Origin of the sequence: Mesorhizobium sp. M0830 (assembly GCF_040319965.1) — a bacterium.
In the GTDB taxonomy this organism is placed as follows: Bacteria; Pseudomonadota; Alphaproteobacteria; order Rhizobiales; family Rhizobiaceae; genus Mesorhizobium.
Window position 1 is genome coordinate 1 of sequence record NZ_JAMYOR010000005.1, and the last position, 189058, is coordinate 189058.

The 189058-nt window shown below is 62.6% G+C and carries 189 protein-coding genes and 3 pseudogenes; 105 read left to right on the plus strand and 87 right to left on the minus strand.

Annotated features, from left to right (window positions below; all coding sequences use genetic code 11):
- Positions 1-149: 149 nt before the first annotated feature.
- From rpoD to NKI20_RS04795, 3 genes are all read right to left on the minus strand, one after another.
- A complete protein-coding gene (gene rpoD / locus NKI20_RS04785; protein ID WP_023761835.1) occupies positions 150-2171 on the minus strand; it encodes an RNA polymerase sigma factor RpoD in 2022 nt (673 codons plus the stop codon).
- Between the two features lie 512 nt (positions 2172-2683).
- Positions 2684-4618, minus strand: a complete 1935-nt coding sequence (gene dnaG, locus NKI20_RS04790) for a DNA primase (protein WP_352828794.1) — start codon at positions 4616-4618, stop codon at positions 2684-2686.
- A gap of 140 nt (positions 4619-4758) precedes the next feature.
- Positions 4759-5130 (minus strand): RcnB family protein, encoded by a 372-nt coding sequence (locus NKI20_RS04795; protein WP_352828797.1) that lies wholly within the window; start codon positions 5128-5130, stop codon positions 4759-4761.
- 397 nt (positions 5131-5527) lie between these two features.
- Between NKI20_RS04795 and NKI20_RS04800 the strand changes: the two genes are divergently transcribed.
- The 3 genes from NKI20_RS04800 (at position 5528) to NKI20_RS04810 (ending at position 8856) form a co-directional block, all read left to right on the plus strand.
- The gene (locus NKI20_RS04800; protein WP_023761837.1) at positions 5528-7192 is read left to right on the plus strand and encodes a Na/Pi cotransporter family protein; all 1665 of its coding nucleotides are present in this window, start codon (positions 5528-5530) and stop codon (positions 7190-7192) included.
- A gap of 107 nt (positions 7193-7299) precedes the next feature.
- The gene (locus NKI20_RS04805; RefSeq protein WP_023761838.1) at positions 7300-7497 is read left to right on the plus strand and encodes a DUF2061 domain-containing protein; all 198 of its coding nucleotides are present in this window, start codon (positions 7300-7302) and stop codon (positions 7495-7497) included.
- 174 nt (positions 7498-7671) lie between these two features.
- A complete protein-coding gene (locus NKI20_RS04810; protein ID WP_352828801.1) occupies positions 7672-8856 on the plus strand; it encodes an MFS transporter in 1185 nt (394 codons plus the stop codon).
- Here the strand turns inward: NKI20_RS04810 and NKI20_RS04815 are convergent.
- Positions 8799-9048 (minus strand): annotated as a pseudogene (locus NKI20_RS04815) (hypothetical protein); the annotation flags it as partial. The gene NKI20_RS04810 and the pseudogene NKI20_RS04815 overlap by 58 nt on opposite strands.
- A 219-nt stretch (positions 9049-9267) precedes the next feature.
- Between NKI20_RS04815 and NKI20_RS04820 the strand changes: the two are divergent.
- Together NKI20_RS04820 and NKI20_RS04825 are read left to right on the plus strand one after the other, a co-directional pair.
- Positions 9268-10371 (plus strand): glycosyltransferase family 4 protein, encoded by a 1104-nt coding sequence (locus NKI20_RS04820; protein ID WP_352828804.1) that lies wholly within the window; start codon positions 9268-9270, stop codon positions 10369-10371.
- Between the two features lie 128 nt (positions 10372-10499).
- Positions 10500-12668, plus strand: a complete 2169-nt coding sequence (locus tag NKI20_RS04825; protein ID WP_352828807.1) for an amylo-alpha-1,6-glucosidase — start codon at positions 10500-10502, stop codon at positions 12666-12668.
- Positions 12669-12771: 103 nt separating this feature from the next.
- Here the strand turns inward: NKI20_RS04825 and NKI20_RS04830 are convergent, their stop codons facing one another.
- Positions 12772-14982 carry a heavy metal translocating P-type ATPase gene (locus tag NKI20_RS04830; protein WP_352828810.1) on the minus strand — a complete coding sequence of 737 codons (2211 nt, stop codon included), beginning with the start codon at positions 14980-14982 and terminating at the stop codon, positions 12772-12774.
- A gap of 107 nt (positions 14983-15089) precedes the next feature.
- On the opposite strand from NKI20_RS04830, the gene NKI20_RS04835 reads away from it, so the two are divergent.
- On the plus strand, positions 15090-15506 hold the full coding sequence (locus NKI20_RS04835; RefSeq protein WP_352828813.1) for a MerR family transcriptional regulator: 417 nt from the start codon (positions 15090-15092) through the stop codon (positions 15504-15506).
- Between the two features lie 191 nt (positions 15507-15697).
- On the opposite strand, the gene NKI20_RS04840 is transcribed toward NKI20_RS04835, so the two are convergent.
- The gene (locus NKI20_RS04840) at positions 15698-16255 is read right to left on the minus strand and encodes a GNAT family N-acetyltransferase (RefSeq protein ID WP_352828816.1); all 558 of its coding nucleotides are present in this window, start codon (positions 16253-16255) and stop codon (positions 15698-15700) included.
- A gap of 166 nt (positions 16256-16421) precedes the next feature.
- Complete coding sequence (katG, locus tag NKI20_RS04845; RefSeq protein WP_352828819.1) at positions 16422-18617, minus strand: catalase/peroxidase HPI; 2196 nt, start codon at positions 18615-18617, stop codon at positions 16422-16424.
- A 259-nt stretch (positions 18618-18876) separates the two neighbouring features.
- Between katG and NKI20_RS04850 the strand changes: the two genes are divergently transcribed.
- Complete coding sequence (locus NKI20_RS04850; RefSeq protein WP_352828822.1) at positions 18877-19800, plus strand: hydrogen peroxide-inducible genes activator; 924 nt, start codon at positions 18877-18879, stop codon at positions 19798-19800.
- Between the two features lie 8 nt (positions 19801-19808).
- Here the strand turns inward: NKI20_RS04850 and NKI20_RS04855 are convergent, their stop codons facing one another.
- Positions 19809-20522, minus strand: a complete 714-nt coding sequence (locus tag NKI20_RS04855; RefSeq protein ID WP_352828825.1) for a DNA helicase — start codon at positions 20520-20522, stop codon at positions 19809-19811.
- Positions 20523-20925: 403 nt separating this feature from the next.
- Between NKI20_RS04855 and NKI20_RS04860 the strand changes: the two genes are divergently transcribed.
- The 5 genes from NKI20_RS04860 (at position 20926) to NKI20_RS04880 (ending at position 25466) form a co-directional block, all read left to right on the plus strand.
- On the plus strand, positions 20926-21903 hold the full coding sequence (locus NKI20_RS04860) for a hypothetical protein (protein WP_352828828.1): 978 nt from the start codon (positions 20926-20928) through the stop codon (positions 21901-21903).
- Positions 21904-22297: 394 nt separating this feature from the next.
- Entirely contained in the window at positions 22298-22732 is a 435-nt protein-coding gene (locus NKI20_RS04865) for a CBS domain-containing protein (RefSeq protein WP_352607880.1), read from the plus strand.
- Positions 22733-22894: 162 nt separating this feature from the next.
- The gene (locus NKI20_RS04870) at positions 22895-23764 is read left to right on the plus strand and encodes a hypothetical protein (RefSeq protein WP_352607878.1); all 870 of its coding nucleotides are present in this window, start codon (positions 22895-22897) and stop codon (positions 23762-23764) included.
- Between the two features lie 201 nt (positions 23765-23965).
- Complete coding sequence (locus NKI20_RS04875; RefSeq protein WP_352607876.1) at positions 23966-24322, plus strand: SPW repeat protein; 357 nt, start codon at positions 23966-23968, stop codon at positions 24320-24322.
- A 226-nt stretch (positions 24323-24548) separates the two neighbouring features.
- Positions 24549-25466, plus strand: coding sequence for an NADP-dependent oxidoreductase (locus NKI20_RS04880; RefSeq protein WP_352828833.1), 918 nt, complete (start codon positions 24549-24551; stop codon positions 25464-25466).
- Between the two features lie 59 nt (positions 25467-25525).
- On the opposite strand, the gene NKI20_RS04885 is transcribed toward NKI20_RS04880, so the two are convergent.
- Both NKI20_RS04885 and NKI20_RS04890 read right to left on the minus strand, forming a co-directional pair.
- Complete coding sequence (locus tag NKI20_RS04885; protein ID WP_352607870.1) at positions 25526-25819, minus strand: hypothetical protein; 294 nt, start codon at positions 25817-25819, stop codon at positions 25526-25528.
- A 280-nt stretch (positions 25820-26099) separates the two neighbouring features.
- Positions 26100-26549, minus strand: a complete 450-nt coding sequence (locus tag NKI20_RS04890; RefSeq protein WP_352828836.1) for a GatB/YqeY domain-containing protein — start codon at positions 26547-26549, stop codon at positions 26100-26102.
- 278 nt (positions 26550-26827) lie between these two features.
- Between NKI20_RS04890 and carA the strand changes: the two genes are divergently transcribed.
- Positions 26828-28045 (plus strand): glutamine-hydrolyzing carbamoyl-phosphate synthase small subunit, encoded by a 1218-nt coding sequence (gene carA, locus NKI20_RS04895; RefSeq protein WP_352828838.1) that lies wholly within the window; start codon positions 26828-26830, stop codon positions 28043-28045.
- Positions 28046-28104: 59 nt separating this feature from the next.
- Here carA and NKI20_RS04900 read toward each other — a convergent pair whose 3' ends face one another.
- On the minus strand, positions 28105-29370 hold the full coding sequence (locus NKI20_RS04900; protein WP_352607864.1) for a TCR/Tet family MFS transporter: 1266 nt from the start codon (positions 29368-29370) through the stop codon (positions 28105-28107).
- A 152-nt stretch (positions 29371-29522) separates the two neighbouring features.
- Positions 29523-30437, minus strand: coding sequence for a KPN_02809 family neutral zinc metallopeptidase (gene ypfJ, locus NKI20_RS04905; RefSeq protein ID WP_352607861.1), 915 nt, complete (start codon positions 30435-30437; stop codon positions 29523-29525).
- Between the two features lie 240 nt (positions 30438-30677).
- Between ypfJ and NKI20_RS04910 the strand changes: the two genes are divergently transcribed.
- Positions 30678-32747, plus strand: coding sequence for a hypothetical protein (locus NKI20_RS04910; protein WP_352828842.1), 2070 nt, complete (start codon positions 30678-30680; stop codon positions 32745-32747).
- A gap of 52 nt (positions 32748-32799) precedes the next feature.
- Here NKI20_RS04910 and mntR read toward each other — a convergent pair whose 3' ends face one another.
- On the minus strand, positions 32800-33255 hold the full coding sequence (gene mntR / locus NKI20_RS04915) for a manganese-binding transcriptional regulator MntR (protein WP_023761861.1): 456 nt from the start codon (positions 33253-33255) through the stop codon (positions 32800-32802).
- Positions 33256-33491: 236 nt separating this feature from the next.
- Between mntR and NKI20_RS04920 the strand changes: the two genes are divergently transcribed.
- The 3 genes from NKI20_RS04920 to NKI20_RS04930 all read left to right on the plus strand — a co-directional run bounded on the left by NKI20_RS04920 (position 33492) and on the right by NKI20_RS04930 (position 36561).
- Positions 33492-34856 carry an Nramp family divalent metal transporter gene (locus NKI20_RS04920; protein ID WP_023761862.1) on the plus strand — a complete coding sequence of 455 codons (1365 nt, stop codon included), beginning with the start codon at positions 33492-33494 and terminating at the stop codon, positions 34854-34856.
- A 90-nt stretch (positions 34857-34946) separates the two neighbouring features.
- Positions 34947-35801: a protein-L-isoaspartate O-methyltransferase family protein gene (locus NKI20_RS04925; RefSeq protein WP_352829031.1), complete on the plus strand. Its 855-nt coding sequence runs from the start codon at positions 34947-34949 to the stop codon at positions 35799-35801.
- A gap of 109 nt (positions 35802-35910) precedes the next feature.
- Complete coding sequence (locus NKI20_RS04930; protein WP_352828845.1) at positions 35911-36561, plus strand: dihydrofolate reductase family protein; 651 nt, start codon at positions 35911-35913, stop codon at positions 36559-36561.
- 10 nt (positions 36562-36571) lie between these two features.
- Here the strand turns inward: NKI20_RS04930 and NKI20_RS04935 are convergent, their stop codons facing one another.
- Positions 36572-37441: a LysR substrate-binding domain-containing protein gene (locus NKI20_RS04935; protein ID WP_352829032.1), complete on the minus strand. Its 870-nt coding sequence runs from the start codon at positions 37439-37441 to the stop codon at positions 36572-36574.
- Between the two features lie 96 nt (positions 37442-37537).
- On the opposite strand from NKI20_RS04935, the gene NKI20_RS04940 reads away from it, so the two are divergent.
- Positions 37538-38137, plus strand: a complete 600-nt coding sequence (locus NKI20_RS04940; protein ID WP_023761866.1) for a LysE family translocator — start codon at positions 37538-37540, stop codon at positions 38135-38137.
- Positions 38138-38363: 226 nt separating this feature from the next.
- Here NKI20_RS04940 and NKI20_RS04945 read toward each other — a convergent pair whose 3' ends face one another.
- Entirely contained in the window at positions 38364-39158 is a 795-nt protein-coding gene (locus NKI20_RS04945) for an SDR family NAD(P)-dependent oxidoreductase (protein WP_023761318.1), read from the minus strand.
- A gap of 216 nt (positions 39159-39374) precedes the next feature.
- Between NKI20_RS04945 and NKI20_RS04950 the strand changes: the two genes are divergently transcribed.
- Positions 39375-39830 (plus strand): MarR family winged helix-turn-helix transcriptional regulator, encoded by a 456-nt coding sequence (locus tag NKI20_RS04950; RefSeq protein WP_023761317.1) that lies wholly within the window; start codon positions 39375-39377, stop codon positions 39828-39830.
- 10 nt (positions 39831-39840) lie between these two features.
- Here the strand turns inward: NKI20_RS04950 and NKI20_RS04955 are convergent, their stop codons facing one another.
- Complete coding sequence (locus NKI20_RS04955; RefSeq protein ID WP_352828848.1) at positions 39841-41019, minus strand: MFS transporter; 1179 nt, start codon at positions 41017-41019, stop codon at positions 39841-39843.
- 190 nt (positions 41020-41209) lie between these two features.
- Between NKI20_RS04955 and NKI20_RS04960 the strand changes: the two genes are divergently transcribed.
- The 4 genes from NKI20_RS04960 to carB all read left to right on the plus strand — a co-directional run bounded on the left by NKI20_RS04960 (position 41210) and on the right by carB (position 47213).
- A complete protein-coding gene (locus tag NKI20_RS04960) occupies positions 41210-41566 on the plus strand; it encodes an ArsR/SmtB family transcription factor (RefSeq protein ID WP_352828850.1) in 357 nt (118 codons plus the stop codon).
- Between the two features lie 66 nt (positions 41567-41632).
- Positions 41633-42391 carry a metallophosphoesterase family protein gene (locus NKI20_RS04965; protein ID WP_352828852.1) on the plus strand — a complete coding sequence of 253 codons (759 nt, stop codon included), beginning with the start codon at positions 41633-41635 and terminating at the stop codon, positions 42389-42391.
- Positions 42392-42586: 195 nt separating this feature from the next.
- Positions 42587-43480 (plus strand): SH3 domain-containing protein, encoded by an 894-nt coding sequence (locus NKI20_RS04970; protein WP_352828854.1) that lies wholly within the window; start codon positions 42587-42589, stop codon positions 43478-43480.
- Between the two features lie 229 nt (positions 43481-43709).
- Positions 43710-47213 (plus strand): carbamoyl-phosphate synthase large subunit, encoded by a 3504-nt coding sequence (gene carB / locus NKI20_RS04975; RefSeq protein ID WP_352828856.1) that lies wholly within the window; start codon positions 43710-43712, stop codon positions 47211-47213.
- Positions 47214-47229: 16 nt separating this feature from the next.
- Here the strand turns inward: carB and NKI20_RS04980 are convergent, their stop codons facing one another.
- From NKI20_RS04980 to NKI20_RS05040, 12 genes are all read right to left on the minus strand, one after another.
- Positions 47230-48351 (minus strand): hypothetical protein, encoded by a 1122-nt coding sequence (locus NKI20_RS04980; protein WP_352828858.1) that lies wholly within the window; start codon positions 48349-48351, stop codon positions 47230-47232.
- Between the two features lie 782 nt (positions 48352-49133).
- Positions 49134-49526 (minus strand): RidA family protein, encoded by a 393-nt coding sequence (locus tag NKI20_RS04985; protein WP_352828860.1) that lies wholly within the window; start codon positions 49524-49526, stop codon positions 49134-49136.
- Positions 49527-49772: 246 nt separating this feature from the next.
- A complete protein-coding gene (locus NKI20_RS04990) occupies positions 49773-50165 on the minus strand; it encodes a RidA family protein (protein ID WP_352828862.1) in 393 nt (130 codons plus the stop codon).
- 97 nt (positions 50166-50262) lie between these two features.
- A complete protein-coding gene (locus NKI20_RS04995) occupies positions 50263-50724 on the minus strand; it encodes a DUF6644 family protein (RefSeq protein ID WP_352828864.1) in 462 nt (153 codons plus the stop codon).
- Positions 50725-51114 (minus strand): DUF6152 family protein, encoded by a 390-nt coding sequence (locus tag NKI20_RS05000; RefSeq protein ID WP_352828866.1) that lies wholly within the window; start codon positions 51112-51114, stop codon positions 50725-50727.
- Positions 51115-51299: 185 nt separating this feature from the next.
- Positions 51300-51836, minus strand: a complete 537-nt coding sequence (locus tag NKI20_RS05005) for a DUF4142 domain-containing protein (protein ID WP_352828868.1) — start codon at positions 51834-51836, stop codon at positions 51300-51302.
- Positions 51837-51931: 95 nt separating this feature from the next.
- The gene (locus NKI20_RS05010; RefSeq protein WP_352828870.1) at positions 51932-52675 is read right to left on the minus strand and encodes a DUF899 family protein; all 744 of its coding nucleotides are present in this window, start codon (positions 52673-52675) and stop codon (positions 51932-51934) included.
- A 134-nt stretch (positions 52676-52809) separates the two neighbouring features.
- Positions 52810-53232, minus strand: coding sequence for a lysozyme inhibitor LprI family protein (locus tag NKI20_RS05015; protein ID WP_352828872.1), 423 nt, complete (start codon positions 53230-53232; stop codon positions 52810-52812).
- A gap of 155 nt (positions 53233-53387) precedes the next feature.
- Positions 53388-54212 (minus strand): carbohydrate ABC transporter permease, encoded by an 825-nt coding sequence (locus tag NKI20_RS05020; protein WP_352608487.1) that lies wholly within the window; start codon positions 54210-54212, stop codon positions 53388-53390.
- 1 nt (position 54213) lies between these two features.
- A complete protein-coding gene (locus tag NKI20_RS05025; protein ID WP_352828874.1) occupies positions 54214-55176 on the minus strand; it encodes a carbohydrate ABC transporter permease in 963 nt (320 codons plus the stop codon).
- 52 nt (positions 55177-55228) lie between these two features.
- Complete coding sequence (locus NKI20_RS05030) at positions 55229-56497, minus strand: ABC transporter substrate-binding protein (protein ID WP_352828876.1); 1269 nt, start codon at positions 56495-56497, stop codon at positions 55229-55231.
- A gap of 216 nt (positions 56498-56713) precedes the next feature.
- Complete coding sequence (locus NKI20_RS05040) at positions 56714-57616, minus strand: transglycosylase SLT domain-containing protein (RefSeq protein WP_352828877.1); 903 nt, start codon at positions 57614-57616, stop codon at positions 56714-56716.
- A gap of 181 nt (positions 57617-57797) precedes the next feature.
- Here NKI20_RS05040 and NKI20_RS05045 point away from each other — a divergent pair, with 181 nt between their 5' ends.
- Positions 57798-58367 (plus strand): methylated-DNA--[protein]-cysteine S-methyltransferase, encoded by a 570-nt coding sequence (locus NKI20_RS05045; RefSeq protein ID WP_352828878.1) that lies wholly within the window; start codon positions 57798-57800, stop codon positions 58365-58367.
- A 12-nt stretch (positions 58368-58379) separates the two neighbouring features.
- On the opposite strand, the gene NKI20_RS05050 is transcribed toward NKI20_RS05045, so the two are convergent.
- The gene (locus NKI20_RS05050; RefSeq protein ID WP_352828880.1) at positions 58380-58709 is read right to left on the minus strand and encodes a hypothetical protein; all 330 of its coding nucleotides are present in this window, start codon (positions 58707-58709) and stop codon (positions 58380-58382) included.
- A 277-nt stretch (positions 58710-58986) separates the two neighbouring features.
- Between NKI20_RS05050 and NKI20_RS05055 the strand changes: the two genes are divergently transcribed.
- Both NKI20_RS05055 and NKI20_RS05060 read left to right on the plus strand, forming a co-directional pair.
- Complete coding sequence (locus NKI20_RS05055; RefSeq protein ID WP_010910991.1) at positions 58987-59199, plus strand: cold-shock protein; 213 nt, start codon at positions 58987-58989, stop codon at positions 59197-59199.
- Between the two features lie 271 nt (positions 59200-59470).
- Entirely contained in the window at positions 59471-59665 is a 195-nt protein-coding gene (locus NKI20_RS05060; RefSeq protein ID WP_352828881.1) for a hypothetical protein, read from the plus strand.
- Positions 59666-59937: 272 nt separating this feature from the next.
- Here the strand turns inward: NKI20_RS05060 and NKI20_RS05065 are convergent, their stop codons facing one another.
- From NKI20_RS05065 to NKI20_RS05075, 3 genes are all read right to left on the minus strand, one after another.
- Complete coding sequence (locus NKI20_RS05065) at positions 59938-60546, minus strand: glutathione S-transferase family protein (protein ID WP_352828883.1); 609 nt, start codon at positions 60544-60546, stop codon at positions 59938-59940.
- Between the two features lie 107 nt (positions 60547-60653).
- Positions 60654-61502, minus strand: coding sequence for an EAL domain-containing protein (locus tag NKI20_RS05070; RefSeq protein WP_352828884.1), 849 nt, complete (start codon positions 61500-61502; stop codon positions 60654-60656).
- Complete coding sequence (locus NKI20_RS05075; protein ID WP_352828886.1) at positions 61499-62389, minus strand: EAL domain-containing protein; 891 nt, start codon at positions 62387-62389, stop codon at positions 61499-61501. The genes NKI20_RS05070 and NKI20_RS05075 overlap by 4 nt, the downstream gene beginning before the upstream one ends.
- 219 nt (positions 62390-62608) lie before the next feature.
- Between NKI20_RS05075 and NKI20_RS05080 the strand changes: the two genes are divergently transcribed.
- Positions 62609-63811 carry a pyridoxal phosphate-dependent aminotransferase gene (locus NKI20_RS05080; protein WP_352608505.1) on the plus strand — a complete coding sequence of 401 codons (1203 nt, stop codon included), beginning with the start codon at positions 62609-62611 and terminating at the stop codon, positions 63809-63811.
- Positions 63812-63987: 176 nt separating this feature from the next.
- On the opposite strand, the gene NKI20_RS05085 is transcribed toward NKI20_RS05080, so the two are convergent.
- On the minus strand, positions 63988-64383 hold the full coding sequence (locus tag NKI20_RS05085; protein WP_352730090.1) for a (R)-mandelonitrile lyase: 396 nt from the start codon (positions 64381-64383) through the stop codon (positions 63988-63990).
- Positions 64384-64695: 312 nt separating this feature from the next.
- On the opposite strand from NKI20_RS05085, the gene NKI20_RS05090 reads away from it, so the two are divergent.
- Together NKI20_RS05090 and NKI20_RS05095 are read left to right on the plus strand one after the other, a co-directional pair.
- Positions 64696-66747: an elongation factor G gene (locus NKI20_RS05090; protein ID WP_352828889.1), complete on the plus strand. Its 2052-nt coding sequence runs from the start codon at positions 64696-64698 to the stop codon at positions 66745-66747.
- A gap of 721 nt (positions 66748-67468) precedes the next feature.
- A pseudogene (locus NKI20_RS05095) lies at positions 67469-67967 on the plus strand (methyltransferase family protein).
- Positions 67968-68134: 167 nt separating this feature from the next.
- On the opposite strand, the gene NKI20_RS05100 reads toward NKI20_RS05095, so the two are convergent.
- Both NKI20_RS05100 and trxB read right to left on the minus strand, forming a co-directional pair.
- Positions 68135-69031, minus strand: a complete 897-nt coding sequence (locus NKI20_RS05100; protein WP_023761285.1) for a LysR family transcriptional regulator — start codon at positions 69029-69031, stop codon at positions 68135-68137.
- Between the two features lie 79 nt (positions 69032-69110).
- Positions 69111-70085 carry a thioredoxin-disulfide reductase gene (gene trxB / locus NKI20_RS05105; protein WP_023761284.1) on the minus strand — a complete coding sequence of 325 codons (975 nt, stop codon included), beginning with the start codon at positions 70083-70085 and terminating at the stop codon, positions 69111-69113.
- A gap of 249 nt (positions 70086-70334) precedes the next feature.
- On the opposite strand from trxB, the gene NKI20_RS05110 reads away from it, so the two are divergent.
- The gene (locus NKI20_RS05110) at positions 70335-70814 is read left to right on the plus strand and encodes an Lrp/AsnC family transcriptional regulator (protein ID WP_023761283.1); all 480 of its coding nucleotides are present in this window, start codon (positions 70335-70337) and stop codon (positions 70812-70814) included.
- 224 nt (positions 70815-71038) lie between these two features.
- Positions 71039-71833, plus strand: coding sequence for a glycosyltransferase family 2 protein (locus tag NKI20_RS05115; RefSeq protein WP_352608501.1), 795 nt, complete (start codon positions 71039-71041; stop codon positions 71831-71833).
- A gap of 4 nt (positions 71834-71837) precedes the next feature.
- Here NKI20_RS05115 and NKI20_RS05120 read toward each other — a convergent pair whose 3' ends face one another.
- The 5 genes from NKI20_RS05120 to NKI20_RS05140 all read right to left on the minus strand — a co-directional run bounded on the left by NKI20_RS05120 (position 71838) and on the right by NKI20_RS05140 (position 75795).
- Positions 71838-72497 (minus strand): HAD family hydrolase, encoded by a 660-nt coding sequence (locus tag NKI20_RS05120; protein ID WP_352828892.1) that lies wholly within the window; start codon positions 72495-72497, stop codon positions 71838-71840.
- Positions 72490-73062, minus strand: coding sequence for a D-sedoheptulose-7-phosphate isomerase (locus NKI20_RS05125; RefSeq protein ID WP_352828894.1), 573 nt, complete (start codon positions 73060-73062; stop codon positions 72490-72492). The genes NKI20_RS05120 and NKI20_RS05125 overlap by 8 nt, the downstream gene beginning before the upstream one ends.
- 7 nt (positions 73063-73069) lie before the next feature.
- The gene (gene rfaE1, locus NKI20_RS05130; protein WP_352828896.1) at positions 73070-74563 is read right to left on the minus strand and encodes a D-glycero-beta-D-manno-heptose-7-phosphate kinase; all 1494 of its coding nucleotides are present in this window, start codon (positions 74561-74563) and stop codon (positions 73070-73072) included.
- 140 nt (positions 74564-74703) lie between these two features.
- A complete protein-coding gene (locus NKI20_RS05135) occupies positions 74704-75336 on the minus strand; it encodes a LysE family translocator (protein ID WP_352828898.1) in 633 nt (210 codons plus the stop codon).
- 222 nt (positions 75337-75558) lie between these two features.
- Positions 75559-75795 carry a type II toxin-antitoxin system Phd/YefM family antitoxin gene (locus NKI20_RS05140; protein WP_352828900.1) on the minus strand — a complete coding sequence of 79 codons (237 nt, stop codon included), beginning with the start codon at positions 75793-75795 and terminating at the stop codon, positions 75559-75561.
- A gap of 156 nt (positions 75796-75951) precedes the next feature.
- Here NKI20_RS05140 and rfaD point away from each other — a divergent pair, with 156 nt between their 5' ends.
- The 3 genes from rfaD to waaC are packed head-to-tail and all read left to right on the plus strand — an operon-like array spanning position 75952 to position 78853.
- Positions 75952-76902 carry an ADP-glyceromanno-heptose 6-epimerase gene (gene rfaD / locus NKI20_RS05145; RefSeq protein ID WP_023761276.1) on the plus strand — a complete coding sequence of 317 codons (951 nt, stop codon included), beginning with the start codon at positions 75952-75954 and terminating at the stop codon, positions 76900-76902.
- On the plus strand, positions 76875-77882 hold the full coding sequence (waaF, locus tag NKI20_RS05150; RefSeq protein ID WP_352828903.1) for a lipopolysaccharide heptosyltransferase II: 1008 nt from the start codon (positions 76875-76877) through the stop codon (positions 77880-77882). Before rfaD ends, waaF begins: the two co-directional genes overlap by 28 nt.
- Positions 77879-78853, plus strand: a complete 975-nt coding sequence (waaC, locus tag NKI20_RS05155) for a lipopolysaccharide heptosyltransferase I (RefSeq protein WP_352828905.1) — start codon at positions 77879-77881, stop codon at positions 78851-78853. Before waaF ends, waaC begins: the two co-directional genes overlap by 4 nt.
- Before the next feature lie 137 nt (positions 78854-78990).
- Here the strand turns inward: waaC and greA are convergent, their stop codons facing one another.
- Positions 78991-79464 (minus strand): transcription elongation factor GreA, encoded by a 474-nt coding sequence (gene greA, locus NKI20_RS05160; protein WP_013530066.1) that lies wholly within the window; start codon positions 79462-79464, stop codon positions 78991-78993.
- 272 nt (positions 79465-79736) lie between these two features.
- Positions 79737-80270 (minus strand): tetratricopeptide repeat protein, encoded by a 534-nt coding sequence (locus NKI20_RS05165; protein WP_352828907.1) that lies wholly within the window; start codon positions 80268-80270, stop codon positions 79737-79739.
- A gap of 146 nt (positions 80271-80416) precedes the next feature.
- On the opposite strand from NKI20_RS05165, the gene NKI20_RS05170 reads away from it, so the two are divergent.
- From NKI20_RS05170 to NKI20_RS05195, 6 genes are all read left to right on the plus strand, one after another.
- Positions 80417-80842, plus strand: coding sequence for a DUF3775 domain-containing protein (locus NKI20_RS05170; protein WP_023761271.1), 426 nt, complete (start codon positions 80417-80419; stop codon positions 80840-80842).
- Positions 80843-81028: 186 nt separating this feature from the next.
- The gene (locus NKI20_RS05175; RefSeq protein WP_352829034.1) at positions 81029-82099 is read left to right on the plus strand and encodes an extensin-like domain-containing protein; all 1071 of its coding nucleotides are present in this window, start codon (positions 81029-81031) and stop codon (positions 82097-82099) included.
- A gap of 115 nt (positions 82100-82214) precedes the next feature.
- Positions 82215-83018 carry an extensin-like domain-containing protein gene (locus NKI20_RS05180; RefSeq protein WP_352828910.1) on the plus strand — a complete coding sequence of 268 codons (804 nt, stop codon included), beginning with the start codon at positions 82215-82217 and terminating at the stop codon, positions 83016-83018.
- A 72-nt stretch (positions 83019-83090) separates the two neighbouring features.
- On the plus strand, positions 83091-83792 hold the full coding sequence (locus NKI20_RS05185) for an LssY C-terminal domain-containing protein (protein WP_352828912.1): 702 nt from the start codon (positions 83091-83093) through the stop codon (positions 83790-83792).
- 43 nt (positions 83793-83835) lie between these two features.
- Complete coding sequence (locus NKI20_RS05190) at positions 83836-84027, plus strand: hypothetical protein (protein WP_023761266.1); 192 nt, start codon at positions 83836-83838, stop codon at positions 84025-84027.
- Between the two features lie 75 nt (positions 84028-84102).
- Positions 84103-85413 (plus strand): hemolysin family protein, encoded by a 1311-nt coding sequence (locus NKI20_RS05195; protein ID WP_352730114.1) that lies wholly within the window; start codon positions 84103-84105, stop codon positions 85411-85413.
- A gap of 27 nt (positions 85414-85440) precedes the next feature.
- Here the strand turns inward: NKI20_RS05195 and NKI20_RS05200 are convergent, their stop codons facing one another.
- Positions 85441-85695 carry a DUF1127 domain-containing protein gene (locus NKI20_RS05200; RefSeq protein ID WP_352828915.1) on the minus strand — a complete coding sequence of 85 codons (255 nt, stop codon included), beginning with the start codon at positions 85693-85695 and terminating at the stop codon, positions 85441-85443.
- Between the two features lie 254 nt (positions 85696-85949).
- On the opposite strand from NKI20_RS05200, the gene NKI20_RS05205 reads away from it, so the two are divergent.
- On the plus strand, positions 85950-87467 hold the full coding sequence (locus NKI20_RS05205) for a winged helix-turn-helix domain-containing tetratricopeptide repeat protein (RefSeq protein WP_352828917.1): 1518 nt from the start codon (positions 85950-85952) through the stop codon (positions 87465-87467).
- Between the two features lie 37 nt (positions 87468-87504).
- On the opposite strand, the gene NKI20_RS05210 is transcribed toward NKI20_RS05205, so the two are convergent.
- The 3 genes from NKI20_RS05210 to NKI20_RS05220 all read right to left on the minus strand — a co-directional run bounded on the left by NKI20_RS05210 (position 87505) and on the right by NKI20_RS05220 (position 89542).
- Positions 87505-88383 carry a DMT family transporter gene (locus tag NKI20_RS05210; RefSeq protein ID WP_352829036.1) on the minus strand — a complete coding sequence of 293 codons (879 nt, stop codon included), beginning with the start codon at positions 88381-88383 and terminating at the stop codon, positions 87505-87507.
- Between the two features lie 32 nt (positions 88384-88415).
- Positions 88416-88691: a zinc-binding dehydrogenase gene (locus NKI20_RS05215; RefSeq protein WP_352828919.1), complete on the minus strand. Its 276-nt coding sequence runs from the start codon at positions 88689-88691 to the stop codon at positions 88416-88418.
- 245 nt (positions 88692-88936) lie between these two features.
- On the minus strand, positions 88937-89542 hold the full coding sequence (locus NKI20_RS05220; RefSeq protein ID WP_352730120.1) for an NADPH-dependent FMN reductase: 606 nt from the start codon (positions 89540-89542) through the stop codon (positions 88937-88939).
- Between the two features lie 89 nt (positions 89543-89631).
- Between NKI20_RS05220 and NKI20_RS05225 the strand changes: the two genes are divergently transcribed.
- Positions 89632-90000: a winged helix-turn-helix transcriptional regulator gene (locus tag NKI20_RS05225; protein WP_023761258.1), complete on the plus strand. Its 369-nt coding sequence runs from the start codon at positions 89632-89634 to the stop codon at positions 89998-90000.
- A 34-nt stretch (positions 90001-90034) separates the two neighbouring features.
- Here the strand turns inward: NKI20_RS05225 and NKI20_RS05230 are convergent, their stop codons facing one another.
- Both NKI20_RS05230 and NKI20_RS05235 read right to left on the minus strand, forming a co-directional pair.
- Positions 90035-90430, minus strand: coding sequence for an acyl-CoA thioesterase (locus NKI20_RS05230; protein WP_352828921.1), 396 nt, complete (start codon positions 90428-90430; stop codon positions 90035-90037).
- Between the two features lie 104 nt (positions 90431-90534).
- Complete coding sequence (locus NKI20_RS05235) at positions 90535-91476, minus strand: phosphoribosylaminoimidazolesuccinocarboxamide synthase (protein ID WP_352828923.1); 942 nt, start codon at positions 91474-91476, stop codon at positions 90535-90537.
- A gap of 270 nt (positions 91477-91746) precedes the next feature.
- Here NKI20_RS05235 and NKI20_RS05240 point away from each other — a divergent pair, with 270 nt between their 5' ends.
- Genes NKI20_RS05240 through NKI20_RS05250 form a run of 3 tightly spaced genes read left to right on the plus strand, consistent with a single transcriptional unit; the run spans position 91747 to position 95485 of the window.
- A complete protein-coding gene (locus NKI20_RS05240; protein ID WP_352828924.1) occupies positions 91747-93363 on the plus strand; it encodes a GMC family oxidoreductase in 1617 nt (538 codons plus the stop codon).
- Positions 93360-94571 carry a mandelate racemase/muconate lactonizing enzyme family protein gene (locus tag NKI20_RS05245; protein ID WP_352828925.1) on the plus strand — a complete coding sequence of 404 codons (1212 nt, stop codon included), beginning with the start codon at positions 93360-93362 and terminating at the stop codon, positions 94569-94571. Before NKI20_RS05240 ends, NKI20_RS05245 begins: the two co-directional genes overlap by 4 nt.
- Positions 94568-95485: an NAD(P)-dependent oxidoreductase gene (locus NKI20_RS05250; protein WP_352828926.1), complete on the plus strand. Its 918-nt coding sequence runs from the start codon at positions 94568-94570 to the stop codon at positions 95483-95485. Before NKI20_RS05245 ends, NKI20_RS05250 begins: the two co-directional genes overlap by 4 nt.
- 80 nt (positions 95486-95565) lie before the next feature.
- Here the strand turns inward: NKI20_RS05250 and NKI20_RS05255 are convergent, their stop codons facing one another.
- On the minus strand, positions 95566-96504 hold the full coding sequence (locus tag NKI20_RS05255) for a diacylglycerol/lipid kinase family protein (protein WP_352603395.1): 939 nt from the start codon (positions 96502-96504) through the stop codon (positions 95566-95568).
- A gap of 869 nt (positions 96505-97373) precedes the next feature.
- Between NKI20_RS05255 and NKI20_RS05260 the strand changes: the two genes are divergently transcribed.
- From NKI20_RS05260 to NKI20_RS05270, 3 genes are all read left to right on the plus strand, one after another.
- Positions 97374-97808: a hypothetical protein gene (locus NKI20_RS05260; protein ID WP_352828928.1), complete on the plus strand. Its 435-nt coding sequence runs from the start codon at positions 97374-97376 to the stop codon at positions 97806-97808.
- 6 nt (positions 97809-97814) lie between these two features.
- Positions 97815-98945, plus strand: coding sequence for a hypothetical protein (locus tag NKI20_RS05265; protein ID WP_352828930.1), 1131 nt, complete (start codon positions 97815-97817; stop codon positions 98943-98945).
- Positions 98946-99099: 154 nt separating this feature from the next.
- Positions 99100-99621: a hypothetical protein gene (locus tag NKI20_RS05270; protein ID WP_352828931.1), complete on the plus strand. Its 522-nt coding sequence runs from the start codon at positions 99100-99102 to the stop codon at positions 99619-99621.
- A gap of 67 nt (positions 99622-99688) precedes the next feature.
- Here NKI20_RS05270 and NKI20_RS05275 read toward each other — a convergent pair whose 3' ends face one another.
- The 3 genes from NKI20_RS05275 to NKI20_RS05285 all read right to left on the minus strand — a co-directional run bounded on the left by NKI20_RS05275 (position 99689) and on the right by NKI20_RS05285 (position 102589).
- Positions 99689-100219, minus strand: a complete 531-nt coding sequence (locus NKI20_RS05275; RefSeq protein WP_352603400.1) for a dihydrofolate reductase family protein — start codon at positions 100217-100219, stop codon at positions 99689-99691.
- A gap of 96 nt (positions 100220-100315) precedes the next feature.
- Positions 100316-100948: a hypothetical protein gene (locus NKI20_RS05280; RefSeq protein WP_352828933.1), complete on the minus strand. Its 633-nt coding sequence runs from the start codon at positions 100946-100948 to the stop codon at positions 100316-100318.
- A gap of 18 nt (positions 100949-100966) precedes the next feature.
- Positions 100967-102589: an FAD-binding oxidoreductase gene (locus NKI20_RS05285; RefSeq protein WP_352828934.1), complete on the minus strand. Its 1623-nt coding sequence runs from the start codon at positions 102587-102589 to the stop codon at positions 100967-100969.
- Between the two features lie 199 nt (positions 102590-102788).
- Between NKI20_RS05285 and NKI20_RS05290 the strand changes: the two genes are divergently transcribed.
- Positions 102789-103283: a YegJ family protein gene (locus tag NKI20_RS05290; RefSeq protein ID WP_352828936.1), complete on the plus strand. Its 495-nt coding sequence runs from the start codon at positions 102789-102791 to the stop codon at positions 103281-103283.
- Between the two features lie 13 nt (positions 103284-103296).
- Here NKI20_RS05290 and NKI20_RS05295 read toward each other — a convergent pair whose 3' ends face one another.
- Together NKI20_RS05295 and NKI20_RS05300 are read right to left on the minus strand one after the other, a co-directional pair.
- Complete coding sequence (locus NKI20_RS05295; RefSeq protein WP_352828938.1) at positions 103297-104265, minus strand: hypothetical protein; 969 nt, start codon at positions 104263-104265, stop codon at positions 103297-103299.
- Between the two features lie 65 nt (positions 104266-104330).
- Positions 104331-105389, minus strand: a complete 1059-nt coding sequence (locus NKI20_RS05300; protein WP_352828939.1) for a CapA family protein — start codon at positions 105387-105389, stop codon at positions 104331-104333.
- Between the two features lie 107 nt (positions 105390-105496).
- Between NKI20_RS05300 and NKI20_RS05305 the strand changes: the two genes are divergently transcribed.
- From NKI20_RS05305 to NKI20_RS05350, 10 genes are all read left to right on the plus strand, one after another.
- Positions 105497-106753: a hypothetical protein gene (locus tag NKI20_RS05305; protein ID WP_352828941.1), complete on the plus strand. Its 1257-nt coding sequence runs from the start codon at positions 105497-105499 to the stop codon at positions 106751-106753.
- A gap of 434 nt (positions 106754-107187) precedes the next feature.
- Positions 107188-108831, plus strand: coding sequence for a DUF2778 domain-containing protein (locus NKI20_RS05310; RefSeq protein WP_352828943.1), 1644 nt, complete (start codon positions 107188-107190; stop codon positions 108829-108831).
- A gap of 125 nt (positions 108832-108956) precedes the next feature.
- Positions 108957-112157: an excinuclease ABC subunit UvrB gene (gene uvrB, locus NKI20_RS05315; protein WP_352828944.1), complete on the plus strand. Its 3201-nt coding sequence runs from the start codon at positions 108957-108959 to the stop codon at positions 112155-112157.
- 127 nt (positions 112158-112284) lie between these two features.
- Complete coding sequence (locus NKI20_RS05320; protein WP_352828947.1) at positions 112285-113190, plus strand: DMT family transporter; 906 nt, start codon at positions 112285-112287, stop codon at positions 113188-113190.
- A gap of 304 nt (positions 113191-113494) precedes the next feature.
- Positions 113495-115021: an ABC-F family ATP-binding cassette domain-containing protein gene (locus NKI20_RS05325; protein WP_352828949.1), complete on the plus strand. Its 1527-nt coding sequence runs from the start codon at positions 113495-113497 to the stop codon at positions 115019-115021.
- 140 nt (positions 115022-115161) lie between these two features.
- Positions 115162-115443, plus strand: a complete 282-nt coding sequence (locus NKI20_RS05330) for a type II toxin-antitoxin system RelE/ParE family toxin (RefSeq protein ID WP_227345686.1) — start codon at positions 115162-115164, stop codon at positions 115441-115443.
- Positions 115444-115452: 9 nt separating this feature from the next.
- Positions 115453-115752 (plus strand): HigA family addiction module antitoxin, encoded by a 300-nt coding sequence (locus NKI20_RS05335; protein ID WP_023761235.1) that lies wholly within the window; start codon positions 115453-115455, stop codon positions 115750-115752.
- Between the two features lie 141 nt (positions 115753-115893).
- Positions 115894-116067: a hypothetical protein gene (locus NKI20_RS05340; RefSeq protein ID WP_352603424.1), complete on the plus strand. Its 174-nt coding sequence runs from the start codon at positions 115894-115896 to the stop codon at positions 116065-116067.
- 184 nt (positions 116068-116251) lie between these two features.
- On the plus strand, positions 116252-116674 hold the full coding sequence (locus tag NKI20_RS05345; RefSeq protein WP_352828951.1) for a VOC family protein: 423 nt from the start codon (positions 116252-116254) through the stop codon (positions 116672-116674).
- 97 nt (positions 116675-116771) lie between these two features.
- Positions 116772-117125, plus strand: coding sequence for a DUF1428 domain-containing protein (locus NKI20_RS05350; protein WP_352828953.1), 354 nt, complete (start codon positions 116772-116774; stop codon positions 117123-117125).
- Between the two features lie 9 nt (positions 117126-117134).
- Here NKI20_RS05350 and NKI20_RS05355 read toward each other — a convergent pair whose 3' ends face one another.
- Positions 117135-118787, minus strand: coding sequence for a tetratricopeptide repeat-containing sulfotransferase family protein (locus tag NKI20_RS05355; RefSeq protein WP_352828955.1), 1653 nt, complete (start codon positions 118785-118787; stop codon positions 117135-117137).
- 170 nt (positions 118788-118957) lie between these two features.
- Positions 118958-119182 carry a hypothetical protein gene (locus NKI20_RS05360; protein ID WP_352487115.1) on the minus strand — a complete coding sequence of 75 codons (225 nt, stop codon included), beginning with the start codon at positions 119180-119182 and terminating at the stop codon, positions 118958-118960.
- Between the two features lie 327 nt (positions 119183-119509).
- On the opposite strand from NKI20_RS05360, the gene NKI20_RS05365 reads away from it, so the two are divergent.
- From NKI20_RS05365 to NKI20_RS05385, 5 genes are all read left to right on the plus strand, one after another.
- The gene (locus tag NKI20_RS05365) at positions 119510-119716 is read left to right on the plus strand and encodes a cold-shock protein (protein WP_352603432.1); all 207 of its coding nucleotides are present in this window, start codon (positions 119510-119512) and stop codon (positions 119714-119716) included.
- A 144-nt stretch (positions 119717-119860) separates the two neighbouring features.
- Positions 119861-120130, plus strand: a complete 270-nt coding sequence (locus NKI20_RS05370; protein ID WP_352603434.1) for a hypothetical protein — start codon at positions 119861-119863, stop codon at positions 120128-120130.
- On the plus strand, positions 120127-120393 hold the full coding sequence (locus tag NKI20_RS05375) for a hypothetical protein (protein WP_352603436.1): 267 nt from the start codon (positions 120127-120129) through the stop codon (positions 120391-120393). Before NKI20_RS05370 ends, NKI20_RS05375 begins: the two co-directional genes overlap by 4 nt.
- A 41-nt stretch (positions 120394-120434) precedes the next feature.
- Complete coding sequence (locus NKI20_RS05380; RefSeq protein ID WP_164482279.1) at positions 120435-120572, plus strand: hypothetical protein; 138 nt, start codon at positions 120435-120437, stop codon at positions 120570-120572.
- A 99-nt stretch (positions 120573-120671) separates the two neighbouring features.
- Positions 120672-120896: a hypothetical protein gene (locus NKI20_RS05385; protein ID WP_352603438.1), complete on the plus strand. Its 225-nt coding sequence runs from the start codon at positions 120672-120674 to the stop codon at positions 120894-120896.
- Positions 120897-121084: 188 nt separating this feature from the next.
- Here NKI20_RS05385 and NKI20_RS05390 read toward each other — a convergent pair whose 3' ends face one another.
- A complete protein-coding gene (locus NKI20_RS05390) occupies positions 121085-121483 on the minus strand; it encodes a Kazal-type serine protease inhibitor family protein (RefSeq protein WP_352828958.1) in 399 nt (132 codons plus the stop codon).
- Positions 121484-121985: 502 nt separating this feature from the next.
- Here NKI20_RS05390 and NKI20_RS05395 point away from each other — a divergent pair.
- The 3 genes from NKI20_RS05395 (at position 121986) to NKI20_RS05405 (ending at position 123344) form a co-directional block, all read left to right on the plus strand.
- Entirely contained in the window at positions 121986-122198 is a 213-nt protein-coding gene (locus NKI20_RS05395; protein WP_006202520.1) for a cold-shock protein, read from the plus strand.
- A 317-nt stretch (positions 122199-122515) separates the two neighbouring features.
- Entirely contained in the window at positions 122516-122728 is a 213-nt protein-coding gene (locus tag NKI20_RS05400; RefSeq protein WP_008877668.1) for a cold-shock protein, read from the plus strand.
- Between the two features lie 184 nt (positions 122729-122912).
- Positions 122913-123344: a BA14K family protein gene (locus NKI20_RS05405; protein WP_023761222.1), complete on the plus strand. Its 432-nt coding sequence runs from the start codon at positions 122913-122915 to the stop codon at positions 123342-123344.
- A gap of 120 nt (positions 123345-123464) precedes the next feature.
- Here NKI20_RS05405 and NKI20_RS05410 read toward each other — a convergent pair whose 3' ends face one another.
- From NKI20_RS05410 to NKI20_RS05420, 3 genes are all read right to left on the minus strand, one after another.
- A complete protein-coding gene (locus tag NKI20_RS05410) occupies positions 123465-124103 on the minus strand; it encodes an MBL fold metallo-hydrolase (RefSeq protein WP_352828960.1) in 639 nt (212 codons plus the stop codon).
- A 139-nt stretch (positions 124104-124242) separates the two neighbouring features.
- The gene (locus NKI20_RS05415) at positions 124243-124560 is read right to left on the minus strand and encodes a hypothetical protein (protein ID WP_023761220.1); all 318 of its coding nucleotides are present in this window, start codon (positions 124558-124560) and stop codon (positions 124243-124245) included.
- Between the two features lie 145 nt (positions 124561-124705).
- Positions 124706-125599, minus strand: coding sequence for a branched-chain amino acid aminotransferase (locus NKI20_RS05420; RefSeq protein WP_023761219.1), 894 nt, complete (start codon positions 125597-125599; stop codon positions 124706-124708).
- A gap of 245 nt (positions 125600-125844) precedes the next feature.
- Here NKI20_RS05420 and NKI20_RS05425 point away from each other — a divergent pair, with 245 nt between their 5' ends.
- The 4 genes from NKI20_RS05425 (at position 125845) to NKI20_RS05440 (ending at position 129778) form a co-directional block, all read left to right on the plus strand.
- Positions 125845-126378 (plus strand): MarR family winged helix-turn-helix transcriptional regulator, encoded by a 534-nt coding sequence (locus tag NKI20_RS05425; RefSeq protein ID WP_031260729.1) that lies wholly within the window; start codon positions 125845-125847, stop codon positions 126376-126378.
- A complete protein-coding gene (locus NKI20_RS05430; protein ID WP_023761217.1) occupies positions 126365-127084 on the plus strand; it encodes a response regulator in 720 nt (239 codons plus the stop codon). The genes NKI20_RS05425 and NKI20_RS05430 overlap by 14 nt, the downstream gene beginning before the upstream one ends.
- Before the next feature lie 49 nt (positions 127085-127133).
- Complete coding sequence (locus NKI20_RS05435; protein WP_352730161.1) at positions 127134-128549, plus strand: ATP-binding protein; 1416 nt, start codon at positions 127134-127136, stop codon at positions 128547-128549.
- 206 nt (positions 128550-128755) lie between these two features.
- Positions 128756-129778 carry a glycosyltransferase family 4 protein gene (locus NKI20_RS05440; RefSeq protein ID WP_352828962.1) on the plus strand — a complete coding sequence of 341 codons (1023 nt, stop codon included), beginning with the start codon at positions 128756-128758 and terminating at the stop codon, positions 129776-129778.
- Between the two features lie 58 nt (positions 129779-129836).
- Here NKI20_RS05440 and NKI20_RS05445 read toward each other — a convergent pair whose 3' ends face one another.
- The 3 genes from NKI20_RS05445 to NKI20_RS05455 all read right to left on the minus strand — a co-directional run bounded on the left by NKI20_RS05445 (position 129837) and on the right by NKI20_RS05455 (position 131363).
- Positions 129837-130196, minus strand: coding sequence for a tRNA-binding protein (locus tag NKI20_RS05445; protein WP_352828963.1), 360 nt, complete (start codon positions 130194-130196; stop codon positions 129837-129839).
- 19 nt (positions 130197-130215) lie between these two features.
- Complete coding sequence (locus tag NKI20_RS05450; protein WP_013893499.1) at positions 130216-130716, minus strand: type III secretion system chaperone family protein; 501 nt, start codon at positions 130714-130716, stop codon at positions 130216-130218.
- A gap of 344 nt (positions 130717-131060) precedes the next feature.
- Entirely contained in the window at positions 131061-131363 is a 303-nt protein-coding gene (locus NKI20_RS05455; RefSeq protein WP_352828965.1) for an accessory factor UbiK family protein, read from the minus strand.
- 169 nt (positions 131364-131532) lie between these two features.
- Between NKI20_RS05455 and lgt the strand changes: the two genes are divergently transcribed.
- From lgt to NKI20_RS05485, 6 genes are all read left to right on the plus strand, one after another.
- A complete protein-coding gene (gene lgt, locus NKI20_RS05460) occupies positions 131533-132387 on the plus strand; it encodes a prolipoprotein diacylglyceryl transferase (protein ID WP_352828967.1) in 855 nt (284 codons plus the stop codon).
- Positions 132384-133484: a class I SAM-dependent methyltransferase gene (locus tag NKI20_RS05465; RefSeq protein ID WP_352828968.1), complete on the plus strand. Its 1101-nt coding sequence runs from the start codon at positions 132384-132386 to the stop codon at positions 133482-133484. Before lgt ends, NKI20_RS05465 begins: the two co-directional genes overlap by 4 nt.
- Positions 133485-133612: 128 nt before the next feature.
- Positions 133613-134407 carry a peptidoglycan editing factor PgeF gene (pgeF, locus tag NKI20_RS05470; protein ID WP_023761208.1) on the plus strand — a complete coding sequence of 265 codons (795 nt, stop codon included), beginning with the start codon at positions 133613-133615 and terminating at the stop codon, positions 134405-134407.
- Complete coding sequence (locus NKI20_RS05475) at positions 134407-135558, plus strand: M24 family metallopeptidase (RefSeq protein WP_352828970.1); 1152 nt, start codon at positions 134407-134409, stop codon at positions 135556-135558. The genes pgeF and NKI20_RS05475 overlap by 1 nt, the downstream gene beginning before the upstream one ends.
- A gap of 43 nt (positions 135559-135601) precedes the next feature.
- Positions 135602-136234 carry a hypothetical protein gene (locus tag NKI20_RS05480; protein WP_352603462.1) on the plus strand — a complete coding sequence of 211 codons (633 nt, stop codon included), beginning with the start codon at positions 135602-135604 and terminating at the stop codon, positions 136232-136234.
- Between the two features lie 155 nt (positions 136235-136389).
- The gene (locus tag NKI20_RS05485; protein ID WP_013530002.1) at positions 136390-137325 is read left to right on the plus strand and encodes a ribose-phosphate pyrophosphokinase; all 936 of its coding nucleotides are present in this window, start codon (positions 136390-136392) and stop codon (positions 137323-137325) included.
- Between the two features lie 18 nt (positions 137326-137343).
- On the opposite strand, the pseudogene NKI20_RS05490 reads toward NKI20_RS05485, so the two are convergent.
- Positions 137344-138224 (minus strand): annotated as a pseudogene (locus NKI20_RS05490) (AraC family transcriptional regulator); the annotation flags it as partial.
- Between the two features lie 152 nt (positions 138225-138376).
- Here NKI20_RS05490 and NKI20_RS05495 point away from each other — a divergent pair.
- Complete coding sequence (locus tag NKI20_RS05495; RefSeq protein WP_352828974.1) at positions 138377-139624, plus strand: MFS transporter; 1248 nt, start codon at positions 138377-138379, stop codon at positions 139622-139624.
- A gap of 53 nt (positions 139625-139677) precedes the next feature.
- Here NKI20_RS05495 and NKI20_RS05500 read toward each other — a convergent pair whose 3' ends face one another.
- A complete protein-coding gene (locus NKI20_RS05500) occupies positions 139678-140535 on the minus strand; it encodes an alpha/beta fold hydrolase (RefSeq protein ID WP_352828976.1) in 858 nt (285 codons plus the stop codon).
- A 149-nt stretch (positions 140536-140684) separates the two neighbouring features.
- On the opposite strand from NKI20_RS05500, the gene NKI20_RS05505 reads away from it, so the two are divergent.
- Positions 140685-141113: a MarR family winged helix-turn-helix transcriptional regulator gene (locus NKI20_RS05505; protein ID WP_352603470.1), complete on the plus strand. Its 429-nt coding sequence runs from the start codon at positions 140685-140687 to the stop codon at positions 141111-141113.
- Positions 141114-141226: 113 nt separating this feature from the next.
- Here the strand turns inward: NKI20_RS05505 and NKI20_RS05510 are convergent, their stop codons facing one another.
- Complete coding sequence (locus NKI20_RS05510) at positions 141227-143233, minus strand: putative bifunctional diguanylate cyclase/phosphodiesterase (RefSeq protein WP_352603472.1); 2007 nt, start codon at positions 143231-143233, stop codon at positions 141227-141229.
- A 293-nt stretch (positions 143234-143526) separates the two neighbouring features.
- Between NKI20_RS05510 and NKI20_RS05515 the strand changes: the two genes are divergently transcribed.
- From NKI20_RS05515 to NKI20_RS05545, 7 genes are all read left to right on the plus strand, one after another.
- Positions 143527-144561: a class I SAM-dependent methyltransferase gene (locus NKI20_RS05515; protein ID WP_023760730.1), complete on the plus strand. Its 1035-nt coding sequence runs from the start codon at positions 143527-143529 to the stop codon at positions 144559-144561.
- Between the two features lie 264 nt (positions 144562-144825).
- A complete protein-coding gene (locus NKI20_RS05520) occupies positions 144826-145467 on the plus strand; it encodes a 50S ribosomal protein L25/general stress protein Ctc (protein WP_352828979.1) in 642 nt (213 codons plus the stop codon).
- Between the two features lie 23 nt (positions 145468-145490).
- The gene (gene pth / locus NKI20_RS05525) at positions 145491-146216 is read left to right on the plus strand and encodes an aminoacyl-tRNA hydrolase (RefSeq protein ID WP_352828981.1); all 726 of its coding nucleotides are present in this window, start codon (positions 145491-145493) and stop codon (positions 146214-146216) included.
- 91 nt (positions 146217-146307) lie between these two features.
- Positions 146308-147411 carry a redox-regulated ATPase YchF gene (gene ychF, locus NKI20_RS05530; protein WP_023760727.1) on the plus strand — a complete coding sequence of 368 codons (1104 nt, stop codon included), beginning with the start codon at positions 146308-146310 and terminating at the stop codon, positions 147409-147411.
- A 223-nt stretch (positions 147412-147634) separates the two neighbouring features.
- Positions 147635-148609, plus strand: coding sequence for a magnesium/cobalt transporter CorA (gene corA / locus NKI20_RS05535; protein ID WP_352828983.1), 975 nt, complete (start codon positions 147635-147637; stop codon positions 148607-148609).
- 107 nt (positions 148610-148716) lie between these two features.
- Positions 148717-149193, plus strand: a complete 477-nt coding sequence (locus tag NKI20_RS05540) for a MaoC family dehydratase (RefSeq protein ID WP_352828985.1) — start codon at positions 148717-148719, stop codon at positions 149191-149193.
- Positions 149190-149663: a MaoC family dehydratase gene (locus tag NKI20_RS05545; protein ID WP_352828987.1), complete on the plus strand. Its 474-nt coding sequence runs from the start codon at positions 149190-149192 to the stop codon at positions 149661-149663. Before NKI20_RS05540 ends, NKI20_RS05545 begins: the two co-directional genes overlap by 4 nt.
- Positions 149664-149760: 97 nt before the next feature.
- On the opposite strand, the gene NKI20_RS05550 is transcribed toward NKI20_RS05545, so the two are convergent.
- The 5 genes from NKI20_RS05550 to petA form a co-directional block, all read right to left on the minus strand.
- Entirely contained in the window at positions 149761-150306 is a 546-nt protein-coding gene (locus NKI20_RS05550; RefSeq protein WP_023760724.1) for an adenine phosphoribosyltransferase, read from the minus strand.
- A gap of 9 nt (positions 150307-150315) precedes the next feature.
- On the minus strand, positions 150316-151461 hold the full coding sequence (locus NKI20_RS05555) for an alpha-hydroxy acid oxidase (RefSeq protein WP_352603478.1): 1146 nt from the start codon (positions 151459-151461) through the stop codon (positions 150316-150318).
- A 183-nt stretch (positions 151462-151644) separates the two neighbouring features.
- Positions 151645-152517, minus strand: a complete 873-nt coding sequence (locus NKI20_RS05560; RefSeq protein ID WP_352828988.1) for a cytochrome c1 — start codon at positions 152515-152517, stop codon at positions 151645-151647.
- Positions 152518-152606: 89 nt separating this feature from the next.
- On the minus strand, positions 152607-153908 hold the full coding sequence (locus tag NKI20_RS05565) for a cytochrome b (RefSeq protein WP_352828990.1): 1302 nt from the start codon (positions 153906-153908) through the stop codon (positions 152607-152609).
- Between the two features lie 16 nt (positions 153909-153924).
- On the minus strand, positions 153925-154485 hold the full coding sequence (petA, locus tag NKI20_RS05570; protein WP_013529984.1) for a ubiquinol-cytochrome c reductase iron-sulfur subunit: 561 nt from the start codon (positions 154483-154485) through the stop codon (positions 153925-153927).
- Positions 154486-154799: 314 nt separating this feature from the next.
- On the opposite strand from petA, the gene NKI20_RS05575 reads away from it, so the two are divergent.
- Positions 154800-155144: a cupin domain-containing protein gene (locus NKI20_RS05575; RefSeq protein ID WP_352828991.1), complete on the plus strand. Its 345-nt coding sequence runs from the start codon at positions 154800-154802 to the stop codon at positions 155142-155144.
- 57 nt (positions 155145-155201) lie between these two features.
- Here NKI20_RS05575 and NKI20_RS05580 read toward each other — a convergent pair whose 3' ends face one another.
- The 5 genes from NKI20_RS05580 to NKI20_RS05600 are packed head-to-tail and all read right to left on the minus strand — an operon-like array spanning position 155202 to position 160212.
- The gene (locus NKI20_RS05580; RefSeq protein WP_352828992.1) at positions 155202-155513 is read right to left on the minus strand and encodes a DUF6665 family protein; all 312 of its coding nucleotides are present in this window, start codon (positions 155511-155513) and stop codon (positions 155202-155204) included.
- Position 155514: 1 nt separating this feature from the next.
- Entirely contained in the window at positions 155515-156000 is a 486-nt protein-coding gene (locus tag NKI20_RS05585) for a GNAT family N-acetyltransferase (RefSeq protein ID WP_352828993.1), read from the minus strand.
- Between the two features lie 4 nt (positions 156001-156004).
- On the minus strand, positions 156005-157888 hold the full coding sequence (locus NKI20_RS05590; protein ID WP_352828995.1) for an ABC transporter ATP-binding protein: 1884 nt from the start codon (positions 157886-157888) through the stop codon (positions 156005-156007).
- Positions 157885-159786, minus strand: coding sequence for an ABC transporter ATP-binding protein (locus NKI20_RS05595; RefSeq protein ID WP_352730485.1), 1902 nt, complete (start codon positions 159784-159786; stop codon positions 157885-157887). The genes NKI20_RS05590 and NKI20_RS05595 overlap by 4 nt, the downstream gene beginning before the upstream one ends.
- Before the next feature lie 9 nt (positions 159787-159795).
- Positions 159796-160212 (minus strand): hypothetical protein, encoded by a 417-nt coding sequence (locus NKI20_RS05600; RefSeq protein WP_352828997.1) that lies wholly within the window; start codon positions 160210-160212, stop codon positions 159796-159798.
- Between the two features lie 488 nt (positions 160213-160700).
- Between NKI20_RS05600 and NKI20_RS05605 the strand changes: the two genes are divergently transcribed.
- Entirely contained in the window at positions 160701-161159 is a 459-nt protein-coding gene (locus NKI20_RS05605; RefSeq protein ID WP_352828999.1) for a tRNA (cytidine(34)-2'-O)-methyltransferase, read from the plus strand.
- 131 nt (positions 161160-161290) lie between these two features.
- A complete protein-coding gene (gene soxR, locus NKI20_RS05610) occupies positions 161291-161764 on the plus strand; it encodes a redox-sensitive transcriptional activator SoxR (RefSeq protein WP_352829001.1) in 474 nt (157 codons plus the stop codon).
- A gap of 150 nt (positions 161765-161914) precedes the next feature.
- Here the strand turns inward: soxR and NKI20_RS05615 are convergent, their stop codons facing one another.
- Positions 161915-162172, minus strand: a complete 258-nt coding sequence (locus tag NKI20_RS05615; protein ID WP_023760711.1) for a hypothetical protein — start codon at positions 162170-162172, stop codon at positions 161915-161917.
- A gap of 168 nt (positions 162173-162340) precedes the next feature.
- Between NKI20_RS05615 and hemF the strand changes: the two genes are divergently transcribed.
- The 5 genes from hemF (at position 162341) to NKI20_RS05640 (ending at position 166144) form a co-directional block, all read left to right on the plus strand.
- Positions 162341-163255: an oxygen-dependent coproporphyrinogen oxidase gene (hemF, locus tag NKI20_RS05620; protein ID WP_352829004.1), complete on the plus strand. Its 915-nt coding sequence runs from the start codon at positions 162341-162343 to the stop codon at positions 163253-163255.
- Between the two features lie 308 nt (positions 163256-163563).
- Positions 163564-163824, plus strand: coding sequence for a DUF1344 domain-containing protein (locus NKI20_RS05625; protein WP_023760709.1), 261 nt, complete (start codon positions 163564-163566; stop codon positions 163822-163824).
- Between the two features lie 230 nt (positions 163825-164054).
- Positions 164055-164240: a DUF1059 domain-containing protein gene (locus tag NKI20_RS05630; protein ID WP_352730475.1), complete on the plus strand. Its 186-nt coding sequence runs from the start codon at positions 164055-164057 to the stop codon at positions 164238-164240.
- A 257-nt stretch (positions 164241-164497) separates the two neighbouring features.
- On the plus strand, positions 164498-165076 hold the full coding sequence (locus NKI20_RS05635; protein ID WP_352730473.1) for a hypothetical protein: 579 nt from the start codon (positions 164498-164500) through the stop codon (positions 165074-165076).
- Between the two features lie 18 nt (positions 165077-165094).
- Positions 165095-166144 carry a S8 family serine peptidase gene (locus tag NKI20_RS05640; protein WP_352829007.1) on the plus strand — a complete coding sequence of 350 codons (1050 nt, stop codon included), beginning with the start codon at positions 165095-165097 and terminating at the stop codon, positions 166142-166144.
- A 55-nt stretch (positions 166145-166199) separates the two neighbouring features.
- On the opposite strand, the gene NKI20_RS05645 is transcribed toward NKI20_RS05640, so the two are convergent.
- From NKI20_RS05645 to NKI20_RS05655, 3 genes are read right to left on the minus strand one after another with little or no spacing between them, the layout of a single operon-like run.
- Entirely contained in the window at positions 166200-167462 is a 1263-nt protein-coding gene (locus NKI20_RS05645; protein WP_352730469.1) for a CCA tRNA nucleotidyltransferase, read from the minus strand.
- The gene (locus tag NKI20_RS05650; protein WP_352829010.1) at positions 167459-168091 is read right to left on the minus strand and encodes a CoA pyrophosphatase; all 633 of its coding nucleotides are present in this window, start codon (positions 168089-168091) and stop codon (positions 167459-167461) included. The genes NKI20_RS05645 and NKI20_RS05650 overlap by 4 nt, the downstream gene beginning before the upstream one ends.
- Positions 168091-168720: a DUF1285 domain-containing protein gene (locus NKI20_RS05655; protein WP_352829039.1), complete on the minus strand. Its 630-nt coding sequence runs from the start codon at positions 168718-168720 to the stop codon at positions 168091-168093. Before NKI20_RS05655 ends, NKI20_RS05650 begins: the two co-directional genes overlap by 1 nt.
- A gap of 141 nt (positions 168721-168861) precedes the next feature.
- Between NKI20_RS05655 and NKI20_RS05660 the strand changes: the two genes are divergently transcribed.
- Genes NKI20_RS05660 through NKI20_RS05675 form a run of 4 tightly spaced genes read left to right on the plus strand, consistent with a single transcriptional unit; the run spans position 168862 to position 175735 of the window.
- Positions 168862-169866: an AAA family ATPase gene (locus NKI20_RS05660; RefSeq protein ID WP_352829012.1), complete on the plus strand. Its 1005-nt coding sequence runs from the start codon at positions 168862-168864 to the stop codon at positions 169864-169866.
- Entirely contained in the window at positions 169866-170780 is a 915-nt protein-coding gene (locus NKI20_RS05665) for a DUF58 domain-containing protein (protein ID WP_352603505.1), read from the plus strand. Before NKI20_RS05660 ends, NKI20_RS05665 begins: the two co-directional genes overlap by 1 nt.
- A complete protein-coding gene (locus NKI20_RS05670) occupies positions 170777-173599 on the plus strand; it encodes a DUF4159 domain-containing protein (RefSeq protein WP_352829015.1) in 2823 nt (940 codons plus the stop codon). Before NKI20_RS05665 ends, NKI20_RS05670 begins: the two co-directional genes overlap by 4 nt.
- 57 nt (positions 173600-173656) lie before the next feature.
- Positions 173657-175735: a hypothetical protein gene (locus NKI20_RS05675; protein WP_352829017.1), complete on the plus strand. Its 2079-nt coding sequence runs from the start codon at positions 173657-173659 to the stop codon at positions 175733-175735.
- Between the two features lie 41 nt (positions 175736-175776).
- Here the strand turns inward: NKI20_RS05675 and clpS are convergent, their stop codons facing one another.
- The 4 genes from clpS to NKI20_RS05695 form a co-directional block, all read right to left on the minus strand.
- Positions 175777-176082, minus strand: coding sequence for an ATP-dependent Clp protease adapter ClpS (gene clpS, locus NKI20_RS05680; protein ID WP_023760698.1), 306 nt, complete (start codon positions 176080-176082; stop codon positions 175777-175779).
- Positions 176083-176216: 134 nt separating this feature from the next.
- Positions 176217-176522 carry a hypothetical protein gene (locus tag NKI20_RS05685; RefSeq protein ID WP_352829019.1) on the minus strand — a complete coding sequence of 102 codons (306 nt, stop codon included), beginning with the start codon at positions 176520-176522 and terminating at the stop codon, positions 176217-176219.
- Between the two features lie 145 nt (positions 176523-176667).
- On the minus strand, positions 176668-176946 hold the full coding sequence (locus NKI20_RS05690) for a hypothetical protein (RefSeq protein ID WP_023760696.1): 279 nt from the start codon (positions 176944-176946) through the stop codon (positions 176668-176670).
- A gap of 38 nt (positions 176947-176984) precedes the next feature.
- The gene (locus NKI20_RS05695; protein WP_023760695.1) at positions 176985-177284 is read right to left on the minus strand and encodes a hypothetical protein; all 300 of its coding nucleotides are present in this window, start codon (positions 177282-177284) and stop codon (positions 176985-176987) included.
- 233 nt (positions 177285-177517) lie between these two features.
- Here NKI20_RS05695 and NKI20_RS05700 point away from each other — a divergent pair, with 233 nt between their 5' ends.
- A complete protein-coding gene (locus NKI20_RS05700; protein WP_352730502.1) occupies positions 177518-178234 on the plus strand; it encodes a response regulator in 717 nt (238 codons plus the stop codon).
- Positions 178231-179637: an ATP-binding protein gene (locus NKI20_RS05705; RefSeq protein ID WP_352603513.1), complete on the plus strand. Its 1407-nt coding sequence runs from the start codon at positions 178231-178233 to the stop codon at positions 179635-179637. Before NKI20_RS05700 ends, NKI20_RS05705 begins: the two co-directional genes overlap by 4 nt.
- 52 nt (positions 179638-179689) lie before the next feature.
- On the opposite strand, the gene choV is transcribed toward NKI20_RS05705, so the two are convergent.
- The 3 genes from choV to NKI20_RS05720 all read right to left on the minus strand — a co-directional run bounded on the left by choV (position 179690) and on the right by NKI20_RS05720 (position 182778).
- On the minus strand, positions 179690-180871 hold the full coding sequence (gene choV / locus NKI20_RS05710; protein WP_352829023.1) for a choline ABC transporter ATP-binding protein: 1182 nt from the start codon (positions 180869-180871) through the stop codon (positions 179690-179692).
- On the minus strand, positions 180868-181722 hold the full coding sequence (choW, locus tag NKI20_RS05715; RefSeq protein WP_023760691.1) for a choline ABC transporter permease subunit: 855 nt from the start codon (positions 181720-181722) through the stop codon (positions 180868-180870). Before choW ends, choV begins: the two co-directional genes overlap by 4 nt.
- Positions 181723-181842: 120 nt before the next feature.
- The gene (locus tag NKI20_RS05720; protein ID WP_352829025.1) at positions 181843-182778 is read right to left on the minus strand and encodes a choline ABC transporter substrate-binding protein; all 936 of its coding nucleotides are present in this window, start codon (positions 182776-182778) and stop codon (positions 181843-181845) included.
- A 419-nt stretch (positions 182779-183197) separates the two neighbouring features.
- Here NKI20_RS05720 and NKI20_RS05725 point away from each other — a divergent pair, with 419 nt between their 5' ends.
- The 5 genes from NKI20_RS05725 to NKI20_RS05745 all read left to right on the plus strand — a co-directional run bounded on the left by NKI20_RS05725 (position 183198) and on the right by NKI20_RS05745 (position 188839).
- Positions 183198-183809 carry a thymidine kinase gene (locus NKI20_RS05725; RefSeq protein WP_352603515.1) on the plus strand — a complete coding sequence of 204 codons (612 nt, stop codon included), beginning with the start codon at positions 183198-183200 and terminating at the stop codon, positions 183807-183809.
- Positions 183810-183935: 126 nt separating this feature from the next.
- Positions 183936-184325 (plus strand): c-type cytochrome, encoded by a 390-nt coding sequence (locus tag NKI20_RS05730; protein ID WP_352829027.1) that lies wholly within the window; start codon positions 183936-183938, stop codon positions 184323-184325.
- Between the two features lie 313 nt (positions 184326-184638).
- The gene (locus NKI20_RS05735; protein WP_023760687.1) at positions 184639-185727 is read left to right on the plus strand and encodes a hypothetical protein; all 1089 of its coding nucleotides are present in this window, start codon (positions 184639-184641) and stop codon (positions 185725-185727) included.
- A gap of 31 nt (positions 185728-185758) precedes the next feature.
- Positions 185759-186904 (plus strand): hypothetical protein, encoded by a 1146-nt coding sequence (locus NKI20_RS05740; RefSeq protein ID WP_352603517.1) that lies wholly within the window; start codon positions 185759-185761, stop codon positions 186902-186904.
- A 24-nt stretch (positions 186905-186928) separates the two neighbouring features.
- Positions 186929-188839 (plus strand): AAA family ATPase, encoded by a 1911-nt coding sequence (locus tag NKI20_RS05745; protein WP_352829029.1) that lies wholly within the window; start codon positions 186929-186931, stop codon positions 188837-188839.
- Positions 188840-189058: the final 219 nt, after the last annotated feature.

The following is a 189058-nucleotide window of genomic DNA, read 5'->3' on the forward strand; positions in this document are numbered from 1 at the left end:
CCGCTCGGCGGCCAGCAGAACAAAACCAGAAGCAGCGGACAACTCGTGTGCTACCTAAACCGGACAACTTAATTCGCTATCGACAGAGCACGCCCCGGAACGAAAAAGGGCGCCAGTGGCGCCCTTGAACTCTTTGATCTCGGCAGGTCTTAGCTGTCCAAAAAGCTCCGCAGCTTCCTGCTCCGGCTCGGGTGCTTGAGCTTGCGCAGCGCCTTGGCTTCGATCTGGCGGATGCGCTCGCGGGTGACCGAGAACTGCTGGCCGACTTCTTCCAGCGTGTGATCGGTGTTCATGCCGATGCCGAAGCGCATTCTGAGTACACGTTCCTCGCGCGGCGTCAGCGAGGCCAGCACGCGCGTGGTGGTTTCGCGCAGATTGGCCTGGATCGCCGCGTCGATTGGCAGGATCGCCATCTTGTCCTCGATGAAATCGCCCAGATGCGAATCCTCCTCGTCGCCGACCGGCGTTTCGAGCGAGATCGGCTCCTTAGCGATCTTCAGCACCTTGCGCACTTTTTCGAGCGGCATGGCGAGCTTTTCGGCCAGTTCTTCCGGCGTCGGCTCGCGGCCGATCTCGTGCAACATCTGGCGCGAGGTGCGCACGATCTTGTTGATCGTCTCGATCATGTGCACGGGGATGCGGATGGTGCGCGCCTGATCGGCGATCGAACGGGTGATCGCCTGCCTGATCCACCATGTCGCGTAGGTCGAGAACTTGTAGCCGCGGCGGTATTCGAATTTGTCGACCGCCTTCATCAGGCCGATATTGCCTTCCTGGATCAGGTCGAGGAACTGCAGGCCGCGATTGGTGTATTTCTTGGCGATGGAGATGACGAGGCGCAGATTGGCCTCGACCATTTCCTTCTTGGCGATCGCGGCTTCGCGCTCGCCCTTCTGCACCTGGTTGACGATCTTGCGGAATTCCAGGATCGAGATCGCCGTTTCGGTGGCGAGGTTCTGGATCTCGGCGCGCAGGTCCCTGATCGCGTCCTTCTCGTTCTTGGTGAATTCCTTCCAGCCGCGCGAGGTCAGGTTGCCGATCGCGCGCGTCCAGTTCGGGTCGAGCTCGGAACCCTGATATTCCTTCAGGAACTCCTCGCGGCGCACGCCGTAGCTTTCGGCGAGCCTGAGCAGCTTGCCTTCGTTCTGCACCAGGCGCTTGTTGATATCGTAGAGCTGCTCGACCAGCGCCTCGATGCGCGCCGTGTTGAGCGACAGCGACTTCACCGCCTTGATCAGCTGGTCCTTGAGCTCCTTCAGCCTGCGATCCTGGCTGGGCGACAGCGTGCCGGCAGCGGCCAGCCTGTTCTCGACCTGCTGGTCCTGCAGCTTGCGCAGCTTCTTGTAGGTGTCGGCGATGACGTCGAGCGTCTCCATTACCTGCGGGCGCAGTTCCGCTTCCATGGCCGCCAGCGAAAGGCTCGCTTCGTCCTCGTCTTCCTCGTCGTCATCGACCAGCCCGCGCGTATCGGCGGCGACATTGGTGACGTCGTCTTCCTCGTCGCGCGAACGGCGCGGCTTGTCCTCGACCTTGGCTTCCTCGATGCGCTCGACCACCGGTGCCTGCTTGGCTTCGGGTCCGGCATAGGTGGCTTCGAGATCGATGATCTCGCGCAGCAGGATCTTCGATTCGTTGAGCTCGTCACGCCAGATGATGATGGCCTGGAAGGTCAGCGGGCTTTCGCACAGGCCCGCGATCATCGTCTCGCGGCCGGCCTCGATGCGCTTGGCGATGGCGATTTCGCCCTCGCGCGACAGCAACTCGACCGAGCCCATCTCGCGCAGATACATGCGCACCGGATCGTCGGTGCGGTCGGTCGGTTCTTTCTTCGTCGTGGTGGCGGCAACGGCCGTGCCGGTCTGCTCGGCCAGCTCGTTGGCGTCTTCCTCGGCATCGGCCGCGGTGTCGGCGGCCTCGGGCTCCTCACCCTGCTCGTCGTCCTCGACCACGTTGATGCCCATGTCGGACAGCATCGCCATCGTGTCCTCGATCTGCTCGGAGGTTACTTCCTCGGAGGGCAGCACCGAATTCAGCTCGTCCATGGTGACATAGCCGCGCTTCTTGGCGGCCTTGATCATCTTCTTGACAGCATCATCGGAAAGGTCGAGCAGAGGGCCATCGGTGGCGCCTTCGCGTTCGGTTTCGACCTCTTCCTTTTCCTTTGTCGCCATAGTCTTTTTCTTCTCCTAGCGGCCGAACATCAAAGCCGCGTAAGCTGTCGGACCAGTCAAATCGGATGCGCTCGCTTATGAACGCGCTTCACCGGGCCAGTAACTGCATCTACTCGTCGTTTGGTGCATGTCGTTGTCCCCAAAACCGGTTTCCTTTTGGGCGACACGCATTAAGTCCAGATTAACCCTGGTATCTGTGGCAGGCAGGCTGCCTGTCCAGTGACCCAGTACCCTCACATCGCTTATTTCCCGTCGACGCGGGTTCGGGTTAACGTTTCGAATCGTCCTGATTCCGTCATTCTGCCAGAAGGTCAAGCGCCTCTCGCATGATTCGCCTTAAAAAAGCGAATCAATTACCCGACTTAGCCCGCCGCGCACCATTTGGACGCGCAACGCCTCACTGTCATTCTCTTGCGAGGCCCGTTCCGCTCCTTGGATCGGAAAGGCCTTGTCATTCTTGGTGGAAGCATGATCTTCTCCGAAAACCGGTTCCCGCTTTTCGGGATCATGCTTTAAGCCCGCCCGGCCCTGCCCGAGGACACACCGAATCCTTCGATCAGCGCTTCCGTTGCCTGTACATCCTGAAATTGCGCCTGAATTTCGATCAGGTGCCGGTAATTTTCGTCTGTGGGATCAGTAGCGAGCGCCGCTTCCGCCTGTTTCAGCTCCTTATGTAAGGTGCGCGCGCTGCGCTGCAAGTGCAGTGCCTGGCTGAAAGCGTCGCGGGCATCGTCAAGGGCGGCGGTCTCCAATGCCGGCCATTGCCGCATGCGCCGGATCAGGCCGACGGCACGCTCCCAGATCTCGGCGCAGCCGGCGCGTTCGATCGTCGCTATAACGGCCTGACGGTCATTGGCCATGTCATGCGCCATTGCATCGAGGATCGCGCCATGCAGCCGCCTCAGGTCCGAGTTGCCAAGATCGAGAAACTCGATATGGGCGAAATTCTCGTCGATCAGCGCCGGATGGTTGACCAATGCGACGATGATCGTCGCCTCGCGCACCGACATCCCCTCGCTGCCGCGCTTGACCAGTGCCGACTGGCCAAGGCTTTCGGTGATGGCGATGCGGCCGCCACCGCTCTTGGCGAACTGACCGCCGGGCGCGGCGGCCTTGCCCTGGCCCGGTCGTCCATCCTGGCGTGCTTGCCTGGTGCTGCGCTGGGAGCCGAAAAAGCTCAGCACGCGTTCGCGCATCTCCTGCTGATAGTGGAAGCGCAGACTTTCGTCGCGGATGCGGCTGGTCAGCTCGCGCAGCGTCTTCTCAAGTTCGGCCCGCCGCTCCGGCGTGTCGAAGACGCCGCCCGCCGTCTCACGCATCCACAACAGATCGACCAGCGGTCGCGCCTCGGCCAGCACGATGCGGAACGCATCCAGTCCGTCGGCCCTGACCAGATCGTCGGGATCCTTGCCTTCCGGCAGCAGCGCGAAGCGCGCCGAGCGCCCGGCCTGCACCGACGGCAGCGCCATGTCGGCGGCTCGCCAAGCTGCCTTGAGCCCGGCCTTATCGCCGTCGAAACACAGCATCGGCTCCGGCGCCATGCGCCAAAGCAGCTCAAGCTGATTTTCGGTGAGCGCGGTTCCGAGCGGCGCCACGACATTCTCGAAGCCGGCCTGCGCCAGCGCGATGACGTCCATATAGCCTTCGACTGCGATCACCGTGCCGCCCTTGGCGAGCACCTTGCGGGCGCGGGCGAAATTGTAGAGCACGTTGCCCTTGTGGAAGAGCTCGGTGTCGGGCGAGTTCATGTATTTCGCCAGCGCATCCGGCGCCAGCGCGCGCCCGCCGAAAGCGATGATCTTGCCGCGCGAATCCGGGATCGGGAACATGATGCGGTCGCGGAACCAGTCATAGGAAACCGGGATGTCGTCGCCGTGGCGCACCAATCCGCAGGCCTCGATATCGGCCTTGGGAATGCCCTTGGCGGCGAGATGCTCCTTCAGCGCATTGCGGCTGTCGGGTGCGAAGCCGAGCCGGAACGATTGCTGCGTCGCCGGTGTCAGGCCGCGATCACGCAGATAGGCACGGGCTTTCGCGCCTTCCGGCCCCTGCAGCCGCTCCTGGAAGAAGGTGGTCGCCATCTCCATGACATCGGTCAGGCTGGCGCGTTCCTTTTCGCGCCGCTCCTCCTGGGCATCGCGAACCGGCATCGGCACGCCGGCCATGTCGGCGATCTTCTCGACCGCTTCGGGAAAGCTCATCCCGTCGAGTTCGGTGAGGAACTTGAAATGATCGCCCGACACCGAGCAGCCGAAACAATGGTAGCGACCCTTCTTGTCCTCGCAGTGGAAGGACGGGCTTTTCTCGCCATGAAACGGACAGCAGGCCCAATAGTCGCCACGCGGCGCGTTGGTCTTCTTCCTGTCCCACGCGACGCGCTGGCCGATAAGCTGGGAAATCGGCACGCGGTCGCGGATCTCGTCGAGGAAGGCGGGTGGGAAGCGCATCGGGGAACTCGTTTCCCCACCATATAATCATGCCCGCGAAATCCGACGACCCCTAATGCGGGCCGTACCCGGTTTCCACAGGGCAAAAAGAAAGGCGGCCGTTGCTGGCCGCCTCCTTTGAATGCTCGGTAAGCTGCCGGTTACTGCGCGGCAAGCGCGCCGAAGATGACGCCGGAGAGGACGCCGATCAGCACGTAGTCGTTGCCGACGCGGATCCATTCCTGACCGCGACCGGGACGATGCAGGCCGTACCGGCCATAATCGCGGATCGGTTGGTGACGCTTCCAGTTGGAATATTTCTGGCCATTGCGCCAATGGCTACGCTTCACGACGACCTTCTTCTTCACCACGACGCGCTTACGCACGTCGACATGCTTGCCGGGCTTCTGCCAGTCGACCTGGCTGTAGTTCGACTGCGGCGCGACCGGCGCATTCAGCGACGCGGCCTGGCCGGTGAATGACGTGGCGGCCAGCATCGAGAAAGCGAGGGCCGAAAGGATAATGCGTTTCATGAGAAGTCTCCTTGGTTTTCGACATCAGAGGAATGGCAGGACATCGATGAACCGAAACTGAACGCCTGCATTACAATTGTGTAATGAATTCATCTATTTATCCGAGAGAGTTGGACGTCATCGCAAAATTAAGAGCCCAAACGCGCGGCAAACTTGGCCGATCCGCCGCCCCACAGCGGCTTGGCAATGCAACCATTTGCGCCTCAATCCATTTTCCGACACCGCCTGTCGCGGCCTGTCGCGCGGCAACGGCCATTAAAATCGACAATATTTTATTATCCGGCTAAAATATTCGAGTATTATCGGCGACTGCCATGAACATGATTCGTAACCCCGCTTTTCATCCCGCCCGCCACGCTGGCCGCGTCGCGCGCCCTGTTCGCATGCGTGCGGCAAGATGAGCGGCTCCGTCGTTCTTCTGCATCTGGCCGGCGCCGTGGCGCTGATGCTGTTTGCCACCCGCATGGTCAAGACCGGCGTCGAGCGCGCCTATGGCGACGTGCTGCGCCATCGTCTGCGCGCCACCATGCGCAATCCGGTCATGGCGGTGCTGGCCGGCACCGGCCTCGCTATCGCGTTGCAGAGCTCCACCGCCGTCACGCTTCTGGTCGGCTCCTTCGCCGGCTCCGGCATCGTCTCGGGCGCCGCGGGCCAGCTTGCCGTGCGCGGCGCCGAGATCGGCTCGGCGCTGGTGGTCAAGCTGCTGACCTTCGATCTCACCCTGCTGGTGCCGCTCTGCCTGATCACCGGCACGGTGATGTTCATGGCTACCGAGCGCCGCGATTGGCGCCAGTCCGGCCGCATCCTGGTCGGCATCGGTCTTCTGATCCTGTCGCTGGAAATGATCGGCCAAGCATCGGAGCCGTTGCGCAACAGCCAGCTCCTGCCGGTCATCATCAACTACTTCTCGACTGATTCCATCACCGCCTACCTGTTGGCGGCGCTGATCACCTGGCTGTTCCAGTCGAGCATCGCGGCGGTTCTGTTGATGGCGACGCTCGCCGGCCGCGGCCTGATCACGCCGGAACTCGGCGTCGTCCTCATCCTCGGCGTCAATCTCGGCTCCTCGATCATCGCGCCGATGCTGACCCGCTCGTCGAGCCCCGAAGTGCGCGTCGTGCCGGTCGGCAATCTCCTGATGCGCGGGCTTGGCTCGCTGGTCATGCTGATCCTGGTCATGATCTTCAGGCCGCACTTCGCCTTTCTCGGTTCGACGGCCGCGGACCAGATCGTCAACGCCCACATCCTGTTCAATGTGCTGATCCTGCTCGCCGGGCTGCCGCTGGCCGGCTTCGTCTATCGCGCTTCCGAAAAGATCGTAGCGCTTGGCATCAAGCCCGTACCCGCCGCCTCGCTCGATGTCGTCGAGCTATCCGCGCTTAACGAGAGCGCTCTCGACGTGCCAAGCCAGGCGCTGGCCAATGCCACGCGCGAAGTGGTGCGGGTCTGCGAGACAGTGGAGATCATGTTGAAGCGCATCATCGAACTTTATGAAAGTACCGACGCCGACAAGATCAAGGCGCTGGCTGCACTCGACGACCGCGTCGACAGAAAGCACGCCGCGATCAAGCTCTATCTGGCCAAGCTTACCAGGAATTCGTTGACCGAGGACGAGGCCTTGCGGTGCCAGGAGCTGATCGGCGCCTGCGTCAAGCTGGAGCAGGTCGGCGATATCATCGTGCGCAACATGCTGGTGCATGTGAAGAAGAAGTTCGAGCGCGGACTGGAATTCACCGACGAAGGCTGGAGCGAGTTGTTCGCCTTCCACAGCTCGGTGCTCGCCAATGCGCGGCTAGCCTTCAACGTCCTGGTTTCGCGCGACCCCGAGACAGCCCGCCAGCTGGTGCTGGAAAAGGACCGGCTGCGCGATCGCGAGAAGGAAACCAGCGCCAGTCATTTCGTACGACTGCGCGACGGCACCGCCAAAAGCGTCGAGACCAGTTCGATCCATCTCGACACCATCCGCGACCTGAAGCAGATCAACTCGCTGCTGGCCTCGATGGCCTATCCGGTGCTCGAAGAGCGCGGCCTGCTCACCGGATCGCGGCTGAAGGCGAGCTGATCCACGACACCATCCGGTAGCGTACGCGCTTCTGCGGCAAAATACCTTTGCTCTGTTTCCTCCAGTCGGGATAAGGGTTCATTAGCCCAGCCTTTCGGAGGAAATCGATGGATACCCATTCACGCAGTTTTGCCAAGGCGCTCTCCTGGCGCGTGACCGGCACCATCGACACGATGATCATTTCGCTGGTCGTGACGGGAAGCGTCAAGCTCGCCGCGACAATCGGCCTGACCGAGGTCGCCACCAAATCGCTGCTCTACTATGCCCATGAACGCGCCTGGCTGAGAATTCCCTACGGGCGCTAGACCGTAGCATAGCGGCCTTGGCGCGACCGACCCGGCGCGCCCTCACCGGCTGTCGCGCGAGCAGGTTGCGTTGGATCTCGATCAAGAAAACCTAAACCGGCGCCAACATTTTCTGAATTGTCCGCGACGCCCGTCCGTGGTTTGACGCCTGCAATCGAGGATCTGATTCCGGCCATGTCGCTTCCGCTCATCGCCCTGTTCATCGCCGCCTTTGCCTTCGGCACCACTGAATTCGTCATTGCCGGCGTGCTGCCGCAAGTGGCGCAAGGGCTCGGCATTTCGGTTCCCTCCGCCGGTTATCTCGTCTCCGGCTATGCCTGCGGCATCGCCGTCGGCGGCCCGCTGCTGGCGCTTGCCACCAAGTCGCTGTCGCGCAAGAACTTGCTGCTTGGCCTCGCCGTCGCCTTCACCATCGGCCAGGCGGCCTGCGCGTTGGCACCCGACTTCACCTCGATGCTGCTGTTGCGTATTGCCGTCGCGGTCGCGCACGGCGCCTATTTCGGCGTCGCCATGGTCGTCGCCGTCGGTCTTGTGCGCGAGGACCAACGCGGCATGGCGGTTGCCGTCATCCTGTCCGGCCTCACCGTCTCCAACGTCATCGGCGTGCCCGCCGGCACCGCGATAGGCAACATCTGGGGCTGGCGCGCCACCTTCTGGGTGATGTGCGCGCTGGGCGTGGCGGCAACGCTTGCCATGGCAGCGCTGCTGCCGCGCACCACCGGATCGTCGGCGAGGCCCGCCGGCTTTGCCCGCGAGGTTCGCGTGCTGGCCCGCCAGCAGGTTTGGACCTCGCTGATCCTGATGTTGATGCTGATGATCGGCCAGTTCGGCCTGTTCACCTACATCACCCCAACACTGCTGGAGGTCACCGGGCTCGACGAGGGCTGGGTGCCGTGGGTGCTGCTGCTCAATGGCGTCGGCGCCACGCTAGGCGTTTTCCTCGGCGGCAAGCTATCCGACTGGAAGCTGATGCCGTCGTTGATCTCGATGCTAGCCCTGCAGGCGGCGACGCTAGCCGTCATCTATGTCGTCAGCCCCTATCCCTTGCCGATGGTCGTCGCGATCGTCGTCTGGGGCGGCCTTAACTTCGCCATCGGCACACCGATCCAGACCCGCATCCTGGCCTGGACGGCGGACGCCTCGAACCTCGCTTCGTCGCTCATTCCGTCCGGCTTCAATGTCGGCATCGCGCTTGCCGCGTCGCTGGGCGCCGCCACGCTCAATGCCGGATTTGGCTATCGCAGCCTGCCGCTGCTCGGCGCCGTCGCCATGCTGTTCGCGGTCGCGGTGGCGCTCGCCTCTTATGTCTGGGAAGGACGCAGCAAAGCCACGCCGCCGCTGACGGCCCCAGCGGAGTAGAGCTCGAACAAAGCCCTGACCCTCGCCAGGATCGCCGCCCACAGGCAGCCGGCGATGGTGGTGACCAGGAACACCGCCTTCAGCCCCGGCGTCAGGGTGATGTTCCGCCCGATATCGGCCATCATCGCACGCGACAGTTTTGCCACGCGCACGACGTCCATGAAGGATCGCCGCGTCCGCCGTTTCGACGGCAAAAAGCCACGCGTCGTTCATGTCAGCGCGCACGAGGCGTTACGGTTCGCGCCGAGATGGGCGTCCCTTGTCGTTGTTCGGGGCGGCGTCGCGGCGCAGCGATTGTTCCCCGGAACAAATCAGCAATCCGAAAGTTGGCGGTGATGTGAATAGGTGAAGGAGGGTCGTGCCATCGCCGGTTGGTTTGAAGGCTGACTTCCGCTTTCAGGTATTCCGCAGATGAAGATAGCCCAGATCGCACCTCTGATCGAGTCGGTACCGCCGAGGCTTTATGGAGGGACTGAGCGTATCGTTTCCTATTTGACGGAAGAGCTGGTTCGACAGGGCCACGAAGTGACGTTGTTCGCCAGCGGCGATTCAAGCACTTCGGCCGAACTGGTCGCGTGTTGCAATGTTGCACTACGGCTGAACCCTGGCGCCCAGAACCATGTTCCGTATCACGTCATGATGCTTGAAAAGGTTCGCAGACGGGCGAATGAATTCGATGTGCTGCATTTTCACGTCGATGTTCTCCACTTTCCAATGATCCGTGAGTTCGCGCGGCGAACCGTTACCACCCTACATGGCCGGCTCGACCTTCCGGACCTGGCGCAACTTTACGCGATGTTCGACGACCTTCCACTGGTCTCGATTTCCAATGACCAGCGCCGGCCCATGCCACCGGTCGATTGGCTCGGAACAGTTTATCACGGCCTGCCGCCTGACATTCTTCCCTTCCGGCCGAAAGCCTCGGGTTATCTGGCCTTCCTTGGCCGAATCTCACCGGAAAAGGGGCCGGAAGCCGCGATAGAAATCGCAGCGCGCGCCGGGATGCCGCTGAAGATCGCAGCCAAGATCGACGCGGTGGACCAATCATTTTGGAGTGAGAAGGTCGAACCCAAGGTGCTTCGACATTCCAACGTCGAGTTCGTTGGCGAGATCGATGAACGGCAGAAGGCAGAATTTTTGGGCGGAGCGACAGCGCTGCTGTTTCCGATCGACTGGCCCGAACCGTTCGGCCTTGTAACCATCGAGGCAATGGCCTGCGGCACCCCGGTGATCGCCTTCAACCGCGGCGCCGTTCCAGAGGTCATCGACGATGGAGTGTCCGGACTGATCGTGGAAGGTGTTGGCGAAGCTGTTGAGGCCGTCCGGCGGGTAGGCGATCTCGATCGTGCGCGGGTGCGGGAAATTTTTGAAAAGCGGTTCACGGTTGGACGCATGTGCTGCGACTACATGGCGGTCTACCGCTCGCTCGCGGGCACTAGGCGACTTGCACCTGGCCCCTCAAATGGCTGCGCTGCGGATGCGGCTGCGATGGTCGTGGCCGAGCCGGCCGCCTAGAACCGATGGTTCGAGCGGCGTTTGATCGGGCCGAAAGAGCGAAAGTTGCCAATCATTCGCCAAGAATTCGAACCACGCTGCCCGCGACCGCACGCGCGAGTACGGGACTGATGAACAGGAGGGCTGACATGACCATTGAAGTCGAAGACCGAAAGCTTGATCCAGCTGTGGCTCTCCCGGCACTGGACGAATCGGCGCCGCGCGAGCCGCACAGGCAATTTGCTCTGAAGCATGAGGACTGCTTCATCGTCACCGACAGCTATGGTGACATACGCGGCACTGGCGACGGGCTCTTCCGCGACGATACGCGTGTGCTGTCGCGCTTCCGTCTGTTCATTGGCGGCCGTATGCCCTCGCTGCTCGGCGCCTCGCTGTCGCAGGACAACATTCTATTCAACGCCAATCTCACCAATCTGGCCACCATCGGGCCAAACGGCAGCGAAACGCTGCCAGGCGTCGTGCACATCAATCGGACCCGGTTCATCTGGCAGGACCGCATGTTCGAGCGGATCACGTTCTCGAACTACGCCGCACGCGAGGTGCTGCTGCCGGTTCGTTTCGACTTTGACGCCGATTTCCGTGACATGTTCGAGGTGCGCGGCACTACCCGAAGCCGCCGTGGTCGTGCGCATGATGCGTTGGTCGGCGAGAACAGCGTCACGTTCCGATACGAAGGCCTCGACAATGTATCGCGCCAATCTGTCATCGCGTTTTCGATGAGGCCCGATCAGGTGCATCCCAATCACGCCGAGTTTCGCATTCTGGTGGCAAGGCGCGACAGAAGAGAGCTGTATCTGGAGGTCGGTCACAGCGAAGAAGCCCCATCCAGTGATCGTTTCCGAGCGGCCGCGGCACGGGCCCGGTTTGCCATGCGCTCAAAGCGTCGACAGGGCGCCACGGTGTTCAGTTCCGGTCGCGTGTTCAATGACTGGCTCACGCGCACGCGCGCCGACATCGCGTTGCTGACCACTGATCTGGAAACTGGGCCATATCCGTACGCGGGGATTCCGTGGTTCTCGACCGCCTTTGGCCGCGACGGCGTCATTTCCGCCTTGCAGATGTTGTGGCTGAACCCTGAGCTCGCTCGCGGCGTCCTGGCGTACCTTGCCCGCTATCAGTCGACAGAAACGTCGATATTTGACGATGCCGAGCCCGGCAAGATCATGCATGAAACGCGCAAGGGGGAAATGGCTGTACTGCGCGAACTGCCGTTCGGCCGCTACTATGGTGGCGTCGACACCACTCCGCTCTATGTCTACCTGGCTTGCTCCTACGCCGATCGCACCGGCGATCACGAATTCGTCGACCGCATGTGGGATTCCCTGTGTGCGGCGATCGCGTGGATGGAGGAGGTCGGAGCTCGCAACGGAGAGGGCTTCGTGACCTACAACAGGGGGTCGGATACGGGGCTTTTCAACCAAGGCTGGAAGGACAGCGCCGACGCGATCTTCCATGCCGATGGCACGATACCCAAGGGACCAATCGCATTGGTAGAGGTGCAAGGCTATGTCTTTGCGGCCTACCAAGGCATGGCTGCACTGGCGGCAAAGCGCGGCGACGACGCCAAGGCCGCACGCTGGAGCGCTATGGCAGAAAGGATCCGCAGCGCGGTGGAGACGCGGTTTTGGATGCCGGAGAGCAACTTCTACGCCTTGGCAATAGACGGAGAAGGCAAGCAATGCGCCGTGCGAGCCTCCAACGCGGGTCACCTGCTTTATGTCGGGCTACCGTCAGCAGAACGGGCGCAATCGATTGCCGCGCAGCTGCTGTCAGCTCACCTCCACAGCGGTTGGGGCGTTCGCACCCTGGCCGACGACGAGCTTCCATTCAACCCGATGTCCTATCACAACGGTTCGATCTGGCCACATGACACGGCGATCTGCGCCGCTGGGCTCGCCCGCTACCAGGAGCGGACAAGCGTTGTAAAGCTGATGAGCAGTATGTTTGAGGCGGCGGTCCGCTTCAACATGCGGCTGCCGGAACTATTCTGCGGCTTTACGCGCGCGATCGGCGACGCGCCGATCGCCTATCCCGTAGCCTGTCTGCCACAGGCATGGTCGGCCGGATCCGCCTTTATGTTGCTGCAGGCCTGCCTGGGGATTCGAGTCGACGGTTGGAAACACGAGATCAATGTCCAGCAGCCCCGGTTGCCGATCGGCATCGACAACATCGTGATCCGGCACCTAGCGGTCGGTAAGGCGAAGGTCGACCTTACGTTTCAGCGCATCGGCGACCACATGGTCTGCTATCTCGATGAGCGGCACGAGGGCCTCGTGCCGCTGGTGGTGCACTCTTAGTGATCGGATCGCACAATGCGATCACTGATGCCCGACGTGCGCGTCGGCCAATGCACGCTGCTCAACACCGGCGTGACCGCGATCCTCCGGTAAGACTGTCGACTCACCCGCGCCAGCGCAGCAGGCGCATGGCGTTGGCGGTGACCAGCACGGTGGCGCCGGTATCGGCCAGGATCGCCGGCCACAGTCCGGTGATGCCGGCGATGGTGGTGACCAGGAACACCGCCTTCAGCCCGAGTGCCACCCCGATGTTCTGGCCGATATTGGCCATCACCGCCCGCGACAGTTTTACCATGCGCACGACGTCCATGACCCGGCCATGCAGGATCGCAGCGTCGGCGGTTTCCAGCGCCACATCGGTGCCGCCACCCATGGCGATGCCGATATCGGCGGCGGCGAGCGCCGGCGCGTCGTTGATGCCGTCGCCGACCTTGGCGACTTTCAACCCCTCGCACTGCAGCTCACCGACGATGCGCAGCTTGTCCTGTGGCAGCAACTCTGCCCGCGCCTCGATGCCGAGCGAAGCGGCGATGGCTTCGGCGGTGCGGCGGTTGTCGCCAGTCAGCATCACCGCCCGGATGCCCTCGGCCTTCAGTGCCGCAATACCCGACGCCGCATCCGGTCTCGGCTCATCGCGCATGGCGATCAACCCCGCCACCACGCCATCGGCCACTAGCACCGACACCGTCTTGCCCTCGCCGTTGAACCTGTCGACGGCAAGGCGCTGCGCTTTGGTCATGACGGCGCGTTCGCTCGCCGCGTGACCGGAGCCCAGGAAGACAGCGACGGCGCCGACGCTGCCCTCGACGCCCTTGCCGGAAATCGCCTTCGCCGCCAGCGCCGGCGGCACCGGCGCCTTGTCGGTCTTGGCCCTCTCCAGGATCGCCATCGCCAACGGATGGCTGGAGCCCTGCTCCAGTGCTGCCGCCAATGCCAGCACGGTGCGTTCGTCGCGCCCATAGGCCGCGATGTCGGTGACGACTGGTTTGCCCGCCGTCAGCGTGCCGGTCTTGTCGAAGGCGACCGCCGTTATCCCGCGAAACCCTTCCAGCACGGCACCGCCCTTCATCAGCAGGCCACGCCGCGCGCCGGCCGCAAGACCTGCGGCGATCGCCGCCGGCGTCGAGATGACCAGCGCGCAGGGGCAGCCGATCAGCAGGATCGCCAGGCCCTTGTATATCCACTCGTTCCAGTCGCTGCCGGCAAACAGCGGCGGCAGCAGCGCCACCAGCGCGCCGACGGCCAGCACCGCTGGCGTATAATAACGCGAGAAGCGGTCGATGAAGCGCTCGGTGGGCGCCTTGGCCTCTTGCGCTTCTTCCACCAGCCGCACGATGCGGGCGATGGTGTTGTCCGACGCGGCTGCCGTCACCCGCACCTTGAGCACGCCGTCTGTGCTGATCGTGCCGGCGAAGACGACTTCCGCGACACCCCTGCGCTTCGGTGTGCTCTCGCCGGTCACCGGCGCCTCGTCCATATCGCTCGAACCCTCGACGATCTCGCCATCGGCGGGAATACGGTCGCCCGGCCGCACCACGATGACGTCACCGATCGCAAGGTCTTCAGCGGGAATCTCCGATGTGCCGCCTGCGCGCTCGACCAGTGCCGTCTTCGGCACCAGATCGGCAAGTCGCTGGATGCTCGCCCGCGCACGGCCGGCGGCAACACCTTCCAGGAGTTCGCCGATCAGGAACAGCACCACCACGGCGGTCGCTTCTTCCGTCGCGCCGATCATCACGGCGCCTGTCGCCGCGATGGCCATCAGCATCTCGATCGAGAACGGCGTGCCGGCCAGTCCCGCCATCAGCGCGCGCCGCGCGACCGGCAGCAGGCCGACCAGCAGCGCGGCCAGGAACACCCAGCGCTCGGACACTGGGAACAGATGACCGATGCCGTAGGCGGCAAGAAGTACCGCCGCGCAAGCCAGCGTCAGCGTCGCGCGGCGGGAATGCCACCACGCCTGCCCCGGCTCGCCACCCATGTATGAAGCGATGGCCTGCTTGCTGGCCGGCTCGCCATGATCGTGGCCTTCGTGGTCATGATCAGCATGGTCATACGCTTTGACTGCTGAAGCGTGCCCATCGATCCTGGCTTCGGCCTTTTTGATGCCATACCCAAGCCGCGCAACCTGCCGCAGCACCTTGTCTTCCGGCAGTGCGCCACCGTGACTGACCGTCATGCTGGCGCCGATCACTGAAACCGAGACATCAGCGACGCCGTCGAGACGGCGAACCGCCGTGTCGATCTTGGCCGCGCAGGAGGCGCAATCCATACCGCCGATCCTGAACCGCGTCTGCTTGAGAGGCACCGTCATCGCATCACCTATCTGTCTTGCCCGTGCGGCGTCGCCGCATGGGTCTTGAATGCTGATGCTAGGCACAGTAATTGCTCTAGTCACTAGAGCTTCAAGAGGCAAAACCCATGTTTTCGATCGGTGATCTCTCGCGCCGCACCGGAGTCAAGGTACCGACCATCCGCTACTACGAGCAGATGGGCCTGGTCGCCGCGCCGGAACGATCGGAAGGCAACCAGCGCCGCTATTCCAGGCAAGAACTGGAGCGGCTGGCTTTCATCCGCCACGCCCGCGATCTCGGTTTCGCTATCGAGGACATCCGCTCGCTGATCGAATTGAGCGGCCATCCCGAGCAGCCCTGCGGCCACGCCGACAAGATCGCCCAGGAACAATTGATCTCGGTGCGGGACAAGATCGCCCAGTTGAAGCGGCTGGAGGCCGAACTCGAACGCATCGCCACCTGCTGCAATGGCAAGACGGTCGGCGACTGCTACGTTATCCGCGCGCTGTCCGACCACGCGCTGTGCACTGACGAGCATGGGTGAGAGGCTGGTGCTGGCAGCGATCCAGGAGCTGTGAGGACAGAAAGCAGACCTCGCACCGCCGCTGCAAGGCTTGGGTTCCTCGCCCCACGAAAGTGGGGAGAGGTGGCCGCGAAGCGGTCGGAGAGGGGCCTGCGCCAGCGGATATAAGGGGATTTCTCCCAGCCTGCCCCGGATAAGATTGCGCCATTCCCCTACAACTCGATCCGGAATCGCAAACTTTCCACCCCGCCATCGGCGGCGTCCTCGAAGAAGCGTTCGACCAGCTTGCCGCCATTGGCAAGGATCACCCTGTGCGAGGCTGGGTTGCCCGGTTTGGCGGTGATCTCGACATAGGGCAAGCCGACCGCCCTCGCCTCGTCCAGCATCAGCCGCAGCGCGTCGGTGGCGTAACCGCGCCGCCGCTTCCACGGCACCACCGCATAGCCGATATGGCCAAGCACATGTGGCGGCAGTTCTGCCGTGCCCTGCTGCCAGCGGAAGCCGATCGAGCCCGATGCCTCGCCGTCCCAGATCCAGCGGCGGAAGCCCGGCAGGCGCGGCACTTGCTTGCCGTCGGGCAAGGTGATCGGACCGCCCTTGGCCTGTGGATCATCAAGGTCGGCGAGAAAGGCCACCGGATCCTTTTCGATTGCAGCAAGCTGCTCGCGCGTCGCTTCCATCAGCCGCACATTGTACGGCGACCAGCCACGCTCGAGCGCCGCCTTGTAGGACGGCAGATGTTCAAGCGCGGGTTTGACGATTTCGATCATGGTGCACCAGCGGAGACGATATGCAGACAAGATAGCAGCATTGCCCGGCAAGGCACGGTCCACCAAGGGGCAGCCTCTTGCGACAGGGCCGCGTCCCCATCGCTGGAAACGCGCCCTGATCCAGGTCGATTGGCGCTCCGGCAAGGCCGGATCGCCGCTGGCAATGTCAGGCGATGTCGAAGCGGTCGGCGTTCATCACCTTGGTCCATGCCGCCACGAAATCCCTGGCGAATTTCTGCCCGGCGTCCGCGGAGCCATAGACCTCGGCAAGTGCACGCAATTGTGCGTGCGAACCGAAGATTAGGTCTGCGCGCGTGCCGGTCCACTTGACCGCCTTGGTCTTACGGTCGCGCGCTTCGTAGACTTCGTCGGAGCCGGCGGCCGGATCCCAGATCGTGTTCATGCTGAGCAGGTTGACGAAGAAGTCATTGGTCAGCGTCCCCGGCCGGTCGGTGAACACGCCATGCTTCGACTTGGCCGTGTTGGCGCCAAGCACCCGCAAGCCACCGACCAGCACCGTCATCTCCGGCGCCGTCAGCGACAGCAATTGCGCCCGATCGACCAGCATGGCTTCGGTCGACATCGGCTGCCTGCCCCTGGCATAGTTGCGGAAGCCATCGATTTTCGGCTCGAGCGGCGCAAAGGAATGAACATCCGTCTGTTCCTGAGAGGCGTCCATGCGGCCTGGCGTGAATGGCACCTTCACCTCATGGCCCCCATCCTTCGCGGCTTTTTCGACCGCGGCGACGCCGCCGAGCACGATGAGGTCGGCAAGCGAGACCTTCTTGCCGCCGGTCTGTGCCGCGTTGAACTCGCTGTGGATGCCTTCAAGCCTGGCAAGCACCTTCGACAGTTCGGCCGGCTGATTGACCTCCCAGTCCTTCTGCGGCGCGAGCCGGATGCGGGCACCGTTGGCGCCGCCGCGCTTGTCGGAATTGCGGAACGTCGAGGCCGACGCCCAAGCGGTCGAGACCAACTCGGAGACCGACAGGCCCGATGCCAGGATCTTCGACTTCAGGGATGCGATATCCTGCTCGCTGACCAATTCGTGGTCGACCGCCGGGATCGGATCCTGCCAGATCAGCACTTCCTTCGGCACGAGCGGGCCGAGATAGCGAGCGACCGGGCCCATGTCGCGGTGGGTCAGCTTGTACCAGGCGCGGGCAAACGCGTCGGCAAACTGGCCTGGATGCTCGTGGAAACGCCGCGAGATCTTTTCATAGGCAGGATCCACCCTCAGCGCGAGATCGGTGGTCAGCATGGAAGGCGCGCGGCGCTTTGACGGATCATGCGCATCCGGCACGGTGCCGGCACCAGCGCCGCCCTTCGGCGTCCACTGGTGAGCGCCCGCCGGGCTTTTCGTCAGCTCCCATTCGTAGTTGAACAGATTGTCGAAGAAGTTGTTGCTCCACTTGGTCGGCGTCGTGGTCCAGGTCACCTCGAGACCCGAGGTGATCGCGTCCCCGGCAATGCCGGTGGCGTACTTGCTCGACCAGCCGAGGCCCTGCGCTTCGATGCCGGCGCCTTCCGGTTCGGCCCCCACCAACGAGGCATCGCCGGCGCCGTGCGTCTTGCCGAAGGTGTGACCGCCGGCAATCAGCGCCACGGTCTCTTCGTCGTTCATCGCCATGCGGCTGAAGGTTTCGCGGATGTCACGTGCCGAGGCCAGCGGATCAGGTTTGCCATTCGGCCCTTCCGGATTGACGTAGATCAGGCCCATCTGGACGGCGCCGAGATTGCCTTGGAGTTCGCGGTCGCCGGAGTAGCGCTCGTCGTCGAGCCACTTGGTTTCCGAACCCCAATCCACGTCCTGCTCGGGCTCCCAGACGTCGGCGCGGCCACCGGCGAAGCCGAAGGTCTTGAAGCCCATCGATTCGAGCGCGACATTGCCAGCGAGGATCAACAGGTCGGCCCAGGAGATCTTCCGGCCATATTTCTGCTTGACCGGCCACAGCAGCCGACGCGCCTTGTCGAGATTGGCATTGTCCGGCCAGCTGTTGAGCGGCGCGAAACGCTGCTGGCCGGCGCCGGCGCCGCCACGGCCGTCGCCGATGCGATACGTGCCGGCACTGTGCCAGGCCATGCGGATGAACAGCGGTCCGTAGTGGCCGAAATCGGCGGGCCACCAATCCTGCGAATCCGTCATCACGTGGTGCAGATCCTTGATCACCGCATCGAGATCGAGCGACTTGAATTCCTCGGCATAGTCGAACTCCTCGCCCATCGGATCCGAAAGGTTCGATTGCTGGTGCAGAACGCCGAGGTCAAGTTGGTTTGGCCACCAGTCACGGTTGCTCCTGCGGGAGGACCCATGCGCAACCGGGCATTTGCCCTTGCTGTTGTCGTCTGTGTTGGCGTCCATGTTTTTCTCCGATCGTGGCTGTGTTGAGCTGTTTCAACGGCTGCGTGAGCAAGGACACTGGATGCCCCTGGAGGTGGTCCGTTTCATGGCAGGCGCGATGACCTGTGCCCGATACGCGACCGAATATCTTGGATGTCCATCGCTGCGAGCGCCTGGACCAGATGGTCCCGGCTGCTCCTGATCTTCCTCGCAGTTCCTATAGCAAAGTCGCGTGATTAATTTAAGTTGGATTTCCTGATTGCAGCGATAAGATTACGCTATGACAAACCTGACGCTGAAGCAGCTGCGTTATTTCGAAGCGCTGGCCAGACACAACCATTTCGGACGTGCGGCGGATGCCTGCGCCATCTCCCAGCCCGCCATCTCGGTGCAGATCAAGGAGTTGGAGGAAACGCTGGGCACGGAGCTTTTTGAACGAGGTCCGCGACAGGTCCGGCTGACCAATTTCGGCGAGGAGTTTGCCTTACGCGTCCGCGACATCCTGCGCTCGGTGGATGAGCTGGCGGATCTGGCCCGCGCCTCGCGCGACCGGCTCGTGGGCCGGCTGCGCATCGGCGTGATCCCGACGATCGCGCCCTACCTTCTGCCTGCCATCATCGGCAACCTCGCCCGCATGCATGACGGCCTCGATATCCACGTGCGCGAGACGCAGACGCAGAAGCTGATCCAGGAACTGGCCGACGGTCGGCTCGACGCGGCCATCGTCGCGCTGCCGGTATCGGAAGCGTCGCTGACCGAAATCGTGCTGTTTGCCGAGAACTTCGTGCTGGTCCGGCCCGGCGAGGACGAGGGAAAGCCGGTGCCCAATCGCGAAATGCTGCGCGAGATGCGGCTGCTTTTGCTGGAGGAGGGCCATTGTTTCCGCGATCAGGCGCTGTCATTCTGCAACATGCATTCGGCACGGCCAAGAGAGTTGCTGGACGGCAGCTCGCTGTCGACCTTGGTGCAAATGGTCGGCGCCGGCGTCGGCGTCACCTTGATCCCGGAAATGGCCGTGCCGGTGGAGACACGCTCGGCGTCGGTTTCCATCGCCCACTTCGCCAGTCCTCAGCCGTCGCGGACCATCGGCATGATCTGGCGCAAGACAAGCCCGATCGCCAAACAGCTGCTGCGGATCTCCGAAGTGGTTCGCCAGTCGTCCGATGCGCTGCGCGCGCAGTATCACCCAGTCAAGGTTGCCTGACCGGATCGTCAGCTTGCCGCCTGGAACCGGATCTCGCCCTCGTTCAGAAAACAGGTTTTATTGAACAGCGACAGATCCAGCGGGTTCGGCAAGCGCACGTCGCTGATATCGGGAACCAGCTTCTTCGACGGATCGTATGACCGGTCGATCTGCGAGATGAAGACGAGGATCAATCCGCTGTCGCGGGCAAAGGCCTTCAGCGTGCGGACTTGCGCCATCAGGTTCGGGTTTTCCCGCTTCTGATCGAGCAGTTGCAGATAGTCTATGACCACCAGCGTACCGCGCGCCGCCGCCGCCAGCGTTCTGACGATGTAGTCGGCGCTGATGGCATCGGAATTGTCGAACACGAACTGGTCGTTGAACCGCGCCGGATCCGCCCCGATGGCGCGAAACCGGTCGAGCACATCCCTTTGTGTATATTCCAGCGTGAAGAACACGCCGCGATGGCCGGACTTCATGGCTTCTATTGCGAGTTCGAGGCTCATCAGCGTCTTGCCGTGGCCTGGTCGTGCGCCGACCAGGACCATGTCGCCGGGCGAAAGTTGCGCAAACAGTACGCCCGCAGGCGCCGCCTCGGCCGCCTTGGCTGCAAGCAGGCTCCAACTGCTGAAACCTTCCCGTGCTGCAACACGATCGAGCGCTTCATGGAGCGGAACCTTGCGCTGCCGGGACAACAGCCTGGCTTGACGTTTCAGATGATAGACCGGCGCGGATAACTTCATTGCAAACCTCCTGGTGCGAGCAGTTTCCGCAATCCCTCCTTATGCCTGGGCTCGAACAGTTGGTTCGGTGATCGAATAGCCCCGCATGAGCGATGCTTTCCCGGCGGAGGGAGGAGGCGTGGGCGCGCCAGAATCAGATGATAGCTCAATCCCTGTGGATCGAAAATCGCGGATAAGTCAAAGATGCTGAGTCGTTGACCGTAAACCTGGAACCGCCACGTGGGCGTGGGCCGTTTCAGTGCACGAACTCCCTCACGGCTCTTCGAATGGGCTTGCAGGAGGGCGCGCAAAACAAAGGATCCTGCTAAACAAGATGTGTTTCGCCGATTGATGCGGGACCATTTATGATCGATTCTCGGCGGCGCAAGGAATCTCAAGGCGCTTCGATAGGAGAATTGATCCGGTGCGGTTGAGATCTGTCTATCTGGGTGTCGTCGCCAGCCTTCTTGTCATGGTTATCGCAGTGGCGGTGTCGGCCCGATCCTTTGCCGCACCATCTGACGTTCCGGCCTGGCTACAGGCCCATGTCGGCGACAGCGACGGGCAGATCTCACAAGTGGTGCTGGAACGGGCGCGCGCGCTCTACCTCAAGAAGGTGGCCCAAGGTGCGGTCAAAAACCCCTGCTATTTCGCCATGGACGCGACGCGCCCCAGCGATCTGGGCGATGGCAAGCCCGGCCACCGCTACTATGTCATTTGCGAAGCCAGCCAGTCGTTTCGCGCGATTTCGTCGGGCCACGGCAGCGGCCGGAATTTGAAAGGCGTCGTTGACTTCGCCAACGGCAGACGCTGCGCAAAGAACTTCGGCAATGCGATGGATTCATCATTGACCGCCGGCGGCGCCTATATGACCAGCGAGGCGAAAACCTCGTTCAAGGGCTACTACCGCATCGGCGCGAAACAAGACGCGGTTTTCCAGCGCACCTTCATACAGTTCGACGGCGAGGGCGAAGCCGCGAACGCCAGGCAACGGGTGATCGGGGGCCACGCTGCCCAGGTGCTGCACGGCATGTGCCTGCGCAAAAATCCCAAAAGCTCGCACGCCGACCATGATGGCTACGTGCCGTTCGGCAAGCTGGTGGACTACGCAAGCGGCCGCAGCAATGGCTGCACCAGCTGGTCGCCGGCGGATGCCCAGCAGATCATCCCAATGGTCAAGGACAACCCGACGACGCTCTACATCTACCCTGAATCACGCGACATCGCCGCGGTAGCGTCCAGCCGTTCGCAATCGGGCGCTTACTGGAACGCGTCCTGCCTGAAGGAAATAGGCACTCCGAAATTCTGGCCGAGAAAGACCCTCGAGCCGATCATCGCTCAGTACAGCAAGGACCACCCGGCACCACCGCCGCAGCCGGTGCCGATTTGCAAAGGGCCATGAAGCTCACACCGTGCGGACTTCACTCAGCCATGCCGAGGCTCAGCGTAGAAAACCGAGCACGGCCCGCGTGAAATCGGCTGGATGCTCCAGCCAGCAAGCGACCTCCACGACACCGGCGTGACGCCGCGGCTGCCTCGGTCGTGAATGGATCAGCCGCAATGTCGGCAGCCGGCGCTTGTCCTGCGCCTTCACAGCGCTCTTCAGGGTTCGGCGATTTTGCCGCGCATGGTGCATTCTCCTTCGACCGCCGCCGGCGGCGGTTCGCGCATGAAAATGGGTACCAAAAGGTGCCGGCAGGCTATTTGCGCGTGCAGACCGAAACCGTGGAACGTTTTCCAAAGGCGCTCATTCAAGCATCAGGTGGCGCGGAGCCGCGGAACAAGAGGAGGTTATGATGAGAATTGCCGATTGTATGACGAAAGACGTCCAGATCGCCAATCCAGAGCAAACCATACGCGAGGCCGCTCGAACCATGGGCCGTCTCGACGCCGGCGTCATGCCGGTGGGTGAGAACGACCGGCTTGTCGGCATGATAACGGACCGGGATATCGCGATCCGCGGCATCGCCCAAGGCAAAGGACCCGATGCCAAAATTCGCGAGGTGATGACCCCTGACGTCGAATATTGTTTCGGTGACGAAGACGCAGACGACGTCCTTCACAGAATGGGTGAGCTTCAAGTAAGGCGCCTGCCGGTGTTGAACCGCGACAAGCGGCTGATCGGCATTGTTTCGCTGGGCGACCTCGCCATGAATGGCGAATCGGCAGAAGCGGGTGAGGCATTGAGCGGCATCTCGCGGCATGGCGGACAGCATTCGCAGATGCATTGAGGCCAGCCTGACAAGGGCGGCGTTGGCTGCGGGCACCAGATTGCGATAGCCGGCCCAAACAGAGGCGGATGTCGCTTCGTATGCCGCAACCGCATGGTCAGTCCGTTCGGGTTGGTGCCAATGTTGCATGACGTCGACTATGTACTGCGAAAACTTGATTGGATGCGCGCCGACGGCATCTGGCCTAACGGCTTGCGGTATCTCTGGACTGATGCGTTCGGGGTCGTGCTCTACGTCTCACTCTACACGGAAACAGGCGAGACGCGCTGGTTGGATGAGGCTGAGCGGCTGGTGGCCGATGTAGAGCGCGTGCTCGGTCGTCGGCGCGGATTGAGGATCGGGGAAGCGGCTGATCGTGACGGTCAATACTTCCACTACCTGGCGATGTGGCTGTTTGCCTTGGCGCGTCTCGGCGATCTGAAACCGCGATACCGCGCGCGCGGTGTCGCACTGGCGCGTGACATTCACCCGGCTTTTGTGATCCCCGGCCGCGGTGTGATCTGGAAGATGCAGGAGGACTTGAGCAGTCCTTATCCCGGCTATGGCCTCGGCAGCATGGACGCTTATGATGGCTATGTCTCCTACCGGATTCTCGATGAAGACGAGCTGGCGCCCGAAATCGCGCAGATGCGTGACCTGATCGAGCACGATTGGCAAACGCTCGATATCGAACAGGATCTCGGTCTCGGCATGATGCTGTGGCTCGCCCACTTCTTCCCCGCGGAGCCATGGGCCGAGGTCCAGACGAGGCGATCGCTTAGAACCCTGGAAACGATGTGGGTCGACCCGCCAGGTTATTTCAGCCGCGCGCCGTGGCTGCGCGACACGAAGTTCGCTTTCACCAATTTCGGCGTGTCACTGGGGCTGCAGGCCAGCGACGTCTGGCCCGAGCGTGTCGGCACGTTGAACGCCTTCTTCGAGGACTGGCGCTCTGGTGACGAATATGATCGAGAGGCGATCACATGGGTGATGGCCTGCACCTCGCACCTTCCCGCTGCGTTTGTATCGCGCGGGCCGATCAAGAGTCGCTGAATGCTCCCAGCCGAGGAAAAAATGCCCGCCACCACGCTCAGCCGGTGGTGCTCCAGATTTGTTGATTGGAACCAATGGCCTGCAACACAGTTACAGTGCCAGCAAGTCCGGTTGTAGCCTTGCCTCCATGTGGACCGGCGGTTTCAAGGCCAGCCGACTGAGCTTCGGAAGCGTGGAAAGCACGCTTGATGGAGAAAAATCATGAACCAGTGGTCAAACGCCAAGCTTTGTGACGTGGCAAATCTAATCCTCGGAGCAGTTCTCTTTTTCTCTCCCTGGATATTCGCCTTCGCGGCGGGGACGCAGTCCCAGAACGCCATGGGCAGCGGCATCGTGATTTTCTTGCTTTCGGTTGCCGCCCTCTCCGCCTTTGCTATCTGGGAAGAGTGGTTGAACCTCGTTGTGGGTCTTTGGGTAATCGTGTCTCCCTGGGTGCTTGGATTCCAGGCAAGCACGGCCATGAGCGTGCATGTGGTAATCGGCGTTCTGGTCGCGGTCCTTGCTGCGATCGAGCTGTGGATGATGTACCAGAACCCTCCAACGCAATCTACGGCCTAGCAGGACTGGCGTCGCTGCGGCAGCGAGTGTGATGAAGCCGATTTGGCGGTCGGACCAAGATGCCTCTGACCGCCAGGGCTACGGCCTGCCCGTTCGAATGGCCGCCGCCAAATCCGGCGCTCTGTTCATCGCCGATGAACGCCCTCGGACGCCATAGCAACCGGAGCCGCACAGCGGCTAACGGTGACACTGTCGCCAACTGCCAGCGAAGAGGAGATATGTCGACATGAAAGCAGTCCGCATCCATGCTTTTGGCGGACCTGAGGTTCTTTCGATCGATCAAGTCCCCTTTCCTCAGCCCGTTGACGACGAGGTTGTGCTCAGGGTTCGCGCGGCGAGCGTCAATCCGGTCGATTACAAGACCCGCGAGGGTTCGGCGGGTCAGGCATTGCCCGTCACATTGGGGCGTGACGTGTCCGGCGTGGTGGAAACGTGCGGTACGCGGGCTCATACGTTGAAGAAGGGCGACCCGCTGTTTGCCATGCTTGGTCATGATCGGGGCGGCGATGCCGAATATGTCGTGGTCAAGGCGACGGAGGCGGCTGCGAAGCCGGAACGTCTAAGCCACGTCGAAGCCGCTGCGGTGCCGCTTGCGGGCATCACTGCTTGGCAGGGCCTGTTTGAGCATGGCGGCCTCAAATCCGGGCAAAGGGTTCTCATCCATGGCGGAGCCGGCGGCGTTGGCCATCTGGCGATCCAACTGGCCAAGGCCGCCGGCGCGTTCGTCGCCACAACCGTCTCCGCCCAAGACTTCGTTTTTGTCCATGAGCTAGGTGCAGATCAGGCGGTCGACTACAAGGATCAGCGTTTCGAAGAGGTCGTCGATGCGGTCGACCTGGTGTTCGACTTGGTAGCGGGCGACACCCAGGACCGCTCCTGGGACGTTCTCAAGCCAGGAGGGACGCTCGTTTCAACTCTTTCTCAACCCTCGCAGGAAAAGGCACATTTGCGTCGGGCACGTGGCGTCTCCTATATGGCCGAGCCGAATGCGGCGCACCTAGCGCAGATCGGCCGTCTCATCGACGCCGGCAAGGTCACCCCGTTCGTGCAAGCCGTCTATCCGCTTGGAGAGGTCGCCAAGGCGGAGGAACGGCTGGAAAACGAGCATGTGCGCGGCAAGATCGTGCTTGAGGTGTCCGCCTAAGCTTCCCGCCAAGTGGCCCGGTTCGGCCGAGCGCTCACTTGCTGAATTGGGTTTCCTGGCTACCGCCCGCTCTTCGGAGCCTTGGCATCCTTTGAACGACGCTCGGCGACCGCCGGACTGGCGCTGGACGCCCTTTGTGTCGCGGCACTCGGCGCGGCTCGCCTCGGCGGGTTTTGTCCCTCCGACTGGCGGGTTCGGTCTTCCACTTCGCCCATCCGGCGGGTGAGCCCCATGCCGCCGGCAGGCTTCTTGTTGCCGGCCGCGTCCTGGGAGAATTCATCGGAAGCGTCGGCACCGGTCTTTGCCGGATACTTCGTCGCACCGGTTTCATAGCGGGTTTCATTCTCAGTCATGACATCTCTCCAGTTGCATGACGGATAAACATCTCGCCGGTATCCGAGTTCCAAACTTCAGGATTTGGATTCGCCAGGTGGGGTCAGAGCTCACCGGCAGCGCCATCCAAAAGGGCAATCAGATGGGTTTCCGACCCCACATCCTGTTGCCCACGCATCTGGCGTGGCAGGTCTGAAGCAGCGTCTTTATGGCTTCCACATGCGGCGTGGAATATTGGATTCTAATGCTGCCTGTGGGGACGTCGGTCATGCTTTCCCGGCGACGGGACGAGCAGCACCCCTACTGCAGCAACCCCTTGACGATGCCGCTCGCCTTGCCGAAATCCATCTGGCCGGCATATTTCTGCTTCAGCGCAGCGATCACCTTGCCCATGTCCTTCTGGCTGGCCGCACCCGTCGCCGCGATCGCCTCGCGCGCCGCAGCCTGGATGGCGGCATCGTCAAGCTGCGTCGGCAAGAACGCGCGGATGATCTCCATCTCGCCGCGCTCCTGCGCGGCCAGTTCCGGCCGCTTGCCGTCTTCGAATGCCTTGGCCGATTCCTCGCGCTGCTTCACCATCTTGGCCAGGATCTGTAGGATCTCCTCGTCGCTGGCCGGCTCCTTGCCCGAGCCGCGATTGGCGATATCGCGGTCGTGAATGGCGGCTTGAATCAGCCGCAATGTCGGCAGCCGTTGCTTGTCCTGCGCCTTCATCGCGCTCTTCAGGGATTCGGCGATTTTGCCGCGCATGGTGCATTCTCCTTCGATCGGCGCGGACAATAGCGCCGGGGGCGAGCCAACGCAAACCCTGAAATGCCAAGGCAAGCCTCTGATATTGCTAGATGAAATAAATCGGAGCTGCATTTCGCATGATCATTGACCGCCCTGCCCCCTTCCCCTATGTACTGGGCCTTGCATGAACTGAAGCTTGACTGCGTGGAAGCTGCGAAATCGCCGCTTGGCGCCGTTTGCTGCGCGGATGGCCCGCCGGGCCTATGGAAGCGCGCAGCCCCGATAGGAGTGCCGCCATGGCCGATATGACCGCCGCCTTGACGCCCGCCTGGGCAACAGAAAAGCCGACCGCCCTTCTGGTGCTGGCCGACGGCACCGTCATCGAGGGTCGCGGGTTGGGCGCCACCGGTTCCGCCGTCGCCGAAGTCTGCTTCAACACAGCACTCACCGGCTACCAGGAAATCCTCACCGACCCGTCCTATGCCGGCCAGATCGTCACCTTCACATTCCCGCACATCGGCAACATCGGCACAAATGACGAGGACATCGAGGACCTCAACCCGGTCGCCCGCGCCGGCGCCGTCGGCGCGGTGTTCAAGGCCGATGTCACCAACCCGTCCAACTACCGCGCCGGCACCGGTCTCGACCAGTGGCTGAAGAAGCGCGGCATCGTCGCCCTGTCGGGCATCGACACCCGCGCGCTGACCGCGCTGATCCGCGAAAAGGGCATGCCCAACGCCGTCATCGCGCATGCGCCCGATGGCGTGTTCGACCTCGACGACCTGAAGCGCCGCGCCGCGGCATGGTCCGGCCTGATCGGGCTCGATCTCGCCAAGGAGGTCACGTCAGGCCAGTCGTCGGCCTGGCGCGAGACGCCATGGGTGTGGAACGAAGGCTTTGGCGAACAGACCGAGCCTTCGATGCACGTCGTTGCCATCGACTACGGCGTCAAGCGCAACATCTTGCGCCTGCTCGCCGGCCTCGGCGCCAGGGTCACAGTGGTGCCAGCCAAGACCGGCGCCGAAGAAATCCTCGCCATGCAGCCGGACGGCATTTTTCTCTCCAACGGTCCCGGCGACCCGGAGGCCACCGGCGACTATGCCGTCCCGGTCATCCAGGACCTGTTGAAGACCGACATTCCGGTGTTCGGCATCTGCCTTGGCCACCAGATGCTGGCGCTGGCGCTGGGCGGCAAGACCGCCAAGATGCACCAGGGCCATCACGGCGCCAACCATCCGGTCAAGGACCACACCACCGGCAAGGTCGAGATCGTCTCGATGAACCACGGCTTTGCCGTCGATGCCGACTCGCTGCCATCAGGCGTCGAGGAAACCCACGTCTCGCTGTTCGACGGCTCGAACTGCGGCATCACGCTGACCGGCCGGCCGGTGTTCTCGGTCCAGCATCACCCCGAAGCCTCGCCCGGCCCGCAGGATTCGCACTATCTGTTCCGCCGCTTCGTCAACCTGATCCGCGAAAAGCGCGGCGAGGAATTGCTGGCCGAGCGGGCCTGACTCGACGCGTCAGCGCTGCCCCCAACGCCCTGCCGGGCACGTCTTTCTGAGACGGGGCCTCATATCTGTGCTCCATCTTCGGCGACGCCGGTAGTGACACTTGTGCGCGCCACCGGCCTCGCAACTTTCGTGACGAAGACGATGAGCGCCAGCGCCAGGAAGCACGCGCCGACCAGATAGGGCGCGCCGCCGAAGGTCACGGGAGCGCTCGGCCCGGTGAACCAGGAAAAGATCGCCGTATAGAGCAGTGGCGTGACGATCGAGGTGATCGAGAAGATCGAGGTCATCGCACCCTGCAGTTCGCCCTGCGCCGAAGGCGGCACCTTGGCGGCGGCGAGGCTCCTCAGCGGTGGATCGGCCAGCGCTTCCAGACAGCCGAAGACGATCACCGCATAGATCATCCAGCCTTGCGACGCGAACGCGTAGCCGAAGGCGCTGAGTGCCGTAAAGGCAAGACCGATGACCGCCGTCCTCCACTCGCCAAGCCGGGGGATCACCCGCGGCAGCACCGTCGCCATGACGATCGCGCCGCACAGGCCGAAGGCGCCGAGCGAGAAGCCGATCTGCTGCTCACTCCAGCCATAACGGTAATTGGAAACGAACGACCAGACCGCCGGATACATCATGTGCCCGAGCGTCATCAGGAAGAAAACAAGCCCGATCCAGCCAATGCCCTTGTATTGGCGCATCTGGAGGAGCGTGCCGACCGGATTGGCGCGCTTCCACTCGAAGCGGCGGCGATGCTTGTCGTCGAGTGTTTCCGGCAACAGGAACAGCGCGATCAGGAAATTCACGAAGGCGAGCCCGGCAGCGAAATAGAACGGCACGCGCGGCCCGAACGCGCCGAGCAATCCGCCCAGGACCGGCCCGATGACGAAGCCAACGCCAAAGGCGATGCCGAGCAGGCCGAAATTCTTCGCCCGGTTCTCGTCGTTCGAAATGTCGGCGATGAAGGCGGATGTCGTCGAATAGCTGGCGCCCGAAATGCCGGCCAGCACACGGCCGATGAACAGCATCGGGTAGGACCAGGCCACGGCGCAGATCAAATTGTCGACGGAAAAGGTCAGCACCGAGGCAAGCAGGATCGGCCGCCGCCCGAACCGGTCACTTAACCCGCCCATGATGGGTGCGAAGAAGAACTGCATGGCCGCATAGACGAAGAACAGCCAGCCGCCTTCGATCGCCGCTCCGCTGATGCTGACCCCGGTCAATTCCCTGAGATAGGCCGGCAGCACCGGCATGATCATGCCGAAACCGATGATGTCGAGCAGCAGTGTGGTGAAGACGAGCGCAAGGCCCCGTCTGGCGGTTTTGGGATCGATCATGGCGGGTCCCGGCTCCTGTGGTCGCCCTGGGGCGCAGGCGGACGCATCTTGCGAGTCCGATGTAAGGAACAATGCGGGAACGGATCGGATTCTTTCATCCTGACAGCCCCTGACGGCGCCTTGGCGTCAGGGCAGCGCCCGGAAGCGGCTATTCAAATTGGCCCGCTCAGCGTGTTGCAATCCGAAAGCTTGCCGCTCTTGTAGCCGCGCGCCAGCCAAGTCTGCCGCTGCTGCGAGGTGCCGTGGTTGAAGCTTTCCGGCACGACATAGCCTTGCATCTTCTTTTGCAGCGTGTCGTCGCCGATCTGCTTGGCGGCGTTCAGCGCGCTTTCGATGTCGCCCTGCTCCAATATGCCTTTCTGGTCGGTGTAATGCGCCCACACGCCGGCGAAGCAGTCGGCCTGAAGCTCGATGCGCACCGACATCTGGTTGGCCTCGACCTCGCCCATGCTCTGCCGCATCTGATTGAACTTGGACATGATACCGGTCAGGTTCTGCACGTGATGGCCGATCTCATGCGCGATCACATAGGCGCGGGCAAATTCGCCCGAGGCGCCGAATTGCTGATCGAGCTCCTGGAAGAAGGTCATGTCGAGATAGACCTTGTGGTCGCCGGGGCAATAGAACGGTCCGGCGGCCGCGGAGGCAAAGCCGCAGGCCGAGCGGACCTGGCCGCTGAACAGCACCAGCTTCGGATCCTCGTAGGTCAGGCCCTGCGATTTGAAGATGCCGGTCCAGGTGTCCTCGGTCTCGGCCAGCACCGTCGCCACGAACTGCTTCATCTCGTCACTGGCGGGCGCACCCGCGCCGCTGCCCTGGCCACCGCCGCTGTTGTCGGTGATCTGGCCACCGCCGCCATCGCCACCGCCCAGGATCGTCGATGGATCGAAGCCGAAATACCATCCGGCCAGCACCACCAGGATGACGAGGAAGATGCTGCCGCCGCCGCCGGCGCGACCGCCGATCGGAATGCGGAACTGGCCGGGGCTGCCGCTGCCGAGCCCGCCGCCACTGTCGCTGCGGTCGTCCTCGACATTGTCACTCTGACGACGGCCCTTCCAGAGCATGGCAACTCCTCGCGCTGCAAACTTCCCCCGTTGCCCGGTAAAGCCGGCTCAACCGAACAACAATTATCCCAACGGTTGCGGCAAGTCACAGCATTTTTCGACGGCCTCAAGGCCAGATAGAACGCCTGCGGCTACACCATCGGGCCCACAAGACGCTCTCTCGCTGGGTCGCTTTCGCAGGTTTCCCTGAAGCCGTGCGCGATATAGAATTCTCCGGTTCTCTATGGAAGCGAGGGGCGCTTGCGGACGATCGGCCAATTCCTGCTGTCCCTGACGGCACTGACCTGTTTTGGCATCGGGTCCGCCCGCGCCGTCACGCTCGATTCCAGCGTCGCCGTCACCGATCCCGCCACCCTGCAGGCGCTCGAACGCGGCGGCCTGTCGATCAGCCGCCTGCTCGGACCCGCACTCGGCCTCACCCGCGAGGTCGACAATCGCGGCCTTTTTTCGGTGCCGGCACTGGCCACGGTGCGCGACACCGTCAAGCTTGAGATCGCCAACGAACCGAAGACCAGCCCGGACCCTTATGTTGCTGATATGGCGAAGTCGAAGGACACCAGCCAGAAATTCAATCCAAAATACATCGACGACGACGGCTCGACGCTCGACCTGACCGGCGTCGTCAACCGCATGGATCGCGGCTATCTCGGCCACACCGAATGCGGCGAGATCCGGCTGATCTACCGCTTCCACTATTCGGTCGCGGAAAAGCCGGCCAAGGGAAAGGCTGGCCAGCGCATTTCCTCGCGCCTGCCGCTGACCATGAGCCTGGTGTTCAGCGCCAAACCCAGGCGGGCGCAAGCCCGCGCCTCGAAGGACTTGCCAAGCGCCACCGATGTGTCCTGCGCCGATGTCGCCCAGCGCTGGCTGGCTGCCGGGAAACAGGACCTGCCGCCCGGTCAGCTTGCCGCCTGGCTGCGCTCCGACGCGGGACCGCTGTCGGGTGCCATGCTGAATTCCTCGCAGATCATGCGGCTGGAACTCAACATGCAGGTGCTTCGGCTGTCGGCCTCGACGCGGCGCGATTTCGGCGGCCATGCCGAATATCTGCTGAAGATCTTCAAATGGGATCCGGCCAGCTCGACATTTTACGAATCGAAGATGGAGAACCAGATCGATCGGACCACGGTGCTGGCCGACAAGCCATCCTTCGCCAAATGGCTGCTCACCGACCGCAACATCTACGACCTCGATCATGGCCGGCTGGTCATCGACGAAAAATTCCTGGCCAAGAGCGCCGTTTCCGTCGCACCCGGTGGCCTCAGCCGGTCGCAGAACAACATCGCCTACGGGCTGGTCGACGACGCCGACGTCGACAAGGCGTTGAAGGACTATGTCGCCAAGGGCAACACGCTCGCCTCCATCAGGTCTGTGGCCGGTTTCGAATTGCGCCTCAACGAGATGAGCTGCACCGGCTGCCACCAGACGCATGGCATTGCCGGGTTCCACTACACCGGCGCCGATCCGGCCAGCGAGCCGCGCCGCAACGCCGTCTTCGTGCCGGGCTCGGCCGTCTTCTTCGCCGATCTGCCGCGCCGCCGCGCTATCGTCGAGCAGTTCGCCGCCGGCGGTCACCCGGACTTTACGCGCGGCTTCGCCGCCCGTCCGGACCAAAGATATGCGGAGGCGCTGAAGGGCACCGACCTCTACAATGGGTGGGGCTCGATCTGCTATCGCGGCGAGGACCTAAGCTTCAAGGACTGGACCTGCGGCGCGGGCCTGCGCTGCGCCGGCGTCCATGAAAGCTCCATCCATCCAGGCTTCGGCACCTGCGTCAGCGAGGCAGGCACCGCGGTCGGTGATCCCGTCGAGTTCGGCGAGATCAAGATGTCGACCTGGGGCAACGACCAGTATTGCCGCCTGTCGCCAGCCACCGCCAAGACCTGTGCCATCGATCCGGCTCGTGACAAGAAGCCAGCGGTCAAGCTCGCCGGCTACGGTGCGGCGCGCCAGCGCTACGACAATCCCGAACAGAAGACCGGTGGCTTTCCCGGCGGCATGCTGCGCAAGGCGAGCTGCGACAAGCTGCCCGACGAGGCGACCTGTGGCCGGCTCGCCAAGACCGGTTTCAACGACTGCGTCGCCTCGGGCAAGGACCACAAATTCTGCACCAGCGAATTCACCAAGACCGCCGGCCTGCGCGCCTGCGACAAGGCGCATCCCTGCCGCGAGGATTATATCTGCACATCAGGCTATGACGATCTGGCACAAGCGAAAGCCGGCAAGGGCACCTGCATTCCGCCCTATTTCATCTTCCAGTTCCGCGTCGACGGCCACCCGCGCAGTTGGGTGCAGGATGTCAGGGAGTGAGAGAAGATCCGGTTCGGTGCCGGCGGCTGGGAAATCCGGCGGCGGGTGCGGTTCAGCGCGCCGCTGTCATCGCCTTGCGAAACGCTTCCAGCGTCTCGGCGCTGACATGGTGCTCGATGCCTTCTGCGTCGATGCGCGCGGTTTCCGCACTGACACCGAGCGAGCGCAAAAAAGCTTCCACCGTTTGGTGGCGGATGCGGCTTTCCTCCGCGACCTTGCGGCCGGCATCGGTCAGGAACACGCCGCGATAGGGCTTTCTCGACACCAGCCCGTCGGCGCACAACCTGGTCAGCATCTTGGCCACCGTCGGCTGGGCAACGCCAAGCCGTGCGGCGATATCGACCTGGCGCGCCTCGTTGCCGTCCTCGATCAGGTCTGCGATCAGCTCGACATAATCCTCGACCAGCGCACTGCGGCGCGCTTCGCGCGTCTGCCGGAAGCCTTCCGAATGAACGTCGGCGTCAGGCAGCGGCTTTTCGCGCGGGACCGATCTGTTCTTCAGCGCCAATACGCGCTCCTCCCGAGGCTTTTGCTGTCCATGCATCCATAGCACGGGCTCTGATTCTTCAGGCCGTTTATTTGCATTCCGCCACCGGTGCAACCAGCGTCTCCAATTGCCCCTCTTCGTGCGCTAAGGGCTACCGCTCAAAAAGCACGAACAATGAAATATAGCATATTGCATAATGTTGAGCCATGGCATAGCTTTAGGGCAACATCGCCCAGTTTCGCGGAAAGCCCTCGTTCATGTCCGACGTCGAAGCCACAGTTTCCCGCTCCTCATGGCGCTTCGCCAGGCCAGAGGAGGACGAACAGCCCAGCCTGCGCGAAGTCAATTCTTCCATCGCCGTGCCAGGTTCGGGCGTCTGGTTCCGGCGCCTGGCCGCCTTCATGGGCCCGGGCTACATGGTCTCGGTCGGCTACATGGATCCGGGCAACTGGGCGACCGACCTCGCCGGCGGCGCCCAGTTCGGCTACACGCTGCTGTTCGTCATCATGCTGTCCAACCTTATGGCGATCCTGCTCCAGGCGCTGGCAGCACGGCTCGGCATTGCCACCGGCCGTGACCTCGCCCAGGCCTGCCGCGCCTATTATCCCCGTCCGGTCAATTTCGTGCTGTGGATCGCCTGCGAACTGGCCATCATCGCTTGTGACCTGGCCGAGGTCATCGGCACCGCGATCGCGCTGCAGCTTCTGTTCGGCATTCCGCTGATCGGCGGCGCCATGCTGACGGCGCTCGATGCCTTCCTCGTGCTTCTCTTGATGAACAAGGGCTTCCGCTATCTCGAAGCCTTCGTCATCGCGCTGCTGATCATCATCTTCGGCTGCTTTGCCATCCAGATCTTCGCCGCCGCCCCGCCGGCCGGCTCGATCCTGCATGCGATGTTCGTGCCGTCGTCGGCAATCGTCACCAATCCGGCGATGCTTTACATCGCCATCGGCATCATCGGCGCCACCGTCATGCCGCACAACCTCTATCTGCACTCCTCGATCGTGCAGACCCGCGCCTATGAACGCACCGACAAGGGCAAGCGCGACGCCATCAAATGGGCAACGACGGACTCGACCATCGCCCTGATGCTGGCCTTGTTCGTCAACGCCTCGATCCTGATCGTGTCTGCGGTCGCTTTCCATAACACTGGTCACCATGACGTCGCCGAGATCAGCCAAGCCTTCGAGCTGTTGTCGCCGCTGCTCGGCCTCGGCATAGCCTCGATCCTGTTTGCGGTGGCGCTGTTGGCTTCCGGCCTCAACTCGACGGTGACGGCGACGCTGGCTGGCCAGATCGTCATGGAAGGCTTCCTGCGCCTGCGCATTCCCAACTGGGCGCGCCGTCTTTTGACGCGCGGCCTCGCCATCGTCCCGGTGGTGGTCGTCACTGCGCTCTATGGCGAAAAGGGCACCGGCCAGCTGCTGGTGTTCAGCCAGGTGATCCTGTCGATGCAGCTGCCCTTCGCGGTCATTCCGCTGGTGCAGTTCGTCTCCGACAAGAAGAAGATGGGCAACCTCGCCATCCCGCGCGGCGTCGCTGCTCTTGCCTGGGTGGTAGCCGCGATCATCCTGGTGCTCAATTTCAAGCTGCTCTACGAGACAATGTTCGGGGTCGGCTGAACTCAGCCCCGCCGGGAAATCGAACTGCCCCTCCGCGCAGAGGGGAGCTTCCACGACAATTCGACGATCCGCGCTATGTTCTCCGGCATCATGCCCCGGATCGAAGACATCAGGAAGTTCTACGCGCGGCTGATGGCCGCCAATGCCGGATCGCCCGACCCGCGCCTGGAGGCGGTTTTCGCCGAGGTGCCGCGCGAGGCGTTCCTCGGTCCCGGGCCGTGGACGATCATCGCCGGCAACGGCAAGATCACCACGCCGAGCGCCGATCCGGCGCACATCTACCAGAATGTGTTGGTAGCGCTCGATGCCGACAAGGGCATCAACAATGGCGAGCCGTTCCTGCACGCCATGTGGATCGGGAAGCTTGCGCCGAAACCTGGCGAAGCCGTTACTCATATCGGCGCCGGCACCGGCTACTACACCGCTGTGCTGGCCAGGCTGGTTTCACCAGGCGGCACCGTCACCGCTTTCGAACTCGATGAAAATCTAGCCAACCTCGCGCGACGAAATCTTGAAGCCTATGGCAATGTAACCGTCGTCCATTGCAATGCGGTGACGATGCCCTTGCCGCCATCCGACATCGTCTATGTCAATGCCGGCGTGGCCGCGCCGCCGGCCGGATGGCTGAAGGTGCTGCGACCAGGCGGCCGCATGATCTTTCCCTGGCGCCCGGCCGAGCGTGTGCCTCTCGCGGTGATGGTGACCCGCACCGAAAAGGGCTTCGCTTGCGATCCGTTCATGCGGTCGTGGTTCATTCCCTGTGTCGGCGCCTCGGTTGCGGGCCCCGCGGTTAGAATCCCGACACGCGAGCAGGCCGCGCGCAGCCGCTCGATCTGGCTGATGGAGGACAAGGCGCCGGACCGCACGGCCACCGCAGTCTTCGGCGATGTCTGGTTCTCATCGAAAGATCTCGATGCCGAACCGCGCACCAGGCCTCGCAAATGACGGTGGTTCGCAAAAATTTCATATGTCCTGTCGGACCGGCGAGCGGCCGCCCGTCCTTGGGTTGAAGTCCGGCCACGACGGCATGGAGCGAAGAAAAGGGAGCATTGAAATGAGAAAGATCATCGCTGCGACATTCGTCAGCCTCGACGGCGTCATGCAGGCACCTGGCGGTCCGGAAGAGGATCCTGTCGGGGGCTTCAAGTTCGGCGGCTGGACGTTTCATTACTTTGACGAGGTGGCGGGCGCGGCAATAGATGAACTCTTCTCCAAACCCTTCGCCCTGCTGCTCGGCCGCAGAACCTACGACATCTTCGCCGCGTACTGGCCGTATCAAAAAGATTCGATCGCGGATGCTTTCAACCCCGCGACCAAATATGTGGCGACGCATCGGCCTGACACCCTCACCTGGCAGAACACGCAATCGCTTGGGCCGGATATCGTCGCGACATTGCGCCGCCTCAAGCAGGAGGATGGACCTGACCTGCTCATCCAGGGATCGGGCAATCTGATCCAGACCTTGCTCGCCAACGGGCTGATCGACGAGATCCGGCTGATGACCTTTCCGCTGTTGCTGGGCAAGGGCAAGCGGCTGTTCGGCGATGACGCGATGCCGGCCGCCTTCAAGCTTGCCAAGTCGCAGGTCTCCAGCACCGGCGTCATCATGGCGACCTACGAGCGCGCGGGCGAAATCAAGGTCGGCTCCTTTGTCACGAGAGAGCCATCAGAAGCCGAACTCGAGCGGCGCAAGAACTGGAAGTAGAATTCAGGCCTCAAGCCGCCTGCGGCCGCCGCGCCAGCCCATCGCGGATGTGGCGCGCGAATTCCTGCGCTGCCGGGCCGACTCCGAGTCTCGGCAAATGCAGGTTGATGGCAAAATTCGGCAATGGCGGCAGGCCTGAGTCAAACGACAATATGTCGAGATCGGCCGGCACCGTGGAGGCAAGCCAGGTAGTGACCGCAAGGTCGGAACGCACTGTCGCCGTCGTCGCGTCGATGTTGCCGTTTTCGAACACGGTGCGCCACTCCAGCCCATCCTCTCTGAGCGCCGCCAGCACCGCCGGACGGAAGGCGCAGGTATCGGCGACGATCGAGACCGGCAGCGGCCGCTTGGCACGGGCAACGCCGCCCTTGGCGCCGACCCAGACCAGCCGGTCGATGGCAAGGCATTCGCCCGCCGACGAACCGACGCGTTCCTCGATCACCGCGAGGTCGATGGTCCCGGCCGCAAGGGCAGCGGCCAACTCGGGCGACGAAGCGCAGACCAGCGATATTTCGACCTGCGGATAGGTCTCGGCATATGTCTTCAGCACCGGTGCAAGCAAGGTGCCGACAAGGTCGTAAGGCACGCCGAGCCGCACCTGGCCAGCAACCGGAGTGCCCGCCATTTCGGCCCAGATTTCGTCATTCAAGGCCAGCAGCCGCTTGCCCTTGCCGAACAGCTGTTCGCCGGCGCGCGTCAGCCGCAAGCCGCGCCTGTCGCGCTCGAACAGGCTTGAGCCGAGCGCCTCCTCCAACCGCTTGACCTGCTGGCTGACAGCACCTTGCGTCAGGTGCAGCGCGTTGGCAGCCGCCGTCATGCTGGCCTTGTCGGCGACGGTGATGAAGGTGCGGATCAGCGCCATGTCGAGATTTCGGATCATGGCATGCATTATGGCTGCTAATGCTAACCATGGCAAACATTGCATTTACTGACGCTAACTCTCCGCTACGATCGCTGCTCTCACAGAGGAAGCCACATGCTCGAGCCCGTCATCCCGCTCATCCTGTTTGCGATCGTTGCCACCACAACGCCCGGCATCGCCACGACCTTGTCGACGGCGTCCGGCGCGCAGTTCGGCTTTCGCCGTTCCGTGCCTTTGCTGGTCGGCAGCGCCGCCGGCCTCGCCACCGTGACCGGCGCGACCGCCGCCGGGCTCGCCGGGCTGCTGCTTGCCGTGCCCTCGCTGCAACTGGCGATGAAGGTCATCGGCTCGCTTTATCTCGTCTGGCTGGCGATCAAGATCGGCCGCAGCGGACCGCCCAATCTGGATGTGACCATGGCCAGACCGAACAGCTTTCTTGGCGGCGCCGGCATTCAATGGATGAACCCGAAAGGCTGGGCGATGGGATTGGGTGCCGCAGCCTCGTTCGCAGCGCTGGCCAGCGGGCCGATGCAGCTCGCGCTGCTGCTCGGCGTCACCTTCGGCCTCGCCGCCGCCGCCTCGCTGTCGCTGTGGTGCGTGGCCGGCATGCTGCTTGCCCGGCTGCTCAAGACCGAGCGGCAATGGCGCGCGCTCAACATCGTGCTGGCGCTGGTGCTTGCCGCATCGATCATCCCGATGTGGCGGACGGCATAAAGCGCCCAAGCCAAAATCCGCGCCAGTACCCCCACCCGGACCTACGGTCCGACCTCCCCACAAGGGGGAGGTAGGGAGCGCAGCTTTTTCGCATCCCCACAAGACCATTGTCGCACGGGCGGACGAGGCGCTTCCTCACCCTCCCCCTTGTGGGCCCTTGTGGGGAGGGTCGCTGCGGAGCAGCGGGGTGGGGGACCTGGTTCGCAAGCGAACCAGCCTTGCCAGCTCAAGCCGCGTAGCGCGCGGCCGGCTTGTTGGCGTGCAGGCTGCCGAAGAAGACTTGCCGGGCGCCGAGGAAAGTGTCCAGCTTGGCCGGATCGGCAAGTCCCGGCACGGTGACGGCTTCGCCCCTGGCCAGGCCGACAAGTGCTGCATCGACCAGATTGTCGGCGCTCATGACGATCTCTTGCGGGACGCTGTCGATATCGCTGCCGGCAATCTCCCAGAAATCGGTCCGGGTCGCGCCCGGCAACACGACCTGCACCTTCACCTGGGTGTCAGCGACCTCACGCTGCAGGGCCTCGGTGAAGTTGACGACATACGCCTTGGTGCCACTGTAGATGCCGCCGAACGAGGTGTCATAGGCCAGCACCGATGCGATGTTGACGATGGCGCCGCGATTGCGTGCGATCAGGCCGGGCAACACGGCACGGGTCAGCCGCGTCAGGGCGACGACATTGACCTTGATCATGCGCTCGGCGACATCGGCGTCCGCCGTCGCCACCACTTGCGCACCGCCGAGGCCGGCATTGTTGACCAGCAGCGTCACGCTGTCATCGGCTGATATCGCCTGCTCGACGCGGCGCAGGTCATTGTCGTTGGCCAGATCCGCGCTGATCACGCTGACCTTGCGGTCATAGGCATTTCGTAGCTTCTCCGCCAGGTCCTCGAGCCGGTCTGCGCGCCGCGCCACCAGCACCAAGTCATAGCCCTGCCCCGCCAGCCGGTCCGCATAGACCGCGCCGATGCCCGCCGAAGCACCGGTGACGACCGCCGTGCCCTTGTTGCTCTGTCCACTCACTGTCTTGCTCCTTCTTCGAACTGCTTTGCTTCGTTTCGACCTCGCCGCCGGCCCCGAGAGATCACCCTCGCCTTGCAGGCAAAGCCATTTGATTCATTTAGTGGCATATGCCACCATCACGCAAATAGGCATATGCCACTATCTTGTCAATGATCGGAATGGGGATTATTTGAGACGTGGCGGCCGGGCATTATTCGCCGGCGCCAAGGACACAGTATGTCGAAGGATACCCTGCCCGGCCTGACGCTCTGCAACAACGCCGCGCTGCGCCGTGCGGCGCGCAAGCTCGGCCAGTTCTATGATGATGTGATGGCGCCTTCGGGCCTGAAGGCCACGCAGCAGGGCCTGCTCTACCAGATTCATATCGGCGATGAGCCGGCGATGGGCGCTATTGCGGCCTCGCTGATCATGGACTTGTCGGCACTCGGCCATACGCTGAAGCCGCTGATCCGCGACGGTTATGTCGAGACCTTCGCCGACCCGGCGGACCGCCGCATCAAGCGCGTACGGTTGACGCCAAAAGGCCTAGTCAAGCTGGATGAGGCGATGAAGCTGTGGCAAATTGCCCAGCAGCGTTTCGAGGACGTGGCCGGCAAGGACAAGGCGGAAAGGCTGCGCGCGGCGCTGGATGAGATCGCCGCGCTCGATTTCGACCTACCGCCGGCCAGCTGAGCCGGCCGTACTACTCAGCCGGCATTGCGACCGTCCTGGCCGCCCAGCTGCCGGCCAGCAGGATGCCGAGCCCGACGATCGGGAAGGCTGCGGCGACAAGGCCGAGATCGGCCGGCGCGCCGTAGCGCAGCACGACGCCGCCGACCACGGCACCCAACGCGACGCCCAGGTAGAGCGCCGAGGCGTTAAGCGACAGCACGATCGGGGCGGCATCGGGCGCCAGCTTGATGATGCGGCTCGCCTGCGCCGGCGGGAACGCCCAGCCGACAATGCCCCACGGCACCATCATCGCCATCAGCGCCGGCCCGGCAATATGGTGCGGCAGGAAGGTCGGGATGACCGACAGCAGGACCAGCATGCCGGCACTCAGCGCCAACGACCAGCCGACGGTGCGGGTCGCGCCGAACCGGTCGGCTGCCTGGCCGCCGCCAATGTTGCCGATGACGGCCCCGACGCCGAAGGCGAGCAGCATGCCGGGCAGTGCGATCTGGCTGAGCCCGCCGCCCTCGATGGCGAGCGGCGCGACAAAGGCAAAGACCGTGAAGGCGCCGATCAGCGCCAGCACTGTCGTCAACAGGATCGGCATCACGCCGGGACGCAGCGCGGCAGCCAGCCTGCGCTTCAAGGGCAGCCTAGTGCCAACGACACCCTGCGGCAGCCGATACCACAGAATCGCGCCCGCAAGCTCGCCAAGGCCGGCGATGGCAAAGAAGGTGCCGCGCCAGCCGGCAATGGTGGCAACGAGCGCGCCGAGCGGCGCGCCGACGGCGACGGCCACCGTGGTGCCGCCGACGACGACGGCGATGGCACGGGCCCGGTGATGGTCATCGACCAGCGCCACCGCCGTGCCCTGCGCGGTTGCTGCGAACAGGCCCGACGACAGGGCCATGACGATGCGCGCGATCAACAGCAGTTCGAAGGAGGAACTCAAGGCGGCGGCGATATTGCCGAGCACGAAGAACACCAGTGTCCACAGGATCACGCGGCGCCGGTCCCATTCGCCGGTCAGCGTCGCCAGGATCGGCGTGCCGACCGCATAGGCGAGCGCGAAGGCGGTGATCAGCGTGCCGGCGAGCGGGATGGAGATGCCGGCGTCCGCCGCGATGTCGGGCAGAAGGCTGGAGATGACGAAGCCTTCGGTCGAGATGGTGAACGATCCGAGTGCAAGCCAGAAGAGGCGCTTGTCCATGGGGCGATGTCCTTAGTTCAACAGTTATTGAACAATTGGACAGGAAAGGGCATGATGTCAATGAAGCGAAGGAAAATTAGCTGACCCCTCCTGACAGCCCTGTGTCAGCATGGATTACGCACAACAGTGTGGACAGCTACGGCGGGATGGATGCGTTGAAATCGGCCGAAACTGCGCTTAGTTTCCAGCCATGACCTTGCCACACCCCAATACGGACCAGATCAGCCTGCCCATCGTGCTCGGCGTGCTCGGCGACCCGACCCGGCTCGCCATTGTGCGCTATCTCGCCAGCAAGGAAGGCGTGCCGCTGAACTGCAGCCGGTTCCTCGATCTCGGTTCGAAGACCAATCTGAGCTACCACCTGGCCAAACTGCGCGAGGCCGGCGTCACCCGCGCCGAAGTGGTCGGCACCAATCGCATGATCACGCTGCGCCGCGCCGATCTCGACGCCCGCTTCCCCGGCCTGCTCGACAGCGTCATCACTGCGGCCGGCGACGATCCGGCGCTGCCGGTGGTTGGTGGCCACGACATCGACGTACCGGCGTAAGCCTGCAAAGCTTGATTGCTCTGCAGGGCCTGCCTTCCCGCTCGTCAACCCACGGAGCCGTCCAAAATGCGCATTGCCGTCCTCGCCGATATCCATGGCAATGTGCTGGCGTTGGACGCCGTGCTTGAGGATCTGCGCCAGCGCGGCGGCGCGGACCTGACCGTCAATCTCGGCGACAGCGTTTCTGGCCCGCTATGGCCGCGCGAGACGTTTGCGCGGCTGGAGGCGCTCAACCTGCCGACGGTGCGCGGCAACCACGATCGCCGCGTCGCCGCCGACCCGGCCGATGAGACCATGTGGGCCTCCGATGTCTATGCGCAGCAGCGGCTGACACAGGCGCAGCGCGAAGTCCTCTTCAAACAGCCGCTGACGCTGGAGATCGCGCCCGGCGTGATCGCCTTCCACGCCCGCCCGGACCACGACGAGAAATATCTCGCCGATACGATCGTCAATGGCCAGCTGGTGCGCGCTCCGCTGGCGGCGATCCGGCGCCGGCTGAAGCCGCTCGATCCCGGCTGCCGCATCGCACTGTGCGGCCACAGCCACCGGGCGGAGCTGATCCGCATCCCCGATGGTCCGGTCATCTTCAATCCCGGAAGCATCGGCTGCCCCGCCTATGATGATGCGACACCGCCTGCGCATGTCTCCGAGCAAGGCTCGCCGCACGCCCGCTACGGCATCGTGACCTTGGGTGACGCGGGCCAGCCCGACCGTTTCGAAAACATCGCGGTCAGCTACGACCATGAGGCAGCGGCGTGCCAAGCCGAACAGGCCGACCGGCCGGAATGGGCCCACGCGCTCAGGACGGGGTTCATGCCAGACTGAGCGAAGCTCATGTCTGGCTGAACGCACTTGCGTTCATGCCGCCAGGCTGAACTGGTCGGGCTGGACCTCTGCCAGCACGGCCAGAACGCGATCGAATTTTCGGGCTTACATGGCGGCGCCTCGTCCCTTATAAAACCGGCCGGGTACGCGGCGGGCTCGACCGGTCGCGGTATGATATCAGCGCACGGCCAAACGATGAGGCGCACAGTTACGCTCCGAACATCCCTGAATGCGCTGATTGTCGCTCCGCTGCTGATGGCGGCATGGCCCGTCCTTGCCCCCACCATGGCCGAAGAAGCGCCGGATCTCGTCATGTCCATCGTCACGGGCCTGGCGCCGGACGATCTGCTCAATCTCCGCACCAAGCCATCGCCGGTCGGCAAGACCGAGACACGCCTGGCCAGTGGCGCACGTGTGAAAAATCTCGGTTGCAACGACATTGACGGCCATCAGTGGTGCAAGGTTGAAACCGACGATTCCAAGGCCAGCGGCTGGGCGCCGGCGCGCTACCTCGTCCCCCTCAATCCGGCCCCCTATGTCGAAGGCGAGACAAAACCGGCGGATGCGCCGGTGGTTGCCTCCACTGGCGACGAGGCGGGCAAGCCGGAGGCCGGAGCCGCCGCTGAGGCTGCGGCCCAGCCGCCGCCCGACCTGGCGGCGCGGCTTGGCGGCACCGGTCCGGCAACCGAAAGCATGCCGAAAACCGCCACCGAAATCGGCCGCGCCGCGATGCAGGATGCCTATGGCCTGGCACTGGCGGCGGCCGAAACCTCGCCGGCAGGAGATGTCCAGGACGCCGCGGCGTCGCAGCTGCCCGCTTCTGCCGCCAACGAGATCCCCTGCGCCCGCTATGTCGGCCAGCCGATGCAGCGCTGCACGGTCAGCGCCGTGCGCACCGCCGACAAGGCCGACATCACGGTCACCTGGCCCGATGGCGGCACGCGTACCATCTCCTTCGTCGCCGGCAAGCCGGCCAGCTCCGACGCGCCCGGCGACTTCCGCTTCACCCGAGAAGGCAGCCTCAACATGATCCGCGTCGGGGTGTCGGAACGCTTCGAGATCACGGATCAGTTGGCGCTGGGGGATTAGGCGTCAGGCAGTAGGCAGTAGGGAATAGGCATTACATTAGGCGCTTGAACCTCCCGTACTGCCTACTGCCCAATCCCTACTCCCTGCTCTCTCGCATTTTCGGGGTTACATCAGTCAAAACTCTTCCCTATAAGGCCCTCCTAGCCTGATACCAGAATCGCGAGCACAACCGGCCGGGTCTTCCCGTCCCGGTTTTTTGTGCAAGCCGCCCGCCGAACGGACCTGTGACATGCCAAGACGCACCGACATCAAGTCGATCCTGATCATCGGGGCCGGCCCCATCGTCATAGGCCAGGCCTGCGAGTTCGACTATTCCGGCACCCAGGCCTGCAAGGCTCTGAAGGAAGAAGGCTTCCGCGTCATCCTGGTCAATTCCAACCCGGCCACCATCATGACCGACCCGGAACTGGCCGACGCCACCTATATCGAGCCGATCACGCCTGAAGTGGTCGCCAAGATCATCGCCAAGGAGCGGCCCGACGCGCTGCTGCCGACCATGGGCGGCCAGACCGCGCTCAACACCGCTTTGTCGCTGCGCCGCATGGGCGTGCTCGAGCGCTACAATGTCGAGATGATCGGCGCCGACGCCACGGCCATCGACAAGGCCGAGGACCGCGCGCTGTTTCGCGAGGCGATGAAGAAGATCGGCTTGGAGACGCCGAAGTCGATGCTGGCCAACGCCACCGACGTCAAGAACACCGACCGCAAGACGCACGAGGCCGAGCGCGCCGCGCTGAAAGCCGAGAAGCCGGCCGATCTCGACGCCGCGCTCGATGCGCTGGAAACCCGCTGGAACCTCGGCGAAGGCGACCGCAAGCAGCGCTACATCAGTCATGGCATGGCGATTGCAGCCCAGGCGCTCGACCATGTCGGCCTGCCCGCAATCATCCGCCCATCCTTCACCATGGGCGGCACCGGCGGCGGCATCGCCTACAACCGCGCCGAATTCTACGAGATCGTCCAGTCCGGCCTCGACGCCTCGCCGACCACCGAAGTGCTGATCGAGGAAAGCGTGCTCGGCTGGAAGGAGTATGAGATGGAGGTTGTCCGCGACAAGGCGGACAATTGCATCATCGTCTGCTCGATCGAGAACATCGACCCGATGGGCGTGCACACCGGCGATTCGATCACCGTCGCCCCTGCCCTGACCTTGACCGACAAAGAGTACCAGATGATGCGCAACGCCTCGATCGCGGTGCTGCGCGAGATCGGCGTCGAGACCGGCGGCTCCAACGTGCAGTTCGCCGTCAATCCTGCGGACGGAAGGCTCGTCGTCATCGAGATGAACCCGCGCGTCTCGCGCAGCTCCGCCTTGGCTTCGAAGGCGACCGGTTTCCCTATCGCCAAGATCGCGGCCAAGCTCGCCGTCGGCTACACGCTGGACGAGCTGGAGAACGACATCACCGGCGGCGCGACGCCAGCCTCGTTCGAACCCAGCATCGACTATGTCGTGACGAAAATCCCGCGCTTTGCGTTTGAGAAGTTCCCCGGCGCCGAGCCGGTGCTGACCACCGCGATGAAGTCGGTCGGCGAAGTGATGGCCATCGGCCGCACCTTCCAGGAATCGCTGCAGAAGGCGCTACGCGGCCTCGAAACCGGCCTCACCGGCCTCGACGAGATCGAGATCCCCGGCCTCGGTTACGGTGCCGCGACCGCCAACCATGCCGACGACCGCAATGCCATCCGCGCAGCACTCGGCACGCCGACGCCCGACCGGCTGCGCATGGTGGCGCAGGCGATCCGCATGGGCACCTCGCTGGAAGACGTGCACGCCATGTGCAAGATCGACCCGTGGTTCCTCGAGCAGATCGCCGGCATCCTGGCCATGGAGGCCCGCATCCGCGAGCACGGCATCCCCGAGGATGCCGTCAACCTGCGTATGCTGAAAGCGATGGGTTTTTCGGACGCCCGCCTCGCCTCGCTGACCAGAATCGACATCGAGGTGATCGAGAAGGCGCGTGAAAAGCTCGACGTCCATCCGGTCTACAAGCGCATCGACACCTGCGCGGCCGAGTTCGCCTCGCCTACCGCCTACATGTATTCGACCTATGAAGTGCCGTTTGCCGGCGCGCTGGCCAACGAGGCGCAGGTCTCGTCGCGCAAGAAAGTCGTCATCCTTGGCGGCGGACCCAACCGCATCGGCCAGGGCATCGAGTTCGACTATTGCTGCTGCCATGCCGCCTTCGCGCTGCGCGACGCCGGCTATGAGGCGATCATGATCAACTGCAACCCCGAGACCGTATCGACCGACTACGACACTTCGGACCGGCTCTATTTCGAGCCGCTGACGGTGGAGGACGTGCTGGAGATCCTGCGCGCCGAACAGGCGTCGGGCGAACTGGTCGGCGTCATCGTCCAGTTCGGCGGCCAGACGCCGCTGAAGCTGGCGGATGCGCTGGAGAAGGCAGGCATCCCGATCCTTGGCACCTCGCCCGACATGATCGATCTGGCCGAAGACCGCGACCGCTTCCAGAAGCTGCTGCACAAGCTCGGCCTCAGCCAGCCGAAGAACGGCATCGCCTATTCGGTCGAGCAGGCCCGCCTCGTCGCCGGCGAACTCGGCTTCCCGCTGGTGGTGCGCCCCTCCTATGTGCTCGGCGGCCGCGCCATGCAGATCATCCACAGCGAGGGCATGCTGCAAACCTATTTGCTCGACACCGTGCCCGGCCTAGTGCCGGAGGACATCAAGCAGAAATACCCCAACGACAAGACCGGCCAGATCAACACGCTGCTGGGCAAGAACCCGCTGCTGTTCGATACCTATCTCAGTGGCGCCATAGAGGTCGATGTCGACTGCCTCTGCGACGGCAAGGACACCTTCGTCTCCGGCATATTGGAGCACATCGAGGAGGCAGGCATCCATTCGGGCGACAGTGCCTGCTCGCTGCCGGTACACTCGCTGCCTTCGGAACTGGTCGACGAGCTGGAGCGCCAGACGGCAGCCCTTGCCCGCGCGCTCAATGTCGGCGGCCTGATGAACGTGCAGTACGCGATCAAGGACGGCACGGTCTATGTGCTGGAGGTCAACCCGCGCGCCTCGCGCACCGTGCCCTTCGTCGCCAAGACCATCGGCCGGCCGATTGCCAAGATCGCCGCCCGCATCATGGCCGGCGAGAGCCTGGAAAACGCCTTCGCCCATTACGGCGCCATGCCCGACCCCAGGAACCCCGGCCACATCGCGGTCAAGGAAGCCGTCTTCCCCTTCGCCCGCTTCCCCGGCGTCGACATATTGCTCGGCCCGGAAATGCGCTCGACCGGCGAAGTCATGGGCCTCGACCGCGACTTTGCGCTCGCCTTCGCCAAGAGCCAGCTCGGCGCCGGTGTCGACCTGCCACGCTCCGGCACGCTGTTCGTCTCAGTGCGCGACGAGGACAAGAAAGGCATCTTGCCGGCGGTGAAGCGCCTCGCCGGCCTCGGCTTCAAGGTCATGGCCACCTCCGGCACCGCCCGCTTCCTCGCCGAAAACGGCGTCGTCGCCGAGAAAATAAACAAAGTGCTGGAAGGCCGTCCCCACATCGAAGACGCCATCCGCAACCGCCAGGTGCAGATCGTCTTCAACACGACTGACGGCCAGAAGGCGGTGTCGGACTCCAAGTCGCTGCGGCGGGCCACGCTGATGCAGAAGGTGCCGTATTATACCACGCTGTCAGGTGCGGCAGCGGTGGCGGAGGCGATTGCGGCGTTGAAGGCGGGGAGCCTCGAGGTGAGGCCGCTGCAGGAGTATTTTGCTTGAGGGCAGGACTGCTATTTTATTTCATTGAATCCAGCTGATTCCGAACGATTTGAATCGCATCTTTTATCCAACCCATACCTTCAAATTTGTCTGCTAGCGGAGTTAAACTGACTGCAGTGGACAGAGCTAGGCCAAGCAACGCAGCCGTTGCAATCTTAGCAGCCGCAGTTGACAATGAGTCAGCAGTTTTCCTTTCAGTTTGTTCAGCGATTTCTGCACCAAAGCGGAATACGCTAATAACTAAATTTTCTAGAGTTCTGGCGATTGCCAGACCAGTCTTCGCGGAAACATCTCTCGGGTTTCTGGTTAAACCCTGCAAGTACCTAAGGGTTTTGGGCACGTCTTGATCGGCTATCAGCGGCCTGCTCTCGGTGGCCTTAATTACTTCGGAAAGGGTTCCCACCAAGGCACTGACGTCAGATTTCTCAAATTGCGCAGCCGCAGCATTTTCTGAAAATTTGACCCAGTCAGGGAACTGGCCGACAAACATGCTAACACCGACAGTATGTGCTTGAAGCAGTGCGGAAACTGCACTGGGTAATTCGGCCTCATACGATTTTGCTAAAAGACCACAACCGATATTTGTGAGTCCAAGTTGGATTATATTCTGCGGCGAAACCAACTGAGCCTGAAGCTCTTCGAACTGATCTAGAAGCCGCCTATCGCAATTAGAATTGCGCAACTCTTCAATAAGTCGATCACCGCGTTTTACGAGATCTTCCTGAGCCGCAAGAGCTATTGACTCAACGCCGTCTTTCGGTGCGGGAACTTGTGGGGATACAGTCAAAATGCCGTCCAAGATATCAAACTGAACGGGCGCAATTTTCTGGCTCGGTACGATACGCTTTAACCTTTGAGCCGCCTCTAAACCATTTCGTGCCGAAGGATCATTCGAGAACAAATCATCATCGGGGAGGACACCTCCCTCTATTGCCTCACGCGTAATTGAAAGCATCTCTGCTACTGATATTCTCCTTCCGGTATCATTGATAAATCGAGAAAACCTAGTCGAGACAGGCGCTCTAAATCCCCTAGGTGACCTAACAATCCTCACGTCATTTGATATCTCATAGAAATCTCTATTCTCAAGCAGCCTAGAGATGTCTCGATGTAGTGCCTCGGTGGCCTCATTTGCCATCCTGAGGTCCACATTCCTCCTCACACTTATCGCCTCTGCGCGCGAAATAAAACTAGTCCGAACCGACTCGAACTGCATATAGTAATCTTGGAGTAACGGAGGCGGTATTCGAGAACGCCCAAAAGAATTGTCCAAGCTAGAACGGACGACACTCAAAATGTCTGCGACCAACGCGATATCGCTAATTTCAATCATAGTTTCATCCAATAAAACCTAAACAGATAAAAAACAGCAGATTATACAATTAATTAATAGCCGAATAAGATCTGAAACTTCTCAGTTTTATTCGCTCCGTTCTAGCCACGGCAGGGCGCACCTCTCCATATAGCCCGCCATCGTATGGCCCCTTAGGCGCTCGAATGTGAGCACTCCGCAGTTGTCGTATGCCAACACCTCGGACGAGATGCCCTTCGCCAAGGGTAGCAATATCAGCTTCCGCTACATTCGATTCTTCTGAGGTGGCACAATGCGCTGATAGTTCTTGATATTCAATGCAATACGATCGACGATCTTGTTAGGCAGCATATCCATGGCTTCCCCTATCCCAACTGAATTTGAGGCCGACTTTACTTCAAATACAAGTGAAAATTAGACCGGCTCGGAATTGGACCGAGCATGCGGTGGAGAAGCCTCGATCCGCTAAACAGAGTATTTCTGCTCAGATTGGGCATCGCCTCGATCGTTTGACAGCCGTCACCGCTTTTTTTGCGAGGATTGCGAAGCCGTCTATTTTCAGCATCGTGTCGCCGTTGACCAGTTCGAGAAGGGAAAAGCATCGGTTCTCAAGCCACAGCCACACACTCAATCTCGATATCAAACTCCATCGGCCATGACGCCACCGGCACAAAGCTGCGCGCCGGCGGGTTAACACTGAAGTACTTCGCATAAACCCGGTTGATGGCGTTGTAGAAGCCGGAATTGACGGCGTAGATGCGCACCATCACCACGTTGTCCAGCGAAGTGCCGGCGGCTTCCAGGCAATGTTTCAGCGCCTTCAGCGACGCCTCGGTCTGCGTTTCGATGTCGCCGCGCACCATCTCGCCGGTCACCATGTCCACCGGCGGCGTCGCCGAGATGAACACGAAGCCGTTGGCTTTGACCGCAGTCGAGCAGGGAAGGCCGAGCGCCCGCACCTTGTCCGACATGACCGGCACTTCGATGATTTCTTTCTTCATGGTGGTTCTCCTCCCCTTTGTTGGACAGGTTGGCGCAAAGGCCCCCTCACCCAGCCTCCGCTTCGCTCGGCTGACCTCTCCCCGAGGGGAGAGGAGACTTGCAACGTCGGCGCCTTCCTCTTCTCCCCAGCGGGGAGAAGGTGGCCGCGCAGCGGTCGGATGAGGGGGTCTTTTGCGTGAACCTCTGATTTCAGGGAGCTTGTCCCGGCACTGGCGGAACGCCAGCGCCGACGCATGGTCCAGGCCTCAACCCGTCGCCACGCACTCGATCTCGATATCGAACTCCATCGGCCACGACGCCACCGGCACGAAGGTCCGCGACGGCGGGTTTTCGGGAAAGTGCCTGGCATAGACCCGGTTGATGGCGTTGTAGAAGCCGGAATTGACGGCGTAGATGCGCACCATCACAACATTGTCCAGCGAGGTGCCGGCCGCTTCCAGGCAATGTTTCAGCGCCTTCAGCGACGCCTCGGTCTGGGTTTCGATGTCGCCCTTGACCAGCCTGCCGGTCGCGATGTCGAGTGGCGGCGTGCCGGACACGAAGACCAGCCCCGCGGCTTTGGTCACCAGCGACAGCGGCACGCCCAGGGCGCGCACGGCCGCCGACAGCACCGGCACTTCGATGATTTCCTTCTTCATGGCAATCCTCCCTTGTTTGCAGGAGCTTATCCTGGCACGGGCGGAACGCCAGCGCCGTTCTTCCCTTCTCCCCCTGTGGGAGAAGGAAGATGCGGCGCTAGAGAAAACCGATGAACCGTCCGGCGAAAAGCACTGAGGTCCACAGCAGGATCGAGAGCACGGCCAGGGCGGTCCCACCTGCCGGTTCGTCGCTGCCTGTTGCGCGGCAAAAACGCATGAAGGCGAGCAGGTTGACGCCGGCAACAAGGATGAGTGTCATCTTGGCGAGGAAGATCGGCATCGCCGCATAGGTGCTCGCCCTCACTGAAAACAGCAGCGAGCCTGTGACAAGCGCACCCGCGAACGCCGCCAATGCAATGCGGCGCAGCAGCGCGACGAACGCCGCGCGCGGCAGCGAGCGGAAGGCTCCGCAGATCCTGAGGTCCATGAGAACGACGCTGGTCAGCAGCGCGCCGATCGACATGATATGGAGCGCATTGACCACGGGGTAGGCAACGAAGGAGGCCTTCAGCCAACGCACGAAGGCAAGTTGCTCGATACCGGCGAGGAACTCCGACATCTAGGCCGGTGGCACACGCTCTGGATGGACATCGTATGTCTCGCCATTGACGATGATGCGCACCGCCTTCATGCGCTTTTCGGTCGCCTCGAGCGAGCGGTTGCCGATCGCGGTCACCTCGTCGCCGATCTTGGCAACGTCCTCCGTGAAGCCGGCGGCGATGGTGCGGGATGCCGGCGCCAACTCCACCCGCCAGGCCTCTCCCTCGGCGTCGACATCCAGCGTGGCATGCGGATTGCCGATATAGATGGCCGTGATCTTGCCCCTGAGTTCGAAAAACCCGTCCTGCGTCCACGACCAGCCATGATGGGCATAGGCCGCGGTGCCGGCGGCGAGGATCACGGCCGCCGTCAGCGCGACGCCGCGAATTGCGTTGAAAGGTGACTGCATCACTCGTCTCCTCGGTTCGTTCAGCAGGCAATCGAGAGTAGGACGCGGCACGGCAAGGTCAAATCACATCGGGCGAAAGACCGGCACGGCTAGGCGCCCACTTGTGATGCTTGGTTTTGCCAAACGGGCTGGCGTTCACCGCAGCACTCTACGGCGCCCCCGTAGAGCGCGGACTTGAACCGCCTTCAACCCTGGTGCGCGACCGCCAGTTCCTTCACGTGCCTTTCGTGCATCTGCAGCGTCGGCAGCGTCTTCTTGGCGAATTCCTTCATCGCCGGATCGTCGCCCGACTTTGCATAGGCGCTGAACAGCGCGACGGCTTCCTTGTGGGCGTTGGTCTGCATCTCGATGTATTTCGCCTGGAACTGGCCGCCGGTTGCGCCCTTGAGCTCGTCGAGCATCTTCTGCTCCTTGGGCTGCAGTGCCGGACCGGAAGGCGCCGTGGCCGAGGTTGTCTGGCCCAGGCTGAGAGCCGTCTTGAAATCCTCGCCGGCCTTGGTGTGATCGGCGATCATCTGCTTGGCGAATGCCTTGACATCGGCGTCGGTCGCCTGTTGCTCGGCGAGCTTGCTGGTCTGGATCTCGAACTCATTGGCGCTTGGCACCATTTTGATGAAGGTCGAAGTGTCGACCTTGGTCGTGGCGACAAGCGGCGTCGACTGGGCAAAGGCGGGCGCGCCGCCCAGCAATGCCGCGGCGGTAAGGACAAGAAGGGTCTTCATGGCATGTCTCCGGGTTTGAACTATCCCTCGGACAATCCAACGCGGTAAAAGCGACGAGGTTGCGCGGACCTTTTTTCTCCCCAAACGACGGCACCTCAATGGCAGCAAGCCTCGCCATATTGCAGCTGTTCGTGCCAGGTCGGCCGGCCTTCCGGCGTGAAATCCATCAGGTTCCACAGGATCTCGCAGGTGCCGATGGCGCGCGGGTCCTGGCCGGGCTCAGGAGGCGCGAAGCCGAGCTCGGACGACCAGAAATGGCGGATGCCATCCGTGTCACGATGGAATACCGACAGCACCGGGATCTGCGCGCCGTCGGCATCCTCGGCATTGTAGTCGCGCTTGAAGCTGTTGTTGGCCGAGGACACCAGCCGCATGTTGCGCCAGCCCCTGTCGCGGCCGAGCGTGACCAGGTTGTCGAGCGCGGTCTTTGCGACCACCGCGAAATTGAAGCCAGCCGCCTCGAGATGCCCGACCGCGCCGTCGAACTGGTCGAGCAGCGCCGTGCAGGACGGACATGGCTGGTCCGGGCGGGCAAGCTTCGCCGTGCCGCCGCTGGTGGCCACGTCGCGCTTTTCCTGCGGGTGGCGCGGAAACATCATGTTGTACAGGATCAGGCTGTTCTTTCCCGGCGCGAACAGCTCCGACAGTTTTATTTTCGCGGGCCTGCCTTCGGTGTCCAGCCCGTCGAACGCATAGTCCTGACGGATCAGTCCGCCCGGCGGCAGCGCCCGCCGTGCCTCGGCCACGGCCTCCATGGCGCGGCGCAGTTCGATTTCCTTCCGCAGCAGTTTTTCACGCGCGGTGCGGTATCTGGCGGATTCGTTGGGAAAGGTGATCATGATCGTCTCCTTGGATCGTCGTGCCGGCGTCCCGGCACGGTTGCTCTGCGACCCAAGGACGTTTTGCGGCCACCGGATCCGACATTTGCGCAGGAGCGCGGCGACGAAGCCTTCCCGAAAACGTCGGACGGACGCTACCGCGCTGCCGGCACAGGGCAGTCCGTGTCGGCATCCTTGCAATTGAGGTAGCCTTGCAGGTCCTTCAGCCGGTTGTTGGTCAGGGACGCCTGGCAGGAAGCCACGACCATCGGATACATGCTGCCCGCATCGGCAGGCGGGCCACCCTGGAAATTGCATTCGGCGTCGCGGAAAGCGACCCAGGCGCGCTGCGCATTGACCAGCAGCTTCTTCGACGCCGCATTGTCCTTCAGCCTGCCCTCGATCTGCCTGTAGGCGTCGTTGAGCTTCTTGTCGGCCGCGTCGAATGCCTTGCCGGCGCACGCGTTCATGGTCGCCTGGTCCTGCGCGTTGGCGCAGTCGTCGGCGGCCCGCGCGGTGCTTACATAGAGCGGAACGGCAAGCGTCAGGGTGGCAAGGCTGGAGAGCAGAAACCGCATCAGTTTTCCTCCGGTTCAGCAGCGCCCCACGCCGGCGAAGCTTAGCAACCGGACGAGTGCAGGCAAGATGCGGCCTGCCGCGTTGGTGGACAGTTCCTTTACTTGCCCGGTTCTCGCGGCAGCGCGGCAAGACGCCCCGCAGGATGACAGCGGCCTCACCCCTTGACGCCACCGGCGGTGAGACCGGAGACGATCTTGCGCTGGAAGATCAGGACCAGCACCACCAGCGGCACCGTGACGATCACCGATGCGGCCATGATGTTGCCCCACGGGATCTCGAACTGCGAGTTGCCGGAGAGCAGCGCGATCGCCACCGGCACGGTCCGCTGCGCGTTGTTGGAGGTGAATGTCAGGGCAAACAGGAACTCGTTCCACGCGCCGATGAAGGCCAGCAGCCCGGTGGTCGCCAGCGCCGGCCACATCAGCGGCAGGAAGACCCGCGTGATGATGATCCACGGCGTCGCGCCGTCGAGGATCGCCGCCTCCTCGACCTCGACAGGCAGGTCGCGAACGAAGGTGGTGAGCACCCAGACGGTGAAGGGCAAGGTAAAGATCATGTAGGAGAAGATCAGCGCGAACAGCGAATTGTAGAGGCCGAACATGCGGACCAGTTCGAACAGCCCGGCCAGCAGCGCCACCTGCGGGAACATCGAGACCGACAGGATGGTGAACAGCAGGGCCGAGCGGCCGCGAAAGCGGATGCGTGCCAGCGCATAGGCTGATGTGACGCCGAGCAACAGCGACAGCGCGACGACCGCGCCTGAGACGAACAGCGAATTTACGAGATTGCGCACGAAGCTGCCCTCGGTCAGCACATTCCGGTAGTTGGCAAGACTGACCGTCGTCGGCCACAGATCGGCTCGGAACAGATCGGTGCCCGATTTCAGGCTGGTGACGATAGCGTAGTAGAACGGGAACACCGCGACGAAGACGATTGCGCCGACCAGCAGGGTGAAGGCCGTGCGCTTCAGGATCCACATGTCAGCGGCCTCCGTCCAGGCTTATCCGGCCGATCCGGATATAGGCGATGGTGAGCAAGGCGAGGATGAGGAAGAGCAAGGTCGAGGCGGCGGAGCCATAGGCGAACTTGTCGAACTCGAACAGGTTCTCGCGGGCAAACACCGACATCGACTTGGTGTGCACATTGTTGGGCGTCAGCACATAGATCAGGTCGAAGATGCGCAGCGCGTCGAGCGCGCGGAAGATCACGGCCACCATCACCGCCGGACGGATGAGCGGCAACGTCACCCGCCAGAAGATCTGCCACGGGTTGGCGCCGTCGAGCCTGGCGACCTCGATGATCTCCCTCGGCAGCATCTGCAGCGCGGCCAGGATGAGCAGCGCCATGAATGGTGTCGTCTTCCAGATATCGACGATGAGGATCGCCGCCATCGCCGTGTCGGCGTTGGCCGTCCAGGCGATCTTGGCGCTGGTCAGGCCGAGGTTGAGCAACACGACGTTGATGATGCCGAACTGGTCGTTGAGCATCCACTGCCACATCTTCGCCGAGACGATCGTCGGGATGGCCCAGGGGATCAGGATCGCCGCCCTGACGATGCCGCGACCAGGGAATTTGGCATTGAGAACCAGGGCAACGATCATGCCGAGGATCGTCTCGCAGGTCACAGAGACCACCGCGAAGCGCACCGTATTCCAGACCGCACGCCACCAGACCGGATCAACCAGCAGACCATCGTAGAGGACCCGCCCGCTCGGCATGCTGAACACCGAGAAATAATTGCCGAAGCCGACCCATTGGCGTGCGTCGAGGTCGGCCAGCGAGGCGTCGGTGAAGCTGAAGTAAACCGTGCGGGCAAGCGGCCAGCCGGCCGCCGCGGCGAGCACCAGAAGCATTGGCGCCAGGAAAAGCCAAGCCGAGCGAACGCGCTGTGCCGTCAACGACGAGTGCGCAGCCCTGGCTTTTTCAGGTTCCATTCTTGTCATCCCGCACCCGCTCGTTGCGGCTCCGCCAGGCGGATGCCCCAGCATCGTCGCGTCACCAGCCTCGGCCCTTCAGCTTGGTCAGCATCGCTTCGAGGTCGGCCAGATTGTTGGCGGCAGTGCCGTCGCCCGAGAGCGTGTTGTGAACGGCGTTCCAGAACTGGCTCGACGCCTCGTTGTATTTGATCCTGGTCGCGGTCGAGGGGCGCGGCACCGCGTTGAGAAATATCTGCTTCCAGCGCGGAACAATCGGCTGTTGCCTGGCGATGTCGGCATCGTCATACAGCGCCTGGATTGTCGGCAGGTTGGACGTCTTCAGCGTGCGGTATTTCTGCATCGCGGGCGAGGCGATGAACTTGACCAGCTCGATCGCGGCATCCTGATGCCTCGAATATTTGGAGACGGCGAGGTTCCAGCCGCCCAGGGTCGCGACCGGTCGGGCGCCTTCGCCCGTGCCGGCCGGCAGCGGCGCCACGTCGAATTTGCCCTTGATCGGCGAGCCTTCGCCGTTGCCAAGTGCGTAGGCATAGGGCCAGTTGCGCATGAACACCGCGTTGCCGGTCTGCCACACGCCGCGCGATTCCTCTTCCTGGTAGGCGAGCACGCCGGGCGGTGCGATGGTCCCGACCCAGCCCTTGGCCATATCGAGCACCGCCGCCGCTTTCGGGTTGTTGATGGAAATGGAGCCGTCCGGCTCGATGATCTGGCCGCCGCCATTCGACATCACCCATTCGAGCGCGTTGCAGGTCAGCCCCTCATAGGCATTGCCCTGGAAGACGAAGCCCCAGATATCCCGATTGCCCGCCGCACGCTCCTTGTCCATGACCAGCTTGGCGGTGTCTGCCAGTTCCTTCCAGGTCGCCGGCACCTTTGCGCCGTATTTGTCGAGGAGATCCTTGCGGTAGTAGAGCGCCGGCGCATCGGTGAAGATCGGCAAGGCGACGAGCTTGCCATTGACCGTCTGCGACTGGATGATCGAGGGGAAATGGGCGCCGACAACATCCTTGGTCGCGGCGGTCAGATCGACGAGTTGGCTGGCGAGCTGCGGCGCCCAGATCACGTCCGTCTGATAGACGTCGATGTCGCTGTTTCCCGCGGCGAGCCAAAGCCGGTATTGGCCGAACTGGTCGGTCCCGGACGTCGGCATGACGACGATGCCGACTTTGTTGCCGCTGTCTTTCTCGTAACGGTCAAGGATCTCGCGCAGCACCTTGATGCCGTCGCCCGTATCGCCCGAGACGATCGACAGCTCGACAGCCTGCGCGGGCGTGCCAACCAGCGTGGCGGCCACGCCGAGCGCCAGAAATGCGTGAAAAAGCTTCATGATGGTGGATGTCCCTCCGCCGCCGGCGACGGAAAATCCTCCCACGCACCGGCAGCTTGTCAGACCCCACCCTGCAATGAATGCGGAGCGACGCTTTGGGTTCCCAAATCACGCGGCTGGAACGGTTTCAACCGTGCGGCGGAACCAGCGTCTCGTCGAGGATCTTGCGCAGCCGGATGTCGTTCAAAGCCGGCGCACGCGGTTCAGGCATCGCGCTCAGGCGTCGGGCTGCAGGCGGCGGCGCTGACGGTCGACACCAAGGCCGGTCGCCTCGAGCAGGCCCCTGCGCTTGGCGTCGAAATAATAGCCGGTCTGATAGAGCCAGTCGGCCTTCTTGGCGTTGCCGCCGGCCACTAGCCAGGCGCCGCGCAGATATTTGACCGCGTATTTCAGATTGGTCTCGGCGTCGAACAGGCCCTTGGCCGGACCGTCATAGCCCATGCCGCGCGCCGTCGCGTGCTTGATCTGCATCAGCCCCCAATGGCCATTGTTGTAGGCTTTCGGGTTGAAGGTGCTCTCGCGGTTGACGACATGGCGCACCAGGTCCACCGGCACCTGATAGAGGGCGGCATATTTCTCGATCAGCCGTTCGACATCGCCACGCACGCCCGTCGCATTTTCTTCGGTCGGCCCGAGCGGTCCCTGCACCAGGGCGGCCGGGTTCTGCGGCACGATATAGGCGACCTGCTGGACGCCGGGCATCCGGTCGCCCTTGGCGGTCGCCGGCATCACCAGCCCCGCGGTCGTATAGGTCTCGGCAGCCCGGATCGGCTCACCCGGATTGGCCGGCGCAGGCGCCTGCCAGGCATTGGCGGTCATCACGGCAGGCACGGCTGGTGCCGCCGGCGTCGAACCGGCAAAGGCGGCGGTCACTGCCGCCGATTGCGCTGCGGGATCGAGCGGCAGCTCGGCCGTCTGAACGGGCGCAATACCGGAGGATTCCGGCAGCACAGAAACAGTCTCCGGCAGCGGCACGGTGAAGCCGGCGTCAGTGCCGGCGACGGTCGCGGTTTCGGTAAGAGCCGGCGCGGACTTCATCTGCGAGGTCGACGTGCAACCGCTGATGCCGGCGGCGGCCAGGATCACGCCGATCGCGATTAGGTTGAATTTTGCTGGCAAGCCGAGCTCGGGTCCGATTTGTCGGGGTGTTAAGAAATCCCTTACACCAGCGATTCATGACCGGCAATCGGGGCCATCAGCTGGTTTTCGGGTGGCAAGACTTGGCTCCCGATGCCATATTGTTCTGGATATGTACTGGGGCGAATCCCGGTTTTCTCCACTTTGCGGAAAGGAACGCATCATGGACGCGACGTCTTCGATCACGGCCGGCCACGCGGTGTTAGAAACAGTGATCGGTTTCATGGGCATTGCCTGGAGTGAAAAGGGCCTGATCCGGCTCTGTCTGCCCGAACGCAGCCGCGAAGCGGTGGAGCGGCGCTTGCTGCGCCATGGCGGTGTTTCCGCCTCCACGGCCCAGCCGCCATGGGTGGTCGAGTTGATCGCATCGATCAAGGCCTACGCGGCGGGCGAGGACGTCGATTTCTCCGGCGTGCCGGTCGATCTCGACGGCGTCGACGATTTCCGCCTCGCCATCTATGACGCGGCGCGAAAACTCTCCTTCGGCGAAACCACCACCTATGGCGAGTTGGCCAAGACGGCCGGCCATGCCGGGCTCGCCCGCGAAACCGGGGCCGCCCTCGGCGCCAATCCGGTGCCGCTAGTCATTCCTTGCCACCGCATCCTAGCGGCCGGCGGCAAGATCGGCGGGTTCTCGGCACCGGGCGGTTCGGTTACCAAGGAGAAGATGCTGGCCATGGAAGGCGTGCGCGTCGGCCCGCCGCCACCGGCACAGGTTTCCTTCGGGTTCTGACGCGGACAAGTTCTAGTTGTTGTGGAAGAACCGCCTGCGGAAATGCCGGTCGTTGTCCGGACGCTTGCAGTTATAGACGGGACAGGACTTGGTGTCGGCGCTCGGCACGTAGGCGCGCGTCCTCACCTCGCCCATGGTGCAGAATTGCTGGCTCTGCACATAGCGGTCGTAGAGCGGCAATCCCGGCACCCGCGTCGACTCGTACCGCAGGATGACGGCGCCTTGCCGGGCTATCGTCGTCTGAACCTTGCCGCAGCTCATATGCGTCGGATCGTAGCGCGAGATCGCCTGCGCCTCGGCCGCCACCAGCGTCAGGCAGGCGGCAAGCAGAATGGTTTTCATGGTCCTCTCCCCTAATCCGCCGCTCGACGACAGCGTGACCTGCCGCAACGTTTTCAGCAGATTGGGGCGGCCGTTGGGCAGCCCCTCGATCACGGCTTTCTCACGCAGTCTTGTATTTTATGCGAAACCAGCCTATATGCCTTCCATTGATATTTCGGCCGATCGATCCGGGCCTCGCGATCTTCGCGTTTGCTGACGTCTATCTCCAAAATCTCGATGCACACCGGCTGGACTTCGGTCTGGTCAAACTAAAGCAAATGTTGAAGGACTATTAAAAATGGCAACTGGAACGGTCAAGTGGTTCAACGCCACCAAGGGCTTCGGCTTCATTCAGCCTGACGCAGGCGGCGCGGACGTTTTCGTCCATATCTCCGCTGTCGAGCGTGCTGGACTGTCGACCTTGGTCGAAGGCCAGAAGATCAACTTCGAGATCGAGCAGGACCGCCGCACTGGCAAGTCGTCCGCTGGATCTCTGAGCAAGGCAGCCTGATTTTGCGATAGCGCGCGCCGGGCGAGAGCCCGGGGCGCGCGGCAAGTCACGGATGTACTGATAGTCGCGCGAGAAGCGCGCCGGAGCGGAAAGACCCGACAAGCTGGATCAGCGGATAGCTGCCAGCCCGGACCGGACGCTCCCGATCAGGCTACCATGGAAGGCGGGATTTTTCCCGCCTTTTTGCTGTCTGGGGTTTAACGCCGACGGCCAGGAGCTATAGTCCCACCTCTGGTGACACTTTTGACCCAATTTGTGGTACTATTCAGCCATGACCAAGCTTGAGCAAATCGAAAAATCCGTCGCCGAACTGAGCGCCGAGGAACTGAAGGCCTTTGCCGTCTGGTTCGAAGCGCTTCGGGCGGACATGTGGGATCGGCAGATCGAGGCCGACTCGGGCCGATTGGACAAGCTTGCCGAACAGGCACTGGCTGACCATCGCGCTGGCCGGACGCGCCCTCTGTGAATCACGTCGCCTCCCCATCGTTCCGGAGGCCACTGCGTTTCAAACAAGTTGGACGGTATTGGTCGGCGCGAGTTGACGACAATTACCGGGCTGTTGCCATCCGCACCAATGATGACGTGATCTGGTTCTGGATCGGCACCCACGCTGAGTACGATCATCGCTTGAAGTAACCAACACTCCCCGGCCGAAGGCCGCAAGCCCGACCGGGCGTCGCGCCTGTTGGCGCGCCCCGTCCGGAGCAGCCGCGAAGCGGCGGTGGCGTGAGGACAAAACTAACCCACCCACTCGATCGGCACGTGCCCCGGATCGGCCTCCACCCTTTTCAGCCAGGCGGCCACCGCCGGATAGGCGTCGAGCTGGAAGCCGCCCTGCTCCGCCGTATGGGTATAGGCATAGAGCGCGATATCAGCGACGCTGACCGCGCCGCCGGCGAAGAAGGCATTGTCTTCCAGATGCTTGTTCATCACGCCGAGCGCCTTGTTGCCGCGCTCCAGGGTCACCGCCAGCCGCTCCGGCGTCGCATCCGCGGCTCTTTCGGGAAAGGTCAGCAGCGCCTTGCGCACGGCGATGTAAGGTTCGTGGCTGTACTGCTCGAAAAACAGCCATTGATAGGCGAGTCCCCGCTCATATCTGTCGACCGGCAAAAAACGCGTTCCTTCGGCGAGGTAAAGCAGGATAGCGTTGGATTCGGCCAGGCGACGGCCGTCGTCGAGTTCGAGCAGCGGCACCATGGCGTTCGGGTTCTTGGCGACAAAGTCTGCTTTCCGGGTGTCGCCGGTGTGCGAACTCACCTCGACGTTGGTGAAAGCAAGGCCAAGCTTGGCCATCAGCAGGCGCGGCTTGTAGCAATTGCCGCTGTCGATCATGCCGTAAAGTATCATGGCTGTTCCCCGGAGCGCTGTCTCTGCTGTCGCGATTATCGCAGCGGCGGCGCCCTCAACCAATGATTTGTTTTGGTACGACGATCAGCGCCGCTGATACCGGCGACCTAGCCGAACAACGGGATGACATTGCCGACATTGCCAAGCAGCGTGTCGATGTGCAGCGGCTTTTCATCAAATATCGTGCCGGCAAGCGCCGGGCGGGCGAGAAGATAACCCTGCAGAAGATCAACGCCGCCTTCGAGCGCGACGCGCAGATGGGTGGGTTGCTCGATGCCTTCGACCAGCACCTTGGCGCCGCGGTCATGCAGGCTGGAAACCAGCGGGCGGAAAAAGCGTTCGGCGGCTGCGTGGCGGCAGAACTCCGCGAACCAGATGCCGTCGATCTTGACGATGTCGGGCTTGAGCAGGTTCACCCGCTCTTCCGTCGAGTGCCCGGTGCCGAAATCGTCGATGGCGATGCGGATGCCGTCGCGCCGCATTTCGCGCGCCAACCGGGCAAGAAGCGTGTCATCGGCCGCCTGTTCGGTGATCTCGCAGACGAGCATGGCTGGCGCGAGACCGAACTCGCTGAGATGCCTGGTCATCAGCCGGATCTCGGCCAACGCCCGCCCGGGATGATCGTTGATCAGCGGATTGTAGTTGAAGTACAGGTCGAGCCCGTCGACGCCGATATTGCAGAAATTCTTGAGGTGCAGCGCCCGACACATGGTCTCCACAAACAGTCGATCCGAGGCGGCGATACTGTCGAAGAAAACCCGTGGCGCACCGGGTCGCCCGCCGCGGTGTGGCTCGATCAGGGCTTCGACGGCGACCGCGTGAAGGAACCGGCCACGCGGCGCGAAAATCGGCTGATAGGCGCTGCGCAGCCGGAACTCGCCATGGACGCCATATACGATGCCGACTTCGTCGACCCAGATCGCATCGCCGACATTGCGCCGCCTCTCAAGCCTCATGGCACCACCCTGCGTCCGAACGCCTTCACCTGCCGCGCCGAATGCGGTGCCGGGGCGGCAGCAGGCGCGTCGGCGGCGGCGGCGGGGGCCTGCCTGTTCTTGTCGAAGACGCGAAAGCTGGTCGGCGCCAGTTCGGGCCGCGCCAGCACGAAACCCTGCACCATCGATGCTCCCGATTTCTCGGCGAGCTCCAATTGCCAGCTCTCCTCGATACCTTCGAACACCGTCCGGATGCCTTGCGCCTCGAAGCTTCTCACCATGGTGGTCAAGAGCGCGAAGCCGGCGCCGGATTCCATCAGCTGCGTTATCCAATAGGCATCGAACTTGACGATATCCGGCTTCAACTCCCTGACGCGGTTGATGTCGGAATCGTCGGCGCCATAATCGTCGACGGCGATGCGAAAGCCGTTGGCTTTCAGTGCCGCGACGAAACTGTGCAGGGTTGCCTGCGATGCCGAGCGCTGCTCGGTCACTTCGCAGACGACCCGGCGTGGATCGATGCCGGCCTCATGCAGCACCAGCCGCATTTCGCGCAAGGCGGCGTCGGCAACGGGGCGTTCGGTGAACACCGACGGGTCGAAATTGATGAAAATCGACGCCTCTTGTGGCAGGCAGGCGCCGGCGTTCAGAAGATGCAGCGTCCTCGTCAGCGCCTCGATATGCAAACGGTCGGCGGCTGGGCAGGTCGAGAAGAAATTCATCGGCGATTGCGGCTCGCCATCGCGGAACGGCCGGATCAGCCCTTCGAACGCGACCACCGACAGTTTGCCTTCGTTGAAGGCGAAGATCGGCTGGAAGGCGCTCTGCAGCGTGTAGATGCCCCAGACACCGGTGGAGGTGCCGTCGTCCTGACGGATGATGTGGGCAAGCCCGATGCTGCGCGACACTGTTCCTCGCTCCGCGAACCGGCGGAATTGGTCTGCGATCCTGTCACTCAAGCCTCTACCGCTCGTTAATGAATTTATTGTTGCCGATCACGAGTCCCGATCACGGGTCATTGACGGCTGGATCAGCCGACAATGCTTGCACTGCGCGAAATCATGCGACATGAGAAGCGCCGCGGCCGCTCCTGGTCGCACCGATCTTCCATGGAGACGTTCAAGGTCATGGCTTTTCTTGCCGACACCCTTTCCCGCGTAAAGCCTTCGGCCACCATCGCGGTGACGCAGAAAGCGCGCGAGCTGAAAAATGCCGGCCGTGACATTATCGGCCTCGGCGCCGGCGAGCCGGATTTCGATACGCCCGACAACATCAAGAATGCGGCGATCGAGGCGATCCGCCGGGGCGAGACCAAGTATCCGCCGGTTTCGGGCATCGTGCCGCTACGAGAGGCGATCACGAAGAAATTCAAGCGCGAGAACAATCTCGACTACAGGCCCGAGCAGACCATCGTCGGCACCGGCGGCAAGCAGATCCTGTTCAACGCCTTCATGGCGACCCTGAACGCAGGCGACGAGGTCATCATTCCGCGTCCCTACTGGGTCAGCTATCCCGAGATGGTGGCGATCTGCGGCGGCACCTCGGTGTTTGCCGACACCTCGATCGACAACGGCTTCAAGCTGACCGCTTCTGTGCTGGAAAAGGCGATCACGCCGCGCACAAAGTGGCTGCTGATGAACTCGCCGTCGAACCCGTCGGGCGCCGCCTACACCGAGGCTGAACTGCGCGCGCTTGCCGACGTGCTGTTGAAGCACCCGCATGTCTGGACGCTGACCGACGACATGTACGAGCACCTGACCTATGGCGATTTTGTCTTCAAGACCATCGCCGAGGTCGAGCCGAAACTCTACGACCGCACGCTGACCATGAATGGCGTGTCGAAAGCCTATGCCATGACCGGCTGGCGCATCGGCTATGCGGCCGGTCCCGTCCAGTTGATCAAGGCGATGGATATGATCCAGGGCCAGCAGACATCAGGTGCCTGCACCATCGCGCAATGGGCCTCCGTCGAGGCGCTCAACGGCCCCCAGGACTTCATCGCCAGGAACAAGGCGATATTTCAAGGCAGGCGCGATCTCGTCGTCTCGATGCTCAACCAGGCGCGCGGCATCACCTGTCCGTCTCCGGAGGGTGCCTTCTATGTCTATCCGTCCTGCGCCCAGCTGATCGGCAAGAAGACAAAAGCCGGCAAGCTGATCGACACCGACGAGACCTTCTGCTCGGAACTGCTCGAGGCCGAGGGTGTCGCCGTAGTGTTCGGCTCGGCTTTCGGACTTGGCCCCAACTTCCGCATCTCCTACGCCACCTCGGAGACACTGCTGGAAGAAGCCTGCACGCGCATCCAGCGTTTCACGGCATCACTGACCTGACTAGGCCGGCACTTAAACAGTAAACCCGGCTTCACCGCCGGGTTTCTGATCGGGCCGTCAGCCCTGCTTCGCCTCTTTGGCCGAGCGCGCCTCGGACGGCGACCAGCAGCGATGGTGGGGAACGCTGCAATCGCCGCCGTCAGCGTCGCGGCGTTGGAGCCCGCCGGGCTCGGCTCTCAGCCGCCATATTGCTCCGAGGTCACCGCCTCCAGCCAATCGGCATGGACGCCGTCAAGGGCTTCCTGCATGGCGATATGCGTCATCTCCGATGTCGACGACGCGCCATGCCAATGCTTTTCACCGGGGGCGAACGAGATGACGTCGCCCGCCCTGATCTCCTGGACCGGTTCGCCCCATGTCTGCGCGAGACCGGCGCCCACGGTAACATAGAGTGTCTGACCAAGCGGATGCGTGTGCCAGTGCGTGCGCGCGCCCGGCTCGAAGCTGACCAGCGTGGCCCGCAGCCGCGCCGGCGGCTCTTTCTCGATGATCGGCGTCTGCAACACCCGGCCGGTGAAATACTTGTCTGGCGCTATGATGGTCGGCACGCTACCGCAGGCAATGATCTTCATGGTCGATGGTTCCTTGAAACGGAGGGCGACGGGTCGCCTATCCCAGTTTCGGCCGATCTGGAACAACGTGCAACAGCGTTCGACCGCCAGACGCCCAGCGTCCGAGCAGCGCGTGTCCGCGGCCGAGTGCCGGATTTCTATTTTTCTTGCCCTGCCGGCAAACAAGTGGGACGATGGCTTTGGGCAGGTAGCGAAACGAAAAGAACCGCCCGCGACGGTCGAACAGGCCGGCCGCCGCTCAGGACCGATTGACCACGCCTGAACCATGTATGCCAGTCGGTCCTACGGGAAACGCCTGAGTGGAGGTCAGTCATGGGTACTCGCGCCGGAGGACGACGCACGGGACCGAAATGCATTGCCATAGTCGGTCCCTTCGCAAGCGGTAAGACGACACTTCTCGAAGCCATTTTGGCCCGTACCGGCTCAATTCCCCGACAAAATCCCGTTTCATCAGGCAATACCGTTTCAGATTATTCGCCCGAGGCACGGGCTCATGCCATGAGCGTCGAGGCGACGATCGCCACCACCGAATTCATGGGCGAGCAGATCACCTTCGTCGATTGTCCCGGCTCCATCGAATTCTCCTTCGAGGCCGAGCCGGTGCTGGCAGCCTGCGACCTTGCCGTGGTCGTTGCCGAGGCCGACGAAAAGAAGATCCCCGCCCTGCAGCTGATCATGCGCAAGCTCGACGATCTCGGCGTGCCGCGCATCCTGTTTCTCAACAAGGTCGACAAGGCAATCACCGGTGTGCGCGACACGCTGAAGATGCTGCAGCCGGCAAGCTCGGTGCCGTTGCTGCTGCGCCAGATACCGTTGCGCAAGGACGGCGTCGTCATCGGTTCGATCGAACTGGCGCTGGAGCGTGCCTACATCTATCGCGAATATGCCGAGAGCGAAGTGGCTCAAATTCCGGGCGACGAAAAGGCGCGCGAGCTCGAGGCACGCTTCTCCATGCTGGAGACGCTGGCCGACCACGATGACCAGTTGATGGAACAGCTGCTCGAAGAGATCGAGCCGCCCAAGGACGCCATCTTTGATGATCTTGCCGCCGATCTGCGCGATGGCGCGGTGACGCCGGTGCTGATCGGCACCGCCGAGAAAGGCAACGGCGTGCTGCGCCTCCTGAAGGCGATCCGCCACGACGCACCCGACGTCGATGCGACCCGCAAGCGGCTCGGCGCGCCGGATGGCGCGGCCACCGTGGTCCAGGTGATCAAGACCATCCACACGCCGCATGGCGGCAAACTGTCGGTGTCGCGCATCCTCTCCGGCCAGGTCGTCGACGGCTCCGAACTCTGGCTGCCCGGGGGCGATACGGCCAAGGTATCCGGCATCTACCGGATGCTTGGCAAGGATCAATCCAAGCTCACCATCGCCAAGGGCGGCGACACGGTGGCGCTCGGCAAACTGGACGAGGTCAAGACCGGCCAGACGCTGAGTTCGGTCAAGGGCGGCATCAAGCCGCTGATCGAGCTCGAGCCGCCGCAGCCGGTCTTCGCCTTCGCGCTGCGCCCCAAGGAACGCAAGGACGAAGTGAAGATGTCGGCCGCCATCCAGCGGCTGGCCGAGGAGGACCCCTCGCTCAGCTTGCGCCACAACCAGGACTCGGCCGAGACCGTGCTGTCCGGCCATGGCGAGATGCATCTGCGCGTGGTGCGCGAGCGGCTGGAAGGCAAGAACCAGATACCGGTCGAAGGCCATGCGCCGGCGGTGCCCTATCGCGAGACGATCCGCAAGCCGGCGCAGCAGCGCGGCCGTCACAAGAAACAGTCCGGCGGTCATGGCCAGTTCGGCGACGTGGTGATCGAGATCAAGCCGCTGCCGCGCGGCTCCGGCTTCCAGTTCACCGACACCATTACCGGCGGCGTCGTGCCGAAGACCTACATCCAGTCGGTCGAAACCGGTGTGCGTGACTATCTGAAGTCCGGGCCGCTCGGCTTTCCCGTCGTCGATGTCGCCGTCAACCTGTCGGACGGCTCGTACCACGCGGTGGATTCCTCCGACATGGCCTTCCAGATGGCGGCCAGGCTGGCAATGAAGGAAGGCATGGCCGCCTGCTCGCCGGTGCTGCTGGAACCGGTGATGAAGGTTGAGATCGTCACGCCGTCCGATGCCACCTCGAAGATCATTGCGCTCATCCCGCAGCGGCGCGGCCAGATCCTTGGTTACGATGCGAGGCCCGGCTGGCCGGGTTGGGATGTCGTCGAGGCCACCATGCCGCAGGCCGAGATCGGCGACCTGATCATCGAACTGCGCTCTGCCACCTCGGGCGTCGCCAGCTACCGTGCCGTCTTCGACCACATGGCCGAACTCACGGGTCGCCTAGCTGACGAGGCAATGAACACCAACGGCAAGGCTGCCTGACCTGCAGCATCGTCAAACGCCTCGGTTCGAGGGGCAAAAAAGAAACGACGCCCAGCGGGGACCGGGCGTCGTTTTGTTTGCGGACCGTTTCCTTGGGAGGTAAAACGGCAGGTCCGCCGCATTGTGTACCGCCGAACTTCGGCGGATGAAACGGTTCGGACGCGGTAGCCGCCTGAGCCCGGGCCGAACGAGTGATGCCCCCATCTCCCGTCCGAACCACACCGCGTCCTATGGTCGGCGTAGCAGGCCGCGGGCGTCCGCGATATGTTACCAGAGGTTACATGTCACTGTTACGCGGCAATTGTGATGGATTTTTTGGCCGGCCCAGCAGGGCACAGGCAACAAAAAAGCCGGATCAATGAAGATCCGGCTGAGTTTGATTGGAAGTGCCTGTTAAGGCTAACCTCCAGAGGGGAACACTCGAGGGCGCTAATGGGAGGAGAACGCGCCCAGGAGATGATCTATATATGTGCTCATCATGCCCAAGAAACAAGCATCTATTTTGCAACACTCGCATGCAAAAAGACGCAGGCTGTGGTCTACCCCATTCCAGGAGCCAATAGGACCAGAAAAATCGTCAAAATGGAGCGCTGCACTGGGCAATTTCCACTACAGATTTGCCACTCGTCGCTGGTTCTCGGCTCGAAATGCCAAAACTGCGCAGTGACGTGGAAGCGGGCAGCAGGCGTTCATTTCTAAGGCAATCGGGAGGAAAGCTGCCATGCGGACGTTTTCGGCGATCGCCGGCAGTGCGGCCTTCTTCATTGCAGGCCCGGGCGTGATTGCCGGGCTGGTGCCTTGGCTGTTGAACGACCGCTGGGACTTGCCGTGGTCGAACCTGCCGGGCTTTGTCCTTGCTGGCGGGCTCTTGATCGTCGCCGCGATCGCTGCGTTGCTGCATGCCTTCGGCCGCTTTGCGCTCGAAGGGCTGGGCACGCCCGCTCCGGTCGCGCCGACCGAGAGACTGGTGATCGGCGGCATCTACCGCCATGTCCGCAACCCGATGTATGTCGCCGTGCTTTCGATCATCCTCGGCCAGGCGCTGCTGTTCTCGAGCTGGACGCTGGTCGCCTATTGCCGTCATCGGCGCGATCGCCATGGGCTCCTTCGTGCGGCTCTACGAGGAGCCGACATTGGCCCGTCGCTACGGCGCCGAATACGAGACCTACCGCCGCAACGTGCCGGGCTGGCTGCCTCGGCTGACGCCCTGGCGGGGCTAAATTAGGTCAAAGCAGAGCCACATGGGGCATGTTGAGATTGAGGTCAGGCCGAGCCGAGAGCGTGAGATTCCGAGAACCGGAACGGAGCGGACATTGGATCCGTGAGTACCGGAAGCGCAGGAAGCCCTCGTTCGCAGGCCCTCATCACCTGAATATCGATATGCCCCTCAGAAGGACCAGCTGCGCGCCTTGGCAATGATGAAATCGCGAAAGACGTGCAGCTTGGCCTGGTTCTTCATCGCGTCCGGATAGGCGAAATAGGTGTCGAAGGATGGCACTTCGGTTTCCGGCAGCAACTGCACCAGGTCGGAGTCCTTGCTGATCACGTAGTCGGGCAGCATCGCAATGCCGGCACCGCCTTGCACCGCGCGCTTGATCGACAATATGTCGTTGATCTGCAGCGTCGGCACCCTTTGTCCGCCTTCGAAATCGCCGACCGTTTCCAGCCAGTTCAGCTCCGACAGATGCGAAGGCACCGGCACGCCGAAGGTGACGATGCGATGAGCCTTCAGCTCGGCGACCGAAGCCGGCTTGCCGTACTTGGCGACATAGGAAGGCGCCGCGTAGAGGTGGAAGTGCACGGTGAACAGCCGGCGCTGGATCAGGTCCGGTTGCTGCGGCTGGCGCAGCCTGATGGCGCAATCGGCCTGGCGCATGGTGAGGTCGAGTTCCTCGTTGGCGAGGATCAGCTGCAGGCTGATTTCGGGATAGAGCTCGATGAACTCCTGCACCCGTTCAGTCAGCCAGCCGGCGCCGAGACCGACCGTCGTCGTCACCCTGAGCACGCCGGAAGGGCGGTCCTTGGTCTCGGTCAGCCGTGACTTGATGGTTTCCAGCTTCATCAGCACGTCATGCGCCGTGCGGAACAGCATCTCGCCCTGCTCGGTCAGCACCAGCCCGCGGGCGTGGCGGTTGAACAGCGGCACGCCGACATCATGCTCGAGCGCGCTGACCTGCCGCGAGATCGCCGATTGCGACAGATGCAATGTCTCGGCCGCATGGGTAAACGACCCCGCCTCCGCCGCAGCGTGAAACACGCGTAGCTTGTCCCAGTCCAACGCCATGATTCCCCTCGTTCTGTTTTGGCGTCTGAATGAAAAATCAGGCTTTTACACGGCATTTCTAAGCCGTTATCTGAACTCTCTACTCGGCCGCTTCGCGGTGCACCTCAATGCCGGCCAGATATTTCTCCGCCTCGAGTGCGGCCATGCAGCCGAGTCCCGCCGCCGTCACCGCCTGGCGGTAGATATCGTCGGTCACATCGCCGGCCGCGAACACGCCGGGCACGTCGGTGCGGGTCGAATCCGGCGCCGTCCACAGATAGCCGTTCGGCTTCTGCTTCAGCTTCCCGGCGAACAGTTCTACTGCCGGTGCGTGGCCGATGGCCACGAATACGCCATCGACCTTGAGGTGCGACACCTCGCCGGTCACCGCATGCTTGAGCTTCAGCCCTTCGACCGAGGGCGGCAACGGTGTCTTGCCGGGACGGCCGGTGATCTCGTCGACGATCGTGTCCCAGATGACGCGGACATTGTCCTTCTTCAAGAGCCGCTCACGCAGGATGCGTTCGGCGCGAAAATCGCTGCGCCTGTGGACGACCGTCACGCTCTTGGCGAGGTTGGACAGATAGAGCGCCTCTTCCACTGCCGAATTGCCGCCGCCGATCACCGCGACATCTTTGCCGCGATAGAAGAAACCATCGCAGGTGGCGCAGGCCGAGACGCCAAAACCCATGAAGGTCTGTTCGGTCGGGATGCCCAGCCATTTGGCCTGCGCGCCGGTGGCGATGATCAGCGCGTCGGCGGTGTAGGTGGTTCCGGAATCGCCCTTGGCACGGAACGGCCGCACGTTGAGATCGACCTCGGTGATGATGTCGTTGATGATGTCGGTGCCGACATGCTCGGCCTGCTTCAGCATCTGCTCCATCAGCCACGGCCCCTGGATCGGGTCGGCGAAGCCGGGATAGTTCTCGACATCGGTGGTGATCATCAGCTGGCCACCCTGCTGCAGGCCGGCGACCAGCATCGGCTTCAGCATGGCGCGGGCGGCGTAGACGGCCGCGGTATAGCCGGCCGGGCCGGAACCGATAATGAGAACAGGCGCGTGCTTGGTGGTCATTCAAAGCCTCTGCGGAGGGTTGCCGGCGATTGCGGCATGGAAAACTCGTCGCTACCGCGCGTAATGTAAGTGTTGCCCACGACGCCAGCAAGGCAAGTTGGCGTTCGTCCCCGGAAAGCTTTGTCGCACCCTTGCGCCGTCTGAACCTGCGAAATATTCCGGGCAAGGGATGGAATGGACAGCGAAGTCGTTTAATTACGAAATCACGCAAGATCCTTGCGTCTTGCCACTGACTTCTCGAGAGCCCTCATGCCGCTCAAGGCCGACCTCGACGCCATCGACTGGAAGATCCTGCGCGAGCTGCAAGGCGACGGCCGCATGACCAATGTCGAACTATCGAGCCGCGTCGGTATTTCGGCACCGCCATGCCTGCGCCGCGTGAAGCGGCTGGAGGAAGCCGGCATCATCCGTGGCTACCGCGCTTTGCTCAACGCGCCGGCGCTCGGTCTCGATGTCGTCGCCTTTTGCCTGATCGGCCTTCATCATCAGGCCGACGCCGAGCTGCGCATCTTTGCCGAGCGCACCCGAGGCTGGCCGATCGTGCGCGACGCCTGGATGGTGTCGGGCGAATCCGATTTCCTGCTGCATTGCGTGGCGAGCGACCTCGGCGCCTTCCAGACCTTCGTCATCGAGGAGCTGACCTCTGCCCCCAATGTCGACACGGTGCGCACCGCGCTCACCATCCGCCGGGTCAAGGACGAAGGGCTGGTCTCGTTCGCACAGCCTTGAGTCGGTCGAACGGCGATGCGAATTCTCGGCTTCGCCACACCAGGGCCGCTTTGGCGTTCGATAGCCTCTCGTGTAGAAAGCCGGATCGTTTTGCCGTGCCCGCTCTGGTGGGTTTCATGGAGCAATTCCGGGAAAAATGTGTAACGGTTTCCGTCCGGGATTGCTAAAAAAGAGATGGCGCAAGCAGCGCAATTTCCGAGAACAGGGTGCCGCGGGGTGAGATCATGACTCGATTTGCTAGCCCCGTTTCGGCGCTCATCATCTGCATGAACGAAGCCGACATGATCGGCCAGTGCCTGGAAAGCGTCGACTTCTGCGCCGAGATCATCGTCGTCGATTCAGGCTCGACGGACAGCACCCTGGATGTTGTTCAGGAGTTCATCGCCAAGGGCTACCCTATAAGGCTGTTTCACAATGATTGGCCGGGCTTTCCACGCCAGCGGCAATTCGCGCTAGATCAGGCCACGCAGCCATGGTGCATTTCGATTGAAGCCGATGAGGCCATCGACGACCTGCTCAGGCAGTCGATCATCGACGTGACGCAGCCTCGCAATGACGCCTTCGACGGATGGTACATAAGACGCCGAGACAAGCTGAAGGGCTATGGCTACGCGCACCGCTGGGTACTGCACAACAGGCTGCTGCGTCTTTTCCGCCGCGACAAGGCCACCATGGACCTCAACTTGCGGGTCCATGAATCGTTCGAGGTGCCGGGCGAAACCGGCACGATTGAAAATGGCGTGCTGCTGCATCGCCGCGAAATGACCGTCGCGGAGGACCTGGCAAGGGCCAACACCTATTCCGGCCTCAAGGTTGCCACGCTGATCGAAAAAGGCAAGAAGCCTGGCCTCGTGAAACTTGTGCTGTCGCCGTTCGGCAACTTCCTGAAGTTCTATCTGGCCAAGCGCTACTTCCTGTGCGGCCGGCACGGCTTCGTCTATTCGATGATGGTGATGGTGTATTCGTTCGCCACCGAGGCCAAGCTTTACGAAGCGTCGCGAGACAACGATCCGGTGTGAGCCGTCACGGCTCGCCCGAAACGGCGCCGAGTGCCGCAATCGCGGCGAGCAGTCCGTCGAAATCCCCATGATCGCGCCAGGACCTGACGGTGAAATCCGGTTGAACAGCCGCTTGCCCGTCGACCAACCAGCCCTGCGACAGCCCGGCGCGCTGTCCCGCTTCCATGTCGGCCGGCTTGTCGCCCACGATCAGCGAACGTTGCAGATCGAGCCCGAGATGCTTGGCCGCTTCCAGCAGCATGCCCGGATTGGGCTTGCGCATCGGATGGTCGGCGGCCGCGAGCCGGCCGGAGCCCGCCTCGTGATAAGCGCAGGCGAGGACCATATCCACGAATGCATTTTCGGCACCCAGCAGTTCGAGCACGCGGCCATTGACGGCGGCGAAATCGGCCCAACCGTAATAGCCGCGCGCGATGCCCGACTGGTTGGTGACGATGACGACGGGAATGCCGGCCCGGTTGGCAGCGGCGATCACTGCGGCGATATCCTCGCGCAGTACTATTTCGCCGGGATCGTCAGGATAACCGGTATCGAGGTTGATGGTGCCGTCGCGGTCGAGGAACAGCGCCGGCGTGCCTGCGGAGAAGACCCTCGATCCGACCCGCTCGACCCATAGGCCGGGCTCCGCCAGCGGATAGCGGCCGGACGTCGCGGGGTCAGCCATTGCTGAGGCGCGCTTCGACGACCTCGCACAGATGGTGATAGAGGCACAGATGCCCCTGCTGGATGATCGGCGTCGAGGTCGACGGCACGTTGAGCAGGATGTCCGTCAGCGACTTCAGCTTGCCGCCGGTGTCGCCGGTCAGGCTGATCACCGTCATATCCATCATCCGCGCCTGTTCGGCTGCGGCGAGGATGCTCGGCGAGTTGCCACTGGTCGAGATTGCCAGAAGCACACCGCCGGCCGCGCCATGCGCCTCGACCTGGCGCGCAAACACCGTGTCGAAGCCATAGTCATTGCCCCAGGCGGTCAGCACGGCGGCATTGGCCGGCAGTGCGATGACATTATAGGCCTTGCGCTCCTTGAGAAAGCGGCCGACCAGTTCACCGGCGATGTGGATGGCGTCGCTCGCCGAGCCGCCATTGCCGGCAATCAGAAAAGCTTTTCCAGAGGAAAGCGCCGTCACCACGGCGCTCGCCGCACTCTCCATCTCGCTGGTCAGGTCGCGCTCGACCATAGCGGAGATCGCAGCCACGGAACGGACCAGGTAGTCGTTCAGATCAGACATGAAAACCTCAGTTGGTGATGCCGCCGGCACGCAATTTGCCAATGGTGCCGGTGGTGCTCTTGCCCGCGACGAGATCGACCAGCACGACGCGTCCGCCGGCCTTCTGCACCACATCGGCGCCGACGACGGTGTCGACCGTGTAATCGGCGCCCTTGACCAGTATGTCGGGCAGCAGAGCCTCGATCAGCGCTAAAGGCGTATCCTCTTCGAACACCACGACCGCATCGACCGAAGCCAGCGCAGCGAGCACGCAGGCACGGTCGTGCTGGTCGTTGACCGGACGCCCGGCGCCCTTCAGGCGCCGCACCGAGGCATCGCTGTTGAGACCGAGCACCAGCCGGTCGCACTGGCTGCGCGCGGCGTGCAAGAGGCTGACATGGCCGGCATGCAGGATGTCGAAGCAGCCATTGGTGAAGCCGACGCTCAAGCCCTCATCCTTCCACGCCGCAACCATCCGTGCGGCCGATGTGGCATCGAGGATGGCGTCCTTGTGGGCGGTCGGCCCATGCGAGCGGAACAGTGCGCCGGTGAGTTCCTCGACGGTCAGTCGCGCGGTGCCGCGTTTTCCGACCACGACGCCGCCCGCGGCATTGGCGATCGATGCAGCCATGACGGTGTCGGCGCCTGCGGCCAACGCCAGCGCGAAGCTGGCGATCACCGTGTCGCCGGCACCCGAGACGTCGAACACTTCCCGCGCCTGGGTCGCGATGTGGCGCGCCTCGGTCGGACCGACCACGCTCATGCCCTTTTCGCTGCGCGTCGCGACGACGAAGTCGAAGCCGTGCGCCGAAATCAGCTGACGTGCCGCGCCGACAATCTCGTCATCGGCAAACACCGCGTGGCCTACAGCTTCGCCAAGTTCCTTACGGTTCGGGGTGATGGCGGTCGCCCCGGCATAGCGCGCATAGTCGCGACCCTTCGGGTCGACCAGCGCCGGCTTTCCCGCCTCGCGGCAGATGGCGATCAGGTCGGCAGCGACGCCGTCGAGCAGGATGCCCTTGCCGTAATCTGACAGGATGACGATGTCGGCGCGCGTCAGTGCGGCGCGGAAATGCCGTATCAGGCCGGCGCGCTCCGCAGCATCCAGCGGCTTGACCTCCTCCTCGTCGAAGCGCAACACCTGCTGGTTGAGCGCGCTGAAGCGGCTCTTCGACGATGTCATGCGGCCGCGCTCCTGCGCCAGGCCGGTCGTGTCGGCGCCAAGCTCGCCAAGCATCCGCAGCAGGCTGTCACCCGCCACATCGGTGCCGATTACCGAGACGGGAACAGCGGTAGCACCGAGCGAAACGATGTTTGCCACGACATTGCCGGCGCCGCCCATCGTCGAGGTCTCGCCGCGCCCGTGCAGCACCGGGATCGGCGCTTCCGGAGAAATCCGCTCAATGACGCCATTGACGAAACGGTCGAGGATGAAGTCGCCGACCACCAGCACGGTGGTCTGGCCGAATCGCGCAATGGCGCGGTGCAGGGGCTCGGGAGAAGGCGGATTGTGCTTGATCATGTCATCTGCGGCGCGCGGGAAAAGTCGATCTCAGATAGGTCATAGTGCTCGGATTGCGAGGTCGGTCGGTCACGGCGAAGCCGATATACCGCAATTCCATGCAGCGCAACGGCAGGGCATGATCGCGACGGCCCAGGCGGTCAGCTCTTCTGCAGGGCGACATGGACGCCCAGCCCTACCAGCACCGCGCCGCCGGCCCGCTGCATCAGCCGCTGTGCGCGGCTCGAACGTCGCAAGCGACCGATCACGGCACCGGCCAGGAACACGCAGACGACATCGGCCGACGAGAACATCAAATTGACTGTCGTGCCCAGCACGATGAATTGCAGCCAGACCGGAAACGCCGCCGAGGCATCGATGAACTGCGGCAGGAATGCCATGAAGAAGATCGCCGTCTTGGGATTGAGCACCTCGACGGTGATGCTCTCGAAAAAGGCACGTCGTGCCGATTTGCGCTCGATAGCGGGCAGCGCCGTATCGCCCTCCACACGCTTGCGAAACAGCGAGACGCCGAGGCAGATCAGATAGAGCGCGCCGACCAGCTTGACCGCCATGTAGAGCGTCGGCACGGCGTGAAACAGCACCGACAGACCGGCGGCAGCGGCGAAAACATGCACGTAGCCGCCCAGATGGATGCCAAGGGCTGCAGTAAGGCCGGACCAGCGGCCACGCGCCATCGTCTGCGCAGCGGCATAGAGCATGGCGGGGCCGGGGATGTAGGCGAAGATCGCCGTGGTGACGAAAAACGCCAGGAGCAGTTCGGTCGACGGCATTATTGGTCCCTCACGATCATGCCTTTGTCCTGTCGGGTCAGTCCGCGCGCGGGATGGCTTTGGACTGGCCCGTACGGACAGCCGCGATAAAAGCGGACATGATTTTCTTATGGAATGATGGCCACGAAGGCGACAGGCCGTGTCTTGCGGCCTTCGGTCTCGCCGTCTCCGTGTTGGCGATACCACAGATATGGGAATCTCCAGACGTCGGCGGCGACGGGTCTAATCACGATCCAATTCCGCCATGTATTCTTCAAGCATCTCGACATGTTCGGGTGGCGCGTCTTCGGTCGCGTAGACGCGGCGGCTATCGTTGACGAAGCGAGCTTCGTAGGTCTCTATGCTCATCAGGACGTATCTCGGCTTGTTGTGACGAGTGATGGAGACAGGCTGCTGGCTGGCAGCCGCGAGCACGTCTCCAAGATTCTGTTTCAGATCGGTCGATGGATAGCGTTTCATAGGCCACTCCGTTTTGCACATAATAGACAAAATAGACAAAACGGACAAGCCTAAGAAATGACAGATCTGGCGACCACGCCTGCTTTATCGACAGCCCACCCTGCCTCCCCTATAAGGGCCGGAATCGGCAAGTGAAACGCGTACAGGGCCAGCAACATGATCATCGTCACGGGCGGCGCCGGCATGATCGGCTCCAACATCGTCGCAGCTCTGAATGCGGAAGGCCATGACGACATCCTTATCGTCGACGACCTCACCGACGGCCACAAGATCGCCAATCTCGCCGACTTGCAGATCGCCGACTATCTAGACAAGGATGATTTCCTGCCCCGCATGGAGGCAGGTTCACTCGGCCGCATCGAGGCCGTCTTCCACCAAGGCGCCTGCTCGACCACCACCGAGTGGAACGGCAAGTTCATGATGGAGGTGAATTATGCCTTTTCCAAGCGGCTGCTGCATGCAAGCCAGGCACTGCGCGTGCCCTTCCTCTACGCCTCCTCGGCTTCCGTCTACGGCGGCGGCGCGGAGTTTCGCGAGGACCCGGCGCTCGAGCGGCCACTCAACGTCTACGCCTATTCCAAGAAGCTGTTCGACGACTATGTCAGGCGAACGGTGTTCGATACCGACCATTCACAGGTCGCGGGCCTGCGCTATTTCAACGTCTATGGGCCGCGCGAGGCGCACAAGGGCGCCATGGCGTCGGTCGCTTTCCACCTGGTCAACCAGGTCGAACGGGGCGAAAACCCGAAACTGTTCGGCGCCTATGACGGCTTCGGGCCTGGCGAACAAAGCCGCGATTTCATCCATGTCGGCGATGTCGCCGACGTCAATCTGTGGCTATGGAAGCGGGATCTGAGCGGCATCTTCAATTGCGGCACCGGCCGCGCCCAGCCCTTCCGCGCCATCGCCGAAACGGTGATCGACACGCTGGGCAAGGGCGAGATCGAGTTCATCGAATTCCCCGACCATCTCAAGGGCAGCTACCAGAGCTTCACGCAAGCTGATATGTCACGTTTGCGCGCGGCCGGTTACAATGGCCAATTCCGGACAGTGGAAACCGGCGTCAGAGACTATGTCGAATGGCTGAGAGCCCAACGATCCTCGTGATCGGTCCACGCTGGGTGGGCGACATGGTGATGGCGCAGTGCCTGTTTTCGGCGCTGAAGGAGCTGCATCCCAACGCCGCCATCGATGTGCTGGCGCCGGCATGGGCCGCACCGCTGGTCAAGCGCATGCCCGAAATCCGCCAGCAGATCGACTTTCCGCTCAAACCCGGTGCGCTCGAATTCACGCATCGTCGCCGCTTCGGCCGCCTGCTGCAGGGCCGCTATGACATGGCTTTTGTCCTGCCGGGAAGCTGGAAATCGGCGCTGATCCCGTTCTTTGCCCGCATTCCGCGCCGTGTCGGTCATCTGCGCGAAATGCGCTATGGCCTGTTGACCGACATCGTACCGCTGCCCGACAGCGTCAAACGACGTACCGCACAGGCCTATTTCGGCATCGCCCAAGGCGGTAGTTTCCGGGCGCCTCGACTGAGCGTGGACACGAAAAACCAGGTTGACCTGCTCGATCGCTTCGGGCTGACGCCGCAAAAATTCGCAGCACTGATGCCTGGTGCCGAATTCGGCCCGGCCAAGCGCTGGCCGAGTGAAAGCTATGCCGGGCTTGCCCGCGGCTTCATGGGCAAGGGCCTGAAGGTTGCGCTGTTCGGTTCGAAAAACGACCGCGACGTGACGGCGGAGATCGCCGCACTCGCCCCTGGCGTCGTCGATCTCGCCGGCCAGACGCGCCTGGAGGACGCCATCGACCTGATCGCTGCCGCGAGGCTCGCGGTGTCCAACGACAGCGGACTGATGCATGTCGCCGCTGCCGTCGGCACGCCGATCGTGGCCGTCTATGGCTCGACCTCGCCTGAGAACACGCCGCCGCTGGCCGAGCACCGGGAACTGGTCTGGCTTGGCCTGTCATGCTCGCCCTGCCATCAGAAAATCTGCCCGCTCGGCCACCTCAACTGCCTGAAGACGCTTGAAGTCGGCCAGGTCGCGGCGGCGGCGGACCGCCTGCTGGAAATCCCGGCCGCTGTATGAAGGTCCTCATCGTCAAGACATCCTCGATGGGCGATGTCATCCATACTTTTCCGGCCGTCGAGGATACCAGCCTTAACCGGCCGGACGTGACCTTCGACTGGTGCGTCGAAGAGGCGTTCGCCAGCATCGTGGCGCTGCACCCGGCGATCGACAGAATTCACACGGTGGCGATCCGGCGCTGGCGAAAGGCGCCGTTCGACGGCGGCACCTGGCGCGAGGCCGCCGCCTTGCGCCGAACCTTGCGCGAGTGCCGCTACGATCTGGTCATCGACGCACAAGGCCTGCTGAAATCGGCCCTGGTTGCAAGACAAGCCGGCGCTCCGATTGCCGGCTTCGACCGCTCGAGCGCGCGCGAACCGTCGGCAACTCTGTTCTACGACGTCGCCTATCCCGTGTGGCGCAACCTGCACGCCATCGAACGGACGCGGCAACTGTTCGGGCTGGCGCTCGGCTATCAGCCCGATCTTTCGACGCTGGATTCCGGAATTGTGCCGCCGGCCGGCACTCTGGCCGGCATCGCCGGGAAAACTGCCTTCCTGCTGCACGGCACCAGCCGCGAAGACAAGAAATGGCCCGTCCAGTATTGGATCGAAACCGCCCTCCTGCTGGTTGAGCGGGGAATGGCGCCGGTCACCACCTGGTCGAACGAGCGCGAGAAGGCCGTGGCCGAAGCGATCGCCAAAGCCGTGCCGTCAACGGTCGTGGTGCCGAAATCGCCGCTGGCCGAAGTCGCCGCCATCATCGGCCGCTCGACGCTGGTGATCGGCGCCGACACCGGCCTGGCCCATCTCGCCAGCGCTTTCGGCCTGCCGACGGTTGCGGTGTTCCTGGCAACCGAGCCCGGCCTCACTGGCCCGCGCGGGCCCTATGCATCGACGCTTTTGGCAGCGCCTGGGGAGAGTGTGATTCCGGCGGAGGTGGTGGCGGAGGCAGAGAGGCTAACGGCACTTAAATCACAAGCGCCGGCATAGGACCTTTCAGAATTCGCTCTGGCGAGTCGAATAGCGTGGTTCTTCGAGAACCGGAGCGGAGCGTACTTAAAGCACGTGAGCACCGGAAGCGCAGAAAGCCGCGCTAGTCGGCCGCCAGAGTAAAATTATCAAAGGTCCTAGATGAACTGCACCTGGACGATCTCATAGCCCCTGGCACCGCCAGGCGCGTTGACCTCGATGGCGTCGCCGACTTCCTTGCCGATCAGCGCGCGGGCGATCGGCGACGAGATCGAGATACGCCCGGACTTCACATCCGCTTCCTGGTCGCCGACGATCCGGTAGGTCTTCTTTTCCTCGGTGTCCTCGTCGACCAGGACCACGGTGGCGCCGAACTTGATCTTGTCGCCGCTGAGCTTGCTCACGTCGATCACCTCGGCGCGCGCGATATAGTCTTCAAGCTCGTTGACACGGCCCTCATTGAGGCTCTGCGCCTCTTTGGCGGCATGATATTCGGCATTCTCGGACAGGTCGCCATGCGAGCGCGCTTCGGAGATCGCCTCGATGATGCGCGGCCGCTCTTCCTGCTGGCGCCAGCGCAGTTCTTCCTTCAATGACGCGAAACCCTCGCCTGTCATCGGGACCTTGTTCATAATGCCTGCCTTTCCTGCTGCCACCCCCGCGTTTCGGGGGAAGCCTCGTCGATGAGTACAAAAAGAAAACGGTCCGGCAGCCTCGAGCCAACGGAACCGTGTCACCGCAATTTCCCTGAATATAGCAATATTCGCGCGTTTTTCACGCCCAAAAATTGGTTTTGCAAAAATCATCCCCGCTTTCATCAGTCGGGGGGCGGCCAGCGGGAGTGAGGGCCACAAAAAACGACCGCGATTGCTCGCGGTCGCTTCGAAGAGCCCTTGAGGCCGTCTCAACTCCTCATGAAATGGTCGATCTGCTCGGCCAACATGCCGTATTCGCGCGAACCTTTGCCGGTCCGCTTCTCGATTTCCAACAGCTGCTGCTGGGCGCCGGCCAGATCGCCGATCTGCAGATGCGCTTCGCCGAGATATTCGCGCACCAGCGTATAGTTGGGATCGATGCGCAGCGCTTCCTCGTAATAGCCGAGGCCGACGGTGACGCGGCCGGAGTGGCGGTGCGAATAGCCGAGATAGTTGAGGATGCGCGGATCCTGCTTGTTGGCCGCGAGGCTGAGCACGGCAATCGCCTCATCATAACGCCCGGCCATCGCCAGGTCGTGCCCGGCATAGTAGATGCTGTCGTCGTCCAGCATGCCTTCCTGGGGCGCGACGCACTTCTTCTTCTGCTTGTCCCAGACCATGCCCTTCTTGCATTGGGTGGTCGTATTAGTGTCGCCACCGCTGCCGGCGGCAAACGCCGGAACGGCAAGGAACTGCAGCGCGACAAGGGCAGTCGCAGCCTGGATCAGCATTCTTTTATGCATCGAAGCCTCCTGGAGGGGTGAGAATGCAACACTAACGCCGGACGGTGCGCATTTCATCCCGGAAAAATGCGTGCCGCAGAACATCAGGTGACGGATGCCGCAAATCCGCTATCATCGGCCAGGATTTCGGCACTGGGAGACTGCTCGTGCAGCGGCGGCTTGAAAAGGACTGGGAGCTTTCGATTGGCCCCGACACCGTGCGCCTGTTCATTCTCAAGGCCAAGGCGCTGAGTGCCGCCGTGAATGAAGACTATGCCGATGGCGCCGAACACGAGGTCGAACTCGATGGCGAGTCCCATGCCAGCCATCATCATGACGGCCTTGCCGAGGAAAGTTCCGAAGACCTCACCGAGGAAGAGCTGCGCGAACTGATCAACGACCTCAATGTCGATGAAGCCGCCGAACTGATTGCGCTGGCCTGGGTCGGTCGCGGCGACTACGACGCCACGGAATGGGCGGACGCGCTTGCCACCGCGCGAGAGCGCGCCAACAAGCGCACCGCAAAATACCTGCTTGGTATGCCGCTTCTCGCCGACTGGCTGGAGGAAGGGCTGGAAGCGATCGGCGCGTAACGAGGCGGTTACCGTTCGTGATGCGGCGCAAGCAACCTCCTTGCGTCGGCGCCGTTGATGGTGATGGGGTCGCCTGTCTTTTCCCGAACATGCAAAATTGCGTTGATCATGGCCATCACGGCCTTGCCGGTGGTGTCGGCAGACGCCCGGCATCGCCATCGACCTGCCAAGCCGCTGACCCCGCGGGTGGACCAGCCGCTGACACAGCGGGTCGATCAGCCCTTGAAGCCGCGGGGCGGACTGCGCCTGAAACCGCGGCGCCACAGGCAGCACACACCGAACCAGACACAACAGGAGACTCAGGCTCCGCGGCCCTCGCCTGCCGATGTTCCGGTGCTACCCGGGCCAGGTATTCCATTGCCCAGTCCCATTCCTGTGCCCGAACCACGCCCGGCGGACACTGAGGCGCCGGAAAAGCAAAAGACGGAAGGGCCGAAGACCACCGGAGCATCCGACCGGTTCAATGAAGAACAATCCCATCGGAAAAAGCAGGCACGCCCAGAGCCGTCGGCCACAGAGCCGTCAACCGATACGGAAGGCGAGCCGGAGCTGCCAGCCGTTGCGCCGACGCCGACACAGAAACCTGACACCGAAAAAGCGCCCGATGTTGAGCCCCCAACCGTCGCCCCGCAGCCACCGCAAAAGCCGGCCGATGCAGGCGACAACAAGATGCTGCCCGACCCGCGCTCGGCCGATCTGCCCGACGCCAAGATGCCCGCCGAGGAAGTCGCCTGCCGCGATCGGCTGAAGACGCTTGGCGTCGAATTCGAGGAGCGCAAGGCGGAAAGCAACCCCGAAATCGGCTGCTCGATTCCGTATCCGATCGTGCTGAAGACGCTTGGAAAGTCCCTCGATATCGGCCCCGACCCCGAACTGAACTGCAAGATGGCCGAGGCGGCTGCCCGTTTTGCCGCCGACGTGATCCAGCCGACCGCGAAAGCCGAATTCGGTGCCGACCTGAAATCGATCGACCAGGCATCGGCCTTTGTCTGCCGGCCACGCAACGGCACACAAAAATTGTCCGAACATGCCTTCGGCAACGCGCTCGATATCGCCAGCTTCACGCTGTCGGATGGCAAGAAGATCGAAGTCGGTCCGGCGCCACCCGAGAAGGACGCCAAATTCCTCGACGCCGTGCGTAAGGCGGCCTGCGGACCGTTCAAGACCGTGCTCGGACCGGGCAGCGATGCCGATCATTCCTTGCACTTCCATCTCGATCTCGAGCCTAGACAGCATGGCGGAACGTTCTGTCAGTGAGCGTGGTTGGCCGGACCGCGTGCCCCAATTCGGCCGCAGGCATGAACGCAGGCGCTGAGTTTTCCTTTACCCTTGATGGTTAAAATGCCGGACATCTGGGACAGGGATTCCGCTGATGGCCGGGATATTTGCCGCCGTACGGCAGTCGAGACGCATGTGCGCGGCAGCCGGCAGGCTGGCCGCCGGCCTTGCCCTTGTGGCGGTTTCCGCCTGCAACACCGGCAGCGTGCTATCGCTTGAACCGGCTGTCGACGTCGGCTCCCAGACTTCAACCGTGCCGCAATACACCGGCCTGCAGAAGCTCGTTCCCTCCAATCCCTATATGACGCAGGCCGCTTATCCGCGCATGGACGAGCCGATGTCGCCGGTCGAGCAGATGCCGGCCAGTGAAACCGACTGCCGCCAGCAATTGAGGCGCCTCGACGTCGCCTTCACCGACCTGGCGCCGATCCATGAAGGCCAGTGCGGCATCGACTATCCCGTAAAGGTCTCGGCCATCGGCAACATCCAGATGAAGCCAGCCGCGACGCTGACCTGCGACATGGCCGCCACCTTTGCCGGCTGGACAAAGAATGAGCTCGTCCCCTCCGCCCGCTGGCGCTATTTCTCTGGCGTCAAGACCATCCACCAGGGTTCCAGCTATTCCTGCCGCAACATCGCGGGTGAAGGCGTGTTGTCGGAACATGGCAAGGGCAACGCGCTCGACGTCATGAGCATCGAGCTCAACAACGGCGACGACATCGACGTGCGCAAGCCCGGCCTGTTTGCCTTCCGCACCCGCGGCTTCCTGAACAATGTGCGCGCCGACGGCTGCCAGTACTTCACCACCGTGCTCGGCCCCGGCTACAATTACGACCACCGCAACCATTTTCATTTCGACATCAAGAACCGCAAGAACGGTTATCGCGCCTGCCGGTAGATCGATGCCGGGTATCCTTTGCGGGAGTGCCACGCACCGCCTAATGTGATGCCGGACGTTTGAGCCTCCTTCATGAGCCAACGAAGTCTTCGGCGACGCATCACGATCTGGATGGTGGCCTTGCTGGCCGGCTATCTGGCGCTCGCCTATTTCGCGGCGCCCGAGTTCTGGACGTTCCGCGATCGCGGCTTTCGCACCCAGCGTTTCGAGATGGTGACGCACACTCCGCAAGGTATTCCTGGCGACCCGATCAATGTCGGCCTTGTCGGCACGCGGAAGGAGGTGGTCCATGCCTTCGCCGTCGCCGGTTGGGACACCGCTGACGCCGTGACCCTGAAGACTGCAATCGAGATCGGCGAGAGCGTTTTGTTCGACCACCCCTACCCCGATGCGCCGGTCAGCCGGCTGCTGTTCGGCGGCCGCGCCCAGGATCTCGCCTTCGAAAAGCCGGTTGGCGGCAGCGCCGATCGCCGGCATCATGTCCGCTTCTGGCAGACCGATGCTGCAGGCGATGATGGCCGGCCGCTGTGGCTGGGATCGGCCAGCTTCGATCGCGGCGTTGGCCTCAGCCGCGATACCGGCGCCGTCACCCACCATATCGGCCCCGACATCGATGCCGAGCGCGATTTCCTGATGCGCGACCTGGCCACCGCCGGCACACTGGTCTCGACCAGTGACATATCTGGCATCGGCGCGACAACCACCGGACGCAATGGCGGCGGCGATCCCTATTTCACGGATGGCGAGGCGATCGTCGGCATACTCAAACAGTAGATCGCGCGGCCTGGTTCGATCCGGCGCCTAAAGAGCGTCGCTGTTGTTCGCCTCATTCGAACAGGAAGGCACATACATCGAGCCCACTGTGCATATCTCGGAAGCCGAGGCGCTGCTCCATCACATCGATCAGGTCCTGAAAACCCGCCCGGGCTTCTGGTTCGAACGGACGACCTTGGTCTATGTTCATCATGACTGCCTGCGTTTTGGCTGGGTGCGAGGGGCCGACGCCTGACCGAAATACCGGTCATTCCGCAAAAACCACGCCGGACTATTTTCGAACACCGCGCCGCAATGCTATTGACCGGTCATGCTATACGTCGAAATCGCTACCGTGTTCGTCCTCATCTGCGTAAACGGCCTTTTGTCGATGTCAGAACTTGCCATCGTCTCGTCGCGGCCGGCTCGGCTGAAAGCGATGATCGACCGCGGCATCAATGGCGCCGGCCGCGCTCTCGAGCTTGGCTCGAATCCCGGCAAGTTCCTGTCCTCGGTGCAGATCGGCATCACCCTGGTCGGCGTCCTCTCCGGCGCCTTTTCCGGCGCCACGCTTGGCGAGCGGCTGGCGCAGTTCCTGGCCACGACCGGCATACGTGAGGCCGTTGCCGATCCGCTCGGCGTCGGCATCGTCGTCGCCATTATCACCTATTTCTCTCTGATCGTAGGCGAGCTGGTTCCCAAGCAGATCGCGTTGCGTGACCCTGAACGGGTGGCCGCAAGAGCGGCGCCCGCCATGACCATCCTCGCCACTGTCTCGGCACCGCTGGTTTTCCTGCTCGATTTTTCCGGCCGCGCCATCTTGTGGCTGCTCGGCCAGCGCGGCGAAAGCGAGGAGAAGGTCACCGACGAGGAGATCAAGATGCTGGTTGCCGAGGCCGAGCATCACGGCACCATTGAATCCGACGAGCGGCGCATGATCGCCGGCGTCATGCGGCTTGGCGACCGCGCCGTGCGCGCGGTGATGACGCCGCGCACCGAGGTCGACTGGATCAATTTGCAATCCGACGAGGCGGCCATCCGCAAGCTTTTGATGGAGACCCAGCATTCGCGCCTGCCCGCCGGCGACGGCGGCGTCGATGTCATGGTCGGCGTCGTCCAGACGCGAGACGTGCTGGCGGCGCTGCTTGCCGGCCTCGTGCTCGATCCGCGCAGGCATGTGCAAGCCGCACCCATCGTCTATGACCAGGCCGACGCACTGGATGTGCTGCAGAAGCTCAAGGAATCCGACGTGCCGATGGCGCTGGTGCATGATGAATACGGCCATTTCGAAGGCATCGTCACCCCGGCCGACATCCTTGAAGCCATCACCGGCGTGTTCCGGGCGGATACCGATGCCGGCGACGAGGAAAATGCCGTCAAGCGCGAGGACGGCTCATGGCTGCTCGCCGGCTACATGCAAGCCGACGAGATGGCCGACATTCTCGGCATCGACCTGCCGGAAAACCGCGACTACGAGACGGTCGCCGGCTATGTGCTGGCACACATGCACCACCTGCCGGCGACCGGCGAATGCGTCGATGCGCAGGGCTGGCGCTTCGAGGTGGTCGACCTCGACGGCCGCCGCATCGACAAGCTGATCGCCACCCGGCTGCCCGGCGCTCAGCGCGAGGCGGTGCGCTGAGCGTCAACGCGATGTGCGGCATTCGCTTTATGGTCGCCAGAAGGGCTTGGCGATCTCTTCCTCGACCTCCCGTTTCGTCAGACCGATATCGTCGATAAGATAGGGATTGTCGTTCGACACTTGCCTGAGTTGCCAGCGAAAGCGTATCCGCTCGCGCCAGCTCCGCTCGCGCAGGGTCGTGATAATACTTCGCAAGGTCGTCAGGAGCCGGCGCGACTCCGGCCCCACGGACGTTCCCGGCCGCGCTGTGGGATGCGGGGCCGAGGCACGGATATTGGTCATGGCAACCTCCATGTGATTTGAGGGCCCAGGGGTTCTCGATCGAAATGAGGTTGAATTCTGCGCGATACGGACAGCGCCGTAATTAAGCCCTCCCAAATAGTTCTCAAAACTTCCAAACCGGCTAGAACAGTTCACCGGTTCACGGAACCAGCAAACTGCTATAACCCTTTGTTTTGACGCAATTTCCCAAGGAAAGGCGCCATGCGCTTTTCCCGGGAAAACCCTTTCACACTTTTCCTGGAATTGCTCTATAGATGCGCCCTATGCAGGGATCGCGTTTTGCCTTTGGTCCGTTCGTGCTTGATCCGGGTGCGGGTACGCTGCTTCGGAACGATGTTCCCGTTGCCATTGGCTACCGCGGGCTAAGTCTGCTTGCGGCACTCGTTGGACGGCCCGGTCAAGTCCTGGGCAAAGCCGAGTTGATGGACGCGGCGTGGCCGGGGACGGCCGTCGAGGAAGGCAATCTCACCGTCCAGGTCGCACAACTGCGCAAGCTGCTTGGTCCGGCAGCCGATGGCGGCGAATGGATATCCACCGTTCCGCGCGTCGGCTACCGCTTCACGGGCGTCGTCGAACAGCTCGGCGGCGCGAAGCGAAGACCTCTGCCGCTGCCCGACAAACCGTCGATAGCCGTGCTGCCCTTCATCAATTTCAGCAACGATCCCGAGCAGGATTCCTTCGCGGATGGGTTGACCGAGGACCTGATCACCGACCTTTCAAGGATCTCCGGCCTGTTCGTCATCGCGCGCAACTCGACCTTTGCCTACAAGGGAAAGGCGATGGACGTGCGCGAGATCGCCGGGGATCTTGGCGTACGCTACCTGCTGGAAGGTAGTGCGAGACGCGCCGCGGATCGCGTGCGCATCAACGCCCAGTTGGTCGATGCGGTGAGCGGCGAACATCTATGGGCGGAACGCTTCGATCGGAGCCTGGAGGATATCTTTGCCGTTCAGGACGAGGTCACGGCAAAAATCGTCGAGGCGTTGCTTGGCCGGCTGCGCGCACCGCTGCCGCGCAACCGGCCCCAAAATCTCGAGGCCTACGACCTCTGCGTGCGGGCGCGCAAGCTGATCGATGATTCGCCGCAGACGGCGCGGGAAGCGCACCTCATGCTCATGCGTGCGGTATCCCTCGATCCGGACTACGCCGAGGCCTATCGCTGGCTTGCCATGAACCACTGGATGGGATGGGTGCATTGGGGCGAACCCATCGAGCCCAACCGTAGTGTTGCTTTGGAGCTGGCCCGCAAGGCCGTGGCGATCGATCCCAACGATGCCGGCTGCCGCTGGGTCCTTGCCAACCTGCTCGCCTATGAACGCCGCTTCGCCGAGGCGGATGCGGAATTCGCCAAAGCATTCGAGCTAGATCCGAACGAGGCCGACGCCTGGGCGACACTATCCGACATCGCGGTCCTCGCCGGGCGGGTCCAGGAGGGCCTGGAGCACATTCGCAAGGCGTTCCGGCTGAACCCGTTTCCCGCAAGCTGGTACTATCTGACGCTCGGCGCGGCGCAATATGCGGCGCGTGAATATGAAGCTGCTGTCGAAACCCTGCGCCGGGACGAAACCTATCGCACAAGCTCACGCCGTTTCCTTGCGGCAAGCCTTGCACAACTCGGCCGGTTCGACGAGGCGCGCGCGGAGGTCGAAATGTTCCTCATCAGCAACCCGCATTTCACGACCCGCCACTGGGTGATGACGGAACCATTTCGCGACGCCGCCATTCAGGAGCATTTCGTTGATGGCTTCCGCAAGGCCGGTCTTCCGGAATGACGCGCAGGCGGAGTCCCGAGCGGACGGACATGCGTCCTCAAACCGCCGCTTCGATTGGTTCGGCAAGCCGGGGATTTGCCCGCGCGGCGATCAGGCAGCCGGCGACGATCAGGCATGCTCCGGTCAGCGTGGGCCAGGTCGCCTCCTCGCCGAAGAAGAACCAGCCAAGCGCGACCGCCCAGATAAAGGCCGAGTATTCGGTCGGGATCAGATATTGCGCCTCGGCGCGGGCGTAGGCCCAGCTCATCAGGAATTGCCCTGCAAGTGACAGCCCCGTCACCCCGGCCAGCGGCAGCCAAAGATTAGTCGGCAGGGCGACGGCGAGCCAAGGTGCCGCGAGACCGAGGATGATTGCAACGCAAAGGTTCTGGAACAACATGATCTCGATAGGCTTGGCCAACTGCGCCTGTTGCCGGGCGAGGATCAGATTGTAGCCGTAGAACACCGTTGATACGAGGACCGCCGCCGTGCCAAGCACGGCATCCTGCGTAGTGCTTGCATGCCCGAACTGGCCGGCCATGATGATCGCGACGCCGGCGATGCCGGCCAACGATGCCCAGATTGCCTGGCGCCGGATTCGTTCGCCCAGCAGCAGCGCAGCGAGGAAAAGGGCGAACAAGGGCGCCACGAAGCTGAGCCCGATCGCCTCCGCCAGCGGCAGCCTGGCAAGACCCCAGAAGAAGGATATCAGAACGATGCCGACAATTGCGGCACGCAGCGCATGCAGCCTCAGCACCGGAAAGGTTGGCTTTGAGCGCGGCCCTGTCGACCAGGCAGCACCCGCGACCACGGTCGCCAGCATGCTGCGCCACAGCACCGTGTTATAGACGCCCACCGCAATGACCAGCGTCTTCATCGCCGCGTCCATCCCCGACAGCAGGAAGATCCCGAGCGCGCAGACCAGCACCGGGATCATCGGGGAAACGGCGCCGGTCAGGCTGGATGTCTTCACGGCTTCAACTCATGTGACGGATTGTAGCCGGATATCTCAAGGCAAAGGGCGGGACCAGATGGCAGGACCGCGCATATGGAGGTCCAATCCCGATTGACGTCATGTCCGCCGCGCCGCCAAGGCACCAGCACCACTTTCCCAGTCGAGCAGCGCTCCTCAAGCAGCCGGTGCACTTCACCGGCCCGGTAGAGCCGGAAGCAGCCGCTGATCGCTGCCCGAAGCCGGCCGCTGACCGCCAGTTGGAACAGCTCGGACAGGCTGGTTCTCAGCACGTCGGAGACAGCAACGGCAGCAGTGCGAAGCCTTTCAGCGACTGGTTGCGGCCGATCATCGCCTTCAGGTCCTGCTGGCGCTCTGCCAATGGGGTCGGCACCGTGCGGACGAACTCAACGAGGCGGATCGCTCACCGACCGCATCGTCCGGTCAAGACAGGCGCGGGAGGCGCACGCCTCTGACAATTGAAAAGGGCGGCGCAAGCGCCGCCCCGTATCCTTGGGAGGATAATTCGAACCGGCGGTCAGGCCGCCCTGACTTCCTCGGCAACGGCATCGGCCTGACGCGCTGCCTTGAGCACCTTGGCCCACCACGCAACATCGTTGACCAGAGCGGTAGCGGCTTGGTTCAGATGCTCGAGATCTTCCAGCTTCTTCTCGCCCTGGCGGACGGCAAGGAAATCGCCCCAGGCGATATGGACGGCGGACTTGACCGGCGCCATCTGCAATTCGACCGCATGAAGGCGGAGCTGCTCGACGGCGCGGGAACCACCGACGCTGCCATAGCCGACAAACCCGGCCGGCTTCTTGTTCCATTCGTTGGCCGCGTAATCGATGGCGTTCTTCAGCACGGCCGTCGGACCATGATTGTATTCGGCGGCCGTGAAGATAAAGCCATCGAATTCGGCGACCTTCTTTTGCCAGCGCTGTGCCACTTCATTCGTCGACGGCACCCAGGCAGAGGATGCGACCTCGTCGAAGAAGGGCAGCGGGAAGTCGCGCAGGTCGACGATCTCGACGTTGATGTCGGCATGTGACTTGGCGATCTTGGCGATCCATTCGGTCGGCACGTCGGCGAAACGCGCGGCGCGTGTCGAACCGATGACGATGGCGATTTTGGGTTTTGACATGGGGGCTCTCCATTCAGTAAAAGCTGGTATCATTTAGATACCGGCGCTATATGAGATACTGTCAACTCCCGACGCAAGGAGGCACCTTTTTGTTACTGAGGCACCCGCACCGCACCGAGGATTGTCGCGCCATCTCTGAAATCCTGCAGCGCGTCGGCGACAAATGGACCGTTTTGGTGGTTGGCAAGCTGGGCGACGGACCGCTGCGCTTCAACGAATTGCGCGCAGCCGTCGGCGGCATTTCACAGAAGATGCTGACCACGACCTTGCGTGGGTTGGAGCGCGACGGCTTCGTCACCCGCACCGTCTACCCGACCATCCCGCCGCGTGTCGACTACGAACTGACCGAGCTCGGTCACGAGTTGCTGATCCCGGTCAGCGCGCTTGGTGAATGGGCGCGCAGGAACACCGCGCGCGTGCGGGCCGCACGTGAAAAATTCGACGGCATGCATGCCTGAAATCCTTGCCTGAGCGTGGGAGGACCGGCTTCCGTCAGCCTTCGGCAGGAACCGCTTTCGGCTTGCCTTCGCCGTCCAACGCCACCATGACGAAATCGGCATGAGTGACCTTTTCCATCAGATCGGAGAGATAGCGCTGCGCCCAGGCTTCGACCTTGAGCGTCATCGAGGTGCGGCCGACGCGTTCGACATGGGTGTAGATGCACAGCGTGTCGCCGATCTTCATCGCCTTGGCGAAAGACATTTCCTTGACCGCCGCCGTCACCACCCGGCCCTTGGCGCGCTCGGCAGCGCGGATGCCGCAGGCCAGGTCCATCTGCGCCATCACCCAGCCGCCGAAGATGTCGCCGGCTGCATTGGCATCCGAAGGCATGGCCAGCGTGCGCAACGTCAGGTCTCCGATCGGCCGTCCATCCGCAAAGTGCACCATGGGGAAAATCCTTCGAGACCGGTTGCCCTCGATCCCGTAACGTCATGGCGCCGACAGGTCAACGCGCCTCTGCCGACTGCCCCCGGCGAAGGCTCACGTGACTGCTAAAAATAACGCTCAAGGTTCGAGCGAATGCGATCGAGCACGCTGTCCCCGGAAAGGTCGGGAGAGAATTCCTTGCCCGTGATTGCCTCATAAGCCTGCGCGTAGACCCGCGAAGCTTGTTCGACGATCTCGTCCGGTATTTCAGGTATGGGGTCCTTGTAAGGATCGCACCGGGCCGAGACCCACGAGCGGATGAAATCCTTGTCGAAGCTCTCCGGCCGGCTGCCGCTGGCGAGCGCCTGTTCGTAACTCGCCGCGATCCAGTACCGGCTGCTGTCCGGCGTGTGGATCTCGTCGGCGAGAATGATGGTCCCGTTCTTGTCGGTGCCGAATTCGTATTTCGTATCGGCGAGGATGAGACCTCGCTCGGCGGCGCGCTGCTGGCCGCGGGCGAACAGCCGCAAGGCATAGTCCGATACAGTATCCCACTGCGCCTTCGTGAGCAGGCCCTGTTCAAGGATCTCGACTTTGGACAGGGGCTCGTCATGACCACCGTGCGAAGCCTTGCTGGTCGGCGTGATGATCGGCTCCGCCAGTTTTTCATTGTCGCGCAGGCCGTCCGGCAGGCGCATCCCATACATATCGCGATCACCGCGCTTGTAGCGGGTCAGGATCGAGGTGCTGGTGGTTCCAGCCAGATAACCACGCACGACGATCTCGACCGGCAGGATGTCGAGCCTTGTGCCGACGACGACGTTCGGGTCGGGATATTCCAGGACATGGTTCGGGCAGATATCGGCGGTTTCCTCGAACCAGTACCGTGCCGTCTGAGTGAGGATCTCTCCCTTGAACGGGATCGAAGTCAGGATGGTGTCGAAGGCGCTGAGGCGATCGGTGGCGATGATGATGCGCCTGCCATCCGCCAGGTCGTAGTTTTCGCGGACCTTGCCGCTGTAGTGGCCCGGAAGTTCGGGAATGAACGCGTCAGGAAGGGTCCGCATATGATTTCCTGCCTTCCGCAGATTGGCCAGAGCATGATTCCGAAAAGTTGCAGAGTTTTCGGAAAAAATCATGCGCCAAAGTAATGCCACGCATAGGCCGTCGAGCCGGTGCATATCAAGCGCGATTGTCGCGAATCCCCGCAAACCCGACCAGTTCGACGGTCGCTTTTTTCACAACTGATGCCGGAAGGCACGGCGACGCGGTGAACCCATGGCGTCTAGGCTGCGCCAGATTTCCGGCGCCGCCCAAACCAATCGTGCAGACCCATCATGCAGACCTATGATTTCATCATCGTCGGCTCCGGCTCGGCCGGCTCGGTCCTGGCCGACAAACTCTCGGCCTCCGGCCGCTTTTCGGTGCTGGTGCTGGAGGCCGGCGGCACCGACCGCCGCTTCTACGTGCAGATGCCGCTCGGCTACGGCAAGACCTTCTTCGATCCTGATGTCAACTGGAACTATAAGGCCGAGCCGGACCCGGGCCTTGCCGGCAATGCCGACCACTGGCCGCGCGGCAAGCTGCTTGGCGGCTCGAGCTCGATCAACGCCATGGTCTGGATCAGGGGCGCGCGCGAGGATTTCGACGCCTGGCGCGACGCCGGCAATCCCGGCTGGGGTTATGACGACCTGTTGCCCGCCTTCAAGGCGCTCGAGGACAACCAGGCCGGCGCCGACCAATGGCGCGGGCTCGGCGGACCGCTGCACATCACCGACTGTGCCGACACCGTCCACCCGCTGACCAGGCGCTATCTCGCTGCCGGCCAGCAGGCCGGCCTGGCGCTCAACCCGGATTTCAACGGTGCCGTCCAGGAAGGCGTCGGCGTCTACCAGATCTCGACCCGCAACGGCCGCCGCATGTCGGCGGCGCGCGCCTTCCTGCGCCCGGCAATGAGGCGCGCCAATGTCCGCGTCGAGATGAACGCGCTGGCGACCAGGGTCCTGTTCGAGGGCATGCGCGCCGTTGGCGTCGAATATCTGCAGAACGGCGAGACGAAGACGGCGCGTGCCGGCCGCGAGGTCATATTGTCGGGCGGTTCGGTCAACTCGCCGCAATTGCTGCAGCTGTCCGGCGTCGGCCCGTCCGCTCTGCTTGGAGGGCTGGGCATTCCCGTCGTTCACGCCAACCAAAATGTCGGTGCGCATCTGCAGGATCATGTCGGCATCAACTATACCTTCAAGGGCCGGCTGCCGACGCTCAATCAGATCCTGCGTCCGTGGTGGGGCAAGCTCTTGGTCGGCATGCAATACATCCTGACGCGTTCGGGCCCGCTGTCGCTGTCGATGAACAATGCCGGCGGCTTCTTCCGCACCGACCCGGCGGCCAGCCGGCCCAACATGCAGCTCTATTTCCAGGCCTTCTCGACCGTCATTCCCAAGAGCGGCGAGCGCCCGATCCTGACGCCGGATCCATGGCCGGGCTTTTCCATCGGCCTGTCCAATTGCCGCCCGTCGAGCCGTGGCGAGATCATGATCCGCTCCAGCAACCCGCGCGACTACCCCAAAATTGTCGCCAATGCCTATTCCACCAATGCCGATGTCGAGGAGATGCTGGCAGCGGTGAAATTCGTGCGCAAGATCGCCTCGATGCCCGCCATGGCCGAGATCATCGAGGAAGAGGTCCTGCCCGGTCCGTCGATCACTTCCGACGCCGATCTGATACAGGATTTCCGAAAGCGCTCGGGGACCGTCTATCACCCGGTGTCGACCTGCCGCATGGGGCCGGATCGCGCGCGCGCCGTCGTCGATCCGCGTCTCAAGGTGCACGGCATCGAAGGCTTGCGCGTCATCGATGCCTCGATCTTTCCCGACAACATCACCGGCAACACCAACGCCGCCTCGATCATGACCGGTTGGAAGGGCGCCGAGTTGGTTCTGGAGGACCAAAGATGAAGATCACCGACGTCAAGACCTGGGTTGTCGGCAACCCGCCGCCCGGCATCGGCGGCAAGTATTTCATCTTCGTCAAGCTCACCACAGACGGCGGCGTGGTCGGCTATGGCGAGGCCTACAACGCCACCTTCTCGGCCCATGTCACGGCGAGGATGGTCGAGGACATGGCCGAGCGCTATCTCGTCGGCCGCGATCCGCACGACATCGAGAACTTCTTCCGCCGCGCCTATTCCTCGGGTTTCACCCAGCGTCCCGATGTGTCCGGCATGGGTTGCTTCTCGGCGCTGGAGATGGCCTGCTGGGACATTATCGGCAAGGAGGCCGACAAGCCGGTCTACAAACTGCTCGGTGGCCAGGTGCACGAGACGCTGCGCTCCTACACCTATCTCTACCCGCACACCGGCAGCGTCCATTCCGAGGACGCGCACGGCAAGAACGTCTACAACGATCCCGATCTCGCCGCCGCCTGCGCGCTCGAATATGTCGAGCAGGGGTTCAACGCCGTCAAGCTCGATCCAGCCGGCCCCTACACCGCCTTTGACGGCCACCAGCCGCGGCTTGTCGACATCGACCTGTCCACCCGTATGGTCAAGGCGATCCGCGAGGCGGTCGGCACGCGCGCCGACATATTGTTCGGCACACACGGCCAGTTCACCGCCTCCGGCGCGCTACGCATGGCGCGCGCCATCGAGCCTTATGATCCGCTTTGGTTCGAAGAGCCGGTGCCGCCTGACATGCCAGAGGTCATGGCCCAAGTGGCCCGCGCGACCTCGATCCCGATCGCCACCGGCGAACGGCTGACGACTAAATTCGAGTTCGCTCGCGTCATCGAGAACTGCGCCGCTACCATCCTGCAGCCGGACCTCGGCCGCTCGGGCGGCATCCTGGAAACCAAGAAGATCGCCGCCATGGCGGAGGCCTACCACATCCAGATCGCCCCGCATTGCTACTGCGGACCGATCGTCGGTGCCGCCAACATCCAGTTGGCGGTGACGCTGCCCAATTTCCTCATCCTCGAATCGCTGAAGCAGTGGGACGGGTTTCACGCCACGCTGCTGAAGAAGAAGATCGAGTGGCAGGACGGCAACGTCATCCCGTCGAAGGAGCCCGGCCTCGGCGTCGAACTCGACGAGGCGGTCTGCGACGCGCATCCCTACACGGGCAAGGAACTGCATCTGCAGATGATGCAGACGCCGCTGATGCCATGAGCGAAAGCTACGCCTTCATCGGCCTTGGCCATCTCGGCGGCAACCTTGCCGCCAGCCTGATCCGCAACGGCTTTTCCGTGACCGTCTTCGACCGTGATCCCGCCGCTGTCGAGTGCCTCGTTGCACTCGGCGCCTCCGCTGCGAACAGCCCCGCCGACGCCGCCGCACGGGCCGGCAACGCGATCACGTGCCTGCCGTCGCCGAAGGTCAGCGAAGCGGTGCTGGCCGGCCCCGGTGGATTGCTCGAAGGCCTGCCGAAGGGTGGCACCTGGATCGAGATGTCCACCAATGGCCGCGACGAGATTCTTCGCCTCGCTGCCCTCGCTTCGGCCAAGGGCGTCGAGACGCTGGAATGCCCGGTCACCGGCGGCGTGCACCTGGCGGCGGCCGGAAAGATCACCGCGCTGGTCGGCGGCGATGCGGCGCTCCACGAGCGTCATCGCCCGGCGATCGAAGCGATGTGCGCGAAGTCCTTCCTGATGGGACCAATCGGGTCGGCGGCGGTGATCAAGGTCATCACCAACATGCTCGCCTTCATCCACCTTGTCGCCGCCGGCGAAGCGCTGATGCTGGCCAAACAAGGCGGTCTCGACCTCGCCCAATCCTACCACGCCATCGTGGCCTCCTCCGGCAACAGCTTCGTTCACGAGACCGAAAGCCAGCTCATTCTCAACGGCTCCTACGACATCGGCTTCACCATGGATCTGGCACTGAAGGACCTTGGCTTCGCTCTCGCCATGGGCGAACTGTCAGGCGTGCCACTCGACCTCGCCACGCGCGTCAATACGATTTTCGAACAGGGCAAGGCTGCCTATGGCGGCAGCGCCTGGTCGACCCAGATCGTCAAGTTGCTGGAAGATGCCGTCGGCACCGACCTCCGTGCCCCTGGCTTTCCGGCCAAACTAGCGATCTGACGCCGGGCATGAAACCACGCGATTTCAATAGGTTGGATGGGCGGGCGAATCCATCTGAATCAACCCGTTAACGACTTGATTCAGTATCTGAGCGTCAGAGCGCCGGGCAAGATCTCGAAGGTCGCGGGTATGCGTCCGGGCGACTCGCCGTCTATGTCGACCAGCGCGCCGTTCTTCTCCACATCGCCGAGCGGCTCGACCACCACTTTCCTGCCGCGCAGGATGGTGATCGCTGGATGATTGCGGTGCCGGCCGCCATAGAGCAGGCGGATGTCCCAGATCAGCTTCAGCTTGCCGGCGGCGCGCAAGATAACGATGTCGAACTGCCCGTCGGTCAAATCGGCATCTGGGGCGATCATCATGCCGCCGCCGAAGAATTTGCCATTGGCCACCGCCACCAGCGCCATGCGCGCCTCGACCGGGGCGCCGTCATCGACGGTGATCCTGACGTCCTGGAAGCGGTAGCGGATGAATTCGACCACGGTGCGCCACAGGAACAGCGCCTTGGCCGACATCCTGCCCTTGCGCTTGTCGGCATTGACGGCACGGTCGGTGGCGCCGGACAGGCCCAGGCTGGCGATGTTGATGAAGTGGCGGCTGGCCAGCGCGCCATGGTCGTCGATGTAGCAGATGCGGCCGGCATCGACCTTGCGCGCCTTGGCTTCAGCGATCCGCTTCAGCACCGCGTCCACCTCTTTCGGCAGGCCGAGGCCGCGCGCGAAATCGATGCCGGCGCCGCACGGCAACAGACCGAGTTCGGTCGTCCTGCCGCCCTCCTGGATCGCCTGCAGCAGCCCGTCGGCCACTTCGCTGGCGGTGCCGTCACCACCGGCAGCGATCACCAAATTGAAACCTTCAGCCGCAAGATCGAGCGCCAGCCTTTCTGCATCGCCTTCTGCCTGCGTTTCGCGCAGTTCGAATTCGCCGAAATGACTTTTCAGCGATGCCGCGACATCGGGCCAATGCCGTTTCAGCCGGCCGCCGCCGGCAATCGGATTGAGAACCACCCCGACTTTCAAAAGCACCCTCCCGCAAAGACATCGAAGCGCTCGGCACCTCGAATCCTTTGCCGGCATTGAAGCCCGCACCGGTCGGCAGGGCAAGGCCGAATGTCTACCGATGCCGCCCACCCTATGACGGATCGGAAAATCGCATTCTCCTTGGTTGGTCCCCGATAATCCCGCTATCCACAGGCCCTTGGCCATTTCGCAAAGCCCTTACCCGGCATAAGTTAAACCCATCTCAGGCGGCTACCGATCGCCCAGCCGAAAGGCGAAGTGAAAGGCGGATTTCCTGAGGCCCGTACGGACCGAAGCGAGAGCAGGCTTGCCTGTTTCGAGGGTCGGAGCCGAGACCTACGGGGCCGCGGAAAGCGTGCTAACGCCGACGGCGGACCGATGCTGCCATGAAGGACGGCAAAAACCTTCGATGGTGCGCAGGGCAAAGCTCGCAAGGGTGGCGACCGGCGTGGTCCCGAACGGACGCTGCTTTCGGGTGGCGGACTGGCAGGACCGTCAAAATCAAGGCCGGCAAGGCGCGACGACTTTACGGAAGTTGCTGCCGCGACCGTGTCCTGATCTGACAGGGAGGCGCTGGGAGAGATCCCGGCGCCGACTGTCTTTTCTCCCTTCGACGCCCTCTGCCGGCGATCTTGCGAGTGCCGCTTCACCGCGCGTTAAAATCGGTTAGTATCGCCTGGTCAGAGCCCGTTTGAAAACGCGCTCTGCCGAGTCGGACGGCGTGGTTTTCGAGAACCGAAGCGCAGCGGACCTTTGGGTCCGTGAGCTCAGTTCTACTGCGACGCAGTAGAACGGGGAAGCGCAGGAAACCGGGTCAGGCGGCTGGCAGAGTAGCGATTGCAAATGGGCTCGTAGAAGGGGGACACTTCATGACGCTGATCCAGAAGCTTGCCGTTGCCTATGCCTTCCTGTTCTTCGGCGTCGTCGCAATCGGCTACATACCGCCGTTCAACGATGCCGACGGCAATCTGTTCGGCCTATTCTCCCTGCAATGGTATGATGATCTGCTACACGCCTTCTCCGGCATCTGGGCGCTGGCCGCCGCCTTCATCTCGCACCGCCAGGCCGTGTTCTATTTCAAGCTGTTCGGTTCGGTCTACCTGTTCGACGGCGTGCTCGGGCTGATTACCGGTTCCGGCTGCCTCGATGCCGGCATCTTCATCAACGGCTTCCGCTCCCTCAACGACATCGAGTTCCCGGCCCGCTTCTTCGCCAACCTGCCGCACATCGTCATTGGCGGCTTCGCCGTCTATGTCGGCTTCTGGCTGGCAAAGCGCATACACGATCATCTTGCCACGGCCTGATCGGCCATGTTCTTGTTTCGCTGGCTAAAGCGCATCATCAAGACGATCCTCTCGCTGATCGTCATCGTTATCCTCATCCCTATCGCCGGGCTGAGCTATGGCTTCCTGACGACGTCGTCGCTCGACAAGGCGCCGCTGCCCGGCATTGCCGACGGCGCTCCGCCCAAGGCGCTGGCCGACAAGGTCCGCGCCGAGATCCCCGGCTACCAGCGACCGGAGGAATCGACCTTCCTCACCTATCCGGAATGGGCGATCGTCTACGCCGCGCGCGAATATGCCGGCTTCGTCGCCAAGGACCAGCCGAGCGGCTTCCCCTACTGGTCCTATGTCGGCCGCTTCTGGCAGGACTACGCCATGGTGATCCGCGCCAGTTCTCCCTACAAGTTCAACTACGCCAACCACCAGATGCTGGTCATCATCGGCACCAGCCACTCGATCGAGCATATCCTGCAATGGACCTATGAGAACACTGTCGGCCGTATCACCGAGGCGACAGCAGGCAAGCGAACCGCCGTCGACATCTATCAGGCCAAAATCGCGGCCGATTATGCAGGGTTTCTCGACCAGGTGCCGTGGTACCAGTTCCCCTATGCCGAGAAACGCGCGGGCCTGTTTGCCGTGCAGCCGGCGCCGGGCGACAGTTCCATCCGCACCAGCGAACGCAAGCTGGCATTCGGCCTCGCCGACACCATCAAGCAGGCCTATGCCGACCTGATCAAAAAGGCGCTTGCCGCCACGACGAACCCGGCCTTTCTCGATATCCATGTCTGGGCCAAGGGGCCGGTCGGTGAAGCCACGCGCGACGAGCCGGACACCTTGCTCGAACGCGACCTGGGGGCCTATGGCACCATTTTCGTCACCAAGCGCTATCAGGTGTTCACCGAAATGATTCCGCGCCTGATCGACAAGGGCGTGTCGTTCGTTGAGATCGGCGGCAACGACGAGATCATGGTCACCATGCTCTCCACCGACTCGATCGCCATCCCCGAAGGCATGCGCATCCTGTTCAGCTATCCTCTGCCGGCAGATCCGGCAACGCGCCGCACCGGCATGATCGTCGCCGTACGCAAGCTGCATCTCGTGCTGCCGGCGCTGATCAAGTCGGGCGCCAGGCTCGAACATGTCTATGACTACTGAGACGATCCGGCCACGTTCCGCAAAGATCGGCTATCGCGAGCGCCCCGCCACGCTCATTCCACAATCGCGGCCAAATCCCGCCTTGTTCACGCGCGATGGAATGTTGCATGCACCTGAATGAGCTGCCAGGGAGCCATCTCGAAGGGACGAGACTGTGATCAAGACCGCCCTTGTCGCCATGACCATCGTCGGCTGCGACTGCGACGCCAAGCTTTGCGAATATATCGGCGAGACGCCGGCCAAGTGGTCGACCGTCGCCGAGTGCGAAGCCGCGATGAAAAGCCAGATGCTGCACGAGCGCAATTTCAACTATCCGCTCGTCTCCGGCATCTGCCGCACGAAGGGCTCGTCGTCCTCTTCGCAACTGGCCGCGACCGCGTCGCGCCCGGAATTGAAGCCCGCCAGCCGAATTGTCAGGACCGAAAGCCCATTGCCGCCTGAACTGAGCCACCGGCCGAGCGTCTCGGTCGGTTCGCCGACGACGGCCATGGAAGCGGACGCCGCCCGGCCCGTCGCCTACGAACAGGTGGTCGATGGCGGAACCGGCGTGCTCTATCGCACGAAGAACGGCTACGCCGTGGTCAAGACCGATCTTGGCCGCGCCGCCTCGGCGACCGCCGACGCCGCGAAACGCTCTGTGAACTGGCTGGCCGGACTGGTGCCGAAGGGCCTGTAATCCCGCAAGCGTCTCGGTTTGACGACCGCAACATGCGGCATCCTATCGTCGCACCGGGTGTCCGTGATTAGGCAGGCACATAGGTCAACCTGATCACGTCATCGCCAATCAGGTCGCTGGCCACAAAGCGAAGCGGCGGCCGCGGGCCGGCGAAGAATGGCTTACCATGACCAAGCACGAACGGATGGAGGTAGAGTTGGTACGCATCGATAAGACCAAGGTCGGTCAGGCTTCGTGCCAGGTTTGGTCCAGAAACTGAAATCTCCCCAGCGAGTTGGGCCTTAAGCCCACGTATCACCGCCTCGACGTCGTCCGCGACAAGGGTGGCGTTGGGGCCGACCGACTTCAGCGTGCGCGACACAACCCATTTCGGTTGGCTCCGCCACGCCGCCGCGAATTCACGCGCCTCCGCGCCCCACTCTGGACTGTCTTCGTCCCAATAGCGCATCACCTCGTACATGCCGCGACCGTACACACTGCCGCTCAGGTTGCGCACTTGCTCTATCCAGTGCCGAAAGATCGTGGGCCCTGACGGCATTTTCATGTGGTCGACGTAGCCGTCGAGGGACTGGTTCATTCTGAAAATGAGCTTCGCCATGCTGTAAGACCTCCAATTCAGGGGTCGTCAGAATAACTTCGGGCGCCGTTACGCAAAAGTGTGGACCCCAGCCGAAATCCAAACTGAGAGGCGATCCTAGCCCCCCTGCAATTTAACTTTCAGGCTCTGCCAGAACTTGTCGATCAGCGGCTTTTCGGTCGCCACGTCCTCTTCGGCAATGCGGGTGATGAACAACAGCCCATGTTCGGCAACGCCGGAGCCGACGATCTCGAAATCGGCCGTGTCAGTGCGTGTCTTCACCTGAGCGCGAATGCCGGTCAATTCCTTGCCGTCGGCGAGCTTGCGCGTCGTCGGCTGCTGCGTCAACTCAGCACCGGCCTGCACCGATTCCTTGGTCATCTCCTGCAGCATCAGCTGGCTGAGCGACACCGGATTCATCTTGCCGTATTCCTGCACGACGACGATCGTGCCCAGCGCCGACGCCATCAGGTACTGCGTGATATCATCGCCGAGATCAGTCTTGGTCACCGAAATGTCGCTCGGATGGACGAAGGAGAAATCGCTGCCGGAAAAGGTGGCGAAGTCGTTGCGCTCGAGCGTCACCTTGCTCTTTCTGCCGCCGGGCAGCGTCATGCTTGTGCTCTCGCCGGGATCGATATCGACGGTCACACCGTCGATCGTCAGCTTGAAAGCCTTGATATCCTCGGCCTGGACCGGTCCAGCGCACAGCGCAATGAGGGTGAGTGCCGCCGCCGATACCATCCGCATGGGTTGTTCTCCTGCTTTTTATGCCACCCCGCTCAGCGCCTTGATGGCACGGTAGAAGGTCGAGGAAAACAGTTCCGTCGGGTCATATTGCCGCTTTGTCGCCAGGAAGGCCGGCAGTTCGGGATAGGAGGCCAGCAACTCCTTGGCCGTATAATGCAGCTGGTAGGGCAGGAAGAACCGGCCGCCATATTTGATCGTCACATCGATCAGCGCCCGGGTCAGCGCCCGCATCCTGGCATTGCCGTCGGCATCGGTCGGCTGGTTGATGTAGAGCACCAGCGAATAGGCCGGCTCCGGCGCATAGGTCAGCGCCACATCCTCCTTGTGAACGATGCGCACCGAGGCGTTGAGCACCGGCAGCGACTGATTGCGCAGGATCTCGCGGGCTTCCGTGATGAATGGATTATACGCGGCGCGTGGAATAAAATATTCGTGCAGAATGTCGGTCTCATCCAAAAGATCGTTGAACAGATACGGTACTGAATCGTGCATCGGGTTGTTGCGGGTGACGAGGCAGGCCTCGCCTTCGGCCATGGCCGAGGTGCGCGCCACCGTGCAGCTTTCGAATTTCGGCTCCAGCGTCTTTTCGGTGAACCACTTCAGCTCCTGGAACAGGCTGCCCCATTTCGCCATGTTGATGATCACGCGCTTCAGCCCGACCGAACCCGGCTCGCCGATCGCGGGCTGATCCGCCGGCGCCTGGTCGGCCACCTTGTCATAGCGGTAGACGATCATGTCCTCGAGGAAATTGCCCGGCGCCGTCGACAGATGGCCGTAAAACAGACCGATCGTCCTGTTCGGCTCCAGCACCTCGGCGAAGAATTTCGGGAAATCGTCGGATTTGATGATTTCGCGAGAGGTCCGGTAGACGGCGTTGTCAACGATATCGAGAGTCGCCTCCAGCACAACGCCGAACAGGCCGTAGCCGCCGACGACGTGGCGGAACAAATCGATATTCTCGCTGGGCGAACAGGTCGTCACCGAACCGTCGGCCTGCATCACACGCATCGAGCGGATCGAGCTTGCCACCGAACCCGCCTGATGGTCCATGCCGTGCGCATTGACCGACAGCGAGCCGCCAACCGAAAAGATGTCGGTCGACTGCATCGCCTTCACCGCGAAACGCGGATGCAAGAGGTTCTGGATGTCGTGCCAGCGCGCACCCGGCTGCAGCGTCATGGTCTCCGCCACGGCGTCGACGGTCACCTTGTTGAATTTTCTGAGGTCGAGTACCAGCGCATTGTCGTCGAAGGCATGCCCGCCCATCGAATGGCGGATGGCCGCCAGCGAGACCTTCAAGCCATTGGCGCGCGCGAAGGCCAGCGCCTTGGCGATGTGCTCTTCCTCGCTGACTTCCACCACGCCATAGACCGGCGTCTGCGACAGGCCGCTGGCATCGTTGATGTCGCCGCCCTTTGCCGACCAGGGCAGCGATGCGTCAAAGGCCGGCGCATTCTCCAGCGGCTTCAGCGGCAGCGCGATGCCGTCGATATCGGCGATGCGGCCTGCGTTCTTCGGTCCCAAAGGCCCGCGCGCCAGCCGTGCCACGGTGTTGCCGCCCCACAGCACCGCGCCGCCAACGACAGCCGCACCGAGTAGCAATCGCCGCGACAGCCGAAATTCTTTTTGTTGCCCAGCCATGGATATCCCCCGTTGGCCAAGGGATAGCGCGGCCTCCTGGCAAAAACCATAGCGGTCGGTCGGAAGAGCCTTCCGCCAGAAAATCGATATGAATTATGGTCGGCTCACTTACGCCAAAAAACCGAATGGAACTCGCGCCTGGGTTGCAATCTCGGAATGAATGCACCATGGTGGCCGCGACTACGGTGAGGGGCCTTCCATGAAGCTTGCAATCCGGACCATGATGTCCCTGATGCTGGCGCTTGCTACGGCATCGGCCGGTGCACAAGGCGCGGACCCAGGCGACGACAAGACGGTTATCTTTACCCCGGGCGATCCCGACATGGCGGCGGCGACCGCGCAGGCACTCGCCAGCCTGGATGAATTCCTGGCGCTGTCGGCGGCACCTCCCTCCGGAACAGACAGGTTCAAACTCAAGGTCAAGGTGCGGGACGGGAATGTCACCGAACATTTCTGGGTCATACCGTTCCGCCGCACCGAGACCGGATTTGCTGGCATTTTGGCGAACCAGCCGGAGGAAGTGCGCAACGTCGTCCTCGGCCAGAACATAGAATTCACCAGGGACGAAATTTCCGACTGGGGATACACAAGCGACGGCCATCAGGTCGGCAGCTTCACCGTCTGCGTGATGTTCAAGAAAATGTCGAAAGAAGAGGCGGACTACATGCGCGACAAATATGGTTTCGACTGCTGACAGCGAGGCCCGATTAACTGATCTCGTCCTTCGCGCCGATTTTTCGCACCAGCGCCGCCGTCGCCAGCATCGCGCCCATGTCTGATATCATCGGCGCGACATGCGTGGTGTAGTCGAGCGGCACCGAAATAACCGGCAGCTCGAAGAAGTTCTTTGTCTGCGGCAACAGCAGGAAGCCATCGCTGCCGTTAAGCGCGACGCGGGCCGGGTCGTCCGGCCAGGTTTCGCCAAGCCATTTCAGGGCCTGCGCCAGGCGGCCTGTCACCAGCGACCGCGCCGCCTCGACGTTGTCACTGCGGAATTCATAAGCAGCGTCGAGTTGGGGCACACCGGACGACAAATCCTGCATCTTGCCGGCGAACATGCCGCGGAAGAAGCCGACGACGGCATTGGTCCGGCGCGTCGCCACCAATACCCCCGGGAACGGCTCGATCGCTTCGAAAGCGACAATGACACCCTTGAAGACTGTCGATGAATCCTTGCCCGACCCTACTCGCAGTTCTGCTTCGTAAAGCTCGAACGGAAACTCTTCGTAACGGCCCGAAACGACATCGTCGAACGACTGCTTGTTGAAGGCGCCGACCGCCTCGCGCGGCAGCCGGTCGAAAGAGTTCGGCGTCACGCCGTGCTGGTAGCGCATATCTGCGATGAAGCCGAAGATGATTGGCAGCAGCGTCTCGCGGAAAGATTGCTGCAGCCGCGTCGCCGGTTTCATTGCCTGGAAGTAGAGCACGCTCGAAGCCACCAAGCCGATGCCATAGAGAAACACATGTGGCGTCGAGAACCATTGCTCGTTGGGGTCGGCGACCTTGTTGAACAGCCACGCGACCAGCATCACGGACACCAGCACCAGCCCGACGAACATCGGCGCCCGCCAGCGCACCTGCCGGACCGCCGAGGCCCTCGCTGCCTCATAGGCCTCGAGATCCTTCCGGATGCCGGCAATCACCGCCTCGTTCGGCATGAAATCCGCTGTTTCCACCGCCGCCCCCGCAAGCCTGCCTCTGCCGTCGCATGATAGTCGGTTTTGCAGGGGCCGCCAGACGGTTAAGCGGCGACGCCCCCTTCGCTTGAAGAGGCAGGAAAGATCGCTCTCAGCCGACCCTCGGCCTTGCCGCGCATTTGCCCCACCAGTGCCTCCACCGGTACCAGCCGCTCATGGTCGCCGGCGCGCAGGCGCATGAAGGGATGCAGCCGGTAAGACGCAACGGCACCGCGCGAGCCACCATCGGCACTGACATCGACGACAAGGATGCCACCGATGCGACCGGGCCATGGCTGGCGGGCAAGGGCTGTGCCTAGGAAATCGCCAAGCCCATAGGCAACGATCGTCCCGTCGATCCGCTCAACCGGCTGCACGACATGGGCGTGATGGCCGGCGATCAGCCCGACGCCTTGCCCGACCAGTCGCCTGGCCAACGCTCGTGTTTCAGCGCGCGGAAAATGCCTGAACTCCCAGTCCCAATGCGGCACGGCGCAAAGAAGATCGACACCGTCACGCCGCCGGCGGACCTCGTCACTGTCCATCGATACGCGCCCGGCGAACAGATTTTCATCGACGTTGCGCCACAGCGTGAAGGCGGCGAAGCCGATATCAAGCGGTCCGACCTGGACAGGCACCACCGGGCCATTGGCGGCCAGGCCGACCGTGCGGATCCCAAGTCGCTGCAACGCCCCGACCGTCTCGTCGAAACCGGCGACGCCCTGGTCGAACACATGATTGTTGGCCAGCGACAGCACGAGCTTTTCGCGCGCAATACCAGCCGCCGCCAGCGCCTCGGCCAGGAAGAGTTCGCTCATCGCATGATGGGTGCCAAGCTTCGTTCCCAGGACCGCACTTGGTCTGTCCACAACAGGGCTTTCGCAATTGCCGATCACCAGATCGGCCGCGCCGAGCAGCGCCTTGACCTCCGGGGCGCAGTCCGGCGCGCCGCGGTTGGCCACCGCCGAGATGTCGCCGACGAAGACCAGCCGCACCGCCTGCTTTGGCGGCGGATCCATCAGCGTTCCCGCCATCGGCGCAAAATCTTGCGCGTCGCCGGCCAGCGACGGCTTCAGAAAACGTGGTAGCCAGGACAGCTTGTAGGAAAACGGATAATTCGACACGCGGCGCCCATTTGTTTGCCTTGTGTAGACCGTCCTCGGGACGGGTTGAAGCGCGACGCTCCAAATGGTGTATATTTGCTCTGCGCGACAAAATATTGGGGGGAAAGATGACACGACTGGCAAGCCTGCTGACATCCGCTTTCATGCTGATTGTGCCGCTGTCTTCCGCATCGGCGGCAGTGCCCGAAGCGGCATCCGCTCTGTTCGAGGCGAAAACGGTGGCCGGGCGCGACAGCGCGCTGTCGACGCTGGAGGCCGCCGCGCCAAAAGACCCGACATCAGCCTATGCCGCCGGCGCCGGCGAGTTCTTCACTGCGCTGGAAATCCTGGCCAGCGGCCTCCATCGCCATGGCTTCGAGAGCCCGCAATCCTTCATGCTGCCGCTGATGCGGCTGCCGGTGCCGGACAATCCCAACCCCGAGCCGCTGACCTATGAGCAATTCCGTGACATCCTGGTCGCCTTCCGCGACCGGTTGGAAAAATCCGCCGCAACGTTTGCGGCGGTGCCGGCGGACGCCGATATCGGCATGGCAATCGACCTCACCCACACCGGCATCGACCTGAACGAGGACGGCACGATCGCACCTGATGAAAGCATGGCGGCGATCATTGCCTCACTGTCACACGGCGGCATCTCGTCGGACGCCGCCGCCCCCACCCTCACATTCCGCTTCGACCGCGCCGACGGTTTCTGGCTGCAGGGCTATGCGGAGTTCCTGATGGCGCAGACCGATTTCTGGCTGGCGCATGATTTCAGGAGCACTTTTGACGGCTCGTTCCACATGCTGTTCCCGCGCGCCAAGCTGCCGTTGCAGGACATTCTCGTACCGCCGGCCGGTGATATGGGCAGCAGCATCTTCTCCTCGGAGTGGCGCATCGCTGATTTCATCTCGCTGGTGCATCTCGTCAACTGGCCGGTGATCGAGCCGGAGCGCCGGCAAGCGGCGCGCCGCCATCTGCTGGAAATGATCCGGCTGTCACGCGAGGACTGGAAGGCGATCCGCGCCGAGACCGACAATGACCGTGAATGGCTGCCGGGTCCGCAGCAGAAAGGCGAGAACCCGCTCACAGGCCTCGACGTCGGCGAGGAGCAGGTCCAGGCCTGGCTCGCCACCTTGACCATGGCCGAGGACCTCCTGGAAGGCCGCGTGCTGCTGCCGCATTTCCGCATTGTCGATAAGGGCATCAACATGAAGCGGTTCTTCGACGAGCCCAAAAACTTCGACCTGGTCCTGTCGATCACCGGCCCGGCAATCGCGCCCTATCTCGAAAGCGGCAGGATCCTGACCAGCGACGATTTCGACCAGATCCAGCGCCAATTCGGCGGCGGTGGTTTTCTGACCTTTGCCCTGTGGTTCAATTGAGGTGCCACTGAAGGCGGCCGTCCAGGCGAAGAAATTGTGACAGGCAGGCAACAGTTCTACCTGAGACAGGCGCCCATTTGGGCAATTTTCACCGGCAGCCGCTTCGTTCCATTTATCGCTGACCGCGCCGCGAAAGAATTTAGAAACGGCTGTTTTGCTTGACTCGGCGATCAAAAGCAGGCAGCAAAACTGCGTCGGAAGGGCGACAACACCACTTTCCTGGCCGTGGACGAAGCCTTATTTGGCCTAAATCCACATCTCGACGTTGGTTTTGAGAGGGATTGATTAACCAACTTTGTCCATATTTTGAAGCAATCGGCAACCAATGACAGACGCGGCAAACGCGTCGGGGACCACCTGGGATCACTCACAGAATGGTCGTCGCGGCTATCACAGCCGCGGACGTGGGAGCCGCTTGGAGCACGATTGGTTGCATGGCGTTGTTGAGTAAAAAAATTGTCGGGGACAAGCGTTGGGACGGCGAGAACGCCTGTGACGCGCCACGTGCCTCTTCCTTCACCCCTGAACGGATCGTCCGCTGGGTCGCGGTGCCCGGCGCCAGTGCTGCCGTTGGCCTGTGGTTGATAGGCACCATGGCTGGCCTCAGTTCCGTCGGCGCCTCGCTGTCGGCGACATCGGGTGGCCTCCCGCAGACCCTGTCGATGCCGGGATCGCTCGCCCTGGCCGATCCGTTCAAGCAGCATTTTCTGAGAGCACCCTTCGTGCTTGCCAATGCCAATGGCGGCACGCAAGCCCTTCACGACCATGCCGTGCAGTGCGGTGCCAGCTGCTTCAAGCTTGCCCGGTTGAGCCCGCGGGCGGAGAAATCCGCGCGCCTCGTGGCGCAGGCAAAGCCCGTTCCCACTGCCGCAAAGTCGAAGTCGCAGGAGCGTTTCGAGCGCATCGAAGCATCGCTTTCGCCGATGAAGCTCGCCGCTGCCTTTGCCGGCGCTGGAAAGCCCGTGGTCGTGGCCAACGCGCCGGTGCACCCTGTTATTTCCACCGTCGCGCCGCAAATTGCCGAAGCGTCGCTGGTGCCATCCGTCAAGGTTATGGCCAGCCTCTCTGAAGACATCCCCGCTCCGGCGGCCGAACGCTTCGCGCGGCTGGATAACGGCTCGGACGTCGTGCAGACCGCGCCGCAACCGATGGGCTTTGCCCAGTCGGACACGCAGACGCCAGACAATTCGCAGTTGGCGCTGGCCCTCGTGCAGTCGCTGCCAGTCGACGACGAGGCGTTCGCCTCGCCGCTGCCGATCGAGGAATCCCCGGCCGACGTCGCGGTTTCGCCTGTCGAAACCCAGCAGGACCAACCAGGCGACGCCGCCTCGCTGCCGGACGCGCTCACCGACGACGTGCCGTTGCCGACCCGTCGCCCGCAGTTCGACGCCCCGCAGCCCAAGGACACCCCGCAGCCCAAGATTGTACAGCAGTCCAAACCTGTTCAGCAGACGAAGCCTGATCAGCAACCGAAGCCGGCTCGCGAGACCGTCCAGCAAGCCCAGACTGCCCGACCGGCCAAACCGGACCGGCAAGGACGGCCGGCCGATGGCAGCGGTGTGCTGGCCTATGCCAAGCCGGACACGCCGTCGGGTGGCCTCAGCAAGGCTTTCAGGAACCTGTTCAACTCGCCGGGGTCCAGGAGTGGAGCCGGCAATGGCGTCGCCGTCTACGACATCAGCGCCGGGACCGTCTATATGCCTGACGGTTCGAGGCTCGAGGCGCATTCGGGCATCGGCGCCATGACGGACCAGCCGCGCTATGCCGACCAGAAGAACCGCGGACCGACACCGCCCAATACCTACAATCTGTCGCTGCGCGAGACGCGCTTTCATGGTGTGGAGGCCTTGCGCCTTACACCGGCCGATGGCCGCAACAAATACAATCGCGACGGCTTTCTGGCCCATACCTACCTGCTTCGGGGCCGCTACGGCCAGTCGAGCGGTTGCGTCGCCTTCAAGGACTATGCGCGCTTCCTCGCCGCCTACAAGAAGGGCAAGATCAACCGCCTCGTCGTGGTGCCGCGCCTGAACGGATCGCCGACCCGCGTTGCGGCGGACAACGCGCGTGGCGCCTGATCCTTCCGGACAGACGCGCGAACGCGATCTCCTCCTGACAGCCTTCTGTCAGGAGCCGCATCTGGCGAAGCGCCCCATCTCATCCCACTCTTTCCATTTTGGCCAGGAAATCCCATATTCGGGACATGGCCAAATCTCCCGATAAGAAAACGCCGCCGACGGCGAATGACGACCGCGCTTCGCCGAAGCGGCGCAGTCCACTGACCGATTTCCTCGACGCCTCGGAGCCCTTGCACAGAGGCGGTTTCGCCGAGATGCCGCAGCCGGAGCTCTCGGGCACGCCCCTGACCAGTTCAATTGCGGATTGGGCCGAGCAGATCGAGCAGGAAGCTGAAAAGGAAGGACGTCGCCAGATCTCCCCCCTCGAGGGGGAGATGTCGCCGAAGGCGACAGAGGGGGGCGTCACAGAAGGCACCGCCAGGACGTCGAGCCCGGTCGAACCGACCCCACCCAGCGGCTCCGCCGCCAGCCTCCCCTCGAGGGGGAAGGAAAGCGCCAAGTCGAAGAAGATACCCGAGCGCTCGAGCTCGCCGGGCCGCAGCGCGCGCGGCACCTCGATGGGTGGCGCGGCATCAGCCAGGGAGCGCACGGCAGCCGGCCTCAATCCGGTCGCCGGTCTCGACATTTCGCTGGAAGACGCCGAGACGATGGCCTCGGGCAGCGTCACCGCCACCGTCGCCGCGCTGTCGGCGCTGATCGAGTCCGGCAATCCGCTGCACAAGGACGGCGTGCTGTGGACGCCGCACCGCCCTGCCCGCCCGGAAAAGTCCGAAGGCGGCATCGCCATCAAGATGGTGTCGGATTTCGAGCCGGCCGGCGACCAGCCGACGGCAATCAAGGATCTGGTCGAAGGCGTCGCCAACAACGACCGCACCCAGGTGCTGCTCGGCGTCACCGGCTCCGGAAAAACCTTCACAATGGCCAAGGTGATCGAGGAGACGCAGCGCCCCGCCCTGATCCTGGCGCCGAACAAGACGCTGGCGGCCCAGCTTTATTCCGAGTTCAAGAAATTCTTCCCTGAAAACGCCGTTGAGTATTTCGTCTCCTATTACGACTATTACCAGCCGGAAGCCTACGTCCCGCGCACCGACACTTTCATCGAGAAGGAATCCTCGATCAACGAGCAGATCGACCGCATGCGTCACTCGGCGACGCGTTCGCTGCTCGAGCGCGACGACGTCATCATCGTCGCCTCGGTGTCCTGCATCTACGGTATCGGCTCGGTCGAAACCTACACGGCGATGACATTCCAGATGCAGATCGGCGACCGGCTCGACCAGCGCGCTTTGCTCGCCGATCTCGTTGCCCAGCAGTACAAGCGGCAGGATGTCAATTTCGTTCGCGGCTCGTTCCGCGTGCGCGGCGACACGATCGAGATCTTCCCGGCCCACTTGGAAGATCGTGCGTGGCGCATTTCGATGTTCGGCGACGAGATCGAGCAGATCACCGAGTTCGACCCGCTGACCGGCCAGAAGACCGGCGAGCTGAAGAGCGTCAAGATCTACGCAAATTCGCACTATGTGACTCCGCGCCCGACCCTCAACCAGGCGATCAAGTCGATCAAGGAAGAGCTCAAGCACAGGCTGGTGGAACTGGAGCGCGCCGGCCGCCTGCTGGAGGCGCAGCGGCTGGAACAGCGCTGCCGCTTCGACCTGGAAATGCTGGAGGCCACCGGCTCCTGCGCCGGTATCGAGAACTATTCGCGCTATCTCACCGGCCGCCAGCCGGGCGATCCGCCGCCGACGCTGTTCGAGTACATTCCCGACAATGCGCTGGTCTTCATCGACGAAAGCCACGTCACCGTGCCGCAGATCGGCGGCATGTATCGCGGCGACTTCCGACGCAAGGCGACGCTGGCCGAGTACGGTTTCCGCCTGCCGTCCTGCATGGACAACCGGCCCTTGCGCTTCGAGGAATGGGACGCCATGCGCCCGCTCTCCGTCGCCGTTTCGGCAACCCCGGGCGCTTGGGAGATGGAACAGGCCGGCGGTGTCTTCGCCGAACAGGTCATCCGCCCGACCGGGCTGATCGACCCGCCGGTCGAGGTGCGCCCGGCCAAGAGCCAAGTCGACGATGTCGTCGGCGAAATCCGTGACACCACCAAGGCTGGCTATCGCACGCTGGTGACGGTGCTGACCAAACGCATGGCCGAGGACCTGACCGAGTATCTGCACGAACAAGGCATCCGCGTCCGCTACATGCACTCCGACATCGACACGCTGGAACGCATCGAGATCCTGCGCGATTTGCGCCTCGGCGCCTTCGACGTGCTGGTCGGCATCAACCTTTTGCGCGAAGGCCTCGACATTCCCGAATGCGGCTTCGTCGCCATTCTCGATGCCGACAAGGAAGGTTTCCTGCGTTCCGAGACCTCGCTCATTCAGACCATCGGCCGCGCCGCCCGCAACGTCGACGGCAAGGTCATCCTCTATGCCGACCAGGTCACCGGCTCGATGGAACGGGCGATGGCCGAGACCAACCGCCGCCGCGAAAAGCAGATGGAGTGGAACGCCGCCAGCGGCATCACTCCGGAATCGGTCAAGTCGCGCATCTCGGACATTCTGGACTCGGTCTATGAGAAGGATCACGTCCGCGCCGACATCTCGCAGTTCACCGAGAGCGCCGGCGCCATGATGGGCAACAACCTCAAGGCCCATCTCGACGCGATGGAGAAGCAGATGCGCGACGCCGCAGCCAATCTCGACTTCGAGAAGGCGGCCCGCATCCGCGACGAGATCAAGCGCTTGCGTGAGATGGAACTGTCCATCTCCGATGACCCGCTGGCCAAATACGCCGACATGGAAAGCCCGGTCTCTGGCCGCGAAAAGGGCAAGCACAACAAGGGCGTAGCCAAGCATCGTACATCAGAGGAACAGGAGCGTTTTCGCAGGCTCGACGAAGTGCGTGCCGCCGAAGAGGCGGCCAAGGCTGCCCGCCCCAACCTCTTCCGCAAGCCGGCGCTTGACGAGATGGGCGCCGATGGCGCCGTGCCGGCGAAGAAGCCGCTATTCGCCAAACCTTCGATTGACGACATGGGTCCAGGCACGGACATGCCGACCCCGGCCGGTGCGGTATCGCGCTCGCTATTCAAGAAACAGTCGGCCGAAGAGGCACATGGCAGCGATTTCGGCATTCCCGGCGAGCCGGTCAAACCGCTGTTCAAGAAGAACTCACTCGATGAGATGACCGTGCGGCGAACCGAGACGCCGATCGAGGGTGACAAGCCGGTCAAGCGTGAGCGCGCCGGCATCGGCTCGTATGAAGATCCTGGCGACGCCCGCCGGGAAAAGCGCCGGCCGGGGAAGACAGGCAGACCGGGACGGTAGGGCCTGGAGTCACACTGTCGACTGGCTGGACCACGCCCCCAGCCTTGTCAGTTGCCAGTCGAAGCGATACGGGCCACGGCAGCTTCTCCGCTCCCAACCGCAAGAAACTCCCACGGCCGCCCGCAGAATGAAACCCAAGGACATCGCCGCCTATATCTTCCTGGCCATCACCTGGGGCTTGTCGTTCCTTGTTCTGCTCAAGGTGGTGCACGCCTTCGGCTGGGTCGGCGCGGTCACCTTGCGCTCGCTGATCGCCGGCATCACGCTCCTGCTGCTTGCCGCCGCGACCCGGCGCCGGCTCGATTTCAGCGCCGGCTGGCGGCGCTTCGCCGTTGTCGGCGCGACGACGGTTGCCGCGCAGCTTATCGGCCTATCCTATGCCACCCCTCGCATCGGCACGGCGGTGGCGGCCATCCTTGTTGCCGCGATCCCACTGTTCTCGATGATCCTCGGCCAGGTATGGGGGCTTGAGCGCATCACCGTTCGCGGGCTGGCCGGCCTGCTGCTCGGCGCCTTCGGCATCATCGTCCTGGTCGGTTTTCCCGCGGTGCCGATCACGGCATCCTTCGCTTTCGGCTGCGCCGCCTCGCTGTTCAGTTCCTTCTCGGCCGCTTTCGGCAGCAATTATGCAAACCGACATCTGCGCTCGGCCGGCTCGTGGGAACTCACCAGTGCCGCCTTCCTGTTAGGCGGCCTGATGACGCTGCCACTGCTTCTCGCCGTACCGGTGCCGGCGATGCCGCGCGCCATCGACTTCCTCTATCTCGCCGTCCTCGCCTGCATGATGAGCGCGTTGACCTACATCGTCTATTTTCGGCTGGTTGCTAGTATCGGCGCGACCAGGACGATCAGCGTCGAATTCGCCGTGACCGTGATCGCGGTGCTGGTCGGCACCAGCACGCTTGGGGAGTCGCTGACCGTAATCCAGGGCTTCGGCGCTGTCGCGATCATCGGCGGCTGCATACTGGTGCTCGATCCGTTCCCGCGCCAGGTGAAAGCGGTAGCCTTGCCTTCCGCTACGCCCTTGGTGTAGTCAGTCCGCACACTCGAACGTCTTGAAAGGAGGGCTGCGTGTTCGATTTTTCTCGTCACCATCGTCAGCGTGGCCCGATTTCTGCCCTGCGAGCTTGCTTGCAGGGCTGACCAGGGACGGTCCGGGTTTTCCCGCTTCGATTTTTTGGTCTGCCCTTCGTGGTGCCGCAACACCGAACCTGATGGCCGGTGGGCGCACCGTCAAAGTGCATTGAGCCGCTAGAGCATGATCCCGAAAAGTGGGAACCGGTTTTCGGAAAAGATCATGCTCCGACAAAGAGGCGACCGAGACCAGAGAAATCAAAATGGCCCTGATCAGCCTCAAATCCCTCGGCGTCACCATGAGTGCGCCGCTGTTTTCCAACCTCGACCTCACCGTCGGCACTGGCGACCGGCTCGGCATCGTCGCCGCCAACGGCCGCGGCAAGTCGACCTTGCTCAAATGTCTGACCGGCGCGATGGAGCCGACCTCGGGCGACATCACCCGCACGCGCGGCCTGCGCGTCGGCCATGTCGAGCAGTCCGTCGCTCCGTCCCTTCTCAGCCATACCTTCCATCAGGTGGTGGCCGACGCCCTGCCGCCGGAGCAGGCCGACAGCGAGGTGTGGCGCGTCGACGTGGTGCTCGATTCGCTAGACGTGCCGGAGCCGATGCGCGAACGGCAAATGCAGGCGCTGAGCGGCGGCTGGCAGCGGCTGGCACTGATCGCTCGCGTCTGGGTCACCGATCCGGATGTGCTGCTGCTCGACGAGCCGACCAACCATCTCGACCTTGCCCGCATCAGCCAGCTCGAGACCTGGCTGAACGCGCTGCCGCGCGAGGTGCCAGTCGTCATCGCCAGCCATGACCGTGCCTTTCTCGACGCCACCACCAACCGGACGCTGTTTCTGCGCCCTGAACAGTCGCCGGTGTTTGCCTTGCCCTATTCACGCGCAAGGCAGGCGCTCGACGACGTCGACGCCTCGACAGAGCGCAAGTTCCAGCGCGACATGAAGGTAGCGCAGCAATTGCGCCGGCAGGCGGCCAAGCTCAACAACATCGGCATCAATTCGGGTAGCGACCTGCTGACGGTCAAGACCAAGCAGTTGAACCAGCGCGCGGAAAGACTGGAAGAGACGGCAGCTCCGGCGCACCGCGAAAAATCGGCCGGTGCCATAAAACTGGCCAATCGCGGCACGCACGCCAAGGTGCTGATCACGCTCGACGACGCAGCTGTCGAAACACCCGACGGCACGCTGCTGTTCAGGACTGGCAAGCGCCACATCTGCCAGGGCGACCGCATCGTCCTGCTCGGCCGCAATGGCGTCGGCAAGTCGCGCTTCGTCACCCTGATCCGCAACGCCATTGTCGAACCGGACACGGTGCGGAATGTGAAGGTGACGCCGTCGACGGTGCTCGGCTACAGCGATCAGGCGCTGTCCGGCATCAGCGGCGACGACACGCCGCTGGGGCTGGTCTCGCGCCGCTACGATGTCGGCGAGCAGCGCGCCCGCTCGTTGCTGGCCGGCGCCGGCGTGGTCATCGAGATGCAGGAGAAAAAGATCGGCGTGCTGTCCGGCGGCCAGAAGGCGCGGCTGATGATGCTGGCGCTCAGGCTCGCCAACCCCAACTTCTATCTGCTTGACGAGCCCACCAACCATCTCGACATCGACGGCCAGGAAGCGCTGGAAGCGGAGCTGCTGGCGCATCAGGCAAGCTGCCTGCTCGCCTCGCACGATCGCTCCTTCATCCGCGCCATCGGCAACCGCTTCTGGCTGATCGAGAAGCGGCGGCTGATAGAAGTCGAGGACCCGGAGGATTTCTTCCGCTCGGTGGCTGAGGCGGAAGGGTAACGATTTTGGCGGCGTGACGGTATCCATGCCTGTGAAATTTCGGCCGATCGACATCAGTTCAAAATTTCGTATCACGATATGAGACGTTTTCTTGACTTACGAAGCGTATCATGTGAAGGTACGCTGCTCGGATACGGCAGATGATACGCTCGTTCAAGGACAAGACCAGCGAGGCCGTTTCGAACGGCAAGGCTCCGAAGGGGTTCCCGTCGGACCTTGTCCGGTCAGCCCAGCGAAAGCTGTTCATGATCGACAATGCCGCCGAACTATCGGACCTGAAGACGCCTCCCGGCAACCGGCTTGAGCCGCTGAAAGGCAACCGTGCCGGTCAGCATTCGATCCGCATCAACGATCAGTTTCGTATTTGCTTTCGCTGGGTGGATGGACAAGCCGAGGATGTCGAAATAACCGACTACCATTGAGGTTTTCAAATGCTGAACATCAACCCACCTATTCATCCGGGAGAAATCCTCCGGGAGGAATATCTCATGCCGCTTGGCCTGAAACCTTACACGCTGGCCAAGAAGCTGCATGTGCCGCGCACACGCATCGAGCGCCTCGCCAGCGAGACAACACCGGTGACGCCCGACACAGCGCTACGCCTTGCGAAATTCTTCGGAACCACGCCGCAGTTCTGGATGAACATGCAGGCGAGCTACGACCTGGCTATCGAGGGAGAGGCCAAGAAGGCCGATCTAGAAACGATCGAACGTTTGGAAACGGCTGCCTGAAGTAAACCGCGTTGGTAACACCTGCCTTGAGCCGACTACGGAGGCAGCTAAAAAAATCGACCGTCTGTCGGATGACCACCACGCGCCACGTCCTTGGAATGCCGACACGATGATGCCGGCTTCAACCGAGGACAAAGCATCATGTTCACCCTGTCATCCATAGGCCGCATCACCACCCGTTACATGAAAGCTCGCGCCCGCTATCGCAGCGAGCGCGCTCTTCTTTCACTGCCGATCGAATTGCGCAAGGACATTGGCTGGCCGGAAATCGGGATCGATGCGCAAAATGCCCCTCATATCCGCAGAGAATCCTGACCGAAGCGACCGCTGACCAGTCATACCTATCGCCCGAAAGCGGTGTCGCCTGCATCGACAGGCGCATTTCGAAAGCCTGGCCTATCCAGGGCCGGTCCGCCGAAAAAATTTGGCGGCCATGTAGGATTGCCGCCGCCTCATCCGTCCTATGGCTCGCAAGGCCAAACGCAAAGAGGAGCAAGACATGACTGATCAGACCCCCGTTCAGCCCGCCGCTAAAGTGCTCGGCGGATTGACCCCTTATCTGCAACTGGATGGCGCCTTCAAGGCTGCCGAATTCTACAAGAAGGCCTTTGGCGCGGAGCAGGTGTTTGCCTATCCGCCGGACGAAAAAGGCCGCACGATGCACATCCATCTACACGTCAACGGCTCGACGTTGATGCTTGGCGATGCCTATCCCGAGCACGGCCATCCGCACAAGGATGCGCAAGGTTATACGCTGCAGCTGCACCTCCAGGACGACACCATTGAGACCTGGTGGCAGCGCGCGATCGATGCAGGCTGCGAGGAAGTGGTGCCGCTGCAGGTCATGTTCTGGGGCGACCGTTGGGGTCAGGTTAAGGACCCGTTTGGCGTGGCCTGGGCGATGAACGCACCGGTCAAGTAAGATTTAGCGAGCAGCAACGCCCTACCCCACGGGGTGATGCGCTCATCTGCGCCGGGCTGCCGGCCTGGCGCCCGATTCCAGCAACAGGAGACCAACAATGTCCTATGTCGATGGCTTCGTGCTTGCCGTGCCCAAGGCAAGACTCGACGACTACAAGAAGCTGGCCAACACCGCCGGCGTTGTCTGGAAGGAGCATGGCGCGCTCGCCTATGTCGAATGCGTCGGCGACGACGTGCCCTACGGCGAGGTCACGTCCTTCCCGCGTGCCGTGCAGACGAAGGACGACGAGATCGTCGTCTTCTCCTGGGTCGTCTATGAATCGCGTAGGAGCCGCGACGAAATCATGGCCAAGGTGATGGCCGATCCGCGCATGAAGCCGGACTGGTCGAACATGCCGTTCGACGGCAAACGCATGATCTTCGGCGGCTTCGAAACGTTCATGGAGCTGTAGGATTCCGCGTCAGGTCAGCCTATCCAGCAGCGGCTTCAGCCTGTCGCCATAGCGTTTCCACAGATCGACCGAGCCCTGGTACATCGGCTGGCGCACCTGTGCGGCGGAAGCCGTGCGCACCGGCCGGTCGGTCTTGTGGAAGGATAGCGCCGCATCGTCCCAAGGCAGGCCGAGATGGGCGATCAGCGCCCGCGTCTGGCCTTCCTGGTCGGCGACGAAATCCTCGTAGCGCACATCATGCACGACGCCTGGCAGCACCGTGTGCCAATGCGCCATGATGTCGGTGTACAGATTGTGGAAATCGGCCAGTTCGCCGAGATCGTAGCCATAGCGGTGACTGTCGCTGCGGAAATGCACCTTGTAGATCGACAGGCAGGTGGCCGCCGCATCGCGCGCGCAATGGACGATTTTGGCCTTCGGCAGCATCAGATGCAGGAACCCGATCAGCAGGAAATTGCCCGGCATCTTGTCGGTGGCATGCTTGAAGCCGGGATAGCGGGCGTGCAGCATGTCGAGATAGGCCTCGCCGGCCTCGGCGAAAGCCTTGTCGGGCATGTCGGCAATCCCTGCCGGGAAGCCGCCCTTCATGGTCAGGGGAAACTGCTTGCCGACCGCCGTCTTCAGGATGCTGAGCTCGCCGGCACCGTGGACATGGGGATGGCTGGCGATGATCTGCTCGACCAGCGTCGTGCCCGAGCGCGGCATGCCGACGACGAAGATCGGCGTGTCGTCCTCGATCGTGCTCGGCTTGTGCTTCTCGAAGAAGCCGGCGGTGAAGGTTGCCTTCATCGCCTCGAATTCGGCTCGCGTCTTGGCCGCATCGTAGTCGATGCCCTTGCGGCGGATCGCATTGCCTTCGGCGAAATAGTCGAAGGCTCGGCCATAATCCTTCAGATCGTCATTGGCCTTGCCGAGACCGAAGGACAACTGCATGCGCGCCAGGCTGTCCTGCGGCGCCTTGGCATGCTGAGCTTCCATACTGGTCAATTCGCTATCACGTTCTTTCTGGCGCTTGACCTGCGTCAACATCAGCCAGGCTCTCGCCATGCCGGGGTCGACCGCCAGCGCCTGCCGGAACAGCTCGGCTGCTTCATCGAGCTTGCCCTTTTCCATCAGCCCGACGCCGAGCCCATGCAGCAGGTCGCCATCCTTGGGCCGGATCGCCAGCGCTTCGCGGAAGACGGCAAGCGCCTCGTCCAGGCGTCCCGCTTCCTGCAGCGTTTCGGCAAGACCGATGCGCGCGCGGACATGGAAGGGGTTGCGCCCGACCGTGCCGCGATAGATCTCTTCGGCGCCCTCGAACTGGCCGAGCTGCTTCAGTGATGAACCGAGATTGTCGCGCGCCGCCAGTTGATCGGGCCGCAGCGCCACCGCCTTGCGGAAGCAGTCGACGGCAGCGGCGACCCGGCCGAGGTCGCGCAGCACCGTGCCTAGATTGTTTTGAAAATCCGGATTGCCGGGCTGCAAGCGCACCGACTGTTCGATCAGGTCCAGCCCTTCGGCGCTGCGCCCGGTCTGGTGCAGCAGCAGCCCCAGGAAATGCGCCGCGGCGGCGTGATTGGCCTTCTGCGCCAGCACCTGCCGGTAGATCGCTTCGGCCTCTTGCCGACGCCCGGCCTGATGCAGCTGCAGCGCCTGCTGGACACGCTGGTCGAGCCCCAATGGCGGTTGTCCTCCAGCGCCAGATCTGGCTGCCGCGCCCGCCGCTCGTCTCTGATCTCTGTTGATGGGAAACCTGCCGTGTTTTGTACGCCTGTGGCGATCTAGGCCATCGGCGCGGCAGGTTCAAGGCTTCGCTTGGTGTCTCGCTCGTTGCAACGGCGTGGAAGGGATCAAATTAGCCGGTTGGTCTCGGCGACCTGCCTGGCACGCCGAACTGTTCCATCGGTGTCGGCGATCCTTCGCCTTGCAGCCTCGTCGCTCCTGATGGTCAGTCGTGCCGACTTGACGATCATCGGCTTGCCGGCCGGGTCAGCGGCGATGGTGTGCATGACGGCTGGCTTGATGATCGGGTTGATCGCTACGGTCATGCCTCTAGGGGTTCTGACGGAAATCATGGTTTTCATCCTTCCAGAAATAAATAAAATGCAAGCTCCTGGACAATCTGCCCAGCGTGAATTTAAGCAATTTTTGAAAGTCGCCGACCCATATCAGACTTTTTCAAATAGTTACAGCGATCTATTTTTTTGCCATCGTCGGTGTTTTTCATAAATCTTCTTGAATAACGGGCCCTATCGGCCTATGTTAGCGATATCGTTTTGGGCCAGAATTGGCATCTCGCGGCGTCGGAGGTTCTCGACCCGCCATTCTTATTCCAATCATCGATATCGGGCGCGCGGTCCGTTTTGCTCCGCGGCCATGTCTCATTCTTTCGAAAGATCCATATGAACACCGGAACCGTAAAGTTCTACAATGGCCAGAAGGGCTTTGGCTTCATTCAGCCGACCGAAGGCGGGAAGGACGTTTTCGTCCATGTCAGCGCGCTGGAGCGCGCCGGCTTCCCCGGCCTCGCCGAAGGCCAGAAGCTGCGGTTCGAGTTGGAGCGCGACACCAAGGGCCGCGAGTCGGCTGCCAATTTGCAATCGATCTGATCCGGCCGAATTCGATGAACGCTGACCACGGATGTACTGGCAGCTCTCGAAAGCGGCTTATTTCCAGCGACTGCCGGAAATAGGAAAGCGGGGTTCGTCCCCGCTTTTTTGCTTTCAGGACCGCTGCTTTGCATAGGTAAGACAATGCCGGACCGCACCACCCACTCCATCGCGCATTTCGCGACGCCCTTTGTGCTCGGCGGGCTGGAAGGGATACTGCCGGCCGGCGACTACGACATCGATCACGACGAAGAGCTGTTCGAGGGCATGTCGCGGCTTGCCTGGCGCCGCGTCGCCACTTTCATCCATCTGCCGGCAAGGGCAGTGAAAAACCCGCCCACCCGCCAGCTTGTCGCCATCGATTACCTCGAACTCGAAACAGCGCTGAAGCGCGACAGGGAGAATGCAGCATGATCCGTTTCCAGCAGAATGCGCGCCCGCGCACCGACACGCCCGCGCACCAGTTTGCGATCGGTCAGACAGTGCGCATGAAGAGCCGTATCGGCCTCGTCCAGAAGACCGCCGAACTGTTCCAGATCAAGAGCAGGCTGCCGGTCAAGGACGGCTCGCCGCAATACCGCATCCGCAGCGAGCAGGAGACCCATGAGCGGGTCACCACCGAAGACAATCTCGAACCGGCCGACAACCCGGTCGTTGCCAACGACCCGGTTGTCTGAGACCCCAGCAAAGCCAAGTCAGCACGCAACAGGAGCACGATATGTCCAAGGGTCAACAGCGAAGCAACCGCGAAACGCGCAAGCCGAAGAAGGACAAGGTCGTGGCCAAGCCCGCCTCCCCGTTCGGCTCGTCGGTCAAGCAGGCCGAGAGCAGCCTGAAGCCAAAGTCGAAGGGCTGACACAACTGGAGGGCGCCTCAAGCGCCTTCACCGTCGTCCCTGTGCGAGGCGGCGAATTGACTGAACAGGCCCGCGCAACGCTCTGCCACGGAGGCTTCCTTGAACTTCTTCATCGAGTTCTACCGGTCGCGCAACGCGGACGAAGCTACACTCGACAAGGTGTCACTAGAAGCTCCGAACCTGCGTGCCGCCCTGCAGGGCGCCACCGCGCTGTTCCACACACTGGCCATGCCGCAAATCCCCGATCGCCTGCGCATTTCCGACGACAATGGCAGCGAGCTTTACGCCGGCCCGGCTGATGGAGCCTATCCGACGGGAATTTGACCGAACGCCTCGGTTTTTCATTCTCCCCTTGGGGGGGCCCGAAGGGCCGGCGAGGCTCCCGCCCCGCCCAAGCGGTGAATTGGCGCGCGGCACCGAGACGGTTGAGGCCGGCCCAACTCATAGGACCGAGCTTCGCTCGGCCACTTTCTCCAACAAAAAGGTGAGAAGGCAAGACACGCCTTGGCTTCTCAGCACGGCCCGTCGTCAACGACGCGGTAGTCCGCAGCCCGAGCCTCGCAAGCGTTGGGGAAGGTACGCATCTCGCCGTGCCGGCGAGCGCACACCGGCGCATATTCGCGGGTGCAGAACGTCTGTTCTTCGCCGCCGCCGCCTCCGTCGCGACACGGACCGTCGCGCACGATGCGATAGCCGGCGCGGTCGGCAAGGCAGGCGTTGGCGAAGGTCTGGCGGTCGCCGCCGCGGCGGGCGCAGACTGGCTCGTACCGCCGGCTGCAATATTGCGGTTCGGGACGTGGCGGACGCGCCCCCGGTCCGTCATCGACGACGACGGTGCAGGCGGCAAGAATTGTCGACAGCAACAGGATGGCAAAACCCTGTCGCGAAAAGATTGCCGCCAGAAATGGCATGTTGATCTCCCACGATCGCGTCCCCGGTTGCCGATCCTCGCCATTACCTTGCCAAATGCAACCCCTGTTTGCAGTCCCCTCAGACGGAAACGGCGTCTCGACCGTGGCTGGCGTCGGCTTGCCCCGCGGCCTCGACATCTGGCCCATTCGTGCCCCGGCTCTGGCCGATGACCCAACCGGCAAGCCAGCCTATGCCGAGCCGATCGATGTTCAGGTCAGTCGATCCATGCGTCGGGATGCGCCAATGCGGCGGCCCGCGGCGCTATCTTGCAACCATCACGTTTCCGTGCGATAAATTCCGTGTTCGGGCATTTGCGACCCGGAGAGCGGAACGTTTTGGACGACCTTTCCCCGATACTGTGAATCTCTGACGGCCCCGTTTTCGGCGGGGGGTTTGACCATGCGCCAATGCATGACTGCCGAAGCAACCACCGGGAACTGCCCTTTGCGCCAGGCGGCGGGCAGGACCACCAAAGACTGAACGGGTGAAGGAGTTTCCCCAATGGCCCAGACCGGCACCGTTAAATTCTTCAACGCGACCAAAGGCTTCGGTTTCATCACGCCCGACGGCGGCGCCAAGGATGTGTTCGTCCATATTTCCGCGATCGAGGCCTCGGGCCTGCGCACGCTCGTCGACGGCCAGAAGGTCACCTTCGACGTCGAGCCGGACCGCATGGGCAAGGGACCCAAGGCCGTCAACCTCCGCGCTGCCTGAGCCATTCGGGCGTCTCTCGGACGCGCGACGGAGGCTCCAACGCCTGAACCTGGCTTGGAGAGGGATCTGGATTTTTGAAAGGCGCGGCGATCTTCGTCGCGCCTTTTTCGTGCCGAAGGTGCAGACCAATGCTTGTCGCCCAAAAGTGGCTGGTGCGAGGGACCGATATGCATGAAAGCAAGGACCTGAGGCGCGCCGCGACGCCCTTTGGCCGCCTGCAAAACTTTCTCTTGCCGATGACGCTAAAATAAAGGACAAATTTCCATTCGGGCATTTGCCGGCCCGAGACTGGAATTTATGGGACAAAGGAGCTTCCCATGCCGCAGACCGGCACCGTGAAATTCTTCAACCATGCCAAAGGCTTCGGCTTCATCACGCCCGACGATGGCGCGAAGGATGTTTTCGTCCATATTTCAGCCGTGCAGGCGTCAGGTCTTCCCGGTCTCGAGGATGGGCAGAAAGTGACATTCGACACCGAGCCGGACAAGCGTGGCAAGGGTCCGAAGGCCGTCAACCTGTCGGTCGGCTGAGCCGCCTCAGACCGTCGACGGCAAGCAGTTTCGCCCCGTTGAGAGCGTGTGACCATTTACGCCTTTTTTGAATTAACACATCGAAATCCGTTCAGCCCCTGTTCAGCCACGGTCGCATATTAGTCTTTGGTAAAGCCGGACCGCATCCCCCGAAACTGCACGGGCCGGTACGAAGGAGACCAAGATGAACCGAGTTTTCAAGATCGCCGCCCTGTCCGCAGCCGTGGTCGCCACCACGCTCGTGACCTTGCCCGCGGCTAATGCAGGTGACTGGCGCCACCATCATGGCCATCACGGCAACGGCGATGCCATTGCCGCCGGCGTCCTCGGCCTCGCGGCGGGCGCCCTGATCGGTGGCGCGTTGGCCAACGACCAGCCCCCGCCCTACGCTGACCGCTACTACGACGACAGTTACTACGATCGTGACGTAGTGGTGCGCCCGGCCCCGGTCCGCCGCTACTATGCGGAGCCGAGGGTCGTTTACAATGAAGGCTACGCCGAGCCGTGGACCCGCGGTTGGTACGAGTATTGCTCGGACCGCTACCGCACGTTCAACGCCCGCACCGGCACGTTCACCGGCAGTGACGGCGAACAGCATTTCTGCACGGCAAACTAAACTATAGGGCTTCCCTGCCCCAAACAAAAAGCGCCGGCCGCGAGGTCGGCGCTTTTTGTTTTTCAGGATCACGCTTGCAGCTGTCCGGCATCGCAGGCCGGCGCTGAATATCGCTCCACCTTAAACCAGAAAGGGATTGCTGCGCCGCTCCTCGCCAAACCGGCCGCCAGGACCATGGCCGCAGATGAAGCCGATGTCGTCGCCGAGAGGCAGCAGCTTGTCCTTGATCGAGGCGATGAGCGCCGCATGGTCGCCGCCCGGCAGGTCGGTGCGGCCGACAGAACCGCGAAACAGCACGTCGCCGACATGAGCGAATTTGGCCGCGCGGTTGTAGTACACGACATGGCCGGGCGCGTGGCCGGGGCAGTGCAACACCTCGAACACATGGCCGCCGAACGAGACGGTCTCGCCTTCGGTCAGGAACCGGTCGGGCACGCAGTTGCGCGCACCGGCAATGCCGTAGCGCCTGCCCTGGTTTTCCAGATTGTCGAGCAGCGGCTTGTCGGCCTCATGCGGTCCGACAATCTCGACGCCGAGCGCTTCCTTCAACTCCATGGCGCCGCCGGCATGGTCGATATGGCCGTGCGTTATCCAGATCGCACCGGCTGATATCGCATTGTCCTTCAGCGCCGCCAGCACCTTGTCGATGTCACCGCCTGGATCGACGACGACACCGTGCTTGCCGTCCATGTCGAACAGGATGGTGCAATTCTGCTGGAACGATGTGACCGGCACGATGCCGGCATTGAGCTGACCCATGATCGTCCTTTCGCTATGCCAGCCGTGATTTAGAGACGCTGGCGAAGGGCGTCCACCCCTCGAAAGACGAACAGTCAGTAGCTCCAAAACGGAAATGGGCGACCGAAGCCGCCCATTTGAAAGACCGAATGGCCGCTGCTTACTTCTTCATCGCGCCCATGACCGCGCCGAGAATGCCGGTCAGGATCGCGCCGCCGCCGGCGCCGCCGATGATATTCTGCAGGTTCAGCGCGCTGCCGAGACCGCTCGTTGCTGCTGCCGCAGCCGCCGTATCAACCGCGCCGCCGCCAAGCAGGCTGCCGAGGATCGCCGCGCCGCCGACGCCGCCAATGGCTCCACCCAGGATTTTGGGAAGCTGACCCATCGCCGCCGTCTTGAGCGCCGCACCGACCGCCTGACCACCGATGATGCCTGTAATCACCTGCACAATGATCGGAAGAAGCGTGTTCATGTCCATATGATTAGTCCCTCCATAACTGCCAGCCTCCCCGGCCGACAGCATCATGAGACGCCGAATTGGACGAAAGTCAAATGCAAGAATGCTTAAATAGAAGGGGCGGCGCTAAAACTGCCCCTGCTTGCTAAAAAAGCTGTGACTATCGTTATTCTGCAGCGATCGCGTGCTTGGGTTGAACGGCGGCAGAATAGTCATCCATAAGGTTCTTGGCGATTTCACCAACCTCGAATCGGTAAGGTCCGATCTCCGACACCGGCGTTACTTCCGCTGCGGTGCCGGTCAGGAAGCACTGCTGGAAGCCTTCCAACTCTTCCGGCAGGATTGCACGCTCGATCACCTCCAGACCGCGATCCTTGGCCAACCCAATGACCGTGCGGCGGGTGATGCCGTCAAGGAAGCAGTCGGGCATGGGCGTGTGGATCTTGCCGTCCTCGACGAAGAAGATGTTGGCGCCGGTCGCTTCAGCGACCTGGCCGCGCCAGTCGAGCATCATGGCGTCGGCATAGCCCTTGGCCTCGGCGGCGTGCTTGGACATGGTGCAGATCATGTAGAGGCCGGCGGCCTTCGATTTGGACGGTGCGGTGCGCGGGTCGGGCCGGCGCCATTCCGCCACGTCGAGGCGGATGCCTTTCAGCTTCTGCGCCGGATCGAAATAGCTCGGCCACTGCCAGATGGCGATTGCGCAGTTGATGCGGTTGTTCTGCGCCGAAACGCCCATCTGTTCGCTGCCGCGCCAGGCGATCGGCCGGACATAGGCGTCCTGGAAACCCTGCTTCTTCAAAAGCGTGGTGGAGGCGTCGTTGAGCTCGGCCACCGAATAGGGAATCTTGAAGCCGAGCATGCGCGCCGATTCATGTAGGCGCTCGGTGTGTTCGTTGAGCTTGAATATCTCGCCGCCATAGGCGCGCTCGCCCTCGAAGACGGCGCTGGCGTAATGCAGACCATGGGTCAGCACATGGATCTTGGCGTCACCCCACTGGACGAATTCGCCGTTCATCCAGATGAAGCCTTCCAGTTGATCGAAGGGAACGGATGCCATGGTAACCTCCCGCGGGCGGCAGCCCGCATAGCGTTGTGTCGTTGTGTGTTCTTGTCGCCTATCGAAGGCGGCTTTTTCAGGAGCGTAGGCGGATAATTGCGCTCTGGCAAACTAAGGAAGTTCCGGAAAAGCCGGCTTGGCTTGCCTTTTCGTTCGCAATTCGCCCAAAAGCTTGTCAAAAATTACCATTGCAGGGAAATTACGTCAATAGTACTGACATAATCTCTCTTTCCCACGGAGAAATGATGACGGATCGTAGCCACGCAGCCGGGAAACCGATCAGGACCGCGATGTCAGACGAGGACGGCATCGACTTCGCCATCATCGAATTGCTCTTCTTTGCCTATCGTGACTTCACCTCCGATCCGGATCAGATCCTGGCCGACTACGGCTTCGGCCGTGCCCACCACCGGGTGCTGCATTTCGTCAACCGCAGGCCGGGCCTGACGGTCGCCGAATTGCTCGACGTGCTGAAGATCACCAAGCAGAGCCTGGCTCGCGTGCTCAAGCAATTGATCGACACCGACCATGTCGTGCAGTTGCAAGGTCCACGCGACCGCCGCCAGCGCGAGCTTTATCCGACGGCTAGGGGCCGTGCGTTGGCGCTGGCGCTGGCGCGGCCACAGTCGCGCCGCATCCATGCTGCATTGGAAGATTCCGGAATAACCGAACGGACCTTGGTGGAACGGTTCCTCGAAGCGATGGTCGATCCGGAACTGAGGGCGCAAATCGACCTGGGGTCCGCAAAAATGTCAGGGAAAAACCATGGAGAGCACTGAACGGGTAGATCACGCGGCCGCACCGGACGACGACGCACCGCATTTGCTTGTGGTCGACGACGACACCCGCATCCGAAATCTTCTCAAGCAGTATCTGACCGAAAACGGCTTTCGCGTTACCGTCGCCGGCAATGCCGGCGAAGCCAGGCGCAAACTTGCAGGCCTCGACTTCGACCTTCTGGTGCTAGACGTCATGATGCCCGGCGAGACGGGCGTCGACCTGACCAAGTCGCTGCGCGCCGAAAAGAACGTACCGATCCTGATGCTGACGGCGCTGTCGGAGACCGATAGCCGCATCAGCGGGTTGGAGGCCGGCGCCGACGACTATCTGCCAAAACCTTTCGATCCGCGCGAGCTGATCCTGCGCATCAACAATATCCTGCGCCGCGGCGGCCCGACGAGCACGCCGAAGGTCGAGCAGCTGGTCTTCGGCCCCTACACCTTCCAGATCGCCAGGCGCGAATTGAAGCGTGGCGGCGAGGCGCTGAAGCTGACCGATCGCGAGCAGGAGATCCTGGCGATCTTTGCCGCGCGGGCAGGTGAGACCATACCCCGCCACGAGCTTGTCGGCGACGATTCGGAAGTCGGCGAGCGCACCATCGACGTCCAGATCAACCGGCTGCGTCGCAAGATCGAGCGCGATCCATCCAATCCGGTCTGGCTGCAGACCGTGCGCGGTATTGGGTATCGGCTCAGCGTGGAATAGAATGCCGCCTGCGGCCGGCTGAACGGCCGCGGGTGAGCGAAAAGAGCGAATGGCAACCACGGAACTGGAACAGCCGGGCAATGGCGGCTTGAGCGCACGCGCCACGCGGACGCTGAAGGCCGTGCCGCGCGCCTGGAACCGCTTCTGGCGCCTCGTGTCGCTCTATATGCCAAAGCGGCTTTACGCCCGCTCGCTGATTATCGTCATCGCGCCGATGATCCTGCTGCAATCGGTCGTTGCCTTCGTCTTCATGGAGCGCCATTGGGCAACCGTGACGCAGCGCCTGTCGCAGGCCACCGTACGCGACATCGCCGCCATCATCGACCTGATCGAGACCTATCCGCACGACGCCGACTACACCAACATCATCCGCATCGCCCAGGATCGCATGCAGTTGAAGGTCGACCTGCTGCCGCCCGACCCCTTGCCGCCGCCTGGACCCAAACCTTTCTTCTCTATCCTCGACGATGTTCTCTCGTCCGAAATCACCCGCCAGATCAACCGTCCATTCTGGATCGACACGGTCGGCAATTCCAACATCGTCGAGGTGCGCGTCCAGCTCGAGAACAAGGTGCTGCGCGTCTTCGTGCGCCGCAGCCAGGCCTACGCCTCGAACACCCACATCTTCCTGATCTGGATGGTCGGCACCTCGCTCGTGCTCCTGATGATCGCCATCCCCTTCCTGCGCAACCAGATCCGGCCGATCCTGATGCTTGCCGAAGCTGCCGAAAGCTTCGGCAAGGGCCGGCCGATGCCGCGCGACTTCCGGCCGCGCGGCGCCGAGGAGGTTCGCCGCGCCGGCTTTGCCTTCATGCAGATGCGCGAGCGCATCGAACGCCAGATCGAGCAACGCACCGCCATGCTGACCGGCGTCAGCCATGATCTGCGAACCATCCTCACCCGTTTCAAGCTGCAGCTTGCGCTGGCCGGCGGCAAGGCCGAGACCAAGGCGGCGCTCGACCAGGACATCGACGACATGCAGTCGATGCTGGAAGGCTATCTCGCCTTTGCCCGTGGCGAAGCTTCGGAAGACGCCGGGCGGTTCGATCTCGAAGCCTATTTCGAGAAGCTCGGCGAGGAAGCCAGGCTGCGCAAGCGCAAGCTGTCGACGACGCTTGCCGGCGACCCCGATGTGCATGTGCGGCCGAACGCCTTCGCCCGACTGATGTCCAACGTCATCGGCAACGCCTTCCGCTATGCCAAGACGGTGGAGGTCAACGCCACCCATGGCCGCGGCTCGCTGCTGGTCACCATCGACGATGACGGCCCAGGCATTCCGGCCGACAGGCGCGAAGAGGTGTTCAAGCCCTTCGTGCGGCTCGACGAGGCGCGCAACCTCGACGCCAGCGGCACCGGGCTCGGCCTGTCGATTGCCCGCGACATCGCTCGCAGCCATGGCGGCGATATCACCCTGGACGACAGCCCGCTCGGCGGCCTGCGCGCCGTCATCAAGGTTCCAGCATAGTCGGCGGAACACGGGCTTCATCCGCCCGTCATGAAACCGTGGTCAAGGACGCCCATGAAGCGCGCGACCTCAGTCGATTCGGCCCTGCCGCCTCACTTCGACCCCGTGCCCGCCCGGGTGCGCTGGAGCGAAGCGAGGGCAGCCGGCTGGTCGCCGTTCAAGCATCGTCTCAAAGCAACCGTCGACCTTTCCTGCAAAGGGCCGCCATGCGCATATTGATGGTCACCGACGCCTGGCGCCCGCAGGTCAATGGCGTCGTCCACACGCTGGAACGGCTCACCGAGACGCTGAAATCCTTCGATGTCGCGGTGGATTTCCTGACGCCCAACATCTTTCGCACGCTGCCCTTGCCGACCTACCCCGACATAAGGCTGGCACTGACCACCCCCGGCCATGTCGCGCGCCAGATCGACGCCGGCAAGGCCGACCACATCCACATCGTCACCGAGGGTCCGTTGGGCATCATGGCGCGGCGCTATTGCCGCAATGCCGGCCGGCCGTTCACCACCAGCTATCACACGCGCTTTCCCGAATATCTCAGCGCCCGCCTGCCGGTGCCGGAGAGCTGGACCTATCGTTGGCTGCGCGATTTCCACAATTCCGGGCAGGGCACGCTCGTCGCCACCCAGTCGCTCGCCGACGACCTCTCGGCGCGCGGCTTCAGCAAGCTGCGGCCGTGGACGCGCGGCGTCGACACCGACCATTTCCGGCCGGACAAGAAGAAGGACCTCGGCTTCCCCGGGCCGGTCTTCCTCTGCGTCGGCCGCGTCGCCATCGAAAAGAACCTGGGTGCATTCCTCGAACTCGATCTGCCCGGCAGCAAGGTGGTCGTCGGCGAGGGTCCGGAGCTTGCCAGGCTGAAGGCGAAATTCCCACAAGCGCATTTCCTGGGCCACCGCCCCAATGACGAACTGGCCGAGATCTATGCCTCGGCCGATGTCTTCGTCTTCCCAAGCCGCACCGACACGTTCGGCAACGTCATCATCGAGGCACTGGCCAGCGGCACGCCGGTCGCCGCCTATCCGGTGACCGGGCCGATCGATATCGTCGGCGACGGTTTTGGCGGCGCGGTGTCGAACGACCTGCGCGAGGCAGCACTTGCCGCCCTCAATGTAGACCGCGCGCAAGCACGCGAACGCGCCATGCGCTACAGCTGGAAAGCCTGCGCCGAAATGTTTCTCAATACGGTCGAAGAGGCGCTCGGCACGTCGCGGAAGCTGGCGGCCTGACGGAGGCGCAACCGCAATGAATGCTCGGAACCGGCGCGAAGGAACGCAACGGTCTAGTCTAAAACAATCTGCCGCCATCCGGCACTGCGCGCTCGATGGCGCCGAGCACCACCGCGCCCTCCTCGTCGGGAAAGCCGAGCGTTAGCACTTCCGACATGAACGGCCCGATCTGGCGCGGCGGGAAATTGACCACCGCGAATACCTGCCGGCCGACCAATGTCTCCGGCGTATAGTATTTGGTGATCTGCGCAGACGACTTCTTGACGCCAATGCCGGGGCCGAAATCGATCTTCAGCTTGAATGCCGGCTTGCGCGCCTCGGGGAACGGTTCGGCCTCGACGATCGTGCCGGCGCGGATGTCGACACGATCGAAATCGGCAAAACTGATCTCGGGCTTAAGCGCGCTGCTCGAACTCATCTTCCGTTTCTGCTGTGGTTCAGGCGTTGCCGTAGGTCTCGAACAGCACGCCGGCCAGCGCGTCCTTGGCCGAGGTTCCCGACCAGACGACGAACTGGAACGCCTGGAAATAGCATTCGCAGGCTTCTAGCGCAGACGACAGCAAGACCTCGACCTGCTGGCTCGACGGCTCGACCCCGCCGGCCAGCAGCAGCGACTGGCGGAACATGATCGCGCCCTCCTGCTCCCAGAGGTCGAAATGGCCAAACAGCATCTGTTCGTTGATGAGCGACAAGAGCCGCATCACTTCCAGCGCGCGGGTCTCGGGCACCTTGATGTCGAAGGCGCAGGCGAGGTGCAGCGCCTCGAAATCCTCCATCCATGAGAAGGAAACGTGGTAGTCGGTCCAGCTTCCGGCAACCGAAATCGAAATTTCGTCGTCGCCGGCCCGCTCAAAGGACCAGTCGTTGTTGTGGGCCACCTGCTCGATAACATCCACCGGATGGATTTCGCGGGAGAATTCGAGTTCGAGAAGTTCCATGGAATGCTTCCTGTCGTTCTGTACGAGCGCCGCCACACGCTCCGCGGGAGGGCACACACAACGAACAATCTTGTCTAGAACTCGGACGGCCAGGACTTTCTTCGCGCAAAGACCACTTCTCGACACAAAGACCCCGGACCGGACCCCACCGCCCGGCCACATGACCCTGCTCCGAATCATGCAACAAATTCAGTCTATTGATCGGGAGTCGCGTGAACAGCCCAATTTTTCCCACTGCGTCATTCGCATGTGGAAAGCCGCTGTCACGAAGATTCATGCAATGCCGTTAAGCGATTCACGGCAAAGCGCTTTTCAGGATCGGGCTATGTGGAAAAGTTTAACGATTATTTTTTTGCGCGGGGCTTGGCCACCGCCGCCGGTGCGGCGTCACCGCTCAATTCGGCAAGCTTGGTCTCGAGCGCCTCGATGCGGGCGGCGAGCCGGCTGTTTTCTTCCCGGGCCTTGGCAGCCATCTCGCGCGCGGCTTCGAACTCTTCGCGCTGCACCACGTCCATTGTGTTGAGAATGCGCTCGGCCTGGCCCTTGAAGGCGGTCTCCACCTCACGGCGCACGCCCTGGGCGGCGCCGGCGGCATCGGTCATCAGCTTGGCGAATTCATCGAGAATGCGGTTCGGTCCGGTAGACATGGCAAATCCTCGCGCTTGCACAAATTGACGTAGTGGCGCTGCGCGTCGAATGCAAGCATGTTGCGCCGCGTTGCGGCATCAAGTCGAGAGCGCCCACCTTGCCTTGACCGTGCCAAAAGCCTGCCGCATGGTCCGCGCGAAAACGCGTTTTGCAACCGAGAGTTCCCCGTTGAACGAATATTTCCTGCTGCCGCTGGCCTCCCTGCCCTTCCCCAACATCAACCCGATCCTCATCCAGATCGGGCCACTGGCGGTGCATTGGTACGGCGTTGGTTACATCGTCGGCATCCTGTTTGCCTGGTGGTATGCCAAGCGGCTTGCCGCCAGTGCCAAGCTGTGGCCGAACGGCGTCCTGCCGATGAAGCCGGAGGACCTCGACGATTTCATCGTCTGGGCGGCCATCGGCGTCGTGCTGGGCGGCCGCACGGGCTATGTGCTGTTCTATGATCTGCCGCGTTACATTGCGCACCCGCTCGATATCTTCGCGGTCTGGCAAGGCGGCATGTCGTTCCATGGCGGCCTGCTTGGCGTTATCATCGCCATGACGCTGTTTTCGATCAAGCGCGGCATCCGCACATGGTCGCTGTTCGATGTCGTGGCGGCCGGCGTGCCGGTTGGCCTTGGCCTGGTGCGCGTCGCCAACTTCATCAATTCCGAGCTGTGGGGCCGGCCGACGGACGTGCCCTGGGCGTTCGAATTCCCCAATGGCGGGCCGTTTGCCCGTCACCCCAGCCAACTCTACGAGGCGCTGCTCGAGGGTGTGGTGCTGTTCCTCGCGCTGCGCATCCTCACCCATTGGCGCCTCAAGCTGAAGACGCCGCGCTTCGTCGGCGGCGCCTTCATCTGCGGCTACGGCCTGTCGCGCATCTTCGTCGAGTTCTTCCGCGAGCCCGACCAGCAGCTCGGCTATCTCCTCGGCACCAACTGGCTGACCATGGGCATGATCCTGTCGACTCCGATGGTGCTGGCCGGCATCTGGGCGATGCTGACCGCCAAGCCGGTGGCACAGCCGCAGCCGATATGACCCGGCTGAAGACCCGCATCGTCGACCTGATCGAGGCATTGGGGCCACTTCCCATCAACGAATACATGGCGCTGTGCCTCTTCGACCCGCAGGACGGTTATTACATGACGCGCGAGCCCTTCGGTGCGGCCGGCGACTTCATCACCGCGCCCGAGATCAGCCAGATGTTCGGCGAACTGGTCGCTGTGTGGATATACCGGGCCTGGCTGGCGAGCGGCCGGCCGCTGCCGGCCACCATCGCCGAGATCGGCCCCGGCCGCGGTACGCTGATGAAGGACATGCTGCGGACGCTGTCGCGGCTAGATCCAGAACTCGCCAACGGCGCCACCTTCGCCATGATCGAGACCAGCCCACGCCTGACAGAAGTCCAGCAACGGACGCTTGGCGTCACACCTTTCGCGGTTCGTTGGCACGAAACCATCGAGACGCTGCCGCGGCAGCCGCTGTTCATCGTCGGCAACGAACTGTTCGACGCCGTGCCCGTCCGCCAGTTCGTCCGCGCCGGCGCCGGCTGGCGCGAGCGCATGATTGGTCTGGATGACACCAACGAACTGCGCTTCTTCGCCGGTGCGGGCTCGGTCAACCCGACGCTGCTGCCCGCCGATGCCGACGGCGCACCGCAAGGCGCTATCGTCGAAGTGGCGCCTGCCCGCACGGCACTGATGGCGGCCATCGCAGAGCGCATATCAAGGCATGGCGGTGCCGGCCTGTTCCTCGACTACGGCCATCTCCAGCCGGGCGTCGGCGACACGCTGCAGGCCTTGCGCGGCCACAATCGCGAAGATGTGCTGGCAAACCCCGGCGAGGCCGACCTCACCACCCATGTCGATTTCGCCGCCCTTGCCGCAGCCGTTCGAGCGCACGGCCTCGACGCCCATCTGTCGACGCAGGGCGATTTCCTGCTCGGCATGGGAATTCTCGAACGCGCCGGCCGCCTCGGCGCCGATGCCGACCAGGCGACACGCGACAACATAACTGAGGCTGTCGAGCGCCTCGCCGCTCCGCAAAACATGGGCGCACTGTTCAAGGTGCTTGCGGTGCTGCCGCGCGGCGTGGCCGTCCCACTCTCTGCAACAACGACCTTCGCGGCGGATTGACTTTTTGCCGCCGCCCCTCCCAATCTCCCGTCCGGCGAAAAGAGACGGTCACACCGCCCAGCCCCGCCTCCTTCTCGACGAAGCACCTTCTTCTTGACGAAACCGCCCACACGGACAACAACGCCCGCATGCTGAATCAGACCAAACCGGATCCCGTTCGGTCGCCGCTGCTGGACAAGGCGCAGGCACAAGGCATCCGCCACGGCTATTTCACCCGCATTGGGGGTGTCTCCAGCGGCATCTATCATGGCCTCAACATCGGCACCGGATCGAACGACGATCAGGCCTTGGTGGCCGAGAATCGCGCCCGGGTCGCTGCGTGGATGGGCGTGCCGGCGCGCCATCTGTTGACCGCCTGGCAGATCCACTCACCCGATGTCGTCATCGCCCGGGAACCCTTTGCCGGCGAGCGCCCCAAGGCAGACGCCATCGTCACCGACCGGCCGGGCGTCGCCATCGGCGCCTCGACCGCCGATTGCGGTCCGGTACTCTTCGCCGATCCGCAGGCGCGCATCATCGGCGCCGCACACGCCGGATGGAAAGGCGCTTTCACAGGCGTGCTTGAAAACACCGTCATCGCCATGGAAAGCCTCGGTGCCCATCGCCAAAACATCATCGCCGTGCTCGGCCCTTCGATCGGCCCGCAAAATTATGAAGTCGGACCGGAATTCCTTGCCCGCTTCGTTGAGGCCGACGCCGAGAACATCGGCTATTTCGCGCCTTCCGCCAACGCCGGCCATGCGATGTTCGACCTCAACCGCTACACGGTCGACCGGCTGGCCAAGGCCGGTGTAATAGCCGACGGCCTCGGACGCTGCACCTATGCCGAGGAAGATCTGTTCTACTCCTACCGGCGCGCCACGCACCGCAAGGAGCCCGATTACGGCCGGCAGGTTTCGGCAATCGTTTTGGAGAGGGAATAATGGCGCTGCATTTTGAACGATCCGAATTCGACGCGCGGCGCGACCGGCTGATGATCGAGATGGCCGAGAAGAAGCTCGACGCCATCCTCCTGTTCGCGCAAGAGAGCATGTACTGGCTGACCGGCTACGATACGTTCGGTTTCTGCTTCTTCCAGTGCCTGGTGGTGAAGGCCGACGGTTCGATGGTGCTTCTGACCCGCTCGGCCGATCTGCGTCAGGCGCGCCAGACCTCGATCATCGACAACATCGTTCTGTGGACCGACCGCGATGGCGCCAATCCGGCGGTCGACCTGCGCAATCTGCTCAACGAACTCGACCTGCTCGGCGCTCGCATTGGCGTCGAATACGACACTCACGGCCTGACCGCCTTCAACGGCCGCCGGCTCGACGAACAGTTGCAGACCTTCGGCCAGATCGCCGATGCATCCGGCATCGTCGGCCGGCTGCGCCTGTTCAAGAGCCCAGCCGAAATCTCGAAGGCCGAGAAGGCCGCCAATCTCTCAGACGACGCGCTCGACGCGGCCTTGCCGCTGATCAAGCAGGGTGGCGACGAAGCCTTGATCCTGGCCGCCATGCAAGGTGCGATCTTCGCCGGCGGCGGCGACTATCCAGCCAACGAATTCATCATCGGCTCCGGTGTCGACGCCCTGTTGTGCCGCTACAAGGCCGGCCGCCGCAAGCTCACAAAGAACGACCAGCTGACGCTTGAATGGGCTGGCGTCTTCAACCACTACCATGCGCCGATGATGCGCACGGTGCTGACCGGCAAGGTCTCCAAGCGCCATCAGGAGCTCTTCGACGCCGCCCGCGCCGCCCTTCTGGCCGTCGAGAAGGCGATGACGCCGGGCAACAGCTTCGGCGACGTGTTCGACGCCCACGCCCGCACCATGGAGGCGCACGGCCTGACCAAGCACCGGTTGAACGCCTGCGGCTATTCGGTCGGAGCCCGCTTCACGCCATCCTGGATGGACATGCCGATGTTCTACCAAGGCAATCCCGAGCCGATCGCGCCCAACATGACGCTGTTCGCCCACATGATCATCATGGATTCCGACACCGAGACGGCAATGACGCTTGGCCGCACCTACCTGACCACCGAATCCCAGCCGAAGCCGCTGTCCCGCCATGATCTCGACTTGATCGTACAGTGAATCCATAATGGGAGGCGTTCTTCGCCAAGGAGTTAGAAGGCAAATGAGACGATCGCATGTGACGACCGTGTCATTGCTTGTGGCATTGGCTCTTGGCGCCTGCACCAACGCAAAGGACGTGCTCGAACCCTCTGCCATCACCCCGCCGGCAACGTCGACCCAGACACTGCCCGCCACATCAGGCAACACTGCAGCCGCAGTTCCGGCCCCGGGCGGCCCTGCCACCACCGCGGCGGGCGCTCCTGCAACCACCACACCGGTCACATCAGCCCAAAGCGCCGCCGCCCTGGCGAAGACCCGGCTGCAGATCGCGCCGATTGTCGGCGCGTCGGTCGAGGCCGCGACACCGCTGACGGCGGAACTGCAGACCCGGGCCCGGCAGCGCGGCATTACGCTCGCCGGCAGCGCCGACCAGACCGCGACGCATGTGCTCAAAGGCTATTTCTCGACGATGTCTGAAGGCACCGACACCACCGTCATCTATGTCTGGGACGTTTATGACCCGGCAGGCAACCGCCTGCACCGCATCAACGGTCAGCAGAAGGCGCCTTCGGTTAGTGGCGGCGCCAGCGGGGCCGGTGACAGCTGGAAGGGGGTCTCGCCGGCCACCATGCAGGCAATCGCCGACCAGACCATCGACCAGTTCGCGGCCTGGCTTGGCGGCAAGGCGGGCTGAAATGATTTCTACCGGCGATGGTGCAAGGCTTTCCTAGGATTATCCGGCGGATTCCCGATCTCGGTGCTTGCAATACCGGCGCGGGCCGCTAAAAGCCCGGTTAAAGGGCGCAGGCGAGTCCGTCAGGGCTTTCCATCCTCCACCAGGAACGGTGCATGAAACTCTTCGCGGGCAATTCCAACAGGGTGCTGGCCGAAGCGGTCGCCCGGTACCTCAACGTCCCGCTGGGCAAGGCCACTGTCAGGCGCTTCGCCGACCAGGAAATCTTCGTCGAAATCCAGGAAAATGTGCGCGGCGAGGATGTCTTCATCCTGCAGTCAACCTCGTTCCCGACCAACGATCACCTGATGGAACTGCTCATCATGATCGATGCCTTCATGCGCTCATCGGCCAAGCGCATCACGGCGGTCATCCCCTATTTCGGCTACGCCAGGCAGGATCGCCGCGCCTCCGGCCGCACGCCGATCTCGGCCAAGCTGGTCGCCAACATGATCACCCGCGCCGGCGTCGACCGTGTTCTGACGCTCGACCTCCACGCCGGCCAGATCCAGGGCTTCTTCGACATCCCGACCGACAATCTGTTCTCGGTGCCAGTGATGGCCCGCGACGTGAAGGCCAAATACAAGCAGCTCGGCAACGTCGTGGTGGTGTCGCCCGACATCGGCGGCGTGGTGCGGGCGCGCGCGCTGGCCAAGCGCTTCGACGCGCAACTCGCCATCGTCGACAAGCGCCGCGAGCGACCCGGTGAATCGGAAGTGATGAACATCATCGGCGCGGTCGCCGGCAAGGATTGCCTGCTGATCGACGACATCGTCGATTCCGGCGGCACGCTGTGCAACGCCGCCGATGCGCTGCTGGCCAACGGCGCCACCAGCGTCACCGCCTATATCACCCACGGCGTGCTGTCGGGCGGCGCGGTTGCCCGCATCAGCGGCTCGAAGCTGCAGGAACTGGTGATCACCGATTCCATCCAGCCGACCCAGGGCGTGCTCGATGCTCCCAACATCCGCGTCATCTCGATCGCCGACCTGATGGGCGAAGCCATCTCGCGTACGGCAACCGAGGAATCGGTGTCCAGCCTCTTCGACTAAGACCGATACCTGACCTTGCGGCGCGGGGCCCTCCAGCCGGACCGGACCGATCAGGCGACGAGCGACTTCGAGCTTTCGCGTGCGCCGCGCATATAGCCGCGCGGCGAGGCGCCCAGCATGCGCTTGAACATTGTGATGAAGGCCGGCACGCTGTCATAGCCGAGATCGAGCGCCACCCTGGTGATCGGCTCGCCATCGGCCAGCCGCGGCAGCGCCGCGAACAGGCAGGCCTGCTGGCGCCATGTCGACAGCGACAGGCCGGTCTGGCGCTGGAAGGCGCGGGTGAACGAGCGGCGGCTCATGCCGGCGACATCGGCCCACTCGTCGATCGTTGCGTGTGGCGAAGGTGCGGCGACGAAACGCCGGCACAGCGCCGACAGCCTGGGATCGGTCGGAAACGGCAGCCCGAGCGGCCGTTCCGGCAAGATCGGGATTTCGTGCAGCAGAAGGTTCATGATCAGCCCGCCGCGCCCTTTCAGCTCGCCGCCTTGCGGCAGCTTTTCCGATTCCACGATCAGGCTGTGCATCAGGTCGGTAACGCCAACGACGCGCAACCCTTCCGGCAGCCCGGGGATCGCCTGCGGCATGACATAGACCGAACGCATCGACACATCGCCCAGCATCTCCACGGAGTGCTCGGTGCCGGCGGGAATCCACATCGCATGGTCGGGCGGCACCATCCAGCGACCGTAGCGCGTGGTCACCAGCACGACGCCTACCAGCGCATGAAGCAACTGACTGCGGCTGTGGCGGTGCAGCGGCACACGATAGCCGTCAGGATATTCGGTCGGCAGCGCCACCGCCGGCCCGGCCACTTGCTCCAGCCACTGCCAGCGGCGCTCGTGCAACTGCTCGAGATCGGCACTGCCGGCGTGGAAGACTTCTTTGCCGTGCGGCATCTTGTATGGCCCACTTGCGAAACTATTGGACCAAACCACGAAAGAAGTCACCCTGCAAGCAGCTTATAAGGCAACCGTTCCTTAGGCGGCCTTCAGCAGCGTCCGCCAGTTTGCCCTGCGGGCGTGCCGCCAAAAAGACCACGGAGCCTACCTTGACCGACACGACAGCCGCCAGCGTCGCCCCACCGACCGCCAATCACGCATCAGCCCAGGCGACGGCCTTCACCGTCATCCTGGCGGTGAGCTTCTGCCATTGCATCAACGACATCATGCAGTCGCTGCTATCGGCCATCTATCCCTTGCTGAAAGAGAATTACGGCCTCGATTTCTGGCAAATCGGCCTCCTGACCTTCACCTTCCAGGTGACCGCATCGCTGCTGCAGCCGGTGATCGGCATGATCACCGACAAGCGGCCGATGCCCTATTCGCTGCCCTACGGCATGGCGTCTTCGCTGATCGGCCTGGTCGTGCTCGCCTATGCCGGGCACTATTCGCTGCTCCTGGTCGGCGCCTCGCTGATTGGCATCGGCTCGGCGATCTTCCATCCGGAATCCTCGCGCATCGCACGCTTCGCCTCTGGCGGCCGCTTCGGTCTGGCGCAGTCGCTATTCCAGGTCGGCGGCAATTTCGGCCAATCCATGGGGCCGCTGCTGGCTGCCTTCATCGTCGTGCCCTTCGGCCAGACCAGCATCTCCTGGTTCGCTGTCGGCTCGCTGATCGGCATCATCGTTTTGTGGCGGGTCGGCGGCTGGTACAGCCGGCTGCGCGCAGCACAGGGCAATCGCAAGATGGCGAGCTTCGTCTCGCCCTTCCCGCGCCGCAAGGTGATGTGGGCACTGGCGGTGCTGACGCTGCTGGTGCTGACCAAGAACGCCTACATCGCCAGCCTCGCCAGCTACTACACCTTCTATTCGATCCATAAGTTCGGCGTTTCGGTGCAGATGTCGCAGGTCATGCTGTTCCTGTTCCTTGGCGCCTCGGCGCTAGGCATCCTGCTTGGCGGCCCGTTCGGCGACCGCTATGGACAAAAGGCCATGATCTGGTTCTCCATCGTCGGCGTGCTGCCCTTCACGCTCGCCCTGCCCTACGCCAACCTGGAATGGACGATGGTGCTGACGGTGCTGATCGGCCTGATCCTATCATCGGCCTTCTCCAACATCGTCGTTTTCGCCCAGGAACTGGTGCCGGGACGTGTCGGCATGATCGCCGGCATCTTCTTCGGCTTCGCCTTTGGCATGGGCGGCATCGCGGCTGCCGTGCTCGGCGTGGTCGCCGACATGAAGGGCATCGATTATGTCTTCCAGGTCTGCTCGTACCTGCCGCTGCTTGGGCTGCTGACCGTGTTCCTTCCGAATATGAAGGAAGCCAGGAGGGCGCAGGCGGTCGCTGCAACCCGGTAAGGCCGGGCGATATAGGCACCCGCCCCGATGGCGGGTGCCTTCTGGAAAATATCCTAGGCCTTGAAGAAGGCCAGCAGGTCGGCGTTGATGATGTCGGCTTGGGTCGTGGCCATGCCGTGTGGGAAGCCCTTGTAGACCTTGAGCTCGCCCTTCTTGAGCAGCTTGATCGTCAACAGTGCCGAGTCGGCTATTGGGACGATCTGGTCGTCGTCACCGTGCATGACCAGAACCGGCACGTCGATCTTCTTCAGGTCTTCGGTGAAGTCGGTCTCCGAGAAGGCCTTGATGCAATCATAATGCGCCTTGGTGCCGCCCATCATGCCCTGGCGCCACCAATTGTCGATGATCCCCTGCGAGACTTCCGCGCCCGGACGGTTGAAGCCGTAGAACGGACCTGCCGGGACATCGCGGAAGAACTGGGCGCGGTTGGCTGCCTGGGCGGAGCGGAAGCCGTCGAAGACCTCGATCGGCAAGCCGCCGGGATTGGCCGCGGTCTTGAGCATGATCGGCGGCACCGCGCCGATCAGCACCGCCTTGGCGACACGGCCGCCCGAGCCGTATTGAGCGACATAGCGCGCCACCTCACCGCCACCGGTCGAATGGCCGACATGGATGGCGTCCTTGAGATCCAGATGGGCGGCGAGATCCGCGACATCGGCGGCGTACGTATCCATCTCGTTGCCAATGTCCGTCTGGGTCGAGCGGCCGTGCCCGCGCCGATCATGGGCAACGACCCTGTAGCCTTGTGACAGGAAGAACAGCATCTGGGCGTCCCAGTCATCGCTGCTCAATGGCCAGCCATGATGGAAGACGATCGGCTGACCGGTCCCCCAGTCCTTGTAGTAAATTTGCGTTCCGTCCTTGGTGGTGATCGTGCCGCTGCCGGAGCTGGGCTTGGATTGCGAGGTCATCTCAATCTCCGTTCTGTTGACTTCGCGATAAACGATATCGCGATAACTATCGCTATCGCAGTTCGAAAACCTTGTCCATAAAAATATATATCGCGATATCGTTTTTCGTGGTATAGAACCGACTGCCGTACCGGCAGAAGGAATGCGCCGTGCCTCTCCCGTTGGACAATCAACTCTGTTTCACGCTCTATGCCACCAGCATGGCGATCAATCGCACCTATAAGCCGATGCTGGACCAGATGGGCATCACCTATCCGCAATATCTGGTTCTGAACGCGCTTGGAGAGACCGATGGCATGTCGGTTGGCACGGTTGCGCGGCGGCTTGCCCTTGAATCGAGCACCGTCACGCCACTGGTGAAGCGGATGGAGCAGGCTGGACTGGTGACCCGCCAGCGCAGCCAGACCGACGAGCGCCAGGTGCAGGTCGATCTGACCGCCGCCGGTCGCACACTGCTTGTCCAGTGCAACTGCCTCAACGAGACCTTGATCGAGCGCTCAGGCATGACTCTGGCACAGCTTGATGCGCTGAACCGGCAGATCAGGGCACTGCGCGCCGCGTTGAGCGGCGAACACTAAGCCACACCCCTTGCGTGCCCGCCTGGCTTTGCCATTGGTCGATAGCAATCGGCGCGGCCCTTGAGCCATAGCGGCCAAGGGCAGCTAAGCCAAACCTCGGAGAGCAGGCGCAATCATGCCGATTTAAGCACGGTGAATGGGCGTTTGCGGATGGCCCGCTTTGGCTGGTAACTGACGGCGGGAGCGGGACGGCCGACATGAAAGCCTTGGACCTTGTCTATGCCGAATTCGCGCATGAGGGCCATCTGTTCGTCGGTTTCCACCCCTTCGACCAGGATTTTGTGGCCGCGATTCCGCACCAGGGTGATAATGTCCTGGAGCATTGCCTTGCCGTTCGGGGCGCTGCAATCGTGCAGGAACGAGCGATCGATCTTTACCGTATCGAAATCGATCAGGCGGAGCCACGAAAGGCCCGCGAAGCCCGTCCCGAAGTCGTCAAGCCATATCTTGATTCCCAGCAGCTTCAGGTCGCTGATGCACCGAAGAATGTCCGAATGCATCTCCATCTCCAGCCCTTCGGTGATCTCGAAGGCCAGCCTGCTTCCGGAGACGCCGGTCTCGCCCAGAATGGTCGCTACCGACGTTGCAAAGCCAGGTGTCTTGAGCTGGATCGGAGAGACGTTGACACTGACGACGCGGACGTAATCGTCCGCCAGGAGCTCGGCGCACACCGTTCTTATTGCCCAGCGCCCGAGTTCCAGGATTGCGCCGGTTCGTTCCGCGACGGGAATGAACAGGCTCGGCGGAACCGACGTGCCGTCCAGCATTTTGAGGCGCATCAGAGCCTCTACGGCTTCAACTCGGTCCGTTTTGACATCCTGGATAGGCTGGTAAACGAGTGACACGAGGTTCTGGCCGATAGCGATCTTCAGCAAAGCCGCAATGTTCTCGCTCTCGTCGCTGCTCTGGGGATCGGAGGGGTCGAACAGGCGAGCACAGTTTCGGCCACCGGCTTTTGCCAGATAGAGTGCGCGATCAGCCTCGTGGATGATCTTCTCCAGCTTGGCGCCAGTCTGCGTTCTGGTGAACGCAGCGCCAACGCTCACGGTCACGATCGAGACGCCGTCTCGCCGCAGCTCGTGGATGAGCGCCAGGTTCTCCACCGTGCTGCAAATGGCTTCCGCGATCTCCAGGATCTGCTCTTTGTTCTCCACGCGAGCCAGGATAATGAACTCTTCACCGCCGTAGCGGCCGATGGAGCCATTGTACCGCCTGATCATTTCGCTAAGAGCATTGGCGACATGGATCAGGCAGCGGTCGCCTTCCTGATGGCCGTAACAATCATTGAACTTCTTGAAGAAGTCCACGTCGATGAGGATCGCCCCAAAACTGGTGCCAACCTTTTGCCAGTCGTTCCAGTAGTCCCTTAGCTTCTCGTCGATCGCCCGCCGGTTCTCCAGGCCTGTAAGCGGATCGGTCCGCGACAGTCTCAGCAGGGCCTTACCGCGTTCGGTCGCCTCGTTGTGCTGGATCTTCGCTTCCAGGGCGTTCAGGAAGACGTTGTAGCGCTCTTCATTCAGTTTCCAGTTGACATATGAGGTAAACGTGAAGCAAGAGATATAGAAAGTTCCGAATACCATCTTGTATATTAGCGTCGAAGGCACGAAATAATTTACCACGTACAGTATACACAATATTATTGTGGAAGTTACTATCGAAAGTTTGAAATTGAACGTGAAGAAAAGATTGGCGCTCATCATGAAGATGGTGCCGAAGACCATATAGTAAGAGACGCTTTCTTTGTCCGCACCAAAAACTGCAGGGCACAGCCAACCGACATAGCCAAAGATGATGGCTCCGGCGCAAGTGACGTCAAGCCATTCCGTTGCTACCTCCCGGCGAAGCTGCGCTTCCAGGATCAAAAGCGCAGTCAATCCGACCGCGAAGCGCGCAGTGATCGTGTATGCAGCCACATCTGGGATCAGCAGCAGATCCGTTGCAGAAAACAAGAGATAGATGACAACGGCCATCCAAAGCCCTGGCCGGGCTTCCCCTCTTCGCGTCGCATGAGCTTCCGTACGGTAGAGGGCGCGGAGCTCGTCGGTCCCCAGTTCATAGCGCGGTTCGTACGGCTCCGCATGAACAGTATCGGCCAATGCGGATGACGCGTGATCGTTCATCACAGCAAACCCCGTTTGAAGGGGATTTTCGGCTCCGAACTCATTTCTAGTTTCTGCCCTCACGCAGGCCGACTCCCTGGACGCGACAGCGATTGCGACGCCACGCGTACAAATGCAATCGCGCAGGACAAGTTTCCGTTAACTCGAAACCCGAATCCGGCCCGGAAGAAGTGCAATGATTAAAGATGGTTAGCGGGAAATTAATCATAACGCTAAAATGCGCCCGGCCCATCATTGGCAAATGGAGCATTCTACGCAATAAGTTAACTGACTGTTAACTATGGAGCGTTGGTGTGCAAACCGTTCTTGATGGAAAAAGCCTGATTACTGCCGAGATGCTCGCCGGAAGTCTGCCTCGGGGAAGACCCGAGGATCACGGCGAAGTCTTCGAAACCGCTCGTGCAGAGCTTGCACTCATTCTCCATGCGACCCATCAGCAAATCGAACAAGGAAAGGACCCCGCCGAGGTCATTCGTAGTCTGATGTCGCACCTCAACGCGACACGTGCCAAAGTTCATCCCGACGTTTGGCAAGCATTGATACCGGTGGTGCAGAACCATCCGGTCCTGGAGTATTTTCTCGAGGATCCGCTTACGCGGTGGTCTTTCAGCAAGCCCAGAGGTTATGCTGGTGATGCGGAGTTGCTCGACTACATCTATTGTGATCCGCACGTGGCCGAGAGCGTGGCAAACGCCTCGGAGATCGGCAAGGCGCTCTATACCCATACCCAGGACGTCCCGTCTTGCGTCGCTGCACGGGAACGACGTGACCTATTGACCCGCTATGTCGATGAGATCGCGGCCAAGAACGGACCGGAAACCGAGATCCTGGCGATCGCGGCCGGGCATTTGCGGGAGGCCAATCGCTCGGTCGCCCTGGCGGAAGGACGTCTCAAGCGTTGGGTTGCGCTCGACCAGGATCCACAGAGCGTTGGGTTGATCGCACGTGACTTCCAGGGCACCGCGATCGAGGCGGTCGACGGGTCGGTGCGGACCGTGCTCACGAGGGGCCACAGGCTGGGCAAGTTCGACTTCATCTACGCCTCCGGCCTTTACGACTACCTCCAGCACAACGTCGCCGTAAAACTCACGAAGACCTGCCTGCAGATGTTGAAGCCGAACGGGACATTTCTCTTTGCCAACTACGCCGAGGACAATCCTGACGCCGGCTACCGGGAGACCTTCATGGACTGGGTGTTGCTGCTGCGATCGGAGGTCGACATGTGGAACATCGTCAATGCCAGCGTCGACCGCAACGCCGTCAACGCGCAGGTGTTCTTTGGCGAGAACCGCAACGTGCTCTATGCCGTCATCGAAAAGCGGGGATAATCACCGCCCCGAACTGCGCGCCGGCGGACGTGCCTTTGGCTGACGTGCCTTTGGCTTGCACCTCCGGCCGCCTTCCGCTATAGAGCCGCCACCCGCGTAGACACCCTTGGAGGCAACGCGGCGGAAGGCCGCCTTCCCGCATGATCCCGAAAAGTGGATTCCGGTTTTCGGACCAGGTCATGCATGGGTATGTCGGCTTTCGACGTTTACGGCCAGGCAGGTTGCCAACCGTAAGCGCTCCAGAACAAACCGAAAGGAAATGCCATGAGCCACGACACTTACGAGCTCAAGGCCGAAGCACGCGAACAGGTCGGTAAGGGGTCCGCCCGTGCAGTTCGCCGCAACGGTAAAGTGCCTGCAGTAATCTATGGTGACAAGCAGCCTCCCCTGGCTATCGCACTCACCTACAAGGACATCTATTACAAGATCCATGGCGGCGGGTTTTTGACCACGATCGCCACGATCGATGTCGACGGCAAGAAGATCCAGGTCCTGCCGAAGGACTTCCAGCTCGACCCGGTCAAGGATTTCCCTGTCCATGTCGACTTCCTGCGCATCGGCAAGGACACCCAGGTCAATGTCGACGTGCCTGTCCATTTCATCAATGAGGACAGGTCGCCCGGCATCAAGCGCGGCGGCGTGCTCAACATCGTGCGTCACGAAGTCGAGTTCCACTGCCCGGCCAATGCGATCCCGGAATTCATCACCATCGATCTCACCGGCGCCAACATTGGCGACTCGATCCACATCTCGTCGGTCAAGCTGCCGGCTGGTGTGAAGCCCGTGATCTCCGACCGCGACTTCACCATCGCGACCATTGCCGGTTCGTCGGCGATGAAGCCGGAGGCGGAAGAGACGACTGAAGTGGCTGCACCCGAACCGGCTCCCGCCGCCGAAGAGAAGTAACTCTTTCCCGCTCGGAGCAGACGATGCTTGTCTTTGCAGGCCTCGGCAATCCGGGCGCGAAATATGCCAACAACCGCCACAATGTCGGTTTCATGGCGGCGGACGCAATCGCCCGCCGCCATTCCTTTTCGCCCTGGTCGAAGAAATTCCAGGGCCTGATTTCAGAAGGCACGCTCGGCGGCGAAAAGATCGTCCTGATCAAGCCGCAGACCTTCATGAACCTGTCCGGCCAGTCGGTTGGCGAAGCGCTGCGCTTCTACAAGCTCGAGCTGTCCGCACTCACCGTGTTCTATGACGAGATCGACCTTGCCGAAGGCAAACTGCGCATCAAGACCGGCGGCGGCGCCGGCGGCCATAACGGCATCCGCTCGATCGATGGCCATGTCGGCAACGCCTACCGCCGCGTGCGCATCGGCGTCGGTCACCCCGGCGTCAAGGAAATGGTCCAGCACCATGTGCTCGGCGATTTCGACAAGGTCGACCGCGAATGGCTCGAACCGCTGCTCGACGCAATCGCCGAGAACGCCGCCATGATCGCCAAGGGCGACGACTCCGGCTTCATGAACAAGGTCAGCCTCGCCGTCCAGGGCAAGGCCGGCACGGAACCAGAAAAGCCGGCGCAGAAGCAGCAGGGCCCCAAACACCAAAGCCACATCCGCCAGGCACGCCCGCAACAGGCCCCCGCCAAACCGCCTGAGACCGGCCCGATGGCCGCCATGCTGAAGAAGCTGTTCGGCGGCAAGGACTGAGCGGGATCGGCGCCACAGGGCTTGACGTTGATCACCCCTATCGCCCATAGCCCTGATCAAATTTCTATTTCCCTATAGGACCGGACAAAAAATGGGTTTCAAATGCGGCATCGTTGGCTTGCCCAACGTCGGCAAGTCGACGCTTTTCAACGCGTTGACCAGGACGGCGGCGGCGCAGGCCGCCAACTATCCGTTCTGCACCATCGAACCGAACACCGGCGAGGTAGCGGTGCCCGATCCGCGCCTGCAGAAGATCGCGGCGATCGGCAAGTCGAAAGAGATCATCCCGACCCGCATCTCCTTCGTCGACATTGCCGGCCTGGTGCGCGGCGCCTCGAAGGGCGAAGGGCTGGGCAACCAGTTCCTCGCCAACATCCGCGAGGTCGACGCCATCGTGCATGTGCTGCGCTGCTTCGAGGATGACGACATCACCCATGTCGAAGGCCGCATCGACCCTGTTGCCGACGCCGAGACGGTCGAAACCGAGCTGATGCTCGCCGACCTCGACAGCCTCGAGCGCCGCATCGTGCAATTCCGCAAGCGCGCCGGCAGCAAAGACAAGGAAGCGACCACCGTGCTGCCGATGATGGAGGCAGCGCTCGAACTGCTGCAAGCCGGCAAGCCGACCCGCATCCTGCTTAAGGGCATCTCGGCGGAAGACCTGCGCATCCTGCAGGGGCTGAACCTTCTGACCTCGCACCCCGTGCTCTACGTCTGCAATGTCGCCGAGGCAGATGCCGCCACCGGCAACGAGCACACCAGCGCCGTGGAAAAGATGGCTGCCGCGCAGGGCGCGGGCACCGTGGTGATCTCGGCGGCGATCGAGGCGGAAGTCGCCCAGCTCTCCGACGAGGAAGAGATGGAATTTCTGTCCTCGCTGGGCCTCGACGAACCCGGCCTGAACAAGGTCATCCGCGCCGGCTACGATCTGTTGCATCTGATCACCTATTTCACCGTCGGGCCGAAGGAGACGCGCGCCTGGACCATCCACAAGGGCGACAAGGCCCCTCAGGCGGCCGGTGTCATCCACACCGATTTCGAGCGCGGCTTCATCCGCGCCCAGACCATCGCCTACAATGATTTCATCACGCTTGGCGGCGAAGTGGCGGCCAAGGAAGCCGGCAAGGCGCGTGACGAAGGCAAGGAATACGTGGTCCAGGACGGCGACATCCTGCTGTTCAAGTTCAACACCTGACGCCTCAAGCGGCCGGGTATCCAAAACATCCCGGCGAGCTTTTTTCTCGACGAGTTCTTCCGAGCGGCCGACGCCCATCCGCCGGGCAGCCGCTTGTCTTGATTTTGTCATGCCACAGGTCTAAGCGGCAGGCGCGAGGTCGGCGCTGGCGCCGAGAACCGTGCAATCCGACACGACGCGTCAATCCGAACGCACCCTTTAATCCAGCAAGGGAGACCCGGCGATGATCAAGGCCTTCGTCGTGGACAATGACCGCCTGCGCGCCGTCGATGACCTCTTGGCAAACAGCGACAATGTCGTCTGGGCCGATCTGCTCAACCCGACCAAGGAAGAGGAAGCGGCGATCGAGGCGTGGCTCGGCGTCGCCATTCCGACGCGCGAGGAGATGGAGGAGATCGAGATTTCGAGCCGCCTCTATGTCGAGGATGGCGCCTACTTCATGACCGCCACCCTGCCCGCCCAGACCGAAATCGACGATCCCCTGATGTCGCCTGTCACCTTCGTGCTGGCCGGCACCAGGCTGATCACCGTGCGCTACCACGAACCGAAGGCCTTCAAGACCTTTCCGCAGCGCGCCGAGAAGGTGGCGACCGGCTGCACCAGCGGCGACACCATCCTGATCGGGCTGCTGGAGGCGATCGTCGACCGTCTCGCCGATATTCTGGAACGCGCCGGCCGCGACATCGAAGTAATCTCGCGCGACATCTTCGAGGCGCGGTCGACCAAGGTCTCCAAGCGCAACCGCGACTTCCAGGAGCTTTTGAAAGCGATCGGCCGCAAGGAGGACATCGCCTCCTCGATCCGCGACAGCCTGATCTCGCTGCAGCGCCTGGCCGGCTTTTTCGCCCATGCCTCGACCCGCACCAAGATGAGCAAGGACACCAAGGCGCGCATCAAGACGCTGTCCCGCGACGTGCTGTCGCTCGCCGACCACGCCACCTTCCTGTCGCAGAAGATTTCCTTCCTGCTCGACGCGACGCTTGGCATGATCTCGATCGAGCAGAACGCCATCATCAAGATCTTCTCGGTTGCCGCCGTCATCTTCCTGCCGCCGACGCTGGTCGCCTCGATCTACGGCATGAACTTCGACGTCATCCCCGAGCTCAAATGGGAACTGGGCTATCCCTTCGCGATTGCCATGATGGTGTTGTCGGCGATCCTGCCGTTCTGGTATTTCCGGCGCCGCGGTTGGCTCTGATCCGCCCGCCAAAGGCCATGCAGCCACGACTTGGCGCTATAGAAATCTCTTGACCAAATGTGCTGCGGCCTGCATCCGGAAACCCTTCGTCAGCCGGATTTCAGACCATGACTGCAAAAACAAAAACCTGGGCCTATGAGGATTTCGTCGAGGGCGCGTCGCTCGATCTCGGTAGCAAGCTGGTGAGCGCCGCCGAGATCGTCGAATTCGCTGGAGAATTCGACCCGCAGCCGATGCATCTCGACGAGGAGGCGGGTAAGGCCAGCATCCTCGGCGGTCTCGCGGCGTCTGGCTGGCACACCTGCGCCGTGTTCATGCGCATGCTGTGCGATGCGTTCCTGCTGGACTCCACCTGCCAGGGCGCACCCGGTGTCGACCATGTCAAATGGAAGAAGCCGGTCCTGGCCGGCGACCAGCTCACCGGCACCCTAGTGGTTGTTGCCAAGCGCCTGTCGAAATCGAAGCCGCAACTCGGCTTCGTGACAATGCGCAGCGAGCTGTTCAACCAGCGTGGCGAAAGCGTCTTCGAGCTTGAGAATTCCGCCATGTTCCTCACGCGCGATGCCGCGGGGAGCCAAGCATGACACTGGACGAATTCTTCCGCATCGGCACCACCGTGACGCTCGGCTCGCACACATTCGAGCCCGAGGCGATCAAGGCGTTCGCACGCAAATACGACCCGCAAATCTTCCATGTCGACGAGGACGCAGCGAAGAAGAGCGTGCTCGGCGGGCTCTGCGCTTCCGGCTGGCACACGGCGGCGACCTGGATGAAACTTAATCTCGAAAATCGCATGGACGCCGAGATCCCTGCGTGGAGCGGCCCCGGTCCGGTGCCGGAATTTGGCCCCTCGCCCGGTTTCAAGAACCTGAAATGGCTGAAGCCGGTCTATGCCGAGCAAACCATCACTTTCACGCGCACGGCGCTGTCGCACCGCCCGATCGCCTCACGCCCCGGCTGGCGGCTGCTGGCCCTGCGATGTGAGGCTTTTGAGTCGACCGGCGACATGGTGCTGGAGTTCGAGAGCGCGGTGCTGGTGAAGACGGGTGAGTAGCCGGTTCGGCGAATTCATCGTGCCAGCGGCACGATGAAAGGCCAACGAATGCTGCGAAGCAACGGGGACCGCCCGGGCGGTCGTGATCAATCGCTTTTCAAACCCCTTCAAACCCAATCAGCGTCCGCACCGGCACGCCGAGCGCTTCGAGCTTGGCGCGGCCGCCCAGGTCCGGCAGGTCGATGACGAAGCAGGCGGCGAGGATATCCGCACCGATCTGGCGCAGCAGCTTGACCGCCGCCTCAGCGGTGCCGCCGGTGGCGATCAGATCGTCGACCAGGATCACCTTCTCGCCGGGCGAAACGCCGTCCTTGTGCATCTCCATCTCGTCCAGCCCGTATTCCAGGCTGTAGGCGACGCGCACCGTCTCGAAGGGTAGCTTACCCTTCTTGCGGATCGGTACGAAACCCGCCGAGAGCTGATGGGCGACGGCGCCGCCGAGGATGAAGCCGCGCGCCTCGATGCCGGCGATCTTGTCGACCTTCTGGCCGGCATAAGGATGCACCAGCTCGTCGATGGCGCGGCGGAAGGCGCGCGCATTGCTGAGCAGCGTGGTGATGTCGCGAAACAGGATGCCGGGCTTGGGATAGTCCGGAATGGTGCGGATCGCGGCAAGCAGCGTGTCTTCTAGTGAGGATTTCATGTGTCGAGATTACCTGAAACGGAGGTTGTTGCGCGACAATTGTTCGATCGAACTGCAGCCCATCAGCTTCATGCCGCGTTCGATCTCGGCCCGCATCAGTTCAAGCGCCCGTTCGACGCCGGGCTGGCCGGCCGCTGCCAACGGGAACAGATAATAGCGGCCGACGCCGACGGCCTTGGCGCCGAGCGACAGCGCCTTCAGCACATGCGTGCCGCGCTGCACACCGCCATCCATGATGACGTCGATCCTGTCTCCGACCGCATCGACGATCTCGGCAAGCTGGTCGAACGCCGCCCGCGAGCCATCCAGCTGCCGGCCGCCATGGTTCGACAGCACAATTCCGCTGCAGCCGATGTCCACGGCACGCCTGGCATCCTCAACCGACATGACGCCCTTAAGGCAGAACGGACCCGACCACAGCTTGACCATCTCGGCGACGTCGTCCCATGTCATCGACGGGTCGAGCATCTCGGTGAAGTAGCGGCTGATCGACATCGTGCCGCCACCCATGTCGGCATGCTCGTCGAGCTGCGGCAGCTTGAACCCCTCATGGGTGAAATAGTTGATCGCCCAGGCCGGCTTGAGCGCGAACTGCAGCATCCCGGCCAGATTGAGCTTGAAGGGAATGGCGAAGCCGGTGCGTTTGTCGCGCTCGCGATTTCCCCCGGTGATGCTGTCGACGGTCAGCATCATCACCTCGACGCCAACCCCCTTTGCCCGCTGCATCATCGCCCGATTGAGTGCGCGATCTCTATGGAAATAGAACTGATAGACCTGCGGGCTGCTGCTGATCCGGCGCGCTTCTTCAAGGCTGACGGTGCCAAGCGAGGAGACCCCGAACATCGTGCCATATTTGGCGGCGGCCTTGGCGACCGCGCGCTCGCCCTGATGGTGGAACAGCCGCTGCAAGGCGGTCGGCGAGCAATAGAACGGCATCGCCAGCTTCTGGCCCATGACCGTCACCGACATGTCAATCTCGCTCACCCCGCGCAAGACATTGGGAACCAGGTCGCAGGTGTCAAAGCTTTCAGTGTTGCGGCGGTAAGTGACCTCATCGTCCGCCGCGCCGTCGATGTAGTTGAAGATCGGCCCCGGCAGCCGCTGCTGCGCCATGCGGCGGAAATCGGAAAAGTTGTGACAGTCGCTGAGCCGCATCATCGAAATCCAAACACCATGCCGTCGACAATTCTTTTTTCAAAGATGCTGTGTGGCATACCACAGGGCGCCGTGCCAACGGACCTGTGCGACAAGAACGCACCTGACCACCAGATCGCCAACCCCCGTTCAGCAAAAAAGGGCGCCCGTCGGCGCCCTTTTGTGATCAATTGGCTGTGTCGCTTAATGCGCCACGCCTTCCCACACCTTGCGCTTGGTGAGATAGACCAGCGCACCGAACAACAACAGGAACACCAGAACGCGGAAGCCGGTCTTCTTGCGATCTTCCATGTGCGGCTCGGCCGCCCACATCAGGAAGGTCGCAACGTCGCGGGAATACTGGTCGACGGTCTGTGGCGAGCCGTCGTCATAGGTCACCTGACCATCGGACAACGGCTTGGGCATTTTCAGCGACACGCTGGACATGAAGTACGGATTGTAGTGGGTGCCTTCCGGGATCACCATGCCGGCCGGCGGCGTCTGGTCGTAGCCGGTCAGCAGCGAATGGATGTAGTCGGGACCGCCCGCGTCGTACTGCGTGAAGATGTCGAAGACGAATTGCGGAAAGCCGCGCTCGACGCCGCGTGCCTTGGCCAGCAGCGACATGTCGGGCGGCGCAGCGCCGCCATTGGAGGCAGCGGCGGCCTCCTCATTGGCGAAGGGCGCCGGGAAATGATCGGACGGCTTGCCGGGACGGTCGAACATGTCGCCGGCATCGTTGGGGCCGTCATGAATCGTGTACTCGGCCGACAGCGTCTTGATCTGGGCATCGGAATAGCCGAGGTCCGACAGCGTGCGGAAGGCCACCAGGTTCATCGAATGGCAGGCCGAGCAGACTTCCTTGTAGACCTTGAGGCCGCGCTGCAACTGCGCCTTGTCATATGTGCCGAACGGGCCGGTGAAGCTCCAGCTCATTTCCTTCGGCTCGTTGATCGGGAAATGCGTCGGATTGGCCGCGTTGTGTGCCTCTTCGGCGGCGACTGCCCAAGTGCTTGCTGCCCCGGTGCCGGCGGCCACAAGGCCGATCAGCGCCAGCGAGGTGAGAATCCTTTTCATGCCAAATCCCCTTAGATTCTCTACCGGTCTGTCTTCCTGTTTGAGCATGGCCTTGTCCGGAAACCGGTTCCCACTTTTCGGGATCATGCTCAGCCCTTGGTCTCTGGTGCGGCCGTGGCGCCAGCCGGATGTCCGCCACCGCCCTTGTTCTTCTCGAGCACCGCTTCGGTGATCGAGTTCGGCAGCCTTCGCGGCGTTTCGATCAGACCGAGCACAGGCAGGGCGACCAGGAAGAAGGCGAAGTAGATCAGCGTCGCCATCTGCGCCATGAACACATAGCTGCCTTCCGCCGGCTGCGAGCCCAGCCAGCCCAGCAGGACGGCATCGGCCACGAACACCCAGAAGAACAGCTTGTACCAGGGCCGATAGACCGCCGAGCGCACCTTCGAGGTGTCGAGCCACGGCACCAGGAACAGCATGACGATGGCGCCGAACAGGCACAGAACGCCGCCGAGCTTGGAGTTGATCGGCCCGACATTGAAGGTGATGGCGCGCAGGATGGCGTAGAACGGCAGGAAGTACCATTCCGGCACGATATGGGCCGGGGTCTTCAGCGGATTGGCGACCGTGTAGTTGTCGGGATGGCCGAGATAGTTCGGCAGGTAGAAGACGAAATAGGCGAAGAAGAACAGGAACACGAGCATGCCGAACGCGTCCTTGATGGTCGCGTAAGGGGTGAACGCAACGGTGTCGGTCTTCGACTTGACCTCGATGCCGGTCGGGTTCGACTGGCCGACGACATGCAGCGCCCAGACGTGCAGCACGACGACGCCGGCAATCATGAACGGCAGCAGGTAATGCAGCGCAAAGAAGCGATTCAGCGTCGGGTTATCGACAGCAAAGCCGCCGAGCAGCAGCTGCTGGATCCAGTCGCCGACCAGCGGAATGGCCGTGAAGAAGCCGGTGATGACCGTGGCGCCCCAGAAGCTCATCTGGCCCCAGGGCAGCACGTAGCCCATGAAGCCGGTCGCCATCATCAGGAGATAGATGATGCAGCCGAGGATCCACAGCAGCTCCCGCGGCGCCTTGTAGGAGCCGTAATAAAGGCCACGGAAGATGTGGATATAAACGGCGATGAAGAAGAACGACGCGCCGTTCGAATGCAAGTAGCGCAGCAGCCAGCCCGAATTCACGTCGCGCATGATCTTTTCGACTGAGCCGAAGGCAAGATTGCTATCGGCCGTGTAGTGCATGGCCAGCACGATGCCGGTCAGCATCTGTGCTACCAGCATGATCGCCAGGATGCCGCCGAAGGTCCACGCATAGTTGAGGTTGCGCGGCACCGGATAGGCGATGAAGCTGTCATAGACCAGCCGCGGCAGCGGCATGCGGGCGTCGAACCAGCGTCCGAGACCGGTTTTGGGCGTATAGGTCGAGTGTCCCTCGCTCATCGAAATATCCCCTGCCTCAACCGATAAGGATCTTGGTATCGGAAATGAACTTGAATACTGGCACCGCCATGTTCTCCGGGGCCGGGCCTTTGCGGATGCGCCCGGCGGTATCGTATTGCGATCCGTGGCACGGGCAGAACCAGCCGCCGAAATCGCCTTCCTGGCCGAGCGGAATGCAGCCCAGATGCGTGCAGACCTGAACCATCACCATCCAGGCTTCCTTGCCGGGCGTGGTGCGGTTGGCATCGGTCGCCGGTGCGTCGGCCGGCAGATTGGCGTTGCGCGCGATCGGGTCCTTGAGATCGGCCAGCTTGACCGCCTCGCCGTCCTTCATTTCCTGTTCGGTGCGGTTGCGCACCACGACGGGCTTGCCGCGCCACTTGACGATCAGCGACATGCCCGGCGTCAGCGAGGCAACGTCGACCTCGACCGATGCGAGCGCCAGCGTCGAGGCATCGGGGCGCATCTGGTCGATGAACGGCCACGCGAATGCACCCGCGCCGACCACTGCGGCCATGCCGGTGGCGACGTAGAGAAAATCACGACGGTTGGGATCCTGGGTGTCGGTTGCGCTCACGGGTGCCTGATCCTTTCGCCTCTTCCGTGCCGGTGGCTGAGCCTTTTTCCCCGCTCAATTACGCCAACCCGACAGCGCATGGCGAACAGGCTTGCGAATTCCTCCGGCATTTGGACCTCGGTTTATGCGTGAAGCCCGTTTTTGTCCAGACGGATCAAGGCACAAGGGCAGATTGTCGCGGGGACAAAATCCGCCGCCGGGCAATGCGACGCCGGATAGCCGTCAAACATCGCTAAGCAGCAGGGAAACAACCGCAAATCCGATGCCCTTGTGCGCCTCGACACAAGGCGCCAGCCGGGTCTATCCTTACCATCATGGCACACGTGATAGACCGCGACACTTGGGCCGTTCGCTCCGACCGCTGGAAGGGCGAACTGCAATGCGGCGCCTACGGCTCCAACTCCTGCCTGATCTTCAACTACCTGCCCGATGTCGGCGGCGGTCCTCGGCTGCACACGCATCCCTACGCAGAGATATTCATCATCCGTCAGGGCACCGGACTGTTCACGGTCGGCGACAAGGAGATCGAAGCCTCCTCCGGCCAGATCCTGATCGTGCCGCCCAACACGCCGCACAAATTCACCAATCTCGGCCCAGGCCCGCTGGAGACGACCGACATCCACGAGAACGGCACGTTCATCACCGAATGGCTTGAGTAGACCATGATCCCGAAAAGTGGGAACCGGTTTTCGGAAAGATCATGGTCAAAGACAGAGTTATTTGGCGCCGAGCCTCGCAAGCACGGCCCTCGGGATGTTGTATTCGCGGATGACGGCGTCATGCCTACGCAATCCGCACAGTTCGCGCTGGATGAAATAGCCTTGCACCGCCTCGGCGGCATCCTTGAGCAGCCGGGGGCGCAGTTGTTCGTCGGCATTGTCGCGCAGCCTGGCCAGCGTTTCCTCGACCCGCTGACCGGCGCGGCCGAGTGCGGCTGCCTTCTCCGCCAATATCTCATGGCCGAGGGCGTCGAAGGCGACCTCGGCAGCCGAGGCGCCGGCAAGATGAGATGGCGGACGCAAGGACATTTCAGCCTCCTTTCCCGAAAATCATGTGGTGGGTGACGAATTCTTCGCCTTCCACGCGCAGAAAGCCAAGCCGTTCATAGAAACCGAAGGCTTCGTGCGGCGCGCGTGTGTTCAGCACGGCGAAATGGCGACGCGCCCTGTCGATGACGGTCTCGACCAGCATCCGGCCGAGGCCGGTGCGACGGTGGCTCGCACTGACGAACAGGTGCCGGACCCGGCCATGGTCCCTGCCCTCGAAATAAGGATCGATGTTAAGCCCGCACACACCGACGAGTTCCCGGCCATTCCAGGCACCGTACAGCGCCTCGCCGCGCCTCAGGAACTTGTTGCGGCCGCTTGCCCAGCCATTTCCCAGGCGCACCAGCATCCAGTAACCTTCCAGCCGGCTTTCCTGCTTCAGCGTCTCGAAGGCCGGGGTGGTTGGCCGGAGCCGCTTGAGCACATAGCACACCCCGGGGCCGATCTCTGGGTCCGCAGATCCAACCATGGAGCTACTCCGCCGGGCGTGTCTCTTCGAGCACGCTGTCCTCGTGATAGAGAAAACCGCCGGACTGGCGTTTCCACAGCCGCGCATAGAGCCCATCGAACGCCACCAGCTGGTCATGCGTGCCTTGTTCGACGATGCGGCCACCGTCGAGCACAACCAACCGGTCGAGCGCGGCGATCGTCGACAGCCGGTGGGCGATAGCGATGACCGTCTTGTTCTCCATCAGCCGCGTGAGATTCTCCTGGATCGCCGCCTCGATGTCGGAATCGAGCGCCGAGGTTGCTTCATCGAGAATCAGGATCGGGGCGTCCTTGAGGAAGACGCGGGCGATCGCCACGCGTTGGCGCTGGCCGCCCGACAGTTTGACACCGCGCTCGCCGACAAAGGCCTCGTAGCCGACACGATCCCTATTGTCGCGCAGGCCCAGGATGAACTCGTGCGCCTCGGCCTTCTTTGCCGCCGCGATCACTTGCGTCTCGGTCGCGCCAGGCATGCCGAGCTTGATGTTGTCGCGCAGCGAACGGTGGAACAGGGTCGTGTCCTGGCTGACGACGCCGATATTGGCGCGCAGCGAATTCTGGGTGACATCGGAGACGTTCTGACCATCGATGGTGATTAGCCCGCGTTCCAGGTCATAGAGCCGCAGGATCAAATTGGCGAGAGTCGTCTTGCCGGCGCCCGACGGCCCGACCAGCCCGACCTTTTCGCCCGGCCGCACCGTAAGGTCGATGCCGTTAAGCACGCCGGATCCTTTGCCGTAATGGAACTCGACGTTCTTCACCTCGATGCGACCGCCGGCCACCACGAGTTCCTTCGCGTCGGGTGCATCGACCAGGCCGAGCGGCTGCGAGATCAATGCCTTGGAATTTTCCAGCACGCCGAGGTTTCGCAATATGCTGTTAAGCTGCATCATCAGCCGCCCGAGCAGCATGTTGAGCCGCAGCACCAGCGACAGCGTGAAAGCGACCGCGCCGACGGTGATCGAGCCTTCGACCCAGAGATAGACGGCAAAGCAGCCGATTGCCGTGATCATAGTGCCCGACAGCGTCGTCAGCGCCATTCGCACGCCGGTCAGCCGGCGGGTGAAGGGGCGCAGCGCGTCGAGATAGATGTCGAAGCCGTTTTTGATGTAGCGGTCGTCGCCGTCGGCCGAGAACAGTTTCAGCGTCTGCACGTTGGAATAGGAATCGACGATGCGGCCAGTGATCATCGAGCCGGCTTCGGCGGTTTCCTCCGCGTGCTTGCGGATCGCCGGCAGATAGAGCTTGGCCAGCCAGCCGAAGGCGGAAATCCAGATCACCACCAGCACCGCCAGCCTGAGATCGAGGCCAGCGACCAGAGCCAGCGTCGTCACCGTGTAGACGATCATGAACCAGACGACCTCGATGAAGCTTTCCATCAGGTCGCCGGTCGCCTGGCCTGCCTGCCAGACCTTGGTGGCAATGCGGCCGGCAAAATCGTTCTGGAAGAAGGCGTAGGACTGGCGCGACACATGCCTGTGCGCCTGCCAGCGCACCAGATTGTAGAAGCCGGGCGTGATCGTCTGTTCGTCGACCAGCGCCGACAGGCCAACGACGATGGTCCGGATGACCAGCACCACCGCGATCATGAACACCAGTTCAGGGCCGGCGGCATTCCACAAGGCATGCCAGCTGCGCTCGGCGGGAAGCTGGTCGAGAATATCGACCAGCCGCCCGACGAAGTAGAACAGGCCGGCCTCCACCAGCGGCGCGATGCCGCCAATGACCAGCATGGCGAAGAAGGCGAACTTCGCCTGGCCGACATAGTGCCAGAGAAAGCCGCCGACGCTGGTCGGTGGCCGAAGATTCGCTGGCTCCCTGAACGGATAGACCCAGTTCTCGAACCAGCGATAGACGGCAGTCATCATTCGGCAGCTTGGCCCTTTGCAAGTGCGTCATTTGCGGCGTCAGCTGGGGCGGCGTCGGCCGGACCGTCCTCGAGCAGGAACCCGCCCGACTGGCGCTGCCAGAGCTGCGCGTAGAGCCCGCCCTTGGCGACGAGTTCGTCGTGCGAACCTTCCTCGATGACGCGGCCCTTGTCCATCACCACCAGCCTGTCCATCGCCGCGATGGTCGACAGCCGGTGCGCGATGGCGATGACGGTCTTGCCTTGCATAAGCTTGTAGAGATTCTCCTGGATTGCCGCCTCGGCTTCGGAATCAAGCGCCGAGGTGGCCTCGTCAAGGATAAGTATGGGCGCGTCTTTCAACATAACGCGAGCAATTGCGATGCGTTGCCGCTGGCCGCCGGACAATTTGACACCGCGATCGCCGACATGGGCATCGAAGCCCTTGCGGTCGCTGGCGTCCGAAAGCCCTGATATGAAATCCAGCGCCTCGGCGCGCCGCGCTGCCTCGACAAGCATTTCTTCCGCGGCGTCGGGCCGGCCATAGAGGATGTTCTCGCGCACGGAACGATGCAGCAGCGAGGTGTCCTGCGTGACCATGCCGATCTGGGCGCGCAGCGAATCCTGCGTCACACCGGCGATCTCTTGGCCGTCGATCAGGATCTTTCCGCTCTCCAGGTCGTAGAAACGCAGCAGGAGATTGACCAGCGTCGACTTGCCGGCGCCCGAGCGGCCGACGATACCGACCTTTTCTCCCGGCTTCACCGCCAGCGACAGGTCCTCGATCACCCCTTTCCGCTTGCCATAATGGAAGCGGATATTCTCGAAGCGGATCTCGCCCTTGGAGACGGCGATGTCCTTGGCGCCCGGCCTGTCCTCGACCAGACGCGGCAACGAGATCGAGGCGATGCCGTCCTGCACCGTGCCGATATTCTCGAACAGGCCCGACATTTCCCACATGATCCATTGCGACATGCCCCACAGCCTGAGCACGAGTCCGATGACCACGGCGACAGCGCCGATCGTGACCGACTGCCCGAGCCACAGCCACAGCGCCATCGCCGTGACCGAAAACAAGAGCAGCGAATTCATGATGTAGAGCAGGCCGAAAAGCACCGTCACCAGCCGCATCGACCGATAGACCGTCTGGAGGAAGCCGGCCATGCCTTCCCGCGCAAACGAAGCCTCGCGGCGTGCATGGCTGAACAGCTTGACCGTCTGGATGTTGGAGTAGCTGTCGACGACACGCCCGGTCATGGTCGAGCGCGCATTGGCCTGCTCCTCGCCGACCTTGCCCAGCTTCGGAATGAAATAGCGCAGCAACAGGATGTAGCCGACCAGCCAGACGCCCAGAGGCGACGCCAGCCGCCAGTCGGCCGAACCGACGATGAACAGCATGCCAAGAAAATAGACGATGACGTAGTTCAGGACGTCGATCAGCTTGATGACGCATTCGCGCACGGCGAGCGCGGTCTGCATCAGCTTGGTCGCTATGCGGCCGGCGAACTCGTCCTGGTAGAAGCTCATCGACTGCTTGAGCAGGTAGCGATGCACCTGCCAGCGGATGCGCATGGGATAGTTGCCCATCAATGTCTGCTGGTTGAGAAGCGAATGCAGCCATACCGTGCCCGGCAACGCGAACAGCACGATGAAGGCCATGCCGGCGAGCTTCCAGGCTTCCGTCTGCAGGAAGGTTTCGCGATTCTGCCCCGACAGCCAGTCGACGATGCGGCCGAGGAAGCCGAACATCCACACTTCCGCGATCGCGATGGCCGTCACCAGCACCGCGTCGAGAAGGATGTAGGGCCAGGCACCGCGCGTATAATGCACGCAGAAGGCCACCAGCGTCCTGGGCGGCTCGACCGGTTCCGCCGCGGGGAACGGATCGAGCCGTCTTTCAAACCAGCTAAACAACAACATAGGTCATGCTCATGAAATCTGCTTTCCGCTTATGCGGCGCGCGAACGTACAAGGTCCGCAGAACGAATGGCGCCGAGGGCCGACGGTCCGGGAATCATCCGGACCGTCGGCCTTGCTTCGCGCAATATAGGGACTCGCGGGCTTTTCACCGACAGGTGCGCCTGACGATCCTGACGGCGCACTGTTCACGATCCGGACTTTCGCGCCAGGCCTGATCAGCCGGATGATCCGGCGCACCAGCGACGGCCGGCTGTGGTCGGGAACCGCGCGCGAGAAATCGACATCCGGCAGCATGCCGCGATGCGGCCGGCGGCGGACTTCGGCGTGAACCGCCGACGAATAGGTCTCGCCGATGAGCAGCGCCCAGGTCGGCAGTCGGTGGATATGCAGGCTTCTTGAGCCCGGTATTCTGTAGGGATCGAACATCGGTCCGTCCTCCGTGTGAAAATCGAGATAAAAAGGCGAAGCAACATCGTCCGCCGGCGTTCGGCCGGAGGCACGCATTGGATCGGTCTGGACACGATAAGCATCGGTCTGGACACGATAAGCATCGGTCCGGACACGACGGACAGCATCGGTCCGGACAGGTTCAGGTGGGGCGTTCAGCCCTTTTGACTTTTTGAAAGACATCGCAGGATTCCTTCGAGAGCCGAAAAATCGTTTCGGCGGGAATCGGTGCGATCAAGTCTTAGAGAGTCAGGAGAATTGTCGTACCGAAACCGCCAGCAGGCAGGTAAGCCCACGAGAGGGGCGCTGAGTGTGCATGGTCATCATGAATTACCCCTCCATCGGTTCGGGTTGACAATGGAGCTGACATACCCGACTTCGCAGAAAATGGCCACCCGCAGGTCCAGCATTTTCCAAAACCGCGAGCCCTCTGTGGCCGATCTGCCACTTATTAGAAGGACGCGGAAATGAACGGTCGTCTCCGCATCGCGCTCTACCAGCCGGATATCGCCGGCAACACCGGGACAATCCTGCGTTTCGCCGCTTGCCTCGGGCTCGGCGTCGACATCATCGAACCGGCCGGTTTTCCGCTCTCCGACAAAGCGCTCAAGCGAGCCGGCATGGATTACCTCGAAATGGCTGCTCTGACCCGGCATGTCGACTGGCACGCCTTCGAGGGCTGGCGCAAAGCCAGCAAGCGCCGGCTGGTGCTGCTGTCGACCAAAGCCACGACCCCTTACACCAGCTTTGCCTTCGCCGATGGCGACATCCTTCTGTTCGGCCGCGAATCCGCAGGCGTTCCGGATCCTGTCCATCAGGCGGCGGATGCGCGGCTGACCATACCCATGCAGGGCGCGGCGCGCAGCATCAACGTCGCGCTTTCCGTCGCCATGGTGGCGGGCGAAGCCATCCGGCAACTCGGATAACAGCATTCCGTCTCTCGCCATCTTGACCCAGGCGCACATCGCCTCCTCCTTCGTTTGCAGATCCTTGGTTTCTTCGCTACAAGCTCAACTTAACTTGAGGTCAAGCGGAAAAATCGGGACGAAAAACAGAGATGGCACCGGTAACGGAATTGACGGTCGGCCAAGTGGCCATGCGCAGCGGTGTGGCAGTGTCGGCGCTGCATTTCTATGAGGCCCGTGGGCTGATCCGCAGCCACCGCACGTCAGGCAACCAGCGTCGCTACGGCCGCGACGTGCTGCGGCGCGTGGCGATCATCAAGGTGGCGCAGGAAGTCGGCATCTCGCTGGCCGAGATCGGCACGGCCCTGGCATCGCTGCCCGAGGGCCGCACACCGACGCGCGACGACTGGAACCTGCTGTCGACCGCCTGGCGCGACGGGCTCGACCACAAGATCGCCCAGTTGAAGAAACTGCGCGACGGTCTGACCGACTGCATCGGCTGCGGCTGCATGTCGATCGACAAATGCCCGCTGCGGAACAGGGGCGACCGGCTGGCAAGGGAGGGGACGGGCGCGAGAAGGCTGGTTGCTCTTCCATCTACCCGTTCACGGGGAGAAGGTGCCTGAACGAACTGAAGGCGGATGAGGGGCAGCGCCAGCATTCAGAGCTTCGCGCCACCCTCACCCGCTTGCCGGCGTTCGTCGTACGAAAAAAAACCAGTTGGATTTCGCCGCTGTGCGGACCACTCAAATCGCCGTAAACGGGGCGAGGAGAACCTAATCCGCCGCCGGCAACCGCCTGATGGTGAACTCGATCACGTCGCCCGGCCGCTCGAACCAGCTTTCGATCTCGGTCCAGTAGGCCTGCTTGGGAAAGCGATCGAACCATTCCTTGGCTTTTAGGCGCGCGTCGGAGCGCGGCAGCACGAAGGTCTCGCGCAGGAAACCGTCGCGCGGCATGCGTGCACGTTCGGCCCGGCTTTGATCCAGCCTTTTCTTCAGGCCATCCAGCGGCGGTCTTGCCGGGGTGCGCACGAAACGACTCCTTGCACCTGGCGCATGACTCCGAAATCGGAATCGAGTTTCGGAAAGGATCATGCGCAAAACCAAAGTGACTTGACCCTTGCCCTTAAGAGATTAGGGATCGCGCCGGCAAAAGACGAGTCATTTGTAGGACTCATCGCCCGCAACCGGAGACGGCACTTGGAACGACCTGAAATACCGGCTGGCCTGCCCGCCGACATCGAGCAGAAGAAGATGAAGGCGCGCCTGTGGTTCGAGGCATTGCGCGAACGCATCTGCGCCGGGCTTGAACAGATCGAACAGGATCTTGGCGGCCCACTGGCCTCGTGGTCGCCAGGCCGTTTCGAAAAGACGCCCTGGGAACGAGACGAGGGCCGCGGCGGTGGCGGCACCATGTCGATGATGTACGGCCGCGTCTTCGAGAAGGTCGGCGTTCATACCTCGACGGTTTATGGCGAGTTCTCGCCCGAATTCAGGAAGCTGATGCCCGGCGCCGAGGAAGATCCGCGGTTTTGGGCATCCGGCATTTCGCTGATTGCTCACCCGTGGAATCCCAACGTTCCCGCCGTGCACATGAACACGCGCATGGTGGTTACATCCAGCCAATGGTTCGGCGGCGGCGCCGATCTGACGCCGGTTCTCGACCGCCGCCGCACACAGGACGATCCCGATACCGTCGCCTTCCATCGCGCCATGCAGTTCGCTTGCGAGAAGAATGCCGGCGTCGCCGACTACCCGAAATTCAAGGCCTGGTGCGACGAGTACTTCTATCTTCCGCACCGCAACGAACCGCGCGGCACCGGCGGCATCTTCTTCGACTGGCTGCATTCGGGCGAGGACAGAGGCGGCTGGAATGCCGACTTCAACTTCGTCCAGGATGTCGGCCGCTCTTTTCTCGTCGTCTATGCCCACCTCGTGCGCGCCAACTTCAACGAGAACTGGACCGACGGTGACCGCGACGAGCAGCTCATCCGCCGCGGCCGTTACGTCGAATTCAACCTGCTTCACGATCGCGGCACCATCTTCGGCCTGAAGACCGGCGGCAATGTCGAAGCGATCCTCTCCAGCCTCCCACCTGAGGTCCGCTGGCCGTAACAAAATGGTGAGCGCGGCGTGAGCCGCATTGATGTCCCATTCGCTCGAAATGCGGCGTCGAATGTGGCATGAGGTGCGGCGAAAATTTATTTTTCGTCTAATAGGCTCTTGAAAAGGCTGGTCTATTTGTTGCGCCGGGTCGGGAAGCGCCGGCGGTTCGCCTGAGCGCAATTCCAGGAAAGCTTTAAACGATTTTCCGTTCGGAATTGCCTCAAAACAAGCGAGCCGCGACCCGACGCGACCGGACGGCCCAGACGATGCGGGACACATTCGTCAAAAGGATACCCGCCCTTCAGGAGTACTTCACAATGCGCAAGATCATTGTTTCGGCTGCCGCCGCTGCCCTTCTCGCTTCCGGTTCGGTGGCGTTCGCCGCCATCAAGCACACCACCGGCACGATCAAGACCTTTGACGCAACGGCCATGAGCCTTGTCCTCGATGACGGATCGTCCTTTACGCTTCCCAAGACCTTCAAGGATCCTGGCCTGCAGGTCGGTGAAAAGGTCCGCGTCTCATGGGAGATGAGCGGCAAGAAAAAAGTCGCCGAGGCTGTCAAGATCGCGAAGTGATGGCCTGCCAAAGCAGGGCAAGATGATGTCTGGTCCTGCTTCGGGCTAGCGCGAAAGGGCGGAGCAGAGCTGTTTCGCCCTTTTTGCCGTTGACGGCAACCGATACCACCCCATCTGTGTTATGCTTTCCACCCGCTCGCGGCTCCACGGATTCAACCCTGAAATCGGACCATGAACCAGGAAAGCGCCGGAGCCTCGATCGGGCTCCACGGAGGAAAAGGAGAAATCGCATGAAGGAATTTCACTGCGGGTCGCTCGTACCCGGCTGTGACTGGCACACGCGTGCTGATGAGGAGGCCGAGGTCATGCGTCGTGTCGTCGAGCACATGCGCGAAACGCATGGCGAGACGGTCATCCGTGAGACGATGATCGAGGCGATCCGCTCGCGCATCGAAAAGGCCCGCGACGCGGCCTAGTCTTTGCCGCTCGGATTCATCCACAACAGCAAACGAGCCGCGTTGGCGCCTCAAGATTGGTTGAAAAGCGCCATCGCGGACGTCCTGCCGGCAAGACCCGCAGGTCAAAGAATTATATTTTCCTCGGCTAAAATAAACCCTGCGGTAACCGACCCCGTGCCACTGTCGGGCAGATAATCCGGCTACAGTGGGGCTGCAAGAGAAGCCCGTCGCCACCAGGCACTGGTCCGGGATCGGTGGGGCGAGGTGTTTCGCGCATGCGCGAAAAGTCCGGCAATCGAGTGAGTCTTCGCACGACGGCGCTCCTGCTGTACGGGCTCCTTTCAGCGTATCCGGCGATAGCCCAGGAAGTGACCACATCGCTGGTCGACCTCCATCAAGGCTCGCCGCTCAGCGATCGCGCGCACGACCTTGGCGGCGGCGGTTATGAACTGCAGGACGGAAGCCGGATATCGTTCAACCAATGGTACCACGCAAGCTGGGTCGACATGCATGTCGAACTTTTGACCCAGATCACGGAAGATACCGGCATCCTCTGGGGATTTGGCACCGGAGAAGAAGGTGAGAAATATCGCATCGAGCCCAGCCTGAAGCTGGGCTTCCTCACGCAGATGCATCCGGGTCCGAACAGTACTCTTTCCTTGTCGCTCACCACCACCCTCGGCGGCAAGCTCACCGAAAAGCCATGCGAAGCGAACTACGGCGATTTCGGTACCTACAGCGTCAATTGCCGGCTCGCGGCCAGCGAGATGGCGCCAGAGGAAACTTTGAAATATCTGGTTAACGCTAAACCGGAGAGCCAGCACCTCTGGCTGAATTACCGTGTTACTTTCTGATCGCCGGGGAGGATGCAAATGAGAAAATCATCCCATCCCGAAATTCGCGTTCGCCCGTCCTGGTTCCTGTTTGAACGGAGTAAGAGCATGTCCGGTAGTTGCTTGAAATTCGTTTTCGTTGCGGCTCTCACCACCCTGTCGGCGCCGATGGCTTCGGCACAGGAGGCGGTCAATGCGGATGAGATGGCCGCGCTGTGTCACGGCGGCGGCCGGTCCACATGCGCGAGTGCAACGATACCGGCTGCGACCACACAAGCGGTGCAGGGGTGGATGAGCCCCGACGTCGGCGCGGCATGGGCTGCGGGGTACAAGGGCAAGGGCGTCACGATTACCATTGTCGACGATTTCTCCAGTACATCGCGCTTCTCGGGCAATTTCGGTGTCGGGGTTCAAACCCAGCGCCACGGTGAATGGACGCGCGAGGAAGCTGGCATGATCGCGCCCTTGGCGACCATCAGGTCGAAGGACTTTTCAACCAGCTCGGCCGTCAGCCTGACGCCTGGCCTGAACGTGCTCAATCTGAGCTATGGCATGTACGCCAAAGCGGGCTACAGCCCGAACCAGATCGGATGGAGCCCCGAGGAAGCCTCCATCATCTCCTATGCCACCAAAGGGTCGGCTGTTGTTTCGAAGGCGGCGGGCAACGATTCGGTTGCCGTGGGCGGAGAAACAGGCGGTCAGCAGGACTATCTCGATATCGCCCTGGTTGGCAAAGCCTCTGCGATCTTCGTCGGCGCCCTGTCGACGAACGGCACAACAACCAACAAGGCCCAGCTTGCCTGGTACTCCAACTATGCCGGCTCCGACCCGCTCGTGCAAAGCCACTTTCTTGTGGTTGGCGTCGATGGGAGCAAGACAGGCCTATATGGCACCTCCTTCGCAGCACCGATCATTTCAGGATATGCGGCGATACTAGGCAGCAAATTCACCAAGGCCACGCCGACCCAGATCACCAACGATCTGCTCAATACGGCTCGCACCGACACCCTGGTCAACTATAGTGCTTCCACGTACGGCAAGGGCGAAGCGAGCCTTTCACGCGCCCTGGCTCCCGTGGCAATCAGGTAGTTTCGCTCGTTCGACGACGTTTGACCGTCACGGAGCACGGGCTTCGAGCCAAGGCCTAGGTTTCCAGTGCCTTCGCGGCGCGATCAAGCAGTGCGCCGCGATCAGGCGCAAATCCCGTTTCGATCCATTCCGCCTCGAGGTTCTTGAGGATCTCGCCCAGCTTCGGTCCTGGCGTTGCACCGAGCGCCGTCAGATCGGCGCCTTTCAGCGGGAACACCGGTTTTTTCCATTTGAGCGCGAAGGCCAGCAAGCGCGAGAAGCCGCCGGCTTCAAGCAGCGCGTCATTGTCGTCGACAGCACGAACGCGGGCCGCAGCCAGCGACAGGCGCAAGCGGTCGACAAATCCCTGCCGATCGCCGCGATAGAGCCTTTTCGCCAGTTCGCCCTCGGTCGTCTTCGGCTCGACAGCGGTGGCAAGCGCCCAGTGGCGCAGGCGATCCGCTTCGGCAGTCGAAAATCTGAGCCGCTCGGCGAGCATCTTCATGCGTGCGGCATCCGGCGGCACGATCGCTTCCAGCCGCAGCAGCGGGTCGGGCGCCCAGCCCAGATCTTTCTCGGCCTTGGCCAGCCCATGGATCGCATCGATGCCCCATTTCTCGCTTTCCGGCAGCGCGGCGGTCAAGACGCCAGCCTGCCGCATCCAGAGCAGCGCCCGAGAGGGATCAGGCGCCGACAAAAGCTTCTTCAATTCGGACCAGATGCGCTCGGCCGAAAGCTGGGCCAGACCTTCCTTCAGCCGGGCACAGGCTTTCAGCCCATTGGCATCCGGCCGGCCATCGCCATACCAGGCGAAGAAGCGGAAGAAACGCAGGATGCGCAGATAGTCCTCACGGATGCGCGCTTCCGCATCGCCGATGAAGCGCAGCCGGCGTGCCTCGATGTCGGCAATGCCGCCGACAAGGTCGACAACCCGGCCATCGGCCTGCGCATAGAGCGCATTGATGGTGAAATCGCGCCGCTCGGCGTCGAGCTTCCAGTCGCGTCCGAATGACACTTTGGCCCGCCGCCCGTCAGTCTCGATGTCGGCTCGCAACGTGGTGACCTCATAGGGCTTGCCGCCGGCGACCACCGTGATCGTGCCGTGCTCGAAGCCGGTCGGCACCGCCTTGAAACCTCCCGCCTCGGCGCGGCGGATGGTTTCCCCCGGCAAGCAGGTGGTGGCGATGTCGATGTCGGCGACCAGTTGGCCCATCAGCGTGTTGCGTACGGCGCCGCCCGCAACACGCGCCTCTTCACCGCCCTCGCTCAATGCGGCCAACAGGCGCTGCAGATGCTTGTCGCCGAGCCAATCGGCCCTGCCCGCGATCGTGACGCTCACGCATAGAGCCTTTCATAGAGGGTGCGGATGATGCCGGCGGTGACGCCCCAGATGCGCCGCTCGCCATAGGGCATGTCATAGAAGAACCATTCGAGATCGTTCCACATGCGGCTGTCGCGCTTGTGGTTGGCCGGGTCCATCAGGAAGCGCAGCGGGACTTCGAAGGCGGCATCGACCTCGTCGGCGTTCAAGCTCAGCTGGAAACCCGGCCGCACGATGCCCAGCACCGGCGCGATGCGGTAGCCGCTGCCGGCGATATAGTCGGGCATGCGGCCGATGATCTCGATGCGATCGCGGTCAAGGCCGATCTCCTCGAAGGTCTCGCGCAGCGCCGCCGCCTCCGGGCTTGGATCGGTCTGATCGATGGTGCCGCCGGGAAAGGCCACCTGCCCCGAATGATTGCGCAGCTTTTCGGCCCGTTTTGTCAGTAGAACCGTCGCATCGCCTTCTTGGTCGACCACCGGGATCAGCACGGCGGCATTGCGCAGCGCCTTGCCCTGGTTGAGGCGTGGATGACCGGGGTTGAAGCGATGATCGCCATAGTCATCGCTGGCATGCGCATCCGGCTGCGCGGCAAAGCGCGCGCGAAAATCCGCTGACGAAAAAGGCGCCGGAGACACCTGGTCCATCACGCGCTCAGCCGCTTCAACTGGTCCGCCGGCATGATCGGGAACACAGCCTTTTTCGAGCGCACCGCGAACATGGTCTTGCCGCCGATCTCGACCTCCTCGCCATGGCCGACCAGCTCATACATCACCGGCCGCGCCACCAAGGCCTCCAGCCGGCCCCGCACCAGCACATAGGGTTTCAAGCCGCCGGTCTCGCTCTCGTCGACGAAGCGCAACGGTCGCTCCGGCCCGGCCTCGACGACGTCGCCGACATTGGTGCGGAAGGTGATGACCTGCGCGTCGCCGTCGCCCGAAACATCCATTTCGACGGCGATGAACGGCGCATCGGCGACGCGGATGCCGACCTTTTCCACCGGTGTCACCAGATAGGTCCTGCCGTCGGCATCCTTACGCAGCACCGAGGAGAAAAGCTGAACCAGCGGTATGCGCCCGATCGGCGTGCCCAGATAAAACCAAGTGCCATCGGCCTTGATCTCCATGTCGAGATCGCCGCAGAAGTCGGGATTCCAGCGTTCGACCGGCGCCGCACCCTTGCCGGCGCGGGTGGCGCGCGAGATCAACGCCTCGAGACCGCGCGCCTCAGTGGCACTCGCAAGGCCCTGTTCGAGATCTTCGGAGTGTTCCGTCATGGTCACGAAATAGTCACTGTTGTTCCGCTTGTCAGCCTAAGTCTGTGATTTAAATTCTAATGCAGACGCTAGGCGAGGCCGAATCGCGGCAGTCATGGTATGCTGCAGGCAGGTATTTCCAATCACAAGGATCGATGCGGCATGAGCGTAATGGTCAAGGAAAGCCCGATCAGCGAATCGGACATGATCGCCGAGGCCGAGAAAGCGCTGGCCGACATCTCCAGGATCCGCGACGGGGTCGGCCGGGTCATCTTCGGCCAGGAGAGCGTCGTCGAGCGCACGCTGGTGGCGCTGCTCGCCGGCGGCCATGCGCTGCTGGTCGGCGTGCCGGGCCTCGCCAAGACCAAGCTGGTCGAAACACTGGGCATTGTGCTCGGCCTCAATTCGCGCCGCATCCAGTTCACCCCCGACCTGATGCCGTCCGATATCCTTGGCTCCGAGGTGATGGAGCAGGACGAGACCGGCAAGCGCTCCTTCCGCTTCATTTCCGGCCCGATCTTCGCCCAGCTGCTGATGGCCGACGAGATCAACCGCGCTTCGCCGCGCACCCAGTCTGCGCTGCTGCAGGCGATGCAGGAGTACCACGTCACCATTGCCGGCGCCCGCTACGACCTGCCGGCGCCCTTCCACGTGCTGGCGACGCAGAACCCGCTGGAGCAGGAAGGCACCTATCCGCTGCCCGAGGCCCAACTCGACCGCTTCCTGATGCAGGTCGACATCCTCTATCCCGAAATCGAGGCCGAGCGCCGCATTCTGCTGGAAACGACCGGCGTCGAGGACGCGAAAGCCCAGAACGTTCTGCAGCCGGCGCGGCTGAAGGAAATCCAGACACTCATCCGCCGCATGCCGGTACCCGAAAGCGTCGTCGAGGCGATTCTCACGCTAGTGCGCTCGGCGCGTCCGGGCCAGGGCAATGCCGAGACCGACAAGCACGTCGCCTGGGGCCCCGGCCCACGCGCCAGCCAGGCGCTGATGCTGTGCACCAGGGCGCGCGCGCTCTACGATGGACGGCTGGCGCCGTCGACTGACGATGTCCGCGCGCTCGCCGAGCCGGTGCTGCAGCATCGCATGGCGCTGACCTTCGCCGCTCGCGCCGAAGGCACCAGCGTGCGCGACGTTGTGGCGAAACTGGCCAAAGGTATCTGATGGCGCATATCGGCGAGGTCCAGGCTCCGGCAGCGACGCGCGACGCGCTCGCCCGTGGCCGGTTGCGGGCCTCTCTTGTGCCCGACCTGCTGGTCGAGGCGCGGCGCATCGTCAACACCGTGATCGCCGGCTGGCACGGCCGCCGCAAGCGCGGCATCGGCGAGAATTTCTGGCAGTTCCGGCCCTATGTCGAAGGCGATTCCTCGCGTATCGACTGGCGCCGCTCTGCGCGCGACGACCACACCTATGTGCGCGACCGCGAATGGGAAGCCGCCCACACGGTCTGGCTATGGGCAGACCCCTCGCCGTCGATGCTGTACAAATCGACCGGCGCCAGCGTCTCCAAGCAATCGCGTGCGCTGGTGCTGGCGCTGGCCATGGCCGAGCTGTTGTCGCGCAGCGGTGAGCGTATTGCCTGGCCCGGTCTCACCGATCCGTTCACCGCCCGCAACGGCGCCGAGCGGATCGCCGCCCAGCTCATGCATGCCGGCGATTTGCCGGCAAAACCGGATCTTTCCGACATCCGCCGCTTCTGCGACATCGTCATTGTCAGCGATTTCCTCGATCCCGTCGAGGAGACGATGACCTGGCTCGACGTTCTAGCCCGCCACGGCGTGCGCGCCCATCTGATCGAGGTTGCCGACCCGGCCGAGGAGACCTTCCCCTATGCCGGCCGCACCGAATTCACGGATCCCGAGACCGGCGACAAGCTGACCGCCGGGCGCGCCGAAATGCTGGGCGATGAGTATCGCCTGCTCTACACCGCCCGCCGCCACGAATTGGCCGTCTGGTGCAAGCGCCTCGGCTGGAGCTTTACCGTCAACCACACCGATCGGCTGGCTTCCGACGCGCTGGTGCGCCTGCACATGGCGATGACCGCCGATGGCGCCGCTGCCGGAAGGGTCAGCGCATGAGCTGGCTGCCGCTCTCCTTTGGCGCCCCCATGGTGCTGTGGGGTCTGCTGGCGCTGCCGGTGATCTGGTGGCTGTTGCGGCTGACACCGCCCAAGCCGCAAACCGAGATCTTCCCGCCGCTGAGGATCCTGGCGCGCGTCCTGAAGCGCGAGGAGACGCCGCAACAGAGCCCGTGGTGGCTGACGCTGCTGAGGCTGCTGATGGCAGCGCTCATCGTCGCCGCATTGGCCGACCCGGTCTTCAACCCGCGCGAGAAACTACCGGCCGAGGGTGCTGCCCTGGCCCTGGTCATCGACAATGACTGGGCAAGCGCCGCCGACTGGGACAAGCGCGTCGCCACCGCCGAGCGGCTGATCGCCGATGCTGGCTCGAACGGCGTGCCTGTCATCATCGCCTTCACCGCCGAAAAAGCCAATGCCGAGATCGGCCCGTTCGATGCCGCCGCCGCGCTCGACCGGCTGCGCGCCGCCAAGCCGCGGCCGATTCCGACCGACCGGCCCGCCGTCTATGCTCGCGTCGCCGGCGTGCTGGAAAGCTTGCCCGGCGCCAGTGTTGCCGTACTTGCCGACGGACTTGCGGCAAAAGGCGACGAAGCCGCCTTCAACACGCTGTTGTCCAGGAATGCCGCCCGTGTTGTTTGGGCAACCGCCGACAGGCTGTCGCTGACCGGCCTGACCGCCGCCGACAACCAGGTTGACGGCTTTGCGCTTACCGCCATTCGCGCGCCGGGCGATCCTGCCCCGGCGCAGGTCACCGCCGGTGCCTTCGACGACAAGGGCCGGCGCATCGCCGATGCGACGCTGACCTTTTCACCTGGCGAAACCACTGCCACTGGCATTATGGCGGTGCCGTTCGAACTGCGCAACGACTTCGCCTCGGTCGCGCTCGACGGCGAGCGCCAGGCCGGCGCGGTGCGCGTCCTCGACGAAAGCTCCAAGCGGCGGCGCGTCGGGCTGTTGTCGCAGGCCGAGGCCGACCAGGCGCAGCCGCTTTTGTCGCCGCTCTATTACATCAGGCGCGCGCTGCAGCCCTTCGCCGATCTGGTCGAGCCCTCAAGTGCCGATCTCGCCGATGCGATCCCGCAGATCCTCGACCAGAAGCCGGCGATGATCGTCATGGCCGACATCGGCACCATTCCCGCGCAAGTCCGGCAGAGGTTGGTCGACTGGGTCGACAATGGCGGCACTTTGGTGCGTTTCGCCGGATCGCGGCTGGCCGCCGCCGGCAATGACGACGATTTGCTGCCGGTCCGTCTGCGCACCGGCGAACGTTCGCTCGGCGGCGCGCTGTCGTGGACGTCGCCGCAGCCGGTCACCGAATTCCCCAAGGCCGGCCCGTTCGCCGATCTTGCGCCGCCGACCGAGGTCACCGTCAGCAGGCAGGTGCTGGCTGAACCGACGCCCGACATAGTCGAACGCACCTGGGCGGCTCTTGCCGACGGCACGCCGCTGGTCACCGGGCTGAAGAAGGGCAAGGGCACGCTGGTGCTGTTCCATGTCACGCCCGAGGCGACCTGGTCGAACCTGCCGATCTCGGGCAGCTTCGTCGAGATGCTGCGCCGCATCGTGCAACTGTCGCGCAACCAGGGCGCGGCGATCGCCAATGCCGAAGCCGCCGCCACCTCGCTGGCGCCCTATCGCATGATTGCAGCCGACGGCTCGCTGGTGCCGCCGACACCCGACGCACGGCCGCTGGTGCCGGGCGCAGGCGCGTTGCCAGTGACGTTCGAGAACCCGCCCGGGCTCTATGGTTCCGAGACGGGTGTGTTTGCCCACAATCTGCTTGAATCCGACAGCACGTTTGCGCCGCTGGCGCGGCCGCAGATCACGGTTCCCGTCACATCGATCCAGTATGCCTTCGACGAATCGCGCAACTTGAAGGGCGCGCTGGTCGCGGCCGCCCTGGTGCTGATGCTGCTCGACACGCTGGCGGTGTTCTGGATAGGCGGCCTGTTTACCCGCCGACCGCGCCGCTCCGGTGCCGTGGCAACCACTTCTGCAATCCTGATTGCGCTTGGTGTGCTGTTCGGCCATGCCGACCTCGCTCGCGCCGATGACGCCAAGGCGGGCGACGAGGTTGCAATAGAGGCGATTTCGAAGACCCGCATCGCCTATGTGCTGACCGGGGTGCCGGGCGACGATTCGATCAGCCGCGCCGGGCTCGAAGGCCTGACCCGCTTCCTGATCGAGAAGACGGCACTCGAACCGGGCGCGCCGACCGGCGTCGACATCTCCAAGGACGAGCTGTCGTTCTATCCGCTGATCTACTGGCCGATCGATCCAGCCGCACCGATGCCGAACCAGGCCGCGATCGCCCGCATCGACGCCTATATGCAACAGGGCGGCACGGTGCTGTTCGATACGCGCGACCAGTTCGCCAACGGCATCGGCGCCGATTCGACCAGCCCGGCGACCGAGCGGCTGCGCGACATCCTCGGCAATCTCAACGTGCCGCCGCTGGAGCCGGTGCCATCCGATCATGTGCTGACCAAATCCTTCTTCATCCTGCCCGAATTTCCCGGCCGCTTCAGCGGCAGCCCGCTCTGGGTCGAGGCTTCGCTCGACGCCAGCAATGCCGAGAACCGGCCGGTGCGCACGGGCGACGGCGTCTCCCCGATCATGATCACCGCCAATGACTTCGCGGGCGCCTGGGCGGTCGACGAGAATGGCGACCCGCTGCTGCCGACCGTACCGGCGGATCCGATGCAGCGCATCTACGCGCTGCGCGCCGGCGTCAACATCATGATGTACATGCTGACCGGCAACTACAAATCCGACCAGGTCCACGTGCCGATACTGCTCGAACGGCTGGGGCAGTAAGATGATGTCTTTTATTGCACCTCCGCGGATCGACCCTCCCAAATGGGAGGGTAAGGAATGAACTGGTCGATTTCTTTCGAACCGCTGATCTCCTGGCCTTGGCTGATCTTGGCGCTGGTGCCGCTGGCGCTGCTTGCGCTGGTCGGCCTGTGGTTTCGTCAGCGCGGCTCTGTCTTTCGCTTCATCGCTCTGATGGCGCTCGCCGCCGCCCTGTTCAACCCGGTGTTCCTCAACGAGGAGCGCGACCCGCTGAAAAGCATTGTCGCCCTCGTTGTCGACCGCAGCCAGAGCCAGGATATCGGCGACCGCACGAAACAGACCGACGAGGCGCTGGCCGGGCTGCAGGAGCGTCTTGGCCGCTTCAAGCAGTTCGACGTGCGCGTCGTCGAGGCCGGCAAGTCCGAGGCAGCCGAGGAGCGCACCGAGACACGGCTGTTCGGCGCGCTCGATGGCGCCTTCCGCGATGTCCCGCCGTCACGCATCGGCGGTGCCATCATGATCACCGATGGCGAGGTGCATGATGCGCCTCCGGGCGCCCCCGATTTCAACGCCCCGCTGCATGCGCTGATCACTGGCAACGACCACGAAAAGGATCGCCGCATCCGCTTCGAGAATGCGCCGCGCTTCGGCCTCGTCGGCAAGCCGCTCGACATGACCTACCGCGTCATCTCGACTGAAAACGAGACCGGTCCGGTTGACGTGCGGGTCTCTGTCAATGGCGAGCAGGTCGCGGTCGAGCATGCCACCGTCGGCCAGGCCATGCCGCTGCAGGTGACCATTCCCGCTGCCGGCCGCAACATCGTCGAACTCGCCATCGACCGCGAACCGGGCGAACTGACCGACACCAACAACCGCGCCATCGCGCTCATCGATGGCATCCGCGAGAACCTGCGTGTGCTGCTGGTCTCCGGCGAGCCGCATGCCGGCGAGCGCACCTGGCGCAATCTGTTGAAATCCGACGCCTCTGTCGACCTCGTGCATTTCACCATTCTGCGCCCACCGGAAAAGCAGGACGGCACGCCGATCAATGAATTGTCGCTGATCGCCTTCCCGACACGCGAGCTGTTCGTCGAGAAGATCAAGGATTTCGACCTTATCATCTTCGACCGCTACCAGCACCGCGACGTGCTGCCGATCCTCTATTACGACTACATCTCCGAATATGTCGAAAAGGGCGGCGCGCTGCTGATCGCGGCCGGCCCCGAATATGCCGGTGAAAGCTCCATCGCGCGCACGCCGCTGATGTCGGCCCTGCCGGCGATGCCGACGGGCGAGGTTGTCGACAAGGCCTTCTATCCCCGCCTCACCGATCTTGGCCAGCGCCATCCGGTGACGCGCGGCCTGGATGGCTCGGCCGCCGAGCCGCCGCACTGGAGCCGCTGGTTCCGCACCATCGGCGTGCAGAACCCGGAAGGCGAGGTGGTGATGAAGGGCGCAGACAACCGGCCCCTGCTGTTGCTCGACCGCAAGGGCGAAGGCCGCGTCGGCATGCTTCTGTCCGACCAGGGCTGGCTTTGGGCGCGCGGCTTCGAAGGCGGCGGCCCGCATGTCCAGCTCTATCGGCGCATCGCGCACTGGCTGATGAAGGAGCCAGAACTGGAGGAGGAGCGGCTGACCGCCGACGGTCGCGGCATGGTGCTGGAAATCCGTCGCCAGACGATGGCCGACGATCCCGGCCCCGCCCAGATCATCACCCCTTCCGGCAAGACCTTGACCGTCAAGCTCGAGAAATCCGAGCCCGGCGTTTTCCTTGGCAGTGTCGAGACAAACGAGATCGGCCTTTATCAGGTTGCCAATGGCGACCTGACCGCGCTCGCCCATGTCGGACCGGTCAACGCACCGGAATTCGCAGATGTCATCTCCACCGAAAACCGGCTGAAGGCGCCGGCGGAAGCCACCGGCGGCAGCGTGCGCCGGCTGGCGTCGTCCTCGACCCTTGGCAGCGACGTGACGCTGCCCTCCATCGTGCCGGTGCGCTCGGCCGGCGCCGCGTCCGGCAGCGACTGGATCGGCCTGCGCACCACGGACGACAGCGTGCTCAAGGCCGTCTCGCGCGTGCCGCTTTTCGGTGGCTTCCTCGGTCTCGGCCTGTTGCTTCTGGCGATGGGTTCGATGTGGTATCGCGAGGGACGGTAGCGCCACCTCCCTTTGTGGGAGAAGGGAGAGAGCGAGCAGCCCTACTCCTCCGGCTCGGTCGTGAACATCAGCGGATAGCCCTTGGCCTTGCCGGCATCGGTAGCCCGCATCGCCTTGGTCTCGGCGACATCCTTGGTGAAGACGGCGACGACGCAGACGCCGCGCCGATGCGCGGTGATCATCACCCGGTGCGCCTGGTCTTCGCTGAGCTTGAACTCCCCCTTCAGCACCGTCACCACGAATTCGCGCGGGGTGAAATCGTCGTTGATGAGGATGACCTTGTAGAGCTTCGGCCGTTCGATCTGCGGCTTGACCTGTACGCGCGGTTTTGTGGTGATTTCAGGCATTGGAACTGACAATTTGCGTGAGCGATGTGGCCGCCATTCTGGCACCGGGGAAGGCGGTCGTCCATTTTGATCGAGGCGCCAACCGGTGTCCGGCGAGCGCGGCACTCACTATGTGGGAAACTGTCGGTTGCCGTTCAACGGCCGGGCCGGAAGCGTTTTCCCCCGGCATCCGCCCGGCGTTCCAGGAAGGCTGCGATCGGCCAGGCAATGATACAGATCAGGGTCGCGCCGGTCAGCACGATCAGCGACCAGGTCTGTGCCGGCGTGATGTAGTCCCAATTGGTGGAAATGACCGGCGCGAAAAGCGAAGGCTCGGTGCGCCCGCTCGCCGGATCCGGCACCGGGCTGGCGGTGAACAGGATAAGTACCCTGGAGATACCGGTGGCAACCAGGCCACCAAGCACCAACGAGCGCAGAATGGACGAAAGCCGCTTCTTCATGCGGATTGTCCTACACAACTGGCGTTGCAAACGGGTTAAGCGCGATCGAGATACGTGTTCAGTTTATCGACCATGCACTTGGCAAAAGACCGTCCCAGCCGATTTACGGCTGGAACGGCCTTGCTGGAACTGACCTCGAAGCTGATCAGGGCTTCTTCGGAGCAGCCTTCGGGGCCGCCTTCGAGGGCGCCTTCTTGACCGGGCACTTGTGCGTCTTGGTCACCTTGCAGACAGTCTTCTTGGCGACCTTTTTCGGAGCAGCCTTGGCGGCAGGAGCGGTGGTCGTCGCGGCAGCGGCCGGAGCGGTGGTCGTGGTGGCAGCAGCCGGCGCAGCGGTCGTGGTGGCGGCTGCGTTGCCGAGAACCGGCATCGAGAAGGCGAGAGCGACGGAGAGGCCGAGGGCGGACAGGAGGGACTTTTTCATGGCTTCGTTTCCTTTTTATGCGGGTCGAACTTCTGATGTCACTGAACCGGGTCGTTCGGTGTCACCCCAAGCAGCTTCAAAGCATTGGCGAGCATCCGGATGCCCTGCGCCTGTTTCTTGGCGGCGCAGTACCGGTTACCCTTTCTTTGAAGTGCCTTTGCCGCGGTGACCTGCGTTGCCGTGGCATGGGTTTCGAGGGCTTCATCAAATTGGTGGCTGAGATTGGCGCACCGTTCGCTCCGAGTGAGCGGCGCCTTTGCGTCCGATTGTCCGGCAGCGGCGGTGACCAGGCCAAGGCCCAGCAACGCACCCAACAAACTGATCGACAACCTTGGCATTGGTTTATCCGTAAACCCGGAGACTAGCGTCGCAGCCGATGACCTGACCGCCACGAGATCAGTTATGCCTTTGAAATTTTTCAGGAGTTTTTCTGAACTGTAGAATTTTGTTTCTGGATTGTGTCTGAGAAAGCCGGTGTGAACCCATCATCACCACTGGCCAACATATGGCCTGAATTCTATCGTGTGGGTGGCGACAGAACGGCTTGGCAATCAACAACGACAGGGCTCAAGTGAAATCCGACGCGCACATACTGATCGTCGACGACGACAAGGGCATTCGTGACCTGCTGCAGGAATTCTTCCAGAAGCGGGGCCTGCACACCTCGGTTGCCGCCGACGGTGTCGAGATGGAGGCCATCCTGCGCCGCGCGCAAGTCGATCTCATCGTCCTCGACGTGATGCTGCCCGGCAAGAGCGGGCTGGAGCTGTGCCGCGACCTGCGCGCCAAGTATTCGACGCCGATCATCATGCTGACCGCCGTCACCGAGACCACCGATCGCGTCGTCGGCCTGGAAATGGGCGCCGACGACTATGTGCCCAAACCGTTCGATCCGCGCGAGCTTTTGGCGCGCATCCGCGCCGTGCTGCGCCGCAATGGCGGCGCCGAGCCCAAGCGCGCCACCACCAGGCAGATCTACCGCTTCGCCGGCTGGACGATGGATTGCTCGCGGCGCCGGCTGATCGCGCCCGACGATGTCAGGGTCGAACTGACCATGGCCGAATTCAACCTGCTGCAGACCTTCGTCAAGAGCGCGCAGCGCGTGCTGACCCGTGACCAGCTCATCGAACTGTCCGGCGGCGATAGCGACTACTCCTTCGACCGCAGCATCGACATCCTGGTCAGCCGGTTGCGACGTAAGATGGAAGACGACCCGAAAACGCCCCAGTTCATCCTGACGGTGCGCAGCGGCGGCTACCAGTTTCTGCCTGAGACGACCTCCGAATGAAACGTTTCCTGCCGCAGACCTTGCCTGTCTGGGTGCTGCTGATCGTCATCGCCGGCCTGCTGATCAGTCAGGTCGCAACCCTCTATATCGTGTCGCGCGACCGCGCCGTCGCCAACGGCATCGTCGACCTCTACCGCCTCAACGACCGCGCCTTTTCTCTGGTGCAGCTGATGCATGACGCCACGCCGGAGCAACGCAAGGCGACGGCGACAGGCCTGTTCAATTCCACTTACGCGCTCACTATCTCGGACACGCCGGCGGTCACCTCGTCGATCGCAAGCGACGACGAACTGGCGGAACTCGAAGACATCCTTGTCGGCCGACTGTCGAAGTTCGGCATCACCGATGCGCGCGTGCGGCGCGACCCGGCGACGCGCGAGGCCGACGACGCCGACGGCACGGCGCCGGGGCCCGATATCGGCCAGGTCGAACGCGACCTTCTGGTGCTGGCCGCCAACTTTGCCCAGAGCGAGAAGCTGACGGCGTCGCTGCGTTTCGCCGACGGCCAATGGCTGAACTTCACCGAGCCGATCACGCCTGTCGGCCCGATCCTGAGCTTCGACAGTCTGCCGCTCTATTCGCTGATCGCCGGACTGGTGGTGATCATGTCGATCTGGTCGTTGCGCCGGCTGACGGCGCCCTACCGGATGATGGAAACCGCCGTGAACCGGATCGGCAAGGATCTGAAGAGCCCGCCGATCGCTGAAGGGGGCAGCCGCGAAGTCCGTGCCGCCGCCAAGGCGATCAACGCCATGCAGGCCCGGCTGCGCGAATATGTCGAGGATCGCGAACATCTGGCGGCTGCACTTGCGCATGATCTACGCACGCCGATGACCAGAATGCGCCTGCGCCTGGAGCTATTGCGCAAATCGGCGGTTCGCGAGGCGCTGGCGCACGATCTCGCCGATGTCGAGAGCATTGCCAGCTCGGTGATCGACTTCGCCACCTTCGAGGTGACCGAGGAGAAGAACGAGCGCATCGACTTCTGGTCGCTTGTGGAGTCGATCGCCGACGCCTATCCGGACGTGTCGTTTGAAGATGACACCCGCTCACGCGGCCTCATCTGCATGGCCCGGCCGGTCGCGCTCAAGCGCTGCGTCACCAATCTGCTGCAGAACGCGGTCACCTACGGCAAGAAGGCGCATCTCAGCCTGCGCCGATCGGAAAACATGATCCTGCTCACCATCCGCGATGAAGGACCGGGGATACCGCAGGCGCAGATCGACGCCGTGTTCGGCTCCTTCGTGCGCCTCGAACAATCCCGCAACCGCCAGACCGGCGGTCTCGGACTCGGCCTGACCATTGCCCGCAACATCGCGCGCGCCGCCGGCGGTGAGGTCAGCCTGTCCAACAACCCGGGCGGTGGCCTGCTGACGCAGCTGCGCCTGCCGCTGGCGACATAGAACGAGGCGCGTTCAATCGCAGCGCCTCGTCGACTTCGGTATCCGAAGAGCTTTACCGCCGCAGCACCGCGCTCAACACATCGCGGATGCCGATGGCGCCGACAAAGCGCGACTGGTCGTCGAACAGCGCCACGGGAGCGGTCTGCGAACGGTGCATGGCCAGCATGACGGTTTTCAGCGACGTGCCGGGATTGGCCCAGAACACCTGCGCTACTTCCTCGGGCTGGGCCTCGACGTCGGCGCATGACACCCACACCGCCGGCTTGCCGTCGCGTTCGGCCGCCGCCACCAGCCCGTGATCGTCGATCTTGAAGCGCGTCGTCTTGCGCCGATCGAGCCAGACCCAGCCATTGTCGCCGTGTTCCAGATCGCGGCGATCGCGCATCACGTTCCAGGCGGTCAGCACCGATAACGGGTTCACATTGGCGATGAAGTCGCGGACATAGTCGTTGGCGGGCCGCAGCACGATGTCTTCCGGCGCGCCGGTCTGCACGATGCGTCCGCCTTCCATGATGGTGATGTGGCTGCCGATCTTCAGCGCTTCCTCGAGGTCGTGGCTGACGAAGATGATGGTCTTCTTCAATTCGGCCTGCAATTGCAGCAGCTCGTCCTGCAGCTTGGTGCGGATCAGCGGGTCGAGTGCCGAGAACGGCTCGTCCATCAGAAGGATAGGCGCCTCGGTGGCGAACGCACGGGCCAGGCCGACGCGCTGCTGCATGCCGCCCGAAAGCTCATGCGCGTACTTCTTCGACCATTGGTCGAGATTGACCAGCTTGAGCTGGCGTTGCACGCGTTCCTTGCGCTCCAGCTCCGGCACGCCGGCCAGTTCGAGGCCGAGACCGACATTTTCCTCCACCGTGCGCCACGGCAGCAGGCCGAACTGCTGGAACACCATCGCCACCTGTTTCTGGCGCAGGCGCCGCAAGGTTGCCTCATCGCAAGTGACGACATCGACGGTCTTGTCGCCATCCTTGACCAGGACCTGGCCGCGCGACACCACGTTGAGTCGATTGACCGCCCGCAGCAATGTCGACTTGCCCGAACCGGACAGGCCCATCAGCACCGAGATCTCGCCCTCGTTCACGGTCAGGCTGGCGCCGGCGCAGCCAAGCACATTACCGGTCTTTTCGAGGATATCGGCACGGCTGGCGCCGGCGTCTATCATCGCCAAAGATCCGGCCTGATCGGCGCCGAAGACGATATCGACGTTCCTGAAATCAACGGCGACGGTCATTTCTTGCCTCCAACGCCGATGCGCGTCATGCGGTCGAGCACGATGGCCAGCACGACGATGGCCAGGCCGGCTTCAAGGCCGAGATCGATCTTGCGCGAGCCGAGCGCCCGGTTGATCTCGGTGCCGAGGCCGCCGGCACCGATGAGAGCCGCGAACACCACCATCGACAGCGAGAGCATGATCGACTGGGTGAGACCGGCCATGATGGTCGGCAGGGCCGATGGCAGCTCCACCTTCCAGAGCAGCTGGCTCTTGGTGGCGCCGAATGCCTCGCCTGCCTCGATGATCGACTTCGGCACCGAGACGACGCCCAGATGCGTGAGACGAACCGATGTCGGGATGACGAAGATAATGGTGACGATGAGGCCGGGCGCGTTGCCAAGGCCGAACAGCGTCAGCACCGGGATCAGGTAGACGAAGGTCGGCAGCGTCTGCATCAGGTCGAGCACCGGCAGCATGATCCGGTAGACCTTCGGCTTGTGAGCCGCCCAGATACCGAGTGGCACACCGATGGCCATCGACGCGGCGGCAGCGGCAACCACCAGCACCAGCGTCTCAACAGTCTGCTTCCAGAGGTTCTGGTTGAGGATGAACAGCAATCCGAAAAAGACCGCCACAGCCAGGCCTCTCGATCGCTGCAGATAATAGGCAAGCAGCGCAATCAGGGCGATGAGAAGGACGGGCGGTATATGCAGCAGCATATCGACCACGCCGTCGAGCAGGAAATTGAGGCCGCCCGAGAGGCCGCGGAAGAAAGTGTTGAAATTGTCGGTGAGGAAGGTGAAGAACGCTTTGCCCCATTCGCCGATGGGAATCTTGTAACCGACAAAGAATTTTGAAATCGGATCCATCTAGCCCCTCTTTGGCAGTCGCCGTCCTTGCCGGACAGTCATCTTGTCACAGGATATGAAAAAGGGCAGCCCTTTCTATATGGCTGCCCTCGCTCGGGTCATGTCGGATTCACAGTCGGCTCAGCTCCCGAGTGCGGTCTTTACCGCCGCGGCCGCGTCACCGCCATCGAAAGTGGTCACGCCGGCAATCCACGGAGCGACCGCGTCCGGATGCTTCTTCAACCAGTCGGTCGCGGCCGTGTTGGCGTCGCCGCCCTTGAGGATCGCGTCCATCATCTCGCCTTCCATATCGAGGTTGAACTTCAGGTTGGCGATGAACTTGCCGGCATTCGGGCACTCGGTGGTATAGCCCTTGCGCACATTGGTATGCACGGTGGCGGCGCCGAAGCCGCTGTCGCCCATACCATCGAGATAGGTGATCTTCATGGCGCCCATCACCGGATGCGGCGTCCAGCCGAGGAACGCGATCCACTCATTGCTTTTCATCGACTGCTCGGCCTGCGTCAGCATGCCGGCTTCCGAGGATTCGACCAGTTCGAAGCCTTCGAGATTGTCCTTCGGGTTCTTGATCATGTCGAGGATGATGCGGTTGCCATCGTTGCCGGCCTCGATCCCGTAGATCTTGCCGTTGAACTTGTCCTTGAACTTGCCGAGGTCGGTCAGCGTCTTGACGCCGGCGTCCGCCACATAGGTCGGCACGACGATGCCATAGCCGGCGCCGCTGAGGTTTTCGCTGATGGTCTCGACGGAGCCGTCGGCGGTGTAGTCCTTGATGTCGTTGGTCATCGACGGCATCCAGTTGCCGAGGAAGACGTCGAGGTCCTTGTTTTTCAGCGACGCATAGGTCACCGGAACCGATAGCTGGATCACCTGCGGCTCGTAGCCGAGTGCGGTCAGCAGTACGGAAGCGATGCCGGTCGTCGCCTGGATGTCGGTCCACCCGACATCGGAAAGACGCACCGCCTTGCAGCTCGCCGGATCACCGGCGAAGGCAGCGCTCGTGGACAAGAAAGCCACCAGGCCGAGGCCGGCGACGAAAGAGTTCATACGCGACATAGGTAGTCTCCCATTGTGATTCTTTGGCGAAGCATAGCTACGGTTTCTCTGCCCGCCTTGTTTCGTCAGCCAAACACCATTCTGGTGCGGTTTCAAGCACTAAGGCAATCACGATCAACGGCGCAGACTGGCCAATCAGCGACACGGCTGACGCTTTTGTCTTGCCAGACAGTTTTTCAGGGGCCAGACAGTTTTTTCAGGAGCGAGGCGGCTTTTTCGGGGAAAGCCTGCCGTGGCCCCTCCCCGTATCAGGCCAAGTCGGCATAAGGTCTGTTTAGATTCAGGTCAGGCCGAGACGAAAATGGTGGACTCCGAGAACCGGAGCGGAGCGTACTTTTGGCTACGTGAGCACCGGAAGCGCAGGAACCGCCATTTGCAGGCCGGCATCACCTGAATATCAACAGACCGTAAAGGGCCGCATGGCTAAGCTCTACTTCCACTATGCAACAATGAACGCCGGCAAGACCACGATGCTGTTGCAGGCGTCGTACAATTATCGCGAGCGCGGCATGGGCACGATGCTGTTCGTCGCCGGTCACTACCGCAAGGGCGATACCGGCCTGATCTCGTCGCGCATCGGCCTGGAGACGGAAGCCGAGATGTTCCGCGACGGTGACGATCTGTTCGCCCGCGTCGCCGATCATCACGCGCATACATCGGTGCATTGCGTCTTTGTCGATGAGGCGCAGTTTCTCGAAGAGGAGCAGGTCTGGCAGCTCGCCCGCATCGCCGACCGGCTGAACATCCCGGTCATGTGTTACGGCTTGCGCACCGATTTCCAGGGCAATCTGTTCTCCGGCTCTCGCGCGCTGCTGGCCATCGCCGACGATTTGCGCGAAGTGCGCACCATCTGCCGCTGTGGCCGCAAGGCGACGATGGTGGTGCGCCTTGGACCTGACGGCAAGGTGGCGCGTCAGGGCGAGCAGGTGGCGATCGGCAAGGACGTTTACGTCTCGCTCTGCCGTCGCCACTGGGAGGAAGAGATGGGCCGCGCCGCGCCCGACGACTTCATCGGCTTTATCAAAGGCTGAACGCCCGGTGACCTTGCCCAGGCCCGATGCAACCCGATCGGCATCTTCCGCAATCGCGCCGCGATGCAGCGTTTGTTAAGGTCTCGGTCCTACAACGCCGCCAGCCAGAGCTCTTCGGGGTCAGCCATGTTTCGCGCCGCTTCGTCCGCCAGCATTCTTCTCCTTGCCACCTCGCTTGCCGCCAATGCCGGCGGCGACCCGGCCCTTGGCAAGAAGGTCTTCAGCCGGTGCATCGCCTGTCATGAAGCAGCCACCGACCGCGACAAGGTCGGTCCGCATTTGATGGGCGTCGTCGGCCGCGCAGCCGGTAGTGCCGAGAGCTTTCTTGGTCATTACTCCGAGGCGATGAAGAGCGCCGGTGGCGCCGGCCTGGTCTGGGACGAAGCCAACCTTGCCGAATATCTCAGGGCACCTCGGCTCAAGGTGCCCGGTAACAGGATGGCGTTTGCCGGCCTGGCCAACGACGACGACATCGCCAACGTCATCGCCTATCTGAAAGCCGATCCCAAGCCCTGACCCGCTGCACGCACGTCTCTGTGACGCCGGCGTTCGCTTCGCATGTCGCCGCCGCTATTGCTGTATTGATTTGCCAACTACAAAGGCATCCCGTGCGCCGTCGTGTTGCGGCATTAAAGTTCAATGGCAGTTGAACTATGACTGACCGGCAGGCTAGTCACGCCATGACCTCGCCTCCATTGCCTTGCAAGACCGTGACCGAATATTTTGTTTTCGGGGCGGGTCTTGTCTTGCGTCTTTCAATCCCCGGATGCCCCACATATATTCGCCGCTGTTCGCGACCAGCGACGTAATGCCGAAGCGGGAGGCCCCAATGGCGACATTGCAGAATTTCGATGCCGAAATTGCCAAGACCAAGCAGGTCGTGCAGGACATGCGCAGCAAGATCGAGCAGTCCGGCACCGTGCTTGATACGCTCGCCACCGCCGACAAGAAGATCGGCGACGCGAATTTCGACATCGAGAACGCCCGCATCGAGGATGTGCTGAAGCAGCAGAAGGTCATGGAAGGCAACATCGCCGACCTGATCATCGGGCTGGAGGACGCCACCAACGTCTTCGGCGCCGAGTTCGAGAGCATGAAGAACTACACCGGCTGGGAAAAATTCATCGGCGTCTTTTCCAGCCAGAGCAAGCAGCGCATGCGTACCGACCGCGTCCGCAACATGTCGCTAGCGGGCAATCTGCAGGAACTGCTGGTCAAGTCCGACACCATCGTCGGCATCCTGAAGGCCCAGAAAGGGGTTCTCGACCAGCGCTACAAGACGTCCGAGACCAGCCTGTCGCAGGTCATCGAGCGGCGCAAGACCACCATGACCAACCTCGAAGCTGTGCAAAAGCGCATCGAGGAACTCAATCCGATGCTGCTCGACATCGAAAACAAGATCGCCGCCTCGACCAGCCAGAAGGAGCGCACGCAGCTCGAAGGCGAGCGCTCCAAGCTGGCGACGGAATACAATGAAAAGCAAGCCAAGGAACAGGAACTGCTGGCCGAGAGCCAGACGCTCGAGCGCTACACCTCGATGTTCCAGACCTTTGTCGATTCGCTCAACAACCAGATCGCCGCGCAGTCGACGCTGATCAACAAGCTGACCATCGATACCGAGCAACGTATCGTCCTCTACAAGGCGCTCGAAGATTCGCTGAAGACCGCCGCCCAGCAGGACGTCGCCCACAAGATCAACACGCTGGGCAGCCAGGTCGACAACACCGCCGAGGAAACCATGGCCGGCATCGGCGCTGCTTCGCAAAAGCACATCGGCGACCTGCTCGAGATGCACGAGAAGAACATGGTCGCCACCGCCGACATCCAGCGCCGCAAGAAGCTGGCCGACGATGCCTTTGCCCGCCGCTTCGACGAGGTGTTGAAGAAGCACAACTCGGCAAACTACGTGCAGTCCTAGGAGTGGCAGAACGGCCCGCGAGCGTACAGGCATGACCCCCGAAAACGAAGCGGCGGCACGGTATTTCTCTGCCATCACGGCCGCGCTCAGCGGCCTTGAAGTGTTCATGCGCGACGATCGCTCGCCGCTCTACCGGCATGGCATCGTCGCCAAGATCGTCGCCGAATACATCGCCCGGCTCGACAAGTCTTTTTCCTGCTGGCGCAATCGGCTGGGCTTCATGGACACTTTCCGCATTTCGCGCGCCGAGAGCGGATTTCCGGTGTTCCAGAACCTGCTCGAACTGGAAAATGACCGCCGCCAGGCGGACGCACGGCTCGCCAACATTCCGCTGGCCGGCGAGTTGCGCGAGGAGATGGCCGACTTCATCCTGCGCCACAAGGAGTTCCCCGAGGCGTTGCAGAAGTCGATGGCCGAACGGCTTTACCTTGAGGACGTGAAAAGCGAAAACACGTTCGGCTCGTTCACACTGGCGCAAACGGCCAAGGTCTCGGTCAACCCGAAGACGGGGCGTCCCTACTATCTCGTCCACTGGGCGACGTTCGACGGCAGCGCCAACCTGCCGCTGGTCTACATGGTGACGGTCGAGGATTCTTCCGAAGACATGGTCCGACAGCTTGTCGACAGAAACGGCAAGCTGAACGAGACGATCGACATCCCTCTGCCGGTCGATGGCCTGCTCAATCCCGAGCTCGCCCATCGTTTCGACGATTTCACCGAGAAGAATTCGGCCTATACGCTGTCGCCAGCGACCATCGCGGTCAACCTCGACAAGGATTTCGAGCCGCTGCACCCCAAGCAGCTGCGCCGCGTCGTGCTCGGTCCATTCTATTCGGCCGGCATTACCGACAACAATTCGACGGTGACCGAGGTGCTCGCCAAGGTGCGCAAGCCGGAAAACGCCTGGCTGCTGACCTGGACCATCCAGGAGGTCTATTCCAAAGCCGAGAAGCCCGGTCGCAAGGGGCTGTTTTCAAGCGAGAAGACGACGCAGGAATTCTTCATCAACACCGACGATCTGGAAGCCGCGCGCCAGGGTGTGTCGAGCTACGAAAACCACGCGCTGATCCCGCACGAAGCTTACCAGGCACTCTACGCCGTCGGCGAGGCGCAGAAGATTTTTGCCGGCTACAAGGTTCACATCCTGTCCAACGGGCAGGTCATCTCAGACGTCTGACCGTCACACCACGGAGCACCCTTCATGGATACCGGCCTGACCACCATCCCGGAAGCTGCTATCGAGAAGCACCGCGCCACCGCGCAGAGCTTCATCACCCGCATTGTCGTGCTGGAGGATCCGTCACGTGAGTCCGGCACGGCACTTGCCGGCACCAATCGCCGCTTCGTCTCGACCGTCTCGGTCGGCTCGGTGCGCCGCACGCGCGAGGTCGAGCTGTCGAAGACCGTCGGCGCCGTCCATCCCGACGATCAGTTGCTGACCATCCCGCAGCACACGCTTCTGTTTCGGGCCCGGCGCGGCACGGCGATCGCGCTCGCAATATCGGACGTTTTTGCTGAAGGCTCGGACCTCGAAAGCCTGCAGGCCAGGAACACCCGCGCCCCGCTCGAGGGCGACGAGGCGTCCACCTTCAAGAAGCTTCTGTCGGCCTCGGCCTACGTCTCCGCCTTCAGCCTCGCCTCCTATCTGTTCCAGTTGATCGACAGCGACGGCGAGGCACCCAACGATATCCCCGAGCCGGATTTCCTGTTCGACACGCCGCAAGATGCGGTGAAGTCGATCCTGGCCGGGCTCGACAAGGCGATCTCAGGCTCGTCCGATGATGCCGACTTGATGACCAGGGCGCGGGCCTTTTCCCGCGTCGCCATCGATGGGCTTTTGGCCCGCAAGGGTCGCTTCGACGGCATCGGCCCGTTCGAGAACGCCCATATCCGCATCGATGTCGATGACTTCACCCTCGATGGCTTTGACGTTGCCCCGGGCAAGCGCTCCAAGCCGCTGGTGATGACCTTCAAGAAGCCGGAGGAGGTCGTCGGCAATCACATCGCCAAATACCAGTCGGTCAAGCTCGCCAAGATGCTGATGGCCTACGACTTCGAGCGCGAGATGAACCCGTTCGTCGAGCTCGGCGGCTTCCTGTTCACCTTCATCGGCGACGGCGCGCCCGGCACCGGCAAGACGACGCTGATCCAGATGATCGCCGGCCTCGTCAACGGCTATTGTCAGGTCGCCGGCTATCCCTTCGCCTATGAGAATTTCGGCGTCGACCAGATCTCGTCCTATCAGGGCAAGTCCGGCCAGAACTGCCGTCAGTTCATCAACAATGTCTTGAACCCGCGCGTCATCGGCTTCGGCACCATCGACGACATCGACCAGGTGGCGGCGCGCCGCTCCGACGACCGCGCCTCGGCCGGCCAGCAGGAGATCACCGGCGTCTTGATGGATGCCTTCGCGGGCGCCGCCACCGTGGTGCGCGGCAATTGCTCGTTCGGCATGTTTTCCAACTATCCCGAGAACGTCGACGATGCGCTGCGCCAGCGCGCCGGCGCGCGCTGGCTGGTCGACGGGCCGCAGAGCCGCGACGACTACATCGACATCTTCGTGCTGCTTGCCGGCAAGAACCACAAGATACCGCTCGGCGACCACAAGCTCTACGCCGCGCAGGAGGTCCAGCGCGCCGTGACCGAAGCCTATGAGGAGCATGAGAAGCCGAGGGAAGACGGGCTGATGAAGGTCTACGAGCGCTACATGAAAGAGAACGGCGCGCCGAAATCGATGGCCGACATCGGCACCTATCTGCACCTGATCAAGGATGCCGAGCCGCGCTTCACCGGCCGCGCCATCAAGAACGTCACCGACGCCATCAAGATGCGCGCCATGGACATCGAGCTGCCCGACGACTGGTTCGAGAAGCCGGAAGTCTTCATGCACAAGGGCTACGACGAGAAGAAAGCGATGATCGAGGAACTGCGCGGGCCGTTCTCGATGGACATGGTCATGCAGGAGATCAACCGCTACGCCGACAGCGAGTTCCGCTATTCCGACAAGTCCGACGACTCAGCGGTGGAAAAACTGCTGCGCGACGCGCGGCTACGCGAACGGGCTGCGCGAGAGATGGAGGAGATGAAGAAGAAGGGGCTTTGGAATGCGTGAGTGCGCGCCTACCCCCCTCTGGCCTGCCGGCCATCCCCTCAAGGGGGGAGATCGACTTTCACCATCGCTTTCGCCAATCTTCAACGTATCTGGAAGAGCGGCATGGACGACGCTGCCAATCTCCCCCCTTGAGGGCAGGGCTATCGCATATGAGTAAAGAGCTGGAAGAGGAAGTCTCTGTTCCATCTGGCTCTTCGCATCTTGCTGGCGATGGGTTTG

Excerpts from the sequence above, each read along its gene's own strand:
- rpoD (WP_023761835.1), bottom strand. The coding sequence starts at position 2,171 with ATGGCGACAAAGGAAAAGGAAGAGGTCGAAACCGAACGCGAAGGCGCC.
- dnaG (WP_352828794.1), bottom strand. The coding sequence starts at position 4,618 with ATGCGCTTCCCACCCGCCTTCCTCGACGAGATCCGCGACCGCGTGCCG.
- NKI20_RS04795 (WP_352828797.1), bottom strand. The coding sequence starts at position 5,130 with ATGAAACGCATTATCCTTTCGGCCCTCGCTTTCTCGATGCTGGCCGCC.
- NKI20_RS04800 (WP_023761837.1), top strand. The coding sequence starts at position 5,528 with ATGAGCGGCTCCGTCGTTCTTCTGCATCTGGCCGGCGCCGTGGCGCTG.
- NKI20_RS04805 (WP_023761838.1), top strand. The coding sequence starts at position 7,300 with ATGGATACCCATTCACGCAGTTTTGCCAAGGCGCTCTCCTGGCGCGTG.
- NKI20_RS04810 (WP_352828801.1), top strand. The coding sequence starts at position 7,672 with ATGTCGCTTCCGCTCATCGCCCTGTTCATCGCCGCCTTTGCCTTCGGC.
- NKI20_RS04820 (WP_352828804.1), top strand. The coding sequence starts at position 9,268 with ATGAAGATAGCCCAGATCGCACCTCTGATCGAGTCGGTACCGCCGAGG.
- NKI20_RS04825 (WP_352828807.1), top strand. The coding sequence starts at position 10,500 with ATGACCATTGAAGTCGAAGACCGAAAGCTTGATCCAGCTGTGGCTCTC.
- NKI20_RS04830 (WP_352828810.1), bottom strand. The coding sequence starts at position 14,982 with ATGACGGTGCCTCTCAAGCAGACGCGGTTCAGGATCGGCGGTATGGAT.
- NKI20_RS04835 (WP_352828813.1), top strand. The coding sequence starts at position 15,090 with ATGTTTTCGATCGGTGATCTCTCGCGCCGCACCGGAGTCAAGGTACCG.
- NKI20_RS04840 (WP_352828816.1), bottom strand. The coding sequence starts at position 16,255 with ATGATCGAAATCGTCAAACCCGCGCTTGAACATCTGCCGTCCTACAAG.
- katG (WP_352828819.1), bottom strand. The coding sequence starts at position 18,617 with ATGGACGCCAACACAGACGACAACAGCAAGGGCAAATGCCCGGTTGCG.
- NKI20_RS04850 (WP_352828822.1), top strand. The coding sequence starts at position 18,877 with ATGACAAACCTGACGCTGAAGCAGCTGCGTTATTTCGAAGCGCTGGCC.
- NKI20_RS04855 (WP_352828825.1), bottom strand. The coding sequence starts at position 20,522 with ATGAAGTTATCCGCGCCGGTCTATCATCTGAAACGTCAAGCCAGGCTG.
- NKI20_RS04865 (WP_352607880.1), top strand. The coding sequence starts at position 22,298 with ATGAGAATTGCCGATTGTATGACGAAAGACGTCCAGATCGCCAATCCA.
- NKI20_RS04870 (WP_352607878.1), top strand. The coding sequence starts at position 22,895 with ATGCGCGCCGACGGCATCTGGCCTAACGGCTTGCGGTATCTCTGGACT.
- NKI20_RS04875 (WP_352607876.1), top strand. The coding sequence starts at position 23,966 with ATGAACCAGTGGTCAAACGCCAAGCTTTGTGACGTGGCAAATCTAATC.
- NKI20_RS04880 (WP_352828833.1), top strand. The coding sequence starts at position 24,549 with ATGAAAGCAGTCCGCATCCATGCTTTTGGCGGACCTGAGGTTCTTTCG.
- NKI20_RS04885 (WP_352607870.1), bottom strand. The coding sequence starts at position 25,819 with ATGACTGAGAATGAAACCCGCTATGAAACCGGTGCGACGAAGTATCCG.
- NKI20_RS04890 (WP_352828836.1), bottom strand. The coding sequence starts at position 26,549 with ATGCGCGGCAAAATCGCCGAATCCCTGAAGAGCGCGATGAAGGCGCAG.
- carA (WP_352828838.1), top strand. The coding sequence starts at position 26,828 with ATGGCCGATATGACCGCCGCCTTGACGCCCGCCTGGGCAACAGAAAAG.
- NKI20_RS04900 (WP_352607864.1), bottom strand. The coding sequence starts at position 29,370 with ATGATCGATCCCAAAACCGCCAGACGGGGCCTTGCGCTCGTCTTCACC.
- ypfJ (WP_352607861.1), bottom strand. The coding sequence starts at position 30,437 with ATGCTCTGGAAGGGCCGTCGTCAGAGTGACAATGTCGAGGACGACCGC.
- NKI20_RS04920 (WP_023761862.1), top strand. The coding sequence starts at position 33,492 with ATGTCCGACGTCGAAGCCACAGTTTCCCGCTCCTCATGGCGCTTCGCC.
- NKI20_RS04925 (WP_352829031.1), top strand. The coding sequence starts at position 34,947 with ATGCCCCGGATCGAAGACATCAGGAAGTTCTACGCGCGGCTGATGGCC.
- NKI20_RS04930 (WP_352828845.1), top strand. The coding sequence starts at position 35,911 with ATGAGAAAGATCATCGCTGCGACATTCGTCAGCCTCGACGGCGTCATG.
- NKI20_RS04935 (WP_352829032.1), bottom strand. The coding sequence starts at position 37,441 with ATGATCCGAAATCTCGACATGGCGCTGATCCGCACCTTCATCACCGTC.
- NKI20_RS04940 (WP_023761866.1), top strand. The coding sequence starts at position 37,538 with ATGCTCGAGCCCGTCATCCCGCTCATCCTGTTTGCGATCGTTGCCACC.
- NKI20_RS04950 (WP_023761317.1), top strand. The coding sequence starts at position 39,375 with ATGTCGAAGGATACCCTGCCCGGCCTGACGCTCTGCAACAACGCCGCG.
- NKI20_RS04955 (WP_352828848.1), bottom strand. The coding sequence starts at position 41,019 with ATGGACAAGCGCCTCTTCTGGCTTGCACTCGGATCGTTCACCATCTCG.
- NKI20_RS04960 (WP_352828850.1), top strand. The coding sequence starts at position 41,210 with ATGACCTTGCCACACCCCAATACGGACCAGATCAGCCTGCCCATCGTG.
- NKI20_RS04965 (WP_352828852.1), top strand. The coding sequence starts at position 41,633 with ATGCGCATTGCCGTCCTCGCCGATATCCATGGCAATGTGCTGGCGTTG.
- NKI20_RS04970 (WP_352828854.1), top strand. The coding sequence starts at position 42,587 with ATGAGGCGCACAGTTACGCTCCGAACATCCCTGAATGCGCTGATTGTC.
- carB (WP_352828856.1), top strand. The coding sequence starts at position 43,710 with ATGCCAAGACGCACCGACATCAAGTCGATCCTGATCATCGGGGCCGGC.
- NKI20_RS04980 (WP_352828858.1), bottom strand. The coding sequence starts at position 48,351 with ATGGCAAATGAGGCCACCGAGGCACTACATCGAGACATCTCTAGGCTG.
- NKI20_RS04985 (WP_352828860.1), bottom strand. The coding sequence starts at position 49,526 with ATGAAGAAAGAAATCATCGAAGTGCCGGTCATGTCGGACAAGGTGCGG.
- NKI20_RS04990 (WP_352828862.1), bottom strand. The coding sequence starts at position 50,165 with ATGAAGAAGGAAATCATCGAAGTGCCGGTGCTGTCGGCGGCCGTGCGC.
- NKI20_RS04995 (WP_352828864.1), bottom strand. The coding sequence starts at position 50,724 with ATGTCGGAGTTCCTCGCCGGTATCGAGCAACTTGCCTTCGTGCGTTGG.
- NKI20_RS05000 (WP_352828866.1), bottom strand. The coding sequence starts at position 51,114 with ATGCAGTCACCTTTCAACGCAATTCGCGGCGTCGCGCTGACGGCGGCC.
- NKI20_RS05005 (WP_352828868.1), bottom strand. The coding sequence starts at position 51,836 with ATGAAGACCCTTCTTGTCCTTACCGCCGCGGCATTGCTGGGCGGCGCG.
- NKI20_RS05010 (WP_352828870.1), bottom strand. The coding sequence starts at position 52,675 with ATGATCACCTTTCCCAACGAATCCGCCAGATACCGCACCGCGCGTGAA.
- NKI20_RS05015 (WP_352828872.1), bottom strand. The coding sequence starts at position 53,232 with ATGCGGTTTCTGCTCTCCAGCCTTGCCACCCTGACGCTTGCCGTTCCG.
- NKI20_RS05020 (WP_352608487.1), bottom strand. The coding sequence starts at position 54,212 with ATGTGGATCCTGAAGCGCACGGCCTTCACCCTGCTGGTCGGCGCAATC.
- NKI20_RS05025 (WP_352828874.1), bottom strand. The coding sequence starts at position 55,176 with ATGACAAGAATGGAACCTGAAAAAGCCAGGGCTGCGCACTCGTCGTTG.
- NKI20_RS05030 (WP_352828876.1), bottom strand. The coding sequence starts at position 56,497 with ATGAAGCTTTTTCACGCATTTCTGGCGCTCGGCGTGGCCGCCACGCTG.
- NKI20_RS05045 (WP_352828878.1), top strand. The coding sequence starts at position 57,798 with ATGGACGCGACGTCTTCGATCACGGCCGGCCACGCGGTGTTAGAAACA.
- NKI20_RS05050 (WP_352828880.1), bottom strand. The coding sequence starts at position 58,709 with ATGAAAACCATTCTGCTTGCCGCCTGCCTGACGCTGGTGGCGGCCGAG.
- NKI20_RS05055 (WP_010910991.1), top strand. The coding sequence starts at position 58,987 with ATGGCAACTGGAACGGTCAAGTGGTTCAACGCCACCAAGGGCTTCGGC.
- NKI20_RS05060 (WP_352828881.1), top strand. The coding sequence starts at position 59,471 with ATGACCAAGCTTGAGCAAATCGAAAAATCCGTCGCCGAACTGAGCGCC.
- NKI20_RS05065 (WP_352828883.1), bottom strand. The coding sequence starts at position 60,546 with ATGATACTTTACGGCATGATCGACAGCGGCAATTGCTACAAGCCGCGC.
- NKI20_RS05070 (WP_352828884.1), bottom strand. The coding sequence starts at position 61,502 with ATGAGGCTTGAGAGGCGGCGCAATGTCGGCGATGCGATCTGGGTCGAC.
- NKI20_RS05080 (WP_352608505.1), top strand. The coding sequence starts at position 62,609 with ATGGCTTTTCTTGCCGACACCCTTTCCCGCGTAAAGCCTTCGGCCACC.
- NKI20_RS05085 (WP_352730090.1), bottom strand. The coding sequence starts at position 64,383 with ATGAAGATCATTGCCTGCGGTAGCGTGCCGACCATCATAGCGCCAGAC.
- NKI20_RS05090 (WP_352828889.1), top strand. The coding sequence starts at position 64,696 with ATGGGTACTCGCGCCGGAGGACGACGCACGGGACCGAAATGCATTGCC.
- NKI20_RS05100 (WP_023761285.1), bottom strand. The coding sequence starts at position 69,031 with ATGGCGTTGGACTGGGACAAGCTACGCGTGTTTCACGCTGCGGCGGAG.
- trxB (WP_023761284.1), bottom strand. The coding sequence starts at position 70,085 with ATGACCACCAAGCACGCGCCTGTTCTCATTATCGGTTCCGGCCCGGCC.
- NKI20_RS05110 (WP_023761283.1), top strand. The coding sequence starts at position 70,335 with ATGCCGCTCAAGGCCGACCTCGACGCCATCGACTGGAAGATCCTGCGC.
- NKI20_RS05115 (WP_352608501.1), top strand. The coding sequence starts at position 71,039 with ATGACTCGATTTGCTAGCCCCGTTTCGGCGCTCATCATCTGCATGAAC.
- NKI20_RS05120 (WP_352828892.1), bottom strand. The coding sequence starts at position 72,497 with ATGGCTGACCCCGCGACGTCCGGCCGCTATCCGCTGGCGGAGCCCGGC.
- NKI20_RS05125 (WP_352828894.1), bottom strand. The coding sequence starts at position 73,062 with ATGTCTGATCTGAACGACTACCTGGTCCGTTCCGTGGCTGCGATCTCC.
- rfaE1 (WP_352828896.1), bottom strand. The coding sequence starts at position 74,563 with ATGATCAAGCACAATCCGCCTTCTCCCGAGCCCCTGCACCGCGCCATT.
- NKI20_RS05135 (WP_352828898.1), bottom strand. The coding sequence starts at position 75,336 with ATGCCGTCGACCGAACTGCTCCTGGCGTTTTTCGTCACCACGGCGATC.
- NKI20_RS05140 (WP_352828900.1), bottom strand. The coding sequence starts at position 75,795 with ATGAAACGCTATCCATCGACCGATCTGAAACAGAATCTTGGAGACGTG.
- rfaD (WP_023761276.1), top strand. The coding sequence starts at position 75,952 with ATGATCATCGTCACGGGCGGCGCCGGCATGATCGGCTCCAACATCGTC.
- waaF (WP_352828903.1), top strand. The coding sequence starts at position 76,875 with ATGGCTGAGAGCCCAACGATCCTCGTGATCGGTCCACGCTGGGTGGGC.
- waaC (WP_352828905.1), top strand. The coding sequence starts at position 77,879 with ATGAAGGTCCTCATCGTCAAGACATCCTCGATGGGCGATGTCATCCAT.
- greA (WP_013530066.1), bottom strand. The coding sequence starts at position 79,464 with ATGAACAAGGTCCCGATGACAGGCGAGGGTTTCGCGTCATTGAAGGAA.
- NKI20_RS05165 (WP_352828907.1), bottom strand. The coding sequence starts at position 80,270 with ATGCATAAAAGAATGCTGATCCAGGCTGCGACTGCCCTTGTCGCGCTG.
- NKI20_RS05180 (WP_352828910.1), top strand. The coding sequence starts at position 82,215 with ATGGCCGGGATATTTGCCGCCGTACGGCAGTCGAGACGCATGTGCGCG.
- NKI20_RS05185 (WP_352828912.1), top strand. The coding sequence starts at position 83,091 with ATGAGCCAACGAAGTCTTCGGCGACGCATCACGATCTGGATGGTGGCC.
- NKI20_RS05195 (WP_352730114.1), top strand. The coding sequence starts at position 84,103 with ATGCTATACGTCGAAATCGCTACCGTGTTCGTCCTCATCTGCGTAAAC.
- NKI20_RS05200 (WP_352828915.1), bottom strand. The coding sequence starts at position 85,695 with ATGACCAATATCCGTGCCTCGGCCCCGCATCCCACAGCGCGGCCGGGA.
- NKI20_RS05205 (WP_352828917.1), top strand. The coding sequence starts at position 85,950 with ATGCGCCCTATGCAGGGATCGCGTTTTGCCTTTGGTCCGTTCGTGCTT.
- NKI20_RS05210 (WP_352829036.1), bottom strand. The coding sequence starts at position 88,383 with ATGATCCCGGTGCTGGTCTGCGCGCTCGGGATCTTCCTGCTGTCGGGG.
- NKI20_RS05220 (WP_352730120.1), bottom strand. The coding sequence starts at position 89,542 with ATGTCAAAACCCAAAATCGCCATCGTCATCGGTTCGACACGCGCCGCG.
- NKI20_RS05230 (WP_352828921.1), bottom strand. The coding sequence starts at position 90,430 with ATGGTGCACTTTGCGGATGGACGGCCGATCGGAGACCTGACGTTGCGC.
- NKI20_RS05235 (WP_352828923.1), bottom strand. The coding sequence starts at position 91,476 with ATGCGGACCCTTCCTGACGCGTTCATTCCCGAACTTCCGGGCCACTAC.
- NKI20_RS05240 (WP_352828924.1), top strand. The coding sequence starts at position 91,747 with ATGCAGACCTATGATTTCATCATCGTCGGCTCCGGCTCGGCCGGCTCG.
- NKI20_RS05245 (WP_352828925.1), top strand. The coding sequence starts at position 93,360 with ATGAAGATCACCGACGTCAAGACCTGGGTTGTCGGCAACCCGCCGCCC.
- NKI20_RS05250 (WP_352828926.1), top strand. The coding sequence starts at position 94,568 with ATGAGCGAAAGCTACGCCTTCATCGGCCTTGGCCATCTCGGCGGCAAC.
- NKI20_RS05260 (WP_352828928.1), top strand. The coding sequence starts at position 97,374 with ATGACGCTGATCCAGAAGCTTGCCGTTGCCTATGCCTTCCTGTTCTTC.
- NKI20_RS05265 (WP_352828930.1), top strand. The coding sequence starts at position 97,815 with ATGTTCTTGTTTCGCTGGCTAAAGCGCATCATCAAGACGATCCTCTCG.
- NKI20_RS05275 (WP_352603400.1), bottom strand. The coding sequence starts at position 100,219 with ATGGCGAAGCTCATTTTCAGAATGAACCAGTCCCTCGACGGCTACGTC.
- NKI20_RS05280 (WP_352828933.1), bottom strand. The coding sequence starts at position 100,948 with ATGCGGATGGTATCGGCGGCGGCACTCACCCTCATTGCGCTGTGCGCT.
- NKI20_RS05285 (WP_352828934.1), bottom strand. The coding sequence starts at position 102,589 with ATGGCTGGGCAACAAAAAGAATTTCGGCTGTCGCGGCGATTGCTACTC.
- NKI20_RS05290 (WP_352828936.1), top strand. The coding sequence starts at position 102,789 with ATGAAGCTTGCAATCCGGACCATGATGTCCCTGATGCTGGCGCTTGCT.
- NKI20_RS05305 (WP_352828941.1), top strand. The coding sequence starts at position 105,497 with ATGACACGACTGGCAAGCCTGCTGACATCCGCTTTCATGCTGATTGTG.
- NKI20_RS05310 (WP_352828943.1), top strand. The coding sequence starts at position 107,188 with ATGGCGTTGTTGAGTAAAAAAATTGTCGGGGACAAGCGTTGGGACGGC.
- uvrB (WP_352828944.1), top strand. The coding sequence starts at position 108,957 with ATGGCCAAATCTCCCGATAAGAAAACGCCGCCGACGGCGAATGACGAC.
- NKI20_RS05320 (WP_352828947.1), top strand. The coding sequence starts at position 112,285 with ATGAAACCCAAGGACATCGCCGCCTATATCTTCCTGGCCATCACCTGG.
- NKI20_RS05325 (WP_352828949.1), top strand. The coding sequence starts at position 113,495 with ATGGCCCTGATCAGCCTCAAATCCCTCGGCGTCACCATGAGTGCGCCG.
- NKI20_RS05330 (WP_227345686.1), top strand. The coding sequence starts at position 115,162 with ATGATACGCTCGTTCAAGGACAAGACCAGCGAGGCCGTTTCGAACGGC.
- NKI20_RS05335 (WP_023761235.1), top strand. The coding sequence starts at position 115,453 with ATGCTGAACATCAACCCACCTATTCATCCGGGAGAAATCCTCCGGGAG.
- NKI20_RS05340 (WP_352603424.1), top strand. The coding sequence starts at position 115,894 with ATGTTCACCCTGTCATCCATAGGCCGCATCACCACCCGTTACATGAAA.
- NKI20_RS05345 (WP_352828951.1), top strand. The coding sequence starts at position 116,252 with ATGACTGATCAGACCCCCGTTCAGCCCGCCGCTAAAGTGCTCGGCGGA.
- NKI20_RS05350 (WP_352828953.1), top strand. The coding sequence starts at position 116,772 with ATGTCCTATGTCGATGGCTTCGTGCTTGCCGTGCCCAAGGCAAGACTC.
- NKI20_RS05360 (WP_352487115.1), bottom strand. The coding sequence starts at position 119,182 with ATGATTTCCGTCAGAACCCCTAGAGGCATGACCGTAGCGATCAACCCG.
- NKI20_RS05365 (WP_352603432.1), top strand. The coding sequence starts at position 119,510 with ATGAACACCGGAACCGTAAAGTTCTACAATGGCCAGAAGGGCTTTGGC.
- NKI20_RS05370 (WP_352603434.1), top strand. The coding sequence starts at position 119,861 with ATGCCGGACCGCACCACCCACTCCATCGCGCATTTCGCGACGCCCTTT.
- NKI20_RS05375 (WP_352603436.1), top strand. The coding sequence starts at position 120,127 with ATGATCCGTTTCCAGCAGAATGCGCGCCCGCGCACCGACACGCCCGCG.
- NKI20_RS05380 (WP_164482279.1), top strand. The coding sequence starts at position 120,435 with ATGTCCAAGGGTCAACAGCGAAGCAACCGCGAAACGCGCAAGCCGAAG.
- NKI20_RS05390 (WP_352828958.1), bottom strand. The coding sequence starts at position 121,483 with ATGCCATTTCTGGCGGCAATCTTTTCGCGACAGGGTTTTGCCATCCTG.
- NKI20_RS05395 (WP_006202520.1), top strand. The coding sequence starts at position 121,986 with ATGGCCCAGACCGGCACCGTTAAATTCTTCAACGCGACCAAAGGCTTC.
- NKI20_RS05400 (WP_008877668.1), top strand. The coding sequence starts at position 122,516 with ATGCCGCAGACCGGCACCGTGAAATTCTTCAACCATGCCAAAGGCTTC.
- NKI20_RS05405 (WP_023761222.1), top strand. The coding sequence starts at position 122,913 with ATGAACCGAGTTTTCAAGATCGCCGCCCTGTCCGCAGCCGTGGTCGCC.
- NKI20_RS05410 (WP_352828960.1), bottom strand. The coding sequence starts at position 124,103 with ATGGGTCAGCTCAATGCCGGCATCGTGCCGGTCACATCGTTCCAGCAG.
- NKI20_RS05415 (WP_023761220.1), bottom strand. The coding sequence starts at position 124,560 with ATGGACATGAACACGCTTCTTCCGATCATTGTGCAGGTGATTACAGGC.
- NKI20_RS05420 (WP_023761219.1), bottom strand. The coding sequence starts at position 125,599 with ATGGCATCCGTTCCCTTCGATCAACTGGAAGGCTTCATCTGGATGAAC.
- NKI20_RS05425 (WP_031260729.1), top strand. The coding sequence starts at position 125,845 with ATGACGGATCGTAGCCACGCAGCCGGGAAACCGATCAGGACCGCGATG.
- NKI20_RS05430 (WP_023761217.1), top strand. The coding sequence starts at position 126,365 with ATGGAGAGCACTGAACGGGTAGATCACGCGGCCGCACCGGACGACGAC.
- NKI20_RS05435 (WP_352730161.1), top strand. The coding sequence starts at position 127,134 with ATGGCAACCACGGAACTGGAACAGCCGGGCAATGGCGGCTTGAGCGCA.
- NKI20_RS05440 (WP_352828962.1), top strand. The coding sequence starts at position 128,756 with ATGCGCATATTGATGGTCACCGACGCCTGGCGCCCGCAGGTCAATGGC.
- NKI20_RS05445 (WP_352828963.1), bottom strand. The coding sequence starts at position 130,196 with ATGAGTTCGAGCAGCGCGCTTAAGCCCGAGATCAGTTTTGCCGATTTC.
- NKI20_RS05450 (WP_013893499.1), bottom strand. The coding sequence starts at position 130,716 with ATGGAACTTCTCGAACTCGAATTCTCCCGCGAAATCCATCCGGTGGAT.
- NKI20_RS05455 (WP_352828965.1), bottom strand. The coding sequence starts at position 131,363 with ATGTCTACCGGACCGAACCGCATTCTCGATGAATTCGCCAAGCTGATG.
- NKI20_RS05465 (WP_352828968.1), top strand. The coding sequence starts at position 132,384 with ATGACCCGGCTGAAGACCCGCATCGTCGACCTGATCGAGGCATTGGGG.
- pgeF (WP_023761208.1), top strand. The coding sequence starts at position 133,613 with ATGCTGAATCAGACCAAACCGGATCCCGTTCGGTCGCCGCTGCTGGAC.
- NKI20_RS05475 (WP_352828970.1), top strand. The coding sequence starts at position 134,407 with ATGGCGCTGCATTTTGAACGATCCGAATTCGACGCGCGGCGCGACCGG.
- NKI20_RS05480 (WP_352603462.1), top strand. The coding sequence starts at position 135,602 with ATGAGACGATCGCATGTGACGACCGTGTCATTGCTTGTGGCATTGGCT.
- NKI20_RS05485 (WP_013530002.1), top strand. The coding sequence starts at position 136,390 with ATGAAACTCTTCGCGGGCAATTCCAACAGGGTGCTGGCCGAAGCGGTC.
- NKI20_RS05500 (WP_352828976.1), bottom strand. The coding sequence starts at position 140,535 with ATGACCTCGCAATCCAAGCCCAGCTCCGGCAGCGGCACGATCACCACC.
- NKI20_RS05510 (WP_352603472.1), bottom strand. The coding sequence starts at position 143,233 with ATGAACGATCACGCGTCATCCGCATTGGCCGATACTGTTCATGCGGAG.
- NKI20_RS05520 (WP_352828979.1), top strand. The coding sequence starts at position 144,826 with ATGAGCCACGACACTTACGAGCTCAAGGCCGAAGCACGCGAACAGGTC.
- pth (WP_352828981.1), top strand. The coding sequence starts at position 145,491 with ATGCTTGTCTTTGCAGGCCTCGGCAATCCGGGCGCGAAATATGCCAAC.
- ychF (WP_023760727.1), top strand. The coding sequence starts at position 146,308 with ATGGGTTTCAAATGCGGCATCGTTGGCTTGCCCAACGTCGGCAAGTCG.
- corA (WP_352828983.1), top strand. The coding sequence starts at position 147,635 with ATGATCAAGGCCTTCGTCGTGGACAATGACCGCCTGCGCGCCGTCGAT.
- NKI20_RS05540 (WP_352828985.1), top strand. The coding sequence starts at position 148,717 with ATGACTGCAAAAACAAAAACCTGGGCCTATGAGGATTTCGTCGAGGGC.
- NKI20_RS05545 (WP_352828987.1), top strand. The coding sequence starts at position 149,190 with ATGACACTGGACGAATTCTTCCGCATCGGCACCACCGTGACGCTCGGC.
- NKI20_RS05550 (WP_023760724.1), bottom strand. The coding sequence starts at position 150,306 with ATGAAATCCTCACTAGAAGACACGCTGCTTGCCGCGATCCGCACCATT.
- NKI20_RS05555 (WP_352603478.1), bottom strand. The coding sequence starts at position 151,461 with ATGCGGCTCAGCGACTGTCACAACTTTTCCGATTTCCGCCGCATGGCG.
- NKI20_RS05560 (WP_352828988.1), bottom strand. The coding sequence starts at position 152,517 with ATGAAAAGGATTCTCACCTCGCTGGCGCTGATCGGCCTTGTGGCCGCC.
- NKI20_RS05565 (WP_352828990.1), bottom strand. The coding sequence starts at position 153,908 with ATGAGCGAGGGACACTCGACCTATACGCCCAAAACCGGTCTCGGACGC.
- NKI20_RS05575 (WP_352828991.1), top strand. The coding sequence starts at position 154,800 with ATGGCACACGTGATAGACCGCGACACTTGGGCCGTTCGCTCCGACCGC.
- NKI20_RS05580 (WP_352828992.1), bottom strand. The coding sequence starts at position 155,513 with ATGTCCTTGCGTCCGCCATCTCATCTTGCCGGCGCCTCGGCTGCCGAG.
- NKI20_RS05585 (WP_352828993.1), bottom strand. The coding sequence starts at position 156,000 with ATGGTTGGATCTGCGGACCCAGAGATCGGCCCCGGGGTGTGCTATGTG.
- NKI20_RS05590 (WP_352828995.1), bottom strand. The coding sequence starts at position 157,888 with ATGATGACTGCCGTCTATCGCTGGTTCGAGAACTGGGTCTATCCGTTC.
- NKI20_RS05595 (WP_352730485.1), bottom strand. The coding sequence starts at position 159,786 with ATGTTGTTGTTTAGCTGGTTTGAAAGACGGCTCGATCCGTTCCCCGCG.
- NKI20_RS05600 (WP_352828997.1), bottom strand. The coding sequence starts at position 160,212 with ATGTTCGATCCCTACAGAATACCGGGCTCAAGAAGCCTGCATATCCAC.
- NKI20_RS05605 (WP_352828999.1), top strand. The coding sequence starts at position 160,701 with ATGAACGGTCGTCTCCGCATCGCGCTCTACCAGCCGGATATCGCCGGC.
- soxR (WP_352829001.1), top strand. The coding sequence starts at position 161,291 with ATGGCACCGGTAACGGAATTGACGGTCGGCCAAGTGGCCATGCGCAGC.
- NKI20_RS05625 (WP_023760709.1), top strand. The coding sequence starts at position 163,564 with ATGCGCAAGATCATTGTTTCGGCTGCCGCCGCTGCCCTTCTCGCTTCC.
- NKI20_RS05630 (WP_352730475.1), top strand. The coding sequence starts at position 164,055 with ATGAAGGAATTTCACTGCGGGTCGCTCGTACCCGGCTGTGACTGGCAC.
- NKI20_RS05635 (WP_352730473.1), top strand. The coding sequence starts at position 164,498 with ATGCGCGAAAAGTCCGGCAATCGAGTGAGTCTTCGCACGACGGCGCTC.
- NKI20_RS05640 (WP_352829007.1), top strand. The coding sequence starts at position 165,095 with ATGAGAAAATCATCCCATCCCGAAATTCGCGTTCGCCCGTCCTGGTTC.
- NKI20_RS05650 (WP_352829010.1), bottom strand. The coding sequence starts at position 168,091 with ATGGACCAGGTGTCTCCGGCGCCTTTTTCGTCAGCGGATTTTCGCGCG.
- NKI20_RS05655 (WP_352829039.1), bottom strand. The coding sequence starts at position 168,720 with ATGACGGAACACTCCGAAGATCTCGAACAGGGCCTTGCGAGTGCCACT.
- NKI20_RS05660 (WP_352829012.1), top strand. The coding sequence starts at position 168,862 with ATGAGCGTAATGGTCAAGGAAAGCCCGATCAGCGAATCGGACATGATC.
- NKI20_RS05665 (WP_352603505.1), top strand. The coding sequence starts at position 169,866 with ATGGCGCATATCGGCGAGGTCCAGGCTCCGGCAGCGACGCGCGACGCG.
- NKI20_RS05670 (WP_352829015.1), top strand. The coding sequence starts at position 170,777 with ATGAGCTGGCTGCCGCTCTCCTTTGGCGCCCCCATGGTGCTGTGGGGT.
- NKI20_RS05675 (WP_352829017.1), top strand. The coding sequence starts at position 173,657 with ATGAACTGGTCGATTTCTTTCGAACCGCTGATCTCCTGGCCTTGGCTG.
- clpS (WP_023760698.1), bottom strand. The coding sequence starts at position 176,082 with ATGCCTGAAATCACCACAAAACCGCGCGTACAGGTCAAGCCGCAGATC.
- NKI20_RS05685 (WP_352829019.1), bottom strand. The coding sequence starts at position 176,522 with ATGAAGAAGCGGCTTTCGTCCATTCTGCGCTCGTTGGTGCTTGGTGGC.
- NKI20_RS05690 (WP_023760696.1), bottom strand. The coding sequence starts at position 176,946 with ATGAAAAAGTCCCTCCTGTCCGCCCTCGGCCTCTCCGTCGCTCTCGCC.
- NKI20_RS05695 (WP_023760695.1), bottom strand. The coding sequence starts at position 177,284 with ATGCCAAGGTTGTCGATCAGTTTGTTGGGTGCGTTGCTGGGCCTTGGC.
- NKI20_RS05705 (WP_352603513.1), top strand. The coding sequence starts at position 178,231 with ATGAAACGTTTCCTGCCGCAGACCTTGCCTGTCTGGGTGCTGCTGATC.
- choV (WP_352829023.1), bottom strand. The coding sequence starts at position 180,871 with ATGACCGTCGCCGTTGATTTCAGGAACGTCGATATCGTCTTCGGCGCC.
- choW (WP_023760691.1), bottom strand. The coding sequence starts at position 181,722 with ATGGATCCGATTTCAAAATTCTTTGTCGGTTACAAGATTCCCATCGGC.
- NKI20_RS05720 (WP_352829025.1), bottom strand. The coding sequence starts at position 182,778 with ATGTCGCGTATGAACTCTTTCGTCGCCGGCCTCGGCCTGGTGGCTTTC.
- NKI20_RS05725 (WP_352603515.1), top strand. The coding sequence starts at position 183,198 with ATGGCTAAGCTCTACTTCCACTATGCAACAATGAACGCCGGCAAGACC.
- NKI20_RS05730 (WP_352829027.1), top strand. The coding sequence starts at position 183,936 with ATGTTTCGCGCCGCTTCGTCCGCCAGCATTCTTCTCCTTGCCACCTCG.
- NKI20_RS05735 (WP_023760687.1), top strand. The coding sequence starts at position 184,639 with ATGGCGACATTGCAGAATTTCGATGCCGAAATTGCCAAGACCAAGCAG.
- NKI20_RS05740 (WP_352603517.1), top strand. The coding sequence starts at position 185,759 with ATGACCCCCGAAAACGAAGCGGCGGCACGGTATTTCTCTGCCATCACG.
- NKI20_RS05745 (WP_352829029.1), top strand. The coding sequence starts at position 186,929 with ATGGATACCGGCCTGACCACCATCCCGGAAGCTGCTATCGAGAAGCAC.